Annotated in this window: 240 protein-coding genes, 1 tRNA gene, 2 pseudogenes, 3 riboswitches and 1 other annotated feature (2 of these 247 only partly in view); of the genes and pseudogenes, 160 read left to right on the top strand and 83 right to left on the bottom strand. The window is 40.9% G+C overall.

Going from position 1 to position 229,572, the window contains the following annotated elements:
* Positions 1-1,249 carry the 5' portion of a lamin tail domain-containing protein gene (locus tag JOC78_RS02925; protein ID WP_204552839.1) on the bottom strand. It extends 1,136 nt beyond the left edge of the window, so the window shows 1,249 of its 2,385 coding nt (coding positions 1-1,249); it begins with the start codon at positions 1,247-1,249; its stop codon lies off the left edge, out of view.
* Positions 1,250-1,602: 353 nt separating this feature from the next.
* Here JOC78_RS02925 and JOC78_RS02920 point away from each other — a divergent pair, with 353 nt between their 5' ends.
* The 3 genes from JOC78_RS02920 (at position 1,603) to JOC78_RS02910 (ending at position 3,188) form a co-directional block, all read left to right on the top strand.
* Positions 1,603-2,307, top strand: coding sequence for a pirin family protein (locus JOC78_RS02920; RefSeq protein WP_204552837.1), 705 nt, complete (start codon positions 1,603-1,605; stop codon positions 2,305-2,307).
* A gap of 39 nt (positions 2,308-2,346) precedes the next feature.
* Positions 2,347-2,958 carry an NAD(P)H:quinone oxidoreductase gene (wrbA, locus tag JOC78_RS02915; RefSeq protein WP_204552836.1) on the top strand — a complete coding sequence of 204 codons (612 nt, stop codon included), beginning with the start codon at positions 2,347-2,349 and terminating at the stop codon, positions 2,956-2,958.
* A gap of 107 nt (positions 2,959-3,065) precedes the next feature.
* Complete coding sequence (locus JOC78_RS02910; RefSeq protein ID WP_204552834.1) at positions 3,066-3,188, top strand: 3-methyladenine DNA glycosylase; 123 nt, start codon at positions 3,066-3,068, stop codon at positions 3,186-3,188.
* A gap of 111 nt (positions 3,189-3,299) precedes the next feature.
* Here the strand turns inward: JOC78_RS02910 and JOC78_RS02905 are convergent, their stop codons facing one another.
* The 4 genes from JOC78_RS02905 to JOC78_RS02890 all read right to left on the bottom strand — a co-directional run bounded on the left by JOC78_RS02905 (position 3,300) and on the right by JOC78_RS02890 (position 7,458).
* A complete protein-coding gene (locus tag JOC78_RS02905) occupies positions 3,300-4,601 on the bottom strand; it encodes an NCS2 family permease (protein ID WP_204552832.1) in 1,302 nt (433 codons plus the stop codon).
* Positions 4,602-4,781: 180 nt separating this feature from the next.
* Entirely contained in the window at positions 4,782-5,393 is a 612-nt protein-coding gene (locus JOC78_RS02900; RefSeq protein ID WP_204552830.1) for a nitroreductase family protein, read from the bottom strand.
* Between the two features lie 434 nt (positions 5,394-5,827).
* Positions 5,828-6,826, bottom strand: coding sequence for an inorganic phosphate transporter (locus tag JOC78_RS02895; RefSeq protein WP_204552828.1), 999 nt, complete (start codon positions 6,824-6,826; stop codon positions 5,828-5,830).
* Between the two features lie 14 nt (positions 6,827-6,840).
* Positions 6,841-7,458 (bottom strand): DUF47 domain-containing protein, encoded by a 618-nt coding sequence (locus JOC78_RS02890; protein WP_338023155.1) that lies wholly within the window; start codon positions 7,456-7,458, stop codon positions 6,841-6,843.
* Between the two features lie 194 nt (positions 7,459-7,652).
* Here JOC78_RS02890 and JOC78_RS02885 point away from each other — a divergent pair, with 194 nt between their 5' ends.
* Positions 7,653-8,483 carry an aldo/keto reductase gene (locus JOC78_RS02885; RefSeq protein WP_204552824.1) on the top strand — a complete coding sequence of 277 codons (831 nt, stop codon included), beginning with the start codon at positions 7,653-7,655 and terminating at the stop codon, positions 8,481-8,483.
* 61 nt (positions 8,484-8,544) lie between these two features.
* Here JOC78_RS02885 and JOC78_RS02880 read toward each other — a convergent pair whose 3' ends face one another.
* Positions 8,545-9,447, bottom strand: coding sequence for an RluA family pseudouridine synthase (locus JOC78_RS02880; protein WP_204552822.1), 903 nt, complete (start codon positions 9,445-9,447; stop codon positions 8,545-8,547).
* 194 nt (positions 9,448-9,641) lie between these two features.
* Between JOC78_RS02880 and JOC78_RS02875 the strand changes: the two genes are divergently transcribed.
* A complete protein-coding gene (locus tag JOC78_RS02875) occupies positions 9,642-10,037 on the top strand; it encodes a DUF5365 family protein (RefSeq protein WP_338023162.1) in 396 nt (131 codons plus the stop codon).
* Between the two features lie 119 nt (positions 10,038-10,156).
* Here JOC78_RS02875 and JOC78_RS02870 read toward each other — a convergent pair whose 3' ends face one another.
* Positions 10,157-10,627 (bottom strand): thioredoxin family protein, encoded by a 471-nt coding sequence (locus tag JOC78_RS02870; RefSeq protein ID WP_204552818.1) that lies wholly within the window; start codon positions 10,625-10,627, stop codon positions 10,157-10,159.
* Entirely contained in the window at positions 10,624-11,043 is a 420-nt protein-coding gene (locus tag JOC78_RS02865; RefSeq protein ID WP_204552816.1) for a disulfide formation protein C, read from the bottom strand. Before JOC78_RS02865 ends, JOC78_RS02870 begins: the two co-directional genes overlap by 4 nt.
* 173 nt (positions 11,044-11,216) lie before the next feature.
* Here JOC78_RS02865 and JOC78_RS02860 point away from each other — a divergent pair, with 173 nt between their 5' ends.
* Complete coding sequence (locus JOC78_RS02860) at positions 11,217-12,950, top strand: phospho-sugar mutase (RefSeq protein WP_204552814.1); 1,734 nt, start codon at positions 11,217-11,219, stop codon at positions 12,948-12,950.
* A gap of 51 nt (positions 12,951-13,001) precedes the next feature.
* On the opposite strand, the gene JOC78_RS02855 is transcribed toward JOC78_RS02860, so the two are convergent.
* A complete protein-coding gene (locus tag JOC78_RS02855) occupies positions 13,002-13,232 on the bottom strand; it encodes a YhdB family protein (protein ID WP_204552812.1) in 231 nt (76 codons plus the stop codon).
* 209 nt (positions 13,233-13,441) lie between these two features.
* Positions 13,442-13,549: riboswitch (SAM riboswitch) on the top strand.
* 71 nt (positions 13,550-13,620) lie between these two features.
* Between JOC78_RS02855 and JOC78_RS02850 the strand changes: the two genes are divergently transcribed.
* The 3 genes from JOC78_RS02850 to JOC78_RS02840 all read left to right on the top strand — a co-directional run bounded on the left by JOC78_RS02850 (position 13,621) and on the right by JOC78_RS02840 (position 17,449).
* Positions 13,621-14,916 carry a Na+/H+ antiporter NhaC family protein gene (locus JOC78_RS02850; RefSeq protein WP_204552937.1) on the top strand — a complete coding sequence of 432 codons (1,296 nt, stop codon included), beginning with the start codon at positions 13,621-13,623 and terminating at the stop codon, positions 14,914-14,916.
* 330 nt (positions 14,917-15,246) lie between these two features.
* On the top strand, positions 15,247-16,656 hold the full coding sequence (locus JOC78_RS02845) for a SpoVR family protein (RefSeq protein ID WP_204552810.1): 1,410 nt from the start codon (positions 15,247-15,249) through the stop codon (positions 16,654-16,656).
* 130 nt (positions 16,657-16,786) lie between these two features.
* Positions 16,787-17,449, top strand: a complete 663-nt coding sequence (locus tag JOC78_RS02840) for a TrkA C-terminal domain-containing protein (protein ID WP_239586937.1) — start codon at positions 16,787-16,789, stop codon at positions 17,447-17,449.
* Here JOC78_RS02840 and JOC78_RS02835 read toward each other — a convergent pair.
* A complete protein-coding gene (locus tag JOC78_RS02835) occupies positions 17,441-18,274 on the bottom strand; it encodes an EcsC family protein (protein WP_204552806.1) in 834 nt (277 codons plus the stop codon). The genes JOC78_RS02840 and JOC78_RS02835 overlap by 9 nt on opposite strands.
* A gap of 149 nt (positions 18,275-18,423) precedes the next feature.
* Positions 18,424-18,525, top strand: a riboswitch (purine riboswitch).
* Positions 18,526-18,634: 109 nt separating this feature from the next.
* Between JOC78_RS02835 and JOC78_RS02830 the strand changes: the two genes are divergently transcribed.
* A complete protein-coding gene (locus JOC78_RS02830) occupies positions 18,635-19,927 on the top strand; it encodes an NCS2 family permease (protein WP_204552804.1) in 1,293 nt (430 codons plus the stop codon).
* A gap of 55 nt (positions 19,928-19,982) precedes the next feature.
* Here JOC78_RS02830 and JOC78_RS02825 read toward each other — a convergent pair whose 3' ends face one another.
* Positions 19,983-20,402, bottom strand: a complete 420-nt coding sequence (locus JOC78_RS02825) for a low molecular weight phosphatase family protein (protein WP_204552802.1) — start codon at positions 20,400-20,402, stop codon at positions 19,983-19,985.
* Between the two features lie 153 nt (positions 20,403-20,555).
* Positions 20,556-20,861 (bottom strand): ArsR/SmtB family transcription factor, encoded by a 306-nt coding sequence (locus tag JOC78_RS02820; RefSeq protein ID WP_204552800.1) that lies wholly within the window; start codon positions 20,859-20,861, stop codon positions 20,556-20,558.
* A gap of 276 nt (positions 20,862-21,137) precedes the next feature.
* Between JOC78_RS02820 and JOC78_RS02815 the strand changes: the two genes are divergently transcribed.
* Both JOC78_RS02815 and JOC78_RS02810 read left to right on the top strand, forming a co-directional pair.
* Complete coding sequence (locus tag JOC78_RS02815) at positions 21,138-22,373, top strand: dicarboxylate/amino acid:cation symporter (RefSeq protein WP_204552798.1); 1,236 nt, start codon at positions 21,138-21,140, stop codon at positions 22,371-22,373.
* A 129-nt stretch (positions 22,374-22,502) separates the two neighbouring features.
* Positions 22,503-22,673 (top strand): twin-arginine translocase TatA/TatE family subunit, encoded by a 171-nt coding sequence (locus JOC78_RS02810; RefSeq protein WP_204552796.1) that lies wholly within the window; start codon positions 22,503-22,505, stop codon positions 22,671-22,673.
* Between the two features lie 101 nt (positions 22,674-22,774).
* Here JOC78_RS02810 and JOC78_RS02805 read toward each other — a convergent pair whose 3' ends face one another.
* Positions 22,775-24,196: a cryptochrome/photolyase family protein gene (locus JOC78_RS02805; RefSeq protein WP_204552794.1), complete on the bottom strand. Its 1,422-nt coding sequence runs from the start codon at positions 24,194-24,196 to the stop codon at positions 22,775-22,777.
* Between the two features lie 219 nt (positions 24,197-24,415).
* Between JOC78_RS02805 and JOC78_RS02800 the strand changes: the two genes are divergently transcribed.
* The 11 genes from JOC78_RS02800 to JOC78_RS17590 all read left to right on the top strand — a co-directional run bounded on the left by JOC78_RS02800 (position 24,416) and on the right by JOC78_RS17590 (position 39,931).
* Positions 24,416-26,371, top strand: a complete 1,956-nt coding sequence (locus JOC78_RS02800; RefSeq protein ID WP_204552792.1) for a transglycosylase domain-containing protein — start codon at positions 24,416-24,418, stop codon at positions 26,369-26,371.
* 423 nt (positions 26,372-26,794) lie between these two features.
* The gene (gene ilvD / locus JOC78_RS02795; protein WP_204552790.1) at positions 26,795-28,462 is read left to right on the top strand and encodes a dihydroxy-acid dehydratase; all 1,668 of its coding nucleotides are present in this window, start codon (positions 26,795-26,797) and stop codon (positions 28,460-28,462) included.
* A gap of 2 nt (positions 28,463-28,464) precedes the next feature.
* Positions 28,465-28,716: a binding site (T-box leader), on the top strand.
* Between the two features lie 115 nt (positions 28,717-28,831).
* Positions 28,832-30,547 (top strand): acetolactate synthase large subunit, encoded by a 1,716-nt coding sequence (gene ilvB, locus JOC78_RS02790; RefSeq protein ID WP_204552788.1) that lies wholly within the window; start codon positions 28,832-28,834, stop codon positions 30,545-30,547.
* Positions 30,544-31,065 (top strand): acetolactate synthase small subunit, encoded by a 522-nt coding sequence (gene ilvN, locus JOC78_RS02785; protein ID WP_204552786.1) that lies wholly within the window; start codon positions 30,544-30,546, stop codon positions 31,063-31,065. Before ilvB ends, ilvN begins: the two co-directional genes overlap by 4 nt.
* A gap of 33 nt (positions 31,066-31,098) precedes the next feature.
* A complete protein-coding gene (gene ilvC, locus JOC78_RS02780; protein ID WP_204552784.1) occupies positions 31,099-32,124 on the top strand; it encodes a ketol-acid reductoisomerase in 1,026 nt (341 codons plus the stop codon).
* Complete coding sequence (locus tag JOC78_RS02775) at positions 32,111-33,652, top strand: 2-isopropylmalate synthase (protein WP_204552782.1); 1,542 nt, start codon at positions 32,111-32,113, stop codon at positions 33,650-33,652. Before ilvC ends, JOC78_RS02775 begins: the two co-directional genes overlap by 14 nt.
* A gap of 18 nt (positions 33,653-33,670) precedes the next feature.
* A complete protein-coding gene (gene leuB, locus JOC78_RS02770) occupies positions 33,671-34,780 on the top strand; it encodes a 3-isopropylmalate dehydrogenase (RefSeq protein WP_204552780.1) in 1,110 nt (369 codons plus the stop codon).
* Positions 34,781-34,910: 130 nt separating this feature from the next.
* A complete protein-coding gene (gene leuC, locus JOC78_RS02765; protein ID WP_204552778.1) occupies positions 34,911-36,323 on the top strand; it encodes a 3-isopropylmalate dehydratase large subunit in 1,413 nt (470 codons plus the stop codon).
* A 12-nt stretch (positions 36,324-36,335) separates the two neighbouring features.
* Positions 36,336-36,929 (top strand): 3-isopropylmalate dehydratase small subunit, encoded by a 594-nt coding sequence (gene leuD / locus JOC78_RS02760; protein WP_204552776.1) that lies wholly within the window; start codon positions 36,336-36,338, stop codon positions 36,927-36,929.
* 297 nt (positions 36,930-37,226) lie between these two features.
* On the top strand, positions 37,227-38,345 hold the full coding sequence (locus tag JOC78_RS02755; RefSeq protein ID WP_204552774.1) for an ABC transporter ATP-binding protein: 1,119 nt from the start codon (positions 37,227-37,229) through the stop codon (positions 38,343-38,345).
* Positions 38,346-38,452: 107 nt separating this feature from the next.
* Complete coding sequence (locus tag JOC78_RS17590; protein WP_275581987.1) at positions 38,453-39,931, top strand: glycine betaine ABC transporter substrate-binding protein; 1,479 nt, start codon at positions 38,453-38,455, stop codon at positions 39,929-39,931.
* Between the two features lie 143 nt (positions 39,932-40,074).
* Here JOC78_RS17590 and JOC78_RS02745 read toward each other — a convergent pair whose 3' ends face one another.
* Complete coding sequence (locus JOC78_RS02745; protein WP_204552772.1) at positions 40,075-40,695, bottom strand: NAD(P)-dependent oxidoreductase; 621 nt, start codon at positions 40,693-40,695, stop codon at positions 40,075-40,077.
* A 108-nt stretch (positions 40,696-40,803) separates the two neighbouring features.
* Between JOC78_RS02745 and fumC the strand changes: the two genes are divergently transcribed.
* Positions 40,804-42,183, top strand: a complete 1,380-nt coding sequence (gene fumC / locus JOC78_RS02740; RefSeq protein ID WP_204552770.1) for a class II fumarate hydratase — start codon at positions 40,804-40,806, stop codon at positions 42,181-42,183.
* Positions 42,184-42,254: 71 nt separating this feature from the next.
* Here fumC and JOC78_RS02735 read toward each other — a convergent pair whose 3' ends face one another.
* Positions 42,255-42,470 (bottom strand): alpha/beta-type small acid-soluble spore protein, encoded by a 216-nt coding sequence (locus JOC78_RS02735; RefSeq protein WP_204552768.1) that lies wholly within the window; start codon positions 42,468-42,470, stop codon positions 42,255-42,257.
* Between the two features lie 329 nt (positions 42,471-42,799).
* Between JOC78_RS02735 and JOC78_RS02730 the strand changes: the two genes are divergently transcribed.
* Positions 42,800-43,060 carry a metal-sensitive transcriptional regulator gene (locus JOC78_RS02730; protein WP_204552766.1) on the top strand — a complete coding sequence of 87 codons (261 nt, stop codon included), beginning with the start codon at positions 42,800-42,802 and terminating at the stop codon, positions 43,058-43,060.
* A gap of 48 nt (positions 43,061-43,108) precedes the next feature.
* On the opposite strand, the gene JOC78_RS02725 is transcribed toward JOC78_RS02730, so the two are convergent.
* Positions 43,109-43,306 (bottom strand): hypothetical protein, encoded by a 198-nt coding sequence (locus tag JOC78_RS02725; protein ID WP_204552764.1) that lies wholly within the window; start codon positions 43,304-43,306, stop codon positions 43,109-43,111.
* Positions 43,307-43,359: 53 nt separating this feature from the next.
* Positions 43,360-43,569, bottom strand: a complete 210-nt coding sequence (locus JOC78_RS02720; RefSeq protein WP_204552762.1) for a YheE family protein — start codon at positions 43,567-43,569, stop codon at positions 43,360-43,362.
* A 153-nt stretch (positions 43,570-43,722) separates the two neighbouring features.
* Here JOC78_RS02720 and JOC78_RS02715 point away from each other — a divergent pair, with 153 nt between their 5' ends.
* From JOC78_RS02715 to JOC78_RS02695, 5 genes are all read left to right on the top strand, one after another.
* Positions 43,723-44,859 carry a DUF445 domain-containing protein gene (locus tag JOC78_RS02715; RefSeq protein ID WP_239586936.1) on the top strand — a complete coding sequence of 379 codons (1,137 nt, stop codon included), beginning with the start codon at positions 43,723-43,725 and terminating at the stop codon, positions 44,857-44,859.
* A gap of 66 nt (positions 44,860-44,925) precedes the next feature.
* A complete protein-coding gene (locus JOC78_RS02710) occupies positions 44,926-45,279 on the top strand; it encodes a YlbF/YmcA family competence regulator (RefSeq protein ID WP_204552760.1) in 354 nt (117 codons plus the stop codon).
* A 143-nt stretch (positions 45,280-45,422) separates the two neighbouring features.
* A complete protein-coding gene (locus JOC78_RS02705) occupies positions 45,423-46,265 on the top strand; it encodes a Cof-type HAD-IIB family hydrolase (RefSeq protein WP_204552758.1) in 843 nt (280 codons plus the stop codon).
* A gap of 438 nt (positions 46,266-46,703) precedes the next feature.
* Positions 46,704-48,197, top strand: a complete 1,494-nt coding sequence (locus tag JOC78_RS02700; RefSeq protein ID WP_204552756.1) for a coproporphyrinogen III oxidase — start codon at positions 46,704-46,706, stop codon at positions 48,195-48,197.
* A 129-nt stretch (positions 48,198-48,326) separates the two neighbouring features.
* Positions 48,327-49,121, top strand: a complete 795-nt coding sequence (locus JOC78_RS02695; RefSeq protein WP_204552754.1) for an enoyl-CoA hydratase — start codon at positions 48,327-48,329, stop codon at positions 49,119-49,121.
* A 100-nt stretch (positions 49,122-49,221) separates the two neighbouring features.
* On the opposite strand, the gene JOC78_RS02690 is transcribed toward JOC78_RS02695, so the two are convergent.
* Positions 49,222-49,404, bottom strand: coding sequence for a YhzD family protein (locus JOC78_RS02690; protein WP_204552752.1), 183 nt, complete (start codon positions 49,402-49,404; stop codon positions 49,222-49,224).
* Positions 49,405-49,625: 221 nt separating this feature from the next.
* On the opposite strand from JOC78_RS02690, the gene JOC78_RS02685 reads away from it, so the two are divergent.
* The 5 genes from JOC78_RS02685 (at position 49,626) to JOC78_RS02665 (ending at position 54,421) form a co-directional block, all read left to right on the top strand.
* On the top strand, positions 49,626-50,522 hold the full coding sequence (locus tag JOC78_RS02685) for an ABC transporter ATP-binding protein (RefSeq protein ID WP_239586935.1): 897 nt from the start codon (positions 49,626-49,628) through the stop codon (positions 50,520-50,522).
* The gene (locus JOC78_RS02680) at positions 50,515-51,762 is read left to right on the top strand and encodes an ABC transporter permease (protein WP_204552750.1); all 1,248 of its coding nucleotides are present in this window, start codon (positions 50,515-50,517) and stop codon (positions 51,760-51,762) included. Before JOC78_RS02685 ends, JOC78_RS02680 begins: the two co-directional genes overlap by 8 nt.
* Positions 51,763-51,886: 124 nt before the next feature.
* Positions 51,887-53,104, top strand: a complete 1,218-nt coding sequence (locus tag JOC78_RS02675) for an MFS transporter (RefSeq protein WP_204552748.1) — start codon at positions 51,887-51,889, stop codon at positions 53,102-53,104.
* Between the two features lie 89 nt (positions 53,105-53,193).
* The gene (yhaM, locus tag JOC78_RS02670; RefSeq protein ID WP_204552746.1) at positions 53,194-54,132 is read left to right on the top strand and encodes a 3'-5' exoribonuclease YhaM; all 939 of its coding nucleotides are present in this window, start codon (positions 53,194-53,196) and stop codon (positions 54,130-54,132) included.
* A gap of 91 nt (positions 54,133-54,223) precedes the next feature.
* On the top strand, positions 54,224-54,421 hold the full coding sequence (locus JOC78_RS02665; RefSeq protein ID WP_204552744.1) for a sporulation YhaL family protein: 198 nt from the start codon (positions 54,224-54,226) through the stop codon (positions 54,419-54,421).
* Between the two features lie 420 nt (positions 54,422-54,841).
* On the opposite strand, the gene JOC78_RS02660 is transcribed toward JOC78_RS02665, so the two are convergent.
* From JOC78_RS02660 to JOC78_RS02645, 5 genes are all read right to left on the bottom strand, one after another.
* Positions 54,842-55,792, bottom strand: coding sequence for a peptidylprolyl isomerase (locus JOC78_RS02660; protein WP_204552742.1), 951 nt, complete (start codon positions 55,790-55,792; stop codon positions 54,842-54,844).
* A 147-nt stretch (positions 55,793-55,939) separates the two neighbouring features.
* Positions 55,940-56,119 carry a hypothetical protein gene (locus JOC78_RS17415; RefSeq protein ID WP_338023161.1) on the bottom strand — a complete coding sequence of 60 codons (180 nt, stop codon included), beginning with the start codon at positions 56,117-56,119 and terminating at the stop codon, positions 55,940-55,942.
* A gap of 500 nt (positions 56,120-56,619) precedes the next feature.
* Positions 56,620-57,156 carry a DUF3267 domain-containing protein gene (locus tag JOC78_RS02655; RefSeq protein WP_204552740.1) on the bottom strand — a complete coding sequence of 179 codons (537 nt, stop codon included), beginning with the start codon at positions 57,154-57,156 and terminating at the stop codon, positions 56,620-56,622.
* A 330-nt stretch (positions 57,157-57,486) separates the two neighbouring features.
* A complete protein-coding gene (locus tag JOC78_RS02650; RefSeq protein WP_204552738.1) occupies positions 57,487-58,062 on the bottom strand; it encodes an HTH-type transcriptional regulator Hpr in 576 nt (191 codons plus the stop codon).
* A 134-nt stretch (positions 58,063-58,196) separates the two neighbouring features.
* On the bottom strand, positions 58,197-58,577 hold the full coding sequence (locus JOC78_RS02645; RefSeq protein ID WP_204552736.1) for a YtxH domain-containing protein: 381 nt from the start codon (positions 58,575-58,577) through the stop codon (positions 58,197-58,199).
* Between the two features lie 170 nt (positions 58,578-58,747).
* On the opposite strand from JOC78_RS02645, the gene yhzF reads away from it, so the two are divergent.
* Positions 58,748-58,936, top strand: coding sequence for a membrane protein YhzF (gene yhzF, locus JOC78_RS02640; protein ID WP_204552734.1), 189 nt, complete (start codon positions 58,748-58,750; stop codon positions 58,934-58,936).
* Between the two features lie 32 nt (positions 58,937-58,968).
* Here the strand turns inward: yhzF and JOC78_RS02635 are convergent, their stop codons facing one another.
* The gene (locus JOC78_RS02635; RefSeq protein ID WP_204552732.1) at positions 58,969-59,490 is read right to left on the bottom strand and encodes a tryptophan transporter; all 522 of its coding nucleotides are present in this window, start codon (positions 59,488-59,490) and stop codon (positions 58,969-58,971) included.
* A gap of 162 nt (positions 59,491-59,652) precedes the next feature.
* Entirely contained in the window at positions 59,653-60,072 is a 420-nt protein-coding gene (locus JOC78_RS02630; RefSeq protein WP_204552730.1) for an HIT family protein, read from the bottom strand.
* A gap of 169 nt (positions 60,073-60,241) precedes the next feature.
* Between JOC78_RS02630 and JOC78_RS02625 the strand changes: the two genes are divergently transcribed.
* From JOC78_RS02625 to JOC78_RS02615, 3 genes are read left to right on the top strand one after another with little or no spacing between them, the layout of a single operon-like run.
* Positions 60,242-60,979 carry an ABC transporter ATP-binding protein gene (locus tag JOC78_RS02625; RefSeq protein ID WP_204552728.1) on the top strand — a complete coding sequence of 246 codons (738 nt, stop codon included), beginning with the start codon at positions 60,242-60,244 and terminating at the stop codon, positions 60,977-60,979.
* The gene (locus JOC78_RS02620; protein WP_204552726.1) at positions 60,976-62,202 is read left to right on the top strand and encodes an ABC transporter permease; all 1,227 of its coding nucleotides are present in this window, start codon (positions 60,976-60,978) and stop codon (positions 62,200-62,202) included. The genes JOC78_RS02625 and JOC78_RS02620 overlap by 4 nt, the downstream gene beginning before the upstream one ends.
* A gap of 16 nt (positions 62,203-62,218) precedes the next feature.
* Positions 62,219-62,824, top strand: a complete 606-nt coding sequence (locus tag JOC78_RS02615; protein WP_204552725.1) for a phosphatase PAP2 family protein — start codon at positions 62,219-62,221, stop codon at positions 62,822-62,824.
* Between the two features lie 122 nt (positions 62,825-62,946).
* Here the strand turns inward: JOC78_RS02615 and JOC78_RS02610 are convergent, their stop codons facing one another.
* On the bottom strand, positions 62,947-63,456 hold the full coding sequence (locus JOC78_RS02610) for an antibiotic biosynthesis monooxygenase family protein (protein WP_204552723.1): 510 nt from the start codon (positions 63,454-63,456) through the stop codon (positions 62,947-62,949).
* A gap of 296 nt (positions 63,457-63,752) precedes the next feature.
* On the opposite strand from JOC78_RS02610, the gene hemE reads away from it, so the two are divergent.
* The 10 genes from hemE (at position 63,753) to JOC78_RS02560 (ending at position 74,629) form a co-directional block, all read left to right on the top strand.
* On the top strand, positions 63,753-64,793 hold the full coding sequence (gene hemE / locus JOC78_RS02605) for a uroporphyrinogen decarboxylase (protein WP_204552721.1): 1,041 nt from the start codon (positions 63,753-63,755) through the stop codon (positions 64,791-64,793).
* 77 nt (positions 64,794-64,870) lie between these two features.
* Complete coding sequence (hemH, locus tag JOC78_RS02600; RefSeq protein ID WP_204552720.1) at positions 64,871-65,815, top strand: ferrochelatase; 945 nt, start codon at positions 64,871-64,873, stop codon at positions 65,813-65,815.
* Between the two features lie 18 nt (positions 65,816-65,833).
* Positions 65,834-67,249: a protoporphyrinogen oxidase gene (gene hemY, locus JOC78_RS02595; RefSeq protein ID WP_204552718.1), complete on the top strand. Its 1,416-nt coding sequence runs from the start codon at positions 65,834-65,836 to the stop codon at positions 67,247-67,249.
* 90 nt (positions 67,250-67,339) lie between these two features.
* A complete protein-coding gene (locus tag JOC78_RS02590; RefSeq protein ID WP_204552716.1) occupies positions 67,340-67,885 on the top strand; it encodes a GNAT family N-acetyltransferase in 546 nt (181 codons plus the stop codon).
* 114 nt (positions 67,886-67,999) lie between these two features.
* Complete coding sequence (locus JOC78_RS02585) at positions 68,000-68,572, top strand: TetR/AcrR family transcriptional regulator (protein WP_204552714.1); 573 nt, start codon at positions 68,000-68,002, stop codon at positions 68,570-68,572.
* A gap of 80 nt (positions 68,573-68,652) precedes the next feature.
* Positions 68,653-70,971, top strand: a complete 2,319-nt coding sequence (locus JOC78_RS02580) for a YhgE/Pip domain-containing protein (RefSeq protein ID WP_204552712.1) — start codon at positions 68,653-68,655, stop codon at positions 70,969-70,971.
* Positions 70,972-71,095: 124 nt separating this feature from the next.
* Entirely contained in the window at positions 71,096-72,055 is a 960-nt protein-coding gene (locus JOC78_RS02575; protein WP_204552710.1) for a YncE family protein, read from the top strand.
* Positions 72,056-72,057: 2 nt separating this feature from the next.
* On the top strand, positions 72,058-72,738 hold the full coding sequence (locus JOC78_RS02570; protein ID WP_204552708.1) for a response regulator transcription factor: 681 nt from the start codon (positions 72,058-72,060) through the stop codon (positions 72,736-72,738).
* Entirely contained in the window at positions 72,735-74,132 is a 1,398-nt protein-coding gene (locus JOC78_RS02565) for a sensor histidine kinase (RefSeq protein ID WP_204552706.1), read from the top strand. The genes JOC78_RS02570 and JOC78_RS02565 overlap by 4 nt, the downstream gene beginning before the upstream one ends.
* A 26-nt stretch (positions 74,133-74,158) precedes the next feature.
* A complete protein-coding gene (locus JOC78_RS02560) occupies positions 74,159-74,629 on the top strand; it encodes a FixH family protein (protein ID WP_239586933.1) in 471 nt (156 codons plus the stop codon).
* 75 nt (positions 74,630-74,704) lie between these two features.
* Here the strand turns inward: JOC78_RS02560 and yhfH are convergent, their stop codons facing one another.
* Positions 74,705-74,839 (bottom strand): protein YhfH, encoded by a 135-nt coding sequence (gene yhfH / locus JOC78_RS02555; protein ID WP_204552704.1) that lies wholly within the window; start codon positions 74,837-74,839, stop codon positions 74,705-74,707.
* Positions 74,840-75,065: 226 nt separating this feature from the next.
* On the opposite strand from yhfH, the gene JOC78_RS02550 reads away from it, so the two are divergent.
* The 6 genes from JOC78_RS02550 (at position 75,066) to JOC78_RS02525 (ending at position 80,989) form a co-directional block, all read left to right on the top strand.
* A complete protein-coding gene (locus JOC78_RS02550) occupies positions 75,066-75,797 on the top strand; it encodes an MBL fold metallo-hydrolase (protein WP_204552702.1) in 732 nt (243 codons plus the stop codon).
* Positions 75,798-75,811: 14 nt separating this feature from the next.
* Entirely contained in the window at positions 75,812-76,801 is a 990-nt protein-coding gene (locus JOC78_RS02545; RefSeq protein WP_204552700.1) for a lipoate--protein ligase, read from the top strand.
* A 151-nt stretch (positions 76,802-76,952) separates the two neighbouring features.
* Entirely contained in the window at positions 76,953-78,509 is a 1,557-nt protein-coding gene (locus JOC78_RS02540) for a fatty acid--CoA ligase family protein (protein WP_204552698.1), read from the top strand.
* A gap of 116 nt (positions 78,510-78,625) precedes the next feature.
* Positions 78,626-79,348 carry an AzlC family ABC transporter permease gene (locus tag JOC78_RS02535; RefSeq protein WP_204552696.1) on the top strand — a complete coding sequence of 241 codons (723 nt, stop codon included), beginning with the start codon at positions 78,626-78,628 and terminating at the stop codon, positions 79,346-79,348.
* Positions 79,345-79,647, top strand: coding sequence for an AzlD domain-containing protein (locus tag JOC78_RS02530; RefSeq protein WP_204552694.1), 303 nt, complete (start codon positions 79,345-79,347; stop codon positions 79,645-79,647). The genes JOC78_RS02535 and JOC78_RS02530 overlap by 4 nt, the downstream gene beginning before the upstream one ends.
* Before the next feature lie 70 nt (positions 79,648-79,717).
* Complete coding sequence (locus JOC78_RS02525; protein WP_204552692.1) at positions 79,718-80,989, top strand: M48 family metallopeptidase; 1,272 nt, start codon at positions 79,718-79,720, stop codon at positions 80,987-80,989.
* Between the two features lie 120 nt (positions 80,990-81,109).
* Here JOC78_RS02525 and JOC78_RS02520 read toward each other — a convergent pair whose 3' ends face one another.
* Complete coding sequence (locus JOC78_RS02520) at positions 81,110-81,340, bottom strand: IDEAL domain-containing protein (RefSeq protein WP_204552690.1); 231 nt, start codon at positions 81,338-81,340, stop codon at positions 81,110-81,112.
* A 166-nt stretch (positions 81,341-81,506) separates the two neighbouring features.
* Here JOC78_RS02520 and JOC78_RS02515 point away from each other — a divergent pair, with 166 nt between their 5' ends.
* Entirely contained in the window at positions 81,507-82,046 is a 540-nt protein-coding gene (locus JOC78_RS02515) for a competence protein ComK (RefSeq protein WP_204552688.1), read from the top strand.
* Positions 82,047-82,065: 19 nt separating this feature from the next.
* On the opposite strand, the gene JOC78_RS02510 is transcribed toward JOC78_RS02515, so the two are convergent.
* A complete protein-coding gene (locus JOC78_RS02510; protein ID WP_204552686.1) occupies positions 82,066-82,428 on the bottom strand; it encodes a YhjD family protein in 363 nt (120 codons plus the stop codon).
* Positions 82,429-82,649: 221 nt separating this feature from the next.
* On the opposite strand from JOC78_RS02510, the gene JOC78_RS02505 reads away from it, so the two are divergent.
* From JOC78_RS02505 to addA, 4 genes are all read left to right on the top strand, one after another.
* A complete protein-coding gene (locus JOC78_RS02505) occupies positions 82,650-83,261 on the top strand; it encodes a TVP38/TMEM64 family protein (protein WP_204552684.1) in 612 nt (203 codons plus the stop codon).
* 138 nt (positions 83,262-83,399) lie between these two features.
* On the top strand, positions 83,400-84,575 hold the full coding sequence (locus tag JOC78_RS02500; RefSeq protein ID WP_204552682.1) for an acetyl-CoA C-acetyltransferase: 1,176 nt from the start codon (positions 83,400-83,402) through the stop codon (positions 84,573-84,575).
* Between the two features lie 272 nt (positions 84,576-84,847).
* On the top strand, positions 84,848-88,354 hold the full coding sequence (addB, locus tag JOC78_RS02495; RefSeq protein ID WP_204552680.1) for a helicase-exonuclease AddAB subunit AddB: 3,507 nt from the start codon (positions 84,848-84,850) through the stop codon (positions 88,352-88,354).
* Positions 88,329-92,081 (top strand): helicase-exonuclease AddAB subunit AddA, encoded by a 3,753-nt coding sequence (gene addA / locus JOC78_RS02490; protein ID WP_204552678.1) that lies wholly within the window; start codon positions 88,329-88,331, stop codon positions 92,079-92,081. Before addB ends, addA begins: the two co-directional genes overlap by 26 nt.
* Before the next feature lie 296 nt (positions 92,082-92,377).
* On the opposite strand, the gene JOC78_RS02485 is transcribed toward addA, so the two are convergent.
* Genes JOC78_RS02485 through JOC78_RS02460 form a run of 6 tightly spaced genes read right to left on the bottom strand, consistent with a single transcriptional unit; the run spans position 92,378 to position 94,231 of the window.
* The gene (locus JOC78_RS02485) at positions 92,378-92,605 is read right to left on the bottom strand and encodes a spore germination protein (RefSeq protein WP_420829889.1); all 228 of its coding nucleotides are present in this window, start codon (positions 92,603-92,605) and stop codon (positions 92,378-92,380) included.
* Positions 92,606-92,623: 18 nt separating this feature from the next.
* The gene (locus JOC78_RS02480; RefSeq protein WP_204552674.1) at positions 92,624-92,974 is read right to left on the bottom strand and encodes a spore germination protein GerPE; all 351 of its coding nucleotides are present in this window, start codon (positions 92,972-92,974) and stop codon (positions 92,624-92,626) included.
* A 1-nt stretch (position 92,975) separates the two neighbouring features.
* Positions 92,976-93,155 (bottom strand): spore gernimation protein GerPD, encoded by a 180-nt coding sequence (locus JOC78_RS02475; protein ID WP_204552672.1) that lies wholly within the window; start codon positions 93,153-93,155, stop codon positions 92,976-92,978.
* Positions 93,130-93,732 (bottom strand): spore germination protein GerPC, encoded by a 603-nt coding sequence (gene gerPC / locus JOC78_RS02470; RefSeq protein WP_204552670.1) that lies wholly within the window; start codon positions 93,730-93,732, stop codon positions 93,130-93,132. The genes JOC78_RS02475 and gerPC overlap by 26 nt, the downstream gene beginning before the upstream one ends.
* A 27-nt stretch (positions 93,733-93,759) precedes the next feature.
* Positions 93,760-93,999 carry a spore germination protein GerPB gene (locus tag JOC78_RS02465; RefSeq protein WP_204552668.1) on the bottom strand — a complete coding sequence of 80 codons (240 nt, stop codon included), beginning with the start codon at positions 93,997-93,999 and terminating at the stop codon, positions 93,760-93,762.
* 10 nt (positions 94,000-94,009) lie between these two features.
* Positions 94,010-94,231: a spore germination protein gene (locus tag JOC78_RS02460; RefSeq protein ID WP_204552932.1), complete on the bottom strand. Its 222-nt coding sequence runs from the start codon at positions 94,229-94,231 to the stop codon at positions 94,010-94,012.
* Between the two features lie 87 nt (positions 94,232-94,318).
* Between JOC78_RS02460 and JOC78_RS02455 the strand changes: the two genes are divergently transcribed.
* The 6 genes from JOC78_RS02455 to JOC78_RS02430 all read left to right on the top strand — a co-directional run bounded on the left by JOC78_RS02455 (position 94,319) and on the right by JOC78_RS02430 (position 101,029).
* On the top strand, positions 94,319-95,488 hold the full coding sequence (locus JOC78_RS02455; protein WP_338023151.1) for a DUF418 domain-containing protein: 1,170 nt from the start codon (positions 94,319-94,321) through the stop codon (positions 95,486-95,488).
* Between the two features lie 21 nt (positions 95,489-95,509).
* Positions 95,510-96,400: a fumarylacetoacetate hydrolase family protein gene (locus JOC78_RS02450; RefSeq protein ID WP_204552666.1), complete on the top strand. Its 891-nt coding sequence runs from the start codon at positions 95,510-95,512 to the stop codon at positions 96,398-96,400.
* Positions 96,401-96,481: 81 nt separating this feature from the next.
* On the top strand, positions 96,482-96,841 hold the full coding sequence (locus JOC78_RS02445; protein ID WP_204552663.1) for a YisL family protein: 360 nt from the start codon (positions 96,482-96,484) through the stop codon (positions 96,839-96,841).
* 372 nt (positions 96,842-97,213) lie between these two features.
* Complete coding sequence (locus JOC78_RS02440) at positions 97,214-98,734, top strand: phytoene desaturase family protein (protein WP_420829888.1); 1,521 nt, start codon at positions 97,214-97,216, stop codon at positions 98,732-98,734.
* Entirely contained in the window at positions 98,731-100,227 is a 1,497-nt protein-coding gene (locus JOC78_RS02435) for a phytoene desaturase family protein (RefSeq protein ID WP_204552661.1), read from the top strand. The genes JOC78_RS02440 and JOC78_RS02435 overlap by 4 nt, the downstream gene beginning before the upstream one ends.
* On the top strand, positions 100,193-101,029 hold the full coding sequence (locus JOC78_RS02430) for a squalene/phytoene synthase family protein (protein ID WP_204552929.1): 837 nt from the start codon (positions 100,193-100,195) through the stop codon (positions 101,027-101,029). Before JOC78_RS02435 ends, JOC78_RS02430 begins: the two co-directional genes overlap by 35 nt.
* 57 nt (positions 101,030-101,086) lie before the next feature.
* Here the strand turns inward: JOC78_RS02430 and JOC78_RS02425 are convergent, their stop codons facing one another.
* Both JOC78_RS02425 and JOC78_RS02420 read right to left on the bottom strand, forming a co-directional pair.
* Positions 101,087-102,457, bottom strand: coding sequence for an ammonium transporter (locus tag JOC78_RS02425; protein WP_420829887.1), 1,371 nt, complete (start codon positions 102,455-102,457; stop codon positions 101,087-101,089).
* A gap of 15 nt (positions 102,458-102,472) precedes the next feature.
* A complete protein-coding gene (locus JOC78_RS02420; RefSeq protein WP_204552659.1) occupies positions 102,473-102,811 on the bottom strand; it encodes a P-II family nitrogen regulator in 339 nt (112 codons plus the stop codon).
* 242 nt (positions 102,812-103,053) lie between these two features.
* Between JOC78_RS02420 and JOC78_RS02415 the strand changes: the two genes are divergently transcribed.
* Positions 103,054-104,565, top strand: a complete 1,512-nt coding sequence (locus JOC78_RS02415) for an alpha-amylase family glycosyl hydrolase (RefSeq protein ID WP_204552657.1) — start codon at positions 103,054-103,056, stop codon at positions 104,563-104,565.
* 59 nt (positions 104,566-104,624) lie between these two features.
* On the opposite strand, the gene JOC78_RS02410 is transcribed toward JOC78_RS02415, so the two are convergent.
* Together JOC78_RS02410 and JOC78_RS02405 are read right to left on the bottom strand one after the other, a co-directional pair.
* Positions 104,625-105,497 (bottom strand): SDR family oxidoreductase, encoded by an 873-nt coding sequence (locus tag JOC78_RS02410; protein WP_204552655.1) that lies wholly within the window; start codon positions 105,495-105,497, stop codon positions 104,625-104,627.
* Between the two features lie 146 nt (positions 105,498-105,643).
* Positions 105,644-106,135 carry a YajQ family cyclic di-GMP-binding protein gene (locus JOC78_RS02405; RefSeq protein WP_204552653.1) on the bottom strand — a complete coding sequence of 164 codons (492 nt, stop codon included), beginning with the start codon at positions 106,133-106,135 and terminating at the stop codon, positions 105,644-105,646.
* Positions 106,136-106,500: 365 nt separating this feature from the next.
* Between JOC78_RS02405 and JOC78_RS02400 the strand changes: the two genes are divergently transcribed.
* Entirely contained in the window at positions 106,501-107,355 is an 855-nt protein-coding gene (locus JOC78_RS02400; protein WP_204552651.1) for a YitT family protein, read from the top strand.
* Positions 107,356-107,386: 31 nt separating this feature from the next.
* On the opposite strand, the gene JOC78_RS02395 is transcribed toward JOC78_RS02400, so the two are convergent.
* Positions 107,387-108,199 carry a Cof-type HAD-IIB family hydrolase gene (locus JOC78_RS02395; protein WP_204552649.1) on the bottom strand — a complete coding sequence of 271 codons (813 nt, stop codon included), beginning with the start codon at positions 108,197-108,199 and terminating at the stop codon, positions 107,387-107,389.
* A gap of 173 nt (positions 108,200-108,372) precedes the next feature.
* On the opposite strand from JOC78_RS02395, the gene JOC78_RS02390 reads away from it, so the two are divergent.
* Positions 108,373-108,681 carry a metal-sulfur cluster assembly factor gene (locus JOC78_RS02390; RefSeq protein WP_204552647.1) on the top strand — a complete coding sequence of 103 codons (309 nt, stop codon included), beginning with the start codon at positions 108,373-108,375 and terminating at the stop codon, positions 108,679-108,681.
* A 58-nt stretch (positions 108,682-108,739) separates the two neighbouring features.
* Here the strand turns inward: JOC78_RS02390 and JOC78_RS02385 are convergent, their stop codons facing one another.
* Both JOC78_RS02385 and JOC78_RS02380 read right to left on the bottom strand, forming a co-directional pair.
* Positions 108,740-109,432: a Crp/Fnr family transcriptional regulator gene (locus JOC78_RS02385; RefSeq protein ID WP_204552645.1), complete on the bottom strand. Its 693-nt coding sequence runs from the start codon at positions 109,430-109,432 to the stop codon at positions 108,740-108,742.
* An 88-nt stretch (positions 109,433-109,520) separates the two neighbouring features.
* Positions 109,521-110,333 carry an undecaprenyl-diphosphate phosphatase gene (locus JOC78_RS02380; protein WP_204552643.1) on the bottom strand — a complete coding sequence of 271 codons (813 nt, stop codon included), beginning with the start codon at positions 110,331-110,333 and terminating at the stop codon, positions 109,521-109,523.
* A 228-nt stretch (positions 110,334-110,561) separates the two neighbouring features.
* On the opposite strand from JOC78_RS02380, the gene clpB reads away from it, so the two are divergent.
* Complete coding sequence (clpB, locus tag JOC78_RS02375; RefSeq protein WP_239586931.1) at positions 110,562-113,159, top strand: ATP-dependent chaperone ClpB; 2,598 nt, start codon at positions 110,562-110,564, stop codon at positions 113,157-113,159.
* 57 nt (positions 113,160-113,216) lie between these two features.
* Here clpB and JOC78_RS02370 read toward each other — a convergent pair whose 3' ends face one another.
* Positions 113,217-113,399 (bottom strand): YjzD family protein, encoded by a 183-nt coding sequence (locus JOC78_RS02370; RefSeq protein ID WP_204552641.1) that lies wholly within the window; start codon positions 113,397-113,399, stop codon positions 113,217-113,219.
* A 243-nt stretch (positions 113,400-113,642) separates the two neighbouring features.
* On the opposite strand from JOC78_RS02370, the gene JOC78_RS02365 reads away from it, so the two are divergent.
* The 6 genes from JOC78_RS02365 (at position 113,643) to JOC78_RS02340 (ending at position 118,458) form a co-directional block, all read left to right on the top strand.
* Positions 113,643-114,599, top strand: a complete 957-nt coding sequence (locus JOC78_RS02365; RefSeq protein WP_204552639.1) for a BMP family ABC transporter substrate-binding protein — start codon at positions 113,643-113,645, stop codon at positions 114,597-114,599.
* A gap of 15 nt (positions 114,600-114,614) precedes the next feature.
* The gene (locus tag JOC78_RS02360; RefSeq protein ID WP_204552637.1) at positions 114,615-114,800 is read left to right on the top strand and encodes a ComZ family protein; all 186 of its coding nucleotides are present in this window, start codon (positions 114,615-114,617) and stop codon (positions 114,798-114,800) included.
* A 234-nt stretch (positions 114,801-115,034) separates the two neighbouring features.
* The gene (locus JOC78_RS02355; protein ID WP_204552635.1) at positions 115,035-115,967 is read left to right on the top strand and encodes a beta-ketoacyl-ACP synthase III; all 933 of its coding nucleotides are present in this window, start codon (positions 115,035-115,037) and stop codon (positions 115,965-115,967) included.
* Positions 115,968-116,018: 51 nt separating this feature from the next.
* On the top strand, positions 116,019-117,266 hold the full coding sequence (gene fabF / locus JOC78_RS02350; RefSeq protein WP_204552633.1) for a beta-ketoacyl-ACP synthase II: 1,248 nt from the start codon (positions 116,019-116,021) through the stop codon (positions 117,264-117,266).
* A 133-nt stretch (positions 117,267-117,399) separates the two neighbouring features.
* Entirely contained in the window at positions 117,400-117,606 is a 207-nt protein-coding gene (locus tag JOC78_RS02345; RefSeq protein WP_204552631.1) for a YuzI family membrane protein, read from the top strand.
* A 93-nt stretch (positions 117,607-117,699) separates the two neighbouring features.
* Positions 117,700-118,458, top strand: coding sequence for a YjbA family protein (locus JOC78_RS02340; protein WP_204552629.1), 759 nt, complete (start codon positions 117,700-117,702; stop codon positions 118,456-118,458).
* 37 nt (positions 118,459-118,495) lie between these two features.
* Here the strand turns inward: JOC78_RS02340 and trpS are convergent, their stop codons facing one another.
* Together trpS and JOC78_RS02330 are read right to left on the bottom strand one after the other, a co-directional pair.
* Positions 118,496-119,482: a tryptophan--tRNA ligase gene (gene trpS / locus JOC78_RS02335; RefSeq protein ID WP_204552628.1), complete on the bottom strand. Its 987-nt coding sequence runs from the start codon at positions 119,480-119,482 to the stop codon at positions 118,496-118,498.
* Between the two features lie 57 nt (positions 119,483-119,539).
* Positions 119,540-119,920, bottom strand: a complete 381-nt coding sequence (locus JOC78_RS02330; protein ID WP_204552626.1) for a DUF3899 domain-containing protein — start codon at positions 119,918-119,920, stop codon at positions 119,540-119,542.
* Positions 119,921-120,375: 455 nt separating this feature from the next.
* On the opposite strand from JOC78_RS02330, the gene JOC78_RS02325 reads away from it, so the two are divergent.
* The 12 genes from JOC78_RS02325 to pepF all read left to right on the top strand — a co-directional run bounded on the left by JOC78_RS02325 (position 120,376) and on the right by pepF (position 134,726).
* The gene (locus JOC78_RS02325; protein WP_204552926.1) at positions 120,376-121,980 is read left to right on the top strand and encodes a peptide ABC transporter substrate-binding protein; all 1,605 of its coding nucleotides are present in this window, start codon (positions 120,376-120,378) and stop codon (positions 121,978-121,980) included.
* Positions 121,981-122,123: 143 nt separating this feature from the next.
* Complete coding sequence (gene opp3b / locus JOC78_RS02320; protein WP_204552625.1) at positions 122,124-123,056, top strand: oligopeptide ABC transporter permease; 933 nt, start codon at positions 122,124-122,126, stop codon at positions 123,054-123,056.
* Entirely contained in the window at positions 123,056-124,084 is a 1,029-nt protein-coding gene (opp3C, locus tag JOC78_RS02315; protein ID WP_204552623.1) for an oligopeptide ABC transporter permease, read from the top strand. Before opp3b ends, opp3C begins: the two co-directional genes overlap by 1 nt.
* A 23-nt stretch (positions 124,085-124,107) precedes the next feature.
* The gene (locus JOC78_RS02310; protein ID WP_204552621.1) at positions 124,108-125,175 is read left to right on the top strand and encodes an ABC transporter ATP-binding protein; all 1,068 of its coding nucleotides are present in this window, start codon (positions 124,108-124,110) and stop codon (positions 125,173-125,175) included.
* 1 nt (position 125,176) lies between these two features.
* On the top strand, positions 125,177-126,109 hold the full coding sequence (locus JOC78_RS02305; protein WP_204552619.1) for an ABC transporter ATP-binding protein: 933 nt from the start codon (positions 125,177-125,179) through the stop codon (positions 126,107-126,109).
* Between the two features lie 113 nt (positions 126,110-126,222).
* Positions 126,223-127,422 carry a putative glycoside hydrolase gene (locus JOC78_RS02300; protein ID WP_204552617.1) on the top strand — a complete coding sequence of 400 codons (1,200 nt, stop codon included), beginning with the start codon at positions 126,223-126,225 and terminating at the stop codon, positions 127,420-127,422.
* A gap of 225 nt (positions 127,423-127,647) precedes the next feature.
* Positions 127,648-128,223, top strand: a complete 576-nt coding sequence (locus JOC78_RS02295) for a GNAT family N-acetyltransferase (protein ID WP_204552615.1) — start codon at positions 127,648-127,650, stop codon at positions 128,221-128,223.
* Positions 128,224-128,578: 355 nt separating this feature from the next.
* Positions 128,579-128,974: a transcriptional regulator SpxA gene (spxA, locus tag JOC78_RS02290; protein ID WP_204552614.1), complete on the top strand. Its 396-nt coding sequence runs from the start codon at positions 128,579-128,581 to the stop codon at positions 128,972-128,974.
* Between the two features lie 257 nt (positions 128,975-129,231).
* Entirely contained in the window at positions 129,232-129,894 is a 663-nt protein-coding gene (gene mecA, locus JOC78_RS02285; RefSeq protein WP_204552612.1) for an adaptor protein MecA, read from the top strand.
* Between the two features lie 187 nt (positions 129,895-130,081).
* Entirely contained in the window at positions 130,082-131,596 is a 1,515-nt protein-coding gene (cls, locus tag JOC78_RS02280; protein ID WP_204552610.1) for a cardiolipin synthase, read from the top strand.
* Positions 131,597-131,650: 54 nt separating this feature from the next.
* A complete protein-coding gene (locus JOC78_RS02275) occupies positions 131,651-132,844 on the top strand; it encodes a competence protein CoiA (protein ID WP_204552608.1) in 1,194 nt (397 codons plus the stop codon).
* A gap of 64 nt (positions 132,845-132,908) precedes the next feature.
* Positions 132,909-134,726, top strand: a complete 1,818-nt coding sequence (gene pepF / locus JOC78_RS02270) for an oligoendopeptidase F (protein WP_204552606.1) — start codon at positions 132,909-132,911, stop codon at positions 134,724-134,726.
* A gap of 690 nt (positions 134,727-135,416) precedes the next feature.
* Here the strand turns inward: pepF and JOC78_RS02265 are convergent.
* The 4 genes from JOC78_RS02265 to JOC78_RS02250 all read right to left on the bottom strand — a co-directional run bounded on the left by JOC78_RS02265 (position 135,417) and on the right by JOC78_RS02250 (position 138,161).
* Positions 135,417-136,244, bottom strand: coding sequence for a ClpXP adapter SpxH family protein (locus JOC78_RS02265; RefSeq protein WP_204552925.1), 828 nt, complete (start codon positions 136,242-136,244; stop codon positions 135,417-135,419).
* A 23-nt stretch (positions 136,245-136,267) separates the two neighbouring features.
* Positions 136,268-136,666 carry a globin domain-containing protein gene (locus JOC78_RS02260; protein WP_204552604.1) on the bottom strand — a complete coding sequence of 133 codons (399 nt, stop codon included), beginning with the start codon at positions 136,664-136,666 and terminating at the stop codon, positions 136,268-136,270.
* A gap of 223 nt (positions 136,667-136,889) precedes the next feature.
* Complete coding sequence (locus tag JOC78_RS02255) at positions 136,890-137,558, bottom strand: lytic transglycosylase domain-containing protein (protein ID WP_204552602.1); 669 nt, start codon at positions 137,556-137,558, stop codon at positions 136,890-136,892.
* A gap of 12 nt (positions 137,559-137,570) precedes the next feature.
* Positions 137,571-138,161, bottom strand: a complete 591-nt coding sequence (locus tag JOC78_RS02250; RefSeq protein WP_204552600.1) for a CYTH domain-containing protein — start codon at positions 138,159-138,161, stop codon at positions 137,571-137,573.
* A gap of 174 nt (positions 138,162-138,335) precedes the next feature.
* On the opposite strand from JOC78_RS02250, the gene JOC78_RS02245 reads away from it, so the two are divergent.
* From JOC78_RS02245 to JOC78_RS02230, 4 genes are all read left to right on the top strand, one after another.
* Positions 138,336-138,710, top strand: a complete 375-nt coding sequence (locus JOC78_RS02245; RefSeq protein ID WP_204552598.1) for a UPF0738 family protein — start codon at positions 138,336-138,338, stop codon at positions 138,708-138,710.
* A 144-nt stretch (positions 138,711-138,854) separates the two neighbouring features.
* Complete coding sequence (yjbM, locus tag JOC78_RS02240) at positions 138,855-139,499, top strand: GTP diphosphokinase (RefSeq protein WP_204552596.1); 645 nt, start codon at positions 138,855-138,857, stop codon at positions 139,497-139,499.
* Between the two features lie 21 nt (positions 139,500-139,520).
* Complete coding sequence (locus JOC78_RS02235) at positions 139,521-140,315, top strand: NAD kinase (RefSeq protein ID WP_204552595.1); 795 nt, start codon at positions 139,521-139,523, stop codon at positions 140,313-140,315.
* A 65-nt stretch (positions 140,316-140,380) separates the two neighbouring features.
* Positions 140,381-141,229, top strand: a complete 849-nt coding sequence (locus JOC78_RS02230) for an RluA family pseudouridine synthase (protein ID WP_204552924.1) — start codon at positions 140,381-140,383, stop codon at positions 141,227-141,229.
* A gap of 479 nt (positions 141,230-141,708) precedes the next feature.
* Here the strand turns inward: JOC78_RS02230 and prpE are convergent, their stop codons facing one another.
* On the bottom strand, positions 141,709-142,443 hold the full coding sequence (prpE, locus tag JOC78_RS02225; RefSeq protein ID WP_204552593.1) for a bis(5'-nucleosyl)-tetraphosphatase PrpE: 735 nt from the start codon (positions 142,441-142,443) through the stop codon (positions 141,709-141,711).
* Between the two features lie 268 nt (positions 142,444-142,711).
* On the opposite strand from prpE, the gene fabI reads away from it, so the two are divergent.
* Together fabI and JOC78_RS02215 are read left to right on the top strand one after the other, a co-directional pair.
* Positions 142,712-143,488 carry an enoyl-ACP reductase FabI gene (gene fabI / locus JOC78_RS02220; RefSeq protein ID WP_204552591.1) on the top strand — a complete coding sequence of 259 codons (777 nt, stop codon included), beginning with the start codon at positions 142,712-142,714 and terminating at the stop codon, positions 143,486-143,488.
* 137 nt (positions 143,489-143,625) lie between these two features.
* Positions 143,626-144,195 (top strand): CotO family spore coat protein, encoded by a 570-nt coding sequence (locus tag JOC78_RS02215; RefSeq protein ID WP_204552589.1) that lies wholly within the window; start codon positions 143,626-143,628, stop codon positions 144,193-144,195.
* A gap of 37 nt (positions 144,196-144,232) precedes the next feature.
* On the opposite strand, the gene JOC78_RS02210 is transcribed toward JOC78_RS02215, so the two are convergent.
* Positions 144,233-144,754, bottom strand: a complete 522-nt coding sequence (locus JOC78_RS02210; protein ID WP_204552587.1) for a CotY/CotZ family spore coat protein — start codon at positions 144,752-144,754, stop codon at positions 144,233-144,235.
* Between the two features lie 127 nt (positions 144,755-144,881).
* Between JOC78_RS02210 and JOC78_RS02205 the strand changes: the two genes are divergently transcribed.
* The 7 genes from JOC78_RS02205 (at position 144,882) to JOC78_RS02175 (ending at position 147,851) form a co-directional block, all read left to right on the top strand.
* Positions 144,882-145,241 (top strand): DUF1360 domain-containing protein, encoded by a 360-nt coding sequence (locus tag JOC78_RS02205; RefSeq protein WP_204552585.1) that lies wholly within the window; start codon positions 144,882-144,884, stop codon positions 145,239-145,241.
* 281 nt (positions 145,242-145,522) lie between these two features.
* Positions 145,523-145,975 carry a YhcN/YlaJ family sporulation lipoprotein gene (locus tag JOC78_RS02200; protein WP_204552583.1) on the top strand — a complete coding sequence of 151 codons (453 nt, stop codon included), beginning with the start codon at positions 145,523-145,525 and terminating at the stop codon, positions 145,973-145,975.
* 11 nt (positions 145,976-145,986) lie between these two features.
* Positions 145,987-146,448 (top strand): stage V sporulation protein AC, encoded by a 462-nt coding sequence (gene spoVAC, locus JOC78_RS02195; RefSeq protein WP_204552581.1) that lies wholly within the window; start codon positions 145,987-145,989, stop codon positions 146,446-146,448.
* Positions 146,449-146,463: 15 nt separating this feature from the next.
* Positions 146,464-146,820: a stage V sporulation protein AE gene (gene spoVAE, locus JOC78_RS02190; protein ID WP_204552579.1), complete on the top strand. Its 357-nt coding sequence runs from the start codon at positions 146,464-146,466 to the stop codon at positions 146,818-146,820.
* 105 nt (positions 146,821-146,925) lie between these two features.
* Positions 146,926-147,030, top strand: coding sequence for a YjcZ family sporulation protein (locus tag JOC78_RS02185; protein WP_204552923.1), 105 nt, complete (start codon positions 146,926-146,928; stop codon positions 147,028-147,030).
* Between the two features lie 185 nt (positions 147,031-147,215).
* Complete coding sequence (gene spoVIF / locus JOC78_RS02180) at positions 147,216-147,470, top strand: sporulation-specific transcription regulator SpoVIF (protein WP_204552577.1); 255 nt, start codon at positions 147,216-147,218, stop codon at positions 147,468-147,470.
* Positions 147,471-147,584: 114 nt separating this feature from the next.
* Positions 147,585-147,851, top strand: coding sequence for a hypothetical protein (locus tag JOC78_RS02175; protein ID WP_204552575.1), 267 nt, complete (start codon positions 147,585-147,587; stop codon positions 147,849-147,851).
* 99 nt (positions 147,852-147,950) lie between these two features.
* On the opposite strand, the gene JOC78_RS02170 is transcribed toward JOC78_RS02175, so the two are convergent.
* The 4 genes from JOC78_RS02170 to JOC78_RS02155 form a co-directional block, all read right to left on the bottom strand.
* Complete coding sequence (locus JOC78_RS02170; RefSeq protein WP_204552573.1) at positions 147,951-148,625, bottom strand: B3/B4 domain-containing protein; 675 nt, start codon at positions 148,623-148,625, stop codon at positions 147,951-147,953.
* Positions 148,626-148,727: 102 nt separating this feature from the next.
* Positions 148,728-149,162, bottom strand: coding sequence for a GNAT family N-acetyltransferase (locus tag JOC78_RS02165; protein WP_204552571.1), 435 nt, complete (start codon positions 149,160-149,162; stop codon positions 148,728-148,730).
* Between the two features lie 2 nt (positions 149,163-149,164).
* The gene (locus JOC78_RS02160; protein WP_204552569.1) at positions 149,165-149,680 is read right to left on the bottom strand and encodes a 2'-5' RNA ligase family protein; all 516 of its coding nucleotides are present in this window, start codon (positions 149,678-149,680) and stop codon (positions 149,165-149,167) included.
* Positions 149,681-149,782: 102 nt separating this feature from the next.
* On the bottom strand, positions 149,783-150,508 hold the full coding sequence (locus tag JOC78_RS02155) for an alpha/beta hydrolase (protein WP_204552567.1): 726 nt from the start codon (positions 150,506-150,508) through the stop codon (positions 149,783-149,785).
* Positions 150,509-150,637: 129 nt separating this feature from the next.
* On the opposite strand from JOC78_RS02155, the gene JOC78_RS02150 reads away from it, so the two are divergent.
* The gene (locus JOC78_RS02150) at positions 150,638-151,192 is read left to right on the top strand and encodes a phosphatidylglycerophosphatase A family protein (protein WP_204552565.1); all 555 of its coding nucleotides are present in this window, start codon (positions 150,638-150,640) and stop codon (positions 151,190-151,192) included.
* 63 nt (positions 151,193-151,255) lie between these two features.
* On the opposite strand, the gene JOC78_RS02145 is transcribed toward JOC78_RS02150, so the two are convergent.
* Positions 151,256-151,483, bottom strand: a complete 228-nt coding sequence (locus tag JOC78_RS02145; RefSeq protein WP_204552563.1) for a hypothetical protein — start codon at positions 151,481-151,483, stop codon at positions 151,256-151,258.
* A gap of 87 nt (positions 151,484-151,570) precedes the next feature.
* Between JOC78_RS02145 and JOC78_RS02140 the strand changes: the two genes are divergently transcribed.
* The 4 genes from JOC78_RS02140 (at position 151,571) to JOC78_RS02125 (ending at position 154,908) form a co-directional block, all read left to right on the top strand.
* Positions 151,571-152,353: an ABC transporter ATP-binding protein gene (locus JOC78_RS02140; RefSeq protein WP_204552561.1), complete on the top strand. Its 783-nt coding sequence runs from the start codon at positions 151,571-151,573 to the stop codon at positions 152,351-152,353.
* On the top strand, positions 152,350-153,057 hold the full coding sequence (locus JOC78_RS02135) for a hypothetical protein (protein ID WP_204552559.1): 708 nt from the start codon (positions 152,350-152,352) through the stop codon (positions 153,055-153,057). The genes JOC78_RS02140 and JOC78_RS02135 overlap by 4 nt, the downstream gene beginning before the upstream one ends.
* A gap of 27 nt (positions 153,058-153,084) precedes the next feature.
* A complete protein-coding gene (locus tag JOC78_RS02130; RefSeq protein ID WP_204552557.1) occupies positions 153,085-154,752 on the top strand; it encodes an ABC1 kinase family protein in 1,668 nt (555 codons plus the stop codon).
* A gap of 83 nt (positions 154,753-154,835) precedes the next feature.
* Positions 154,836-154,908, top strand: a tRNA-Val gene (locus JOC78_RS02125).
* Positions 154,909-155,091: 183 nt separating this feature from the next.
* Here the strand turns inward: JOC78_RS02125 and JOC78_RS02120 are convergent.
* Positions 155,092-155,454 carry a hypothetical protein gene (locus JOC78_RS02120; protein WP_204552555.1) on the bottom strand — a complete coding sequence of 121 codons (363 nt, stop codon included), beginning with the start codon at positions 155,452-155,454 and terminating at the stop codon, positions 155,092-155,094.
* 363 nt (positions 155,455-155,817) lie between these two features.
* On the opposite strand from JOC78_RS02120, the gene JOC78_RS02115 reads away from it, so the two are divergent.
* The 8 genes from JOC78_RS02115 to JOC78_RS02085 all read left to right on the top strand — a co-directional run bounded on the left by JOC78_RS02115 (position 155,818) and on the right by JOC78_RS02085 (position 162,795).
* Positions 155,818-157,782, top strand: a complete 1,965-nt coding sequence (locus tag JOC78_RS02115; RefSeq protein ID WP_204552553.1) for a T7SS effector LXG polymorphic toxin — start codon at positions 155,818-155,820, stop codon at positions 157,780-157,782.
* Complete coding sequence (locus tag JOC78_RS02110) at positions 157,779-158,267, top strand: SMI1/KNR4 family protein (protein ID WP_204552551.1); 489 nt, start codon at positions 157,779-157,781, stop codon at positions 158,265-158,267. The genes JOC78_RS02115 and JOC78_RS02110 overlap by 4 nt, the downstream gene beginning before the upstream one ends.
* A gap of 277 nt (positions 158,268-158,544) precedes the next feature.
* Entirely contained in the window at positions 158,545-159,174 is a 630-nt protein-coding gene (locus JOC78_RS02105) for an HNH endonuclease (RefSeq protein ID WP_204552922.1), read from the top strand.
* A gap of 17 nt (positions 159,175-159,191) precedes the next feature.
* On the top strand, positions 159,192-159,659 hold the full coding sequence (locus tag JOC78_RS02100) for a DUF2004 domain-containing protein (RefSeq protein WP_204552549.1): 468 nt from the start codon (positions 159,192-159,194) through the stop codon (positions 159,657-159,659).
* Positions 159,660-160,600: 941 nt separating this feature from the next.
* Positions 160,601-161,110, top strand: coding sequence for an ankyrin repeat domain-containing protein (locus JOC78_RS02095; RefSeq protein ID WP_204552547.1), 510 nt, complete (start codon positions 160,601-160,603; stop codon positions 161,108-161,110).
* Positions 161,111-161,506: 396 nt separating this feature from the next.
* Complete coding sequence (locus tag JOC78_RS17585; RefSeq protein WP_275581986.1) at positions 161,507-161,641, top strand: hypothetical protein; 135 nt, start codon at positions 161,507-161,509, stop codon at positions 161,639-161,641.
* A gap of 27 nt (positions 161,642-161,668) precedes the next feature.
* Positions 161,669-162,052 carry an immunity 22 family protein gene (locus JOC78_RS02090; protein ID WP_204552545.1) on the top strand — a complete coding sequence of 128 codons (384 nt, stop codon included), beginning with the start codon at positions 161,669-161,671 and terminating at the stop codon, positions 162,050-162,052.
* 365 nt (positions 162,053-162,417) lie between these two features.
* Entirely contained in the window at positions 162,418-162,795 is a 378-nt protein-coding gene (locus JOC78_RS02085; protein WP_204552541.1) for a VOC family protein, read from the top strand.
* A 197-nt stretch (positions 162,796-162,992) separates the two neighbouring features.
* Here the strand turns inward: JOC78_RS02085 and JOC78_RS02080 are convergent, their stop codons facing one another.
* On the bottom strand, positions 162,993-163,142 hold the full coding sequence (locus JOC78_RS02080) for a hypothetical protein (protein WP_204552539.1): 150 nt from the start codon (positions 163,140-163,142) through the stop codon (positions 162,993-162,995).
* A gap of 311 nt (positions 163,143-163,453) precedes the next feature.
* Here JOC78_RS02080 and JOC78_RS02075 point away from each other — a divergent pair, with 311 nt between their 5' ends.
* Together JOC78_RS02075 and katG are read left to right on the top strand one after the other, a co-directional pair.
* Entirely contained in the window at positions 163,454-163,726 is a 273-nt protein-coding gene (locus JOC78_RS02075) for a hypothetical protein (protein ID WP_204552537.1), read from the top strand.
* A 531-nt stretch (positions 163,727-164,257) separates the two neighbouring features.
* A complete protein-coding gene (katG, locus tag JOC78_RS02070; RefSeq protein ID WP_204552535.1) occupies positions 164,258-166,471 on the top strand; it encodes a catalase/peroxidase HPI in 2,214 nt (737 codons plus the stop codon).
* A gap of 58 nt (positions 166,472-166,529) precedes the next feature.
* Here the strand turns inward: katG and JOC78_RS02065 are convergent, their stop codons facing one another.
* Complete coding sequence (locus tag JOC78_RS02065) at positions 166,530-167,510, bottom strand: potassium channel family protein (protein WP_204552533.1); 981 nt, start codon at positions 167,508-167,510, stop codon at positions 166,530-166,532.
* Positions 167,511-167,849: 339 nt separating this feature from the next.
* Here JOC78_RS02065 and sstT point away from each other — a divergent pair, with 339 nt between their 5' ends.
* The 5 genes from sstT to JOC78_RS02040 all read left to right on the top strand — a co-directional run bounded on the left by sstT (position 167,850) and on the right by JOC78_RS02040 (position 172,419).
* Positions 167,850-169,073, top strand: coding sequence for a serine/threonine transporter SstT (gene sstT / locus JOC78_RS02060; RefSeq protein ID WP_204552531.1), 1,224 nt, complete (start codon positions 167,850-167,852; stop codon positions 169,071-169,073).
* A 285-nt stretch (positions 169,074-169,358) separates the two neighbouring features.
* Entirely contained in the window at positions 169,359-169,787 is a 429-nt protein-coding gene (locus tag JOC78_RS02055; RefSeq protein ID WP_204552529.1) for a YwqH-like family protein, read from the top strand.
* Positions 169,787-170,047, top strand: coding sequence for a YwqI/YxiC family protein (locus tag JOC78_RS02050; RefSeq protein WP_204552527.1), 261 nt, complete (start codon positions 169,787-169,789; stop codon positions 170,045-170,047). Before JOC78_RS02055 ends, JOC78_RS02050 begins: the two co-directional genes overlap by 1 nt.
* A gap of 19 nt (positions 170,048-170,066) precedes the next feature.
* Positions 170,067-171,821, top strand: a complete 1,755-nt coding sequence (locus JOC78_RS02045; RefSeq protein WP_204552525.1) for a T7SS effector LXG polymorphic toxin — start codon at positions 170,067-170,069, stop codon at positions 171,819-171,821.
* On the top strand, positions 171,808-172,419 hold the full coding sequence (locus JOC78_RS02040; RefSeq protein ID WP_204552523.1) for a hypothetical protein: 612 nt from the start codon (positions 171,808-171,810) through the stop codon (positions 172,417-172,419). The genes JOC78_RS02045 and JOC78_RS02040 overlap by 14 nt, the downstream gene beginning before the upstream one ends.
* 235 nt (positions 172,420-172,654) lie before the next feature.
* On the opposite strand, the gene JOC78_RS02035 is transcribed toward JOC78_RS02040, so the two are convergent.
* Positions 172,655-172,924: a hypothetical protein gene (locus tag JOC78_RS02035; RefSeq protein ID WP_204552521.1), complete on the bottom strand. Its 270-nt coding sequence runs from the start codon at positions 172,922-172,924 to the stop codon at positions 172,655-172,657.
* A gap of 215 nt (positions 172,925-173,139) precedes the next feature.
* A riboswitch (cyclic di-GMP riboswitch) is annotated at positions 173,140-173,228 on the top strand.
* Positions 173,229-173,284: 56 nt separating this feature from the next.
* Between JOC78_RS02035 and JOC78_RS02030 the strand changes: the two genes are divergently transcribed.
* From JOC78_RS02030 to JOC78_RS17790, 6 genes and pseudogenes are all read left to right on the top strand, one after another.
* On the top strand, positions 173,285-173,596 hold the full coding sequence (locus JOC78_RS02030) for a hypothetical protein (RefSeq protein WP_204552519.1): 312 nt from the start codon (positions 173,285-173,287) through the stop codon (positions 173,594-173,596).
* Positions 173,597-173,697: 101 nt separating this feature from the next.
* Entirely contained in the window at positions 173,698-174,744 is a 1,047-nt protein-coding gene (locus JOC78_RS02025) for a tetratricopeptide repeat protein (RefSeq protein WP_204552517.1), read from the top strand.
* A gap of 60 nt (positions 174,745-174,804) precedes the next feature.
* Positions 174,805-176,208: a M20/M25/M40 family metallo-hydrolase gene (locus JOC78_RS02020; RefSeq protein WP_204552515.1), complete on the top strand. Its 1,404-nt coding sequence runs from the start codon at positions 174,805-174,807 to the stop codon at positions 176,206-176,208.
* Positions 176,209-176,454: 246 nt separating this feature from the next.
* Entirely contained in the window at positions 176,455-177,456 is a 1,002-nt protein-coding gene (locus JOC78_RS02015; protein ID WP_204552513.1) for a hypothetical protein, read from the top strand.
* Between the two features lie 50 nt (positions 177,457-177,506).
* Positions 177,507-178,664, top strand: coding sequence for a hypothetical protein (locus JOC78_RS02010; protein WP_204552511.1), 1,158 nt, complete (start codon positions 177,507-177,509; stop codon positions 178,662-178,664).
* 342 nt (positions 178,665-179,006) lie between these two features.
* Positions 179,007-179,102, top strand: a pseudogene (locus JOC78_RS17790) (carboxymuconolactone decarboxylase family protein); the annotation flags it as partial.
* 79 nt (positions 179,103-179,181) lie between these two features.
* Here JOC78_RS17790 and JOC78_RS02005 read toward each other — a convergent pair.
* Positions 179,182-179,373: a hypothetical protein gene (locus JOC78_RS02005; protein WP_204552509.1), complete on the bottom strand. Its 192-nt coding sequence runs from the start codon at positions 179,371-179,373 to the stop codon at positions 179,182-179,184.
* 386 nt (positions 179,374-179,759) lie between these two features.
* Between JOC78_RS02005 and JOC78_RS02000 the strand changes: the two genes are divergently transcribed.
* The 7 genes from JOC78_RS02000 to JOC78_RS01970 are packed head-to-tail and all read left to right on the top strand — an operon-like array spanning position 179,760 to position 186,091.
* Positions 179,760-180,860 (top strand): ABC transporter substrate-binding protein, encoded by a 1,101-nt coding sequence (locus JOC78_RS02000; protein WP_204552508.1) that lies wholly within the window; start codon positions 179,760-179,762, stop codon positions 180,858-180,860.
* A complete protein-coding gene (locus JOC78_RS01995) occupies positions 180,850-181,674 on the top strand; it encodes an alkaline phosphatase family protein (protein ID WP_204552506.1) in 825 nt (274 codons plus the stop codon). The genes JOC78_RS02000 and JOC78_RS01995 overlap by 11 nt, the downstream gene beginning before the upstream one ends.
* Positions 181,675-181,691: 17 nt before the next feature.
* Positions 181,692-182,528 (top strand): ABC transporter permease, encoded by an 837-nt coding sequence (locus JOC78_RS01990; protein WP_204552504.1) that lies wholly within the window; start codon positions 181,692-181,694, stop codon positions 182,526-182,528.
* A complete protein-coding gene (locus JOC78_RS01985; RefSeq protein WP_204552502.1) occupies positions 182,525-183,304 on the top strand; it encodes an ABC transporter permease in 780 nt (259 codons plus the stop codon). Before JOC78_RS01990 ends, JOC78_RS01985 begins: the two co-directional genes overlap by 4 nt.
* Entirely contained in the window at positions 183,301-184,305 is a 1,005-nt protein-coding gene (locus JOC78_RS01980; protein ID WP_204552500.1) for an ABC transporter ATP-binding protein, read from the top strand. Before JOC78_RS01985 ends, JOC78_RS01980 begins: the two co-directional genes overlap by 4 nt.
* Entirely contained in the window at positions 184,302-185,090 is a 789-nt protein-coding gene (locus tag JOC78_RS01975) for a DeoR family transcriptional regulator (RefSeq protein WP_204552498.1), read from the top strand. The genes JOC78_RS01980 and JOC78_RS01975 overlap by 4 nt, the downstream gene beginning before the upstream one ends.
* Positions 185,084-186,091, top strand: a complete 1,008-nt coding sequence (locus tag JOC78_RS01970) for a histidinol phosphate phosphatase domain-containing protein (RefSeq protein ID WP_204552496.1) — start codon at positions 185,084-185,086, stop codon at positions 186,089-186,091. Before JOC78_RS01975 ends, JOC78_RS01970 begins: the two co-directional genes overlap by 7 nt.
* 77 nt (positions 186,092-186,168) lie before the next feature.
* On the opposite strand, the gene JOC78_RS01965 is transcribed toward JOC78_RS01970, so the two are convergent.
* On the bottom strand, positions 186,169-187,839 hold the full coding sequence (locus tag JOC78_RS01965) for a CoA-disulfide reductase (protein ID WP_204552494.1): 1,671 nt from the start codon (positions 187,837-187,839) through the stop codon (positions 186,169-186,171).
* Between the two features lie 229 nt (positions 187,840-188,068).
* Here JOC78_RS01965 and JOC78_RS01960 point away from each other — a divergent pair, with 229 nt between their 5' ends.
* The 7 genes from JOC78_RS01960 (at position 188,069) to JOC78_RS01930 (ending at position 191,377) form a co-directional block, all read left to right on the top strand.
* Positions 188,069-188,329, top strand: coding sequence for a metal-sensitive transcriptional regulator (locus JOC78_RS01960; RefSeq protein ID WP_204552492.1), 261 nt, complete (start codon positions 188,069-188,071; stop codon positions 188,327-188,329).
* Between the two features lie 125 nt (positions 188,330-188,454).
* Positions 188,455-188,934 (top strand): DsrE/DsrF/DrsH-like family protein, encoded by a 480-nt coding sequence (locus JOC78_RS01955; RefSeq protein ID WP_204552490.1) that lies wholly within the window; start codon positions 188,455-188,457, stop codon positions 188,932-188,934.
* A 54-nt stretch (positions 188,935-188,988) separates the two neighbouring features.
* Entirely contained in the window at positions 188,989-189,345 is a 357-nt protein-coding gene (locus tag JOC78_RS01950; protein WP_204552488.1) for a rhodanese-like domain-containing protein, read from the top strand.
* Positions 189,346-189,371: 26 nt separating this feature from the next.
* Entirely contained in the window at positions 189,372-189,668 is a 297-nt protein-coding gene (locus tag JOC78_RS01945; protein ID WP_204552486.1) for a rhodanese-like domain-containing protein, read from the top strand.
* A gap of 78 nt (positions 189,669-189,746) precedes the next feature.
* A complete protein-coding gene (locus tag JOC78_RS01940; RefSeq protein ID WP_204552483.1) occupies positions 189,747-189,977 on the top strand; it encodes a glutaredoxin family protein in 231 nt (76 codons plus the stop codon).
* Between the two features lie 52 nt (positions 189,978-190,029).
* Positions 190,030-190,425: a DsrE/DsrF/DrsH-like family protein gene (locus JOC78_RS01935; protein WP_204552481.1), complete on the top strand. Its 396-nt coding sequence runs from the start codon at positions 190,030-190,032 to the stop codon at positions 190,423-190,425.
* Positions 190,426-190,600: 175 nt separating this feature from the next.
* Entirely contained in the window at positions 190,601-191,377 is a 777-nt protein-coding gene (locus tag JOC78_RS01930) for a sulfite exporter TauE/SafE family protein (RefSeq protein WP_204552479.1), read from the top strand.
* A 41-nt stretch (positions 191,378-191,418) separates the two neighbouring features.
* Here the strand turns inward: JOC78_RS01930 and JOC78_RS01925 are convergent, their stop codons facing one another.
* The 4 genes from JOC78_RS01925 to JOC78_RS01910 all read right to left on the bottom strand — a co-directional run bounded on the left by JOC78_RS01925 (position 191,419) and on the right by JOC78_RS01910 (position 194,548).
* On the bottom strand, positions 191,419-192,000 hold the full coding sequence (locus JOC78_RS01925) for a redoxin domain-containing protein (RefSeq protein ID WP_204552477.1): 582 nt from the start codon (positions 191,998-192,000) through the stop codon (positions 191,419-191,421).
* Positions 192,001-192,085: 85 nt separating this feature from the next.
* Entirely contained in the window at positions 192,086-193,138 is a 1,053-nt protein-coding gene (locus JOC78_RS01920; protein WP_239586930.1) for a HAMP domain-containing sensor histidine kinase, read from the bottom strand.
* Positions 193,125-193,823: a response regulator transcription factor gene (locus tag JOC78_RS01915; RefSeq protein WP_204552475.1), complete on the bottom strand. Its 699-nt coding sequence runs from the start codon at positions 193,821-193,823 to the stop codon at positions 193,125-193,127. Before JOC78_RS01915 ends, JOC78_RS01920 begins: the two co-directional genes overlap by 14 nt.
* Positions 193,824-193,837: 14 nt before the next feature.
* The gene (locus JOC78_RS01910; protein ID WP_204552473.1) at positions 193,838-194,548 is read right to left on the bottom strand and encodes a cytochrome c biogenesis CcdA family protein; all 711 of its coding nucleotides are present in this window, start codon (positions 194,546-194,548) and stop codon (positions 193,838-193,840) included.
* 235 nt (positions 194,549-194,783) lie between these two features.
* On the opposite strand from JOC78_RS01910, the gene JOC78_RS01905 reads away from it, so the two are divergent.
* The 11 genes from JOC78_RS01905 to JOC78_RS01855 all read left to right on the top strand — a co-directional run bounded on the left by JOC78_RS01905 (position 194,784) and on the right by JOC78_RS01855 (position 204,359).
* Positions 194,784-195,149, top strand: a complete 366-nt coding sequence (locus JOC78_RS01905) for a hydrogenase maturation nickel metallochaperone HypA/HybF (protein ID WP_204552471.1) — start codon at positions 194,784-194,786, stop codon at positions 195,147-195,149.
* On the top strand, positions 195,139-195,798 hold the full coding sequence (gene hypB / locus JOC78_RS01900) for a hydrogenase nickel incorporation protein HypB (protein ID WP_204552469.1): 660 nt from the start codon (positions 195,139-195,141) through the stop codon (positions 195,796-195,798). The genes JOC78_RS01905 and hypB overlap by 11 nt, the downstream gene beginning before the upstream one ends.
* Positions 195,783-198,068, top strand: coding sequence for a carbamoyltransferase HypF (gene hypF / locus JOC78_RS01895; protein WP_204552467.1), 2,286 nt, complete (start codon positions 195,783-195,785; stop codon positions 198,066-198,068). Before hypB ends, hypF begins: the two co-directional genes overlap by 16 nt.
* A gap of 27 nt (positions 198,069-198,095) precedes the next feature.
* Positions 198,096-198,329 carry a HypC/HybG/HupF family hydrogenase formation chaperone gene (locus JOC78_RS01890; protein ID WP_204552465.1) on the top strand — a complete coding sequence of 78 codons (234 nt, stop codon included), beginning with the start codon at positions 198,096-198,098 and terminating at the stop codon, positions 198,327-198,329.
* Positions 198,304-199,434: a hydrogenase formation protein HypD gene (gene hypD / locus JOC78_RS01885; protein WP_204552463.1), complete on the top strand. Its 1,131-nt coding sequence runs from the start codon at positions 198,304-198,306 to the stop codon at positions 199,432-199,434. The genes JOC78_RS01890 and hypD overlap by 26 nt, the downstream gene beginning before the upstream one ends.
* Positions 199,413-200,423 (top strand): hydrogenase expression/formation protein HypE, encoded by a 1,011-nt coding sequence (gene hypE / locus JOC78_RS01880; protein ID WP_204552461.1) that lies wholly within the window; start codon positions 199,413-199,415, stop codon positions 200,421-200,423. Before hypD ends, hypE begins: the two co-directional genes overlap by 22 nt.
* 39 nt (positions 200,424-200,462) lie before the next feature.
* Positions 200,463-200,987, top strand: coding sequence for a cytochrome b5 domain-containing protein (locus JOC78_RS01875; protein WP_204552459.1), 525 nt, complete (start codon positions 200,463-200,465; stop codon positions 200,985-200,987).
* Positions 200,987-201,892, top strand: coding sequence for a hydrogenase small subunit (locus tag JOC78_RS01870; protein ID WP_204552457.1), 906 nt, complete (start codon positions 200,987-200,989; stop codon positions 201,890-201,892). The genes JOC78_RS01875 and JOC78_RS01870 overlap by 1 nt, the downstream gene beginning before the upstream one ends.
* On the top strand, positions 201,885-203,291 hold the full coding sequence (locus tag JOC78_RS01865) for a nickel-dependent hydrogenase large subunit (protein WP_204552455.1): 1,407 nt from the start codon (positions 201,885-201,887) through the stop codon (positions 203,289-203,291). Before JOC78_RS01870 ends, JOC78_RS01865 begins: the two co-directional genes overlap by 8 nt.
* Complete coding sequence (locus tag JOC78_RS01860) at positions 203,291-203,746, top strand: hydrogenase maturation protease (protein ID WP_204552453.1); 456 nt, start codon at positions 203,291-203,293, stop codon at positions 203,744-203,746. Before JOC78_RS01865 ends, JOC78_RS01860 begins: the two co-directional genes overlap by 1 nt.
* Before the next feature lie 109 nt (positions 203,747-203,855).
* Positions 203,856-204,359 carry a flavin reductase family protein gene (locus JOC78_RS01855; RefSeq protein ID WP_204552451.1) on the top strand — a complete coding sequence of 168 codons (504 nt, stop codon included), beginning with the start codon at positions 203,856-203,858 and terminating at the stop codon, positions 204,357-204,359.
* A gap of 55 nt (positions 204,360-204,414) precedes the next feature.
* Here JOC78_RS01855 and JOC78_RS01850 read toward each other — a convergent pair whose 3' ends face one another.
* The 3 genes from JOC78_RS01850 to JOC78_RS01840 form a co-directional block, all read right to left on the bottom strand.
* Positions 204,415-205,035, bottom strand: coding sequence for a DUF2238 domain-containing protein (locus JOC78_RS01850; RefSeq protein WP_204552449.1), 621 nt, complete (start codon positions 205,033-205,035; stop codon positions 204,415-204,417).
* 148 nt (positions 205,036-205,183) lie between these two features.
* The gene (locus JOC78_RS01845) at positions 205,184-205,603 is read right to left on the bottom strand and encodes a universal stress protein (RefSeq protein WP_204552447.1); all 420 of its coding nucleotides are present in this window, start codon (positions 205,601-205,603) and stop codon (positions 205,184-205,186) included.
* Positions 205,604-205,623: 20 nt separating this feature from the next.
* The gene (locus tag JOC78_RS01840; RefSeq protein ID WP_204552445.1) at positions 205,624-207,087 is read right to left on the bottom strand and encodes a SulP family inorganic anion transporter; all 1,464 of its coding nucleotides are present in this window, start codon (positions 207,085-207,087) and stop codon (positions 205,624-205,626) included.
* A 683-nt stretch (positions 207,088-207,770) separates the two neighbouring features.
* Here JOC78_RS01840 and JOC78_RS01835 point away from each other — a divergent pair.
* The 5 genes from JOC78_RS01835 to JOC78_RS01815 all read left to right on the top strand — a co-directional run bounded on the left by JOC78_RS01835 (position 207,771) and on the right by JOC78_RS01815 (position 211,959).
* Positions 207,771-208,313 (top strand): recombinase family protein, encoded by a 543-nt coding sequence (locus JOC78_RS01835; RefSeq protein ID WP_204552443.1) that lies wholly within the window; start codon positions 207,771-207,773, stop codon positions 208,311-208,313.
* Between the two features lie 105 nt (positions 208,314-208,418).
* A complete protein-coding gene (locus JOC78_RS01830; protein WP_204552441.1) occupies positions 208,419-208,973 on the top strand; it encodes a biotin transporter BioY in 555 nt (184 codons plus the stop codon).
* Positions 208,974-209,014: 41 nt separating this feature from the next.
* Positions 209,015-210,517: an AMP-binding protein gene (locus JOC78_RS01825; RefSeq protein WP_239586929.1), complete on the top strand. Its 1,503-nt coding sequence runs from the start codon at positions 209,015-209,017 to the stop codon at positions 210,515-210,517.
* Complete coding sequence (locus JOC78_RS01820; RefSeq protein ID WP_204552439.1) at positions 210,510-211,598, top strand: acetyl-CoA C-acyltransferase; 1,089 nt, start codon at positions 210,510-210,512, stop codon at positions 211,596-211,598. Before JOC78_RS01825 ends, JOC78_RS01820 begins: the two co-directional genes overlap by 8 nt.
* Before the next feature lie 136 nt (positions 211,599-211,734).
* Positions 211,735-211,959 (top strand): hypothetical protein, encoded by a 225-nt coding sequence (locus tag JOC78_RS01815; RefSeq protein WP_204552437.1) that lies wholly within the window; start codon positions 211,735-211,737, stop codon positions 211,957-211,959.
* Positions 211,960-212,015: 56 nt separating this feature from the next.
* On the opposite strand, the gene qoxD is transcribed toward JOC78_RS01815, so the two are convergent.
* The 5 genes from qoxD to corA form a co-directional block, all read right to left on the bottom strand.
* Positions 212,016-212,303: a cytochrome aa3 quinol oxidase subunit IV gene (qoxD, locus tag JOC78_RS01810; RefSeq protein WP_204552916.1), complete on the bottom strand. Its 288-nt coding sequence runs from the start codon at positions 212,301-212,303 to the stop codon at positions 212,016-212,018.
* 5 nt (positions 212,304-212,308) lie between these two features.
* On the bottom strand, positions 212,309-212,905 hold the full coding sequence (gene qoxC / locus JOC78_RS01805; RefSeq protein ID WP_204552435.1) for a cytochrome aa3 quinol oxidase subunit III: 597 nt from the start codon (positions 212,903-212,905) through the stop codon (positions 212,309-212,311).
* A complete protein-coding gene (gene qoxB / locus JOC78_RS01800) occupies positions 212,905-214,845 on the bottom strand; it encodes a cytochrome aa3 quinol oxidase subunit I (protein WP_204552433.1) in 1,941 nt (646 codons plus the stop codon). Before qoxB ends, qoxC begins: the two co-directional genes overlap by 1 nt.
* A gap of 48 nt (positions 214,846-214,893) precedes the next feature.
* Entirely contained in the window at positions 214,894-215,835 is a 942-nt protein-coding gene (gene qoxA, locus JOC78_RS01795; protein ID WP_204552431.1) for a cytochrome aa3 quinol oxidase subunit II, read from the bottom strand.
* An 821-nt stretch (positions 215,836-216,656) separates the two neighbouring features.
* Positions 216,657-217,613 (bottom strand): magnesium/cobalt transporter CorA, encoded by a 957-nt coding sequence (gene corA, locus JOC78_RS01790; RefSeq protein WP_204552429.1) that lies wholly within the window; start codon positions 217,611-217,613, stop codon positions 216,657-216,659.
* Between the two features lie 185 nt (positions 217,614-217,798).
* Between corA and JOC78_RS01785 the strand changes: the two genes are divergently transcribed.
* A complete protein-coding gene (locus JOC78_RS01785; protein WP_204552427.1) occupies positions 217,799-218,764 on the top strand; it encodes an SH3 domain-containing protein in 966 nt (321 codons plus the stop codon).
* Positions 218,765-218,910: 146 nt separating this feature from the next.
* On the opposite strand, the gene JOC78_RS01780 is transcribed toward JOC78_RS01785, so the two are convergent.
* From JOC78_RS01780 to JOC78_RS01755, 7 genes and pseudogenes are all read right to left on the bottom strand, one after another.
* Positions 218,911-219,828 carry an NAD-dependent epimerase/dehydratase family protein gene (locus JOC78_RS01780; RefSeq protein ID WP_204552425.1) on the bottom strand — a complete coding sequence of 306 codons (918 nt, stop codon included), beginning with the start codon at positions 219,826-219,828 and terminating at the stop codon, positions 218,911-218,913.
* Positions 219,829-219,849: 21 nt separating this feature from the next.
* Positions 219,850-221,097 carry a glycosyltransferase family 4 protein gene (locus JOC78_RS01775; protein WP_204552914.1) on the bottom strand — a complete coding sequence of 416 codons (1,248 nt, stop codon included), beginning with the start codon at positions 221,095-221,097 and terminating at the stop codon, positions 219,850-219,852.
* A gap of 86 nt (positions 221,098-221,183) precedes the next feature.
* A complete protein-coding gene (locus tag JOC78_RS01770) occupies positions 221,184-222,248 on the bottom strand; it encodes a phosphotransferase (RefSeq protein ID WP_239586928.1) in 1,065 nt (354 codons plus the stop codon).
* A 2-nt stretch (positions 222,249-222,250) separates the two neighbouring features.
* Positions 222,251-223,198, bottom strand: coding sequence for a carboxylate--amine ligase (locus JOC78_RS17405; protein WP_338023160.1), 948 nt, complete (start codon positions 223,196-223,198; stop codon positions 222,251-222,253).
* 234 nt (positions 223,199-223,432) lie between these two features.
* A pseudogene (locus JOC78_RS01765) lies at positions 223,433-224,725 on the bottom strand (glycosyltransferase family 4 protein); the annotation flags it as partial.
* The gene (locus JOC78_RS01760; RefSeq protein WP_204552421.1) at positions 224,722-225,378 is read right to left on the bottom strand and encodes a PIG-L family deacetylase; all 657 of its coding nucleotides are present in this window, start codon (positions 225,376-225,378) and stop codon (positions 224,722-224,724) included. The pseudogene JOC78_RS01765 and the gene JOC78_RS01760, both read right to left, overlap by 4 nt.
* 155 nt (positions 225,379-225,533) lie before the next feature.
* Positions 225,534-226,091, bottom strand: coding sequence for a kinase (locus tag JOC78_RS01755; RefSeq protein WP_204552419.1), 558 nt, complete (start codon positions 226,089-226,091; stop codon positions 225,534-225,536).
* A 156-nt stretch (positions 226,092-226,247) separates the two neighbouring features.
* Between JOC78_RS01755 and JOC78_RS01750 the strand changes: the two genes are divergently transcribed.
* The gene (locus JOC78_RS01750; protein ID WP_204552417.1) at positions 226,248-226,673 is read left to right on the top strand and encodes a PH domain-containing protein; all 426 of its coding nucleotides are present in this window, start codon (positions 226,248-226,250) and stop codon (positions 226,671-226,673) included.
* Between the two features lie 445 nt (positions 226,674-227,118).
* Here the strand turns inward: JOC78_RS01750 and JOC78_RS01745 are convergent, their stop codons facing one another.
* Together JOC78_RS01745 and JOC78_RS01740 are read right to left on the bottom strand one after the other, a co-directional pair.
* Entirely contained in the window at positions 227,119-227,955 is an 837-nt protein-coding gene (locus tag JOC78_RS01745; protein WP_204552415.1) for a YitT family protein, read from the bottom strand.
* A 121-nt stretch (positions 227,956-228,076) separates the two neighbouring features.
* Positions 228,077-228,688 (bottom strand): polysaccharide deacetylase family protein, encoded by a 612-nt coding sequence (locus tag JOC78_RS01740; RefSeq protein WP_204552413.1) that lies wholly within the window; start codon positions 228,686-228,688, stop codon positions 228,077-228,079.
* Between the two features lie 197 nt (positions 228,689-228,885).
* Between JOC78_RS01740 and JOC78_RS01735 the strand changes: the two genes are divergently transcribed.
* Positions 228,886-229,572: the 5' end (the start) of a DUF3880 domain-containing protein gene (locus JOC78_RS01735; RefSeq protein WP_204552411.1), read on the top strand. 1,305 nt of this gene lie beyond the right edge of the window; 687 of the gene's 1,992 nt are visible here — the first part of the coding sequence; it begins with the start codon at positions 228,886-228,888; its stop codon lies off the right edge, out of view.

Genomic DNA, 229,572 nt, shown 5'->3' with positions numbered 1-229,572 from the left:
GTTCAGGGTGAAAATCTTCCGGGTTAATAATAAGCTGGCCAGAATTAGTCATATCAGTTGGCTGATTCAAAGGCGCAACAATGACTTCTCCGTACTTCGTTGTTGGAGAAACTGCTTTTGCCTTTTGAACTTGGACATACATGCCCTCGATGCTTTCAAAGAAATCAATGCCGTCTTCTGACGGGTCAAATGTTTGAAACTCATCATTATCAATCACAGCGGTCGGCAGAACATATTCCCCTTCACCAAGTGCAGTAGGTGCTGGCAGCGGCTGGTTAGAGTCCTCAACTTTTACTTGTTCAGCAGAAAGCTGAGTGGTAGAAAGATCCGTGTTTCTGGCGCTTGACGGTGTGTATTCGGTAACTGTTCCGCTTACCAGAACAATATCACCGCTTTTGACTAGGGCATTTCTCTGATAGACATATATTCCTTCAGATGTTTTAGGGTCGTTATCGGGAGCAAGTTCCTGAAGATAAAAACCTTTTCCTTGTTCAACTGCTGTGACAATTCCTTTGACATCGCTGACTTTTTGACCGTCAAACGGGGATTGATGGGAAGCGCCTTGAATGTCATATATGGCTAAACCGGCTGGCGGTGTTTCTGGATCTTCAGGAGGCTGTCCTTGTGAAGAACCTGGTGCAGGTGTTTTTACTTCAAAATCCAGTTCATTATGGTTACTGTCGATCGAGGGATCTTTTCTTTGAGCGCTAACCAGACTATCCAGTGCAGGAACAGGGGTAGTTTCAGCTTCATTTGCATCACCGTATCCAACGAAGTCAACCGTGTTCTCATCGACAAGACCAGTGATTTTTTCCTTGTTATTGACAAGAGCTACTTTTCCTTTAGATGCACTTAAGCTGATAGACCCCTCGACCTGACTCTCAGGCAATTCTTTCCCGAGTGACCCTCCGCTTTGCTTTATTAAATAATATTCGTTTGGCGCAATGGTGCCGGTTAAAGAAGTCATTTGATTAAAGCTGCCCGCAGATGAAGCATATTGAACGGACCACCCTTCAAGTGAAACGCTTTGATCGGTTGGATTATACAGTTCAATAAAATCATTTTTGTACGCAGGAGCAGAGGAGGTAGCCCCGCCTCCGCCATATACTTCGCTAATGACAACCGAAGAAGAGGTTTCTGTTTCCGCCTGTGTTTCTAATGTGAGAGAAGGGGATAGAAAAGTACTTACAGTTAATAATGAGACGACAGAAAGGTTGAACATTTTATAAGGGAATTTTTTGTTCCGCATTTGATCAGCCAGCTCCTTAGAAGAAGTATTTTCATTTACTATAGCAAGTAAAATTTAGAAGTTTATTAAAAATAAGTAAATATTTCTGCAATTGAAAAAAATGAATATTTGGTCACGGGGAAAAGGAAATAGATTATGAACAATCATGTGAAGTAACCATATACTTTTGAAGGAGCATGAATGATTGACAGAAAAAAATAGATGTGATAAATTTATTTTGAATTCGAGATATATTCTTGTATGTTTCATCAGTAATTTTTTTGAGTATATATCTCAGTTTCGAGATAAATGTTTTAGGATACAGGATATAGATAGATATTTACTAGATTATGGAATGTTGAAAGGAGAAACATATGATTACTATTTATCCGGCTAACTCTAGATTTTCGGCCAACCATGGCTGGCTTCAGTCCAATTTCAGTTTTTCATTTGCGGAATATTATGACCCAGAAAATATGCAGTTTGGCCCGCTTCGAGTATTAAATGATGATGTAGTCGCACCGAAAAAAGGTTTCGGCATGCATCCTCATGCTGAAATGGAAATTGTCACAGTTGTATTGAAAGGGTACTTGCAGCATAAAGACAGTCAAGGGCATACAGCGACAACTACTTTCGGAGGAATTCAGCGAATGTCAGCGGGTACGGGTATTTATCATTCTGAAATGAACCCGTCACTAGATGAAGAAGTCAGCTTGCTGCAAATGTGGTTTTTGCCTGATGAGAAGGGCTTAACGCCTTCTTATGAGCAAACCAGCTTCGATATCAGCCAAATGAAGAATCAGCTGCTGCCGGTCGTTAAAAAGAATCCTGAATCAGAAGGAATCGCTCATATTCACCAAGACCTGACTATTTATTTATCAGAGCTTGAGGCCGGCCAGCAAATTGATTTCAGTCAGTCCATTGATCGCAGAACGTTCTTATTTATTCTTGAAGGGGAAGTCAAAGTGAATGGTGAGCATGTGCTGAAAACAAGAGATTCTGCCCGTATAACTGAACTTGAAGGATTGAAGATAGAGGCAATGGGGAATTCTACATTTATGTTGATAGATTTACCTTAAATAACTAAAAAGCGAACAAGATGAAGGGAGAAATGAAAAATGACACAAACAAAATTAGCGGTGATTTACTATAGTTCAACGGGAACGAATTATCAAATGGCGAAATGGGCTGAAGCAGCGGGGAAGGAAGCAGGCGCAGAGGTGAAATTATTGAAAGTAGCTGAAACGGCTCCGGAAGCAGCGATTGAATCTAATCCTGCTTGGAAGGAACACTTGGAAGCGACAAAAGATGTGCCGGAAGTTAGCTTAAATGATCTGGAGTGGGCAGATGCCATTATCTTTAGTGTACCTACAAGATTCGGTAATGTTCCTTCTCAATTTAAACAGTTTATTGATACGACAGGAGGACTATGGTTCCAAGGAAAGCTTGCGAATAAAGCAGTCAGCGCCATGTCATCGGCATCCAATCCACATGGCGGTCAGGAACAAACCATTCTGCAGCTTTATACAACAATGTACCATTGGGGAGCGATTGTAGCGGCACCAGGATTTACAGATGATTCCGCTTATGCAGCAGGAGGAAACCCATACGGAACAAGCGTAACTGTCGGCCAGGACGGAAAAATGGTCGAAGATGTGGAAGCGTCGGTTAAACATCAAGCGAAGCGGACAGTGAGCGTAGCTGCTGCCTTACAAAGCTTGAATAACTGATTTATTGAAGAAACAGCGGCTATAAGAAAAGCCGCTGTTTCTTTTTGTTTAATATCAAAAATCAAGGAAATAAATAAAGAGACAAAAGATATGAAGGAGGCAATCAAATGAAAGAGAAGCAGCAAGAAGAACGTGAAGAGCTGTCAATGGAGCAAAAGGAGAAGCTCGAACATCATGTCGATATAGAGCCTCAAAGAGACCCTGAAAAGCCGCAGCATAGTGAAGATTAAGGATTAATGAATAAGGCCAGCTACTGATTGTCATCGGGAGCTGGCCTTACTTATTTTTAGCCAAATAAAAAACCTGAGAAGATGGTCTTCTCAGGTTGTGTAAACTCATGGTCAGTGAGGCAAATATGCCAGCTGATAGAAGAATAAAACAGCGAATAAATAGACAAGCGGGTGAACTTCTCGGAATTGGCCTTTTACGATTTTCAATAAAGGGTAAGAAATGAACCCTAAGGCAATTCCGGTAGCAATGCTTGAAGTAAGCGGCATACTTAGAATAATTAAAAATGCCGGGAATGCTTCATCTAAACGATTCCAGTCAATGTGAGCAACAGCACCCATCATTAAAGACCCAACAATAATTAAAGCTGGAGCGGTAATGGAAGATAAGCCAGAGATCGCACCGACTAATGGACCGAAGAAGGCAGCGGCGCCAAATAAGACAGCGACAGTGACAGCAGTCAAACCTGTACGTCCGCCGGCAGCAACACCTGTAGATGATTCAATATAAGCACTTGTAGGGCTTGTACCGAAAATCGCTCCGAAAGAGGTAGCAACTGAATCAGCTAGAAGTGCTTGGCGGGCGCGAGGCATAGACTTGCCTTTCATGAGCCCAGCTTGCTGAGCAACAGCAACCATTGTGCCAGTTGTATCAAAAATAGTGACTAATAAGAAAGAGAATACAACGGCGTATAGTCCATGTTGGACGACATCTCCAATGGCCGTAATTGGATTGCTGATAATGAAACCATCCGGCAATGAAGGAGTGGATACAAAACCTTCTGTAAAGGCAAGCTGGCCAGTAAAGTAAGCGATAATTCCTGTGACAGCCATACCGATAAATAAAGCGCCATTGACGTTTAATACCATTAACACGATCGTGACGGCCAAGCCGACAAGAGCCAAGATCGCTTCAGGACTATGCAGGTCGCCAAGTGTAACAAGGTTGGCTGGATGATCTGCGATTAATCCGGATAATCGTAAACCAATAAAAGCGATGAACAAACCGATCCCCGCTGTAATTCCGTGTTTTAAGTTGTCAGGAATCGCCTCAATTAATTTTTGGCGAAATGGAGTTAAAGAAAGTGCGACAAAGATAATACCTGAAACAAATACAGCTGCAAAAGCCGTCATATACGTAATCTCTTCGTTGCCGCCAACAACGGAATAGGCGAAATAAGCATTTAACCCCATCCCTGGAGCGATGGCAATTGGATAGTTGGCGAATAACCCCATCCAAAGAGTCCCTATAATAGTGGCGATGATGGTAGCGGTAAACACTTGATCAAATGGAACGCCAGCATCTTGTAAAATGATAGGATTCACAATGACAATGTATACCATGGTTAAAAAAGTGGTAATACCAGCAATTACTTCTCTTTTGGCATTCGTGTTATTTTCTTGTAGTTTAAACATAGAGAACCTCCAAAAAACGAACATTTAAAAACCCAAGTTATATAATATTCGTTTTCTAAGCAGGTTGCAACAGTTTTAGTAAAAAAATTATGAGAAAGGTCTGACACTTTTAAGTCCTTTTGAACACAGGTTGATGTTTATAAATGAAAAACCCCCAGCTCATGGCCAGGGGGTTTGAGATTATTCCGCGTAGGTGATTAAGCTTTCAATTGGAAGACGATCGGTTGCTCGCGCTTCTTGGGTTGGCTTACCAATCGTAATCAGCATAATAGGCAGGTAACGTTCAGAAACATTAAATTCCTCGATCAATGCGTTTGCATTAAAGCCGCCGATCGGACAAGTATCATAGCCTTTTGCTTTCGCTGCCAGCATGAATTGCATAGAGGCAAGAGAAGCATTTAAAATAGCTGCATCTCTTGGATAATCAGAGCGCTTGTAGGCACCTCTAATTTGTCCCGCTAAGATCTCTTTTAATTCTGGTGTCATATGACCGGCTGCTACGGAAGGGTCGAATACAGGGTCAATGTTTTTATCGCCTTCGAGATCGCCTAAGATACAAATGACGGCTGATGCATCAACTACTTGCTGCTGATTATAGGCGATTGGCAATAATTTTTCTTGCACTTCTTTCTTATCAAAGACAAGGAAATGCCATTGCTGAAGATTCCATGCAGAAGGAGCTTGTCCTGCTACTTCTAATAATTCTCTTAACTCTGAATGAGGAATTTCCACATTAGGGTCGTATTGTTTAGTTGAACGTCTGCTTGCTGCTAGTTCAAAAAAGTCTTTCATGTATATTGCCTCCTGATTGCGGTGTAATTGTATTTTATCGGAAAACGAGATAATATATTAATGATACTTACTAACCTTTAGTAAGTGATAACAACACTTACTTTAATAAAGATTATCTATACAGTCAAGGATTAACTACTGCTAGTGAGTAGTCGTTCTATTTTATCTAGTTTATGATGAAAACGGAACAGAAAACATGATCTAGTCCTATTATGTGCCGAATAAGAATGATTTACCTGCTCGTTTTCTATTTCTGGTGATGAAGGCAGCATGAATATAACAAAGAAGGTGAAAAGGGATGCTCGGAAATAAACAGGAGAAAATATTAATTATTTTAATGTTTGTCATTGCCTTTATTCTTTTTCTGAATATAGTCAGGAAATATATTTTATAATGAAAAACGAGCGGAGATCGATAGATCCGCTCGTTTTTCATTATAAGAAAAGATTCAATATCCAATAGGTAACGCCTGCAATCGTAGCTGAAATTGGAAGAGTAATCACCCAAGTGATCAGCATGCGCTGAGCAGTTGTCCACCTAACACCTCTAACTCTGTGAGAAGTGCCTACTCCCAATATGGAGGAGGAAATGACATGAGTCGTACTTACTGGCAGGTGTACAAAGGTGGCAGTGAAAATAACGATTGCAGAAGTTAAGTCTGCTGCGACACCATTCACCGGTCTGATTTTCATTATCTTGCCGCCGACTGTCTTGATGATTTTCCAGCCGCCGACTGATGTGCCGATCCCCATGGCCAAGGCACAAGATACCTGAACCCACGTTTGAATATCGGTTGTCGTTTGATAATTATTGGCGATCAGTGCCATCGTAATGATCCCCATCGCTTTTTGTGCATCATTTGTGCCGTGTGTATAGGCTTGAAGAGCAGCCGTACCAATTTGAAAGTATCGGAAATTACGATTGGTCTTTGGCAAGTTGTTGTTTTTAAATACAATTTTGAATAGACCATACATTAAAAATCCGCCTATAAAAGCAATCAACGGCGAGAAAAGCAGGGCTTGAATAATTTTTAAGAAGCCTGTGTAATTTAATGACTCGAAGCCAGAGGCTGCTATGGCAGCACCAGCGATGGACCCAATAATCGCATGAGAGGAGCTGCTCGGTATCCCATAATACCAGGTAAGCAGATTCCAAAAAATAGCGGCAATTAAAGCAGCTAAAATGACGATCGATCCATTTTCAAGCATAAACGGGTCTACAATATCTTTCGTGATCGTTTTTGCTACGCCGGTAAATGTCATAGCTCCTAAGAAATTCATGAATGCGGCTAAAATAATCGCATGACGAGGTTTCAGAGCTTTCGTTGAAACCGAAGTCGCAATCGCATTGGCCGTATCATGAAAGCCATTGATAAAGTCAAAGGCTAGAGCGAAGAAAACAATTAGTATCGTAATGATAAACAAAGAGTCCATATGTCAGCTGCTCCTCACGCGTTCTTCATAATGATGGTTTCTAGCGTATTGGCCACGTCTTGACAATGGTCTGCGATTTTTTCTAAGTTTTCGTAAATATCTTTTGTTTTAATTAATTGAATAGGGTCTTTCTCGGTGTTAAATAAATGTTTAATTGATTGACGCAGTACGTTATCACAAGAAGTTTCATAGTCTTTAATTTTAATCGCATGGGCACGAATGGCGAGCAGCTTTTTAGCTGAAAGCAATTCAATAGCCTGCTCTATCTGAATCGTGCATTCGCGAATCGCTTCTACGAATTTAAGCATGAATTCATCTGCATCGATCATCGAATACATTTCAAACATTGCCGCCGTTTCCTCTAAACCATCCAGCACATCATCCATGCTCATCGCAAGAGCCAGAATGTCTTCTCGTTCAATCGGCGTAATAAACGTATGGTTAAGCTCTTTAATGACTTCGTGAATGAACGTATCTCCTTTAGATTCATAAGATTTCATTTCACTATAAAAAATCTTTAAGTCACTGGCATTATGTAGTTTGTAGTCAGCAAAATAATTCGCACTTTCCTTTAAGTTTTCAGCAATAGAACCCAACAATACAGAGAATTTGTCTTTCTTACTTTTAAACACCTTAGAAGGCCCCCTAAAAATAAAAATGCATAACAGAATAATTTTAATGCAAATTGTATAAATAGGGAAGAAGATTGTCGAAAAAAGTAAAGTTTTTGTAAATGTTGTAAGTTTGTTTATACAAAAAAGAGAGCCTTTCGTTCGCTTCATTCTATGAAAATAGATAAAATAAGGAAGAGAAAGGAAAGGTGAACATGATTAAAAAAATTAATGATACAGTCCAATTACATAACGGCATTCATATACCGAGACTTGGTTTAGGTGTATACAAAATGACAGATGATCAAGAAACGCTGCAGGCAATTAAAGGTGCTCTAAGCGAAGGATATCGTTTAATTGATACGGCGGCTTTTTATGATAATGAAGCAATCGTTGGAGAGGCAGTACGTCAAAGCGGCATCAACAGGAAAGATCTGTTCATTACATCTAAAGTATGGAACAGTGATCAGGGGTATGACGAGACGCTTCGTGCATTTGAACAGTCTTTAACCAAACTAAAGATGGATTATATGGATCTATATTTAATCCATTGGCCGGTGGCTGATAAATACAAGGAGTCTTGGCGGGCTATAGAGAGACTATATGAAGAAGGAATCGTGAAATCTATAGGCGTGAGCAATTTTAAGATTCATCATTTAGAAGATCTAATGACACAGGCAAACACGAAGCCGATGGTGAATCAAGTGGAGCTTCATCCCTATTTAAGCCAGCAAGAATTACGTGACTACTGCAACGAACAGCAAATCGCGGTTGAAGCATGGTCACCGATTGCGAGAAACAGACTGGCAGACGAACCGGTTCTTAATCAGCTTGCTAATCACTATAACAAAACGGTCGCGCAAATTATTCTGCGCTGGCATCTGCAAAATGATGTCATCATTATTCCTAAATCCGTTCACCTGAATAGACTGAAGGAAAATGCGGATTTATTCGACTTTGAACTGACGGCGGATGATATGGCAGCGGTCCATGCGATAAATAAAAATCAGAGGTTTGGGGCTGATCCAGATACGTTTGATTTCTAAATGAAAAAGGGGCTGCATAAAAAACGCAGCCGCCTTTTTCATTTAGTTGAAGAACTCTTTGCTAAAAAAAATCGAAAGTGTCATCTGTAAATGGAGCCTCGCACACTAGTTGTTCCCCCGTAAAAGGGTGAGGAATCTCAATGGTCTTTGCATGCAGGGCTTGCCTCTTAACAATCGGTTTCCCTCCATATAATAGATCACCTGCTAACGGATGGCCGATCGATGATAAATGTACACGAATCTGATGGGTTCTTCCGGTCTCAAGCTGACATTTAATGAATGAAAGGTTTCGGCTAGGGTCTTTCTTTAACAGCTGATAATGGGTCACAGCGCTCTGGCCGTTTGGGGAAATTCGTCTTCTTGTCGGATGATGACGGTCTTTTCCGATCGCTTCCTTGATCACACCTTCTTTGTTCTTTAATTGTCCATGCACTATTGCCCAGTACGCTCTTTTAATGAGCCGTTTTTCAAGCAGACGTGATAATAAGGCATAAGCCGCTTCATGCTTAGCGAACAGCACAGCTCCTGATGTATTTTCATCTAACCTGTGGATATGTCTGATGAAGCATTGTTCTCCGTTCGATTCGACGTGAAGAGCGAGGCCGTTTAATAAAGTATCGTTTTCATCTTGGTCATTAGGATGAGTTTTCACACCAGCAGGTTTGTTAGCTACAAGCAAATGGTCATCTTCATATAATACGTCAATCTCACCAATATAGCTTGCGTGGACAGCTTGCTTCGTGTTCGAGAAGAAAGGAACCTGTAAAATGTCCCCTTTAGACAGCGGCTGATTCCATCTGTACAGCTCTCCATTTACTTTTACTGCCTTGCTCATTCGCCATTCATGAACCATTTTCTTGGGCAGGTGCCAGGTGTCTGTTAAAATCTCTTGAATGGTTTGGCCCTCCCATGTATGAGGGAGAGTTAATTCGTATATAGATCCTTTTCTGTTTGTGTTATACATAATTGTAAGGAAAGTCCTCCATCTTTAAGACTCCCCTCGTTCCTCCTATCTATGATTTCTTCTATGATTTCAACCTTATGTAACAGGCAAAAAATTCATTTTTCATTAAATTACCATAATATAAGGAAACATTCTGTGCTATTCTTACTGTATATGCATAAGAATCGATAAATAAAGGTGGGTTTTCTTTGAAAGTGCTCGTTGCTTCAACTATAGAGCAAGAAGATAAAATAATCGAACTGGTGCGGCAAATTAAGGAGCAAATATTTCCTCATTATTTTTCAGAAGCAGAACTTCGGCAATGGGAAGAGATCGGTGTTCTATCCCTCGGAGCCAGTCAATTTGAGTACTTTGGCACTCTGCGTGACGCGTTCTTAGTGATTACGAGTCTGCAAACGATTATTTCAATCCTAGAAACTAAACAGCTAGAGTCTCTTTCTAGTCATTATAAAGACATGTTTTTGCACAATGCAGAAACCCTTCAGCGCTACGAGATTTGTTTCCCTTTCACTCTTGATCAATTCTCTATCCAAAGCAATAGTTTTCCACTCTATTCTCAGCATCACTCAGCTACTAAATACCTCAATTAAGCATTCTATCACAGGATGCTTATTATTTTTGTGTAAAAGCAAAAACCGCCCATCACGGCTATAGACGATGAGAGAAGAATCACTCATGGCCAAAACAGGTGAGGGGCGGACGCTACATTTTATTTTTTAATATTTTTTTCAAAAAAGCTTTCGAATTCAGATTCAGGCTGTCCGCCAACTAAGCGGTCTTTCTCTGTGCCTTTTTCAAAGTGAATCAGAGTAGGAGTATATTCAATTTGGTATTGGTCCCAGCCTTGTTCGAATTCGAGCAGGTTGTATTGCATAATTTCCACGTTGTTTTCTTTCGCCAGCGGCATTAAGACAGGAGTCGTCTCTTTACAATGCGGACAAGTAGGGCTGTAGAAATAGACTGTCACATCTTCTCCAGCTTCAAGCTTCTTCTCAAGTTCATCCGGCAAAATGATGTTTTGATAATTAGGGTCTTTCAAGTCTTTAGTTGTTTCAGGGTGCAATTTCTCTTTGCCGTAAGGGTTATCCTTAGATGCTTCTTTTTGCTGATATTGCGTGACGAAGATAATGGCGGCGAAAAGTCCGATAATAACTGCAGAAAAAATGATGATTTTTTTCAATTTTGCTCTTCCTTCCTTTTTAAGATGGCCAAACTGGCTGCGAAAATAACGATAAAAGCGGTAAGCGCCAGAAATGGAATGGTAATAAAGTTAAAATAATTGATGTACATGCCTGTACAAGGAACTCTTCCGCAGGCAGGCGCGGTATCCTGTAAGAAAGAGATCTTTTGTATTCCGTAATGGTAAATAGAGATACTGACTCCAACCGCTGAGAGAACGAGCGAATATTTAGCTGCTTTCCAGTCTTTCTTTACATAAGCAAGCCCGAGAATAAGGACAAGCGGATACATAAAGATACGCTGATACCAGCACAATTCACATGGTTCATATTTCATCACTTCTGAAAAATATAAACTTCCAAGTGTGGCAATGAAAGAAGCGGCCCAAGCTGTAAAAAGTAAATTTTCTTTTTTCATGATTTCTCCCCGTCTGCATGTTTTCTACTATAAAAGTATAGTATTAAATGAATGGAAAAGTAAAACAGGAAGCAATAATCGACATAAAAATCGGACAAGCCTATGTTAAAATTGATATTGGAATTATAGGTAATATCATACATTAAAACATTTCAGGTTGGGGGCGTGTATGCATGAACTGGAAAGATGATTATGTTAGGTGGAAAGATTATCAAGAGCTAGATGAAGAAATGAAGGGTTTGCTTGCAGAGCTTAACATGAATGAAAAGCAGCTTGAAGAAGCGTTTTATAAGAATCTGGAGTTTGGAACAGGCGGTATGCGCGGTGAAATTGGTGCTGGAACGAACCGAATGAACATTTATACCGTTCGCAAAGCCTCAGCTGGTCTTGCAGCTTATATTTCTAAGTCCGGTGAAGAAGCGAAGAAACGCGGGGTCGCCATTGCCTACGACTCTAGACATAAGTCACCGGAATTTGCGATGGAGAGCGCAAAAACACTGGCTACCTATGGAATTCAAGCGTATGTATTTGATGCATTGCGTTCAACTCCAGAGCTTTCTTTTGCCGTGCGTTATCTGAATGCATTCGCGGGCATCGTAATCACAGCAAGTCATAACCCCCCGGAATATAATGGCTATAAAGTGTATGGGAAGGACGGAGCACAGCTTCCTCCTCAAGAAGCAGATCAGGTAATTGAAGAAGTAAACCGCATCGAAAGTGAATTGCATATTCATGTAGAAGACGAAGAGAGCTTAAAAGAAAAAGGGCTTATAAAGATGATTGGGGAAGAAGTAGACCATTCTTATTTAGAGCATATGATTAGTATTTCTAATCAGCCGCAGCTGTCTAAAGAAGTAGACGTAAAAGTAGTTTTTTCTCCGCTCCATGGGACAGGCAATTTACCTGTTCGAAGAAGCTTAAAAGCCTTAGGATATGAAAATGTTTTTGTGGTGCCTGAACAAGAACAGCCAGATCCTGAGTTTTCAACCGTTCAATATCCTAATCCGGAAGAAAAAGCAGCCTTTAAGCTGGCCATTCAATATGGACAAGAGCAAAATGCCGATCTTTTAATTGCAACAGATCCTGATGCTGACCGCCTTGGCATTGCAGTAAAAGATTTAGATGGCAGCTATGTTCTATTAACAGGCAATCAAACAGGTGCCATTTTAATGGATTATGTTCTAAAACAAAAACAGGCCAAAGAGACACTTCCTCAAAATGGAATTGTTTTTAAAACGATTGTCACATCGGAACTTGGACGGAAAGTAGCTGAATCCTACGGGGCTGCTTGTGAAGATGTACTGACAGGATTTAAGTTTATCGGAGAGAAAATTGAACAATACAATCAGTCAGGTGACTATACCTTTCTGTTTGGATACGAAGAAAGCTATGGCTATTTAATCAGTGACTTTGCCCGCGATAAAGATGCCGTTCAAGCAGCGGTCATGGCTACGGAGGCGTGTGCCTATTATAAGAAAGAAGGCAAAACTCTGTATGAAGCGCTATTAGAGATTTGCGGCCGCTACGGTTATTATCGAGAAGGCTTAACCTCATTAACATTAAAGGGAATTGAAGGGGCAGGTAAAATACAATCCATTCTCACTTTCTTTAGAGAACATCCTCCAGAAGAGCTAGCTGGAATCCAAGTGTCAGCAGTAGAAGATTATTTAACAAGCGAAAGAACGCTGCTCCAGTCAGGCGCTCGGGAACAGATCCATCTGCCAAAATCAAATGTGCTGAAATACTTTTTAACGGATGACACTTGGATTTGTATGAGACCATCTGGGACAGAACCAAAAATTAAATTTTATTACGGTGTTGTCAGCGACAGTGTTGAAAACAGTGAAGCAAAAGTGGATAGTATCGAACAAAAGTTCATGAGTCAAATTAAACATTTAGTGGAATAAAGTATGTATGCGGCTTTCTTTTTATAGAAAGCCGCTTTTTTGGTGGAATTCTCATGGGTATTCATCGGTAATCATTGAGTTGGCGTGCTCAATATAGTGAAACAGCGCATAAAATGTTTGCTCGACTACAGAATAAGAACAGGGAAAGCAGCGAGCATGCAGGAAATATTCAATCTTCTTCGATAATAAATGGTCATTTGTCCGAACCATTAAGATCAGCAGGTTATCCCAATCGGAGCGATGTGCGTAATGCAGAGCTCGATCATAATCAGTATAATTCATCTTTGTCCCTCCTGTAGAGGAATTAATCATAGTGTGTGTTAAGAGCGGCAAAACTCTCTCTGCAAATAATGGTTGAAGTGTAAGCGCGGGAAAGTGCTGGACAGTTGATTAGGAAATTGGCACGTGTAATAAATTAAAGGTTGCTGAAATCACTTATTTATGTATAATAGGGCAAGTGGTTATTTTTATTTACAATAAAATATGAACAATTCTTATCGTGAGAGACTGAGGGACTGGCCCGAAGACGTCTCGGCAGCGGGCTCTTTATGTGAGCGCTGTGCCAAATCCAGCAGGCTTGTATGCTTGAAAGATGAGAAGAGTGTTTTCTGATACGGACCTCTTCTTGCCTAGAAGGGTCTTTTTATTTTTTGTTAAAGAAAGGAGAAACATCATGAAGAATCAATCAAATGGATGGGCACTCCTCCCATTGCTTTTATTTTTAGTTATTTTCATCGGCAGCGGTGTCGCAACAGGAGATTTTTACAAAATGCCTATTACTGTGGCTTTATTGATCACAGCTGCATTCGCTTTAGTATTAAATCGTAAAGTGCCGTTTATGGAAAAAGTAGATGTTTTTACAAAAGGAGCAGGGCATCCTAATATCATGCTAATGGCCATCATATTTATACTGGCAGGCGCGTTTGCTGGTGCGGCAAAAGGAATGGGAGCTGTAGATTCTACCGTGAACTTGGCGCTATCCATTCTTCCTCAAAACCTGCTGATGGTCGGCCTGTTCATTATTGCCTGCTTTATTTCTTTATCAATGGGAACCTCTGTGGGAACGATCGTCGCATTAGCGCCAATCGGTATGTCTATATCAGAGGGAACAGGAATTTCGATGGCGCTCTCTATGGCAACTGTCATTGGAGGAGCGATGTTTGGTGATAACTTATCCGTGATCTCTGATACCACTATTGCGGCAGTAAGAACACAAGGAACAAGAATGGCGGATAAATTCCGGACTAACTTTTTAATTGTTTTGCCTGCAGCCGTTATTACCATTATTGTGCTCGCTATTTTCACTGCTGGCGAACAAAGTGCTGTGAATGCAGGTAATTATGATCTAGTGAAAATTATTCCTTATATAGCCGTGTTAGGTGCGGCACTTGCTGGTTTAAATGTATTGATCGTATTAGCCGGCGGTGTTGTTCTGTCGGGAATTATTGGACTTTTAGATGGAAGCTATACATTCTTTTCATTAATTAAAACGATAGCTGAAGGTATGAGCGGAATGTTTGAACTGGCTATTATTGCGATCGTTATCGGCGGAATTGTGGAAGTCATCCGCTGGAATGGCGGCATCGACTTCTTATTAAAGATCGTCATGAAAAATATCCACACAGAAAAAGGGGCGCAATTCGGTATTGCTTCACTGGTAAGCCTGACTAATTTATCTACGGCTAATAATACAATTGCCATCATTATTGCTGGACCGCTTGCTAAAAATATCTCGGAAGAATACGGCATAGATCCGCGCAAGTCAGCAAGCATTCTTGATGTCTTTAGCTGCTTCATCCAGGGTATCATCCCTTATGGCGCGCAAATGCTTGCGGCTGCAGGGCTTGCAGGCATTTCCCCAGTGAGCATTATCAGTTACTCTATCTATCCAATATTAATTGGAATTTGCGGTGTGCTCGCGGTTATCTTTAATATTCCGCGATTAAAAGAAACGACATCAAAATAAGTTTGACTAACTGGGAAGCTGCTCGGTATATCAAAGACTCAGGATCATTTCGTACATACGGAATGGTCCTGTTTGCCTTTAAATGGGCGAATCGCCGATAGAATTGCGGAATCCGCCGTTAGGATTTCAAAAGCCGCCGTTAGAATCTCCGAAACCGCCGTTAGAATGAAGAAAGCCGCCGATAGAGCCTGCAGGCGTTGATATTGCGGTAAAAGCTAGAGGTGAAAGATGCTCTTTTTTAGTTGTGAGCTTTGCCGTTTTCCCAACCAACGGTCATGCCTCTCTGAATTTTTTCATACATATCTGTATAGAGCAAAAGGGGGAGTGTATGTGAATCAGTCAGAGGTGAAGGCTCTTGAATATGCCATCGATGAAATCACCGAAATTGCCACAGGGTTTGGCCTTGATTTTTACCCGATGAGATACGAGATTTGTCCAGCTGAAATTATTTATACATTTGGTGCGTATGGCATGCCGACGCGATTTTCACATTGGAGCTTTGGGAAGCAATTTTTTAAAATGAAACTTCAGTATGACTTAGGTTTAAGTAAAATATATGAGTTAGTCATCAACTCGAACCCGTGCTATGCTTTTTTACTCGATACTAACTCGCTGATTCAGAATAAGTTAATTGTCGCGCACGTACTTGCCCATTGTGATTTCTTTAAAAATAATATTCGGTTCCATCGTACGAAGCGGGACATGGTGGAAAGTATGGCAGCGACTGCTGATCGAATCCGGCAATACGAAATTGATCATGGAAAAGAGACAGTGGAGAAGTTTCTAGACGCTGTGCTTGCAATAGAAGAGCATATTGATCCGTCTTTGCTCCGTTCTAAGTTGTCTTGGGAAGAGGAAATTGAGGAAGAGGAAGAAGAGATCAAAGCGGGGCCATATGATGATCTATGGGATCTTGACGGAAATAAACGTAAAAAAATCGTGAAGAAACAGAAGAAAAAAATACCGCCGCAGCCTGAAAAAGATATTATGCTGTTTATTGAACATTACAGCCAGGAACTGGAAGACTGGCAGCGGGATATCATGACCATGATGAGAGAAGAAATGCTTTATTTTTGGCCGCAGCTGGAGACAAAGATTATGAACGAAGGATGGGCTTCCTATTGGCATCAGCGAATTGTGAGAGAACTGGATTTAACGTCAGGCGAATCCATTGAATTTGCTAAACTGAATGCAGGAGTTGTTCAGCCGTCCAGAACGTCCATCAACCCTTATTATTTAGGATTGAAAATCTTTGAAGATATTGAACAGCGGTATGATCATCCAACGGAAGAGATGATTCGACATGGTGTTAAACCTGGGAGCGGCCGGGAAAAAATGTTTGAAGTCAGGGAAATTGAATCAGACATATCGTTCTTGCGTAATTACTTAACGAAAGATCTTGTGACGAGAGAAGATATGTACTTGTTCCAGAAAAAAGGAAAAGACTACAAAATTGTTGATAAGAAATGGACAGAGGTTCGCGATCAGCTGGTAGGGATGAGAGTGAACGGTGGATTTCCTTATATTACCGTAACGGATGGAGATTATTTAAAAAACGGAGAGTTATATTTAAAACACTGGTACGAAGGAATTGAACTAGATGTGAAATATTTGGAAAAAGTGGTCCCATATATTTATCAATTATGGGGCAGGACGGTTCATATGGAAACAAAGCTGGAAGGGAAAAACATTGTGTTTTCTTATGACGGCAAAAATGTTCATCGAAAATATTTACAGTAAACCGCTGGAGCTCTCAGCGGTTTTTTCTATTGCAATAGGAAAAAGGAGAGAGTTTTAATGCGAAGCTGAGGGGAATAATAAGATAAAATCGTGTGAAAGAAAGTAGGAAAAGCTAATGGGTTTTGTTTTCATGTTTCTTTATTTATTAATTGTAGCTTTAGTCATTGAGATCTCCGTGGTGCTATTTAGGATTACCGGATTGAAAACAGAAATTTCCCGTTATCAAGTCATTTCCATGCTCACAGGTACGGGGTTTACTACGGATGAATCTCAGTTAATTATTGACCATCCAGCGAGAAGAAGAATCAGTGCATTTTTAATTTTATTTGGCGCGTTTTCACTGGCGGTTATTATTTCAGCCATTACGAATATTATTTCAAATGACTTAAGGTTAAAGGAACTGACACTCATCAATTTATTTCTGCTGCTACTTCTGCTTGCAGGTAAAACACCTTTTATAAGAAATAAATTAAAAAAGATGTTTAAGCATGAAATGCGAAAAAATCTGGATATTTCCGAACTCCCAATTAACGAAGCATTGTATTTATGCGACGATGATATTGTGACAACCATTGATGTAGGAGAAGAATCTACATTTATAGGAAAGAAAGTGTGTGAGTTATTTGATCATGAAGAAGACATTAACTTGTTGTTTATTAAACGTGGAACAGTGAATATACGAAGCGAATTAAGGCATGAAGAAATTCGAGAAGGAGATTCCCTATATTTGTATGGTGATCAGACACATATTGAAAAGAAGTTTGGAGAAAAAAATGAAAGCTCATCAGATTGAGCTTTCATTTGTCTTGTCCATTTCTGCAAGCCGTTCTAAGATGCGTCGCTTTCGGTAAAGCATGCGGCCTGTTTCTGCAATATCATGGATCATCGACCGGTTGGTGAAGGCTCCGAACACCATCCCTGCAACAGGAACCATTTGCAATAATTTCTTCCACCCAAATTGATCGCGATACGTATAAACTACTTCTCTCCATCCTTGAAGCTGGGACATGATTTCCTGCTGATCGGAACGCCCCTGATAATAAGACGATAATTCTTTAAGAATAGCTTTTTTGCCCACGACATCTGAGGAAGTAAACTGCAGGCATTTAATAATAAAAATGCGCTCCTCTCGACTATCTGGATTATAGCCATAGGAGATAGCTATTTCTTGAAGCGTTTTTAAAGACAAGCCGAGCAGCGCTGGGATATCCGCAGCTAGTGTGAATATGCCTCCAACACCGGTAGTCGCTCCCTGAACTGTAGCTAAGTCCCCCCGATTTTTTTTCAGATCTTCGCTCACTGCATCCATCGTGGCGAGCGGGACGGAAGCAACGTCATATATCGATTCGATCCGTCTGTCCGAATGATGGGCTTGAACCTTTTTTAGAACATAGTTTTTTTGAGTTAAGTACTGTCCGCCAGTTTGAATGTAGCTCCCAATTTCATCAAGCAATTGGCTGATTTTTTCATGAACATATTTTGGAGTCAAGCGATCAAGCAATTTGAATGGCAAGCGGGTAAGGCGTTCCCAAAACCAGTCTTGCTTCTGTGACTTTTCCCACTTTTCGACAAAAGATAATTCATTAATTAAGCCTTCTTTTGTTTCCACGTTATCCATCCTCTCTGGGCTGTTTATTGATATACGTCATTCATTCACATATGGCTTCACTTATCTATTCCTATTATCAATCAATTAAGGGAAGATTGCGAATATAATACAGCTAATTTACTTGTATTTTTTATTCTGATATAATCATTCGAAATTGAATGTAAATAATCACCCACCTTTGTATATGTTCAGGGATAAGGCCTGAACGTTTCTACCAGGCTGCCGTAAATAGCTTGACTATAAAGGATATCGGACAACTATATACATATGTCCTTTATCCCTTATCATTCTAAAAGGCAGCTTCCGTTCTTCTGAGCGGGAGTTTTTTTATTTATTTTTCAATGGAAAACTATTGCGGAGGTATATCCAATGGAACGCTTTTTTCAGTTTCAAGAAAGAGAAACTTCATATAAGCAAGAAACAGTGGCAGGTATCACCACGTTTTTATCAATGGCTTATATATTAATTGTTAACCCTATTATACTTAGTCAATCAGGAATGGACAAAGGGGCAGTATTTACTGCAACTGCTTTATCAGCTATCATTGGTTCTTTATTAATTGGCCTCTTGGCTAACTACCCAATTGGAATTGCTCCGAGTATGGGATTGAATTCTTTCTTTACCTTTTCCGTTTGTATCGGAATGGGTGTTCCTTGGCAAACAGCTCTGACTGGTGTATTTATTGCAGGTGTTTTATTTGTATTGCTCAGTCTGTTAAAGATTCGTGAAATGATTATTAATGTCATTCCACAGGATTTAAAGCATGCGATTGCTGGGGGAATTGGATTTTTTATTGCATTTATCGGGTTAAAGAACGCAGGTATCATTGTAGGAAGTGAAGCCACTTTTGTATCGTTGGGTGATATTCACTCACCGCCTGTGCTGCTGGCGCTATTTGGATTTGTCATTACAGTTATTATGATGATTCGCGGCGTGAAGGGAGCCATATTTTATGGAATGGTTCTTTCAACAATCGCTGGCATGATTGCTGGAATTATTGATCAGCCTAAACAGATTGTTGGAGCGATACCAAGTCTTGAACCGACATTTGGTGTTGTTTTTGATCATATTGGACAAGTGTTTACTCCTGAAATGCTGGCTGTCATTTTTACCTTTTTATTTGTGGCCTTTTTTGATACGGCAGGTGCGCTGATTGCCATTGCCAGCCAGGCGGGGTTAATGAAGAACAATCAAATCCCTAATGCTGGCCGTGCTTTGCTTGCTGATTCTTCTGCTACAGTAGTTGGTTCAGTGCTCGGAACATCGACAGTAGCTGCGATGATTGAATCGAGTGCAGGCATTGCGGCGGGAGGAAGAACAGGGTTTACTTCTATAATTATTTCGGGATTTTTCGCTATTGCTTTGTTTTTTTCACCATTATTGTCTGTCGTGACCGCCGAAGTTACCGCACCGGCACTAATTATTGTGGGCGCACTAATGGCTAGGGAAGTAAAGAATATTCAGTGGGAAAGATTGGAGATTACTATTCCTTCGTTTGCGATTCTTTTAATGATGCCACTTACATTCAGTGTAGCGAACGGAATCGCCTTAGGCTTTATTATGTATCCAGTGACCATGCTTACTTTAGGAAAGAAAGACGAAATTCATCCGTTAATGTACCTGCTATTCGCTGCATTTTTAGCATACTTTATCTTTTTATAGGTTAATAAGGCAAAAAAAATCCACCAACAAACCATTTATGGGATGTGGTGGATTTTTAAATTAATGTTTCTTTTAAGCGTTTTACCTGAATAGCTAATTCATCACAAATCAGCTGATAGGTAGCCCATTTCTCAGAACTGCTTTTGCAGTAGACGGGATTAGGGATGTCCCAGCTGATCATTTTCTTAATAGGCGCATCTTCAATAACAGGCTTACTATCATGCTTAAAATCATAAATGGCTACCACGACATCTGCTTCTTTAAGCAAATGAGGATCGAAGGAATGAGAATGCTTGTCTGCGATATCTATATTCACTTCTTTCATCGCTTCAACAGGCAGAGTGTTAGATTCTGAAGCTGTCAGTGAAGCACTAATGAAGTTCCAGGAAGGTTCCTTTAACTTAGAAGCCCACCCTTCTGCCATTGAACTGAGGTGACTAACGGATGAGAGAAATAGTATTTTTTTGTTGGCCATGTCTGTTTACCCCTTTAAATCATTCTGTTTCTTAATTACCCCATTCTAAAAAGAATATGCATAAAATAATGAAATAGTAAGGAAGTGAAGGGCTAAAGTTCTATGTACATATTACTATAAAATGGTGTTAATAGAAACCTTTATGATAAAAGCTCAATGATGATTGGCATGTTCAATGGCTTGGCGCAAGAGATCAATCACGTGCTCGTCGTCATGAGAATAATATAGGGTAGTTCCTTCTCTCCTGTATTTAACTAATCGTAAATTTTTTAAAAACCGCAGCTGGTGGGAAACAGTGGACTGCAATAAGGACAATTTCTCCGCTATATCGTTTACCTTGTATTCTCCGGTAAAGAGCAAGTTTAAAATTCTTAAGCGAGTGGGATCAGACAAAGCTTTAAACGTTTGAGAGACGATAAATAAAGTTTCTTCATCTAATTCTTGGTAATTAATAGTCATAGCCACGCTCCTTTTAAATAAAAAATCTTGTACATTTTATATTATTTATTGCTGTTATTGTCAATATTATAGATGTTATCAGTGTTCTTTTAAATTGTTTAAATTGTGGTATTTTTCTAATAATATTTCCGTTATATCCTATTAATGTTAGTTTGATTGGACTGAATTTGGGGAAATTTATAAACACTTAAAAATTTTTTTGTATTTTTATTAAATGTCGTTTATGATATATTTTGTGCTCGTTTACAACTAAGAGATATGGAAAGGGGAACTGTTATGAAACTTACTGGTAAAATTATTACTGCTTTAATCTTAGGGGCAGTTGTTGGATTAGCTCTCAACTTATTTGCTCCTGACGTATTTAAAGTGTTAGATCCTTATTTTTTCACTCCGCTAGGCAAGATCTTTCTTAACCTCATCAGCATGCTTGTCGTGCCAATCGTATTTCTATCCATCGTGTTAGGTTCTGCAGGATTAGGCGATCCGAAGAAATTAGGGCGAATTGGTTTGAAAACGATTACTTTCTTTTTAATTACCACAGCTATTGCGATTGTAATCGGATTATCACTATCTGCAATTGTACAACCAGGAGAAGCAGGGAATTTTGATACGCAGAATGCTGAATTTGAAACAGAAGAAGCTCCGCCTGTCGGAGAAACATTATTGAACATCATTCCTAAAAATCCATTAGATGCGATGACTCAAGGAAATATGCTTCAAATTATTGCTTTTGCGATCTTTATTGGCTTAGCGTTAACGGCGTTAGGTGATAAAACAAAAGGGATACTAAATCTAGTCGAACAGGGTAATGAAATTATGATGTACTTGGTTGGACTAGTCATGAAGTTTGCTCCATATGGTACATTTGGCCTTATTGCTTCTGCTATTGGAAATCAAGGATTTAGTGCAATTAAAGCCATGAGTGCTTATATGATCGTTGTACTTGCAGCACTAGTCATTCATGCTGCTATCACTTACGGCGGTGCGATCATGCTTTTAGCAAAGAAAAGTCCGATCTGGTTCTTTAAAAACTTTGCTCCTGCAATGAGTGTGGCGTTTAGTACATCAAGCAGTAATGCGACACTGCCAATCTCTATGGAAGTGGCTCAGAAACGTTTGAAAGTGCCAGAGCCGATCAGCTCATTCGTACAGCCGCTAGGCGCAACGATTAACATGGACGGAACAGCGATCATGCAAGGTGTGGCAACAATGTTCATCGCCCAAGCATATGGAATTGATTTGTCCATTAGTGAACTTGCTACAGTAGTATTAACTGCGGTTCTAGCTAGTATTGGTACAGCCGGGGTTCCTGGAGTAGGCTTGATCATGCTTGCTATGGTATTAAGCAGCGTAGGTCTTCCTGTTGAAGGTGTTGGTTTAATTCTTGGTATTGACCGTATTCTAGACATGGCTCGTACTTCTATCAATATCTCAGGTGACGCTGCATGTGCGGTGATCGTGGCAGAAGGCGAAAAGAAACAAACAATTAAAGAACAGCGCGCAGGCGCATAATTATTCAACAAGAAAAAAACAGCAAGTGTGGCAAAAAAAGCACATTTGCTGTTTTTTGTTTTCAATTAACGAAGGATCGTCTACAATAGGTAGACAAATAACTATTTGAACATAAGGGGATAAAAGCATATGAATCTCGGATTTGGAGAAGTTGCTATTATTTTAATTGTTGCTTTATTGCTTTTTGGACCATCCAAACTTCCGCAGCTAGGCAAGGCAGCTGGCCAAACACTCCATGAATTTAAACGGGGGATGAAAGGCATTATGGAAGATGAAGAAAAACCGAAGGAAAATAAATAAATGGTTTAATTAATATGTGACGCAGAAACGGTGAAATCTCCGCTTTCTGCGTCACTTTTTTTTATATCCAAATTCGCCATGCTTCATAAGCGTATTTGCTGTTATTTAGCTTCATTGGATTCCTTGCTCAGTTCATGATAAGCCGCTAAAGCTCGCTCCCGCGCAGATTTATGGTCTACAATCGGGTGTGGGTAATCAACCCCTAACTTGACCTGAGATTCTTCTAATACAGCAGACGTAGCTTTATGAGGCTCATGAATATAGCGGTTTGGCAGCTGCCTTAATTCAGGGAGCCACTTTTTAAGATACACGCCTTCCTCATCGAATTTCTTACTTTGAAGGGTAGGGTTAAAAATTCGAAAATAAGGTGCGGCATCGGCTCCTGAACCAGCTACCCATTGCCAGCTCATTTGATTATTAGCTAAGTCGGCATCAACAAGAGTGTCCATAAACCACTCTGCACCATTTCGCCAGTGAATTAGCAAATGCTTCGTTAAGAAACTTGCCGTGATCATTCGCACCCGATTGTGCATAAATCCGGTTTCCCAAAGCTCACGCATACCGGCATCCACTATGGGATAGCCAGTTTTTCCTTCTTTCCATTGCTGAAGCAAATCGATATCATTATTCCAAGCGAAGGATTCAAATTTATTGTTCCAAGGCTGTTCAGCCGCTTCAGGATAATGGAATAACAAATGCCAAGAAAAGTCTCTCCATACCAATTGGCGCACAAAAGCTTCAGCGTAAATATCATGTGCCACTAAATAGTGGTAGATCGTCCGTACAGAAAGCAGGCCTGACGCTATATATGGAGAGAGCGAGGAGTGAAATTCTTTCGCTGGAAAATCACTTCTTTCTTTATAATGAATTAACTTTTTATTAGCAAAGGCCTCTAGCTTTTTAATAGCTGCCTCTTCGCTGATATGCCAATACTTATCCAGCTTTTCTGCCCAAGGGTGAACTGGAAGCAAATCTAATTGTTCGGCAGTTAAAGAAGGGGTGTCGATCTTTACTGTCTGGATTTCACTAATCGATGGAAGAGGGGCTGGAACTTCCACCTTTTGATAAGCTCTATAAAAAGCCGAGAAGACTTTGTATGGCGTTCCATCGGGTTTTCTATTAACCCAGGGTGAATGAAGCAGGCGTCCTTCAAACGTTTGGATATGCATGCCATCTGCATCAAGACGCTTCGCCATTTTCAAGTCTTTCTCATAGACGGCAGGTTCATATGTTCTGTTCCAAAAAATTTCGGTGCAGCCGGTTTCTTCCACTATATCGGTAAGGATGGTTTCTGTGTCGCCCATTCTGATATGAAGCTTTGCTTTAAGGGAGGCTAACTTTTCTTGAAAGGAAAGCAAAGCATGATGAAGCCACCAATTTTTAGCGCTGGCTGAAAGTTTCCTGTCTTCGTTGTCAATAATAAAAACAGGCAATATAGCACCGTTTTGACAAGCGGTATATAAGGCAGGATTATCATGCAGCCGCAAATCGCCCATTCTTATTAATACAATCGATTTGTCCATTAAAAGGCATCCTTTCTATATATTTATATTCTAACTGTAGAAATGTTTTTTCTGCTTTGCAACTTCATATGTGTTAATCATCATCATTAACAAATTTTTGATTTTTACTATGAAAACAGACTTGTTTTAATGCTTTTTTATTGCATTCTTGATTATTATCCTTACAATAATTTAAGATGCTTAAGAAATAGTTTTTTTCAGGAGGAACTAAATAATCCAATGAATGCAGTCAGCAGATTTTTTAAAAATATGTGGAGAAAATTCCACTTAACACAAATCATCATATTAATGGTTTCAATTGTCGTTTTATTAGGCCTTGGGTTTATCGTGTACTTTATGAAATCCGCAGACGTCGAATCTTTGCAAAAAGGATTAGCTCAGCCGACCATTCTGTATGCGGATGATGGGGAAGTGGCAAGTAAACTGTCGGCTAATCGGTCAGAGAGTGTCAGCATAGAAAAAATGCCGGAAAACCTGCAGCATGCAGTCGTTTCAATAGAAGATAACCGATTCTATGAGCATAATGGGTTTGATTTGAAGGGAATGACTCGCGCATTTTTTAAAAATACTGTTTCAGGCGGTGTTGTGCAGGGGGGAAGCACGATTACCCAGCAGCTGACGAAAAACGCGATGCTCTCACCAGAGAAAACGTACAAAAGAAAAATTGAAGAACTCTTCTTAGCGATTGAGATTGAAAAGGTTTATAAGAAAGATGAAGTTCTAGAAATGTATTTAAACACCATTTATTTCGGAAGCGGCTCATGGGGCGTGCAAAATGCCTCGAAAAAATATTTTGGCAAAGAGGTAGAAGATCTGACACTTAGTGAATCTGCTATGCTTGCCGGAATTATTAAGGCACCGTCTGCTTTAAGCCCATATAACAATTTGGATAAATCCATTGCCAGACGAAATGTCGTATTGAACCAAATGGTGAAATACGGATACATTACAGAAGCAGAAGCGAGCGAAGCTAAGCAGGAGGAGCCTGAGCTTAAGGACCGAAGCGGAGATCCGCTGAAAGGCAAATACCCTCATTACGCTGATTCAGTCATTAACGAAGCCATTAAGCGTTATGGGCTTACTCAGGATGAATTGCTGACAAAAGGGTACAAGATTTATACGGCCATGGATCAGCAAGTACAATCTGGTTTAGAAGAAGTATATAAAAAAGAACGAATCTTTCCGAAGTCCGTTAACGGAGAAGACTCACAAAGTGCAGCGATTCTCTTGGATCCAAAAACAGGCGGAGTCACGGCTATTGTAGGAAGAAGAGGAGATCATGTGTTTAGAGGGTTTAACTATGCCACTCAAATGACGAGATCCCCGGGGTCGACAATTAAGCCACTAGTTACGTTTATGCCAGCGTTAGAAGAAGGCTATAAACCGACAAGCATGCTAAAAGACGAACCGACAAAATTCGGTGAATATGAACCTCAAAATTACTCAAAAACATATGAAGGCGAAGTACCGATGTATCGAGCTGTCGAAAAGTCGCTGAATGTTCCTACCGTTTGGCTGCTGAATGAAATTGGCATTTCCAAAGGTCTGGATGCTTTAAAACGCCTCGGCATACCAACCGAAGATGAAGATCGGAATTTAAGCTTGGCTCTAGGGGGCATGCATAAAGGTGTTTCTCCGAAGCAAATGGCTGAAGCCTATACGACATTTGCCAATGATGGAGTTAGAAGAGAAAGTTATTTTATTAAAAAAATTATTGGGCCGGATGGAGAAGTAAAGCCTAAATGGGAACCAAAAGAAGTAGAGGTAACGTCAAAAGAAGTGTCGGATGAGATGACTTCCATGCTTCTTCGCGTTGTTGAAAAAGGTTCTGGTAAAAAAGCAAAAACTTCCGGCGTAGATATCGCAGGGAAAACTGGTTCGACGCAAGTAGACGGAACCAGAGGAACGAAAGACCAATGGTTTATCGGCTATACACCTACGCTTGTAGGAGCTGTATGGGTGGGAGTAGAGAAAGCAGATGAATCTCACCATTTGACGACCAACAGTTCTGATGGTGCTGTGCCTGTTTTTAAGGAGGTAATCGAGGAGGTCCTTCCGCACTTGGATGATACTTCATTTGATGTAGACTCTATTAACGAAGAACAGCAGCCTGCAGAAGAATCGAAAAAAGACTGGTTTGATAATCTCGTGGATAAATGGAATGAAATTTTTTAGGAGCGCCTTATTAGGTGCTCTTTTTTTATGTAATACTGCTTGTTAATATCAACGAAAGAAAAGTATTTATTTATGAAAAAGTACAGAGGGAATAAAAGAAATTTATTCGGTTTTGTCAACCCCTTGAAAATTTTTGAAAAGAATGAAAATTAAGCAGCTATCGAATTGGAAGCGATTTCAAAAAAGTTAAATTTTTTAATAGAATTTTAATTATCAAAAAATTTGTAAAAAGGTGTTGACCAACTTAAAAAAGAAGGATATGATTGTCCTCAATATAAACTTAATTTTCAGATTAGAGCGTGAAATTAATAGAGTTTTCAACCCTCTCATTTCATTAAACAAATGAGTGAATGTTCAATGAGAGACCACCATTAAATTAATTAGCATCTTAGTATAAACCGGAGTGCTTTTGGAGGAGATAGTATGCGTAGTGACATGATTAAAAAGGGGATCGATCGAGCTCCCCACCGCAGCTTGCTATATGCTACGGGAGTAAAGACAGAAGATCTGCATAAACCCTTCATTGGGGTATGCAACTCTTATATCGATATTATTCCCGGACACGTTCACCTTAATAAATTTGCTGAAGTGGTGAAGCAAGCGATTCGCGAAGCTGGCGGTGTTCCATTTGAGTTTAATACGATTGGAGTCGATGACGGAATTGCCATGGGGCACATTGGAATGAGATATTCTCTTCCAAGCCGGGAATTGATCGCTGATGCAGCGGAAACAGTTATCAATGCTCATTGGTTTGATGGAGTATTCTATATTCCGAACTGTGACAAGATTACTCCTGGAATGCTGATGGCAGCTGCCAGAACGAATGTCCCTTCTGTATTTGTATCAGGCGGACCAATGGAAGGCGGTCAAACCTCAACAGGAAAGCCATTATCGCTTGTTTCTGTATTTGAGGGAGTAGGAGCGCATAAGTCTGGTAAAATGTCGGCAGAGGAATTGCTTGAGATTGAATCGAGCGCTTGCCCTACATGCGGATCATGTTCTGGTATGTTTACAGCCAATTCCATGAATTCACTAATGGAAATGCTGGGTGTTACTCCTCCTGGCAATGCAACAATCGTGGCCACTTCCAATGAACGCCACAGATTAATTAAAGAAGCCGCACATCACTTAATGGATATGGTTAAGAAAGATATTAAACCGAGAGATATTATTACGAAAGAAGCCATTGATGATGCATTTGCACTCGATATGGCAATGGGCGGATCAACGAATACCGTCCTGCATACATTAGCAATTGCTCATGAAGCAGAGATTGATTATGACTTAAACCGCATTAATGAGATTGCAGAGCGGGTTCCTTACTTATCAAAAATCAGTCCAGCATCAGATTATACAATGCAGGATGTTCATAATGCTGGCGGCATCAGCGCCATTATCAACGAGCTTTGTCAAATTGATGGAGCATTAAATCGCGACAGGATCACGATCACAGGCAAATCTGTCTATGAAAATGTTCAAGATAAGAAGATTACGAATGATCAAGTGATTAGACGCAAAGATAACCCTTATAGTCCTGTGGGCGGACTGTCCATCCTGTACGGAAATTTGGCTCCTGACGGCGGAGTCATTAAAGTAGGCGCGGTTGATCCTTCGATCAAAACGTTTACTGGAGAAGCCATTGTTTTTGAATCTCAAGACGAAGCGCTTGAAGGAATCAACAATGGAACCGTGAAAGAAGGCCATGTCGTAGTCATTCGATACGAAGGACCAAAAGGCGGACCTGGAATGCCGGAAATGCTCGCACCAACAGCTGCCATTGCCGGGCGGGGGCTTGAAAAGAAAGTAGCTCTTATGACAGACGGACGCTTCTCAGGAGCATCAAGAGGAATTTCTATCGGGCATGTTTCTCCGGAAGCAGCAGAAGGCGGTCCGATTGCATTTGTTGAAACAGGCGATCAAATCATTATTGATTTAACACGCCGCACGCTGAACGTCGTGTTATCTGAAGAAGAATTGTCTGAAAGAAAAGCAAATTTTGTACAGCCAGAACCAAAAATCAAAAAAGGCTATTTAGCTAGATATTCAAAACTTGTTACATCTGCTAATACAGGCGGAGTAATGAAAATTTAATAACCAAAACGTCGACGAGGAAAAAGTTGTAAGAAACCAGTATTCACAGAGAGCCGGTTATGCTGAGAGCCGGTAATACCTCTTACAGCGACATCCCCTCTGAGTGCTGATCTGAACGAAATCAATTAGGATCGGTCGAGTATCTATTACTCGTTATCAAAAAGAAGCTGTATAGCTTCAAGAGGTGGCATTTGTGAGAATGCCATAAACCAGGGTGGTACCGTGGAAAGAAATAAAGTCTTTTCATCCCTGTGCTTATAGGATTAGTAGGCGCAGGGATGAGAAGGCTTTTCTTTTTGTATTTAAACTTTAGAAAGTCAATCACTCTTGCCAAACATTAAAATGACAACAATTTGGAGGGAGAAAGTAATGAGCCCAAAAGTAAAAGTGGAACCCAAGCCGCTAGAAGGCACATTAAGTGGAGCAGAACTTTTTATTGAATCATTGAAAAAGGAAAATGTTGAGGTTGTTTTTGGATATCCTGGCGGTGCGGTTCTTCCTCTTTATGATGCATTATATAGAAATCCGATTCGGCACATCTTAGCCAGACATGAACAAGCGGCAATCCATGCAGCAGAAGGCTATGCAAGAGTTTCAGGCAAACCTGGTGTGGTCATCGCCACATCTGGGCCAGGAGCTACGAACTTAGTCACAGGTATTACGGATGCCATGATGGATTCATTGCCTCTTGTCGTATTCACAGGACAAGTAGCAACAGGAGTCATTGGTACAGATGCCTTTCAGGAGGCTGATGTAATTGGGATTACGATGCCAATCACAAAACATAATTACCAAGTTCGGGATCTGAAAGAACTGCCTCGAATTATTAGAGAAGCGTTCCATATCGCCACAACTGGGCGTCCGGGGCCTGTACTTATCGATATTCCGAAAGATATAGCAACGACCATCACGGAGCCAAACTTTGTGACGGAAGTTGATCTTCCTGGATATCAGCCGAATTTCTCGCCAAATGTTCTACAGGTGAAAAAGTTAGCCGATGCATTAGCTAAAGCGAAGAAGCCTGTCATTTTAGCGGGAGCCGGAGTTCTTCATGGCAACGCCTCTGAAGAACTCTTGACGCTTGCAGAAGAATTAAATATTCCTGTCGTTAATACGCTGCTTGGGCTTGGTTCATTTCCGGCAGAGCATCCGCTCTTCTTGGGTATGGGAGGCATGCACGGGACATATACAGCCAATATGGCGCTATATGATGCAGATTTACTCATTAATATCGGGGCAAGGTTTGATGACCGGTTAACTGGAAGCCTTCAGCATTTTGCTACGAAAGCGACAGTGGCTCATATCGATATCGATCCTGCTGAAATTGGTAAAAATGTAGAAACACAAATTCCGATTGTGGCAGATTCTAAGGAAGCTCTGAAAAAATTATTAAAGCTTGAGCTGACTGCACCAGACTCTGAAGAATGGAGAATGGAGCTAAATCAGAATAAAAAAGAGTTTCCATTATGGAATTCAGAGGATGGAGATGAAATTTCTCCTCAGCGCTTAATGGAGAAGATTCATGAAGTGACACATGGTGATGCCATTGTGACAACAGACGTTGGCCAGCATCAAATGTGGACGGCTCAATATTATGGATTCAGCAAACCAAATAAATGGATTACATCTGGCGGTCTTGGAACAATGGGATTTGGTTTCCCAGCTGCAATCGGCGCACAAATTGCCCATCCGGATGAAACGGTAGTGGCTGTCGCAGGAGATGCAGGATTCCAAATGACACTGCAGGAATTGGGGCTAATTGCTGAACTCAATTTACCTGTTAAAATCATTATTTATAACAACCAAGCATTAGGAATGGTAAGGCAGTGGCAAGAATCTTTCTACGAAGAAAGATACTCACAATCTTTACTTCCTTCCCAGCCTGATTTCGTTAAATTAGCCAATGCTTACGGAATCCGCGCTTATTCCGTTTCCACGGAGGAAGAAGCTGAGAGGGTATTGCAGGAAACTTTGCTTGATCGCGAGTCGGTGCTAATCGATTGCCGCATCAAACCTAAAGAAAAAGTATATCCAATGATTGCTCCAGGAAAAGGGCTTCATGAAATGATTGGGGTGAAACCATGAAACGCATTGTAACGACAACTGTTTTAAATCAAAGCGGTGTGCTTAACCGAATTACGGGGCTGTTTACAAGAAGGCAGTTTAACATTGAAAGCATTACTGTCGGACCTACGGAAGCAGAAGGCATTTCCAAAATGACGTTTGTGATCCATGTAGAAGATAATCGTACAATTGAACAAGTGCTCAAGCAGCTAAATAAGCAAATTGATGTACTAAAAGTTTCTGACATTACCGATCAAGCTGTTGTTGCTCGCGAGCTTGCGCTGATTAAAGTCATTACGACACCGCAAACTCGCGCTGAAATAAATGTAATTATCGAACCTTTCCGCGCAACGATCATTGATGTTGCTAAAGACAGCGTAACCATTCAAGTTGTCGGAAATTTTGAGAAAATCGAAGCGATGATTGACCTGCTTCGTCCGTACGGGATTAAAGAATTATCTCGCACTGGCCAAACGGCATTGACTCGAGGCTCTCAGCGGTTAGTTACAGATATGAAGCAATATTCAATTTTAAACTAAAAAAAACAAAAACAATTTGGAGGATGATGAAAAATGGCAAAGGTATATTATAACGGAGATATCAACGAGGCAGTATTATCAAACAAAGTGGTAGCAGTAATCGGATATGGTTCACAAGGTCATGCACACGCACAAAACCTTCGTGAAAGCGGAGTAGAAGTTGTAGTTGGTTTACGTCCAGGGAAATCATGGGAGCAAGCAGAACAAGATGGATTTGATGTAGTATCTGTACGTGAAGCAAGTGCAAAAGCGGATGTAATCATGATCCTGCTTCCAGATGAGTATCAAACAGCTGTTTATAAAGCAGAAATCGAGCCTGAATTATCAGCAGGCAAAGCACTAGCATTTGCACACGGATTTAACGTTCACTTTAACCAAATCGTTCCTCCAAGTGATGTAGATGTATTCTTGGCAGCTCCTAAAGGACCAGGTCACTTAGTTCGCCGCACATACGAAGAAGGAGCAGGCGTTCCTGCATTGATCGCAGTTTACCAAGACGTAACAGGCGAAGCGAAAGATGTTGCCCTAGCGTATGCAAAAGGCGTAGGAGCAGGCCGTGCTGGTATCTTAGAAACAACATTTAAAGAAGAAACAGAAACAGATCTATTCGGAGAGCAAGCAGTACTTTGCGGAGGCGTATCTGCTCTAGTAAAAGCTGGTTTCGAAACACTTACAGAAGCTGGATACCAGCCAGAAGTTGCTTACTTCGAGTGCTTGCACGAACTGAAATTGATTGTTGACTTAATGTATGAAGGCGGATTAGAAGGAATGAGATATTCTATTTCTGACACAGCTCAGTGGGGTGACTTCGTATCAGGTCCACGCGTAGTAACGGCAGAAACAAAAGCGCGCATGCAGGAAGTCCTTGAAGATATTCAAACTGGTAAATTCGCAAAAGGCTGGTTGCTAGAAAATCAATTAAATCGTCCGGAATATACAGCGATCAATGCGGCTGAAAAAGAACATCCAATTGAAGTAGTTGGCCGTGAACTTCGTGAAATGATGCCATTCGTCAAAAAACAAACGAAGAAAGAAGTGACAGCTGGTGCGAAAAATTGAAATCTTTGACACAACGTTAAGAGACGGCGAACAGTCAGCTGGCGTTAACTTAAATACAATTGAAAAATTAGAGATTGCCAAACAGCTAGAACGATTAGGAGTAGACGTCATTGAAGCGGGCTTCCCAGCCGCTTCAAGAGGCGACCTAGAGGCTGTAAAGTTAATCGCTGATACAATAAAAAATAGCTCTGTGACAGGTCTTGCTCGTGCGAATAAAGGAGATATTGACGCGGCGTGGGAAGCTTTAAAGGGATCGGCTGAGCCGAGAATCCATGTGTTTATTGCGACTTCACCTATCCATCGTGAATATAAACTAAAGATGACGCAAGATGAAGTCGTTGAGCGTGCGGTAGAAGCCGTGAAGTATGCAAAAGAAAAGTTTGCTAAAGTTCAGTTCTCTGCAGAAGATGCCTGCCGAACAGAACCGGAATTTCTAGTAAGAGTGGCAGAAGCTGTGATTGATGCAGGAGCAACAGTTGTTAATATTCCTGATACAGTCGGCTATATTACTCCTAAAGAAATTAAAGAGCTATTTTCTTACTTAACAAGTAATATCAAGAACCTTGATAAAGCCATTCTTTCGGCTCATTGCCATGACGATTTAGGAATGGCTACAGCGAATTCACTGGCAGCGATTGAAGGTGGTGCAGGTCAAGTAGAAGGCACAATCAATGGCATTGGCGAGCGTGCAGGAAATGTGGCACTTGAAGAAGTAGCTGTTGCTCTTCACATCCGAAATGATTTCTATCAAGCTACCACTGGGATGAAATTAAATGAGATCAAGCGTACAAGTAATCTGGTCAGCAAATTGACTGGAATGATTGTACCGGCGAATAAAGCAGTTATTGGTGATAATGCATTTGCTCATGAGTCCGGTATTCACCAAGATGGTGTGCTGAAGGAAAAAACAACGTATGAAATCATTACACCGGAATTAATTGGCGTTTCTTCTAATAAGCTCGTTCTTGGCAAGCATTCTGGACGCCATGCGTTTAAGAATAAAGCGATTGAACTTGGGTTTGAACTAGTGGAAGACAAATTAAATGAAGCGTTTAAAACCTTCAAAGATTTGGCTGATAAGAAGAAAGAAATTACCGATGAAGACTTGTTCTCCATTTTGGCAGATAAGCAAACAGAAGCAACGGATGTCAGCCAATATGCGCTTACAAGCATTCAAGTACAATATGGCACAGAAAATATTCCAACTGCTACGATTGCTGCCGTTCTTCCTGATGGAAGCCAAGTAACCGAAGCAGCGACAGGCTCAGGAAGTGTTGAAGCGATTTACAATACGATCGAGCGAATTATCGATGGACCAGTGAAATTATTAGATTACAAAATTAACTCTGTCAGCGGCGGTCGAGACGCCTTAGCTGAAGTGTATGTTCGTATTCGATTCCAAGAGTCGGAAATCAGCGGACGAGGTACAGCGCAGGACGTATTAGAAGCATCTGCACGCGCTTATCTAAATGCAGTAAACCGAATATTATCATTAAAAGCACAGCAAAAAGAAAAAGCTCACATTTGATGTTACGGAGGGGTACACGTGAAAAAGAAAATTGCAGTATTGCCAGGAGATGGGATCGGCCGCGAAATCACTAAAGGAGCTGCTGCTGTACTCAAAGCAGTCGGACAGCGTTTCGGCCATGAATTTGAAGTAGAATATGCCAATATCGGAGGAGCTGCCATTGATACAGCTAACACCCCTCTCCCTGATGAAACGCTCGAACTTTGTAAGCAAAGTGACGCCGTACTATTAGGGGCGGTAGGAGGACCGAAGTGGGATCACTTGCCATCTCATCTGCGTCCGGAAAGAGGACTGCTGGCAATTCGAAAAGAATTAGGTTTATTTGCGAATTTACGTCCAATTCTCGCTTTTCAAAGCTTGCTGCAATCATCACCATTGAAGCCTGAAATTGCAGAAAATGTAAATTTAATGATTGTTCGTGAACTGACAGGCGGCTTATATTTCGGAAAACCGAGTGAGCGGCGCGGTGAAAAAGAGGATGTCGTCATTGATACTCTTCAATACACACGAGAAGAAATCGAAAGAATTGTGGATCAAGCCTTTGAATTAGCGGCTGTCCGCAAAAAGAAATTAACATCAGTCGATAAAGCCAACGTGCTTGAATCAAGCCGGATGTGGCGTGAGATTGTAGAAGAAAAAGCGAAGATTTATCCTCAAGTTGAAGTTGAGCATATGTATGTAGATGCAGCGGCGATGATGCTTGTCAGTCGTCCAAGAGATTTTGATGTCGTTGTTACTGAAAACTTGTTTGGTGATATTTTAAGTGATGAAGCATCCATGATTACAGGATCTTTAGGAATGCTTCCATCTGCTAGCCTTAGAGCTGACGGTTTTGGATTATATGAACCAGTCCATGGTTCGGCTCCTGATATTGCCGGACAAAATAAAGCTAATCCGATGGCGATGATTTTGTCTGCCGCGCTTATGCTGAAATACTCCTTTAATCTGCGTGAAGAAGCAGAGGCAGTTGAACAGGCTGTACAAGAAGTCCTTAACGCCGGCTATCGTACAAGTGATCTGCAAAGTGCAGGAGGCACAGTAGTAAATACTGATCAAATGATTGAGTTGATTATCCAGCGTGTAGAAGAAGGATCTGCGATCTCTTCTATCATGGGCGCATACATGTAATAAAAAAATGCTAATTAAAAATGATGTGGGGATTCCGTTTCTTATGTATGTAGCTTAAAACCAGGAACAAAGGTTTTTGGCAAAGAAGCGGAATCCCGCTTTTTTAAAAAAAGCAAGTGGGGGGCTGTACATGACACCAAAAACAATTATTGAAAAAATATGGGAAAATCATGTGGTGCGAAGAGAAGAAGGGAAACCGGATTTATTATACATTGATCTTCATTTAGTCCACGAGGTGACTTCTCCGCAAGCCTTTGAAGGACTTCGCATGCAAGGGCGTCCAGTTCGCCGCCCGGATTTAACGTATGCAACGATGGATCATAATGTTCCGACGATTAACCGTCATATTGTAAAAGATCCGATTTCTAAGATTCAAATGGAAACACTAGAAAAAAACTGCCGGGAATTTAACATCGAATTATCTGATATTAACCATCCTGACCAAGGGATTGTTCATGTCATTGGACCAGAGCTTGGACTAACACAGCCAGGAAAAACAATTGTCTGCGGTGATAGCCATACATCAACGCACGGCGCATTTGGTGCTTTGTCGTTTGGAATTGGCACAAGTGAAGTGGAACATGTATTGGCTACACAAACTTTGTGGCAAGCGAGACCGAAGACGCTTCAAATTAAAGTGAATGGCAAGCTTGGTTTCGGCGTAACTGCCAAAGATTTAATTCTTGCCATCATTGCGAAATACGGTGTGAATGCTGGAACTGGATATGTTATGGAATATACTGGTGAAGCCATTCGAGATCTGTCCATGGAAGAGCGTATGACCGTTTGTAATATGTCAATTGAAGCCGGAGCGCGTGCAGGTTTAATTAGCCCCGATGAAAAAACAGTAGAATATTTAAAAGGCCGCCGTCACGTTCCTGATGGAGAAGAGTTTGAGAAGCTGGCGGACTATTGGCTTTCACTTGCTACAGATGAAGGCGCCGTTTATGATCAAACTCTTGAAATCAATGGAGAGGACATTGAACCTCAATTAACATGGGGAACCAATCCTTCTATGGGAAGCGGAATCAGCGCGACAGTTCCAGATCCTGAATCCTATGAACGCCAAGCTGACAAAGAATCTATTGCAAGAGCACTTGATTATATGGACCTTCAAGCGGGAACGAAGCTTGAGGATATTTCAGTTGATTATGTGTTCATCGGTTCATGTACGAATTCACGTATTAGTGATTTGCGGGCAGCTGCAGAAGTTGCTAAAGGCCGTCAAGTTAAGCCGGGAGTTACAGCAATTGTTGTACCAGGTTCACAAACGGTCAAACAAGCAGCTGAGCAAGAAGGACTGGATAAAATCTTTACGGAAGCCGGGTTTGAATGGCGTGAATCTGGATGCAGCATGTGTCTAGCGATGAATGATGATATTGTACCTCCTGGAAAACGATGTGCATCGACATCTAACCGGAATTTTGAAGGCCGACAAGGAAATGGAGCGAAAACACACCTTGTGAGTCCGTCAATGGCTGCAGCAGCAGCCGTAACAGGCAAGTTTACAGATGTGAGAAAACTAGCAGGGGTACATCAATAAGGAGGGATAGCAATGGCTGCGATCAATAAATTTAATGGAGTTGTTTGCCCTCTCAACCGTTCGAATGTTGATACGGATCAAATTATTCCTAAACAATTTTTAAAACGAATTGAGCGTCAAGGGTTTGGTGAGTTCTTATTCTATCACTGGCGATTTGATGATGATGGAAATAAAAGAGAAGACTTCATCATGAACCAGCTTCAATATGAACAAGCACAGATTTTGGTGGCAGGAGAGAATTTCGGCTGCGGCTCCTCGCGCGAGCACGCACCATGGTCACTGCTGGATTATGGATTTAAAGTCGTCATAGCCCCAAGCTTTGCAGATATCTTTTATAATAACTGTGTGAAAAATGGTATTCTGGCTATTCGTCTTTCTGAAGAAGAAGTCGAAACGATTATGGAAAAAGCTGAAGAACCGGGCTATCGCTTATTCATTAATCTAAAAGATCAGGATCTGACTGACCGCAAAGGTTTTGTGGCTGGGTTCGATATCGATCCATATTGGAAAGAAATGCTTTTGAACGGGTGGGACGAAATTGCCGTCACATTAAACCATGAAGAAGACATCAGTAAATATGAAGAACGAGTGACCGTTCCAAAATAAGACGAAAAAACGGACGAGGCTATGATGCCCCGTCCGTTTTTTATTGAATTAAATCATGGAGATAATCCAAGAAATAACAACAATTGCTCCTACTACCATTAGAATTGTTCTTAACATTAAACTTCACCTCTTATAGATAAATAATTTCTTCGAATATTTGGTTATGTGTAAAGTATTCCCCGCAATACGGGAAATAAACTTTATATCAAATTTTACTTAAATCGACAAAAATATTAAGATTCTGTGTTTTTAGTTCTGATATTAGGGTAGGAGTAAATACAGGGAGGTGTCAGGTTATTGATTGAATTTAAAAATATATCAAAAAAGTATAAGGATGGATTTCAAGCACTAAAAGACATTAACTTAGTGATTAATCCAGGAGAGTTATTTGTTTTAATTGGACCTAGTGGATGCGGAAAGACGACGACCATGAAAATGATTAATCGTTTAATTGATCCAACGGCAGGCACGATTACCATTGACGGCAAAGATATCTCAAAAGAAAATCCCGTCAGGCTTCGAAGAGAGATTGGGTACGTGATACAGCAAATTGGTCTAATGCCGCATATGACAATTAAGGAAAATGTGGCGCTTGTGCCGCGCTTAAAGAAATGGAATGAAGACAGATATCAGAAGAAGGTTCATGAACTTATGCACATGGTAGGCCTTGAACCTGACGTATTTGGGGAACGGTATCCATCAGAATTATCTGGAGGACAGCAGCAGCGCGTGGGCGTGATCCGTGCGATGGCTTCAGATCCGAATATTATCTTAATGGATGAGCCATTTAGCGCGCTTGACCCAATTAGCCGTGAGCAGCTTCAGGATGAGCTGGTGCGATTGCAAAATGAAATACATAAAACGATTGTTTTTGTTACACATGACATGGATGAAGCGCTAAAGATTGCTGACCGGATCTGTATCATGAAAGATGGAGAGATCGTTCAGCTTGATAAACCAGATCGTATTTTAAGGCATCCGGCTAATGACTTCGTTCGTCAGTTCATTGGCGAAGAGCGAATTCAAGATGCTGATTCTTTGTCATTGCCTTCATTGGAGAAATTAATGACAGCCCCAGTAACAGTGAGCCCCAATCGCGGAATAGCTGAAGCACTTAAATTTATGCGTCAAAAACGCGTAGACAGTTTAATCATTACTGATTCTGATAAACGGTTTGGAGGAGTCGTAAGTATTTGGGATTTGCAAAAGTCGTTCATTGACGAAGAATTGACATTAAAAGAAATGGTTAAAACAGAAGTGCCAGTGATTCAGCAAAGTGAAGATCCAGAATTGGCCTTAGAAATGATTAATAAATCACCGCTTAGTTTCATTGTCGTCGTAGATGATGAAAACCGGGTGAAGGGAATCATCAATCGGGCTAGTATTGTTCGCCACGTAACGAATCAATTTGTATAGAAGGGAGGTTTATTTCTATTATTTACTTAATTTCACAAACGTCAGATGTATTCAGAAATCGCTGGCCTGAAATATGGCAGCTTGTATTAGAACATTTATATTTATCTTTGCTATCCATTGGACTCGCCATCCTTATTTCGGTGCCGCTTGGCATTTATCTTACCCGCCACAAAAAAATTGCCGAACCGGTTATTGGTGTGACGTCCGTTTTTCAAACCATACCAAGTTTGGCTTTGCTTGTGTTTTTAGTTCCATTCATTGGGACAGGAAAGCTTCCAGCCATTATAGCTTTAACCATTTACGGTTTGCTTCCAATCTTACGAAATACATATTTAGGTATTTTAGGAGTTGACCGAGCGACAGTTGAAGCTGGTATGGGAATGGGAATGACGAATAAACAAGTTCTTTTCATGGTCGAATTGCCTTTAGCTTTAAAAGTAATCATGGGGGGAATTCGGACAGCCACTGTATTGATTGTCGGTGTGGCCACCATTGCTGGATTAATTGGAGCTGGGGGATTAGGAGATTTAATTTTCCGTGGCTTACAGACCTATAACTCTGGATTGATCCTTGCTGGTGCAATTCCGGCTGCGCTGATCGCCATCCTTTTAGACTTCTTTCTGAAGCGAATGGAATACAATGCCTCAACAGAAGCTCTTCAGAAAAAAGGAAAAAGCGGAAGGAAACGCACACTGATCGCAGCCGTTTCAGCGGCGGTTTTAGTGGCGGCATTAATCGGATATTCCTATTTCGGAAGCAGAATCTCTGATGACACAATTACAATTACCGGTAAGTCTTTTACTGAACAGGAAATCCTCGTTCATGTGTACGGACAATTAATTGAAGAAAAGACGGATTTAGAGGTGAATTATGAATCGTTTATCAGCGGTTCAGCTCCTGTATTTGATGGGATGAAACAAGGTTCGTATGATCTTTCAGTTGAGTATACAGGAACAATTTTGCTTAATTACTTGAAAGAGAAGACGGATAGCAACGACCCTAATGATGTATATGACTATGTTAAAAAGCGTTTAGATGAAGAGTATAATTTGCAGTTATTAGATCCGATTGGTTTTAACAACACCTATTCTGTGACCATTCGAGAAGCAGATGCAAAAAAATTGGGAGTCGAAAAGATATCGGATTTAACGCCGCATGCTTCTGGACTTAGATTTGGCTCTGAGCCTGAGTTTCTTGAAAGAGCAGATGGATATCCCGGCTTGCAAAAAGTGTATGGTTTAAATTTTAAAAGCACGCAAACACTCGATCCGGGAATCATGTACAGCGCGATTAAGAATAACGAAGTAGACGTCATTGATGCGTACACAACAGATGGGAGAATTCCTGCATTTAAATTAAAGGTCCTTGAAGATGACAAGCAATTCTTCCCGCCATATTACGCCGTTCCAATGGTCAGAGGAGAAGTGCTTGAAGCGCATCCTGAATTAAAAGACGTGTTAAACCTTTTAGAGGGACGAATTGATGATGAAAAAATGCAGCAGCTGAATGCCGAAGTGGATTTAGAGAAAAAACGTTACAAAGATGTAGCAAGAGAATTTCTAAAAGAAGAAGGTTTGATTAAATAAACCAATGGAGGCTGACTCAACCGGTCGTTACTAAGTGACTGGTTGAGTCAGCTTTTTTGTTCTGTTCAAAAGTACGATGAACTGCTCGGGGAATATATTAGCCTTTCAGTGAGTATACGTTTTAAAATCTTTGTTCTGGATGGCTAGTAGCAAATACCGACTCTCGTTTGAATATATTCTTCATCTACAAGCTGCTCGCAAGCAAATGCAGCTGTATCTTCAGTTGTAATTTCTTTTCCGTTTAATGGAAGATGCTCTTTTTCCAGTCGGTAATGACCTCTTTCTTCTCCAAGAGGCAAGTAAGTCGGACAAATGATGGTCCAAACCATTTCAGATTGACGAATCATTAAGTAAGCTTTTAAATGATCTTCTGCGGCCTTTGTACTTTTTCTTTTAGATTCGGATGTTTGAAAGCGATATTTGGCAGGTTCTATCCGAGATTGCAAGATACCTGCGGTGCTAATGGTTATTAAACGTTTGATCTGTTTTTTTCGCATTGATTTTAGGATCAGCGGCATCGATTGCGAGATGGTGTTCGTTCCGTCACTGCCTAAAGCGACCATCACGGCTTCTGCTGAATCCATTGCTTCCATCACATAATAATCACTCGTCGCATCTCCTTGAATCAACGTAAGGTTTGGGTGGCTGTATGCCATTTTTTGGGGAGAACGGACTAGACATGTCACTTGGTGGTCTGCTTTTAACAATCGCTGCAAGATGCTTGATCCGACACGTCCCGTTGCTCCGAATAAACAAATATTCATCTTCTCGACTCCTGCCTTTTTGTTTTTATTATCATAACATGACAGGAATGTTTTGCTAGAAGAAGGGGAACAGTGAAATAGTAAATGATTAAATGGGGAGGAATAAATTTGGATTACCGCATTGAACGAGACACATTAGGTGAAATGAAGGTTCCGAGTGAGAAATATTGGGGAGCTCAAACGCAAAGAAGCAAGGAGAACTTTCAAATAGGAATTGAAAAAATGCCTTTGGAGTTAATCTATGCGTTTGCCCATTTAAAAAAAGCCGCAGCCGTTGTTAATAGTGCAAGCGGCAAACTAGCTAAGGAAAAATCAGAGGGAATTATTGCAGCGTGTGATGAAGTGCTGGAAGGAAAATGGGATAAACACTTTCCATTAAGTGTCTGGCAGACAGGAAGCGGTACGCAATCGAATATGAATGTGAACGAAGTGGTCGCTAGAAGGGGAAATGAACTGGCGAAGCTTGAGGGGGCGATCCATCCAAATGATGATGTAAATATGTCGCAAAGCTCCAATGATACGTTCCCGACAGCTATGCACATTGCTGCTTATACTGAGGTGGAGAAACGATTAAAGCCAGCCTTAAATCAATTTAAACAAACATTGCAGGATAAAGAAAAAGAATATATGGAATTGATTAAAATCGGCAGAACGCATTTACAGGATGCGACCCCTCTGACGCTCGGACAGGAGATTTCTGGGTGGAGAACGATGATCGAGAGAAGCAGTCAAATGATTGAAGAATCTCAGAAGTATTTGTTGAATTTAGCAATAGGAGGTACGGCAGTCGGTACGGGAATTAATGCGGCTCCGGAGTTTGGTGATCAAGTGGCGGAGCAGTTAAAGAAACAAACGGGATATGAATTTGTATCCTCTGACAATAAGTTTCATGCTTTAACGAGCCATGATGAAATCGTCTATTTCCATGGCGCATTAAAAGCTCTGGCTGCTGATGTAATGAAGGTTGCCAATGATGTCCGCTGGCTTTCAAGTGGTCCAAGAAGCGGAATTGGAGAAATTTCTATTCCGGCAAATGAACCGGGCAGCTCAATTATGCCTGGAAAAGTCAATCCGACTCAGAGCGAGGCCTTAACTATGGTAGCCACACAAATTTTTGGCAACGACGCCACGATCGGTTTTGCGGCAAGCCAAGGAAACTTCGAGCTAAATGTATTTAAACCAGTTATTATTTATAACACGCTGCAATCGATTCGTTTACTTAGTGACGGAATTCGATCCTTTGATGAAAAATGTGCTTCAGGCATTGAAGCCAATTTAGAAACCATTCAGCAGCTCATGGAACGATCACTGATGCTTGTCACAGCACTGAACCCCCATATTGGCTACGAGAAATCCGCTGAAATTGCCAAACTAGCTCATAATAAAGGATTGACATTAAAGGAAGCAGCTTTAGAAACAGGGTATTTAACAGCAGAGCAATATGATGAATGGATCAACCCATCACAAATGGTAAATCTAAAGAAATAACGATAACATAAAGTGAGCCCCTGAATAGTCAGGGGCTCAAGCCATCTCATATAAAGTTGTGTGTCAAACGATTATTGTTGTTGGTAACCGCTGATTTGTTGCTGAGCCATAGACACTAGACGCTTAGTGATCTCTCCACCAACAGAACCATTTGAGCGAGCTGTAGCATCTGGACCAAGTTGTACGCCGAATTCTTGAGCGATTTCGTATTTCATTTGGTCAATTGCTTGTTGAGCTCCGTTTACTAGTAATTCGTTTGTGTTGTTGCTGCGATTTGTGTTTGCCATGTTTGTCATCTCCTGTTGTTTTATTTTTTGGTTGGACTTGCTGGAATTGCACCAGCCCGCAAGTTTTATTGCGTCCAGGACTTCTGGTTAAGCCCATCGAGTAAGTTGTGTGGCGCTTTGTGTTGCTGCTTGTACTACTATTATGTTTTGTTTTGTTAAGTTTATTCAAAAGTTTTAATCGGTAGTTATTTCCTTTTATCTAAGGTGCGAGTGGACTTCCGTACAGGTTTTAGTTAAGCGTATGCTATAATAGTCACAAGTGTATTTGCGGAATTCGACTGTTAGCGTTAAAATAGCTAGTTAGAGGAAAAAGATTGAGGTGTGTAATGATGGACAATAATCGGGATATTAAAAACCGTTTGAGACGCATTGAAGGACAAATGAGAGGCGTCATAAAAATGCTTGATGAAGACAAGCATTGCAAGGATGTAGTTACGCAGCTCTCAGCCATTCGATCTGCTGTAGACAGATCCATTGGTCTGATCGTAGCGAAAAACTTAGAAAGCTGTATTCGAGAGGCGAATGAAAGCGGTCAAAGTGCAGAAGAGGCCATTCAAGAAGCAGTGAATATGATTGTGAAAAGCCGTTAATAGCAAAATCCCCTTGAATTCAAATAGAAATCAAGGGGATTTTTTTAGTTATTGTTGAATTGGCGGGCTTTCTTCACTAAACGTTAAAGCTTCTTCAATATTAGAAGTTACTTGGGTATCCCTCATATGAACGGATCCGCCGGAAAGCCCTTCGTTAATCATACGATCAATGTCTAAATATGCTTTGTCTTTGCCTTCAAAATGAGTGTCAGGCAGAAAGGAAAGATTTTGTTGTTCTCTATTCATACAAACAACCTCCTTTACAATTTAATATGCAGCGTAAAGAAGGCGATTATACATTAATCATATACGTGGAATACCATCAGCTCATGTATTTGCTTTTCAAGCAATTGTCTTTCCTGTTCACTCGGCGGGGTCTGACCCCACTCAATGGTTCCGTTTCCGTGATAAGTTCCATGGTAGGCAGTATTTTTGTAAAAAAAGGAAAAAGTCCATCCAGGAATTTTTTTCGACTCGTATAGCGGTTTATATTGAAAATGTAACAGCATAAGTTCATCACCTCTTTCATTTATTTTAACATGATAAAAACAGTGAAATGGACAAAATTTGCTAATTATTACGGGTTGTCATTATAATTAAGAAAGTAGATAAGTGATATAATCAGCTATTGAGTCACAAATTAATGGAAGGTGAGCAATAAATTGAATATTTTTTTACTAATCCTTTTTATGGTCATAATTGGAGCGGCTATCGGGGGAATTACCAACTCCATTGCCATTAAAATGCTATTTCGGCCCTATAGACCACTTTATATCGGAAAGTGGCAATTGCCCTTTACACCAGGACTAATTCCAAAACGGCGCGGTGAATTAGCCGATCAGTTAGGAAAAATGGTTGCAGAATACTTGCTTACTCCCGAAAGTATTGAACGCAAACTGACTGAGCCAGACTTTCAAAAAGAAATGATCACGCTCTTGCAAAAGGAAGCCAAACCATTCCTTGCAGCTGACCAATCACTCTCTAGTTTATTATATAAGGTTGATGTGAAAGAAGCTGAACTGAAAACGGAGCAGTGGGTAGAGCGTTGGATTGATCAAAAGTATGATGGAATTAAGAACTTCTACATCCACCAAACGGTTAAAGAATCATTGCCGGCAGAATGGCTGGATAAAGTTGAAGTGAAAATACCGGAAGTGTCGGACTATATCCTGACTAAAGGTATTGATTATTTTTCAAGCATCGAAGGAAAACAGCGCGTAAAGAAGATGACGGATGACTTCTTAGCAGAATGGGGAAAACTCGGCAACATGCTGCAAATGATTTTAGGCAATACTTCATTAGAGGATAAAATTCAGCCTGAAATCATTAAGTTTCTTAGAAGTCCCGGCACCAAAGAGCTGATAGATACTCTATTAATGAACGAATGGAAAAAATTATCGGAGTGGAAATGGGAGGATGTTCTTACGCATTTCTCTGATAAACGAGCACTTGAAAAGGGAAAAAAATTCGTCATTCGCCAATTGGATTTGGCATCGTTATTCCAGCGCCCAGTTTCTGATTTTCTTTTGCCGTTTGAAGAAAAAATTATTCATCATGTCATTCCTGAAATCGTCAAAAAGGGCGGTCATTATATTGCTTCAAAAATACCTGTGGTCATGGAGAAACTGCATATTGCAGAAATTGTACGCCAGCAAGTCGAAACCTTCTCCCTAGAACGCCTTGAAGAAATGGTGCTTGAAATTTCACGCAGGGAGTTAAAAATGATTACATTGCTTGGAGCAGTATTAGGCGGGGCTATCGGGTTATTACAAGGGATGTTTGTTGTATTGTTTACATGATTATTCTTTCAATTTATCGCATAGTTTGTTAAAGTGAGGGCATTAAAGATTTGAGGAGGAAGTATAATGGCAGTTAATTTATTCGATTTAGCTTATGAACTTGAAAAGGGTTTGCGTCAAAGTGATGACTACATGAACCTGAAGAAATTGTATGATGAGGTAAACAACGATCAAGAAGCAAGCAATATCTTTGCTAACTTCCGTGAAGTGCAAATGAGACTTCAAGAGAAGCAAATGTCCGGACAGGAAATCACAGAAGAAGAAGTGCAGCAAGCTCAAAAAACTGTCGCATTAGTGCAGCAGCATGAGAAAATTTCTAAACTAATGGAAGCTGAACAGCGTATGGGCATGACGATCGCTGATTTAAACAAAATTATCATGAAGCCGTTAGAAGAAATGTACGGAAATGTAGCAGAATAATCATATAGCACAAAGCTGTTCTCATTCGCAATCAGACCCTCCGTAAGCAGGGATGAGGTTGCATGGAGAGCAGCTTTTTTAGTTCTAAAGCCTGTTTCTCTCACATAATTGTATAAAAAGGTTTCAATAGAGGAGGAACAGTAATGGCTTATCGATTAGTAGCGTTAAGTATAGATGGGGCACTTTTGCAAAGCAATGGAAGAATTAACAAGTCAACAAAAGACGCAATTGATTATGCACTAAAAAAGAATGTTTCAGTATGTCTATATTCCAGCCGAGAATATTCAGCGGTCAGAAAAGTAGCAAAGGCTTTAAAAATTGATAGTGCTCTAGTGGCTCACCAAGGTGCATATATTGCTTCAGAGCCGGATAAACCGTTGTATGTGAAAAGAATCCTTGAAGAGAATACGTTTGAATTGGTTCAGTTTTTAGAATCATTTGATTGTCAAATCACATTAGAAAATGAAAAGTTCTCAGTCAGCAATAAAGCGAAAAAATCGACACTAGTCAAAAGGAATGTGTGGCAGCGCACGCAGAAGTTATTGTATTCCCAGTACTTTGTGGAATCACTCACGGAACATTTATTAGAAGAGCAAATTTCTCCATTAAAAATTAATGTAACGTTCTCTCAAAAACAAACAGCTGAAGACGCAGCGAAAGCGATGAGAAACATATATGATGACGTGTCTATTATCATGAAGGACGATTATAAAATGGAGATCACTGCTCTCGGTGTGTCGAAGTGGAATGGAATTTTATATTTAGCGGAACAACTTGGCATTAACCGTTCTGAAATTGCGGTGATTGGTTCTGCTAAAGATGACCTTGAAGCTGTGCAAGATGCAGGAATCGGTATCGCCATGGGGAATGCCGATTCTAAAGTAAAGGAGGCTGCCCAGTGGGTAACAAGGTCGAATGACGAAAATGGAGTAGGGTATGTTATTAAGGAATTATTAAGGCACCAGAGGACTTCAGTGATAAACTAATGAGAACACCCGTATAACAAAAGCTAAAGCTTGCGTTATACGGGCTATTTTTATTGATCGTACTTGGAGTTGCTGATAAAAGCGGTAAAGTTGCTGATATATTGCAAAAGTTGCCGATAAAAGTGGTGAAGTCGCTGATATATTGCAAAAGTTACCGATAAAGCCGCCAAAGTCGCTGATATACCTCGAAAACCACTGATTCTACCTTGCATTTAGTCTCACACCTGGGCGAACGGCTTTTGCTTTTCGTATTGTCTAGCAAAACGGGCTAGGAGCTCGGGTCAAAAGATCAAATAACCTAAAGGCACAAAACGCCTTTTGGTTATTTGCCTATTTGCCAGTCGCTCCTGGGCGAGCCCGTTTTGCTTTTCATGGCTTGACCATTCTCCCTTTGTTTGAGTATGCTTAGGGGAGTTTATTTTAGAAAGGTGATTCGAGTTGTTAATAGATATTAAAGGTTTGCAGGATGAACGTTTTGAGCGGCCGCTTCGACTGATCGCCAATTTGTTTTTTGAGGAATGCCAAATTTCTTTGGAAAAAGAAACGGACAGTCCGATTGTCGTTGCTTTTGCCATAAAAGAAGAAGACAAGATATCTGTTGAAGCCACTTTAACGGAGAAGGATACGAAAAAGGCATATACGTATACTTACACCAAAGAAGTGACAGCAGCAGAGAATGATAAAGAATATTTTAAGCAGGTGAAGAATGCGGTCTCTCATGCTTATTTGCAGGTTCTCCAGAATTATACAGGGATTGTGCAAAAGTGGGGGATATTAACTGGGATCCGCCCTACAAAACTGCTCCACAACCAAAATAAATTAGGTAAGTCTGCAGAAGAAACACGCAAAAATCTGCGCAAAAATTATTTAATTACTGATGAAAAAATTGATCTCATGCAGCGGATTGTCGATCGTCAGCTCACGATGGTTCCTGACTTGTATGACCTGCAAAAAGAAGTAAGCATCTATATCGGCATTCCTTTCTGTCCGACTAAATGTGCGTATTGCACGTTTCCGGCGTTTGCCATTCAAGGAAAGCTGGGAAAGGTGTCATCTTTCTTAAGCGGACTTCATTATGAAATGGAAGAGATCGGGAAATGGCTAAAAGAGAAAAACGTAAAGATTACAACAGTTTATTACGGTGGAGGTACACCAACAGCTATCACTGCAGAAGAAATGGATGAATTATATGAGCGTATGTACGATGTGTTCCCAGATGTGTCGAACATCCGTGAAATTACGGTCGAAGCAGGCCGTCCAGATACCATTACACCTCAAAAATTAGAGGTGCTAAAAAAATGGAATATTGACCGGATCAGCATCAATCCACAATCTTATACGCAGGAAACATTAAAAGCGATTGGTCGTCATCATACAGTTGAAGAAACGATTGAGAAATATCATTTAGCCCGTGCCATGGGTATGAATAATATCAATATGGATTTAATAATTGGTCTTCCGGGGGAAGGAACAAAAGAATTTGAGCATTCTTTAATCGAAACCGAGAAGCTGATGCCTGAATCTTTAACCGTTCATACTCTGTCATTTAAACGTGCATCTGAAATGACATTAAATAAAGAAAAATACAAAGTGGCCGGTCGAACAGAAGTTGAACAAATGATGGAAATGGCTGAAAGATGGACGGCCAAACATGCGTATGTTCCTTATTACTTATACCGCCAGAAGAATATTCTAGGAAACCTCGAGAATGTGGGCTACTCGATGCCTGGTCAAGAAAGCATTTATAATATTATGATCATGGAAGAAGTGCAAACAATCATTGGAATTGGCTGCGGCGCTGCAAGTAAATTTATTGACCCTAAGACGGGCAAGATTGAACACTTCGCTAATCCGAAAGATCCGAAATCGTATAATGATCGCTTTGTAGAATACACGAATAAGAAAATTGATATCCTCAATCAATTATTTTAAAATCAATTTTTTTAACCTGACTTTACATTTTGAGTCAGGCTTTTTTATGGGAAAAGTTATCAAAATTTTTAAAAAAATATCTATGAATGCGCCTTCATCTTTTGTATTCTTAAAGTAGGAGGGGATTGAATGGAAACCAAAATTAATTATGAGACGATCAAATTGGATGTAGAAGGTGCCGTTGCGCAAATACGTTTTAATCGCCCAAAATCAATGAATGCATTAAACGAAACAATGATGAAAGAGTTTTTGAACTGCTTAAAGGACATTTGTGTGAATGACGATGTGAACATTGTCGTCTTAAAAGGAGAGGGCGGGGCTTTTTCTTCTGGCGGCGACATTAAAGAAATGCTCAGCGGCTGGGATGAGAAACAATTCTTTTCTATTATGGATACAATTAACGAATTAGTGATGACATTATATAATATGCCGAAAGTGACGATTGCTTCCATTCATGGAGCAGCTGCCGGTCTTGGTCTGAGTTTGGCGCTTGCAGCCGACTATGTCATAGCGGATGAAGAAGCAAAATTAGCAATGAATTTTATTGGTATTGGATTGATCCCTGACGGCGGAGGGCATTTTATGCTAGAGCGCCGAGTGGGTGAAAGTAAAGCCAAGCAAATTATTTGGGATGGAAAAGTTATGAATGGCCAAGAAGCGGTCGAAGCCGGAATTATTGACACCAGTGCTCCATCTGGCACGCTTGATCAAGAAGTAGACAAGCTTCTGGAGAAATACCGGGCAAAGCCTCTTCAAGCAATGATCAAAACGAAGAAAATTCTGGCGGAAATGAATCGTCAAACGTTAATTAAAACGCTCGAGCTTGAAAAGAATGGACAGCTGCGCATGAGAGGAACAGAAGATCATCAAGAAGGCGTAAAAGCATTTTTAGAAAAAAGAAAGCCAGATTTTAAGGGCCGTTAATAAAAAATGAGGATAATTCATAGAACTGTGCATTCAGATCAGACTATTGGATAAATAGCTAATCAGGCCAGTCTGTGAATTCATCCTCTATTTTACGTAATTAAACATGAAACAATAATAATTTTCCTGCAGGGGAAGTGCAACGGTACGTATAATCTTCAAAAGCATGCTGGTGAAGAAGTTGCGCGCCTCTTTCTTTTGCTTCCTCATCATTTCTAGCTTGGAATGTTTCGTCTAGCAATTTCTCTCCGCTTTTTTCAAAAACAGTCAGTTTATAGTTCATCTACTACTCCTCCTCAATCATTCGTCTCTATCATTATTTTACACAAATTTTAGAATTTTATAAATAATATTCTATTAGAAATTTTTATATAAATGAAACTATTTTAATAGATGAAACGTATGGAAAAAATGGGTATTTATTTATTTTATTAATAAAATAAATGATAAAAGTGTGTTTTCTTGCATAGTTATTGAAAAAATATGGGGAAGGAGTGACGGGAATTGCTCAAGTTAGATCACGTCACAAAGAATTTTAATGAATTTACAGCTGTGAATCAACTATCACTTGCTATACCGGAAAAAGAAATGTTTGGGTTTTTAGGGGCAAATGGAGCTGGGAAAACGACTACATTCCGAATGGTTTTAGGCTTATTGCAGCCAACAGAAGGAACGATTGAGTGGCAAGGCAAGCCAGTTAACTATTCTGCTAGTTCATTAATTGGTTATTTGCCAGAAGAGAGAGGCTTATATCCTAAAATGAAGGTGAAGGAACAAATTGTGTATTTAGCCCGTCTGCGCGGAATGGATAAGTTGGAGGCTGCCAGACAGACAGATCATTGGCTAGAACGCTTCAATGTGCCTGATTACGCGAATAAAAAGGTAGAGGAACTATCTAAAGGAAATCAGCAGAAGATCCAATTCATCACATCAGTTGTCCACAATCCTCAATTATTAATCTTGGATGAACCTTTCAGCGGACTTGATCCTGTAAATGTAGAATTGCTTAAGGAAGCTGTGCTGGACTTAAAAAATAATGGGACGACGATCGTGTTTTCCAGTCATCGTATGGAGCATGTGGAAGAGCTATGTGAACATCTATGCATCATGCATCATGGGAAGCCAGTTGTACATGGAAAGCTTCGGGATATTAAGCGTTCTTTTGGGAAAAAGAATGTTTCCGTGCAAGCCGATTTTGATGTCAGCTATTTAGCGGAAATGCAGGGTGTATTAAAAGCGAAAAAAACGGCTGAAGGAATCACTCTGCAAGTAGCTGAGGAAAAAACAGCTCAATCCATTTTTTCAAGCTTGCAAGGCAAAGGATTCGTGAAGAAGTTCGAACTTGAAGAACCTTCTTTAAATGATATTTTTATTGAAAAGGCGGGTGCTTCCTATGAATAGTTTTTGGATTATGCTGAGCCAGGCATACATAAATAAATTTAAAACAAAGGTCTTCTTGTTAACAACGATCATCGTTTCACTTTCTATTCTATTAATGGCCAATTTTGAACAAGTCATTTCCATGTTTGATAAAGAAGAGGAAAAAACGAAAATTGCCGTCATTGATGAAAGCGGAATATTATATGATCCGCTAAAACAGCAGATGGCAGTAATTGATAAGGGTGTTGAAATAGTAAAAACAGATCAGTCAGAAAATGACTTGAAAGATGCTGTCGAAGAAGGAGAGTTTAATGGGTATTTATTGTTAAATCAGACAGAGGAAGAATTGCCTGCAGGAACTTATAAGGCAGACACGGTAGCTAATAGCAGACTTGTAGCCGATCTGCAGTTAGCGCTGCAAAATATCAAAACAGCTGAAGCAGCCAAACAGTTTAATTTAACCCCCGAGCAAATCGCTCTTTGGAATACTCCAGTTGATTTTCAGAAAATTGCTCTTGCGAAGAATGCTAAATCGGAAGAAGAAATTATGCAAGCCCAGGCACTGGTATACGTCCTTTTATTCTTTATTTATATTTCGGTTATCACGTATTCGAATATGATTGCAGCTGAAGTAGCCATTGAGAAATCATCTAGAGTCATGGAGATCTTGATTTCAAGTGTGTCCCCAGTGAAGCAAATGTTCGCAAAAATCTTAGGGATCGGCCTTTTGGGAATGACTCAAATGACAGTCTGGCTCAGTGTCGCCTATCTAGCTAATTCAGGAAAGTCAGAAGATAGTTTATTGACGGCATTTGGCCTGACAAATGTAGCTCCTTCTATGATTGTGTATGCGGTTATTTTCTTTATTCTCGGCTATTTTTTATATGCCACAATTGCTGCTCTGCTCGGTTCGCTTGTCAGCCGCTTAGAAGATGTTCAGCAAATGATGATGCCGTTAACTTTTCTTGTGATGATCGGATTCTTTATTTCCATGTTTGGTTTAGGGAATCCGGAGTCTTCGGTCATTACATTTACTTCATACGTGCCTTTTTTTACTCCGATGATTATGTTTGTGAGGATAGGGATGCTAGACATCTCAATTATTGAGATCAGTTTAGGGATAGCGATATTAGCCGCTTCTATCATCGGGTTCGCCCTCATTGGAGCAAGAGTGTATAAAGGCGGAGTCTTAATGTATGGGAAGTCCAACTCCTTAAAGGATATAAAGAAAGCCCTGCAATTATCAAAGAACGAAAAATAATGTCATCTAGCCCCCTCTTTTTAAAGTTCCTATACTTTGAAAGGGGGTTATTTATTTCTTTCACAATTGTTCACAATTCGGTAAAATAATAGCATGGCTATTGAAATACGAGAGGATTTTGGAAATGGAAAAACAACAGAAGGGCTTCCAGCAAAATAAAGGCCCTTTATTTTTATTGAGTTTTAACTTATTTATCATCATGATTGGGATTGGTCTTGTTATTCCCATTTTGCCGTTTTACGTAGAAGAATACGGGGCGGGGCCCAAAACTCTTGGCGCTTTGATTGCGGTCTATTCTTTTATGCAGTTTATATTTGCACCTGTTTGGGGAAGGTTGTCTGATAAAATTGGGCGGAAGCCATTAATAACAATCGGTCTGATTGGCTTTGCGATAGCTGAATTTATGTTTGCTTTTGCAGCGGGTGTGTGGATGCTCTTTGCTGCGCGTATACTTGCCGGCACATTTGGTTCTGCTTTAATGCCAACTGCCATGGCTTATGTATCGGATGTAACAGAGGCGGAAAACAGGGGAAAAGGAATGGGGATTTTAGGGGCAGCTATGGGACTTGGGATCGTTATTGGTCCGGGTATTGGCGGCTGGCTCGCAGAATATGATTTATCTTATCCATTTATATTTGCCGGAATTGCTGCCCTGATCGCAGCTGCCGTATCCGTCATAGTTTTACCGGAATCGTACTCGAAAGAACAAAGAGAAATGGATGCCAAAGAGAAAGAAAATGAGCCGCTTATTAATAGAACGGATTTACTGAAACAAACTTTAAGAAGCCCAGTTGGATTTCTGCTGCTGCTCGTTTTCTTGCTTAGCTTTGGATTGGCGAACTTTCAGTCGATTTTCAGTTACTACTCATGGGAACGCTACGGATATGGACCTCGTGACGTAGGACTGATTATGCTTATTATTGGTATCATTGGAATTGTTGTTCAAGGCTATGGAGTAGGGAAGATGACGAAAAAATTTGGCGACAGAAGAACGGTTCTCATCTCGCTTCTAATCAGTGCCGGAGGGTTTGTAGTGATGACATTAGCAGGCAGCTTTATATTTGTGCTGCTGACAACTGGCCTTTTTTTTATCGGCAATTCATTGCTGCGTCCTTCTGTGAACTCACTGATATCAAAACATGCCGGAACTAAACAGGGGTATATTATGGGCTTAAACAACTCCGTTTTAAGTCTTGGCAATGTGGCTGGTCCGATTTTAGCAGGCATATTATTTGAATGGAATATTCATTTGCCGTATTTGTTCGGAGCAGCTGTTATGCTTGTTGGATTTGTACTTACGGCCATTTGGAATGCCCGGCAGCCTGAACAGGCATCTGAGTAAATGGAACTGAACAATAGTGTGGCTTGGTCATTTTAAAAATAAAACATTCATATGATATAATTTGGACATTAGCCTAAGGGGGGAAAACCATGTCTCAAGGGATTACACATATTGAAGCAGGTCAAAGCGTTGAATGTTTTCTCTTAATTAAAACAGCTACGAGAAGCATTGCAGTAAATGGCAACCCTTATTTAACGCTTATGCTTCAAGATCAAAGCGGTGAGATTGAAGCGAAGCTTTGGGATGCAAAAGAAGAAACAGAAAAGCAGTACCAGCCACAAACGATTGTGAAAGTAACTGGCGAGATTCAAAACTACCGCGGACGCATGCAGCTGAAAATCCGTCAAATCCGTCCGGCCACTCCACAGGATGGGATGAAAATAAGCGACTTTATTGAAACCGCTCCAATGGAACAGGAAGACATGACCGAACTGATTACTCAATTTATTTTTGAGATGAAAAATCCGTCCATTCAGCGAATCACTAGGTTTCTGCTTAAAAAATATCATCAAGAATTTCTGGAATATCCTGCCGCAACGAAGAATCATCATGAGTTCGTATCAGGACTCGCTTATCATGTGGTTTCCATGCTGAAATTGGCGAAGTCCATTGCGGATCTTTACCCTTCACTTGATCGGGACTTATTGTACTCAGGTGTGATTCTGCACGATCTAGGTAAAGTAATTGAACTGTCTGGACCAGTATCCACTACATATACGGTGGAGGGAAATTTACTTGGGCATATCACGATCATGGTGAATGAAATCGGTAAAGCGGCAGAAGAGCTCGAAATCGCTGGGGAAGAAATTATGATTCTTCAGCACCTCGTGTTATCACATCATGGAAAGGCAGAGTGGGGAAGTCCAAAACCGCCTATGATTAAAGAGGCGGAGATTCTCCATTACATTGATAACTTAGATGCCAAGATGAATATGCTTGACCGGGCGTTAGACCGCACGAAACCAGGTGAATTCTCTGAGCGTGTATTCGCATTAGATAATCGCTCATTCTACAAACCAACTTTTTAATTTTTACAGCATGTCTTCTTTTTGAAGGCATGTTTTTTTCTGTTCCTGAATAAGTTATAACAAATGCGGCAATCGAAAGGAGAAACAGTAAATGACATTTCCAATTTGGATGTACTTTGTAGTAGCAGGGATATTTTTCAGCGCATTTATGACGGTAAAGACTTCAAGTGCCGAAAGAAGGGCCGAACAGGAGTATATAGAACAAGAAGGAGATATCTATATGCAAAGGCTGGCCAAGGAAAGGGAAGAAAGAAACAACACCTTGGAAGAATACGAAATTAATCATTAATATATTGTAGCTAACTGTTCTGTGTAACGTTCTTTGCATTGCATGGGGCAGTTTTTATTTTAATTGAGGGTGACTGATAAACAAAAAAGTGACTCTGCAAAGAACAGAGTCACGAAACAGTATTACGGAGGCGGCTGACTTGACTGCAGCGTGCTCGCTTTTCGCGGAGTTTCTTAAGTCACAAAATGAATCGCCGATAGAATGCCGCTAACCGCCGTTAGAATGAGAGAAGCCGCCGATAGAATCTTGAAATCCGCCGTTAGAATACCGATAGCCGCCGATAGGACAAAAATAACATCGTCTAATGGCTTATTTAGCTATAAGAAAAGCCCAGGATCACTCCATATACGGAGTAATCCTGGGCTTTTTATTAAGAGTATCACATTTAGTGTTCTTTTTAGAACAGATTAAGACCGCTAATTATTTAGCTTCTTCGGCAGGAGCCGGTTCAGCTTCAGGTTGAGCTTCAGGTGCAGCCTCAGGAGGTGCTTCTGGAGCTTGAGGTTCGTCTTGTTCGAACGCACCTTTCAATGCTTTATCCTCAATTTTCACATCAGCCGCTTTTAATTCTTTGTCTAATTTCTTTTGAACGGCTTGAGGATCAGCTTTAGACTTCTTAAGTTCTTCTTTCAGTTCACCCTTCATTTTATCAAAGGATTCTTTTTTCTTCTGATCCGTGATTTCGATGATGTGGTAACCAAATTCAGATTTAATTGGCTCGCTGATTTTATTTACTTCTAACGTGTTCAACGCTTCTGTAAACTCAGGAACAAACTGTTGTCTGCTTTGGTTGTCGATCCATCCCAAGTCGCCGCCGTTTTGAGCAGAGCCCGGATCTGAAGAGTATTCTTTCGCTAATTCTTCAAATTTACCGCCTTTAGCCAATTTGTCTTGCACTTCTTTGGCTTTCTTTTCATCTTCTACAAGGATGTGACGAACTTTAATTGGCGCCTGCCACTTCTCGTAGTATTCTTTTACTTCTTTGTCAGAGACTTTAATATCAGCTGTAGCTGCTTTTTCGCGCAGAAGCTCAAGTTTTAAGAACTCCTTAAAGCCTTCTTCATCTAAGTTATATTGTGCAAGGAACGTCTTGTATTGATCGCCAAGCTGTTCCTTTGCTTTCTTAAGTTCTTTGTTTAGTTCTTCGTCTGTCACTTCATATTTTTCGGAAAGCACTTTTTTGTACATAATTTCTTGAAGTGCCTGCTCCATTTGCGGTGAATATTTTTCTTTCATCGCATCATAAAGTTCTGTCTTTGTTACATCACCAGCTTTAGATGTAGCAACAACATCGCTTTCTCCGCCATTTCCACAGCCGGCAAGGCCAAGTACGCCTGCTGCTAAAGAAAGAGATAACATACGTTTCTTCATTTCAACAACTCCCTAATTAATAGGCGGCTTGCTTACAAGCGGCACCAGTTTTTTTCCACAAAACATACTATAACACACTTCATTTCATCCGCCAAAAATTACACTTTTATATGTGAAAACGAGCCTGGCTCTGCGCCAAGACTCGATTCACGTGAAAAGTATTTCTACGTACGATGATACAAGTAAGATCGTAATTAGAATATTTATGATGCGGAACACTTTAGGTTGACGTTCTTCGGGGATTTCTTTTTGAATGCAAAGTGTATTCGTCATTCGGTTAATATTATAAAGAATAAGCCCGGAGAATATGATGAATACGATAATCACGGAGATCAATTTGTTCCCCCTCCCCTTTTAATCATATGTAATTAAGATACCAAAAAATCAGCTGAAAAGATAGAAAAACAGTCTGAATCTGCAATAAACATGGCAGTTCAGACTGTTTTTCGTTTATGGATAGAAGGGGAGGCCACAACGTTAGGAGCTCGGGTCAAAAGATCAACCAACCTAAGGGCAAAGAGCGCCTTTTGGTTGGTTGCCTATTTGCCAGTCGCTCCTGGGCGAGCCCGTTTTGCTTTTCGTTATTGTCTAGCAAAAGCCGTTAGGTGCTTGGGTCAAAAGATCTTCTGCCCTAAAGGCAAAAAGCGGCTTGAGGGCAGAAGCCTATTTGCCCTTCACACCTGGACAAACGGCTTTTGCTTTTCGTGGTGTCTAGCCAATCACGCTAGGAGCTCGGGTCAAAAGATCAGCCCCCATAAAGGCAAAGAGCGCCTTTTTGGGGGCTGCCTATTTGCCAGTCGCTCCTGAACAGCGTGATTGGCTTTTCGTTATTGCGGTACAAGGATTTCATATCCTTCGTCGTTTTCTTCGATTACTGCGTATTTAGGGGAGGCGGTTAGTGCTTTCAAATAGAGAAAGTCTATTGCGCAAATCCCTGTGTGATAGGCAGTCAGCATTAGGAAATAGTGCAGGTAATGCGGGTTAAGACTAGCGCCCATAAACAGTAATGGCGTCAGTACGACGAACGGAAAGACTAAGCTGATCATAAAGCGTTTTTTAGGCAGTGGATCTTTTATATTGATCGAAATAACCGGCAAACAGAAGTATTTCATCTGATACTTGCAGGACATTTTTGGTATATATTTAAGAATCGGTAATGTATGCAGGAATTTATGCAATGGGTAAATTAGGATCATCCCAATTAAAAACCATGAAAAATGCTGGGCATACAATGCTTCAGAGTATACCGATTGCATCAATGCAAATGTGAAAGAAAAAGTCATCATCGCGATAAGCAATGAAAAGATGATAATTTTATTAAATCCATATCGTTTTTCAAAATCGAATGAACGCCAGCACTTCATCGGATATACCCTCCCATCAGTTGTAAATTAAAAATATTGCTTTCCTAATTTACGATGTTTGATGGGAAAAATCAACACCATTTTTAATAAAGTTTTGTTAATCTTTTATATGCAGGATTATCGAAATTTACTGAAAATAAAAGGGATGAAAAGGGGAATGGGGAACAGGGGTGTGAATGCTCATTCATCCAACAGGCGCCAGGGTTGAATGAGCGGTGCGAACACATTGTTTTTCTGATTAAAGAGCCAAGCTTGTCTCTTGTGTATAGTCAAGGCTTAAGGAAGGAGAAAGCTTGGCATTTAAGAGTGTGAAAGCTTTAAGGTTAGTTCTTAACTCGTTTGTATTTTTGGCAGGTCGGCTTTTGTTAGCTTTCCATCTTCTTCATAGAAATCCTCATCAATATTGTGAATAGATTTTTCGAAAATATCCATGAAATCATCACCGTAAATGTTTTTGACGATGGCCATGATTTCTACTAAATCTGGAAATCTGCCAAACAGTTCTCTCAAAGGAGCCGTTCCCTGGAACACAGAGTTTTTGTCCGGATCATAGCTTTCCATTAAGTCGAGAAGCAGCGTTTCGCCTTCTGCAGTGATCTCGACATATGTATTTCGCTTATCGGCTTCTTTCTTCGAGAACTTTAAATAGCCTCTTTCCTCCAGTTTTTTCGAGAAATTGAACGCGGTTGAAACGTGCATGACACCAAATTTGGCAACATCAGAAATCGAAGCGCCTTTTAGATGATAAGCAATCCATAAAATGTGGTGTTCATTAATGTTTAAATCATAAGGCTTGATCCATTGCTGCCAATCTTTTTCTACTGCTTTCCACAATGCTTTGCTTAACTGGGCCATACGCTGACTGAAAATAAGTGCTTCTTTCATGGAATAATGATGATTTGTCATAAATTCACCTTCTTTATATAATGTCTTTCACTCCTATTAACAGAAAATTATTAATATAGTTATCATCATTATGCCAATAAAATAAAAAATAATAAAGATATAAATTAACCAAATTTTCAAAAAAACCGAAAAGCCTATTTAGGCTCTCCGGTTTTTGGTGGGGAAGGCAGGGTTTCTTGCATATCGTGAACGGTTGTTTGAAGGGCTGAAATTTCTTTTTGAAGCGCTTGTTTATTCGGCACAATGCTTTCCTTCCATAACGCAGCACTTGTTTTCAACCCTGTAGATACATCACTAAATTGTTCTTTGCTCACTTCAGTCAAATGAGTCACTGACTGTTGGATCTCTTGCAGATCATTCTTAATTTCATTGGCGGATGCTTTCATACTCGCCTGTGCATCCTTTACTTTTTGACGGGCTTCCTTACCCGAGATGGGAGTATTTAATAGAGTCATGGCGGCTCCAGCTGCTGTTCCTACGGCCATGCCAATCATCATCGCTTTCTTATCCATCATTCCATCACCTCTCTATACAATTCTCTGCACAGAGCGAAATTCCTTTTTTCCTTAATGGGACAGGTTCATTGGGGTCGCCCTCATGCATAGTATGTAACATAACCAATTGTCAATATATTTCCCATAAATACAGGTATACAAACTTCACTTAGTAAAAAGGGGGAACAGTCATGGAAGGAGTCATCTTTGGTTTATTTGCGCTCAGCTTTATTCTGCTAATCGGAATGGTCAATCAAGTTCGTGCGATTTTACAGCCAGGCATGTCGATGTCTAAACATATACTGAAAAAACGGGCGAAAGTTCTTGGGATTTCCGGAGGGATTATCTTAGTCTTGGCGGTCTTGCTTTCATATATGTAAAAAAAAGAACCCAATCTCGGGTTCTTTTCGATTTATGTGGTTTGTTCCGCCAGGCGGGATCGTTTGAAAATAGATTGCACAATTGGATAGATGACGAGCATCGCAATTGTATTAATCACAGCAGCAGGAAGCACGACTGTGGCAAATAAAGCAGTAAATGGTCCAGGCAATCCTACAAGCAGCTGGGCAGAAGTAAGGAATACTCCACCTGAGATCAAAGTTCCGACTGCAGTCAGTAAAGCCTTTGAACCTGCATTATGTGTGTATTTAGCTAAAAGCAGGATCATGCCATAAAAAACAAAAGCGGTAATAGGCTTATCAATTAAGTTCGGAATTAATCCTCCAGGAAACGTTGTCGTCAATCCGGAAATAACCCCAGTCACCATTCCTACTAGAAGCACGTTCTTTGCGCTTGGAAATAGTAAAATGCCTAAAAACATCATTAGAAGCATCATGTCTGGCTTCATTCCTAAAAATAATCCAGGCATAACAGTGTGCAATACAGCGCCCATTCCCACTAATAGGGACAGGCTGACAAGTGATTTCGTATTCATTTCTCAACTCTCCTCTTCTCATCTAATCTCGGCTAAGCTTCTCCTGACGTGCACTATTGCCGCCAGCGAAAAGTTAAACGTAGTATATCATAAAAAAGACATGAGAACAAAGTATTATTTATCCGAATAATAAAAAAACTCCCTCGAATCAGGGAGCGGTTACTATAATTGATTTTTAATCGACTCAGCGATTTGTTGAAATTCTTCCTGAGAATAAGGGCTTTCCGTTGTTTCAAAAGCTGGGTGAAAAGCATCTTCTTCACCATAACGCGGAAGCAAATGAACATGATAATGGAAGACCGTTTGCCCAGCCACAGCTCCGTTATTATTTAAAATATTTAAGCCTGCTGGATTGAAAGCCTTTTTGATCGCATTCGCAATCTCAGGAACCGCTTTAAACAGATGACTGGCAAGATCCGACGGCAATTCAAAGATATTCTCTTTATGTACTTTTGGAATGACCAGCGTGTGTCCTTTCGTTACTTGGCTGATGTCTAGAAAGGCATACACATATTCGTCTTCGTACACTTTAGCTGATGGAATGTCGCCATTAATGATCTTGCAAAAAATACAATCTCCCAAATCTTTCATCTCCCTTTATATGTAATTGTCAAAATTTTATCATAAAAAGAGAAGCGTTGAAATAGACAAGCAGTATAGGGAGAAAAATAACCAGTACTTTAAAAACGAGTGTTTCTGTCTAGAATTTGCTAAAATAGCGGTAATGAATGTATCCGAAGGAGCGGTAGTTATGTCTTTATTAAAAGTAGAAGGACTTGTTGGCGGTTATACGCGAAAGCCAGTTTTAAAAGAGATTTCTTTTGGCATTGAGCCGAAGCAGATCGTCGGTTTAATTGGACTGAATGGAGCGGGAAAAAGCACCACGATCAAACATATTATCGGGTTGATGGAACCGAAAGCGGGGCAAGTAGAGATTAATGGCCTGTCTTTAGAGAAAGATCCTGAACAATATCGAAAGCAGTTTTCCTATATACCTGAAACGCCGATTTTATATGAAGAGTTAACTCTCGAAGAGCATATGCGTTTAACCGCAATGGCGTACGGGTTAAGTGAGCAGCAATATAATGAACGGATTCAGCCGCTGTTAAAGGAATTTCGCCTTGATAAAAAAATGAACTGGTTTCCTGCTCACTTCTCTAAAGGGATGAAGCAGAAAGTCATGATTATGAGCGCCTTTTTAACAGAGCCATCCCTGTATATCATCGATGAGCCATTTGTCGGCCTTGATCCGCTCGGGATTCAGTCATTGCTTGACTGGATGAAGCAGATGCGGGACAGTGGAGCGGGAATATTGATGTCTACGCATATTCTAGCCACTGCTGAAAAATATTGCGATTCCTTTATCATACTGCATAATGGAGAAATTCGGGCGAAAGGTACGATATCTGATCTGCAGACACAGTTTTCCATGCCAGGTGCGTCACTCGATGATATTTATATCCAGCTGACAAAGGAAGAGGAACAATGAATACGATTCAGGAGTTATGGAAACAAAGATTAGATACTTATTACAATGAACTTCGCAAATATTTGAAATACATGTTAAATGATCATCTGCTGTTTGTATTAGTGTTCGGCATGGGTGCAGGCTTGTATTATTACAGTGACTGGGTGAAAACACTGGATCCCGCTTTTCCCGCGCCGCTCATTATGGCGGCTGTACTAGGAGCAGTTCTTGCCTGGAGTCCGGTTTATACCTTTTTGAAACGGGCAGACACTGTATTTTTACTGCCGCTTGAGGGAAAAATGAAAGGGTATTTCCAAAACGCTATTCTAACGAGCTTTATCTCCCAAAGCTATGTGCTGATTCTTCTCCTCGCCGTATTCATGCCTATGTATGTTCAAGTGAAAGGCGGAGGGTTTCAATCCTTTTTCTTATGGCTGCTTATACTTGCGGGGTTGAAATTATGGAATTTGTCTGTCCGGTTTCTCCTTTTAAAATTGCAAGAGCGACAAAGTCATTATATAGATATGGGTGTCCGGTTCGCCTTAAATACGCTATTGCTCTATTTTATCGTTTCAGGGGCTTCAGACATATTTGCTTTAATCGTGGCGGCAGTAATGATGCTTTATTTCGTTTACTTTAATAAAGCGGTTCAGCATAAAAGTTACAAGTGGGAAACGCTTGTTGATTTAGAAGAAAAGCGGATGGCAGCCTTTTATCGGCTGGCGAATATGTTTACAGATGTTCCTCATTTGCGCGGGGAAGTGAAACGACGTCAATGGATGGATGCCTTAATTGGAAAGATGACCTTTGATCAGACACACTCTTTCTCCTATTTACTGAAAAGAACATTCGTACGCATGAATGAATACTTCGGATTATTCGTGAGATTGACGGTGATTGCCGGACTGATTATTTATTTCAGTGATCAGCCCATTTTGCAGGTCATCATTGCTTTGCTGTTCATTTATTTAACAGGGTTCCAGCTGATGCCAATGATTCGCCGCCATCAAACGAAAATCTGGCTCAAGCTCTATCCGCTGCCGGCCGAGCAAAAAAGGGCCGCATTGCTGAATCTGATTCTTCAAGTGCTGGTCATACAAGCAGTGATTTTTGGCATCGCTTCGGCCATCAGCCATTCCTTGCTGCAAGGAGTGATTGTATTGGGAGCAGGCTTATTGTTAGCTCTATTATTTGTGAAAATGTATGCTCCTCCACGGTTGAAAAAGCTCGAACAGCGTTTGTGAAAGAGAGGAATCAATTATGTTGTTTAAAGCTTCAGCGATATGTTTTGCTGTGTTTCTTCTCTTGTTTGCAGGAGTTGAGATGAATGTATTTGCATGGATGGATAACCGCGCGTTTAGCGTGTTTGAAGCTTTTACTGGCTTAAAAGAGTTTTCATTTCTCGGTTCTGAAATAGTTCTAGGAACGATCAGTATAATCTTGGTCGTTCTTCTCACTTGGAAACGTCATATCTATGGTGTCATGGCTGTTTTGACTTCGGTGGCTGGCGGCAATGTATTAAATAAATGGCTGAAGGAAGCAGTAGGGCGTGAGCGGCCTCCATTTAATCACGGGGAAGATGGATTAAGCTTCGTGAGCGGACATGCGATGCTTGGCCTCATTGTTTACTTGCTGATTTGCTACTTTCTCCTGTCATTTTCTAATCGCGACATCACCCAAAGAATCGGTTATGCAGCAGCAATTGTCCTTGCAGGACTTGCAGGCTTCAGCCGGGTCGCTGAACGGGCGCACTATCTTTCAGATGTTCTTGCGGGATTTAGTTTAGGGGCGGCGATCTTTTTTCTTACCGTTGCGGTGCTAGAAAAATGGAGCCCGGCACATCAACTGGCACGAATAAGAGCCTAGTTGTTGTATATATGTGCACGTGAAAGAAACGATGTTCGTGAGTTAGTGAAGATAATCATTCTTTTCATCTAACATAGAAAAAGCGGCTGACCACCTCGTCAGGCCGCTTTTTTATTATGTTATTAATCTTCTTCTGGCACGTTATAGGACGAGACATAGGAAGGACTTGAGAAAATTTTCGGCTGATTATCAATGCCATCTTCTGTGCCGCGTTTTTGATGAGCTTTATCGTAAGCTTTGGAATTTTGCCAGCCTTTAAATGCGGCTTCATCTTTCCACTGGGTTAAAATAATATACGTATCTGCATTTAACGGACGCAGCACACGAATGGCTTGAAACCCATCTACATCTTCAATGGCACGCGCACGGTTTTTAAAGCGGTATTCAAAAATCGGCCGTCCTTCCTCGGTAACAGGTATATTGTTAAAGACAACATGGCCATGTTCAGCAAGCTCTCCTGATGAATCAATCACTTCAAATTTTCGAGGCGACTCAAAGACAGTCGAAGCACTTGTTTCATGCAGCAGAACGGCTCCTTCTGCATTCTCCATTAAAATCATTGTTTCATTTGCATGCTTTGCTTTAATTGTTTTTAAAAAATCATATGTACCTGATGTGATGAAAACATTCATCCAATTCACCCCTAGTTTTTTAGAATATATAGTTACTTCTATTAGTATATACTTTACACCTTCATTTACACGTTTAAACACTTTCGCTGTCCTGGGATCTTATAGAGTCACTTAGGCCATTCATTCTGTTCTTGGCGAATTTATGACATTTAAGGATGTCAGCTATACTTTTATTCTTAAAAATACTATAGTTTAAACGTATAAAAAGACCGACTTTCCTCATTTCATTCTAATGAGGGATTAGATATAATGAAAGATAGTGACTTCGAAGAATGAAAGGTGGACAAAGAACGAATATGAGACAGATTAATGAAACATTCTTAAAAGCAGCAAGAGGAGAGAAAACGGACTATACTCCTGTATGGTATATGCGCCAAGCAGGAAGGTCGCAGCCGGAATACCGCAAACTGAAAGAGAAATATTCTCTATTTGAAATTACACATCAGCCGGAAATCTGTGCCTATGTCACTAGACTTCCCGTTGAGCAATACGATGTAGATGCGGCCATTCTTTATAAAGATATTATGTCACCGCTTCCATCGATCGGTGTTCAGGTCGATATTAAATCAGGAATCGGTCCAGTAATTGATAACCCAATTCGCTCGATGGCAGATGTTGAAAAACTTGGGGAAATCGATCCTGAAAGTGACGTGCCTTATGTATTAGAAACGATCCGGATACTAACAGAAGAACAATTGAATGTGCCATTAATCGGTTTCGCAGGAGCACCTTTCACATTAGCGAGCTATATGATCGAAGGTGGACCTTCAAAAAATTATAATAAAACAAAAGCATTTATGTACGCGGAGCCTAAAGCTTGGTTTGCTTTAATGGACAAGCTGGCTGATATGACGATTACCTATGTTCGTTCACAAATTAAAGCAGGCGCTCGTGCGATTCAAATCTTTGATTCTTGGGTAGGTGCATTAAATGTAGCCGATTACCGCGTCTTTATTAAGCCGGTTATGGAGCGCATTTTTAATGAGCTGAAGACGGAAAATGTTCCATTAATCATGTTCGGTGTGGGTGCGAGCCACTTGGCCATGGAGTGGCATGACCTATCTCTTGATGTGGTAGGACTAGACTGGCGCTTGCCAATTGAACAAGCGCGTTCAATGGGTATTACTAAAACAGTTCAAGGCAACCTTGATCCTGCCATTCTGCTTGCTCCATGGGAAGTGATTGAAGAACGCACGAAGGCGATTATTGATCAAGGTGTGAAACAGCCTGGACATATTTTCAACCTGGGTCATGGGGTCTTCCCAGAAGTGAGTCCAGATGTGCTAAAGCGTTTGACGACATTAGTCCATGAATACAGTGCGGAAAAACTTAAATAAGAACCTTCATTTTGGAAAGTTGACAGCATACGTGTCAAAATAGAACAAGATTTCTATTTATTGATGAGGTGAGAGACATGACAAAAAGAAAAATGGGTTTACTGGTAATGGCTTACGGCACGCCATATAAAGAGGAAGATCTAGAACGTTATTACACACATATCCGCCATGGGCGAAAACCATCTGATGAGATGATAGAAGATTTAAGAAGCCGCTATGAAGCGATTGGCGGCATTTCTCCGCTTGCTGCGATTACTCTTGAACAGGCGAAGAAATTAGAAGAGCATTTAAATCGTGTGCAGGATCAAGTGGAGTTTAAGATGTACCTTGGCCTAAAGCATATCGAACCTTTTGTTGAAGATGCGGTTCAGCAAATGAAAGATGATGGCATCGAAGAAGCGGTGTCCATCGTATTAGCTCCTCACTTTTCGACATTCAGCGTGAAGTCTTATAATGGACGAGCGATCGAGGAATCAGAGAAAATCGGCGGACCTTCCATTACATCAATTGAAAGCTGGTATCAAGAGCCGAAGTTCATCGAGTATTGGGCAGACCAGCTGAAACAGACAATCGCGTCTATGTCAGAGGAAGAGCGCGAGGATTATGTGCTGATTGTCTCCGCTCACAGCTTGCCGGAGAAAATCATCGCAATGGGTGATCCATATCCGAAGCAGCTAGAAGAAACAGCGAAGATGATTGCAGAAGCTGCAGGAGTCAAGGAGTACGAAGTCGGCTGGCAGAGTGCAGGAAACACGCCTGAACCTTGGATTGGCCCGGACGTACAAGATTTAACAAGAGATTTATTCGAAACAAAAGGATACAAAGCATTTGTCTATATCCCAGCAGGTTTTGTAGCCGACCACTTAGAAGTGCTATATGATAATGACTATGAGTGTAAAGTCGTCACAGACGAAATAGGCGCAGGATATTATCGTCCTGAAATGCCGAATGCACAGCCAGCTTTTATTGAAGCCATGGGTAATGTAGTCTTAGATCACTTAAAAGCGAAAGACAAACTATAAAAAGAAGGCGATGTTACTGTGTTGGAAAAAACGAAGAAGATTGTTGTCATTGGCGGGGGAATAACAGGACTATCCACTGCTTATTATTTACAAAAAGCAGCGAAGGAACATCAGTTACCTCTTGAAGTCACTTTGATTGAGGCCACTCATCGTCTTGGCGGGAAAATACAAACGGTGAAGAAAGACGGTTTTGTTATCGAAAGAGGACCGGATTCTTTTCTTGAGAGAAAAGCAAGTGCCGTACGCCTGGCTAAAGAGGTTGGACTTTCAGATCAATTGGTGAATAATGCAACAGGAACCTCTTATGTTTTAGTGAATGGTAAGCTTCATCCGATGCCTGGGGGCTCTGTGATGGGCATTCCAACACAGTTAGCTCCTTTCGTTACGACAGGACTCTTTTCCGTTCCTGGTAAATTGAGAGCGGCAGGCGACTTTGTGATGCCTAAATCTGATCCTAAAAATGACCAGTCACTAGGTCAATTTTTCAGAAGAAGACTCGGAGATGAAGTCGTAGAAAACTTAATTGAGCCTTTATTGTCAGGCATTTATGCAGGGGATATCGATCAAATGAGTTTAATGTCCACGTTTCCTCAGTTTTACCAGGTGGAACAGAAATACCGCAGTCTTGTACTCGGGATGAAGAAAAGCACGCCAGCTCCGAAGCAAGTTAAAGGAGCTAAGAAAAAAGGAATCTTTATGACGTTCAAAGATGGCTTAGAGACATTCGTTGATGCTATTGAAGACAAGCTGACACCCGGGTCTGTCATGAAGGGAGTCCGAGTGGAGTCTGTAGAGAAAACGGAAGACAGCCAATATCAACTGTCATTAAACAGCGGACAGCAGCTGCTGGCTGACAGTGTGGTGTCCACGGTTCCGCACTTTGTCCTGCCGTCGATTATGCCGCAATACCGGATGTTTGATATTTTAAAAGAAATTCCGTCCACTTCTGTTGCAACCGTCGCGATGGCTTTTCCGGCAGAGGCTATTAAAAATGTCAAAGACGGAACTGGCTTTGTCGTATCAAGAAACAGTGATTATACGATTACAGCTTGTACATGGACGCATAAAAAATGGCCGCACACAACGCCGGAGGGAAAAGTCTTGCTGCGCTGTTATGTAGGACGAGCCGGCGATGAAGCAGTGGTGGATTTATCAGATGCAGAGATTGAGCGCATTGTATTAGACGACTTAAACAAAACAATGAAGGTTACTTCTGCTCCAGATTTTACAATTGTCAGCCGCTGGAAAGAAGCGATGCCTCAATACACGGTAGGACATAAAGATAGATTAGCAGAAATCAATAAACAGCTGCTTGCACAGGCACCGGGCCTGTTTATTGCAGGAAGCTCGTTTGAAGGTCTTGGCCTGCCAGATTGTATTGATCAGGGAGAAGCTGCTGTCGAAAAGACTCTATCCTATTTAAATCTAAAGTAACGTGTGACGAGAATGCTAATTGCGGCATTCTTTTTTTATCGTATAATGTAAGCAATTTGCCGTTAAACTAGATGATTGGGGGAAGAAGTATTGATCGTCCAACGAAAGACATATAAAGTTAATCAATTGAACTACACTATTAGATCTGCAAGAGAAGAGGATGCGAAAAGCTTATCTGAAGTAAGGCTTCAGATCGATGGCGAAACGGAAAATCTAGATCGGGAACAAGGTGAAGCATACATAGATGAGGCAGGCTTTAAACAGATCATACAAGTGGATTCAGAAAGTAGGAAGAATCTATTTTTAGTTGCTGAAGTGAATGGGAGAGTTATCGGTTTCTCAAGGTGTGAAGGAAGTGACCTGAAAAGGTTTTCACATAAAGTGGAATTTGGCATCTGTGTGTTAAAAGAATATTGGGGATATCGGGTGGGAACCAATCTTTTAATAGAATCGATTCAATGGGCAGACGTGAATAACATTAAGAAAATAACATTGAGTGTATTGGAGACAAATGATCAAGCGATCAAGCTTTATAAAAAATATGGTTTTGAAGTAGAAGGTATCTTAAAGCAAGATAAGCGGTTATCAGATGGAAAATACTATGACACGGTAATGATGGGGAGATGGAATGACTAAAGCTCACAGGGAAAAGATTCTCTAAAAAGAGTTGTCATCTAAGAAAATATATAGTACATTAATAAATGTACAAAATGACCATATTTCTCATTTGGTCATTTAAGGGGTGGATGAATGTCAATTGATCGAAAACAACTTATTATTGAAGCAGCCACTAAGTCATTTTCATTGTTTGGCTACAAAGCGACAACAATGGATCAAGTGGCTAAAATAGCGAATGTCGGCAAGGGAACCATCTATACTTTTTTTAAGAATAAAGAAGAGCTGTTTGATGAAATTGTGCAAATGCTCATTGCGGAAATGAAGCAAGTAGCAGAAGAAGCAATTGATCCGCAAGATTCTTTTCACGAAAATGTGCATAGAGCTCTCTTTCAATTGCTGCAGTTTCGCAAAAAGCACCAGCTGTCCATTAAGCTGATGCAGGAAGGCCGAGAAATGGGAACGCCAGCTGTATTAGAAGTGATGGAGAAGATGGAACAGGCCATTCTCACGTTTATCAAGGAAGAAGTTTCAAAAGCTATTGATGCGAAGGAAATAAAGCCATGTAATCCAGAGGTGACGGCATTTATTATGTTAAAAATATATGTGTCACTTATTTTTGACTGGGAGCAGAAACGTGAACCATTAAGTGAAGAGGAAATTGCTAAATTGTTTGAACTTTATCTATTTCAAGGGTTATCCATCTGAGGAGAGCCTTTTCTTTTGTTAATAAATGACCAAATGAACAAAACAGTCATTTATTAACAATGCGAGTACAGGAGGAAATTATGAAACAATCTTTATTTTTAGCAGAACTTAAAGAAATAGTTAAAAGCAGAAAATTGTTTGTGCCGCTTTTGGCAGTCATGTTTATTCCGGTTTTGTATGCAGGTATGTTTTTATGGGCTTTTTGGGATCCATATGCTCATTTAAAGGATTTGCCTGTGGCCGTTGTGAACAAAGATGCTGGAGCCAACTTTGAAGGGGAAGATTTAAAACTTGGGAAAGAGCTTGAAAAAGAAATAAGGAAGAGTGACGATTTCGACTTTCATATTGTAAGCGATAAAGAAGCTGAACGAGGTCTTGAACAGCAGAACTATTATATGGTGGTGGAAATTCCGGCGGATTTTTCGGAAAATGCGACTACACTTTTAGATGAAAGTCCCGAAAAACTTAAGTTAAAGTACATTCCGAATGAAAGCTATAATTTTTTATCCGCACAGATTGGAGAAACAGCGGTAAAAGAAATTCGTACATCTCTGCAGAAAACAATAACGAAAACATATTCTGAAACAATGTTTGAAAAGATAAAAGAAATGGGTGACGGGTTCGCAAAAGCCAGTGATGGAGCAGGTGAACTTGATGAGGGGGCCATTAAGCTTTCTGATGGAGCAGCGAAAATTAAAGAAAACTTAGCAACTCTGGCTGGAAAATCTATTGAGTTTTCAGAAGGGATTAGTAAGGCCGGAGATGGCTCGAAGCAGTTAGCTGAAGGAGCCGGTAAGTTACATGCTGGCTTAGGTCAGCTGGAAGAAGGACAGAACCGCCTGCTCGCTGGAGGCAAAGAAGTTCAGACAGGTACGGATCAGCTAGCAGGCGGAATCACTAAGCTGCAGCAGGGCTTGCATACTGTCGATTCTAAAATGGGAGAACTAACAAAAGGTACGGCAGAAGCAAAAGCAGGTATAGCTCAGTTCCAAGAAAAAGTGCCACAGCTGGCCAAAGGAACGAGTGAGCTTGCAGCTGGCTCCGAACAATTAAATGCAGGAATCAGCCAGTTTGAAACACAATTAATCGAACAGGTTAACGGCAGTATGGATAAACAAATGGCGCAGTTATTGCCGATTCTTGAGCAATCTATGACGCCTGAACAATTAGCAGGATTTAAGCAGCAAATGGCTGCTCAAAAGCAGCAAATGGTTCAAGGAATAGAAGGCGGTTTTGGAAGTCTTAAAGCTGGAAGCCAGAAAGTGGCTGCGGGTTCAAAAGAAGTAAATAGTGCGGTGAGCGGTCAGTTAGCTCCCAACCTTGAAAAGCTGAATGGCGGCCTTGGAAAAATTCAAACGGGTCAGGAACAGCTGAATCAAGGAGTTTCTGAACTAGCTAAGGGTTCTGATCAATTGGCTCAAGGTGCAGGGCAATTGCAGTCAGGTGAAAAGGAATTAGTTAACGGTATGGCGACGCTTGCCGGTAAATTAGGAGAAGCAAAAGCCGGTTCAGCGGAATTGGCAAACGGGGCTTCAGAGTTAAGTGGCGGCATGAGTCAATTAGACAGCGGATCTAAGAAACTTAGTGACGGAGCTGGGAAACTGGCTGACGGTTCTTCTGAATTGGCAGATGGGACAGTTAAGCTAGAGTCTGGAACGAAAGAACTTCACGAAAAGCTTCAAGAGGCAGCGGAGAAATCTAATTCTGTTAAAGCAACCGATAAAAACTATGACATGATGGCAGAACCAGTGAAGGTGGCCAAAGAAACAAGACAGCATGTGCCGAACTACGGTACAGGATTTGCTCCTTATTTCTTATCTTTAGGATTATTCGTTGGTGCTTTATTGTTATCCATCGTCTTTCCATTACGAGAGCCAGCAGTACGTCCAAAGAATGGATTTAGCTGGTTCATAGGGAAATTCGGCGTACTATTCTTTGCAGGGATTATCCAGTCGCTGCTAGCGGCAGCTGTATTGCTGTATGGATTAAAGATTGAAGTACAGAGCATCCCGTTATTTTTAGCGACGACGATCATTACGAGCTTAACGTTTATTGCCTTAGTCCAAATGCTTGTGACGATCTTAGGAGATCCTGGCCGTTTTGTGGCTATCTTAATCTTGATCTTCCAATTAACAACAAGTGCAGGTACGTTCCCGCTCGAATTAATTCCAGAGGCGTTACAGCCATTTAGTGCTTTATTGCCAATGACGTATTCCGTCAACGCACTGAAGGCAGTGATTTCAAGCGGTGACTTCTCATTCATGTGGACCAATAATGGCATACTTGGTTTATTTGCCGCAGGATGCTTAGTGTTGACTGTGATCTTCTTCCGAGGTCTGTATAAGCGACAGTTCGCTCATCAGCCGAGTGATCATGAGGCAGCCGTTTCAATAAATTAATGAATAAATTGTGAAGTGTCGAAGAGCGATTGCGCTTTTCGGCACTTTTTTCTTTATTTTTCAAACATACTTCACATTTCTTTCTTATAATAGGTGATAAAAGACAGAATAAAGGATGAATGCTGTGAAGAATTACTTTTTAGCAGGCTTAGTCTTCCTCCTCACTTTCCTAACCGGCTGCAATCAGACGGAGTTCACCAAGATAAAAGAGGATAGCTTTTTATTCACGCTGAATTTGCGTGATTCTTCTTTAACGTTTATTAATGAAGACAGAGAAGTATTTGCTGACTGGGCATTTGACGAGCTATATACAGGCGGTGTGCTGTTTCCGGATCATGACAAGCTCCTGCTGTACGGCACGCAGCTTGATCATGCCGATCTTTATTCATTAAAAAAAGGCAAGAAAATCGCTGAGTGGTCTGTTGCTGAAGGGACGACTGGCGGAATATATGTGAATCAAACGAAAGAAATAGCGCTAGCAAACAAACAAGATCGGTCTGTCCATTTCTTTAATGACACGGGAGAAGAAACAGGTGTGGTTAAAACTGGCAAGTATCCAATGACTCTCGCAGAAGAAAAAGGAATGCTATACGTAATTAATTATCAAGATACCATTCTTTCTAAAGTCGATCCAAAGACGAAGAAAGTAAGTAAAGAATATACCATCCCCTCTTCATCGACCGGTCTGTTCGTGGATTCTTCCAAAGATGAATTATGGGTAGGAGGACATGGGCGGGGGAAAGAGCCGCAGAAGAATGTGCTGATTTATTCTTTGAAAACAGGAAAAGAAAAATCGGTGCTAGAGGCGCCTGTGATGCCTGTGGATTTCTTGAGGGATGATCGGAATTACTATGTGGTCAGCCATGGCACAAGCAAAATTTATATGTACAATCATTTAAAAGAAAAAACGAAAGAAACAGAAACAGGATCCAATCCGTTTGCGATAGAAGAGTTTCATTTTTCCCTTGCTGTTGCCAGTTACGATAGCGATGAACTATTTTTTCTTGATCCAAACTCATTGGCTTTAGAAAAGAAAGTCAAAACTGGAAAAGGACCATTTATCATTTTTAAAAAGGAGCAGTAGGTATGCCGCACATATTAATCGTTGATGATGAGGAAGATATGCGCCACCTGATTTCTATGTACTTAGAGAATGCAGGTTTCACTGTTACCCAAGCTGGTGATGAGAGGCAGGCGAAAGAGAGGCTTAAGGAGGAGAACATTGACTTAGTGCTCCTTGATGTTATGCTTCCAGGCAAAAGCGGATTTGAGATCTGTGCTGATATTAGAGCTTCTAATGGGGTGCCTATTATTTTCCTCACAGCAAAGGGTGAAGAATGGGATAAGGTAAAAGGTCTTCAGCTTGGCGGGGATGATTACATCGTGAAGCCATTTTCCCCGGGAGAATTAACTGCTCGAATACAAGCTGTGCTGAGGAGATTTCCTTTTATGAAAAAAGAAGAAAACTCGATCAAGAAAGCAGGGGTACACCTCGACCTGCATTCTCATAGCGTGAAGGTGAATGGCCGCTCGATCACCCTTACATTAAAGGAATTCGACTTATTGCTTATTCTGCTGAAAAATGCCGGACGAGTCTTCTCCCGAGAGCAGCTATTGGTGTCTATATGGGGAGAAGAATACAGCGGTGGGACGAGAACGGTTGATACACATGTGAAGACGCTAAGAATGAAACTCGGTAAAGAAGCAGGTGCGCAGATTGTGACTGTATGGGGGATCGGATATAAGTTTGAGGAATCCTCTCCATGATGCTCGCAAAGAAACTGTGGCTGACCTTATTTATGACTTTGCTGCTCTCGATTGGTTTCGCCTACGGACTGTCGTATACCCTGTATGAAAAACTGTATGTAGAAAGCATTGAGAAGGAATTGCTGCAGACAGGGAAAAGCCTTGCATTAGATTATGATGGCGGGGAAATCACAGACGAATTCGCGAGCCGGATTGACTGGTACAATGAAAAAGCAAAGTTTGAAGCTTTTGCTGTGCGAAATCCTCGTGAACTGGCGGCGTGCGTTCCTTTTGAAGTCGACTATGATACGTTAATCGGTCCAAAAGAAAGAGAGCAGCTTTTAAAAAATGAACCGGTCAAAAATGTGGGGTATGTTTCACGGTTTGACCGCAATATTATCACAGTCATTGTCCCGCTGCTTGAAGAACAGCGGCTTCAAGGCATTATCTATTTATATATTCCTCTAGAAAATATTGAAGAACTGACAGTCGGTTTAACGAAATATTGGGCTGCAGGAGCAGTCTTGTTTCTAGTCATTCTTTTGCTAGTTGGAACGAAGTGGACGAAACATATGACAAGGCCTTTAGAACAAATGAAGAGCGCTGCTGTGAAAGTATCGGAAGGAGATTTCACAGCAAGAGTGACAGCTGAAACGAACGATGAAATCGGCCAGCTGGCCAAAACCTTTAATAAAATGGCAGAGTCCATTTATCAGGAAGACGAGAAGAAAAGAGAGTTTCTAGCGACGGTTTCTCACGAGCTCAGAACACCATTAAGCTATATCAAAGGATACAGTGAAGCGATCGATCAAGGAATGGCAGCGAGTGAAGACGTGCAGAAGCAATACATTCATATTATTACAAAAGAATCTAAGCGAATGGAAAGACTTGTTAATGATCTGCTAGATTTGATTAAATTAGAGGGAGGGAATTTTTTAATTGAAAAATACCCGATTCCCTTTGCCGAAACCATCTATCAGACGGTGCAAAAGCTTGAGCCGGCAGCGAAGAATAAGAAAATTGGCATATCCTGTGACCTCGATCATGACATCATCATCGAGGGGGATGAAGGCCGTTTAGAGCAAGTAGTGGTAAATATACTTGATAATGCGATTCGTTATACAAATGAAGGCGGCAAGATACAGGTATCTCTCTTTAAAGATAACAGTCAAGCTATATTATCCATTGCTGATACAGGAATAGGCATCCCGGGTGAAGATTTGAAAAAGGTCACGGAGCGGTTCTACAGGGTAAACAAAGCCCGTACTCGAGCAGATGGCGGAACGGGGCTCGGGCTATCGATTGTTGACCATATTATTAAATTTCATGATGGAAGACTAGAAATTAATAGTGAATACATGAAGGGAACAGAGGTTAAAGTATTCTTTCCTTTGGTGACGGAGGAAGAAGTCTAATAAAAAGGGTAAGGGAGAGGACAGCGATGCATAAAAAATTTTTAATGATCCTTTTTGCCGCAGGATTGGCTATATTAATGAGCGGCTGCACGGACAAAAAAGAAGAAAGTAAGAACCAAGGCCCCCCACAGCCTATAGAAGCGAATCTAACTGTTCCTGAAACTGCCGCAATTAATGAGAAAGTAACGTTTAAAACGGCAGTTTCGCAAGGGGAAGAAGCGGTAGAAGATGCTGATGAAGTGATGTATGAAGTGTGGGAAGAAGGAGCCAAAGAAACCAGCGAAATGCTAGAAGCAAAGATGGAAAAGGGCGGCATTTACACAGCTGAGAAAACCTTTGAGAAAGATGCTGTCTATCATGTACAAGTGCATGTAACTGCAAGGGGACTCCATACCATGCCTAAGAAACAAATCGTGGCGGGAAATCCCGAATTGGGGGCTGTACCAGCCGCTAATCCAGATGATGACAAAGAGGGAGAAGCAGAAGGTCATCATTAATGCACAAAAAAGAACCAGCCAAGGCGTAGCTGGTTCTTTTTGTGTTTTATGATAATTGGAATTGGATCACGTATTTTATAAGTCTTGAATGTCTGTGCACTCGTCGCAAACACTATGGTAACACTCATGCTGTTCATCTATATGAGAGCCGCATTTTGTACATTGTTTAGCCGGAAGATTTTTAAAGAACTCAACAATATTATTAATCATTCTTATTACCTCCAATTTTTGTTATATAACTGATCTTCTGTATAAATGTATTGTATTATAACAGAATGAAATCGTCAACCGTGTTTTTTAAAATTTTTAAAAAATTTGATAATTAAATATTTTTGGGGATATGCTGTGAAAAATAAGCTGCCTGAATGTTGTCGGAGAAGAAATTGGGGAATACAATAATAGGTGGAATAAATGGACAGAAAGGGGAATGAAACGATTGAATATTACAGTAATCGGCCATTGGGGCGGATATCCAAAAGCAAATGAAGCTAGTTCAGGTTATTTATTTGAGGAAGACGGTTATCGCATGCTCGTTGATTGTGGGAGCGGCGTATTATCTAAACTTCAAAATCATGTTCTTCCCGAAGAATTAAATGCGGTGGTCATTTCTCATTATCACCCTGATCATGTGGCAGACATTGGTGTATTGCAGCATGCTTTGTTAATTGGAAAGTTTATGGACAAGCACATTTCTACCTTGCCTATATACGGCCACAAAGCTGACCCTCAGTTTGATAAGCTTACATATAAAGATATAACAAAAGGCGTGGCTTATGACCCGGGCGATGAATTGCAGGTCGGTCCTTTTACTATTAAATTTCTAAGGACGGATCATCCAGTGGAATGCTATGCGATGAGAATAGAGTCAAAAGGCCATTCAGTCGTCTATACGGCCGATTCGGCCTATCAGGAATCATTCATTCCCTTTGCTGCTGACTGCGATATTTTACTGTGTGAAAGCAACTTTTACAGCGGAATGAACGGAAAATCGGCAGGACATATGACAAGCACGGAAGCCGGGAAACTGGCTTGCCAAACAAACACGAATACACTGATTCTCACTCATCTTCCTCACTTTGGAGATTTAAATAGGTTAAAAGAAGAAGCTGAGAAAGAGTTTAATGGCACAGTGATATTAGCCAAACAAAACTTAGAGTTCGGGATTTAACGGAGGATACCAATATGCTTTTTATTGATAATGAGGGAATAACAGATCCAAGAATTAATTTAGCCATAGAAGAATATGCAGTCAAACATTTAGATATCAATGAGAGCTACCTGCTCTTTTATATTAATGAACCGTCGATTATCATTGGCAAGAATCAAAATACAATCGAAGAAATTAATGTAGACTATGTGGAGGAAAAGGGGATTCATATTGTTCGCCGATTGTCTGGCGGCGGCGCTGTTTATCATGACTTTGGCAATTTGAATTTCAGCTTTATCACAAAGGATGACGGAGAGAGCTTCCATAACTTTAAAAAGTTCACCGAGCCTGTCATTAAGGCGCTTCATAAACTTGGAGTGAATGCTGAGCTAAGCGGAAGAAATGATATTATCGCAGATGGCCGCAAAATATCCGGAAATGCTCAATTTTCCACGAAAGGACGAATGTTCAGCCACGGAACATTGCTGTTTGATTCAGAGATCGACCATGTTGTTGCCGCATTAAAGGTAAGAAAGGATAAAATCGAATCAAAAGGAATTAAGTCCATTAGAAGCCGGGTAGCCAATATTAAAGAGCTGATGGAAGAAGAGCGAACCATTGATGAGTTCCGACAATTATTATTAGCCTATATTTTCGAAGGAGAAACAGACATTCCAAGGTATGAGCTGAAGGAAGCTGATTGGAAAGAAATTCACAAGATTTCTAAAGAACGGTATCAAAACTGGGATTGGAATTATGGAAAGTCTCCTAAGTTCAATATTCAGCGTTCCCATCGTTTTCAGGCGGGGCAGATCGATGTGAGGCTCGATGTGAAAAAAGGCTATATCGAAAGCTGCAAAATTTATGGAGACTTCTTCGGAGCGGGAAATGTAGAAGAATTGGAAAATAAATTAATAGGCTGCAAATATGAAAAGGAAGAAATGAAGCAAGCGTTAACGGAAGTAAATATTTCTCATTATTTCGGAGCAGTAACGGCTGATGAATTAATCAATTTAATCTACTAAGATAAGGGATGTTCAGCGTGTCTGAACATCCCTTGCTTGTTGTTAGCGCCAGAGGGAACTATTGCCTATTGTGGATGAATCATATATAATATAAATTGAAAATTCAAAAATGAATGACTATTCATTCATTACATACAAAGGGGAGAAGGAAATGAATTTATCACAAGCCTTGTCGGAATCGGCCATGAGTTTTGGAGAGAAGGCAGCTTATCACTTTTTAGACCAGACGTCTACTTATGCTGAATTAGATCAAGCTGTCACTCAATTCGCTTCAAGTCTTCATTCATTAGGCATTAAAAAAGGCGATCATATTGCCTTGTTATTAGGTAATTCACCTCATTTTGTTATTTCTCTATATGGAGCCATGCGTGCAGGCGTAACTGTTATCCCGATTAATCCGATTTATTCTCCGGAAGAAATTAGTTATATCTTATCCAATGGGGATGTTAAAGCTGTAGTCATGCTTGACCTTTTACTTCCATTGGCAGAAAAAATCAGTCTTCAATTGCCTAACGTTCATCATTTTATTGTATGTGACTCAAATGACGAAAAAGCAAAAGCCTTCGATGTGACGGAATTTTCGATTCTCCCAAAAATGAAAACGTTTTCTAGACTCCTTTCATCTGACCATTCAAAGTTTGAGTGTCCTCTCTTAGATGATGAAGAAACGGCGGTTATTCTCTACACGTCCGGCACAACAGGAAAACCGAAAGGCGCTATGCTTACCCATAAGAATTTATATTCCAATGCCCGTGATATTGGAGAGTATTTAAAAATAACAAAAGAAGACCGTGTAGTGACGGTACTTCCTATGTTCCATGTGTTTTGCTTGTCGGTAGCTCTGAATGCACCGATGATCCAAGGAGCAACGATGCTGATTCTTCCGCGTTTCAGTCCCAAAGATGTTTTTGCCAGTGTGATGAATCATCAAGCGACAGTATTTGCGGGAGTTCCAACAATGTATAATTTTCTTCTCCAGTATCCAGAAGGCCAGTCAGAAGATCTTGCTTCACTGCGCTTATGTATTTCAGGCGGAGCATCCATGCCAGTAGCTCTTCTGGAAAAGTTTGAAGAGAAGTTTAAAACAGTGATTTCAGAAGGCTATGGATTATCAGAAGCAAGTCCTGTTACATGTTTTAATCCGCTCGATAAAGGCAGAAAGGCAGGGTCCATAGGCTGTTCGATCGTGAATGTCGAAAACAAGGTAGTCAATGAATTAGGCGAAGAGGTCCCTCTTGGACAAGTTGGCGAATTAATTGTAAAAGGTCCAAATGTGATGAAAGGCTATTACAAAATGCCAGAAGAAACAGCCGCGGCAATTAAGGAAGGGTGGTTATATACGGGAGACCTGGCCAAAAAAGATGAGGACGGATATTTCTATATTGTCGACCGAAAGAAAGATTTAGTGATTGTTGGGGGATACAACGTATATCCGAGAGAAGTAGAAGAAGTTCTATATAATCATCCAGACATTATTGAAGCAGCTGTTTTAGGTGTGCCAGATCCTAACTACGGAGAAGCGGTCCTTGCTTTCGTTGTTTCCAAAAACCCTGCACTTACAGAACAAGAAATATTTGACTACTGCAGGAATTCACTTGCAGATTATAAGCTGCCTAAGAGCATTGAGTTTTTAGAGGAGCTTCCTAAAAACACAACTGGAAAAATTTTAAGAAGAGCGCTTAAGACACAAATTTTACAAAATAAGTAAATTGATTAGAACGGCCGCTGACAACAAAGCGGCTTTTTGTATGTGAATAAAAGTTATTGTTCGAAAATTTTGGCAAGTGTATAATAATGAATTAAATGGCAGAGGGAGGGGACAGAATGGAATTAACAGCGAGTCATACGCGGACAAATGAGTTTCGAAGAGGTATTCATGCGGGAATCAGTATAGCCATTGGCTACTTTCCTGCAGCGCTTACATATGGGCTGCTGGCTAAATCAGCCGGACTCGGATTTGAAGAAGCCATATTAATGAGTATATTTGTGTTTGCAGGAGCCGCACAATATATTGCTTTAAACTTAATCACGCTTGGAACGGGCGTATTTGAAATTGTGCTGACAACCTTTATTGTGAATATCCGGCACTTTCTAATGTCCGCTTCCTTAAACGAAAAATCGGAAGACGAACCAGCTTGGAAAAAGGCGATTTATTCTTTTGGTATAACAGATGAAACATTTTCAGTTGCCAGCATGAAAAGCGGCAGCGTATCTAGCGGCTATATGTTTGGTTTAATCGCCGTTTCCTATGGAAGCTGGACAATCAATTCAGGTGTCGGATTTTTGCTTGGCGCCAGCTTGCCACAAGTGATCCAGGACAGTATGGGGATTGCTCTGTACGCTATGTTTATCGGTCTGCTCGTGCCTTCATTAAAAACAGGAGCTAAAGTTGTTTATTTGGCTGTGGTAGCGGCTTCATTAAATAGCGTGTTTTATTTCTCTGAGATGTTCTCTAGCGGCTGGTCAATCGTCATCGCTACGCTGATGTCGGCGATCTTAGTGGAATGGGTGGAGTATATAAAAAAAGGCAAGGTGAATGAGGGATGAATACAACGATTATCACTATGATTATCGGAATGGCTGTAGTGACATATGTGCCGAGAATGCTTCCGTTTGTCCTTTTTAGAGGGCGTCAGCTGCCTGACTTTTTGCAGGGGATTTTAAGGAATGTTCCATACGCTACACTTGGCGCACTCATTTTTCCTGGCGTATTGGTCATTCAAGAAGATATTTGGTTTGGACTAATCGGGGCAGCCGCTGCCTTTTTAATCGCATTTACTGGGGTTAATATTATATTTTGCGTCATTGGTTCTATTGCGGTTCTTTCTCTCTATTCCCTCATTTAAAAATTCTGTTCTATTTTAATAGCTTGGACACTACATATAATAGGGGATAGAGCAGAATGGAGGGTACTGCATGGCAAAAAAATGGACGTTTATTGCTATTGTTTCCTATTTGTTATTTGGAGCTTTTATTTACTATTACTTATTTATATTTTCTTCTGGCAGTTTGCCTGATCTGTACAAAGGGACAAGTGCTGATCCTGAAACGTTTCTTAATGCGAATGAACAGGTGCTAAGCGGAGAATATTCGAGAATACGCAATCTGTTATTCTTTCTCGGCGCACCCTTTGAATGGCTTGTCTATTTTCTAATCTTAATTTTAGGTATTTCAAGAGCGTTTGAAAAATGGTCCGCTCAAGCGGTGAAGTACTCATTTTTTCAGTCGGCCGTTTATTTATTTTACTTATCTCTGCTTACTTTTGTTTTAGCGTTTCCTATGCAGTACATCAGTTACCATTTTTCTAGAAAGTATCAAATTTCCTCCCAAACTTTTTCTCATTGGATGAAGGATGAAATCATTGATTTCTGGATTAGCTATGCCATAATGGCCTTCCTGATTTATGGTCTTTATTGGCTCATGAAGAAATTTCAAAAGAGATGGTGGCTTGCTGCCTGGGCTGTTTTCGTTCCGTTTACTATTTTTATGATGTACATTCAGCCGGTATTTATTGATCCGCTATACAATGACTTTTACCCGTTGAAAAATAAAGAGCTTGAAACGAAAATTCTTGATCTGGCAAATGAAGCGAATATTCCTGCGAACCATGTGTATGAAGTGAATATGTCAGAGTCAACGAATGCTTTAAATGCTTATGTCACAGGGATAGGAGATCATGCGAGAATTGTCTTGTGGGATACGACATTAAACAAACTTAATGACGAGGAAATTCTGTTTGTAATGGCACATGAAATGGCTCATTATGTGGAGAAGCATATCTATTTCGGAATAGGGAGCTATTTAATATCGGCATTTATTGGATTTTGGCTTGTGGCTAAGCTCATGAATAAATTCATTGGAAAGTACGGAGAAACGTTAAAAATGAACAAGGTGTCACAGTTAAGAACCTTACCGTTATTTCTGATGCTGATTTCGATGCTGGCATTTGCATCAAGTCCATTGTCTAATATGATCTCCAGATATGAGGAAATGAGAGCGGATGCCTATGCAATTGAAATGACTGCAGATAAAAAAGCAGCCGTTCAAGCATTTCAAAAGCTTGCCAAAGAAGGGTTGTCAGAAGTACATCCGCCGATTTTAGTTAAGGTGTTCCGTTATGGGCATCCAGCAATGGCCGAGAGGATCCATCGCATGGAAACATACCCAATAACCAAAAAACAAGAATAAGTTTGGAAAGGTAAATACGCTCAAAAAGGTTCCCGTATCTAATGGATACGGGAATAAATCTGTTGTAATAAGAGGGGATATTTAGTAGTAGAGGGCTTTAATTGTTGAAGAAGTTAGAGATTATGAATTGTATTTTTTCTCTAATTCATTAAGATCGGATGATAATTTTAAAAATGCTGTGCGGTCGCCTTTATCCAGAGAATGATCAATTGCGGCCATTAATTTCTTCTTTTCTTGTTTGAAAATCACTTCATTTAGCAAGTTGTCAATAAACTCATCAGTAGCAGTTTTTACTTTTTCACGTGGCATCGGGGACTTCATCATCTCAGCAAAATAATTGTTGTTTTCCATTTTCATCACCTCGGATACCTTTTTTTTATTATATGTGAAAAAGGCTAAACAATCAACAGAAAGTTTTAAATTTTTAGAAAATTATTTTTAGTGAGAAAAAAATCACAGACAAATAACAAAATCAAATGGTATTATATTCCTGATGAAAAGGTGAAGGAGTGAAAATGTGAAGAAAAGTTCCTCGATTTATGTCATAACACCTCAAACGATGCTGGTTGAACCGAGACCTTACGGAACCAAAATTTATAGCTGGGTGATTGAAGAAGATACGAGTTTTCTTTTGCCGGTGAAACCAACTATACTCATCAAGCAAAGCTGTCTTGCATACGGCTCTACCTATGAAGGCCGAAGAGATGCGACGAAACTTGTCAGTTCATTAGCCACGAAAACTCCGATTTTAATTGAAGGTATGTATCTATTTCCTACGTTATCCCCTGCAAACAGAGAATGTATATGGGTTTCACTGAACCATATTGATCACTCAGTCTCGAATGGAATGAAACATACAGATCTTTTATTTAAAAATGGGGTGAGGAGAACTTTAGCTTTATCCAATAGATCGTTCCAGTCCCAAATTAAAAAGACGATGATGTTTCAGCTGAAAATAACAGAAGGATTTAAAACAGGAGATATAGGCACTTCCATCTCAGACCCCCCTATGAAAGCTTCAGAATCCAGCTCTCCTTACGATTTGCAGCATACATGATGCTTCCGCAAACTCATTGTCAGGAATGCAGCCGCTCAAATAAATAATGCTTCAATAACTTTTCCACTTCATTTCGCAGTCTAGGATTAAAATAATTATGGTGCTCTTCATATCCTTTATAGAGAAAAAGGTACATAGTAAAGGCATCATCAGATTTTATTTTCTGCACTTTAATTTTATTGTTCTTTAAGTATCTATTCACTGCAGAGAGTTCTCGCTGAACAATTCGCATAGATTCAGAAATCAGTTGCATATAGGGTTCTTTAATTTTAAAAGGTCCTTTTTCGATGAGCTGAAAGTCAAGATTTAATATAGTAAGCACCATCGGCAAATAGATGGCCTTTTCAATAATATCACGTTCTGGCTCAGGGATTCTTGTCATCGGAAGAAACAGCCTCCTTGCTTTGATCAAACAGCTCAAACCTATAAAAAGTCCATAACAGGAACATTTGTTCTTATTATATTCATTTATAAAAAAATTGCAAGCTTCTCTTTATTAGTTTTAGCCGAAGCCTTGTTTTTAATTAATAAAATAAGGGAAATATTTATGATAAAATGGACAAAGTTAGTTGGCGAATGAGTGACTATTTAAGGGGATATAGAATGAAGCTGAATCAAATAAAGGAATGGTTTTCTGAAGAAAGTATCATGAAACTGATTGACCAGTATCAAGACTTTGGGCTTTTGCCAGGATTTCTTCTCCCTCTGCTGGAGGCATTTCTGCCATTTTTGCCGCTTTTTGTATTTGTTATGGCAAATGTGAATGCTTTTGGTCTATGGGTCGGTTTTATCCTATCATGGTCAGGAACCGTAGTGGGTGCGTTTATTGTGTTTCTTGTTTTTAGAAATTACGGGCAGCGCCGATTGCTAAGGTTTTTGCAAAAATATAAACAAGTACAAAAGCTCATGGATTGGGTAGAGCGTCATGGGTTTGGACCTGTCTTCTTGCTCTTATGTTTTCCTTTTACTCCATCGGCAGTGGTCAATATTGTAGCGGGATTATCGCAGATCAGCATGACACAATATTTGCTGGCTGTCATGACGGGGAAAGCGGTGATGGTTTTCATGATTAGCTTCGTTGGGTATGATGTGACGTCGCTTTTTGAAGATCCGGGCCGGACAGCTATTGTAGCAGGAGTTATATTTGTTCTGTGGTATGCTGGAAAGAAAATGGAATCACGGCTGAATAAAAGCAGTGCAAGGGAAAGAGGTTAATGAGAGCTGGATATTGTATCCGCTCTTTTTTCATTTGTTTAATTAATAGAATCTTTAGATTAGAATGAAAATACTTGAAAAATTGAATAAATTAGTAGAATATAGAAAATAGAATACATAGCTGAAGGGAGATTTTTTATGAGAAATGTAGTTATTACGGCAGCTTTACGAACACCTATTGGAACATTTGGAGGCGCTTTCAAGGATCTCGATCCATTAGATTTAGTCGTACCAGTTATGAAAGAAGCAGCGAAACAAAACAATTTAGCGGATGGGGATATAAACGAAGTGATCCTAGGTCACTGCATCCAGCGCACGGATATGGCGAATACAGCTAGAACAGCGGCATTAACAGCAGGCTTTGCTGACACGGTGACAGGTTTTACTGTGCAGAGACAATGTGCAAGCGGTATGCAGGCAGTTATTTCAGCTGCTATGCAAATTCAAACAGGAATCTCGGACATTGTGATGGCGGGCGGGGTAGAAGCTATGAGTTCAAGCCCTTATGTCATGAAACAGCATCGCTGGGGTCAGCGTATGCAGCATGGCGAAATCCGTGATCAAGTATGGGAAGTGCTTGAGGATCCGATCCATCACATTATGATGGGGAAAACGGCTGAAAACCTAGCAGAAACGCATGAAATTACTAGAGAAGAACAGGATGAATTGGCTGTATTGAGCCATGAGCGCGCTTTGAATGCGATCGAAAACGGGTATTTTGATTCGCAAATTGTGCCTATTACAGTTAAATCCCGCAAAGAAGAGAAAGTGATTGAAAAGGACGAAAACCCTAGACAAGGCTTAACGAAAGAAAAGCTGGCAGGATTAAAACCAGCATTTGCAAAAGACGGCACAGTAACGGCAGGAAATGCTTCAAGTTTGAATGACGGTGCAGCGATTCTTATTTTAATGTCTGAAGAAGAAGCAGAGAAACGCGGTTTGACACCGCTTGCGACAATTAAAGGGTACTCTGTTGCTGGCGTCGATCCGAAAGTAATGGGGCGCGGACCAGTGCCGGCGATTCAAAGAGGTTTAGAGCAAGTAGGCTGGTCAGTAGAAGATGCGGAATTAATTGAAGTGAACGAAGCATTTGCTGCACAGTACTTAGCTGTTGAAAAAGAGCTGGGACTAGATCGCGAAAAAGTAAATGTAAATGGCAGCGGAATCAGCCTGGGACATCCGATTGGCTGTACGGGAGCGAGAATTCTAGTGTCACTTGTTCATGAGCTGAAGAGACAGGAAAAGAAAAAGGGGATTGCCTCTCTATGCATCGGCGGCGGAATGGGAGCCACTGTTTTTGTAGAGGCAAATTAAAAGAGTGACAGGTTGATAATAAGACTGACTCAATAAAGAATCGAATTCTTTTATATGACGATGGGATAGTGGTCTGTAAGGCATCATATCCCCATATAAAAAGTTGATTTCTCTATGGGTCAGTCTTTTTTTATATGTTTTATTTAAGGGCAAGAAGATGACAGAACGTATGATCTTTAATATAGTAATTACATAGATGATATAGAGCAAACGGCGAGACGAAATGAGAGAATAAGCCGTTAACATACATTGTTAATAAAAGGAGGGGCAACATGTCTTTTCAGTTTATGATTGGCCGTTCCGGAACGGGTAAAACGAAGCGGATTCTTGAAGAGATTAAACAAAAGGCTGAAGATCATCCAATGGGGGATCCGGTCATTTATTTAGTACCGGAACAAATGACGTTTTTATCAGAGTATCATTTAGCATCAGACCATGACTTAGGCGGTGTGATAAGGGCGCAGGTCTACAGCTTTACTAGGCTTGCTTGGCGGATTCTTCAGGAAACGGGTGGCATCAGCCGCCAGCATATCACTTCAGCAGGTTTAAATATGCTCATCCAGAAAATCATCGATGATAAAAAAGAGGATCTGAAGATTTTTGCAAAAGCAGCTGATAAAACGGGATTTATCAGTCATGTAGAAACGATGCTGACAGAACTAAAACGTTATTGCCTGACACCAGAAGAGCTGACTGAAAAACAACAGGAGCTAAAGGACAATCGTGCCCCGAAATCATTAACTGATAAACTAGAAGATCTGCAGTTGATCTACAGTGAATTTGAGCAGGGGTTAACAGGGAAATACGTGGATGCAGAAGATTATTTAAAGCTGCTTTCAGAAAGCATTCAAGCCTCCGATTATATAAAGAACGCAGAGATCTACATTGATGGATTCCATAGCTTTACACCGCAGGAATACTTGGTGATGCAGCAATTAATGAAGCACGCCAAGCGAGTAACGATTGCATTGACGGTGGATCAGCTATTTACTGAACGCACCGAAGATACACATCTCTTCCGAATGACGGGGGAAACTTCTTCAACTATTTATGAAATGGCTAAGCAATCAGGTGTGAAAATCGAGGAAACGATCGTGCTGACTAAGGCAGAACGTTATCAGAGCGATGGGCTTAAACACTTGGAACAGCATTTCGACCTTCGTCCTGCTCCGCCTTCTGAAGAAAAAGAATCTATCCATTTGATCCAGTCTGCCAGCCGCCGCGCTGAAATAGAAGGGGTAGCACGAGAAATTAGGAAACTGGCTAGAGAACAGGATGTCAGGTATAAACAAATAGCTGTTCTTATTCGCAATAGCGCAGATTACCAGCAGCTGATCCAAACCGTATTTAAAGATTATGATATTCCATTTTTTATTGATCAAAAGCAGCCGATGTTCAACCACCCCCTAATCGAATTGATTCGTTCTACCTTAGAAATTATCAATAGCCACTGGCGCTATGAATCTGTCTTCCGGGCAGTTAAAACGGATTTGCTTTTTCCAATGAAAGGGAACTGGAATAAGCTTAGGGAACAGATGGATCGATTAGAGAACTTCGTCTTGGCATATGGGATCAAGGGAGAACGCTGGACGAGCAAAGAACGATGGAGCTATCGCCGGTATAGAGGACTTGAACAAGCAGGCCTTGCGCAAACGGACGAGGAACGCAAGATAGAAGACGAATTGAATGAACTAAAGCTTATTATTACAAAACCGATCACCCGGCTGACAAAGAGGCTGAAAAAAGCAGCAACCAGCAGAGATTATTGTGAAGCGCTGTATCTTTATTTAGAAGAATTAGGTGTTCCCGAGAAGATGGAAAAGTTAAGTCTAGAAGCTGAAGAACGCAAAGATTTGGTTACAGCTAGAGAGCATAGTCAGGCATGGAATGCAGTGATTGAGTTATTCGATCAGTACGTAGAGGTGCTTGGAGACGAACAGCTGACCATTAAAAAATTCAGCACTATTATCGATGCAGGACTTGAAGCGATGCGGTTCGCGATCGTTCCTCCTGCAGCTGATCAGGTCATTATCGCGAATCTTGAACTATCAAGGCTTGCGGATGTGGACGCTGCATTTATTATCGGCATGAACGAAGGCGTGCTTCCTGCGAAAATGACAGAGGAAGGAATCCTCGGAGATGAGGATCGGGAAACATTGTCTTATAACGGAATAAAACTGGCAGCGAGCAGCAGAACGAGGCTGCTGGATGAAGAATTTATTGCTTACAAAGCGTTTACCACGCCTTCAAGCAGATTGTATGTTACTTATCCGCTTGCTAATGATGAAGGAAAATCCTTGCAGCCATCACCATATATCAAGAGAATGAAAGAGCTTTTTCCAAATCTTTCAGAGCGGCTGTTAGTCAATGAACCTTCAGAACTCAATGAAGAGGAACAGCTTCAATATATTTGTCATCCTGAGCCGACTCTTTCTTACTTGACATCTCAGCTTCAATTGAAAATGCATCACTATCCGATGTACGATTTTTGGTGGGATGTCTATAACTATTATGTAGAGCATCCTGTGAGGAAACTAAAGGCAGGCCGTGTCTTATCCAGTCTATTCTATACGAATGAAGCACAACAATTGGATGAGCCAATCAGTACGGATTTATATGGGCAAGAGATGCAGGCAAGTGTGTCGAGAATGGAGCTCTTCCATAGCTGTCCATTTTCTCACTTTGCTACTCACGGCCTTAAACTGAGAGATCGGGAAGTCTATCGTTTAGAAGCACCGGCCATTGGGGATCTGTTTCATGGAGCGCTGAAATGGATTGCTGAGGAAGTCACTAGACGAGGGCTAAACTGGGCGTCATTGTCTCAAGATCAGTGTATGTACTTAGCTAAAGAAGCAGTTGTACATCTGTCGCCAAAACTGCAAAATCAAATTTTGCTAAGTTCAAACAGGCACTTATACATTAAACAAAAGCTTGAAAATATCGTCAGCCGGGCATCGTATGTTTTAAGTGAGCAAGCAAGGAAAAGCGGATTTTCCCCTCTTGGCATTGAGCTTGGTTTTGGGATGGGGGCGGAACTCCCGCCGCTTGCTTTTCAATTAAAAAATGGGACTAAAATGACACTTGCAGGCAGAATTGACCGGGTAGATCAAGCGCTTGGACAGGATGAAACCTATTTGCGAGTGATTGATTATAAGTCGAGCGGACGAGATATCGACATGACTGAAGTGTATTATGGCTTTGCGCTGCAAATGCTCACTTATTTAGATATCATTTTAACGTATTCGACGAAACTCGTTGGCGTGAAAGCAAAGCCTGCCGGAGTGCTGTACTTCCATGTCCACAATCCGATCATCAGCAGCAAAAAAATTATGACCCTGGATGAAATAGAGAAAGAGATTCTAAAGAGTTTTAAAATGAAAGGACTTGTACTTGGGGAAGAAGAGGCCGTGCGTTTAATGGATACAAGTCTTACGACGGGTGATTCGCAAATTATTTCAGCTGGATTTAAAAAAGACGGCGGGTTAACTTCCCGGTCGAAGGTAGCGGCAGAGCAGGAATTTGATGAGCTAAGAGGCCATGTCCGAAAGCTATATCAAACATCCGGGGATGAAATTGTTTCGGGGAAAGTAGATATTGTTCCTTATAAATATAAAAAAAGAACGCCATGCCAGTTCTGTTCTTACCGTCCAGTTTGCCAGTTCGACCAAACTCTTGAAGAAAATAATTACCGAGTCATTGCACCGATTAAACAAGACGAGATCATCTGCAAAATAAGAGAGGAGGCGAGTATCCATGACCAAGCAACCGATTCCAATTAAACCGGAGGATGTCACGTGGACAGATGATCAATGGAAGGCAATTGCAGCCAAAGGACAAGACATTCTTGTTGCGGCAGCTGCGGGTTCAGGGAAGACAGCGGTTCTTGTAGAACGTATTATTCGCAAAGTTATTGATGAAACGGATCCGTTAAATGTGGATGAATTGCTTGTTGTTACATTCACGAATGCGGCAGCTGCCGAGATGAGAAGCCGGATTGGTGCTGCACTTGAAAAAGAAATTGCGGCTAATCCTGCGTCGCATCATTTGAGAAAACAGCTCAGCTTGCTGAATAAAGCGTCTATTTCTACCCTTCATTCCTTTTGCCTGGAGGTCATCAGAAAATATTATTATCTGATCGATCTCGATCCTGCCTTTAGAATTGCTGACAGTACGGAAGGTTTACTGTTAAGAGACGAAGTGCTGGATGATTTGTTTGAAGAGGAGTACGGCAAAGATCATAATGAAGAATTCTATCGCTTAGTGGATACTTTTTCGAACGATCGCAGTGATGATGAGCTTCAACAGGTTGTAGGGAAACTTTATGACTTTTCTCAGTCACACCCAAATCCGGATCAGTGGCTGCAACAGCTGGCTGACATGTATGATGTGGATGAAACGTCGACTGTAATTGATGAACTGCCTTTTATAGACGCATTAAAATTTGATATTCAGCTTCAGCTAGAGAGCGCGGCTGAACTGCTTGATGAAGCAATGAAAATGACAGAAATGCCAGGCGGACCCGTGCCTAGAATCGAAAATTTCAAATCTGATTTAGCCATTGTGACACGCATGCAAAATGCCGCTCATTCTTGGCAATCCTTATATGAGGAAATGCAGTTCTTCAAGTTTGGCACGCTGAAAACATGCAAAGGCGCAGACTATGATCCGGAGCTGACAGATCAATCTAAGAAGCTGCGAGATCAGGTGAAAAAAATCGTCAATACGTTGAAAGAAGACTATTTCACCCGAAAGCCTGAAAGTTATTTGCGTGATATGAGAGAAATGAAGGACGTCATTTCTTCGCTGACAGAGCTAGTTCGCACGTTTGCTGCACACTTTAAAGAAATGAAAAAAGAAAAAGGGCTGGTCGATTTCGGTGATTTAGAACACTATACCCTTGCCATTTTATCGGAAACAGGTACAGGCGGAGGCTTAGTGCCGTCAGAAGCCGCACTCGCTTATCAGCGGCAGTTCAAGGAAATCCTTCTTGATGAATATCAAGACGTGAATATGGTTCAGGAATCGATCGTCCGTCTCGTCACTACCGGAGAAGAAGAGAGCGGCAATTTGTTCATGGTCGGTGATGTTAAACAATCCATTTATCGTTTCCGTCTAGCTGAGCCGAATTTATTTTTAAGTAAATACAAACGTTTTTCCCCAAGTGGTGAGACGAGCGGTTTACGGATTGATTTAGCGAAAAACTTCCGGAGCCGCGGCGAAGTTCTCTCTGGCACGAATTTTCTTTTTAAACAGATTATGAGTGTGAAAGTTGGAGAAATTGATTATGATGAAGCGGCTGAACTGGTGAAAGGCGCAAGTTATCCAGAAGAGAAAACCTATCCCGTTGAAGTCGCCATCATCGATCAGCAGCTAAGTTCGTCTGCCGCAGTTTCTGATGAAGAGGATTCATCCGCAGCAGAAATCGAAGACTTAGAACAATCCCAGCTCGAAGCCAGATGGATGGCGAAGAAAATCAAGCAGATGGTGGAAAGCCGGCAGCCGGTGTATGATGCCAAGTCGAATACGGAACGTCCGATTCAATATCGGGACATTGTGATTTTGCTGCGCTCGATGCCTTGGGCGGCTGAAATTATGGAAGAATTTAAACGGGCGGGGATTCCAATTTATGCGAGTCTCTCTAATGGCTATTTTCAATCGATGGAAGTGGCCGTCATGGTTTCATTATTGAAAGTCATCGACAATCCATTTCAAGATATCCCGCTTGCTTCGGTGCTGCGTTCACCAATCGTCCGCTGTTCGGAAAATGATTTAGCCATCATTCGTTTGGCGTCGAAGAAAGGAACGTATTATGAAGCGGTCAAAGCCTTTCTCTCTAAGTCTCCTGAGGAGGATCAGGAAGAACTGCATGAGAAAGTCAGCCGTTTTGTGGAGAAATTAGCTGATTGGCGCGCACTCGGCAGGCAAGGAGCATTGGCAGATCTGGTGTGGCAGCTATATCGGGATACTCATTTCTATGACTTTGTCGGAGGAATGCCTGGCGGAAAACAACGACAAGCGAATCTGCGTGCCTTACATGACAGGGCCAGACAGTACGAGGAAACATCATTCAGAGGGCTATTTCGTTTCTTGAGGTTTGTCGAACGTATGCAGGAGCGGGGCGAAGATTTAGCGGCAGCGAGAGCCCTGAGTGAACAGGAAGATGTCATTCGCTTAATGACAATTCATTCGAGCAAAGGATTGGAATTTCCGTTTGTGTTTGTTGCGGGGTTAGGACGACAGTTTAACATGATGGATCTGCGTAATAGTCTCTTATTAGATAAGGATTATGGCCTGGCATCAAAATATATTAATATTGATAAGCGAATCAGCTACCCGTCCTTGCCGCAAATGGCCTTCAAGCGGAAAAAGAGGCTGGAATTGCTATCTGAAGAAATGCGTGTTCTTTACGTCGCTTTGACACGTGCGAAAGAGAAGTTATTTCTGCTTGGGACAGTAAAGAATGCTGAGAAATCGCTGGTCAAATGGGAGAAAGCCTGGAATTATTCGGAGTGGCTCTTGGGTGATGCCGACCGTGCCTCTGCCATGACGTTTTTAGACTGGATTGGACCTGCACTTGTTCGGCACAATGAATGCGATGTAGTAGCTGGAAGTAATCCGCTTACGCTTTCGGATATTATTGATCATCCTTCCTGCTGGAGCGTTTATGTAACAGCTGCTGATGAATTAGTTGATGAAGAAGCTGAAGCAGATGAGGCAGGTCACGACTGGCTGGAGCACTTAAAACAGAATGAGCCAATGCCGATCGAATCAGGTGTCAAAAAAGAGATTGAGGAGCGGTTAAGCTGGGTCTATCCGAATGGTCAGGCAACAGCTTTGCGTTCGAAACAATCTGTATCTGATTTGAAACGGATGAATGAAATTTATAATGAGGGATCGAGCGGCGATCTCACTCGCAGCTATCAGCGTCCGATCTTCAACCGTCCGAAATTTATGCAGGAAAAGACGTTGTCGCCGGCAGAAATCGGTACTGCTGTTCATACGGTAATGCAGCATGTGTCCCTTATGAAAAAACCTTCTTTAGATGAACTGACACAGTTTTTAGAGAGCCTCGTACAGCGTGAGCTTTTAACAGAAGAACAGGCGCAGGTGATTGATCAGGAAAAATTGACCGACTTTTTCGATACTGAAATTGGTCAATTTATGCTTCAGGCCGACCGCGTATATCGAGAAACCCCTTTTAATATGGGTGTAAGTGCAAGTGAAGTAAGTGCAGATTGGAAGGGGCCAGATGAAGTGGTTCTGGTTCAAGGTGTAATTGACTGTTTGATTGAAAAAGATGAGAAGCTCTATTTGCTTGATTACAAGACGGACACGATTGCGGGGCGTTTTGCCAACGGTTTTGAAGAAGCAGAGCCGATCCTCCGCGAACGCTATCGTTTGCAAATTGATCTCTATGCACGAGCGGTGGAACAGATATGGAAGAGAAAAGTCGATGGTAAGTATCTATTCTTTTTTGATGGCGCGCACTTAGTAAAAGTGGATTGATAAAAGGACAATTGACGGCCAGGAGCTGTCGATTGTCCTTTTTAGGTTAGATATGAGTTGCTGGTTTTGGAGAAACGGCCGACTACTGATAGAAGCGGGGAATTCGTCGGTAAAACTGCGACTCGCCGATAGAAAGCGGAAAGCCGCCGATAGAATCTCGGAAGCCGCCGATAGATCCCAAAATACCCCCAATAGGCTGCTTAAATCGTCCCTAAAGCAGTGCTCTTAATGAAGTGCCGACTCATTGATTGTAATTTCATCAGTAAATGGCCAATATCAGACGGGAATCCCTAATTTTAATTATTTCCTACGATGGGCTGATCGACTCCAGGGCAGTTGAAAACAGGGTTAGCGTTGAGGCCGCTGTAAGTCACTATAAAAGGACCTGTGTTTAAAGAGCCAGCGCCCGCGGCCGTTTTACTGGCGGATTTTGGCGAGATATAAAGGGTATCGCCATAATGAACGGTGCCGCCCCCCATATTACATATAGTGACAGGCCCAATAATGGCAGGCAATTTCTTCACGCTCCTTCAACATAAAGTTTAAGAGAAATCTCTGACGTGTTTGGTGCTCACTCTGTAGGATAAGTGGCAAGCTGATCCTATCAGAACGTTGGAAGCAACAGAGACGCCCGTTACCTTAATTTGATTCACATGGATACATGGGAGAAGATTGATCGTTTCATAGGTTTTGCTTATGCAGCTAGCTGACAAATGAGCGGGAGGAAGTAATATTTCGGGCCGTTCCTCATTACCCTGGAATCGTTCTCTCACTCTTTGAATGGCGAATACATTCGCTTCAGCTCGAATCCTGTGAACGTCACCTATTTCAAAAACGGACGTATTAGAAACGGACGTCACATGTATATTATTCACCGTTGATAAGCGAGTCATATTAGCTCTCCGGACCAAGCGGCACAAATGGGCCAATGATCAATGCTTCAGGCGGAGTGTCGAATGTTGAATGCATTTCAATCAGATGGGTGTCGCCAATTTGTAAGCAGGAAGAACTGGACACACCGGTGATTGTAATTTCACCGACTGCCAGCTCACGGTTGATGATTTGGATCTTCATGGTTAGATTCTCCTCTCATTTCGCCATCCATTTTACTCATAAATAGAAAGAGAGCCTGCTCAATGTCAGCTTTTACTTTAGGGAATACAATATCAAATTGCGCATCCGGATGTGCATTTTTGCTTTGCTGTAAATAAAAACCGATTCGCTGGGGCAGCTGTTTGAAAAGATCTTGTTTCATAAATTGGATCATCTGCGGATCAATGATGCGGTTCATTTGCAGGGCATAATCTGAAGCGATGGTTTCAAGGTGGCTGTCAATAAATTGTGTTGCGGCTTGAAGTACTCTTTCCACTTGCTCTGGATTCGGCTGGTTTTGTTTAGAGAGATCAATGTCAAGATCTTTAATGCCTGATAAATCGGAAGGTGTCAGTCCAATATGCAGTGCACCAGAAAGCGTTTCTACCTTTAGCTGATCGAAGCTATATTCGATTTTTTCCACAGAGACGGGCGGCCTTTTCTTTAATTCTTCAACCTCTTGCTCAAGTGCGGCCAGCTTTTTCTCCATAAGGTGCATTTGCCGCTGCTGCTGCTGCAGCCATTGCCACATCGTTTGTGTATTGGATAAATGATTCATCTTTTCACCCCGCTTGTTCATCGGTTTTTAAGTTGGTGACTGAAGTGGCACAAGAAACTCTTTACCTGCAGGCGTACTTTCTGAGCCTTCCGTAATTATGGTTTGGCCGTTCGCAGAGGGAGCCGGTCCTGTAAATCTGCCTGTATTAAATAAATAGGACGCAGGAGTAACTGACCCTGCTGTGCCGATTTGCAGCATAGACGAATTAGACACACTTCCTATGTTTATATATCGAATGTTAATGCTTTGTGAAATATATATATTCATCATCCATCTCCTAAAAAGACTGGAATAACCCTTGATCGATTTGATCCTGGTCATACGAATTTGTCGCTGATGGTCCTGTTGTGACAGTTAATCCCTGGCCGGTGTTAAAGGAACCTGCACCAGAATACGTTTTTACTTGAGCAATGGGATGGATCTGGTATACATCGCCTATATTGAATACTCCGCTCGAACCAATACTGATGACAGTTACATTTCCTACAAGAGCAGGCAATGCGAAACACATCCTTCCTTCTCCATTTAATGATATGATATGAATGGAATATTAAGATGTGATTTTTGATTGAAAGGAGTGTTATAGGTGGAACTGGCACCTAATGACCAACAGCAGCGAATACTCTCAATAGATAGTTTAAGAGGGCTATCTTTACTCGGCATCTTCCTTGTGAATATGATGGCTTTCCATTCTCCTTATCTTTACTACAATCCCTATGAATGGTGGGATCGGCCGTCAGATGTAATGAACTTTCAATGGATCGATCTCTTTGTCCAGGCTAGCTTTTATCCGCTGTTTGCGATGCTATTCGGTTTCGGAGCAGCCATGCAGCATGAAAAAGCAAATAAAAGAGGTGTATCCTACTGGCCAATAGGCTTAAAGCGGTTTTCCTTCTTACTATTAATCGGTCTTATTCACGCATTTCTGATCTGGTCGGGGGATATTCTGATAAATTATGCCGTTTTTGGGTTTCTATTGCTGATTCTATTAAGATATTCAGGTAAAATATTAATCATTACAGGCAGCGTGCTGTTATTTTTGCCAAATCTCTTTTTGGGGCTGCTGTTGCTGCTCATGGCAAAGACCGATCCGACGAGCGTCATTTTTTGGACAGATATAACGTCTATTTCTCAATCGATCTCTGCCTATGGAAGCGGTAGCTTTATGGAGATCACTGCACAGCGGACTAGAGACTGGCTGACGGTGAATGGACTCGAAACGGTTTTATTGCAATTTATCTCTATTTTTCCGCACTTATTGATCGGTGCGGGTGTGTACAAGCTAGGCGTTATTTCAAAATGGATGGATAAACCGGCATCAGCACTTCGCGTGTTTGGCAGTTTCTTTACAGCGGGTGTCATCTTAAAGGCGCTGCCGATAATCTTTGAGCCGAATTTAGCTTATACATTCATTCAGGATTCTTTAGGGGGACCATTGCTTGCCATAAGTTATGCTGCTCTAGTGATCTTCCTTTCAACTAAAAAGCCAGCAGAGAAGCTATTACATCCTCTTGCCGCCGCCGGACGTATGTCTCTGACCAACTATTTAATGCAGTCGGTGATCGGCACGCTTATTTTCTATCATTATGGTCTTGGGTTATATGGACAAATTAGTTTGAAAACCGGAGTCTGGCTAGTGCTTGCCATATTCTCGATTCAAGTGCTTTTTTCAAAGATTTGGCTGTCTAAGTTCAGCCAGGGGCCGATGGAAAGTTTATGGCGGAAGGTAACATATGGAGGACAAAGAAAAGGGTAAAAAAACAAAGGGGGAATTAGGATGAAATTAATCAGCTATTTACACAATGAAGAAGAAAAGTATGGGGTATACGATGAGCAGGCGAGTACGGTTTATGATGTGCAAAGCATGTCTTTATCAGCGGAGCTTCCTCATATATTGATTGAAGCGATTGCAACGGGCAATGAGTGGGTTCGTCTCATTCAAGAATGGCTAGAATCAGCGGATGCAGAGCAAAGACAAGCTGCGAGTGTGCCAAATGAAGAAGTGAAATGGCTGGCGCCGATTCCAAGACCGTCAAAGAATGTGATGTGTATCGGCAAGAACTACCGTGATCATGCCGTAGAAATGGGTGGGGAAGAAAGTATCCCTACAGATTTGATGGTGTTTACGAAATCGCCGACAGCAGTTATTGCAGACAAAGAAACGATTCCTGCTTATACAGATCTGACTGACTTCATGGATTATGAGGGAGAGTTAGGGGTGATCATCGGCAAGCGTGGGAAAGAAATTAACCAGGGAGATGCGCTTGATTATGTATTCGGCTATACGATTATCAACGATGTGACAGCGAGAGATATTCAAAAGCGCCATAAGCAATTCTTTCTTGGCAAAAGCCTGGACGGCACTTGCCCGATGGGACCTTGGATCGTGACGAAAGATGAGATCGATCATCCAGGGAATTTATCTGTTGAGACGAAGGTAAATGGAGAAGTTCGCCAGCAGTCTAATACAGAGTATTTCATCTTCCCAATTGATGAAATTATCGCGACATTGTCTAAAGGCATGACACTTGAACCTGGTGACGTTATTGCGACTGGAACGCCAGCTGGAGTAGGGTTTGGTATGAATCCGCAATCACCTCTGAAATCAGGGGATACGATTGAAATTACGATTGAAAAAGTTGGTACACTGACAAACAAAGTTCAATAATTTTCGGAGAGATAATTTTTCTCTTGTGGAAACGAACATGGTAATATGGAGAAGATACTTTTAAAGGAAGGAGTGACTGAAATGGATATGTTTTTTGATAGTACTCATTTACATATCACTACCTGGGTTATTGCTGTTATCTTATTTTTTGTTGCATACAGCAAGATGTCAACAGGCGTACATATGGGGCTAAGACTGTTCTATGTGCTAGTGCTGGCGACGGGGCTGATGCTTTTCGGCAAGCATCACACGATCAATGATATGCTTTACGGAATGAAAATGCTGGCAGGAATTTTAACTATTGGCCTGATGGAAATGGTGCTTGTCCGTAAGAAAAAAGGAAAAGATACAAGCAAGGTACTGATTGGCATGGTGCTGCTCTTGATTATCACCATTTATTTAGGATTTAAACTTCCTTTAGGCTTGAATTTCCTTGCCTAATATTTTTCAAAAAAAGACCTGTTCCTAACGGACAAGGTCTTTTTTTGATGATAAACTATCAGAAAAGGAAGACTTGTATAGGGGGATCAGTGATGACCGTTTTCTTTTCACTTGTTTGGATTGGTTTATTAAGTCTATTTATAGCGGCTGTACAAATAGCTTCTAAGCAAATAAATAAAACTGTCCCGCCTGCTGATTCAGAAGAATAGATTCTACTTATGAAATGGACCCGCTTTTTAGCAGGTCTTTTTTTATTGCGAAAAATTAAATTAAAAAAGAGAATATTCATTTTTGCGGCGAAACCGACACCTATGTATAATTATTTGTATAAGTTATGTATAATATTTGTTTATATAAAAGGAGCTGGAAGATGTGGCAATGAAGATTGCGGTCATCGGCGCCGGTCCTGGTGGATTAGCTTCTGCTATGTTGCTGGCAAGCGCGGGGTATCAAGTAGATGTTTATGAGAAGCAGTCGTTTATAGGCGGAAGAAATGGAGCGATTGAGAAAGATGGCTATACGTTTGATATTGGCCCTACATTTTTAAGTATGCCAGAGATTGCAGAAGAGATCTTCGAACAGTGCGGACGCAATTTACATGATTATATCGATTTGAAAGAACTGAAGATGATGTATGAGCTTCGCTTTGATCAGAACAAAATTCAGATGCACCGGGATCAAGAAAAAATGAAGGAGCAAATTGGCAAAGTGTATCCTGGCAATGAAAAGGGATATGAACGGTTTATGAGTGATACCCGTCAAAAAATGGCGAAGCTTAAGCCGATCCTGCAAAGTCCAATGAATAAATACCATCATTACTTACGCTGGAACGTTCTTTCGGCATTGCCGCATTTATCTTTAGGCCAAACGCTTCATGATGTGTTAAGTGAATATTTTTCTGATGAAGAGCTGCGCCTGGCTTTTACTTTTCAATCCAAATACCTTGGCATGTCTCCTTGGGAATGTCCGGGAGCCTTCTCTATCCTTTCGTTTATGGAACATGAATATGGCGTGTATCATCCGATTGGCGGATTAAATCAGCTGCCGAAAGCCATGGCGAAAGTAGTAAAGGAGTATGGCGGGAAGATTCATTTAAATACAGCGGTGAAAAAATTTAAGACGCAAGGTCGGAAAGTTGTTGGTCTTGAATTAGAAAGCGGCACGTCGGTTGAAGCGGATGAAGTCGTTGTTAACGGAGACTTCGCCCACGTGATGACGAACTTGGCGGATGAAGGGCTGCTGAAGAAATACAGCAGGGAAAAGCTGGAGAAGAAAAAATATTCATGTTCTACATTTATGATTTATTTAGGTGTCAATCAAACATTTGATTTGCCTCACCATACCATTCTTTTTGCCTCTGACTACCGAAAAAATGTAGAGGAAGTCACGGGTTCGATGCAGCTTTCAGCTGATCCATCGATCTACATTCAGAATGCGAGCGTGACCGATCCGACCTTGGCTCCTAAAGGGAAATCTGCCATTTATATTTTAGCTCCGGTCCCGAATAATATGAGCGAAATTGAATGGGAGAAGCACGAACAGAACTTTCGTGATCTCGTTCTGGATCTAGTCGAACAAAAAAGTGAGTTTAAAGGTCTTCGCGAGCATATAGAGTTTGAAAAAATAATCAGTCCGAAAGATTGGGAGAAAGACTATTTTGTCTATAAAGGAGCCACGTTTAATTTAAGTCATCGGCTCTCGCAAATGATGGTTTTTCGCCCGCATAATCGCTTTGAAGAATTAGATCATTGCTGGCTTGTCGGCGGTGGAACGCATCCTGGCAGCGGCTTGCCGACCATTCTAGAATCGGCAAGAATCACGAGCAATCTTATCATGAAACAATCCGTACAAAGAGGGTTTATTCCACTTGAGAAGTTAAGAGGTATGTTATGAAGGCGGCGATTGCAGGAGGCGGAATTGGCGGAATGATGACCGCTTTGCTTTTGCGAAAGCAGGGCTTTGATGTAGTGATATATGAAAAGGACGATCGGCTGGGAGGGCGTTTAGCCTTTGTGGAAAAAGATGGTTTCAAGATTGATAAAGGGCCAACGATTGTCTTGCTGCCGGAAATGTTCCGGGAATTTCTTAGAGAAGCGGGCATAGACGATGAAGACTATGAATTAATCCAATGCGATCCGCTGTATGATATCCATTTTAATGATGGAAATAGCTATACAAAGTATGCAGATCTTCAAACACAAATAGAAGAGATTCGCCGCCGATTTCCTGGAGATGAACTGGGGTTTCAGCGATTTATGAAAGATATGGACATCCGCTTCCGTCTAGGAAAAGAGAAATTCCTTGAAAAACCCTTCTTTAAAAAGAAAGATTTTTGGAACACACCTACCTTACAGACCTTATTAAAATTAAAAGCTTATAAAAGTGTGATGGAAAACTTGAAGACTTATTTTTCACATGAAGACTTGCGAACAGCCTATGCCTTGCAAACGTTATACATTGGAGGAAATCCTTTTGTCACACCGTCTATTTACAGCCTCGTTTCCTATAGTGAACATAAGCATGGAATCTACTATTTAAAAGGTGGCTATGCAAGCTTGACGAAGGTGCTTGAAAACGCCTTGTTAAAACAGGGGGTTACGATAAGAAAAGGCGCTCCTGTCAATGAATTGCTGGTAGATGGCAAAACGGCATACGGCGTATCTGTAAATGGACAACAAGAACGAGCGGATTTAGTTGTGCTTAATGGAGACTTTCCTGTCGCGGAAAAGCTTTTAAAGAAATCAGTGCGTAAATATGAGTCTTCATCCAGTTGTTTTCTATTATATATGGGCCTGGATAAAATCTATCAAGATAAAAATATTCATCAGTTTTATTTAGGAGAAGACTTTGAAGAAAATATGAATCAAGTTTTTTCCAAAGAAGTCCTTCCTGAGGATCCGTCGATCTATGTGTTTCATCCATCAGTTGTGGATCCTTCTTTAGCTCCTGAAGGGAAAGGTGTGCTTTATGTACTTGTTCCTGTGCCGGCGGGTGACCATATTGACTGGGAGCGAGAGAAGGACAGCTATAAAGAAAAGATTATGATTCGATTAGAAGAAAAAGGATTTACTGATCTGCAGAAACATATGGAATGGGTTCAAATTCGGACCCCAAAAGAAGCGATGGATGAAGGGTTATATATGGGAGGAAGTTTTGGTATCGCTCCGACGCTCTTTCAGTCAGGCATTTTCAGACCTCAAGTAAAGGCAGGCCCTTACACAAATGTTTATGCGGTAGGTGCGTCTACTCACCCGGGCGGCGGCATTCCAATTGTTATGCAGGGGGCACATGTGCTCTCTGAAACCATAAAAAAAGAATGGAATTTATCATCATTTCCAGAAAAGAGGGAAGATCATGAACATAGCATCCGCTTATCAAATCTGTGAAGATACGATTAAGCATCATTCGAAAACGTTTTATTATGCATTCTCTTTTTTGCCGGAGACAAAACGTCAAGCTGTGTGGGCTGTCTATGGTTTTTGCCGCAAAGCAGATGATATTGTGGACGAAGGCAGCCGTCCTTTAGAGGAGCTTCTTATATTTGAAGCAGAAATGTATCGTTTCTTTCAAGGTGATTTCTCTAAGGAGGATCCGGTCTGGGTAGCGCTCGCTGATGTCTTTCAACGCTTTCCAATGGATAAACAGCCATTTATTGATATGCTTAATGGACAAAAGATGGACCTTGAAAGCAAACCTTTTCACACGCTTGGTGACGTGCTGGATTATTCTTATCATGTAGCCAGTGCCGTTGGATTAATGCTGCTGCCGATATTAGCTCCTAATCAAGATAGACAGCTTTATGATGGAGCGGTTAGCCTTGGCTACGCCATGCAGCTGACGAATATCCTGAGAGATATAGGAGAAGATTTAGAACGAGGAAGAGTGTACCTGCCAGCAAAGCTTCTGCAAAAATATCATTATAGCGTAGAAGATTTAAAAAGAGGTGTAATTAATCCAGCCTTTATTGGAGTATGGGAGGAAATGGCTCGAGAATCGGAAAAATACTATGAAAGAGCAAAAGCTACTTTTCATTTATACCCAAGGGAAGCAAGAGTGCCAGTAAAAGCGGCAGCTTACTTTTATCAAGCCATTTTGAAAGAGGTAAGAAAGCAAGGGTATGATGTGTTTGCCAAAAAGAATTATGTCTCTGCGGAAATAAAAGAAGAAATTCTGTCAAAGATTTCATAAATGAATAAATAAAAAGAGTGAGCGGAAAGGATTCCTGCTCACTCTTTGTGTATGTCTCTAGCTGCTTCTTCTTGCGCGGCGATCATCTAAATTGTTGAGACGGTGAACTAATCCTTCACCAAACGATTGAGGTGGTGCTGATTCGCCAGTCAGCAGTAAATCTTTGAATTCATAAGCGTTTGAACCATGCTCTGCGAAGTCCAGTCCAGCAACCTCTTCTTCTTTAGATACCCGGATCGATGTTAGGCGAGTATATAGGAATAAGAAGGAAGAAGCAGCGAATGCTGTCCATCCGATTACAGCGAGTACACCGAGTGTTTGAATGATCAGAAGGGAGGCATCTCCACCGTAAAATAATCCGCTTTCTATGTGGAAGAACCCAAGTGCCACTGTTCCCCAGATGCCGCAGATTCCGTGAACAGCGATTGCTCCGACAGGGTCATCCATTTTCAAGTTCACATCAATGAACCGAACGGCGATGACCATAATCACACCAGCTGCTAATCCTATAAATAAAGAACCGATGAGAGAAACAAACGCACAACCGGCCGTAATTCCAACAAGCCCTGCCAGTGCTCCGTTCAACGTTAAAGAAGGGTCAATTCTTTTATAAAGCAATTGTGTCATGCCTGCAGTGGCTAATATGGCCGCGGATGCAGCTAGAAAAGTATTTGTAATAACTAAAGGAACAAGTGACGGATCGGCTGCCAGTGTGCTGCCTCCGTTAAACCCGAACCAGCCGAACCATAGAATGAATACGCCGAGAGCGCCAATTGGAATATTGTGGCCAGGGATGACGTTTACTTGCCCTTTATTGTATTTCCCTATTCGAGGGCCGAGGAACAATAAGGTAACGAATGCCCCAGCCGCTCCAGTCAGATGAACGACTGTAGAACCTGCAAAGTCAACGAATCCCATTTCAGAAAGCCAGCCGCCGCCCCAAATCCAATGACCAACTACAGGGTAAATGAAAGAGGTCATAACAATCGTTAAAAGCAAGTAGCTTGATAATTTCATTCGTTCAGCGACCGCACCGGATATAATCGTAGCACAAGTGGCGGCAAAAACAGCTTGGAAAACAAAGAAGCCAACGTCTTCACGGCCTGTCATGAAAAATCCGCTTTTGCCGATTACACCTGACACACTGTCTCCGAACATAAATGCAAATCCGACTGCCAGAAATAAAACGGAAGAAATGGCTACCGTTAAAAAGTTCTTCATTAAGATATTCAATGTGTTTTTTGAGCGGGTAAACCCTGACTCTACCATTGAAAATCCGGCATGCATGAAAAATACGAGAATAGCTCCAATCATCGTCCAAAGCATATCGACCGAGGATTGCACTTCGGATGCAGATGGTTCTTGACCGTAAGCAATTGTAGGCACCAGCAGTAAAAATAAAAACAAAAGACTAGATTTGAATGTCAATGTAGTTCCTCCTTATTAAATAGCTGTATTTCCCTTTTCTCCTGTGCGGATGCGAATGACTTCCTCAATGGATGAAACGAAAATCTTTCCATCACCGATCTCACCTGTCCGGCAATGGGCAATGATCAATTCAATAATCGAATCTGCTTGGTGGTCATCGACGACCATTTCTACTTTTATTTTAGGGAGCAGCTGAATTTCGAAAGCATTTCCCCTGAACATTCCGCTTTTGCCTTTTTGTTTGCCGCACCCAGCCGCTTCAAATACGGTCAAGCCGTTAATGCCAGCTTCAGATAAAGCTTGGCGAAGTGCTTGGAAGCAGTCCGGACGAATAATTGTCTCGATCTTCTTCATACAATCTCCCTCTTTCATGTTAGGTTTTCTTACATAAAATATGATATGTCTTATACTATGCTAAGTTTTAAGAAAAATCAACTGTTTTCTGAAAATTCATGTAAGGAAATCTAACATAAAGTAAAAGTGTTTAGTCGTGTTATGTACTTTTCATGAACTTTTGATAATGGTGTTTGACGTTCATACATGAAAAGGATAATCTTAAAAGCGGTACGATCATTTAATAGTGGGGGGAAGCGGAGATGAAAAGAAGATTATTCTCTCTTTTAGTAATACCGTTTCTTCTTTTATACGCATTTCCTGCTGGAGCTGTAGAAAAAGAAGAACGTGAATGGCAAGATGAAACCATGTATTTTCTAATGGTGGACCGTTTCGGCAATGGCGATAACGCAAATGATAAAGACGTTAATACGGAGGATCCCGCTGCTTATCAAGGCGGCGATTTTAAAGGGATTGAAACAGGGCTAGATGATTTGAAAGATATGGGGTTTACGACCATTATTCTAAGTCCGATATTTAAAAATGCCCCAAATAGTTATCATGGGTATCAAATTACTAATTATAAAAAACTGAATCCTTATTTTGGGTCCATGAAGGATTTTAACCATTTATTAAAAGAAGCCCATAAAAAAGATATGAAAGTCTTGATTGATTTTCCAGTGACCCATGTAAGCGCATCCCATCCGTGGGTGAAAGACGAAAGCAAAGCAGATTGGTTTAAATCGAAATCAGAGACTGATTATGAGTGGATGGGAGATCGATCGGCTCTGGATTTAGAGAAAGAGCCAGTGAAGCAGGAGATCATTCAATCGGCCAAGTGGTGGACTGAACAAACAGAACTTGATGGGTATTATTTAAGTAATGCAACGGGAGCGCCGGCTGACTTTTGGAAAGATTTTTCGAAAGAAGTGAAATCAGTCAAGAAAGATTTCTTCTTAATGGGAGAGAGTGCCGAGAAGGATTTAAACCTGCTAAACGAATACCAGCAAGCGGGCTTGGACAGCGTGACGAATCCTGCAATGACCGAGCCTCTTCGTGAGCAATTTAAAAATATTGATCAAGATTCAGAAACGACACCGAAGCTGTTAAAAGAAACAGAATCAATTAGTAATAATCCGCGATTAACTGCCAATCGGTTCGATTCTCACTTAATGAATCGGTACACGAGAGATATGGTCAATGAACATGTCTTTCCCGGAACTCGCTGGAAGCTTGCCTTAACTTATCTATATACGATTCCTGGACTGCCGATTGTATATTATGGTTCGGAAATTGCGCTTGACGGGGGAGAAGGAACAGACAATCACCGGTTTATGAGTTTTCGTGCTGACAAAGAGCTGATTGACTATGTGACGAAACTCGGAGAACTTCGTCAGCAGCTGCCGGCTTTAACGCGCGGTACGTATGAACCTATTTACTCTAAGGATGGAATGACGGTACTTAAAAGAGAGTACAAAGATGAAGTGATCATTGTTGGTGTAAATAACTCCGGGATCACTCAAAAAGTATCTATTCCTGCTGAAGAACTTGATGCGAATAAAGAGCTTAGAGGACTGCTTGCCGGAGATCTTGTGCGGCCGCAGGACGGAAAGTTTACCATTTATATGGACCGGGAAACTTCTGAAATTTATGCACTAGCCAAAAAGACAGGCATTAATATGTCGTTTGTCATGGCACTTGCAGGAGTATATGTTGTATTTATGATTTTCCTATATCTTGTCTGGAAACGCGGAAGAACTGGCCGGAAAGCATAATAATTAGTGATGGAAAAACCCTTCAAAGCCTCAAAGCTTTGAAGGGTTTTTTCTAGCCATTATCCATTAATCACTTTACCGCCATTGATATGAATCATCTGGCCGGAAATGTAGCTGGAGTCTTCGCTGGCTAAGAACACATAGGCGGGACCTAGTTCGCTTGGCTGGCCTGCCCGTCCAAATGGCGTGTTTGCTCCAAAATGAGATACCTTTTCTGATGAAAAAGTAGAAGGGATCAATGGCGTCCAAATCGGTCCCGGAGCAACGCCATTCACGCGTATTCCATCCTTAGCGAGAGAATTGGACATGGCACGTGTGAAGGATACGATGGCGCCTTTAGTTGAAGAGTAGTCAATCAGCGTTTCGTTTCCTTCATATGCGGTGATCGACGCGGTGTTAATAATGCTTGCTCCTTGTTTTAAATGTGGAAGCGCGGCTTTCGTCATATAGAAATAGCCAAAAAAGTTGGTTCGGAATGTTTGTTCCATTTGTTCTGCTGTAATATCTAAAATGCTGTTTTGCGGGTGCTGCTCAGCCGCGTTGTTCACCAGGACGTCTAGCTTGCCGAATTCATCGATTGTCTTCTGAACAACTTCCTTACAAAAGCTTTCTGTCCCCAAATCACCTGAAATCAACAAGCATTTTCTGCCTTCTTGTTCAACAAGCTTCTTCGTTTCCTGTGCATCTTCATGTTCATTTAAATAAGAAATGACGAGGTCAGCACCCTCACGAGCAAAATGAATCGCTGCAGATCGGCCAATGCCGCTGTCAGCGCCCGTTATTAAAGCGACTTTATCCTTTAGCTTATCGCTGCCTTTATAGTTGCTGCGAATATGGTCTGGCTGCGGGCTCATTGGTTCCGTTTTGCCTGGCTGCTCCTCCTGATGCTGCTTTGGAAATGTTTGTTTAGTTTGATTTTGATCTTGGCTCATTCCATTCACTCCCAGGTTTGTATAGTAGCTTCACATCTAGTCTTTACCCAGGTAAGAAAAAAATAACCAGTTTTTTTAAATAACGACAACGTTCTTAAGGACAAAATAAAAAGCCTGAAACAATTGTTTCAGACCTTTAAGGAGAATCAGCGGAAGTTAACAAATTGAACATCTACCGGCAAATCTTCTTCACGAACAAGTGACATGATTTTTTGCAGATCATCCTTACTTTTGCCGGTGATCCGCATTTGATCATCTTGGATTTGGGATTTTACTTTAATTCCGCTGTTTTTAATTAATGTATTTAACTTTTTTCCTGTCTCTTTATCAATTCCCTGAACCAATTTTGTTTTTTGACGGACAGTGCCGCCAGAAGCGCCTTCTACTTTGCCGTAATCCAGGTTTTTAACTGGCACACTGCGCTTAATTAATTTACTGATTAGTACATCTTTCAGCTGATCCAATTTAAATTCATCGTCTGAAATAAGCACCAATTCTTCGTTATCAAGTTTAATGTCACTTTTGCTGCCTTTAAAGTCATAACGGTTTTTTACTTCTTTTAATGCAAGTGCGATTGCATTCGTCACTTCTGAAAAGTCTACTTTTGAAACAATGTCAAATGAATTTTCCTTCGCCATATGCTACCTCCACTGGTTATATCTTTAGAATAATTATAAAAGACTGCTTAGAAACAAGCAAATGAATTGAAAAATAATCTAGATAAATAGGTTAGCTTTTGTTGGGAATAGGGAAATAAGTGTTGTGGTCTTACTATAGATATAGACAGGTTTTACTTAGGTTTAGAATCCAATTATTTCTGAGAGGAAAATATGCTCTAGCTGTTGACACCCCTAAGTGAGATCATTTACAATGGCATCTTTCAGTGTCAATAAACGGCTTGGAAAGTGTACAGCTGAAAATGGGCTGCAGCTTTGAGAGAATAGCCGTACAATTGGTATCCATTTAGAATGACGAAAGATACTAAATCGAAGGAGGAAAGCGAATGTCAAAGGAACGGATAATTCCTGAAGTACAGAAAATCATCGTTGTGACGATAGGTGCTCTATTCAGTGCGCTAGCGATGAATCTTTTTTTAATACCTGCCAATGTGTATGCCAGCGGATTTACAGGCATCGCGCAATTGCTATCTAATATCTTTGAAACATTTACGCCTTTTCGCGTATCGACCGGTTTCTTGCTCTTATTATTAAATATTCCCGTGACAATCTTAGGATGGAAGAAAGTTGGGAAATCATTTACTGTTTACAGTTTTTTATCCGTTGTCATTACGTCCTTCTTTCTAGAAGTGATTCCAGTAACAGCTCTGTCCGGTGATATCCTGTTAAATGCTGTGTTTGGCGGAGTGATTGCGGCTATAGGTGTCGGGTTAACATTAAAGTGGGGGGCTTCTACGGGAGGTCTGGATATTATTGCGATGATCCTGTCTCGTATGAAGGATCGTCCGATTGGATCGTATTTCTTAATAATGAATGCCGTCATTATCATGACAGCCGGTTTAATATATGGCTGGGAAAAAGCATTATACACACTGGTTGCCTTATACGCTTCCACTCGGGTAGTGGATGCTATTCATACACGCCATGCAAAATTGACAGCGTTGATTGTAACAGGTAAATCGGAAGAAGTGAAGAAAGCCATTCATGCCAAGCTTGTCAGAGGGATTACAGTGCTGCCGGCAAAAGGAGCCTTTTCAGGACAACAGCGAGATTTATTGATGATTGTGATCACTCGTTATGAATTATATGATCTAGAACGAATCATTAAAGAAGTTGATCCGAATGCTTTCACTAATATCGTTGAAACGGCCGGTATCTTTGGCTTCTTCAGAAAGGAATAGAAAAACAGGCTCTTTGTCAGAGCCTGTTTTTCTATTTTAATCCTAAACGATCTTCCAAGAAGACTGCAATGCCGTCTTCTTCATTAGAAGCAGTAATTTCAGCAGCGATGCTTTTTAGCTGGGTAATGCCATTATCCATGGCCACGCCAATTCCGGCATATTCAATCATTTCTAAATCATTGTCCTCGTCTCCAAAGGCAATGATCCGCTGTTTAGGAATATTTAAATCTGCAGCTGCTTTTTGGATGCCTACAGCTTTATTTAAACCGGTTTTAACTAATTCTATGATGTGCCAAGGCGCTCCCCATCTTCTATGGTCAATGAGTTCTGCATGAACATCACTTAAGTGTTTGCGAATGGAAGGGACATCTTCTTCATTCGCGTGAATTAGCATACTTGTTGGGTGGTCAGACAGGAACCGGCGCAAGTCGCCAGTGGTAATAGCAGGGTCACCCATGCTGAAAATATCAAGCAGCTTTTCATCATGGTAGTGAATATACACATCGTCTAGCACTTCTGCGATGATGTTATGGAAGTTAAAGTCATGGCACGCTTCAATGACTTCCTTAGCGGCAGCGATATCCATCGGTTCATGATGAAATCCGAAGCTTTTGCTGTGGGGATTATGCACAAAAGCGCCGTTAAAATTAACAATCGGTGTATTTAATCCGAGCTCCCTATAATAAGGTTCGCTTGAACGGTAGGGACGGCCGGTAGCAATCATGACTTCATGGCCTTTTTCCATTGCTTTTGTGAGGGTGCTTTTTGTGCGAGGCGAGATTGTTTTCGCGTCGGTTAATAAAGTTCCATCTAGGTCTAATACAATCAAATGCTTCTCAAACATCGGGGGCACTCCTTTTTCCATTAGTTATGAATAAGTTTACGCTTATTCATTATGATATGTCCAATAGAGGCTATTATTTTGGGTGTATGGGACAAAATAGAGCATAACATGTGCTATTTTTCTCATTTGTTTGTTATCATGAGTATAGTGAAAACTAATAAGGGGTGACAGGAATGGATCAAGATTTAAAAGATAACATTATGGGCGCATTAGAACAGGTTATTGATCCTGAATTAGGAATCGATATCGTTAATCTGGGATTGGTTTATGACGTAGATATGGATGATGCGGGCAAAACCACTGTAACTATGACATTAACTGCCATGGGATGTCCATTAGCGGGCGTAATTGTGGATCAAGTAAAAGCAGCGCTTGCGGATATTCCTGAAGTGAAGGAAACAGAGGTTGACATTGTCTGGAATCCACCTTGGACGAGAGATAAAATGTCGCGCTATGCAAAAATCGCGCTTGGAATCCGCTAAGCCATCATTAAAAAAAGATCCTCCGCAGCTAGTCTGTGGAGGATCTTTTTAAGTAGAATTAATCAATCTGGCATATTTCAATTGGGCAGTTGTCGCAGTCGATCGCTTCTTTTAAATAATCCAGATTTTGAATAATCAGCTGACTGTCTTTTGTTACTACAACATTTTCTTTTTTGAGTTCACTTAGCATTCGGTTGACCACTTCTCGTGAAGTTCCACACAGGCTGGCCACTTCTTGATTAGTAAGAGAAATATCGAGGGTGATCCCATCAGCTGTCTGTTTTCCAAAGGTATTGCATAATCGTATCAGCGTGGAGTAGACAGCTCCTTTTTTTCCATGCAAGATTAAATCCCGCAGCTTAGATTGTGTCTTCAGGTGTTCAATCTGTGAATGCTGAAACCACTTGACCATTCTAGAAGGGTGGGCAGATAGCTGCTCCTCCATATATTCCTTCGTGATCACCAGTACTTCTGCATCTTCTAACACTTTAGCGTTAGAGAGATAGGAGGTATCTTGGTCAAAAAAAGCAAATTCTGCCAAGATATCATCCTTGCCGCAAATCCTCAATGACAATTCTCGGCCATCGGGAATGAGTTTTCCTATTTGAACTTTTCCGTGCAATAGGAGGAACAGTTCTTTTGCCGGTGATCCTTGCTGAAATACATATTCGCCTTTACGAAAGCTGCGTGTGATTCTTTCTCCCTCAAACAGCTCTTTCATTGAATTTTTTATAGAAGGGGCAGTGGACATCGGATCATCCTTCTTAAATGTATTTTTATGTTAATCCTATTTTAATAGTATGAAATGGATTAAACAACAGCAAATTTTTTGCAAGACATCATAAGAATAGCAGAACTAAAGGACCGACGATGAAACAGTAAATAGCAAAATATTTTAAATTTCCCTGTGCCATAATATTCATAAACCATTTTAATGAAAAATAGGACATGACAAAGGAGCCGATAAAAGCCAGTGTATAAGGAATGGCTAATTCCTGTAAGTGGGGATCTTGAAGAATATCAGAGAAACTTAATATCATTCCGCCTAAACTTACCGGAATGAATAATAAGAAAGAAAAACGCAAGGCAGTTTCTTGTTTCATTCCAAGACCCATGGCAGCTACGATTGTTGCTCCTGAACGGCTGATGCCAGGGATTAATGCGACCGCTTGGGCACATCCGATAATCAATGCATCTTTTATAGACATATCCCCATCATTCTTGCGTCCGCGCAGATTTCTAATGGTCCATAGTGCCACGCCGGTGATGATTAAAGTAATGGCTACCGTTCGTACGGATGATAATTTGTCTTCGATAAAATCTCCGAATACGACACCGATAACGCCTGCTGGGATGGTCGCAATGATTAGGTAAATGATAAACATGAACTCTGATCGATCTTCCGGACGCTTATGTTTAACATAATTTAAGCCATTAAAAGCAATTCTCATAATATCAGCCCGGTAAATAGCTAATACGGCAAGCAATGATGCTGAATTCACCATTAAATCAAAGGTAAGCCCTTTTATCTCAATATCGAAAAAATACTTGGCAAGCTGTAAATGTCCGCTTGAAGAAATAGGGATGGGTTCAGTAAAGCCTTGAAATAAGCCTAAAAACAAATATTTTACTAATAAATATACATCATCCATTTAATAAATCCTCCATCTAATAGTTTCACCTATCTAATTTAACATGAGCATGAATGAAAAAGTAAATAGACTGTTTATCTATTTAAATAAAAATTAATAATTGATATGTGAGAGGGAAAAGGGGAATGAAATAAAAGATATTTCGTTCAATTCAAATAGCTTTACAGAAATTAGGTGAGCGGAATATAATATCTTTAATAGTCAAGAAAGGTCAAAGAGGTGAGGAAGTTGAATATAGAGCGTATGACGTACACGATGCAGGAAGGATTGGCCGAAGCTCAAACCGTTGCAAAGGAAAGGGAACATACTGAAATAGGCATAGAGCATCTGTTATTGGTACTCGCTGCCCGGGAAGACAGTTTTTTCATGAGAATCATGGAAAGGGCAGGGAGCAAGAAGAGCAGCTGGCTGTCATTTGTACAGCAGGAGTTAAAGAAGAAGCCAGTCGTTTCTGGAGATGGAATAAAATATGGAGCCTATTTGTCCTCTGACTTGCAGACATTGCTTGATCAAGCTGATCGGTATAAATCTAAATGGGAAGATGATTATCTTTCTGTTGAACATGTGGCTGTCGCTTTGCCTGAAATAACTAGCAGGACAATGCAGCAATTTTTGCGTAATGAACAGTTAAGTAAGGAGCATTTAGAAAAAACAATACTTGAAATAAGGGGGAACCATAAAGTGACATCACAGCAGCCAGAAACTAGTTATGAAGCATTAACAAAATACGGGCGTGATTTAGTGGAAGAAGTGCGGTCAGGAAAGTTAGATCCGGTCATTGGACGAGACAATGAAATTCGACATGTCATTCGAATTTTATCAAGAAAAACAAAAAACAACCCGGTTCTAATTGGTGAGCCGGGAGTAGGGAAAACGGCGATTGTAGAAGGGCTGGCACAAAGGATTGTCAGAAAGGATGTGCCGGATGGATTAAAGGATAAAACCATTTTTGCTTTAGACATGAGCTCGCTTATTGCAGGGGCAAAGTTTCGGGGAGAGTTTGAAGAGCGTTTAAAAGCGGTTTTAACTGAAGTGAAAAAAAGCGACGGCAGAATTTTGCTGTTCATTGATGAGCTTCATACGATCGTTGGAGCAGGTAAAACGGAGGGAGCGATGGATGCAGGGAATATGCTGAAGCCGATGCTTGCCCGCGGAGAACTCCACTGTATAGGAGCTACGACTCTAGAAGAACATCGCAAATACATTGAGAAAGATCCAGCTCTTGAACGCCGTTTCCAGCAGGTGTTAGTTCAGGAACCCACTGTAGAGGATACTGTATCCATTCTGCGCGGGTTGAAAGAGCGTTTTGAAATCCATCACGGCGTCAATATTCATGACCGGGCAATCGTGGCAGCAGCGGCCCTGTCAAACCGCTACATTACGGATCGTTTTCTTCCTGATAAAGCCATTGATCTAGTAGACGAAGCATGTGCAATGATCCGAACAGAAATTGATTCGATGCCGAGTGAACTTGACGAAGTCACCCGCAGAGTGATGCAGCTTGAAATTGAAGAAGCCGCTCTTCAGAAGGAAACGGACGCCGGAAGCAAGGCGAGGCTTGAGCAGCTTCAGAAAGAGCTGGCTAACTTAAAGGAAAAAGCGAATGAAATGCATGCGAAGTGGCAGGGGGAAAAGGAAGCGATTGGACGCATTCAGGAAAAAAGAGAACTCCTTGAGAAACTTAGACGAGAGCTTGAAGATGCTGAAAGCCGCTATGACTTAAATAAGGCCGCAGAACTTCGCCACGGCAAAATTCCTTCGGCTGAAAAGGAACTGCAAGATCTTGAGAGAGAGACAGCGGAATCAGAAGAAAATGAGAACCGTCTTCTGCGAGAAGAAGTGACAGAAGAAGAGATTGCTGGAATTGTGGCGCGCTGGACAGGCATACCGGTGACTAGACTTGTTGAAGGAGAACGGGAAAAGCTGCTGCGCCTTGAACAGATTTTGCATGAGCGTGTCGTTGGCCAGGAAGAAGCAGTTCAGTTAGTAAGCGATGCCGTACTAAGAGCGCGTGCCGGTATTAAAGATCCTGACCGCCCGATTGGTTCCTTTATCTTCTTAGGTCCGACTGGCGTGGGGAAAACCGAATTAGCTAAAACACTTGCCCACACATTGTTTGACAGTGAGGAGCAAATGATTCGGATCGATATGTCTGAATATATGGAGAAGCATTCTGTTTCCCGTTTAGTTGGCGCACCTCCAGGATATGTCGGATTTGAAGAAGGCGGCCAGCTGACGGAAGCGCTGAGAAGAAAACCTTATTCAGTCGTTCTCTTGGATGAAATAGAAAAAGCTCACCCGGAAGTGTTTAATATTCTTCTGCAAATGCTTGATGATGGCCGGATTACGGATTCACAAGGCCGGACGGTTGACTGTAAAAACACAGTGGTCATCATGACATCGAACATTGGTTCATCTTACTTGTTAGACCGTAAAGAAAATGAAGAAGAGATCCAGGAAGAAACAAAAGACTTAGTGATGCAGCAGCTCCGGCAGCATTTCCGTCCGGAATTTTTAAACCGCGTCGATGATATAGTTCTGTTTAAACCGCTTAGTTTAAACAATATTCAAGGCATTGCGGGCAAAATGCTGAAAGGCTTAGAGAGCAGGCTGAAAGACCAGCAAATGAAAATGAAGGTGACTAAAGAGGCAGAAATGTATATTGCCAAGGAAGGATTCGACCCTGTTTACGGCGCCCGTCCTTTAAAGCGATTTATCCAGCGTGAAATTGAAACGAAGCTTGCACGCGCGATCATTGCGGGTCAGGTTTCTCCTCAAGAAGAGATCATAGTCGATGTTGAAAATGGTAGCCTGGTGATTAAATAAGGACACAAAAAAGGTTAGCGGCGATAGTAGCCGCTAACCTTTTATAATGTGAATAAATTAATGCTCATCCACCGGATCGTTCGGAATAAGAGCTGTTAAAACAAATATTAAAACAGTGACGATCACACCTAATAATAAGCCGATTTCGAAATGGAATGGTGCTCCGTTCATTGAACTTACTACATAAGTCACCATTTCTGCCAATAAGAATGTCCAGAAAAACGTCATAATAAATTGCATTGTTTCCCCTCCTTCAATAAAAAGTAAATATGTAATCTAAACTTAATCTTAGCACAAAAAAGAGGCAAGTAGAAAGAAAAATTTCAGCTCGTTAAAGGATTATTTGAATATGTAAACATTTCGTGAAATCTCTTGTGAATGATTCAAACAATTAATAAATAACTTTTGCTTTTTATCTGAACCTAGTTTCAGTAAAATGGAAGAGTGTGGCACGTATGTATATAAAAGGGGCATTGGAATTGGATGATTAATAAGTGGATCATGATCTTAATTATATTGCTTGTATCAATCGTACCAGGGTGTTCGAATGAGGCTGATAAAGGAGAACTTGAAAGTGTCGGCTTACTGGTAACAGATACAATCAGTGACCAAGTTTGGGGAACCAAAGGCTATAAAGGCATGCTGAAAATTGAAGCTGAATATGGCGTGGATGTTTATTATAAAGAAAGAATTGATTCACAAATACTGACTGAACGAGCAATTGAAGAATTCTCGCATAAAGGGGTTAATTTAGTTTTTGGCCATGGAATGGAATATGCCGAGTTTTTTAATAAAATTGCTCCAGAATACCCGGATATGCACTTCGTCAGTTTTAACGGACAAGCCGCCGAAAAAAATACGACAAGTTTAAAATTTGACAGTCATGCCATGGGATTTTTTGGTGGAATGACCGCCGCTCATGCCTCGAAAACAGAAACGATCGGTATCATCGCCTCTTACAAATGGCAGCCAGAAATCAAAGGTTTTGTTGAAGGGGCTAAGTTTGAAAATAAGGATATACAGATTCTTATAGAATATGTAAATGACTGGGATGATGAAGATAAAGCACTCCTCATTCTTGACGGGATGATGAAGAAAAACGTTGATGTTGTATATCCTGCGGGAGATGGTTATAATGTACCTGTTATCGAAAGGCTGAAAGAAAATCAGCTGTATGCAATTGGTTATGTCTCTGATCAATCGGAGCTTGGGGAAGATACGGTGTTAACAAGTACAATTCAGCATGTAGATAAGTTATACTTGCTCATCGCTCAACGCTTTGCCGAGAATGAGTTAAAATCAGGGAACCTGTCATTTGATTTTTCAGATGGGGTTATTTCCATGTCAGAATTTAATTCCCATATAGACAAAGAGTTTGCTGACCAATTAGTTGAATATGTGGACCGGTATATTGATACTGGGAAGCTGCCAAATAAATAGCTGGAGGAAATCATAATGAACGAAAATAAAAATATGGAATTTATGCAAATTGCTATGAAATATTTGCCAGAGGCACAAGAGAAATTAAAGGATTCAGGTATTGAATTTTCAATGAATTTAATGGAACCATTTATGGGACTATTTTTAAACGTCATGAACGAAGCTTATGAATTAGGCAAGCAAGATGCAAAGAGTGAGTAACAATTAAAGTGAGGCCTTGAACATATATATGTGTTTGAGGCTTTTTTATTTTGGCTCAACGTGCTGATTCTTGGAGATTCATAGGGGCTGTTTTTGCGGAATGATCTCGAAAATCATAGGAATCTCTCATGAAAATATGGTTGCAAATTCAGTATATTTTCAGTAAAATTAGTACCAAGTCATAATAATTGATAGTACATATATAAATAGAAGTCGAAAGAAGGGGAAACCTTTATGAATGCTGGGGTAATTGGAATGGGACGCTATGTTCCTGAAAAGGTTGTCACCAATCATGACTTAGAAAAGGTAATGGATACATCAGATGAATGGATTCGTTCACGCACTGGAATTGAAGAGAGAAGAATAGCTGGAGACGATATTGAAACGTCTGATATGGGAGTGGAAGCTGCTAAGAAAGCAATTGAACAGGCTGGGATATCACCAGAAGATATTGGATTAATTCTAGTAGCCACCGTTACTCCTGATTACCGATTTCCATCAGTTGCCTGCATGATTCAAGATCAAATTGGAGCCAAACATGCAGCAGCCATGGATATTAGTGCAGCATGTGCAGGTTTTATGTATGGTTTAATTACAGCTAAGCAATTTGTGGAAACTGGCACGTATAAATATGTGCTGGTGGTAGGTGTAGAAAAGCTATCTAAAATCCTCGACTGGAATGACCGTAATACCGCTGTTTTGTTTGGAGATGGAGCAGGAGCGGCTGTTGTCGGACAAGTATCAGAAGGAAGAGGGATTCTCTCATTTGAACTTGGTGCAGACGGTTCTGGGTTAAAGCATTTGTATCAAGAAGAGTTCGTCAAAATGAACGGCCGTGAAGTTTATAAATTCGCTGTGCGCCAAATGGGGGAATCATGTGTAAACGTGATTGAAAAAGCAGGATATCAAAAGGAAGATGTAGATTTCCTCCTGCCTCATCAAGCGAATATCCGAATTATGGAGGCGGCAAGGGAAAGATTGAACCTCCCGAAAGAGAAAATGTCAGTCACAATTAATAAATATGGAAATACATCAGCGGCCTCCATACCGTTAACCTTTATGGAGGAAATCGAAGCAGGCAACATTAAAGACGATGATTTATTAGTCATGGTAGGGTTCGGCGGCGGGTTAACCTGGGGCGCCATTGCCATGAGATGGGGACGATAAGTCCATATAGATAGGAAAACCGTTTGGTTATATTATTAAAGGAGTGGAATCATGGAAAAGCGCAGAGTAGTAATTACGGGGCTTGGAATTATCTCGCCTGTAGGAAACACATTAGAAGAAGCTTGGTCAAATGTTATTAAAGGAGTAAGCGGAATTAAACCGCTGACAAGAGTAAATCCGGATGATTACCCGGCGAAAGTAGCCGCTGAAATTACAGATTTTGATCCTGAGCAGTATTTTGATAAAAAAGACGCGCGTAAGATGGATCGCTTTACGCAATATGCGGTGGCAGCAGGGAAGATGGCTGTTGAAGATGCTGATTTAACCATTGATGAATCAAACGCTGAGCGCATTGGTGTATGGGTTGGTTCTGGAATTGGCGGAATGGAAACATTTGAGCAGCAGTATAAAACATTTATGGAGCGCGGCTACAGACGTGTCAGCCCATTCTTCGTGCCAATGATGATTCCTGATATGGCAGCTGGACAAGTTTCGATTTACCTGGGTGCAAAAGGGGTCAATTCATGTACGGTAACAGCTTGTGCGACAGGAACGAACTCGATTGGAGACGCATTTAAAGTCATTCAGCGCGGTGATGCAGACGCAATGATCACTGGCGGTGCTGAAGCTCCAATTACCCAAATGTCCATGGCAGGTTTCTGTGCCAACACAGCATTATCTACTAATCCTGATCCGAAAACAGCCAGCCGTCCATTTGATGCTAACCGCAGTGGATTTATCATGGGTGAAGGCGCAGGCATTATGGTTTTAGAAGAGTTGGAGCATGCAGTGAAACGCGGGGCAAAAATTTATGCCGAGATCGTTGGATACGGCGCAACAGGGGATGCCCACCATATTACAGCACCATCACCAGGCGGAGAAGGCGGCGCTCGTGCGATGAAATTAGCGATTGAAGACGGCGGCTTAGCTCCTGAAGATGTCGACTATATTAACGCTCATGGGACAAGCACGCCATACAACGATAAATTTGAAACGATGGCGATTAAGCGAGTGTTTGGCGACTATGCACACAAATTATCCATCAGTTCAACAAAATCTATGACAGGTCATTTGCTTGGAGCAGCAGGCGGAATCGAAGCGATCTTTACTGCAATGGCGCTTAAGAATGGCATCATGCCTCCAACAATCAATTTAGAAACACCTGATCCAGAATGTGATCTGAATTATCTTCCAAATGAAGCAGTTGAAAAGGATATTAAAGTCGCAATCAGCAATTCACTTGGCTTCGGCGGACATAACGCTACCATTGCCTTGAAGAAATGGAACGAAGGTAACTAATAAATAATAAAAGAAGAGAGTAAATAAATGGCTGCGGCTCTTTATTTACTCTTTTTTTGCATGTTTTTTTAATTAAATCATACATATATAGGACAAGCAGATACCAAAAAAAATAGTTAAAAGGACGAAGTACATGGCAATTAGACTGTTCTTTTTTTTACTAGGGTTTGGACTTTCAGTCATAGGCGGAGTTAGCTGTATCATGTATTTAAATTTACTAGCAGCGGGATTAACGATGGAAGAGTACTTTGCTTACATTGCCGGAAGGACAGAGTGCTATTTCTTAGTAGCAGGGGTTTTTCTCCTGACTTTCTCAACTTTAATTCCTTCAAAGCGATGAAAGGATAAAGAAATATAAGCCGATAAAGGAATATTTTTACTCGATTTTGCCCATACTTTTAGACAAATAGTTGAAGAAGTGAGGAGGTTCATTATGTTATATCTTCATGATGTCTGGGTGAATTGGTTCGAAGGGGAAGAAAACAGTTATAACATTTGCCATTTTCACGAGTGGCGCAAAGATGATGCAATTGAATTATTGGATCAAGTTCCTGTAGTAATTATAGAAGAAAACTTATTTCATTATATTGAGAATGACCTTGCGGAACTGCCGAAGCAACTCCTAGAGGATGTAAAAAAGAAAGCGTTTTTACGAAAGAATCATGAAAGAGTGCAGCTCGAATACTGCTTTGTTGTCTCAGATGGGACAGGTATTCTAGCGGTAGATACAATGGGCTATGGCATTCCTGTTCGAAAAAGCCGACTTGTACCGCGGCAGGAACAGCTTGTCTATGAAATGACTCGAAACTATACGGCAACTCACTACGACTTTGAGACAGGTGTTCAAAATAAGGATTATCATATCCTTTCTTTAAATCCTGACTATGTGAATGGTTTAACCCGAAAAGAAAGACAGTTGAAACAATTGCTGTTTATGGCGCTTGACCAGCTGTTTTCATCCAAAAATACAGCAGAAATCCGCTATTGGTATACGGAATGGGCTCCGGATAAGTATAAACAGATTCAAAAGATGAATTTTGAAGAAGCGAAAGATATGTTCTATGGTGAAGTAAAGGAAGGGTGGACACTTAGCCACCAGAGGCTTTGTGAGAACTTAATTAAAGGCCAGCCATTTTTTGAAAAGCTATGGGAAGTAGAAATGGACACAAAAGTAAATGAATCAACCAAATAAAAAAAGGAAGGGGAGACTCCCTTCCTTTTTGCTTTGATTATCTTTTCCGGCCTAGACCCATCGCTTTTTCCATTTTCTTAAGCATTTTATTCGCTGTATAGTTCGCTTTTTCAGCTCCAGCATCTAAAATGCGGTCCAGTTCATCTGATTCAATTAATTCATAATAGCGTTTTTGTACGGGCTCGAGGTGACGAACCACCACTTCTGCTAAATCAGATTTGAAATCTCCGTAGCCTTTGCCCTCATATTGCTGCTCAAGTTCCGCTGCTGTTTTATTTTCCAAAATGGAATAGATCGAAAGTAAATTCGAAATGCCTGGTTTATTTTCTTTATCGAAAGTCACAATTCCTTCAGAATCCGTTACTGCGCTTTTAATCTTCTTAATGATCTGCTTAGGTTCATCAAGCAGAGTGATAAACGCTTTTGAGTTCGGATCAGACTTGCTCATTTTGCGCAATGGATCTTGGAGAGACATCACGCGTGCGCCCACTTTAGGAATTCTTACTTCAGGAACTGTAAAGATATCATTATATTTTTTGTTAAAACGCTCTGCCAAGTCCCTTGTTAATTCTAAATGCTGCTTCTGGTCTTCTCCTACCGGCACTAGGTTTGTACCATATAACAGAATATCTGCGGCCATCAGCGGCGGATAAGTCAAGAGGCCTGCCGAAACAGCTTCTTTTCCAGTAGACTTATCTTTAAACTGAGTCATTCTTTCAAGCTCGCCAATATAAGCGACACACTGAAGCATCCAGCCGGCTTGCGCATGAGCCGGAACTTCTGATTGTATAAATAGCGTGGCTTTCTCTGGATCAATTCCAACAGCTAAATAAAGAGCAGCCAAGCTCTTAATATTTTTTCTTAACTGCAGCCTGTCTTGGGGCACAGTTATTGCGTGCTGATCGACAATACAGAAATAGCAATTGTAATCATCTTGAAGTTCTGTGAATTGCTTTAGTGCCCCTATGTAATTTCCTAATGTAATCGTGCCACTAGGCTGAATCCCTGAAAATATTGTTTCCATATAGTATGTTCCTCCACTTCTTCATGGTAAAAATTATAAACAAATGGCACGCAACTTTCAAGATACCGAGAAATAAGCAATGAGGATATCCAGTACGGCTATGAAGCCTCCTCCAGCTAACAACGGGTATGTCCACTTGTAGATTCTTTGTTTGGGGTGCTCGATATGAATGTCTTCTGTATCATCGAGTGAATCGAATTGGGAAATATACTTTCCTTCAGACGAAGATCTTCGTAAACGTTTAAAGCTGTAAGTGATTCCATTGAAAAATCCTTTTTCTACCACAAATAAACTAGCCCCCAGCATCGTGACAAAAAGTGAAATAAAAAAAGAGATATTGAGAAAACTTAGTAAGAAGGGGTCAAGAAAGAGTGAACCTGCAAGTGAGGTGACGAGAATTAATCCAATGATCATGAGTCCTAATAGAAGAGGTTTCATTAATGTTCACCGACCTTCATGTGATTGAAACAAACAAAGTATAGCGAAAAAGGGGGATTCGTTCAACTGTATAAAAGCGGCTGGAAAATCTCAGATCATATATATAGTAAGAAATATCCTTAAAATTCAAAATGGACAAATTAATTACTATTCTTTGAAAACAATAATCAAATTTATATTATTACAAACATTGGGTATGAAAGCGCTTTAATGCGGTGAATTGGTATTCAGTAAAAAAGTTTTGCAGTGGAATAGGCGTATTAGCCTAAGTTGGTGAACTGTTTTAATTGTGACAAAATTGTTAATAAAATATAAAATAATTATTGCAAAAAAATTAAGAACTATTATATAATTAGTAATGCAATCTTCTGAAAAATTAGAAGATATATTATTGTAAGGGGGTCATTGAGTTGAAAAAGAAAAGTTTTGCACTTTTTCTCGTACTTTTGCTTGCAATGAGCACTTTCTTAGCTGCTTGCGGCGGCGGTAGTGAAAAGAAAGAAGAAGGCGGAGAAAAAACTTCTGGTAAGAAAGAAAACGTTTTGAAATTAACAGAAACACAAGACATCCCGTCTATGGACTCTGTTTTAGCAACAGATGCGGTATCTTTTAATGTATTAAATAACACAATGGAAGGTCTTTACCGTTTGGACAAAGATGACAAGGCGACTGACGGTATGGCGGAAGGCGAGCCTGAAGTCAGCGAAGACGGTAAGACATGGAAGTTCAAAATCAGAGATGCGAAATGGTCTAACGGTGACCCTGTCACAGCGAATGACTTTGAATATGCATGGAAGAAAGCGCTTAATCCTGATACAGCTGCAGAGTATGCGTACATAATGTACGATCTTAAAAATGCGCAAGCAGTAAATGAAGGCAAAATGAAGCCGGAAGAACTAGGTGTTAAAGCACTTGATGAAAAAACACTTGAAGTTCAGCTGGAAAATGCTGTTCCTTACTTTAAAGAATTATTAACATTTGGTACATTCATGCCTCAAAATGAAAAGTTTGTAACAGAGCAAGGCGATCAATTTGGTCTTGAAGCCAATACAACGGTATACAATGGACCGTTTACATTGGCTGAATGGAAACATGAAGACAAGTTCGTTATGAAGAAAAACCCAGAGTACTGGGACGCAGAAACAGTTAAACTTGAACAAATCAATACAAAAATTGTAAAAGATACACAAACAGACGTAAACCTTTTCGAGAGCGGCGATGTAGATCAAATCAAATTGTCCTCTGAATTCGTTGATAAGTACAAAGAGAACGAAGGATTCTTCAATCACCAAGAAGCAACTCTTTTCTTCTTGCGTATGAACCAAACAAAAAATGAAGCTCTTAAGAATGTCGATGCAAGAAAAGCCATTGCAATGGGCTTTGATAAGAAAGGTATTACCGACGTTATTTTAAATAATGGATCTAAACCAGCTAACTACTTTGTTCCTCAAGACTTTGTTGAAGGTCCAGACGGGAAAGACTTCCGTGAAACTGGCGGCGAGTACTTGAAAACAGATGCGAAAAAAGCAAAAGATCATTGGGAAAAAGCAAAGAAAGCTCTTGGCCAAGACCAAGTGACGATCGAGCTTTTAAACTATGATGATGATGTATCTAAAAAAGTAGGCGAATATTTAAAAGAACAGCTTGAAACAAACCTTGAAGGCTTAACTGTAAACATTAAGCAGCAGCCGTTTAAACAAAAGCTAGATCTTGAAACAAAAATGAACTATGAAGTATCTCTTGGCGGATGGGGTCCAGATTATCTAGATCCGATGACGTTCATGGATATGTTTGTCACAAACGGTGCACACAACCAGCAAGGTTACTCAAATCCAGAATTTGATAAATTAATTCAAGACTCTAAAACAACTTTACTTTTAGAGCCTGAAAAGCGCTGGGATGCTTTAGTAAAAGCTGAAAAGATTCTTTTAGAAGATGATGCAGCAATTGCTCCTATCTATCAAAGATCAAGAGCTTACTTAAGAACGCCGCATGTGGATGGTATCTTAATCCATAAAGTGGGAGCCGATTTCTCTTTCAAATGGACAGAAATCAAATAAGTATTGCTTGCTGAAATAAAAAAGGGAGAGATATGCTAATCGGCATATGCTCTCCTTTTTCCCTGAAAAGGGACAAAAAATCTGAATAAAAAGAAAATTTATCGAAACTTGTCGAAACACCCGAAATCAAAGGGGGGCTATCTATGTTAAAGTACACCATTAAACGAGTAATATATATGTTTATCACACTACTGATTATTGCAACGATTACCTTCTTCCTTATGAAGCTCCTGCCAGGATCGCCACTAACTAATCAAGAGAAATTAAGCCCGGCACAGCAAGAAATCATCTTAGACAAATATGGCTTAAATGACCCTCTCCCTGTTCAATACGTCAATTATATGACGAATTTACTCCAAGGTGATTTAGGTTTATCCTTCCAATATGATAATCGTTCGGTTACTAAAATGATTACTGAACGAATTGGTCCTTCTGCACATTTAGGTTTGCAGGCCATCATATTAGGAACCATTGTTGGAATCATTCTAGGCGTCTTAGCTGCATTAAAACACAATACTATTGTTGATTATGGAGCTACGACTATCGCTGTTTTGGGAATATCCATCCCATCGTTCGTTTTTGCAGGATTCCTTCAATATTATTTAGCTGTTCAATATCAGCTTTTTCCAGTTGCTGCATGGGAAGGCTTTGAGTATACGGTTCTGCCGACCATTGCCTTATCCGTATTTGTTATCGCAACGGTTGCCCGTTACATGAGATCTGAACTGCTAGAAGTCCTGAGCTCTGACTATATTATGCTTGCTAGAGCAAAAGGAATCAGCGGCACGGGGATTATGGTTAAACATGCGGTTCGTAATGCACTCATACCAATCATAACGTTATTGGGTCCATTAGCTGTAAATATTATGACTGGCTCTTTGGTCATTGAACGGATATTCGGAATTCCCGGAATTGGGGAGCAATTTGTCCGCTCCATCATGACCAATGACTTTACTGTGATCATGGGCGTCACACTATTCTACAGTGTGTTATTTATTTTTATCATCTTCGTTGTCGATATTCTGTACGGAGTGATTGATCCGCGGATCCGTATAAGTGGAGGAGGGAAGAAATAATGAAATCAGATAACATCAATACACAGACAGAATATCCGCAAGAGCTTTTTCGAAAAGTTGACCGGCCTGAACATGACGCGGAGAAGATTGGCAGACCCAGTTTAAACTTCTGGCAGGATGCCTGGCTTCGCCTCAAAGGAAATAAAGGGGCGATTGTTGGCTTAATCTTGATCGCGATTATTACATTTATGGCCATCTTTGGCCCTTCAATGAACAAATATACGTATAAAGAACAAAATATCATGCATGCGAAATTGCCGCCTAAGGTAGAAGCATTGGCAGATATCTCTTGGCTTCCATTTGACGGCAAAGATAAAGACGGCTTTGATATGTATGAAGCAAGAAACGTAAAAGAATCCTACTGGTTTGGTACCGATGATCTTGGACGAGATCTATGGACAAGAACATGGTATGGAACGCGTATTTCGATATACATCGGTGTCTTGGCTGCTGTTATTGACTTTATAATTGGAATCGCATATGGAGGAATCTCTGGATTCTACGGCGGCCGTGTCGATAATATCATGCAGCGTATTATTGAAATCTTAATGGGTATTCCGCATTTAATTGTGGTTATTCTTTTTATCTTAATTTTTGAACCAGGTATATTCTCCATCACAATGGCGATGGTTATTACAGGCTGGGTGAGTATGGCTCGGATTGTCCGCGGTCAATTCTTAAAATTAAAAAACCAAGAATTCGTTTTAGCATCTCGTACGTTAGGTGCTTCGAACAGCCGATTGATCTGGAAACATTTAATGCCAAATGTGATGGGTCCAATTATTGTTACTACTATGTTTACCATTCCAAGCGCCATTTTCACAGAAGCATTCTTAAGCTTCATCGGTCTCGGAATTCGTCCGCCGGAAGCATCTCTTGGTTCATTAGTAAATGACGGGTTTAAATCTTTGCAAGTCTATCCGCATATGCTGATCATTCCATCTGTTATCATCAGTCTGCTGATTTTAAGCTTTAACTTGCTCGCAGATGGACTTCGAGATGCACTTGATCCGAAAATGCGTAAATAATGTTGAGGAAGGAGAATACAGCCATGAACAAAATATTAGATGTACAAAATTTGCACGTCTCCTTCGATACGCATGCGGGAGAAGTCAAAGCGGTGCGAGGCGTCGATTTTCACTTAGAAAAAGGAGAAACTCTGGCTATTGTTGGGGAGTCTGGTTCTGGGAAATCCGTTACGACGAAAGCCTTAATGAGACTTATTCCAAATCCTCCCGGCCGAATTAAGGAAGGACAGATCCTTTTTGAAGGTCGGGATTTAGCGAGACTTTCAGAAAAAGACATGGAAAAAGTAAGAGGAAAAGAAATCTCGATGATTTTTCAAGATCCCATGACCTCTTTGAATCCGACGATGACAGTAGGAAAGCAAGTGATGGAGCCGCTGATTAAACATCAGAAGATGAGTAAAGATGCAGCAAGAAAGCGAGCAATCGAGTTATTGACGCTAGTTGGTCTGCCGAATCCGGAGCAGCGCATTAAGCAATATCCGCATCAGTTTTCCGGTGGACAGCGCCAGCGGGTCGTCATTGCAATCGCTCTTGCCTGCAACCCGAAAATCTTGATTGCTGATGAACCGACAACCGCGTTGGATGTGACGATTCAAGCTCAAATTCTAGAACTGATGAAAGATCTGCAGAAAAAAATTGATACAGGCATTATCTTTATTACCCATGATCTTGGGGTGGTGGCTAATGTAGCTGACAGGGTAGCTGTCATGTATGGCGGACAAATTGTGGAAACGGGTACAGTGGATGAAATCTTCTACGACCCTCGTCACCCGTATACGTGGGGGCTGTTATCATCAATGCCAAGTCTAGACATTGATGAGGGAATGGCTCTGCAAGCCATACCGGGAACTCCTCCTGATCTATTGAATCCGCCGAAGGGTGATGCATTTGCCTTAAGAAGTGAATTTGCGCTGCAGATCGACTTTGAACAAGAGCCACCGGTCTATCAAGTATCGGATACACACTTCGTGAAATCTTGGCTTCTGCACCCGCAGGCACCAGCCATTGAACCTCCTGTGAATGTACAGCAGAACCTGCGCCCAATGCCAGGGAACTTTAAAGAACCGGTGCTTGTCAAGGAGGTACGATAAAATGACTGAAAAATTGCTGGAAATTAAACACCTTAAACAATACTTCAATGAAGGCAAACCGAATATGGTCAAAGCGGTGGATGATATTTCGTTCGATATTTACAAGGGAGAAACACTGGGTCTTGTTGGCGAATCCGGCTGCGGAAAGTCGACCACGGGACGATCGATCATTCGCTTGTACGATGCGACCGACGGTGAGGTGCTGTTTAATGGAGAGAATGTACACGGCAAAAAATCCAAGGCAGAGCTTAAACAGTTTAACCGCAAAATGCAAATGATTTTTCAGGATCCTTATGCATCCCTTAATCCCCGGATGAAAGTTGCTGACATTATTGCTGAGGGGATTGATATTCATGGGCTGGCTAAAACGAAAAAAGAAAGAATGGACAAAGTGTACTCCTTGCTTGAGACAGTTGGTTTAAACCGTGAGCATGCCAATCGATATCCTCATGAATTTTCAGGCGGTCAGCGCCAGCGTTTAGGAATTGCGAGAGCATTGGCGGTAGAACCGGATTTTATCATAGCAGATGAACCTATCTCGGCACTAGATGTATCCATTCAAGCACAAGTAGTTAACTTGATGCAGAAGCTCCAAAAGGAAAAAGGATTGACCTATTTGTTTATTGCTCATGACTTGTCTATGGTGAAATATATCAGTGACCGTATTGGAGTCATGTATTTTGGTAAATTAGTCGAGCTTGCACCAAGTGATGTGCTATACAAAAATCCAATGCATCCATACACTCAATCATTGTTATCTGCCATTCCGCTTCCCGACCCGGACTACGAAAGAAATCGGATCAGAAAAACCTATAACCCGGCGGATCATCAATATACAAGTGAAGATCAAGTAGAAATGAGAGAGATCGCTCCGGGCCACTTTGTTTATTGTTCGGAGAAAGAATTTGCAGAATATAAAGCTTCTTATAAATGAGAAAAAAGTGACCGGCAGCTCCGGTCACTTTTTTGTTTGATTAAAAAGGCGGAGATAGTAGAGTAATAGCAGGTTTAGTTGGGTAAAAAAGGATAGAAAGGAGAGGATTAACTATGAAGAAGTGGAAAAAGTGGACGGCTGTTAGCTTGTTAAGTTTCATTCCGTTCTTATCTCCCGGGCAACATGCGTTTGCTGCAGGTATGAAGGAATTTAAAGAGCGTCCGATTCCTGATGTGGGCAAGGAAATTCCAGCAAATATGACGCGTTTTATACATGACAGCGGATTGGAATTTACTTATCCAGATGCTGTCAGAGGCGTGTATGTAACTGGTCATTCGGCAGGAGGCGGCCGCTTTAACCAATTAATGCAGCTTATGGAACAAACAGAACTGAATGCAATGGTCATCGATATAAAAGATGACTGGGGAAACCTTACATACAAACCGGATGCCGATTCACCATATCAGGATATCAGCAAAAATTTCATTAAAGATCCTCGTCAAATGCTGAAGCAAATGGAAAAACAGCAGGTGTATCCGATTGCTAGGGTGGTCGTCTTTAAAGATACGAATCTCGCTAATAAGAAACCTGAATGGTCTTTTACACAAAATGGTTCCGTATGGTCCAATGGCAGCGGCGAATCTTTTGTCAATCCATTTGTAAAAGATGTGTGGGATTATAATATTGGGATTGCGAAAGAAGCGGCAAAAATGGGTTTTAAAGAAATTCAGTTTGACTATGTCCGCTTTCCGGAAGGGTTCGAAACAAGAGACAAAGATTTAACTTATAGTGAGGGTAACTACAAGAATTCCAAGCATGATTCCGTTCAGCGAAGAGTCCAGGCAGTCACTGACTTTGTTGCCTATGCGCGCAAAGAACTGAAGCCGTATGATGTCCAAGTGTCTGTAGATATTTTCGGTTATTCAGCAACATTGCCAGAAGCTCCTGGAATCGGTCAGAACTTCTCCAAAATCTCAGAACATGTGGATGTCATTTCTTCCATGGTTTATCCAAGTCATTGGACTTCTTATTTTGGAATTTCCAAACCTGACTTAGAGCCGTATAGGCTGATGAAAGAATATGCGAAAGTCGAAAATAAAAAATTGTCAGAGCTGAAATCTCCTCCTGTCTCTCGCCCATGGCTGCAGGACTTTACCGCCTCGTGGCTGGGAGCGGGAAATTATATAAAATACGGCCCACAAGAAGTTGAAGCTCAAATTAAAGCGTTAAATGAGGAAGGAATCGATGAGTTTTTGCTTTGGAACGCATCAAATAAATATACGCCAAACGTGGACTATACCCCTTTGAAATAATAGCATTTTTGCTTGTTAGGATCAATTTCATGGATTGATCCTATTTTTTATAGGAAAAAGGGTTTAAAAGCTGAAAAAGAGGGAAAATACATATTGGCAAGCATAATTGGATCTGTAAACACTCCCCATTATTACACCCTATTAATTGTTTTACACCCTTATTATTTCTTTCACTAATTACAAATATCGGAATCGCGTTCTCGCGGTAAAAGGAGAAGAGGCATATTGCATTGGTATGAAAAGTTAAATCAATACTTTCCTATTGAGGAAATGAAAGCGAAAGAACATATGGAACTGCTTTTAAAAGAACGAGGAGATATTTACCACAAGGATGAAGGACCGAATCATGTCTTGATATATGTGGAATTTGACAACTTCGTGTTTGTTGATTATTTATTTGTTTCTAAGGATGCACGCGGGCAAGGATTAGGACGCAAGCTTATTGATAAGCTGAAGCAAAAAGGCAAAGCGGTGATCCTTGAAGTGGAGCCGGTAAACTATGAAGATACAGACTCTGAAAAGCGCCTGCGCTTTTATGCGCGTGAAGGGTTTGAACATGCATCGAGCATCGGTTATCGCCGCCGCTCATTAGCAACGAATGAAGTGAATGAAATGGAGATTTTATACTGGGCTCCGAATGATGAATCAGAAGAGATGATTTATGAAGCAATGTGTAAAACCTATCGTTTAATTCACAAGTATAAAGATGAAGAAATTTATGGCGAGGCGTTTGATCCGGTTCAAAAAGTACTTTCAATTGATGAAACAAAAGAATCGAATATCTTAAAAGAATTAAATTAAACAGCAAGCGTGCCAGGTCAAGCTGGCACGCTTGAATTCGTTCATCGTGATATTTATTAAACCAGCAAATGTTTTAAAAATATATGATGAAAAAGGTTTAAGTTAGAAAGATAAGGGTAACTAATAATAAAGACTAATTATTGGGTATGAGATTTCTAGATAAAGAAAGTTATGTAAATAAATTATGTGATAATTATTACAATGTAATGAAAACTATGTGCAGGAGTCTTAAGTTCATGTATAATACATAACGTAGCCGGATGTAAAAAAGATTACTTTTTTGAATTCTTCATGAACTAAGATTCCTCATAATTAGCAGGTATTATATTTTATTTTTAAGGAGTGTGATTGAGGAATGGTTACTCTATATACTTCACCAAGCTGTACTTCTTGCCGGAAAGCGAAAGCTTGGTTAGAAGAACACGAAATATCATACGTCGAAAGAAACATTTTTTCCGAGCCATTGAGCATCGAAGAAATTAAAGAAATATTAAGAATGACTGAAGATGGCACGGATGAGATTATCTCCACTCGTTCAAAGATTTTTCAAAAGCTAAATGTGGATCTTGAGACATTGCCGCTTCAAAATCTGTTTGAGCTTATCCAAAACAATCCAGGGCTGCTTCGCCGTCCGATTATTATGGATGAGAAACGATTGCAGGTGGGCTACAACGAGGATGAAATTCGTCGATTCCTTCCTCGAAAAGTTCGTACATTCCAGTTGCTTGAAGCACAAAAAATGGTCAACTAATGACTATAAAAACCTTCATACTAGAGTATGGAGGTTTTTTCATACACTTTTTGTTTTTAAGAGGTTGAAAATTTTTAAAAATTCAGATAGAATGACCAAACAAACATTATTTTTCCCTAATCTTTATGTTTTCATTTCTAGACTTTTTATCATACAATAAATATATAGAAAGGAATAACTATTAGTTATTCTGGGAAAAAGCTAAAGAGAGAAGCAGATGCTCTTTAGTACCCTTAGATGGAAGGGAGAGGTAGTTTATGGAAATCGAACGCATTAACGACAACACAGTTAAGTTTTACATCTCGTACATTGATATAGAAGAGAGAGGCTTTGATCGTGAAGAGATTTGGTATAATCGCGATCGCAGTGAAGAGCTTTTTTGGGATATGATGGAGGAAATCCATGATGAAGAAGACTTCACAGTAGATGGCCCTTTATGGATTCAAGTTCAGGCTTTAGACAAAGGACTAGAAATTCTCGTTACACAAGCCAATGTAACAAAAGACGGACAGCGTATTGAACTGCCGCTTCCAGGTGATAAATACCGAGACTTTCCAGTCGATGAACGTTTAGAAGACTTACTTGACGAGCATTTCCAAGAGGACTCGTCAGACAAAAATAAAAAAGAACCGTCACTTGAGTTTTTACTCGCTTTTCATGACTTTGAGGACTTAATTAGTTTGAGCAAGCGCAATGATCTGGAAGAGATGAAAACTCAATTATACGCTTTTGAAAACAAGTATTATCTGTATGTTGAATTCCCAGAGGACCTGTTTGACGAAGAATCTATAGATAATTCACTTAGTGTATTGCTCGAATATGCCTATGAATCAGGCATGTCGGTTCACAGACTGCAGGAATACGGAAAGTGCGTCATGGAAGACAACGTATTTGAAACAGTTCGTAAATATTTTTCCTGATACTTCACGCTGGTCTCATTAAGAGATCAGCTTTTTTTTGATGAAATGACATGGAAGACTTTCCGGAGAGCTGCCCCTTCTAGTATAAAAATGATTTACCTGCTTATTGATATGGCTTCATGATTTATGAAAAGGGGTATAATAAAACCACTATAGAGAGAGTTTTGAGAGAGGCAAGGTGCAGGGGATGAAATACACCATTAAAATCCTATTTTTTATTAGCGCAATTTTTATCATTTATTTATTTGTCATAAGAGAGCATGTCAATGGCATGGCTAGCTACTTAAGTGTGTTTCTCACATTATCTGTTATTATTATTGGGTTTTTAATCTTTTTTGAAAATAGGCATCCGACTCAAACCATTACGTGGCTGGTTGTTCTAGGGGCGTTTCCTTTATTTGGGTTTATTTTTTATTTACTCTTTGGCAGGAATTATCGAAAAGAGCGAATGTTTAAGAAGAAGTATATTCTTGATAAAGAAACGTATCAGCAATATGAATATCGCCATTCAGAATCGGACTTGAAAAAACACTTTGAGAAATATGGTCAGCGAAAGATCTATCCATTGGCAGAGTCACTTGGCAGCAGCGGTATTTCTTTTCATACGGAGACAGAGTTGCTGACAAATGGCGAAGCAACATTTGATTCCATTAAGCAAGAACTGAGAAAAGCTCAGCATCACATTCATTTGGAATACTATATTGTCCGTGATGATGAAATTGGTACTGAAATCAAAAGAATCTTAATCAGTAAAGCCAACGAGGGAGTCAAGGTTCGATTTCTGTATGATGCCGTTGGCTCATGGAAGCTTTCCAATGCCTATATTCGTGAAATGGCAGATGCGGGGATAGAGATGGTCGCTTTTGGGCCGGTGCGTGTGCCTATTCTAAATAATAAGCTTAACTTTAGAAATCATAGAAAAATTATTGTTATTGATGGAAATGTCGGTTTTGTCGGTGGATTGAATATAGGTGATGAATATTTAGGAAAGGTAGAGCAATACGGTTTTTGGCGAGACACTCATTTATATGTCAGGGGTGAAGCGGTTCGTTCGCTGCAATTAATCTTTCTGCAGGATTGGTATTATATGACTAACGACAGCTTTATCACTCCTGGATATTTAACTCCTGAACCTGAAACGAGAGTCAGAAGAACCGGCGGTGTCCAGATGATTGCGGGCGGCCCTGATAATGAGTGGAGCGTCATTAAGAACATCTTTTTCTCGATGATCACCTCTGCTGAAAAGTTTGTTTGGATTGCTACTCCTTACTTCATACCGGATGAAGATATTTTTTCAGCCTTAAAAGTTGCAGCATTAAGTGGAGTAGATGTCCGGCTGCTCGTTCCCAACCGACCTGACAAGCGCATTGTCTTTCATGCATCACGCTCGTATTTCCCTGATTTACTAGAAGCGGGGGCACGAGTATTTGAATATGAAGAAGGTTTTATGCACAGTAAATTTATTATTGTTGACGGTGAGATCGCTTCCGTCGGCACTTCGAATATGGACATGAGAAGCTTTCATCTGAATTTTGAAGTGAATGCATTTTTGTATCATACACAAAGCATTGAAGATTTAGTGGCTGCGTTTATTAATGATCTGCAGTCGGCTAATGAGATTGAACTTGAGGACTTTAATTCGCGGCATTTAGGTTATCGTCTGCTTGAGTCCACCTCAAGGCTGCTATCGCCTTTATTATAAAGATCTGCTCAGAAGAAAAGTCACCTCGGTGGCTTTTTTTTGCAGGAGATCGGATTGCATCGTCGAATGGTAAGAGAGGAAAGGAGTGAATCTATGCTGATTGCCAACGATTCAAATGGGAGAAGCTTTAATCTTGCAGATAATTGGAGCCGTAAAGAGCTGGCTAACCTCAGAAAACACAGCACCTCTTTTCAATGCCCGCAGTGTAAGAAACAAGTTATTTTGAAAGCCGGCCAATTGAAAATTCCTCATTTTGCCCATAAGACAGGTCACTCTTGCCAAGCATTCTCAGAAGGGGAGTCAGGGCGCCATCTAAAAGGAAAAGCGGATCTATATCACTGGCTTAATCAATTTCGTAAAACGTCACTTGAGCCTTTTCTGCCTGACATATCACAACGACCTGATTTACTTTCAGGGGATTTAACAGCTGTTGAATACCAATGTTCAGCGATTACAGCCGAACTGTTTTCCGCTAGAACAGCTGGCTATCTGAACAGAAAATATACACCATTTTGGATTTATGGCGGCAAGTCCATTGAACAGCAATATGGCTATTATAAATTCTCGGCATTTCAACGTTTGTTCTTTCAATTCTCTCCTCAGTTCGGTTTCTGGATGACAGCTTATTGCCCAGATCAAGAAGCTTTCACCTTCTATCACCAATTAACGCCTCTCACTGCATCTCTCTACTCAGCATGTAAACAAGTGATACCCATTGAATATTTAACTTTTCCTCCCATGTTGCAACGCGCAGCCGTCCTGCCTTTTACTATGGATGAATGGATAAAGAGGAAGCATTACTGGATTCAATCTCAGCTCTATCATAGATGCGGCATTCAGCATCCATTGATCCAAACGGTCTATCGGGCGAAATTAAACCTGGCACTGCTTCCTGAATGGATGGGGGTGCCTGTGCGTTTGATGGCACTCCTAAAAAATCATCCGCTGGAATGGCAATTTTATTTATGGAATGACCTATTCGGGCATACTATAAACGTAACGGCCGAAGAAGCGAGTGAAGTGCTAGAGCGCAGAATTCAATCCGGCCATTTACAAAAAAATATCTTTCCTCAGATAAAGACACCATTAGCAGAAATGGCTGAAGAATATTTGCAGGTTCTTAATCATGCAGGAATTCAACTGGGAACGGATTGGGGGATGGAGTCCCGAGTCGAAAAACAAAGAGAAAAAGAAAGTCAATTTGCCAAACAGTATGGAGAATCCATCATTAACCGGCTTATTTTTTGAAAAATGCCTGATGGAATAATATGATAAAGATAGAAAAATAAAATTAGCTAATGGGGGTTATTAAATGACGAAAGATCAAGCGGTAAAACAATTACCACCGAGAGAAGATATTCCGGAAGAATTGACTTGGCGATTAGAAGATATATTTCCGAATGACTCAGCTTGGGAAAGTGAATTTAAAGAAGTGAAAGCATTATCTGAAAAGGCACAAAGCTTCCAAGGCACATTAGGAACAGATGCCGACAGCCTGTATAGATTCTTAACCTATCAGGATGAACTGCTGCAGCGCATGGGCAAGTTATATACATATTCACATATGCGCTATGACCAAGACACGACGAATTCTCTTTATCAAGGGATGGATGATCGGGCAAAAAATCTGTACACGCAGCTTTCAAGTGCCTTATCATTTGCGGTTCCAGAAATACTGGAAATAGATGAAGAAAAATTAAAAAACTTCGTCAACGTACATGAGTCATTAAAGCTGTATAAACAAGCGATTGATGAAATTAATCTTCAGCGCCCACATGTTTTATCAGCGGCAGAAGAAAATCTGCTTGCTCAAGCCTCAGAAGTGACTTCAGCATCCAGTAACACATTCGGCATGCTGAACAATGCTGATCTTGAGTTTCCAGTGATTGAAGATGACAATGGAGAAAAAGTGCAAATCACCCACGGAAACTTCATTCGATTTTTAGAGTCAGATGATCGTCGCTTGCGTGAAGAGGCATTTAAAGCGGTCTACAAAACGTATGGCCAATTCAAAAACACGTTTGCCAGCACATTAAGTAGCCAGGTGAAAAAAGACAACTTTTATGCGCGGGTGCGGAACTATAAAAATGCCAGAGAAAAAGCTCTTTCCAATAATAATATTCCTGAAGCGGTGTACGATAATTTAGTGAAGACGGTCAACGACAACCTGCATCTTCTGCAGCGTTATGTGAAACTGCGGAAGAAAATCCTTGGAGTAGATGAACTTCATATGTATGATCTGTATACTCCGCTTGTAAAAGACGTCAAAATGAAAGTAACTTACGATGAAGCGAAGGAATACATGGTCAACGGTCTTGCCCCACTGGGTAATGATTATATTGCTGTATTAAAAAAAGGTCTTGAAGATCGCTGGGTCGATGTAGTTGAAAATAAAGGGAAGAGAAGCGGAGCCTACTCGTCAGGCACCTACGGAACAAACCCTTATATCTTAATGAATTGGCAGGACAATGTGAATAACTTATTTACACTGGCTCATGAGTTTGGACACAGTATGCACAGTTACTATACACGTGAAGCTCAGCCATATGTTTATGGAAATTATTCAATCTTTGTGGCGGAAGTAGCTTCTACATGCAATGAAGCATTATTGAACGATTACCTGCTAAAAAACTTGGATGATGAGAAGAAGCGCCTTTATATTTTAAATCATTATTTAGAAGGGTTCAGAGGCACTGTGTTCCGTCAAACGATGTTTGCTGAGTTCGAACACCTGATTCATGCAAAAGCGCAAGCAGGGGAATCGCTGACAGCTGACATGCTCACGAAGGAATATTATGAACTAAACAAGAAATACTTTGGTGACGAGATGGTTATTGATGAGGAAATCGGTTTAGAATGGGCGAGGATCCCTCACTTCTACTATAATTATTATGTTTATCAATACGCGACAGGATTTAGCGCAGCTACTGCTCTAAGCGCTCAAATTTTAGAAGAAGGCGGGCCTGCGGTTGATCGCTACATTAACGAATTTCTAAAAGCCGGCAGCTCTGACTTCCCAATTGAAGTATTGAAGAAGGCGGGCGTCGATATGACAACAGCCGCTCCAATCGAAGAAGCATGCAAAGTGTTTGAACAGAAACTCAATGAAATGGAAGAATTGTTGTCATAAGAAAAGAAAAACTGTCCCATCTGCCAGCTATCGAGGCTGGAGGTGGAACAGTTTTTTGTTTTGGATGTGAAATTCAGCAGTGAAATGACTGGATGGTTAGCGTTATCAGCGAGCTTTTGGGGTATATCGGCAACTTTCGAGATATATCGGCGAGTTTTGGGGATATATCAGCAACTCTCAGGATATATCAGCAACTTTTGGAATTTATCATCGACTCCACATTGGGACACTGACAGATCATCCAGTTAAAAATACCTTCGCTGATTCAGCAAAAAAACAGGGATAAATAGAACGAGAAATAGCAAAGGAGCAGTAAAATATAAAGGATATAAATTGATAAGACCTAATAAATTAAAAATAAATGCCGCAACAACTAAGAGGATATAAAGCCAAATTTTCATCTGTTTCATTTATTCTTCCCTCTTTCAAAAAACCATTTTATGTTAGTTTACGCTTACTTATCCAGTGTTATGACAAATGTGTGAAAAGTTCATCTATCAACTTGCCAATACAAGTTGAGTCATGATATATTATCAGTGTGAAGTTGATCACAAGCAAACTTATACCCCTTTGTTTGACCGTGAAAAATTTCTCCCATCCCCTTTGTTCGTGAGAAAAGACCTTGTAGCTTATACAAGGTCTTTTCTTTTTGTCTAAAAAAAGAGATCCGCTTGTTTAAGCAGATCTCATTCAACCGATATATTCCCAAAAGTTCCCGTGCTTAGCAGGGAGCTTTCTTACTTTTCGCTGCAAGAGCAATTTCTTCATTTCTTTATCTACTTCATGGCCCGTCCAGTTGTACATTTCACTGATTTCTTTCGTTGCTACAAGCTGATAATGCTTCAGCATATCCTCTAATGCAGGGAGCGGAAGCGGCTCTGGGATTTCTTCGAGCATTTCCTGTAGAATCTGCACATAGATTTCGTACGAGTATAATCCTGAAATTTTAATACCTTCTTCTTCAATATTTTCATTGAAAAAGACAAGCGTAGGCACTTCAGTGACATCCATTTCACAGGAAATTTTTAAATCACACTGAAAGGCTTTTGCTGCACTGGCCGAATGGATATCATTTAAAAACTCGGCTTTATCTAAGCCAGCATCTTCTGCACACTGGGTCAAAACAGCAATGTCAGAAATGTTTCGTCTTCCTAAAAACAAGACTTCCTGAAGTTTTCGTAAAAACTTGTTTCCTGCCCGCCGGCCCTGCAGTTCAGCAGCCTTAATCGAGATGGAAGCAAGGAAAGGCGATGATACAGGATTATCCACCCACACATTCCCGTCACAAGACATACCGGTGCGAGAAGCAGTAGTGTCCCATTGCTGTGCGATGGACTGGCAATTATTCTTTTTTAAATTCAGTGTCTCAAGCTTTCCGGTCAATACTTTTTTTAGTCGAAAATAATGGCCATATTCGAGTTGTAATTTTCGTATATATGGCTCAAGAGCCCAACACTCAGGACACAGGGGATCCACAAACATGTAAATCTCCAGCGGCTTTTGCTGAGTCGCATACATTCGGTTTAGAAGTAATGTCGGTTTCAATCTTGATCACCTGGTTCTTCCGGCTGATTCACCATGTGCTGCGCCGTTAATTCTAAGCGATGAAAGAGAAATTCTCGAAACTCGCCTTCAATATTCGTCTCATCCATTGCTTCTGTCATGCAAGCAAGCCATGCTTTTGCCCGTTTGGGAGTAATCGGAAACGGCATATGCCGTGCCCTTAGCATCGGATGGCCATGTTCTTCTGTATATAAGGGAGGTCCACCTAAATATTGTGTCAAAAATTGTTTTTGTTTACGTGCGGTTTCAGTTAAGTCGTCTGGGAAAATCGGAACTAAATCTGGATGTTTGCCAACTTTTGAATAAAAGCTCTCAACAAGCTCCGAAAGTTTTTTTTCTCCGATGAAATCGTATGGTGCTTGTGCGTTTTCGGCCATACAAATTACTCCTTTTTTCCTTTGATTGTAGGTTTATTTTAACAAGGAGATTGTCATAATACAAACAAACTGCCTTGAACACAAAAGCGGCAGGCATCACTAAGTTTAAATGGGTAATGAAGCTTAGAATAGTATGCCCATTCCGTATAAGAACCCTTCAGATGAAAGGTATCCATGAAAAAGCACGCGAAAACCTGTCGTAGGATTGCGTGCTTTTATACGGTCAAGCGAAATAGTTGCTGGTGATTTTCTTGACGTAATTTTGAGTTTCTTTAAATGGAGGAATGCCTCCATATTTTTTGACATTCCCGGGACCTGCGTTGTATGCAGCAAGAGCCAAACGAATATTGCCATCGAATTGGTCGAGCATTTGGCGTAAATACTTCGTGCCGCCAAATACATTCTGTTCAGGGTCTAGGGAGTTCTTTACCCCTAAGCCTCTAGCTGTAGCGGGCATCAGCTGCATTAATCCGGTTGCGCCTACATAGCTTCTGGCATTCGGGTTGAAATTCGATTCTTGGCGAATAACTGCCTGAATCAGTTTCTTAGGTACATTATACTTCTCAGCCGCTCTAGTAATAATGTCATCGAAATCGGTTTTAGAAGTGGCTGGCATGGCTTTAATTACATCAGCTCCAGGCTTTGTAGTAAGTGCTGGAGGTGTATAAGATTGAGAAACGGGTGCTGCCGGCTGCGCTAAAGAAGCTAGTGACGCAGTGGGTGCTGTACCGTCTGCAAGCTCTAATCCTTGGATCAATGCTTGTTTAAGAACAGCTCCAAAGATTTGGCTCGGTGCTGTGCCAAAAGAGGACGAGGCAGAGTTAGACGAATACATGGACATTCCCTGAATGGCTTGTGACTCAAACATCGTCTTTAATAGGTCGTTGCTCATGATTCTCTCCTATCATTTACCGCCAGACTGGCGAACTTTTTCATTAAAAAAACGTCTGATCTTATTATCGGTTGTCCGAAGCGGAATTTCATATGTCTTTAATAATTCAATAAATATTTCTTCTCCCGCTTGTCGGTTCTTCACTTCATATTCTAGCTCAAAATCCTCACAATTTAAATATAAACTATTGTCAAAAACAAGAACACCGCCCATATATTCCACTTCCGCCCGTTTCGTTGACAAAGTGCCGAAATGTTCTAATAGGCTAGCGGCTGGCAGAACGGACTGGACAATGGAGCGCACTTCTCCTTCTGGAATCTTGGTATTTGAGAGAACGAGATTCGCTTCTTCTTCCGATAGCTGCTGGTTCGTTTCGAGCAGGCCTTCTTTCACAGGCTGCTTTAGGGTTAATTCATACTTCCCATTTTTTTCACGAATGCGAAGTGCACAGCCGGATTCCTTTAAGTGAAAATCCTTCGTATCAAAGTAATGGTTGTGCTGCAGGGTGAAGTGTTCTCCTGTCAGCTTAAATTCATTGGTCAGATGGTCATACTCTTCTTTTGTTAATAAATTTTTAAATTCTATTTCTAGTTCTTGGCTCACTTCAGTTCCTCTTTTCTGAAAAAAATCTTTGTTACCCATATTCTAAAGGTCTAAGCCTATATTTGAAACGAATTTCTATGTTAAAATGATGTAGGAGAGTTTTATTTATATCAAAGAGCGGAATGGAATAGATAGTACGGTTAGGGTAGCCAATTGCGAAAGGAGCAAGACAAATTGAGAAAAAAATTGCATTTTACAAAAGCAGAATGGAAGGACAACCAGCTAGAGCTTCATACCGATCAGCCAGAAACATTGGCAGATGTGAAAGCAAGCGGACAAGTCATAGTTGATTCTGATGCTACGGCTTTTGTTTACTTAGCCGAAGAAAATGATGAATTCATTTATTTATACATACATGAAAGCACCTGGGCTGAAATCCAAACAGCTCTGCAAAAAGAATCGAAGTTATTCGCTGCAGGTGCAGACACAAGCATAGAATTAATAGGATGGAAAGAAGAACTATCCGATTTAATTGAAAACATTCAAGGCAACAGCAATTACGGAGATCAAATGGTGGAGAGCGTTGAACGCGTTTTTATTAACCAGTAAGACAATAAAGACAGCGCCGCTCTAAAAAAATAAGCAAAGATAAAAACATCACAAGTTCCTAGCTGTCAGAAGAAGGCGGCTAGGAACGCTTGGTAGTGACACTTTACTGAATAAATAATGAGCTGTATTTGAGAGGGAAGAACTATGAGACATTGGGATGAGTTTTTAGCACCTTACAAACAAGCAGTTGAAGAGTTAAAGGTTAAGCTCCGCGGCATGAGATCTCAATTTGAACTTGGGGAAGAACATTCACCGATCGAATTTGTGACGGGCCGGGTGAAACCGATTGCAAGTATTCTCGATAAAGCTAATCAGAAGAATATTCCGCTCGATCAGCTTGAGTCGGAATTGCAGGATATTGCCGGCGTGCGCATGATGTGCCAGTTCGTCGATGATATTAAACGGGTCGTAAGCATTCTGCGCATGCGGAAGGATTTTAGAATAATAGAAGAAAAAGACTATATTTCTTACAAAAAACCAAGCGGCTATCGTTCGTATCATATGGTCATTGAATACCCAGTTCAAACGATTAACGGGGAAAAAAAGATTTTGGCCGAAATTCAAATCAGGACACTGGCGATGAATTTCTGGGCGACAATTGAGCACTCACTGAACTACAAATATAAAGGTCATTTTCCTAAAGAAATTCAAATGCGTCTGAAGCGGGCATCGGAAGCCGCCTTTCGCTTGGATGAAGAAATGTCTTTAATTCGTGAAGAAATTCAAGAAGCTCAAGCATTTTTTACGAAGAAAAAAGAGCAGACTAATGATCATAGAGAGAATGAATAAACTAATAAAGGGTGTGTGATGATGAAATTTGCTATTACGTCAAAAGGTGACGCAAAATCGAATGCACTAATGCATAAAATACGCACCTACTTACTGGATTTTAAATTAACCTATGATGAAAATCAGCCGGATATTGTTATTTCAGTCGGAGGAGACGGAACACTGCTTTATGCGTTTCATCGCTATAGTTCACGCCTTGATAAGACCGCGTTTGTCGGAGTGCATACAGGGCATCTTGGATTTTATGCCGACTGGGTGCCGGATGAAATTGAGAAGCTAGTCATTGCCATTGCGAGAACCCCTTATCAAATTATCGAGTATCCTTTATTAGAAACCATTATTCGATATCAGCATGGCGGCAAGGAAACGAGATATTTAGCTTTAAATGAATCCACTGTAAAAAGTGTGGAAGGAACGCTGGTTATGGATGTGGAAATACGCGGAGATCACTTTGAGCGTTTTCGCGGCGACGGGCTTTGTGTATCTACTCCATCTGGAAGCACCGCCTATAATAAAGCGCTTGGAGGAGCCATTTTGCATCCTTCGATCCGAGCTTTGCAGCTGGCGGAAATGGCTTCAATTAATAACCGTGTGTTCCGTACAGTCGGTTCACCGCTTATCTTGCCAGCTCACCATACATGTATGCTGAAGCCTGTTAATCGGCCAGACTTCCTTGTCACCATTGATCATTTAACTCTTCTTCATAAAGATGTAAAGTCTATTCAATATCGTGTAGCAAGTGAGAAGATCCGCTTTGCCCGTTTCCGCCCATTCCCATTTTGGAAACGCGTCCACGATTCATTCGTAAGCAATTAATAAAGGAGTCGTGTTGAGTGACAAGGTTTCAATTAAGCTGGATCACTGAGGAAGCGGATGCTGGCATGCTGCTCCGTGAGTTTTTAGAGCGTAAACAAATTTCCAAGCGAGCGCTAACTGATATTAAATTTAATGGCGGGCTTATTGCGGTGAATGGGAGCGAAGAAACGGTGCGTTATAAATTGCACGCCGGAGACAGGATTCATGTGACATTCCCGTATGAAAAACCAGCTTGTGGATTGATCGGTGAACAGATTCCGCTTGCTGTCCTATATGAAGATGACTATCTTTTAGTAATCGAAAAGCCAGCAGGCATGAATACGATTCCTTCTAGAGAACATCCTTCGGGCAGTCTTGCGAATGGGTTAATCGGTTATTATGAGCAAAAGGGTATCCGGGCGACGACTCATATTGTGACAAGGCTGGATCGTGATACATCTGGACTTGTGCTTGTAGCTAAACATCGGCATGTCCATCATTTATTATCAGAAATGCAGAAGCAGCATCACATCTCCCGTACATATCAAGCTTTGGCTATGGGAATCTTTACTGAGCAAACTGGATTGATTGAACAGCCGATCGGAAGAAAAGAATCAAGCATCATAGAACGGGAAGTAAGAGAAGATGGGCAGTACGCGTCGACTCGATTTCAAGTGATCGACCAGTACCCTGAATTTGCTCAGGTGAAGTTAAATCTTCAAACGGGTCGCACCCATCAGATCAGAGTCCATTTATCCTATTTGGGTCATCCGCTCTTAGGAGACGATTTATATGGAGGATCGAAAAACCTGCTCTCACGCCAAGCCCTTCACTGCGGAGAACTGGCTTTTTCTCATCCAATGACGGGAGAGAATCTAAGGTTTACACAGCCGCTTCCACAAGACATGCAAGACATAATAGATCAACAGAAATAGGAGCTTGCCAACCGCAGGCTCCTATTTCTTTTATTCTACTGTTAAATAAAAACCAGATGGCGTGATAGTGAATCGCCAACGGTTTTCTGTAATGCTAGGCTGATGATGAATCGCCGATAGAATTGCAGAAGCCGCCGTTAGAATGAAGAAAGCCGCTGTTAGAACCTTAGAAACCGCCGATAGACAGCTCTATAGGTGAGAATCGCACAATAAAACATAAAGCAAATTTGGCGAAATGAGACTGTTTTTTCCTATCTGTTCTAATGTGATCAATTATCGGCTCATTTTTTAAGAGGAAGACTTGATTTTCTTTAGCATTATGCTTCAATTAGCGCAAAACAGCTCTATACGTGTAAAACACATAACTAAAAAACCCAGAATGACTCCATTTCATTGGAGTCATTCTGGGCTTTCTTTAAAAATTCAATTTTTTCAGCCGCCACCTAATATAGAGCCAGGTGCTTTAGCTTGCCCACAAGCTAGATGGCTCTAAATTTCTCCGCTACATAAGGCATCGAAGAATCAACAGATACAATTTCGTGTTCCGGATAGCGGTATGCAGTCAGTTGCCCTCCGAATACTGCTCCTGTATCTATATTCGCTGTGTGGTGGATGATGCGGACGTCTTTAACTGGCGTATGTCCATATATAATCCACGGTTCGCCTTTATAATGCTTGGCCCAATCTCTGCGGACCGGACTGCCGTCGGGATGCTTTTCCCCTGTAATGTCTCCATATAATACAAATGTTTTAACCTTCGAAGTGTATGTGCCAATATCCTTCTCCCTAATGCCTGCATGGGAAATGATTAAATGTCCTTCATCTAAAACGTGGTAAAGGGGGGACTGCTCATAAAGTGTCATAAACTTCTTTTTCACCCGATTGAAATCCCGGTTAGACAGCTCTTCAAGTTCAGCTACAGTCGTCTCCAAGCCGTGACTTACCTGAACTTTATTGCCTAAAAACCAGCGATATAGCTTGTTGCAATGATTGCCGGGAGCATAATAGGCAAGCTGCCTTTCCCAAAGGTCATGCACAACTTCTATCACTTTTACAGAAGCGGGTCCCCTGTCAGTTAAGTCACCGACAAACCCGAGCAGACGGTCGCCAGAATGAAGAGGGAGGCCGCTGTCCCAGTTATAGCCGAGTTTTTTAGTAAGCTGTTTAAATTCTTCTAAGCAGCCATGGATATCTCCGATTACATCTATGTTCATGTGATGCACTCCCTTTGTATGTCGGAATTTGTTTCATTCATTTTAAAGGAACTAAAAGTCCGTTTATCGAAATGGTATATAATCGATACGAAGTTATTGTTTATTATACTATCCCAATTTGCTGAAACTACAAGTAAAAAGGGACGGTCTTGCGCGTTTTGGCAGCTGTCATTTTTATTAATCAAACAATAACATCTTTTCAAAACAGGAGTTTCCTGTTACTATTAATACTAGGTACTAATAACTTGTAATAACGGGAGGAACGGGAATGAATTTTTCGTTAGCTGGTAAAACATTTGTAGTCATGGGTGTGGCTAATAAAAGAAGTATTGCATGGGGAATTGCGCGTTCATTGCATGAAGCGGGCGCCCGTTTAGTATTTACATATGCAGGAGAGCGTTTAGAAAAAAATGTTCGCGATCTCGCAGAAACATTAGAAGGCAATGAGTCACTGGTTTTCCCTTGTGATGTGACAGTGGATGAAGACATTGAAAAATGTTTCGCACAAATTAAAGAAGCGGCAGGAACGATTCATGGTCTGGCTCATTGTATCGCATTCGCCAACAAAGAGGATTTAGACGGTGATTTCGTTGATACCTCTCGTGAAGGTTTTATGCTTGCTCACAATATTAGCTCTTATTCTTTAACAGCTGTCGCGAAATATGCGAAACCGCTTATGACAGAAGGTGGAAGCATTGTCACGCTGACTTATCTTGGCGGAGAGCGCGTTGTGCAGAACTATAATGTGATGGGAGTGGCAAAAGCTTCTCTAGATGCAAGTGTTCGCTACTTAGCAGCTGACCTTGGCAAAGACGGTATTCGCGTGAACTCTATTTCTGCTGGTCCAATCCGTACACTTGCAGCAAAAGGAATCAGTGATTTCAACTCGATCTTAACAGAAATCGAAGAAAGATCTCCGCTTCGCCGTACGACATCTCAAGAAGAAGTGGGAGACACAGCTGTGTTCTTATTCAGTGATATGGCTCGCGGAATCACTGGGGAAAATCTTCATGTAGATTCAGGCTTCCATATTATCGCTCGCTAATGAATGTAAGGTATAAAAAATCGCTCATCGACGAGCGATTTTTTTTGTTGAAAGAATTGTTAATTGATTTTTGATTGATAAATCTTTCACTGGGGTCATACATATGTATAGAAGAGCCTGGCAAAGGAGTGCTTATGATGAAGAAAAAAGAAAAACGTGAACCGCTAATGTATATTCATCAGCCTGTCTTTAAACAAGAAGAAGCTAATATGCAGACGACATACCATGTGAAACAAGCGGCAGTTAAGCAGGAGGAAAAGCCTGCAGAAAAGCAGGAAGAAAAGAGAAAGCCAGAAACACTAAAAAACGAGGAAGCCGAGAAGAAGAAAAAAAAGATTGAGAACAGATGGGTAGAGAAGTGGAATGTAGATGAAGAAAAGACAGCTGTCAAGCAGCCGTTAAAGGAGTTAGAGCCGATTTTGACTCAAGCCGATGAGAAGCCGGCTGAACCAGTCAGCAAGCGTCCATCCTGGATGGAGGTTAAACCCGTAAAGTCCTTTCAAGAGATGGATCTAGAGGAAAAACTTCAGCATATAAACAGGCAATTCATTCCGTTTCCTTGTGAGTTTGTTTGTGAGGGGACTTCACACAAGGGGATTCTCCGGAAGTTGACTGAGCAAGAAATCCACATAAAAACATTTAAAGATGAACAGATGACCATCAAACGTCAGGAGTTAAAGAATATCAGGCTTATTGGTCCAATTTAAAAACAGGGAGCGGTCATCCACTCCCTGTTTTTTGGAATTAGTCACAAATATCTAAGTCTACATCTTTGATGCATTGAACAGCACAGAAGCAATTCAAGTCAACTGTAATACAGCTGTGAGTGCGGCCGAAATTTCTTACACGGCAGACTTTGCCTAAATCAATGCAGCAGTCGTCTGTGATGTTTACTGGGTTATCATTTTCATCAAGCGGCACAAGTACGCGAAGGCGGGCGCAGCAGTTGTCATATACTTCTTCTACTCGGAAGAAGATGGATACGCAAACGTCTTCGCAGTATTTTGAGTTCGTACCCTCAATTGGACCAAAGAAAGCGAAGTACGGCTTTCCATCTTTTGTAGATAAAGTGAATACGCGAGTATCTGCATTGCGGCGGCGTGTGCCAGCTAAATCACCTAGCGGCTCGGTCAGGCAGTCCTTGCACTCAAAGCAGTCGTCAGTTGTGGCATCCTGAAGGTCTTTAATTGCCCGCAGCACCTCACATACACAGTTTGAATGATAATGCTTATCGTGGTGATCATCATGGTGACTTCTACAGCTCATTTAAAAGCTCCTCTCTAATATTTATTTCCCTTACTGTACTAACATATGGACTAATGCGTAGAGATGTCTGGACATTTGTCTGATATTTCGCCCATTTTTAAAAAAAATTTAAAGAAACAGGTGTCTTATGAATGTAACAATGATTGACTTATTCATTCTATTCCTCGCTGCCTTTCGTTTGACACGGCTCTTAGTCTTTGATCGAATTACTGAACCATTTAGGCGTCCTTTCTTTACAGAGTTGAAAGAAGTGTCCGAAACTGGAGAAGTGGAGATATGGGTTGTTCCTAAAGAAAATGGAATCAAAGGTTTTATCGGTCAGCTGCTCAGCTGTTATTGGTGTACAGGTGTTTGGGCATCGGCCATCTGCTGTATATTGTATGTGGCGTTTCAATGGGTTGGCGGTATCATATTATTGATCCTGGCCGTCGCAGGGGCAGCCTCATTCATTGAATTGATCGTGCAGCGTTTGTTAAATGATGAATAAATAACAAAGAAACAACTTGCTGCATAAAATGAAGTAGCCCTAAAAAGGATGTGAACAGCGAATGTATAAACCATCGGGCAAATCAGACAATCCTCAGACTGGCAAAACACAGCCTGAGAAGAAAAAGAAAAAAGGGTGCGGCTGCTCTTCAAAAAAGAAGAAAAAATCCTCATATTAACAAAAACTGCCTAAGAAAAAGGCAGTTTTTTGTTTTGTGTAAATAAAATTAGAATTTCGGAAAAAACTACATAGTAAATGCATGGAAGAATGGAGTGGAATAGATGAAGGCTCTCATTTGCTTAATTATGGCGGTGGCACTTGCTGGATGTATGCCTCAAGAGGAGCATGGGACAAGCAGGTACGCCCTGATGAAAAAAACAGATCCTGAGCCGCTGAAGCTCTCCTACAAAGGAGCAGATGCGGAGGAAGTTAAAAAAGAAGTGGCAAAGATTGATGATATATACGATGTGGCTGTCATTAAAGCGAACGGTGATGTTTTGGTCGCTTATAAAGTGAAACACTTGCACCGTTTTCGGATGAAGCAGATCGAAAAAAATTTGACTGAGCGTTTGGATAAACAATATCATGGCCAGCACTTTGTCGTTTCGAGTGATTATAAAATTTTTTTAGAAGCGATCCGGCTTCAAGAAGATCTTGATGCGAAGCATATTACCAAAAAGGAAGCAAAAAAACGCTTTGAAGACATCTTGAAGCTGAAAAAAGAGAGAACATAGGAGGTATAAGCATGGGTAATGAAAAGAAAACACCGGCCCAGCAGCAATATGACAAGCTGAATCAAAAGCATGAGATTAAACGGCCGCTTCTGAAAAATTGTACGCGCGCGTTTTTCGTCGGAGGAATTATTTGCACGGTAGGTCAAGCGATCTCTTATTTCTATATCTATTTCTTTAACTTCACCGAACAAACGGCGGGGAACCCCACAGTAGCCACCATGGTTTTTATAGCTATGCTGCTGACGGGATTCGGCGTGTATGATCATATAGGGCAATACGCGGGAGCGGGCAGCGCCGTTCCGGTAACAGGGTTCGGGAATGCAGTGATCTCTGCGGCCATTGAACACCGGTCGGAAGGGTTTGTTTTAGGCGTCGGGGGCAATATGTTTAAGCTGGCAGGCTCCGTTATTTTATTCGGTGTGTTTGCGGCATTTATAGTAGCCACAATTAAAACGATCATTATCCTCTATTAAAGGAGTTGCTTACTCATGCTGGGAATGTTTTTTTGGGCGTTTTTCATTGGCGGAATCATTTGTGTGATTGGCCAGCTGATGATGGACGTTGGCAAGCTGACTCCAGGTCATACCCTTAGTTATATGGTAGTAGCCGGAGCGATATTAGCTGGTTTTGATTTATATGAGCCATTAATAGATTTTGCTGGGGCTGGGGCCACCATTCCGATTACCAGCTTCGGAAACGCTCTGGTAGCCGGAGCGATGAATGAATCATATCAACATGGTTTAGTCGGCGTTTTGACCGGCATGTTTGAAGTGACTAGCTCAGGTATTTCCGCAGCGATCATCTTTGGATTTGTCGGGGCGCTGTTTTTTAAACCTAAAGGATGAGACAGAAGAGGAGGCGGATTGCTCTCCTTTTTTTCTTTGCGCCCAAACCAATTGTTGAAACGCTCATATATTAACAGTGAGTTAAGAAAAAGCGAGGTGATATCAATGGGTTACGGATACTGTGGCGGTTACGGCGGAGGTTCTACTTTCGTGCTAATCGTGGTACTTTTCATTTTGCTTATCATCGTAGGTGCCAGCTTCTACTACTAAGAAAAAAGATTCCAGCAGAGATGATTCTGCTGGGGTTTTTTAATTCAAAGTGGTAAAGGCTATAACGGGATTTTTAGTTGGCGACCCCTGCATTTCCAAATGGGATTGAGAAAACGCTCATTTTTAAGCGAACCCTTTTCTATTCTCTGCATAGGATACAGTGAGAGCAAAGGAGGCTGATTCATGTGGATAATGGATTCTTTAAAAACATTGAAAAGAAAACGGGCGTAAATATGAAAGATGTGCTCGAACTAGCGAACTCCCTGCAGCATGCGAATTTCCAGGATGAACAAACGGTACGAGGCGTAATTAAGAAAGTGTCACGTCTTGCTAATAAGTCCGTGCCTAAACAAATGGAAGATCAAATCGTCCAGTCAATTGTGAAAGACGGGAAGAAGCTTGATGTGCAAACCATTACGAATATGTTAAACAAGAAATAAGCATGAAGAAAAAACTTGCTAAAATGGCAAGTTTTTTTCTGGTAAATGGTTTTAGTTTAAGGAAAAACGGATATATATAAGTAACCAATCTTATGAGCAGAAAGGGCGGTGGAAATGATGGGCTACATATTGCCGATTCCTCACTTTCAATACAGACAGTACCGCGAACGGGTAGATAATGAAAGTTCTGAAAGCTATTCATCTGTTGATGCGGTGGAAAGAGTCTCATTCAAAAAAGTGTTAGATGATAATTTCGACTCCTCCGTGCAAGGAGAAAATCCTTCCCGGTCAGAAAATTCCCGCCAAAGAGAACATGATGCATTTCAAGTACATTTAGCCAAAATTAGCGGCAAAGGCATTCAATTCAATGAAATTGTTTAAGTAGGAGGCTTTTCATTTGAAAGCAGTAAAGGATGAATAAATAGGCGTATTCTCGATGTGAAGGAGAATGCGCCTATTTATTTTTTTTTTTTGAAAAGTTTAGTATTGATTGGTTAAGATCTCAAAAGTTCCAGTGCCTCCGTGAATTTGCAGAAACATATTCATAAGAGATTCAGTTAGCTTTGACTGTTCATCTTTTGGCAGGCCAGGACGCAGATAAATCATCTGAAAGGCATGGGTAGTATTCGTTGTAACGGCTGTTCGAACCGAGTCAACAAATGGACTTCCGAAAGGTCCTAGTTCGTCTGCTGTCACAAGCAAGTGGTGCAGTCCGTTCATTCTGCCGTTCAAGCCCTCGTAGGTCTCAGCATCAGCTCCTAAACGAATCGAGACATTTCCTTGAATAGATTTCTGATCGTAAAGACCGATAGGAGACTGGTACTGCAGCGAGAAGAAGTTGTTAAGGTCTACCGCAGAATGCTGGCTTTCCATATAATGCTGCTTTTTAATTCGGCGAAAAAGCGACTCAACGCTTGGGCGATACCGGTTAGGATCTTTGCCAAGTGATTTAAAAAGTGATCGCCATTCTTTAATTCCTTCGAATTCAGTAACCGGCTTTTCTTGCAAGTCAAAGAAAAGCGACTCTTGAAACAATCGAAGCCGGCCTTTGAGCATTTGCGGAGAATCTGCGACAACTATATTCTCATAGTAAATGACCCCAAAGGATAAAGGAATAGGGTGATTGAGTATATCAGAATGAAGGGATATGTTCATGAAATCAGCTCCGTTTATCATATATAAATTAAGTTTATCACAAGAAAAAGATGTTCCAAAAGATCTCATTCTTTTATAACGAGATCTTTGGAACATCTTTGTTTAATTTGACCATTGTTTTTTCATTGTTTTATGGGGGATCCCCGCATCTAAAAATTCGTCTGATATGATTTCATAGCCGATTCGTTCATAAAAAGGAATCGCTTGTGTCTGAGCGTTCAATTTAACTGCTGGCAGCGAATGAGATTTAGCGTAGGATTCGATCGCTTCCATCATCTGACGGCCAGCGCCGGTGCCCCTATACTCGGGAAGAATACAGATGCGCTCCGCCTTTCCGACACCTTCCACTTCTCGAAAGCGTCCAGCTCCGCATGGCATTTCGCCATCATAAAGAGTGAAATGGGCTGAGGAATCTTCATGCTCATCAATTTCAAGCTCTAGTGGAACTTGCTGCTCTTCAACAAATACCTTTTTTCGTACGGTAAATGCATCGTTTAATTCCTGTTGGTTCTGTACAATCTTCACTTCTAGCGGCATATCTATTCTCTTCCTAATAAGATGGTTTCATAAACCGTCCAAGCGCCATTCTCCAATTGATAAAGCAGGTGGAAACGATCTACTTTTTCCTCTTCTTCAATCGAAAGCATATTTAATGAGTTATAGACATCATGATGCTCCGCATTGGAAAGGCTTTGAGCAACAGTTAAATGAGGAACAAATGCAAACTCCTCATCGTTTTTTGGGAACTCATCTGATTGCATTTCTTCATTCAGAGCAGACAAAGTCTCATGCGGATCTACCTTTAAATACACCACATTTGAGACAGGCTGAAATGATTTCACTTTACTGACTTGATACGTAAATGGCTGATATTTCTTAGCAATCACTTTTAATTTATCAGCTAAAGCATCCATATCATTCTCATCTGCTTCGAAAGGACCTTTCAAAGTCAAGTGCGGCGGAATCAATGAATAATGAGGATCATAACGTTTTCGATAAGAATTTACTAAGTCTTGAAGCTTTTTAGATGGGAAAATTACAACTCCGAATTTCATGTATTCCACACTCCTCATAAGTCTAGTGTTACTAAAGCGTGTTACCATTATAACAAATTTTCAAAAAAATCGATAGAATCAGGAACTATTAGGATAATTAACCTATTCAAACATCATTTGAAGTGCTCGTTTCATATCAGGCTGCCAGTACTTCCATGTATGATTGCCATCGAATTCTTCATAAAAAGAATCGAAGCCTTTTTCATCTAATAATTCATGCAGCTCACGATTAGGCGTCAAGAAATCAGCTATGCTGCCATCTGTGGTTTTCACTTCTGTTTCGCCTTTCCCAATCACATGATATAAGCTTAAATGACGATAATCTGTTGCTGCTTTTACCGCATTCATTACTTTTTCATCTACATATGGAGAGTGCATAATCACTTTGCCAAACGTATGCGGATATTCTAGAGCGGCCATTAGTGAGACGGTAGCGGCTAATGAATCTCCAGCCAATGCCCGTCCGTATCCAACATGATAGACAGGATAGGTTTCATCCAAATAAGGCACCAGCTCATGCGCTAAAAAGCGGATATAAGCCCCTTGCTGTTCACCATCCGGATGATATTTTCTGCGTCGATCATGAACATCTGCATAAGGAACGCCTACAATAATTAAGTTTTCAATCTCCTCGTTAGCCAGCAATTCATCCGCTACGCGGGGAAGACGCCCCATTTGAAAATAATCTTTTCCATCCTGGCAAATTAATAAAGAGTATTTATATAAAGGAGAGAAATTGGCCGGAAGATATACAAGAAATGTGATTTCTTCCCCCAATTCCTTTGAATAAAGACTGACATCTTCGATCGTGCCGCGTTCTATTGCCATATATGTTCCTCCCATAAGTTAGTTTAGAAATAATTTTATCACAAAAGAGTGAAAATTATAGATTAAAGACTTCCCTGGAAAAACCTGTGTTATAATGATGGCATTGCAGCTAGGCAGGAGGAAAGTATTATGAAAAATAGAGTTCGTTCTCAAGATGTGACGACGGCGGCGAAAAGCCGTTTAGAAGAGCGGGGAGTGACGATCGAAGATATCGCTGAGATTGTATTTGATATGCAGCGCCCTTATAATCTAGAATTGACCATGCTGGAGTGTATAGACAGCGTGGAAAAAGTTTTGTTGAAAAGAGAAATGCAGCATGCCATATTAGTCGGTGTGGAATTAGATGTGCTGGCTGAGCAAAAAAAGCTGTCTGAGCCGCTGCAATCCATTATTGAAACAGATGAAAGCTTGTTTGGCGTAGATGAAACAATCGCCCTTGGAGCAGCGCTTGGCTATGGAAGCATTGCTGTTACCACTTACGGCTATTTAGATAAGAAGAAAGTCGGTATTATCGAGAAGCTAGATACGAAAAATGGACATCAAGTTCATACCTTTTTAGATGATATCATCGGAGCGATTGCTGCTAATGCTGCCTCAAGGCTTGCTCACCGCATTCGAGACTTTGAAGATGAGGTGTCCATCGAAACGGTACTAGATAAACAGGAAGAAGAACTGATCGGATAATTACGTCTGAATCTTATAGCCTTTCCGGTTCCGGGAAGGTTTTTTTCTGTCATGATCGAATGATTAAGCAATGCCTCTTTTTCTTTTTAGGCTATCGGCAGGATAGGCAGCAAGTATATTAGAAAGCAAGAAGCTTCTCGTGCTTCTGCGCTGAAAGCAATAGGCATATATGGCGGAAGAAGAAAGGGATTTGACGATAATTTTTCGCTGCGTAATAGCCCCGTCTTTGGCGAGATAAATAATGACCAGCGGCTTTTGTTCTTTCATACTGCGATTTAAAAGAGATTTCATTCTGTTCGCCTCCTTGATTTTATTATATGCGAACATACGTTCTTTATGCAAGTGAATATTCTTAAAATGTCATTAAGGAGATCACATATGAAATGCGTAATACAAACCGAAAACGCAAGATTGGATAGAAATGGGCAAGCCATATTGTCAAATCTAAATATTTCAATTATGGAAGGTCAGACCGTTGCGGTGACAGGCCATAACGGTTCAGGTAAAAGTACACTGGTTAAGCTTCTTTCTGGCATACATGAACCTAGTGATGGCAAAGTAATAAGAAATTTTCAATTTTATGGTTATGTGCCAGAACATTTTCCTGAAGGTATACGGTTAACTGTTGCGCGTTACTTAGAGTTTCTCGTTCAAATGTCTAACACTGACCAAGAAAAAGTAAGCCAATATATCGAGCAATTTAACCTGACTCCTTATTTACATACGTCTTTAAAAAATTGCTCTAAAGGTACGAAACAAAAGGTTGGTTTCATTCAGGCAATCATGAAAGAAGCGGATGTGCTGTTTTTTGATGAGCCATTTACAGGGATGGACGAAGCGGCTCAGCAGCATGCCATCAACCTGCTTCTCTCGTTAAGGGGAGAAAAAACAATGGTGTTCGTTTTGCATGAAGAAGCGTTAGTGCAGCAGCTTGCCACTCACAGAATCACGCTGCCAAGTGGAAAGATGGAGAAGCTAACTAAGAAAGAGAATCAAAAGATGCGTTCAATTACCGTCAGGAGTGAACAGCCGGTAGAAGGTGCTCTGCAATTAGAAGAAAATATATATCGGCTTTTTGTCCCGGAAGACGACTCAGATGAAAGGCTAATGCAGTTACTCACAGCGGGGTGCCGTGTTCTGGAAGTTGGTGAGAAACGATGAAAATAAAGGCATGGTTCAACTATCAGCTGCTCTCCTTTTTTTATTCTCTCCGCTGGATGCCACCCGCTGTTGTCTACCTGGTCTGGATCTATTTGCAGTATAATTATAAAAGCGTCCCTATATTAGACAGTTATTCTGTATCTGCGGCTTCGCTTTATATCGTAATGGTTTGGATGTCGATGCAGCTGTTTTCGCTGGATCAAAAAGAAGAGAAGTTCATTATCTTTTCCTATTTGCGTGTGAAAACTCACTATCTCTATGGAAAAATGGCGGTTCTTTTATTTGTAGGGACGGTGTTAATGAGTCTATCGTTTTTATTGCCGGTCCTTTTAGATATTTTCGCGGAACCGATCACTATAATACAGGTTGGTTTATTCTTGTACAGTCATTGGATGTTTTGTTTGCTGGGAATAGGAACTGGCGGTTTATTCAGTGTAACCAATCTTTCAGGAAAGAAATATACATGGCTTTTGGCTGCTTTATTTACGGTAGCTTCCTTAGTGGCTCCGTCTATTGGTGAGGTGCTGCCAGGCATATTGAAATGGACAATTTATATCCTTCCGCCTGTGTCCGCTATCACGGGATTAATGGCAGAAGGGGATCGTATGTATAAGGCAGAAACGATCTGGGTATGTATGTATACAGGGATCCTATTTACGATTCTAACTCGTTTATTTGTGAAAAATGAACGGTTGATAAGATAAATTAAGTATGCTGAAGGAGGAGAGGATATGGGTAAAATGAACGTGATGAAACGGGTGCCAGAAATTATCGCTATCTTAATGAAGCATGGCTTTACCGGCTATTTAAAAGAGTTAGGTCTTGCGGAGAAAATCCCTTTTCATAAACGGACTCTTCCTTCAGAAGATGAACACTTGAGTGTAAAAGGGGAAGAGCTGAGACGGGCATTTGAAGAACTCGGACCGACGTTTATGAAGTTCGGCCAGTTTTTGAGCACGCGCACGGACCTCTTGTCACCGGGATGGACGGAACCGCTGGCTAAGCTGCAAAGCGAGGCGCCACTGATAGATTTCGAGCAGATTAAAGAGATTATCGAATCCGAAATGCAGCAGCCGCTGTCGGAGCTGTTCGTCTATATGGATGAAACACCGCTTGGGGCAGCCTCCATTGGCCAGGTCCACCGGGCTGTACTTGTGACGGGTGAAAGCGTCGCGGTAAAGGTGAGGCGGCCGCATGTGGAGCGGGTGATTCATCAAGATATCCGCATTTTACGCCAGCTGGCAGCGGTGGCGGAGAAGAATTCTGAAACAGCACGGATCTTCAGCGTAAAGGAAACGATTCAGGAATTTTCTGCCTCGCTGTTAAATGAAATGAATTACCGTTTAGAGGCAGCTGAAGCGCTCAGCGTCAAAGAGCAGATGGAGAATGAACAGATCCATATTCCAGATGTTTATCTTGATTACACAACCGAGCGGATCTTAACGATGGAGTATGTGGAAGGAAAGAAGCTGACTGCGGAACATATTGAGGAATTAGACCAAGGGACGAGACAAACACTGGCGGTGGCCTTGGCAGAGTCAGTGCTTGAACAGGTTTATATAAAAGGAGTATTTCATGCCGACCCCCATCCCGGGAATGTCGTACTGCTGCAGGATGACCGGCTGGCCCTGATTGATTTTGGTAACACCGGACGTTTAACCAAGCCGATGAAACAGCTGTTAGCGGACTGTCTGTTTTCATTAAATGACCGCGATTCAGCTTCTTTATCGATTGCTGTTCAAAGTCTTGGTCACAACAGAGAAGTGAATAGTCAAGCACTCGAGCGGGATCTCGACAAGTGGATGAATCAATACCTGGATCGGAAACTTGAAGATGTCAAAATGGGCACGATGTTTCAGCAATTATTCGGTCTGGCCGCTGTTCACGGCATCCGTGTGCCAAAGGAATTTATCCAAGTTGGGCAAGCATTTTTAAAAGTGGAACAAACCATATCCGCCCTTGATCCAGCCGTTAGCTTCAGCCGAATTATCAAAGATACCGCCAACCGTCTTATGCTTGATCAGCTTGATCCGAAGCGTCTCTTTAAAGAAGCGAGATCCTTTACAAGACAAATTAAAATGGCCGCCTCCCGTCTGCCTGGTGTCATGAACGAAACCCTGCAGCAATGGGAAGGCGGCCAGCCGAAGATGCAGATCCGGATCGACCCCGATGAAAATATGATGAAACGAGTCGAGCGGATCGCCTATATGCTCGTCTTAAGTATTATGATGTTAGCCTTCAGCATCATCATGGCCGGCATCTTTATCGGCATGAAAGTCAGCGGCGACAACTCACTGCTTTCAAACACCAACTCTTATCAAATTGCGATCTACACCGCTATCCTCATGACCATCCTGTTTTCAGTGACGATCTATTTAATGTGGAGGAAGAAACGATAACCGACAAGAAAAGTTTGCTAAAAAAGTAAAACAGCATTGACAACTGACCTGAAATTTCATAAAATTAGACTTGTCAGTTGAACGATTCCTTAGCTCAGCTGGGAGAGCGCTACCTTGACAGGGTAGAGGTCGCTGGTTCGAACCCAGTAGGAATCATACTTATAAAGAAGTCACAATCCTTGATGTGTAAGGGTTGTGGCTTTTTTGTTTCTTTGCCCTGTTAAATTTGGATGTTAATAAATACACAAAAATAACGGGAAGCCATAGTAAGTAGGGCTTCCTTCAATCTTGTTATACAATGCATCCGATTCTAGAACGATTAAAAAGTTCAGACCCGACTTATATAGCACGGTTATCTAATGATTCTATTGCTAGTTTTAGTGCAGTTAAGCGACGCTCATTTAATGTTTTTTGAGAACTGCCTTCTTTTGCTTTCGCTATTTGTTTTTCTATAGACGGAATGATCCCTTGTAGAACTTCTTTAGAAGTCAATATGATTTCGTCGCTATAAACAAAATCTTCCCCATTCCAAATACCTTTTAGGCTTTCTAATCCAATTTTAACTGCGTTTAGTCTTTTTTTGACAAGAGTTGTGTTTGAACCTTTCTCAATTGTGCTTTTATAAGCATTTGTAAGTTTATTATAAGTTGACTCCAAGGATTTAATGGACAAATCTTTGATTTCTTGGCTAACAGTATTCATATATAAACCTCACTTTTCATTCTGCTTGTAAATTCCCCTGTAAAATAACAACATAACAAATTCACTAAAACCATTTCACCACCAGTTAAATACTACCATATATTTTGCTGATGTTGTGATAAAGGGTAACTTCTAAGGATATTCACATACCACATTTAGCCGCCTTTCTCCCTATTAAAGCTAAAGTTTCTCAAGTGTATAATAGAAAATATAGGAAAAAACGAACTTATCAAATGATTAGTGTATGGGAGACGGCATGAGTCGTTCGAATACATTAAGTCACATCCAAGCAGCAACTATCTTAGAAAATTGAACGCTAAAAGCAAGCGATGGTGAGAAACTAATAGAAAGGTATTCAATCCGATGAGCAAAATCTATGAAGCCAGTACCTTATTAGCTGCGATGGAACAGCGTCTGACCGAATATACTGCGCTTGAGAAGCAGCTGTTAGCGGTCAAAACAGAATTTGAAGTAATCGTGCAAATGGAGGATGAATTGCAGGGAGAAGGGGCGAAAGCGATCAAGAACTTTTTCCAGGCACAAGCCAAAGTTGTGGATGCTTGGGTCGACTTTATCAGTATGCAAACCTCCTTTCTTAGCGCTATTTCGGGAGACATGGAGGAAGCGGACCTTTCCGGAAACACGTTTATTCAAGAGTCTTTTTTGGAGCAGGAATGTTTAAATGGTCTGACGAATTCAATTATGATGACGATGGCCCAGAGAGAAGCGCTGCAAGAAATCTTTAATGGGATTGACGATATTCTCCCCCTTGAGATGTATGATGCGGAACCATATTATGAAAAGATGGGCGATGCGGGAAAAGAGCGGACTGCTACGGAGGCTGCTTTAAACAAGCTGGATGAACAATGGAAGCAAGAATATCAGCATTCCGAAGCGAGCCAGTCGAATGTATTTGGGCTGCTCGGTGAATTAATGAAAGCTTCCAGCCAAGGTGGCACCGTTTCACCGATGAGCTTTGACAAGCAAGCCTTTCACGACAGTGAGATCTATCAGCTGCAAGGCGAAATGAAGAAATACTCTTCCGACTATGTTCAGTATAAAGAAGATCAGGAAACTGCAAGAGAGCAAGTCAAGAAAGCAAAGGAAATGGAAGCGAGACCGTGGTACGAAAAAATGTGGGATACTGCTTCCACCTTTACGGGAGAGATCACTGGGTATTATGATTATAAGAGAGCCAGCGAAGGCATCGATCCGGTAACAGGGCAGAAGCTTTCAGACGCACAACGAATTGCCGCAGGAGCGATGGCAGCGGCGGGATTTATTCCGGTGGTCGGCTGGGCAGGACGAGCGGCAAAAGGCGGATCAGCTATTTATAAAACCACTAAAGGCGTGAATGCGGCAGCCCATACACTGGATGCCTATAAATCGGCCAAATCCTTTGATGTGCTGCAAAAAACCGAAATGGGGATTTACGGATTGGTGGCCGCCAATGGACTGTCGGAGTACATAAATGGCCAGGATATGTTCGGCAACGAGCTGACGGAAGAACAGCGGCAGAACAGTTTATACACTGCCCTTGGCATTGCCGGCGTAGCCGGAGCCGCTAAGTACGTTGATCATCTACAAGTGAAAAATGCGCCGTTTAAAATCAGCCAAGCGAATACTCGTACGATCACCCGGAATAAGGCTGACTTTGAGAAGCTTGTCAGTTATGTGAATAATGAGAATGGCTATGTGAAGTTGCCGGGGAAGATTGGTAAGGGTACGGGTGATGTTCACCGCTCAGAAATTGATGAAGTAATAAAGAAAGATTATGATATAAATGGAAATGTAGTAAATAGATCTGTGGTTCCTAAAGGTTATGATAGCATAGACGATTTTTTAAAGGCTGTAGATGATACAACTATTAAGGAATTTGGTTATGATAGTGTTGAAGAGTTCAAAATGGTAGTAGGTCATGTAGACGATTATTTAAATGAGTCGCCTAAGAACAACATTCTAAACAAAAGATTAGCAGGAGGAAAACATGTGAAAGGTGTAGAATATGATGTAATAGGATTTCCAATATTTAAAGGTGATGATGTAAAGTTCTCGTTAAAATTAGAGAAAGAATACTATATCATGAAAGATACTGATCAATTTTTGAAATGCACCGAAAAGATAAGAGAATCAATTAATAAAGGAGAAGTAACAAAGGAGCTTTTTACAAAAAAACAATTGGCTCAAATAGAAGATGGATTGCCAAGAATCGATGGATTGGTATGGCATCATCATCAAGTACCTGGAAAAATGCAACTGGTGCTAAAAAAAGTTCATAGCGTAAATCACTTAGGTGGAAATAGTTTATGGGGAGGTGGTATTAGATGACGAATCTAGTGTGGAAGTATGCAGATGATCCAGTTACAGGAGAATTAATTGAAAAAGTAGGAGAATCATTAGGAGTTAAGTTTCCGCATGATTATATCGAGTGTGCAAAGGTTAATCATGGAGCCAACGTAATACCTTATAGATTTGATGTTGAAGGAATAGAGAGAGCCTTCGGTACACTACTTTCTTATGATGAAGAGAGTAGTGATAACCTAGTGGAGGAATATGGGAACTATCGAAATACCTTGCCAAATGATATTATACCTTTTGGTGTTGATCCAGCAGGTAATTTAATCTGTTTCGATTATAAGGGAAATACGGAAGAACCTACTATTGTTTTTTGGTATCATGAAGGTGCATGGGAAAAAGAAATGTTAATGGAAGAAGAAGGGCTAACTGAAGAACAGGCTGAAGAACGTGCCAGAGAAAATGTATTCTACGTTGCAGATACGTTTACGGAATTTCTTGATAAGTTACATGATTAAAAAAATTAAAACATAAACGAAAAAATCAAACATGCACTTGATTGTCTTTTTAGGCGACAGGTGCTTTTTTGTATTTTCCAGAAGCACATTTTGAGCTAGACTGACGTAAGAACAGCGACAGAACAGTTTATATAGTGCCCTTGGCATTGCCGGTGTGGCAGGAGCTGCTAAGTATATCGATCATCTGCAAGTGAAAAATGCGCCATATAAAATCAGTAAAGAGAATACTCGTACGATCACCTGGAATAAGGCCGACTTTGAGAAGCTTGTCAGGTATGTGAATAATGAGAATGGCTATGTGAAGTTGCCGGGGAAGATTGGTAGTACGGGTAATAGAGTTGCTGATATTCCGCCAGCCTTCAAGCAAGAGGAATTTGCTAGTTCGTATGAAGCAAGGATTAATCAGACGCCTGCACAGATTAATCCAAAGGTTGAATTTGAAGGAATTAGAGGAGAATCTTTATGTACGCTTAAACCACCACCAGATCCTAAATTAAAAAGTATATTGGATGAGGCTGGTATTGAAGGTATTCAATATAAAAATGGAGTTCCTGATTTTTCGCCAGTATCAAAAGCACAGTTGGAAATCGATCATATGTTAGGTGGGAATGGAAAACGAGGAACAGATGCTAGAAGGGCTAATTTTGCTCAAGCAGATCAAAAGCTAGCAGAAGAGCTTAATAATTCTCCTGAGATGGCTCACGAATTTGGAATGCAACCTGGTGAAATTAAAGCCAGGGATATAGAAAGATATCGAGAAAAATACAAATTAACATGGCACGAATTGAATGATGTTAAAACAATACAGCTTGTACCATCAGTGATAAACAGTAAATTCGGACACATTGGTGGTGTAGGAGAGATAAACGCAGGCGCCTTTGGGTCCAAGGGATTTGCCAATAAATAAAAAAGGAGAATTTGATAATGAAAATAAATGATGTGGTTTTTGGTGAGCTTGAATATAATTATGGATGGGTTAAGTACACTACCATTGAATTTTGTGGAAAAGAAGCTGAAATAGCATTAATGGTTAAAGGTGAAGAAGACGGTAAGTTTGATGAAGAACAATATATTGCTTATAACTCATTAGTGCAAAATTGGGAACAATTACAGCAAGGTTTTTTACAAGCAATATTAGACTATTACAAACTAGAGCGTCAAGAACTAGGGTATGACATTGAAGTTAATGAAAATTATCCGCAAATCGAAACAACTAATCAATTACTTGAGATGATAACTTTAGTTGGAATTGTTGTTCCGTATGGAGATATTAATGAAGGTCGAGATATTGGGATAACCTTTGATTGTACATGGGACACAGAAAATGGACTAGGGCTTCGTCTATTAAATGAAAAAGTAACTGAAGTGGGTTACCAAGATGTTGCAATATAAAATTGGCTGTTAAAAAGTAAATACTCATGCTGGTTGTACAATCATATAAATTATGGCAATGATAGAATAGAAAAAGAAGTACGAGCTTAGGTGAGATGACATTTTACTGGGTGATGAATATAAACACATGACCGATATACAAAAGGGCCATACTGTTTTTATAACGTTACGAAATTAATAAATTTAAAGCTAACATAGAAATTTAGAAAACATATGTACTTAAAGCACTTGATTGTCTACGATAGGCAACAAGTCCTTTTTATTATTGTATTACAACATAGGATATGGGTAAGGTTGCTAATTTTTAAGGAAAATAGAAGAAAATGATAAGTATTACCTTGATATATTAGTAGATTGAAAATTTAACGAATATATTATTTATTCCTTGATTGGCTATATGCCTTTTAAGGTTTTTTTTGCTTATTAAATAAATGGTTAATATTATATTAAATTTAGGCACACTACTCATGTATAAAAAGGGATGGAGAACAACAATAATTTGTTTGAGAATCGAAAGTTCATGATGGTAGTACCATCATGGAGTTTTATTTTTATACTGGGCTATTAAGCAAAGTGTGAGAATTTGGCGAGATGAAAATATCTTAGAGGACTAATAGGTGATCCACCTATAGCTATGATAGATCCACATGCACATCACATTTTATTTAAAAAGGGTTTAGGTGAGACTCGACAAAACTCGTTCAAGAAGGTCAAGAATTATTAAGAAAACATGGTGTTGACCCTATAATTGGTAAAGAAAATTTAGTTTGGGCGCCAAATAGAGTTGCCGGACAACATAGTATTTTAGCCTTAGAGAATGTTGTAAATCAGTTGAAAGCAGTTGATGCGGCAGGTGCAGATTTAGATGATATTATTGAAATACTAGAAGACCTTAGAAAACAAGCTGCTTCTAGGAAATAGAGGTTAAAGGAGGAATTAATGTGGAGAAGGCTCAATTTGCAAAAGATATTAGAAGTGCCATTAAAAGTGGTCAATTGGATACTTTAAAAAATTTACTCGAGAAAGAACCAGAAATGTTAACATGGATGACACCTTTTGGAACATGGTTACATATAGCAGCAGCTCATGGACATTTAGAGATAGTAAAATACCTTATTAATGCCGGAATAGATATTAATGCACAAGGTGGAACTTTTTCTACAAATGCTCTTGAAAGAGCGACTACAAAAGGACATTTAGAAATTGCTGAATATCTACTTAGTCGGAGTGTGGAGATTGATACTAGTGAACCAGATAGAAATCCTATGTTTGGTGCAATATACGGTGGATATTTGGAGATTGTTAAATTGTTAGTTAAGAACAATATAGATATATCTATAAAATACTCTGGTGAAAACATGAAAGATATGGATGCCTATGCATTTGCTCTTGAAAGAGGGCAAATAGAAATTGCTGATTATTTAAAGAAGAAGATGGATGAAAAAAAGTAAAAAAACGTAACAGGGAATAAGTCTAAAATCACGAAATCAACAGGCTCGTTGTTATAAAGAATCATGCTATATAAATGTGAAAAAAGCGTAACGCTGTACTCCATACACGGGTGCCAAGAAGATTACCGATATTTCTCAAAACAGCTTAAAGTTTGAAGTATATATAGGTGAAGCAACAGAAGAAGGAACAAAATTCTTCACAATTATAAATGAATATAATTATTTTGGAGAGTGACACGATGGAAGATAGAAATAAGGTGCTAGCCAATTACTTCTTTCGAGTGATGGGAGATAGGTTTTTAATAGTGTTGGAAAATATATAAATGGGGAAGGATTTGGGATTGAACATCTGTGGTGTATTTTTGCAAAAGTGGAATGTATTCAAGGATGATATAAATGAAGAGAACTCTAACTAAAGATGTTGATTTTATAAATCCTTTCGGACGTTATGAAAGCCTGCGTTTTACAAAAGCATATAATGAGATTTTAAAAATTATTGACTATACCCCTGGTTATGAGTTAAACGAGTAGACTAGAAGATCTAAGGAGGTAAGGACATTGAAAAACAATGTTTCTTTGTGGTTGGGAAACTTCAGCAATTATGATGAGGTCGAAAAATACACTGAGATAAAATATGATGAAGATGGGGAAAGTATACCTTCCGTATTTGAGAGAGAATTTAAATTAGGGTATTATGATGATGACTTAATGGAAAAAGATTGGGTACCTGATGCTGAAGATGATATAAAAGAGATTCTAGTTAATTGTTCCTATGATGATCAATTAATAGAGCAGTTTATGGATGTTAAGTTAAACTCTAAATATAATACCATTATTTTAATTTATAACTATAATTATGATAAAGATGGCCCAGCTGTAAATTCAGTAAACAAAAATACTTACCAACTAGATTTTATAGGTGTAGCAGAGTATATAGATTAAACTTGTTGCTATTTAATATAGAGCAAAGCACTTGAATGTCAAGTTGCCATCAGATGCTTTTTTTGAACTTACTGCTTAGGAAAACGTAAAAAAATGACTGTATGAAGTTCCCGACTTATGAAAGTTGACCTTCAGGGCATTCTGTTTTATACCTTGTTTTTATAACCACATAATTCTCACCTAGCTTTACCCTCAATTTTTACGAACAAAATAGGAGAACCCCCGTGTTAATCACATAATTCCTTAGTGATTGTTAGAAATATCTTTGTCACAGGGTTACTGGAAAAGGATTTTTACCCTCCGTATCGAAATAAATTAATGAAGTTATTTGTTAGTATCAAAAACTTGAAAAGGAGTGAAGGTGGATGTTTAGCAAAGTTGGCCAAATCATGCTTTATGTCAATGATCAGGATGAGGCTAAAAATTTTTGGGTAGAAAAATTAGGGTTTACTCTTATTGCTGAAGAGAATAACGGCTCCGGAATGAGATGGATTGAAATTGCTCCAAAGGGGGCTGACACTAGCATCGTTCTTCATGATAAGGAATTCGTTGCTAAAATGTCTCCTGATTTAAATCTTGGCACTCCTTCTCTAATGTTTTTCACAGAGGATTTGGATCAATTATACAGTGACTTAACCAGCAAAAAAATGACTGTCGGAGAGATTGTTAATATGCCGACTGGCAGAGTCTTTAACTTTGCGGATAATGAAGAAAATTATTTTGCGGTGATGGAAAAAGAATAGTAGAACAATAGTATATTCAGAGAAAAAGTCAGCAGCTCATGTTGGCTTTTTTTGCTGTGCATTTTTTTCTTTAACTGAGAAGCAGATGCGCATTAAAAATCTTAGAATCGATAGGGTGTTATCAGAGTCCAATCAAAATTAAATGAACTGTCAGTCTCGCCATTGTCATAGGGACAGCGCTCGCTCATCGAATATATCTATTGATATATAAATTCAACTACCCAAACAATCACATACAAGGGAATCGCCACAATGATCATCCCTGAAAGCAAATAGCTAATGGATTTGATAAGAAACTTAATGACATCATATACAGCACCAGCTAAGTCATCGATAAATTTAAGCACTTAAAAACCCTCCAATTTATATCTTGTTATCTTCATTTTAACATTATTTTCCTTGATATATATATCACGGTGCCATAAACAATTAATTATTGACCAATACTTGAAAACAGATTCAGCAACTGGCGAATTCAGTAGTACTTACAAAGTATCTTCATAAGATTAACAGCTAGAAATACTTTTTACCGTTTGAAAATTTTTACGCTCGACTTACACAATTTGGTATATTAATAACATAATAAGTAAAATAGCCTATTTAGTTAGATGGATAATAAGCGTATGAGTTGTCTGGATAGGTATAAAAGCTAGAGGTATTGGAAAAGCTATTATTCTTTGGTCCAACAGAAAAAGCACGTTTTCTTCAAACGGTCAGAAGCCAGCTTGAAACAAAAAATAGACTGCTGGGTTTAATTATCAGAAATCCTGACCATAAAACTTCATTAAAAGAGAGGCAGAGGAAGATCAACAGATATGAACAGCAAATTTACCTTCTTCAGCAAATGCTGCTGACAAGTGAAGAGGTGAAAGATCGAAGCGGGCTGAAGAAATTAAATCATTTTATTTCTGCGTATCGGGCAATTGAATGAGTGAAGATTAGGGGGAAGAGTTGTGTTTGGCTGGTTTAAAAAAGAATGTTCTATGTGCAAAAGAAAAATGACAACGGTATATAAATATATTGATCGAAAAGGGAAAACAGTTAAAGTCTGTGCGGGTTGTGCTTCGTATGCGGAAAGAAGAGCCTTTAGAAAGAAATCGAAATAGATTCTCTGATAAAGCAAGGGTGCTCAATTGCTAGCCAAAAAAGCAGCTAAGCTTTTGCCAGAGTACACGAATCCGAATGACAAAGTGAAATTACAGTGTCCTAACGGCGATGAATTGTACATATGATTTGATTATACCGGCGCTAAGATTTGGAATATGCCTTTTAAAGATAGTGTTGAATAAAACAAAGGTGATCGGCATAAAAGTGTTCCTATTTTACTCGTAATCTAAGCATTCATTTTAATAAAAGTTTTTTATTGATAAAGTTTTTCTTTTAATAATTATTCTAATCTGTTATATTTTATTTATAATGATTCTAATTTAACTAATGACTAGATTGGAAGGGGAAATGAAAGATGAGCCAAAATCAAAACCACGATCAAAAAGACCATACAGCGGCAGGACAGTGTCCATTCACGCATCATCAAGACAGTGCGATTACGACATCGCGCGCGCCACAAGGGACAACGAATAAAGACTGGTGGCCGAATCAGTTAAATTTAGGAATTCTACGCCAGCATGATAAGAAATCAAATCCGATGGGAGAAGATTTTGATTATAAAGAGGCGTTCTCCAAGCTTGATTATGAAGCGCTGAAGCAAGACCTGCATCAATTGATGACGGACAGCAAGGACTGGTGGCCGGCCGATTATGGTCACTATGGGCCGTTCTTCATTCGGATGTCATGGCACGCAGCGGGTACATACCGCACATCTGACGGACGAGGTGGCGGTTCGACTGGCTCACAGCGCTTCGCTCCTTTAAACAGCTGGCCGGACAATGTCAATCTGGATAAAGCGCGCCGTCTATTATGGCCGATTAAACAAAAGTATGGAAACAAGATTTCCTGGGCGGATTTACTTGTGCTTACTGGGAACGTGGCACTGGAGTCAATGGGCTTAAAAACATTTGGCTTCGGGGCAGGTCGTGAAGATATTTGGCATCCGGAAGAAGATGTGTACTGGGGGACTGAAAAAGAATGGTTAGCGGACAACCGCTATTCAGGCGATCGTGAACTTGAAAATCCGCTGGCAGCTGTGCAAATGGGGCTGATTTATGTCAACCCTGAAGGTCCGAATGGAAAACCAGATCCGCTTGCGAGTGCCCGTGATATTCGCGACACATTCGCCCGCATGGGAATGAATGATGAAGAAACGGTGGCGCTTGTAGCTGGCGGTCACACATTCGGTAAGGCGCACGGTGCTGGTGATCCCACTCATGTTGGGGACGATCCGGAAGCGGCGACATTAGAAACACAAGGATTAGGATGGCTGAGCTCACATGGAAGCGGAAAAGGCCACGATACGATTTCAAGCGGTATTGAAGGAGCTTGGACGTCTAATCCGACGAAGTGGGATAATGGCTTCTTCGATTTATTATTCGGCTATGAATGGGAATTAACGAAGAGCCCTGCCGGAGCCTTCCAGTGGACGCCAGTTAATATGCAAGAAGAGCATATGGCGCCAGATGCTGAAGATTCATCGATTCGTGTGAAGACGATGATGACGACAGCTGATATGGCTTTGCGAATCGATCCAGACTACGAAAAAATTTCACGCCGGTTCCACGAGAATCCAGAAGAGTTTGCGGACACATTTGCCAGAGCATGGTTTAAGCTTCTTCACCGTGATATGGGACCAAAAGCAAGATACTTAGGTCCAGAGGTTCCTGAAGAAGAGCTGGTGTGGCAAGATCCAGTTCCGGCAGTTAATTACGAATTAACGGATGCTGAAATTGCTAATCTGAAAGAAAAAATCTTAAACACAGGATTAACAGTGAGCGAGCTTGTGAAAACAGCTTGGGCTTCAGCAAGCACCTATCGCGGGTCTGATATGCGCGGAGGGGCAAATGGGGCGCGAATCCGTCTAGCTCCACAAAAGGACTGGGAAGCCAACGAACCAGAGCAGCTGGCTAAAGTTCTTGGGATTTACAAAAACATTCAAAGTCAACTTGATAAGAAAGTCAGTCTAGCTGATTTAATCGTACTTGGCGGCAGCGCAGCCATCGAAAAAGCGGCAAAGGATGCCGGTTTCGATGTAACGGTTCCATTTACTCCTGGCCGCGGTGACGCAACAGCAGAACAGACAGATGAGGAAAGCTTTGATGTATTAGAGCCGGTATCTGACGGATTCCGCAACTACCAGAAGCAGGAATATTCCATTAGCCCGGAAGAAATGCTTGTTGATAAAGCACAGCTTTTGGGATTGACTGCCCCTGAAATGACCGTTCTTCTAGGCGGCATGCGTGTTCTCGGCACCAACTATGGCGGCACGAAGCACGGTGTATTCACTGACCGTGTCGGTACTTTAACGAACGACTTTTTTGTGAACCTGCTAGATATGAATATTGAGTGGAAATCAGCAGGCTTCAATCAATATGAAGGCCGCGACCGTAAAACAGGTGAAATGGTGCATACAGCTTCACGCTTTGACCTGGCGTTCGGTTCCAACTCTGTTCTTCGCGCACTCGTTGAAGTGTATGCGCAGGATGACAATAAAGAGAAGTTTGTCCGTGACTTTATTGCCGCTTGGGTAAAAGTGATGGATGCAGACCGCTTTGATATCAAATAAGAAATGAAAAACACGCCTGATCCTATTTGGATGAGGCGTGTTTTCATTTGCTACCCGGTTACCCGGGCCATTGACGGGCACTGGCTTGAATAATTCCCAGCAGCTGTTTGCGGCGGTCTTCAATTGTATGAAATGCTTTCTGAATCTGCTCTTCAGACTTGATCGGAAGGTTATTCAGCTGATTTTTATATTCAGGAATTGGGGGTGCCGCTTTAGCTGGGTTAATATGTGCCGTGGAGAGCGTGTGTAAATAGCTTGCGATACTCGACCTTGTTTCTTTCATCAATAATTGGTTCGGCTGCTGTTCAATTGGCACACACCCTAGCAAGGTTAAGGCATCGTCTAATATACAAACCGCTGTAACAGAAGATTTTTGAGTAGATTCACTGCGGTAATAATGAAGGATCGGGTAGGCCTGGTGCTGAGAAACCAGCTTGCTTAAATCTGCTGAAAATGACTGGAGCAATAAATCCAAGTCGTGAAAATCTTTTTGATTCCATGCTGATTCCACGATCTCGATACTTGTCTCGCCAATTCCGGTGACACTATTTGCAAAAGCTCGTTTTTGATTGACAGCCGTTAAGATGTTCAGCAAGTAGGTGACCGATAAAGTGACGGAAAACATGCCAGTAGCTGTTGCAAAAATCGTGATCCATTGCCAAATTGGACCGTTGGGAACAATTTCTCCATTTCCTAATGTGAATAATATGTAACCTGTAAAATAGAAGCGGTCTGCTAAAGAAACGGGTGTCGCAGTGTTAGAAAGTACGAGCGAGGTGCTGCTGCTTGAAAAAACGAGCGTCCAGCCGCACCAAAATAATCCGATCCACATCGTAAAGGTAGCTAATAAAATCAGCGGACCCGCTAAGCTTAGCAGCCGCTCATTAGTGGTGAGGTGCACAAATGCTCGCCACAGTCCAGTTGATAACCGTCTAGTTAACGGACCTGCCCCGCCTTCCACCCATAATGTGGTCCATACAAAATCGACAGCCGCTGCTGCTAATATAAGAATTCCAAATACGATATACCATTCATTCATCACTGTATCCCCTTTACCGAATGACTTCCTTATTCTGATTACCTTAATCACTTTTTTTAAACCAGTTTAAAAAGAGAAGTTAAGGAGTTGGTCTGCTGCGTCTTATGTGCAGTCTTTATTAACAAATGTTTTCCATAAATAATAATTTCCATAGATATTATTTAAAAATTCTAATGATTACAACATTTATAAAAAATAAAAATAATATTGTAATATATCGTAAATCCCTTATAATTTACTTATGGAAAAGACAATTGTCCTTGGTAGGCGGAATTTAAATTGTGCTTATAGAAGGTACATGGCTTATCAAGTCTGGTCGATAAAATGGAGGAAAATGAAATGAATATATTGAGGAAATGGAATCAGATCAGCCTGGTTAAACAGATCATCATTGGTTTGTTAATTGGCGTCACTCTGGCTGTGACAGTTCCGGAATCAGCAGCATCACTAGCTATTTTTGGGTCATTGTTTGTCGGCGCGCTAAAAGGTGTGGCGCCTATTTTAGTCTTCATACTTGTTATGTCTGCGATCGTTCAGCATAGAAAAGGACACCAAACGAATATGAAAACGATCGTTGTCTTATATCTTAGCGGCACGTTTTTTGCCAGCCTTGCAGCGGTTATTGCAAGCTTTTTGTTCCCGGTACAATTATCGCTTGCAGAAAGTGCGGAAGGTGTAACGCCTCCTACTGGAGTAACAGAAGTTCTTAAGACGCTATTAATGAACGTGGTAGACAATCCAGTTAACGCGCTTGTTAATGCCAACTATATCGGCATTTTAGCTTGGGCGCTTGTGCTTGGGTTTGCATTAAGAGGGGCAGCTGATTCAACGAAAGCGATGATTGCTAATTTCTCTGATGCTGTATCGAAAGCAGTCGGATGGATCATTAAGCTTGCTCCGCTCGGCATCATGGGACTAGTGGCAGAATCCATCACAACGAATGGATTGGAATCCCTGCTTGGCTATGGAAAACTATTAGCGGTTCTTATTGGCTGTATGGCCTTTGTGGCACTAGTGATCAATCCGATCATGGTCTATGCTCTTATTCGCCAAAACCCATATCCACTGGTATTTAAGTGTATGCGTGAAAGCGGAATTACAGCCTTTTTCACTCGCAGCTCGGCATCGAACATTCCTATTAATATGAAGCTGTGTGAAAACCTAGGATTGGATAAAGATAATTATTCCGTTTCGATTCCGCTAGGCGCCACGATCAACATGGCTGGTGCGGCTGTCACGATTTCAGTGTTAACACTTGCGGCTGTTCATACGCTTGATATTCAAGTGGACATAGCTACAGCTATCATTTTAAGTGTTCTTGCTGCGGTCAGTGCATGCGGAGCTTCTGGTGTTGCCGGAGGATCTTTATTGCTGATTCCTCTAGCAAGCAATTTATTCGGCATCCCGGCTGACATTGCTATGCAAGTCGTTGGTGTAGGATTTATCATCGGTGTGCTGCAGGATTCATTTGAAACAGCGCTGAATTCATCAACAGACGTTTTATTTACAGCGGCTGCTGAATTTAAGGAATGGCGCAAAGAAGGAAAGAAAATCAGTATATAAATCAGAATAATGAATAGATGGACGGCCTCTCTAATTGTGAGTTAAATAATTGGAGAGGTCGTTTTTTTGTAATTCTAAAGTATAACCGCTAGTTCATCTATTTTGCTACCAGGTAAATACTACCTATATAGTTAAAAACCTGTGACAAATGTCCATACGTTAAGCCATTCTTATACAATATTTAGCCGTCTTTCTCCCTATTAAAGCTGAAGTTTTCCACGTGTATAATAGTAAATATAGGAAAAATTGAACTAATATAATGAAAAATGGAGTGATGATGACTCTATGAGCCATTCAAGTACGTTAAGTCATATCCAAGCAGCGATCTCTAGCAGAGCCTCTGACCTATCTGAGAAGATCGAGCGGTTAAATCAAGCCAAAAAAGACATTCAAAGCGAGCAGGATGAATGTTTAGGAGAAATAAAGAAGATTCTTAATCCGGATTTAGGAAATCAATGGGTTGGGAAACGAGCGGCTGAATTTCAAGAATTCCGGCAAGCTGCTTATACAGAAATGGAATCTATTATTAAAGACAAATACGACGACTATATGAGCAGTATTAGCTTAAAAATACTTCAGCTTCAGGCAGAATTAGCAGCGGCACAAGCGGCTAGTTTTGCGGCTCAGGAAATCGGTTCGTTAATTAATAAAGGAGAAGATTTCATCGATCAAGTGAGCGACGGAATAGCTTCTTTAAAGGGGTGGATTAGCTAATGGCAGAGATTAAACTAAAACACGCAGCCGTTATTGACCAATTGAACAAAGTGAGAAGCAAGCTAGAGGCGGTAGTAATTCCTGCTCCTCCTTCTGTTGGCGCGAATCAGATGGACTATACGTCTGCTTGGACGGAAAGGGAAGAAGCCATTCATCAGATGGTGAACCAGTATAAAGAAATAGTCAGCAAAAACCTTGAAGATACAAAAGCGAATGTTGATTTACTGAAAGATCAGGATGAAGCGATGGTGAGAAACTAAATAGAAAGGTAAAAAAACTATGAGCAAAATCTATGAAGCCAGCACCCTATTATCTGCCATGGAACAGCGTCTGACTGAATATAAGGCACTGGAAGAGCAGCTGTTAGCTGTTAAAACAGAATTTGAAGTCATCGTTCATATGGAGGATGAGCTGCAAGGTGAAGGGGCTAAAGCGATCAAGAACTTTTTCCAGGCGCAGGCCAAAGTCGTGGACGCTTGGGTCGACTTTATCAGTATGCAAACTTCCTTTCTCAGCGCTATTTCAGGAGACATGGAAGAAGCCAGCCTCTCAGGGAACACGTTTATCCAAGAGTCTTTTCTGGAGCAGGAATGTTTAAATGGTCTGACGAACGCGATTACGATGACTATGGCTCAAAGAGAGGAGCTGCAATCAATCTTTCACCGCATAGATGATATTCTCCCTCTTGAGATGTACGATGCGGAACCCTTTTATGAAAAGATGGGTGATGCGGGAAAAGAGCGGACTGCCACGGAAACTGCTCTAAACAAGCTGGATGAGCAGTGGAAACAAGAGTATCAGCATTCCGAAGCGAGCCAGTCGAATGTATTTGGGCTCCTGGGTGAACTAATGAAAGCTTCCAGCCAAGGCGGAACCGTATCACCGATGAGCTTTGATGAACAAGCCTTCCACGACAGTGAGATCTATCAGCTCCAAGGCGAAATGAAAAAATACACCGACGAGTATGTTCAATTTAAAGATGAGCAAGCTGATACACGGGAACAAGTCAAAAAAGCAAAGGAAATGGAAGCGAGACCTTGGTACGAAAAAACTTGGGATACCGTTTCCGCCTTTACGGGAGAGATCACGGGGTATTATGATTATAAGAGAGCGAGCGAAGGCATTGATCCGGTAACTGGGGAGAAACTTTCAGACGCGCAACGAATTGCGGCCGGAGCCATGGCAGCAGCAGGGTTTATTCCGGTGGTCGGCTGGGCAGGACGAGCGGCAAAAGGCGGTTCAGCCATATATAAAACGACTAAAGGCATGAATGCGGCTGCCCATACACTGGATGCCTATAAATCCGCTAAATCGTTTGATGTGCTGCAAAAAACCGAAATGGGCATTTACGGATTAGTGGCCGCCAATGGATTGTCCGAGTATATGAACGGTACAGATATGTTCGGCAACGAGCTGACGGAAGAGCAGCGCCAGAACAGTTTATATAGTGCGCTTGGCATTGCCGGAGTAGCTGGAGCCGCTAAGTATATCGACCATCTGCAAGTGAAGAATGCGCCATTTGAAACAAGCAGAGCCAATACAAATTCGGTCATCCGGGAAATGAGTGAAGCAGACCGGAAGAAGTTAGATAACTGGGCATATCCTCCGAATAATGAGAAGTATATCAAATATAAAGAGGTGTATGACAACCCAAAATACTACGATCAAGAAACGGGAAATATTAATTGGCCTCCGAACAATGGATTTAAAGGCGAACCAGTTCCGATGGAGCTAAAGAAGGATATGCTGCTTGACAGATATGGCGGACCGCAGGGGAATTTCTTCTCACAAGAAGGAGTGCCGTATGAGCAGCGGGCTCTTGCTTTGCATAGTGATGAAGCCGATTACTATGTATATAAAGTGCTGGAAGACTTTGAAGCCGTGGGCGGAGAAGCGGCTCCCTGGTTTGACAGACCAGGCGGCGGTGTTCAGTTTATTAAATATCACGACAATGGCAAGATGTATACGATGGAAGAACTCGTACGCGATGATCTCATAGAGTTAGTGAGGATAGATAAATATGAATCTAAATGAAGCATGTAAGCTGTTAGAAGAAAAATTTAATATTAAAGAAGACACACAGAATATATATGTTTATCCTAAAAATAGCGATGGCAGTACGAATCTTGATGCCGGCATGAAATTATCAAGTGTCCATGACCAATCGTGGACTCTCTATGAAGTACAAAGAGACCAAGAGTTTGAGTTAGGTCAATTTGACACGAAAGAATTAGGTATACTCGCTTTGTATGTCGCAGTTAAAGGGCGGTTTGAAACGTTAACTGTCGATCAGCAAGTAAAAGAAGAATTAAGAGAAGCTGGAGATGTAAAAAGTGGATTGGCTATACTGCAACATCATGTAAGCAAGGCTTATTTTTCATTGGGTACAGAGAAAAAAGAGGCGATAAACGTCGGAGAAGAAGGTAATAAATACAGCGTTTATTATGTGGCAGCAGATGCCCAAAGAATCATGATATCTAAATCTAGACCGTTGCCTGGTGCGTTAGTCGTAACCTATAACTACGGCCGTATGCTTGAAGAGTTTGACCGTCTAATCAAACCTTGGAAAGCGAAGCAGACGATTTCTGTTTATGAGGAAGAGCAGTTAAAAAGAATCTATATGGGAAAGTAATTATAAATAATTTACTAATAAACCTCGTGAAGCCGCTTGAATATTTTCAAGCGGCTTCACGTCTTTTTATGGATAAGTATAACCATGGAGGCAAGAGTTTGTGGCAAGCAGTATAATGAAGTGGCAGTAAACTGGGATAGAAGACTATGGATACTCTAAATATAGGCTTGCGATAAGTTTAGTATTGGGTTACCATTGTGCAGCTTTTTAAAACAAGAAAGTAAGAAAACCCCTCTTAAGAGTTCGACGATTTTATTTTTAATAATTCATCAGTCAATTGGTCAATTTGCTCCTGCAGTTTTTCAAGCTTAGCATCCAGTTCCATTTGATCCTGTTTGTCTTGCTGCTGACTAATGATTTCTTCATCAATTGCTTGTAAAGCTGCTATAGTAGCAATACCATCCGCAATCGTAGTTAATATCCCAGCAATTAAGGCAAGCCTTAGGCTAGAAGATATTGTTGATTGTTCATTTTGATTTTCTGATGCCGCACCTGGTTTGTTCATATTATCGCTCCTTGATTGGCCATTTCCTCACTATAAATTTATGCTGTATGTGTTTCTTGCATGCATTTTTTATGAAGATCTGCTAGTTCTAGTGATATATACTAAAGCACTGAAAATAAATAATTAGATATTAATAAAAATATATATTTTTATAGTGCAATTGACCTTTAAGGTGATAATATATATATTATTAAAGCAGTATATATTACTAATTCTATTGAAAAAGGCAAACTTATTGAAAAATAAGGACGCAAAGCCACGGGTCTAATGATCTATTTAGATTGATGACAGCCGGGCTGCCAAATGGGAATGGATTTCCGCATTTGGTTATTTTCATATATGAAAGCGGGGACCATGAATATGGAAGAATGCCAGGAGTTAAAGAAAAGTATTCAGCAATTTCAACAATTATTAAAGAAATACCCAGACCAGGCAGAATCGGCTTATGATTTTGTCATTTATCTGCGGTCTTTCTTAAAGATTCAATCTAAAGCACCTCTGCCAACAACAGAAATTATGACGATTCTAAAAAAGCATAAACCCAATATTTTTTATGCATTAAGAAAGATGTCTGAGAAAAATCTCATGCTAAATATATTAACTCAGCTGTCTATGGAAGAAGAAGCAGCGGAAGAACGATTGAGAAGCTATGGAAGCGGAGTAGTAGTTTAAGACATGTATTATGTGCTTAGCCCATAAGTTATTTATTAACAAGCTAATTCAAGGATCACTTATTGAAAAGTGGTCTTTTTTATATAGAAAGGAGACCCGCCATGAGATTGCGTGATAAAACAATTGAAGAGCTGCTTGATCTGGAGCAGGATCTGCATGCAGCGAAAGAGGAAGAAAAGACTGGCTCTTTGTATCAAATAATTACAGTGTACGAGGAAATATATAAACGGATAGATAGGGATAGAAATAGCGAATATAAAGACAGTCTGAAGATTATTAAACATCAGCTCGTTTCCTATCTCATTCGATACGGCTCGTATTTAAAAATGGATTATCAAAAAGATGATCATTTAGCAGAAAGCACGTTGAAAAAGGCGCTTACATATGATCGGCAAAACCCGCTTGCTCATTACCGGCTTGGTTTTCTATCTTATAAGAAACGTAAATATGTCCAAGCGCTTTTGCATTTTCAGAATGCGGCAAATTCAGCAGACAGAACCTGTCATCGGGACTATATATTAAACGAGCAGCAGCTGTATAATCTGCATTTATATTTAACGAACAGCGCGCTTTATATTGCACAGAAGTCAACCGAGTCGTTGGATCGAATACAGGGACCTCTCAATAGAGGAGGCGTTCCTCACCTTGAAATGTCTCCTATGTATAAAATCATTCAGCAAAATGAACAGATCTTAGAAAGTCAGGCGTTTACGAAGATGACAAAAAGCGAAGAAATCCAATGTTCGAAGGAAGATTGTGAGGAAGAACTGGATTTGGCGGACCCTAATACGCTGATTCTTTATTTTGCTGACCTGCAGAACTCGGTATTTTATCATCAGCGGGAAATGTCCCTTACCAAGGATCAAGCAGAAATTCTGCGTTATTTTTTCTTCAGCACAGAAGAGCGGCCTGTCGTGAAGCAGGATTTATACGCCTTGTTCGAACAGGTAAATTTGAATGGTGAAATTGAAGATAATACATTCATTCAGCGAATGCGCAGGTTAAAAAGAAAACTCGTTAATTTTGGCTTGCCGGAAACGGTGATTCAAAATAAGCGGCCAAGTTCCGAACCTGCTTATTACTTTGATGAAAACATCCCTTTTCTTGTGATGCACCGCAGCGACCGATCATTTATGCTAAACCGATGACAGGGGTGTCATCGTCTTCTTGAGATAATGTACTTACAAATCAAGAGGAGATGATGAACAATGAAAACATGGAATCAATTATTTATTCGTCACGGGTGGCTAGTAGAAGAGAAAGCAAGCAATGAATTTATTTGCATACATGAAAGAGCGGAGAATGTAGCGTTTTTACTGGAATGCTTGAACCGTGCAAAGGTTACCTATCAATATACAAACGATCTGCTGATTCTTGAAAATCAACCTGTCAAAGAATCATTGTGGCTTGAAGCGGTTCACTATAATTACCGCGGCAGAACGGGGGCCTATTGGTGCCGTTCGGAAAAAGAAGACGTCATCATTCGTCACTTAGACGTATATATCAGCGGGGTGGTGCGGCAGTTAAACCGTCTCGGATTCTATACAGATATGTCCTGTGACGGTCATGGTGAGAGTCCCGCTTTTATATACATTCAAAAAGGAGTCAATATAGATCAGCTGGAAGAGCTTTTAAGAGGATTAGGTGTAAGCAAAATGAGAATCCGCGAACATGATCGTTTTCACGATTTAAAGTTATCACTGCCAAGAATAGAACTTCTAACTATCGCAGAGAACTTAAGCTTCATTAAGAAAGAATGGTTAGATAAAGGGGCAGATTTTATTCAGAAGCAGATGTTTAACCGCTTGCTTGAAGAACTACTTTCCATTCCTGGTGCCAGCGGGGATGAAGGGGAAGTCCGCGAATTTGTGATGAAGCAGCTGACGCCTTATGTGGATCATATGACAATTGATCCTAACGGGAATATTTTAGCAGAAAAAATCTATCGCTCAGGTCAAGGACCAGTCATTTTATTAAATGCCCATTTAGATACGGTGGAGGAAATTGTGCCAGGTCGTCTGATTAAGAAAGACGGTTCTGTTTGGTCGAGCAGCGAAGGGATTTTAGGTGCAGATGACCGGGCAGGGGTGGCCGTTTTGCTTCATACCGCTAGACAATTAGCTGAATCTTCATTTAGCGGCAAGGTAAAATATATTTTCACAGTGAAGGAAGAAGTTGGGCTAGTCGGAGCACGCGGAGTCAGTGATTTCTTCTTATGGGGAACCGATGCGGCCATTGTTGTTGACCGTCGGGGCACAGGTGATATTGTCACGTCATGCGGGGGATACATTCCGTTTTGTGATGAGCGGTACGGCCAATTTATTGAATCAGTAGCAAATGTAGAGGGACTGAGCGATTGGAAATGCACAGCTGGAGGAAGCAGCGACACGAGAATCTGGGCGGAGCATTCGATTCAAAGCGTCAATTTATCTGCCGGGTATAGAAATGAACATACGGATGAAGAGTTTCTCGACGTGGCGGCTTGCTATCGGGTAACGAAATTGATTGCCGGTATTTTTAATCGATCAAGAGAACTGAGAAAAGTCTTGAGAGATATTCGTCAGCCTGCAAGAGAGAGAGTACGGGTGCGTGCTGTAAGAAAAGATGCATAAGGGAAAGGTCACTTCTTCGGAGGTGATCTTTTTTTATTTTTTTAGCTGATGAAAAAAACTTAAATTGGGACTTTTTAATCTTGTTTTACCAGAAATTACTTTATATTTATGACGATTAGCAACATAGTTCGACAGTAAGATAGAATGGTTTTTATTAACTCTAGAGGAAAAGTGAACACAAATAATTCAAGATGTGCTATTAATAAAAATAGATTGATAATTTCAACATTGAGAGGAGGTGAATGGATGCGCCTTCAGCAATTCGTTTTAAATAGTTTTATGTTGGGTGCGATTTTATTTTTACCGACCAATGCGCTAGCTGAAAAACCTGACGTTGAACAAAAGACGGAAGCACTCAAGGAGCTGCCAGCTCAAGCCGCGAATCCTGTCCAAAAGCAGGTCAATGAAAAGCAGGAAGATGCAAAGGGTATTGTTCAAGAGAATAAACCCTTGAAAAAAGAGCCTGCTGTACTTCCGGTTCAAGCTAAGCCTGAACGTACGGTGAAAACATTGCCAGAGCAGGCAAGCCAGACAGCAAAGAAAGCCGTTCAAGCTGTTGAAAAACCAGTCCAGTCGGCTGTCAAACCTGCCAAACAAATTAGCAAAAAACCGTTGCCGGAAAAAGTAATGGACAACCCTGGCGAGAAAAAGGGATTGCAAGATCATCCGCCTGCAGAAAACAAGCAGCCGGTACAATCGGAGCCCGTAAAGCCTGATCAAGTGATACAAGCGGAAACGCCTGAAAAAACAGCTGTTCAGTCTGAACCAATCAAACAGGCAGAACCGGTTCAGCCTGCTGCAGCCGAAAAGAGCTTGTCTGCTGTTCAGCCAGATGTCGTTACTTCGGAATCAATGGTTTCGACGAAAGTTCCGTCAGTTCAGCAAAGTCAAAAGCTGCATATAAAAGTAAACAAAAATCAACCTAAAGAAACGAAAAAAAGTAATACTCAACCGCCGCCTGTTTTCGGTGAACCGAAACAAGATGAACAACCATCTGGCAAAAAGAGCGTTCCTAACGAAAAACAGGCTATCACTCAGACAACATCTAACCAGATTCAAGGAGGATCTTCAAAAGATCGCTTGAAAACTGGGAATGGGTTTGTCAAATATACGGAGAAATGGCTGGATTGGGAGAATTATTGGACACTGGATCACAGCCAGACGTATTTGTCCCGAATGGAAGAATTCAGCACCCAGTGGATGAATGCACCGCCATCGCAGCCACCAGAACAAATCCTTTTTCTTTAAAAACCAACTATCAAAAAAATTGGATAAAAGAAAAAGGAGAGAATTAAAAAATGAAAAATTATCTATCAGCAAACAAAGTGGTTAAATCGATCGCATTAGCAGGAGTACTTTCAGTAGGAGTATTAGCTGGAGGACAACTTAGTGAAGCAGCTCAAAATGACAAGAACATGAATCAGCCGAAAGTGGTTTCTGTGAAGTCACAAGCGAGTGTTCATGCTTCAGAAACAGCGAAAACTCACGCGGCTGCTCAATCTGCTGTCCATGGAAAAGCAGAAGTGAAGGTCAAAACGGAAAAAGAGCAAACAGCTGCACCAGCACCAGCGCCAGCGGAAGATACGGTACAAGAAACGACTCAACCAGTTGTTGATGAGGTAAAACAAAATAAGTCAGCCATCAATAAGGCGGCTTCTCAAGCGAGTGCGAATGCGAGTGAAAATGCAAAGAAACATGCTTCTGCAAACTCAGCGGTTCTAGCTGTTAAAGAAACAACTGAACCAGTAGTTGAAGAAACAAAGGAAGCTACAGAAGAAGCAACACCAGTAGTTGAAGAGACAAAAGAAACTGCAGAAGAAACAACAGATGCAGTGACTGAAGAAACAGAAGAGGCTACTGAAGAGACAAAAGAAGCTGCAGAAGAAACAACGGAAGCAGTAACTGAAGGAACAGAAGAAGCTGCGGAAGAAACAACAGAAGCAGTGACTGAAGAAACAGAAGAAGCTGCAGAGGAAACAACAGAAGATGTGACTGAAGAAACAACAGAAACAGTTAATGAAGTGAAAAAATCCGTTGAAGAAAAGGTTTCCGAATTAAACAAAGTAAATTCTCAAGCTTTTGAACATGCAAGTGAGAAAGCAAAAGAGAAAGCTTCTGTAAACTCAGCAGTTTTAGCTGTAAAAGAAACTGCAGAAGAAACGACTGAACCAGTAGTTGAAGAAACAACAGAAGCAGTAACTGAAGAAACAGAAGAGGCTACTGAAGAGACAGAAGAAGCTGCAGAGGAAACAACAGAAGATGTGACTGAAGAAGCAACAGAAGAAACAACAGAAACAGTAACTGAAGATAAAGAAGCAATCGAAGAAAAAGTTTCTGAATTGAACAAAGTGAACTCTCAAGCTTTTGAACATGCAAGTGAAAAAGCGAAAGAAAAAGCTTCTGTAAACTCAGCTGTTCTTGCTGTAGAGGTAAAAGCAGCAACAGAAGATAAGTAATTTAATAGCAAGAGACCCCCATGCAGCTAGCTAGTATGGGGGTTTTGTCTATTCTGAATGTTCTCGTCAAAGTTAGAGGAAACTAATTTCTAAGTAATTCTTACAAGCGATACACAATTAATAAGTGTGTAAATTCAGAAAAGCTAAATCGCCGATAGAATGGTAAAAGCCGCCGATAGAAACCATGTAACCGCCGATAGAAGTTCAAAGCTTACAAAAATCGGCCATATTTCTCAATTCATATTCGAGAAAAGAAGCATTTAACTTGTTTTATATAAAAAATATGACTAGTAATGTACCTTAGCTGGGTGAGAATGATGCATATTCTTACAAAAGAGTGCAACGAAAGAAGAAGTCGTTGAGGCTATCATGGTTACCACTGCTTTAAAAGCAGGATCGGCGCTTGCCCACGGTGTTAACACGTTAAATTCATATGATGAATGAGGGTCAAAAACGCCTACACTAAATAAACTTAATAACACAGAAACCCCCTGCTAAAAAAAAGGGGGTTTCTGTGTTATTGCTTTGTTTTCTGCTCATTTATCCACCAATCAATGTGATCTAAATTAAACATCATGTGATTGCCGATGAGTTTGCTATGAGGAATATGCTTCTCGGTGATTAGATCATTAATTTGCTCTTCAGTCATCGGGTAATGGACTGATTCAAGGTAGTCGATCAAATTTTTAATCCCGTTGACTTTTCTCATTTAATCACCTCCGCTAAGATTTCTTGATTAAAACGTACATGAAAAAATCTTAGAGAAGCGACTAAAAAGAATTTCCTCATTCATATACCCCACCACCTAATTTTTATTCCTGTTTTTTAAAAAGAAGTCTAGAGACTTCATACGAAAAGTTTGATGACCGATGGTTGATGCAGAATATAATGCCCTTCTAGTATAAAGATAATTTATGAAGTCAAAACCTATACAGACGGAACCGTACTTACATGAAGAATGATGGTTGTAAAGCGTTTGTAAATTGGAATTTACACATCTTAACACGAAGAAGGTTTTTGCTTAATATTTGTTTTGTATGTTTAGGGTGTAAACAAAACAAAAACAAAAATAAACATCTCCAGGAGGGGTAATCAATGTCAAAGAATCATAATTGGAAAAAAGGAATTGTTGGGCTTATGGCGGTTTCCATGCTAGGCGCTTGTTCGTCAGACGATGCGGCTAAAGGATCAGAGGAAGCAGCAGATTATAATAAATTGACATTGGAAGAAATAGAGTCTAAAGCGAAAGAAGAAGGCAAGATCAATTCAGTAGGGATGCCAGACTCTTGGGCCAACTGGGTAGAGACTTGGGATGAAATTGAAGGGAAATATAAGTTGAAGCATTCCGATACAGATATGTCCAGTGCGGAAGAGTTAGCCAAATTTAAAGCAGAAAAAGAAGATGCTACGGCTGACATGGGTGATGTGGGTATAGCCTTTGGACCGATTGCCGAAGAGCAGGAATTAACGCTTCCTTATAAAACATCCTATTGGGATGATGTTCCAAAATGGGCGAAAGATGATGATGGGGACTGGGTCGTTGGGTATACCGGCACAATGGCCATCCTGACTGATAAAAATAAAGTAAAAAATGCTCCAAAGTCTTGGAAGGAAATTAAAGACGGCAACTTTAAAGTTAGTATTGGTGATGCTTTAACAGCAAACCAAGCTCAATTTGCCATTTTAGCCGCTGCCTACGCTTTTGGCGGTGACGAAAAAAATATTGAACCGGGCATTAAATTCTTTGCAGATTTAGCGAAGCAAGGAAGATTAACAGGAGATCCAACCGTCGCTAACCTGGAAAAAGGAGAAATAGAAGTGGCTTTATTATGGGATTTCAATGCATTAGGCTACCGCAGTCAAATTAACGAAGAACGCTTTGATGTGACCATTCCGAAAGAAGCTTCAGTTACATCTGGTTATGCCACAGTCATCAACAAATATGCGAAAAATCCACATGCAGCGATGCTTACTCGTGAATATATTTTATCTGATGAAGGACAAGAAAATTTAGCTAAAGGGTATGCCCGTCCAATCCGTGAAAATGTGGAGCTGCCAAAAGAAGTTGAATCACAGTTGCTGCCTGAAGAAGAATATGCAAAAGCAAAACCAGTGAAAGATGAGAAAGCTTGGGCAGAAACAACGAAAAAGATTCCTCAAATGTGGCAAGACGAGGTTTTAATTCATGTCAAATAATCGTCTCATAATGATTGTAGTAGATGCTTTGCGATTCGATACCGCTTGTACACATATGGGATTCATGCAGCATCTCGTTGAACAAAAAGCAGCAGCACGTTATGAAGTGAAATCAGAGGTTCCTTCATTGTCTCGGCCTCTTTATGAAACAATCTTGACGGGAACCCCGCCGTTAGTTCATGGAATTGTCGGCAACAGTGTGGTTAGATTATCGACACAAGAAAGCGTATTTCACCTGGCAAGACGCAGCGGTAAGACTACTGCTGCGGCTGCCTATTATTGGGTGAGCGAGCTCTATAATCATGCTCCATTTCGGCACGGGATGGATCGAATCCAATTAGATAAAGAGGCACCGATTGAAAACGGGGTCTTTTATTTTGAAGATCATTATCCGGACAGCCATCTGTTCGCAGAAGCGGAATGGCTTGTGACAGAAAAGCAGCCAGACTTTCTTTATATTCACCCAATGAATGTGGATGATGACGGCCATAAGTTCACGGCTGATTCTGTTTCTTACCGCAATCGTGTGTTAAAGACTGATGGTTTATTGGCTCTTTCCTTACCCAAATGGATAGAGAAAGGGTATGACATTATCGTCACGGGCGATCATGGAATGACGAGTGACGGAAATCATGGAGGCAATACAAGAGAAGACCGCCATGTTCCACTATTTGTTATCTCTAATAAAGTGCAGCCAATGATCCATGACCAGTTTGTATCTCAGCTGCAAATGGCGCCGCTTGCCTGTCATTTGCTTGGGGTCGAGCCTTCAAGCGTAATGGATGCTCTCAACATACCTGGTTTAATCAACTAAGAAAGGGAGACTTCATGATGACTGGAAAAAAAAGCGTACTTTTTATATTAGTACCATTCGCATTGTTAATGACCTTCTTTTTTCTTGTGCCGCTTATTTATATGCTTATAAGCAGTTTTACAGCAGGCGGGGCTTTTACTCTAGAACACTACCAAGAAGCGTTGACAAGCTCCTATATTTTACAGGGGTTTAAAAACAGCTTTGCTTTATCAGTTGTTTCTGCTCTTGTCGCATTAGTCGTTTCATTATTTGCTGTGTATGGAATGAATCGTTTTTCAGAGCCAGTGCGTGAACGGATATTAATTTTATCGAATTTAACATCAAACTTTGCGGGTGTTCCGCTTGCGTTTGCGTTTATTGTGTTACTTGGAAACAGCGGTCTAATCACGTTAGCTCTGAAGTCATTTGGGTGGGATCTGTCTTTTTCTTTATATAGCTGGACAGGCTTGCTGCTGATCTATATTTATTTTCAGCTTCCATTATCTATTATGCTCTTATATCCGATTTTTCACGGAATCCAGCAGCAATGGAAAGATGCAGCTTCCTTATTAGGAGCTTCTGCTTTTATGTTCTGGAAGAAGATCGGCTTGCCGATTATTTTACCTGGAATCGCTGGGACATTCACTGTTTTATTCGCCAATGCGATGGGAGCGTATGCGTCTGCTTATGCGTTAACAGGAAGTGATTATAACCTGGCCTCTATTCGCATCGGTGCAGTTATTACTGGTGACATCTTTGCCCAGCCGGAACTAGCGAGTGCCATTGCGGTGCTGCTCGGTGCGGTCATGATTACTGGAATGCTTCTCAGTGAAGGGTTCATTAAGAAAACGAGAAAGGATTTGTCGAAACGATGAAAAAATTCACAGTCGTCACACTCATCCTGATAGGAATTTATTTAGCAGTTCCTATTCTCGCGACAGCTATGTATGCTTTTTCAACAGAATGGAATCAGACGATTTTGCCAGAAGGATTTACTTTTAAGTGGATTGGCACATTATTTCAAGATGATCAATTTCTGAAGGCGTTCGGACGGTCTGTTCTTCTATCTGGCGGGGCAGTATTGATTTCTATTTTGTTTATCGTCCCCGCTATTTTAGTGATCAGCTTATATTTTCCAGCACTAGAAAAATGGTTTCAAGCGGGAGTCGTCATGGTATATGCCTTCCCGGGAGTCATTCTATCAGTCGGCTTAATTAAATTTTATTCAGGGACAAGCCTTCCGATGGTACTTGCTGTATTGGGTGTGTATGTAATAACTGTGCTGCCTTATATGTATCAAGGCACCCGCAATAGCTTGAGAAACGTGAATGGCCGCCAGTTAATGGATGCCGCAGAATTATTAGGCGCTTCAAAAATTGAGGCTTTTCGTAAAGTGCTCTTTCCTTCTATTTATCCAGGATTATTTGTCGCCGCCCTGTTATCGTTCTCCATTTTATTCGGAGAATTTGTCCTGATTAATCTTGTGGTAGGTTCCCGGTTTGAAACCGTACAAATTTATTTAATGAAGAAATTAAATACAAGCGGTCATATAGCAAGTGCGGTTGTGTTCGTATACCTTGTTTTGATGGGGATGTTGACGCTAGTTGTGGCAACGTTAACGAAAAAGGCGAAAGGAATGAAAGGCGCATGAGTTATATCGTTTTGAATGATGTATATAAACAATATCAAGATACAAAAGTTCTCTCAGGCATTACTATGAATATTCAAGAGGGAGAGCTTGTCACATTGCTAGGCCCGAGCGGTTGCGGAAAAAGCACGATTTTACGGATTCTCTCTGGTTTGACAGATGCCACAGACGGATCCATATTTATTGATGGCAAAGATATGAAGAATATCGCACCGAAAGAGCGAAAAGTCGGGATGGTGTTCCAATCCTACGCTTTATTTCCTAATATGAATGTATATGAAAATGTGGCCTTTGGCTTAATGATGGACAAAAAACATGCAAATGAAGTGAAGGAACAAGTGGAGAGAATGCTGCAGCTTGTTGGTTTGAAGGAAAAAAAAGAGGCCTATCCACATGAACTTTCAGGAGGCCAGCAGCAGCGGGTGGCACTTGCCCGGTCTCTTGTTAAACGCCCAAAAGTATTGCTGCTTGATGAGCCGCTCAGTGCATTAGATGCGCAAATCAGGAAACACCTCCAGCTCGAACTTCGTAAAATTCAGCGTGAACTAAATATGACGATGATTCTTGTGACACATGATCAAGAAGAAGCCATGTCCGTTTCTGATCGTATATTTGTCATGAATAAAGGTGAGATTGCCCAAGAAGGTACACCGACTGAGATTTACACCCACCCGAAAACAGAATTTGTAGCGAATTTTATTGGACACTATAATGTGTTTTCTAAAGAACAGCTTGAGAAGTTAATAGGCGGAAATATAGCGGTATCGGCAAGAAAGTACGCCATTAGACCAGAAGCTATTCATTTACAATCAAGCCCCTCTTCATTCCCGATCCAGGCGCAAGCAGGCGATACGATAATGAATGGAAACGTCATTCGTACGACTTTCCATACGGATGGCCATCAATTTACGATAGAACAGCTGAATCACAGAACCTCCGCCTTTAATAAAGGTGAGAATTATCAGCTGTTCGTTGAACGAGAGGATCTAATCGCTTTATCGTGAGCCAATTAAAGGAAGAGCGCCAGCAAATCATCGTTCAGTGGGTGAATGAAGCAAAGCGAGTAAATGTCACGGACATGGCCAAAAGATTTGATGTGACACCAGAAACGATTCGGCGTGATTTATCAGAGCTTGAAGAGCAGGAGCTATTGACACGAGTCCATGGCGGGGCTGTGATCTATACAAAACTTGAAAAAGAACAAGCATTCTTTAAAAAGCTTGATATAAATAGAACGGAAAAAGAGCAAATCGCCTTGCAGGCATCATTGCTGATAGAAGATGGGGATACAATTGCTATCGATGTTGGAACAACCACCGTTCATATTGCCAGCTTCATTCAGAATGTGGAGAACTTAACAGTGGTGACTAATTCCATCGCAGCTGCCCATTTAATGAATAAAGCAATTGAAGAAAAGCGGGTAACTGGAAAGGTGATCATGCTAGGAGGAACAACAAATCCTGCACAATCATCCGTCTCCGGTGCAATGACTTTGGAATGGTTAAGCCATATGACTGTAGACAAAGCATTCATTTCTTGTGGAGGGATCGTGGCTGATACCGTATATGACTACGATTTAGACGAATCCCTCGTCTCAGCGAAAATGATGGCGAACAGCAAGAGAAATATTTTACTTGCCGATTCATCTAAATTAGGGGTACCGTCTTTTTTTTCTTTCAGTAAGGCGTATCAATTTGATGAAGTCATCAGCGATCAGGCGTGTCCGAAAGATTGGCAAGAGTGGTATCAGCGTTGGACTATTGCAAAGAGGAGTCGACAAGAATGTTAATTGATTATCATGTACATCTAGAAGAAGGACCTTATTCATTTAATTGGCTTGAACGAACCTCGAAGGCTCTTATGCATTTTCACCGAGATGGAAAGCCTGAAAAGGGAACGAGAGCAAGGATTGAGCATCAATTAAACGAACTGAACAATCGTTTAAATAAAGGGTGTTTCAGTGAAGAGTGGCTAGATCTATATTTAAAGCAAGCGAAGCATATAGGATTGAAAGAAGTAGGCATTGTTGATCATTTATACCGTTTTAAAGAAACGAAAAGTTATTTTGAGCAAGCGATGATTCTAAAGCCATCTGATCCTTTAGGAGAGTTGCAATCCTATTGGCTAAACAGTGTGATGACAGAAGAGATGGGTGATTTTGTTCAAGCTATTTCAGACGGAAAAAAACGCTGGGAAAAACAAGGTGTTTCATTAAAACTGGGGATAGAGGCAGATTATTTTGCTGGGCAAGAGAAAGAGTTAGAAGAGTTATTAGATGGTCAGCCATGGGACTATGTCATCGGCTCGATTCATTTTGTAAAAGGGTGGGGGGTTGATAACCCGCAGACGGCCGATCGTTTTGAACAAAATGATTTAAAGGACTTGTATACCCAATTCTATGAGTCAGTCGAAAAAATGATCCGTTCGAAACTGTTTGATTTTGTCGCTCATTTGGATAATTTGAAAGTATTTAATTATAAAGTGGACGACCTTTCATTTAATCAAATGTGGTATGAACGGATTGCAGGCGCATTAAAAGAAACCAATACCGCCACAGAAATTAATGCCGGTTTATTCTATCGCTACCCAGTCAAAGAGATGTGTCCTTCCGAGGATTTTTTACAAGCGATTGTCAATAAAGGGGTGCCAGTGACTCTTTCTTCTGACGCTCATTTTCCTGATGATCTCGGTAAGTATGCAGCTGAGAATAAAGAGGCTCTTAAACAATTAGGTGTCAAAAAGCTCGCCACTTTCGATCAAAGAAAAAGAATTTTAGTAGACATTGAGTGATGCTGTAAGCTGATCGCAAGTTAATAGTGAGAAATAGAAGAGACCCTTCCAAAATGAAAGGGTCTTTTCACATGTAACTATTGATGAATTTTTTCAGCTTGATCTTGGAATACCACGGAATATGTTTTCCATCCGCCATCTAAGCTTATCGCTACAAAGCCATGTCCTTTCAAAATACGTGTGGCTAAATATCCTCTGAGTCCCACTTGGCAATGGACATAAATTGGTTGATCTTTCGGCAATTCTTCCAAGCGGTCGCGAAGTTCATCTAGAGGAATATTAACAGACCCCTTAATGACACCTTGATCTCTTTCTTTCGGGTTTCGGACGTCGATCAGAAAGCCGCCTTTTTCAACAATCTCATCAATTTCATGCCATTGAACGGTTTGAATGTCTTCTTCAACCATGTTTGCCGCCACATATCCAGCCATGTTGACAGGATCTTTCGCAGAAGAGAAAGGTGGAGCATAGGCTAATTCAAGTTCTGTTAGGTCGAAAATAGTTAATCCGCCTTTGATCGCTGTTGCAATGACATCAATTCGTTTATCGACACCGTCAGTTCCCACTCCTTGCGCACCAAGGATTTTCCCTGTTTTTTCATCAAAAATGAGTTTTAACGCAATCGGCGCAGCACCAGGATAGTAGCCGGCGTGAGAGCCAGGATGAATGTGAACCACTTTGTACTCCATGCCAACACGTTTAAGCATCTTTTCGTTATTGCCTGTAGTCGCAACAGTTAAGTCGAATACCTTCGCAATACCAGTGCCCAGTGTTCCTTTGTAGGCTTCTTTCTTGCCATAAATATTGTTAGCCACAATGCGTCCTTGGCGGTTAGCAGGTCCGGCTAGCGGAATCATGGCGCCGTGGCCATTCGTGTAGTCAGTGACTTCAATTGCGTCCCCAAGTGCATAGATGTCCGGATCGTTCGTCTGCATGAATTGGTTAACTAAAATGCCGCCGCGCTCTCCAACTTCTAAACCAGCATCAACGGCTAATGTATTTTCAGGCTTAACACCGATAGACATGATGACTAAATCCGTTTTTATTTCTTTTCCGCTAGAGAGACATACTTTGCGTCCATTGTCTTCAAATGATTTCACGCCATCTTCTAAGATCAAGTTTACGCCTTTTTTTCTTAAATGAGCATGAACGATCGCAGCCATTTCAATATCTAGCGGCGCCATAACTTGGTTGGCCATCTCCACTAAGGTAACACGAACGCCGCGATCCGCCAGGTTTTCCGCCATTTCAAGACCGATAAATCCGCCCCCAATTACCACTGCTTCTTTTGGAGAATGATGGTCGACATGCTGTTTAATCTTATCTGTATCTGGAATATTTCGAAGCGTGTATACATTATCTGCTTCTGAAAGGCCTGGAATTGGAGGAACAATTGGTTTTGCTCCGGGTGATAACACTAATACATCATAGCTTTCTTCATACACTTCATCTGTTTGAAGATTCGTTACAGTGACTGTTTTCTTCTCGCGGTTGATCTTTGTCACTTCACTTAAATTGCGAATATCTAAGTTAAATCGCTTGCTCATTCCTTCTACCGTTTGCACTAAAAGCTTGCTGCGGTCTTGAATGGTTTCTCCTATATAATAGGGAAGTCCGCAGTTAGCGAAGGAGATATATTCGCCTCTTTCAAACATCACGATCGTTGACTGTTCATCTAATCTTCTCAACCGGGCTGCTGTTGTGGCACCTCCAGCAACTCCACCAATAATTACTATTTTTTTACTCATCATCAGTCACTCCTCAAAAAGTAATTTGTATACCCATACACGTATATTAACAGGTTCTTTCATTTTTTTTAGTGATAAATATCACAAACTCGTGAAAAAAATGAAATGGCTAACTTGCTGTTGACAATATACCTATAAGGGTATAATGTATTCCTTGTAAGCAATGGCTATATGATAATAATGAACGATTAAATAGGTAAGAACAATTTAGAGAAAGGAAGCATCTAATATGGAATATACTGACCAAATTAAAAACAGAGTGAAGCGGATGGAAGGTCAGCTTCGAGGCATTTTGAAGATGATGGAGGAAGGCAAGGATTGCAAGCAGGTCATCACGCAAATGTCAGCTGTTCGCTCAGCAATGGACAGAACAGTCGGTGTAGTCGTAAGTTCTAATTTAGTGGACTGTGTGCTAGAGGCGGATCAATCTCCTGAACAAACAGACGAATTGATTAAAGAAGCTGTAAGTTTATTAGTGAAGAGCCGGTAAATTTGCGGTTGACATTATTTTTTTTATTCGCTAATATACCCTTATAGGTATATATGGTGTCAAATTAAACAGTAAACAGACATTTTACTTACTAAAAATATATTGAATTTCTCAAGGAGGATATTATGAATAACAAGAAAAAAACAACGATCGTACTATTTAGCGGGGACTATGATAAAGCAATGGCAGCATACATCATTGCCAATGGAGCAGCAGCTTACGACCATGAAGTAACGATCTTCCATACATTCTGGGGATTAAACGCTTTGCGTAAGGATGAGCATGTGGAAGTGAAAAAAGGCTTTATGGAAAAAATGTTCGGGAAGATGATGCCAAGAGGCGCAGACAAAATGGGTCTTTCTAACATGAACTTTGCAGGAATGGGTCCAAAGCTAATTAAAGACATTATGAAGAAACACAATGCAATGCCGCTTCCAGATCTAATTTCAATGGCACAGGAACAAGAAGTTAAGTTAGTGGCTTGTACAATGACAATGGACTTATTAGGTCTTCATAAAGAAGAATTATTAGAAGGCATTGAATATGCAGGTGTTGCTGCTTACTTAGCAGATGCTGAAGACGGACATGTGAATCTATTTATTTAATTTTAACATTTGCAGGGGAGCTTTTCCCCTGTTCATAATAGAAGGGAGATATAAATGGATTACTTAAACTATATACTTCTGGCATTGATTGCCTTCCTGTTCATCCAGCGTATGATGCCGACAAAAGGGGTTAGACAAATTACCCCATCAGGTTTAAAAAATGAATTACGGGATAGTAATAAACAGTACGTGGACGTTCGCACACCAGGTGAGTTTAAAGCGAACCACATTCAAGGGTTTAAAAACATCCCTTTAAATCAGCTGCCGCAAAAATCAAGCCAGCTTTCGAAAGACAAAGAAGTGGTAGTGATTTGCCAAAGCGGAATGAGAAGTAATAAAGCAACGAAGATCTTAACGAAACAGGGCTTTAAAAAGGTCACAAATGTCAAAGGCGGCATGAGCGCCTACTAAAATTTAAATCTCGAGGAGGAATTATTTTGAAGCATCTGTCAGCACAAGAAGTAGAAGCATTAGTGATAGACCAAAAAGATGTAAACATTATTGATGTACGTGAAGCAGCTGAAGTTGCACAAGGAAAGATTCCTGGAGCGGTGAATATTCCTCTAGGTTTGTTAGAATTTCGCATGCATGAATTAGATAAATCAAAAGAATATGTTATGGTATGCCGTTCTGGCGGCCGAAGCGGTCAGGCTTCTCAGTTTTTAGAGGGTCATGGCTTTAAAGTTATTAATATGGATGGCGGCATGATGAGCTATACAGGAGATGTTGAATAAAAAATTTGTTTAAAATAATACCTGTGTAGGTATATAAGAATAATGAAAACGAATATGGAGAGTATAGGAGTGTTGAATATGAATTCAATTACTGTTTACACTACAACAAGATGTCCTTATTGTGTGATGCTAAAAAACTATTTATCAGAACAAGGACTTCCATATAAAGAAGTGAATGTGGAAAGAGATCCTGGGCTGATGCAGAAGCTTGTTAATACGACGGGACAAATGGGGGTTCCGCAAACCGAGGTTAACGGGAAGTGGGTCATCGGGTACGATCCGGCAAGCATTATGAGCGCGATGAAGTAAGTAAGACAGCAGCGAATTAGTAATTACACGTAAACATGAGGAGGAAATAATCATGACAAAAAAAGTAGCCATTATCGCAAGTAACGGTGGAATGTTTGATGCCTATAAAGTATTTAATATCGCAACAGCAGCAGCGGCGACTGAACAAGAAGTAGCGATTTTCTTTACATTCGAGGGATTAAACTTAATTCATAAAGAAGCTCATAAACAGCTTCCAATGCCAGCAGGAAAAGAGCATTTTGCAGAAGGATTTGCGAATGCAAATGTACCTGGTATTCCTGAATTAGTGGAAATGGCACAAGAAATGGGCGTTCGTTTCATTGGCTGTCAAATGACGATGGATGTCATGGGACTTGGTAAAGAGGCTTTCGTTGAGGGAATTGAAGTAGGCGGAGCGGTTACATTCCTAGACTTTGCCAACGATGCGGATGTTACGCTGACATTCTAATTTACATGCATTGAACCATAAGCGGGAAGTTCTGCTTATGGTTCAATTTATGAAAAAGAATATATTTAAATTTTTTTGGAATAAACTATACCATATAGGGTACTATTACAATGCCTCTGTGTGATTTGAATTGGCATAAAGAGAAAAGAGTTTTTTACAAAAGGGAGGCAATACCATGGAATTAGGCTTTATTATTACAATATTTTTAATTGGTTTTGTTGGATCTTATATTTCAGGCATGCTTGGGATTGGCGGTTCAATCATTAAATACCCGATGCTCTTATATATCCCGCCATTGTTTGGGTTAACGGCTTTTACCGCTCATGAAGTGGCCGGAATCAGTGCCATTCAAGTATTCTTTGCGACGATCGGCGGTGTCTGGGCGTATCGTAAAGGTGGATATTTAAATAAAACATTAATTATTTACATGGGTGTAAGTATTTTAATCGGAAGTTTCATTGGCGGATTTGGATCTAAATCAATGAGTGAAGACACCATCAATATCATTTATGGCATCTTAGCCCTGATTGCAGCTGTTATGATGTTTATTCCGAAAAAAGGTATTGATGACATTCCACTCGATCAAGTGACATTTAATAAATGGCTTGCAGCCGGTTTCGCCCTAGTTGTCGGTATTGGTGCTGGAATTGTTGGTGCGGCAGGGGCGTTCCTATTAGTGCCGATCATGCTCGTTATCTTGAAGATTCCTACGCGCATGACGATCGCTTCTTCACTGGCTATTACCTTTATTTCATCAATTGGTGCGACCATCGGTAAGATCGCCACGGGGCAAGTGGATTATTTCCCGGCATTTATTATGGTTGTGGCAAGCTTAATCGCAGCTCCGCTTGGCGCGATGGCCGGAAAGAAAATCAATACAAAAATCCTTCAAGTGGTGCTGGCTGTCTTAATTTTGGCGACAGCAATTAAGATTTGGATGGATATTCTGTAAGAAAAGAAAGAGATGTGCACTCGTGGCACATCTCTTTTTCGTTAATTTATACTGTTCACTAAATCCTCCATCATGCCTTCATCCATCGGACCGACAATTTTATTTGCGATGACACCTTTTGTATCAATGATGTAGCTTGTTGGGATGGTGTAGGTCTGGTAATGAGCGCCGATAGAGCCTTGTTCATCTAAAGGAATGGGGAAAGAAAGTCCGTAATCACTGACAAATTCTTGGATGTTTTGACGCCCTTTATCTGCATTCGTTAAATTGACAGCCAGTACTTCGATTCCTTGATCTTTATTTTTTTCATAAAAGCTTTGCATATGCGGCATTTCAGCTTTACAAGGCGGACACCAGGTTGCCCAGAAGTTTAAAATTACTTTTTTTCCTTGATAATCAGATAACTTCACTTTGTCTCCGCTTAACGTCGTTAACTCAAAGTCAGGAGCTGGTTTGCCTTCTTGAACTCCTGCGGGCTCTGCATTGGATACTTCCTCAGTCGCAGAGGAATCTTGGACGGCTGATTCCGTTTGCTCCTCCTTCTCGCTCGTTTTCCAAAAGTTAACGGCCACAATAGCAATGGCCAAAACGATGACAGCGATTCCTACATATGATTTCTTCATAGCTTTGATTCTCCTTTATCTTGTTATAGCTGTGTGTAACAAGAGTATGAAGCCGCTTTGTTAAGGAATGATTAAATTCGTGCAGTTACGCCTGATGCAGAGGGAATTCAATCTGAAAGTGATGCTCTGTGCCGTCGGTCGTTAAACCGATTGTACCTTTATGAGCGGAAATGATGCTTTTAGCGATAGCCAAGCCTAGGCCAGCCCCGTCCGACTTCGTACTTCTTGCTTCATCCACACGATAAAACCGTTCAAAAATCAGGTCTTTTTTTTCGGGATCGATGTATTGTCCGTGATGGGTAAATGAAATCACGTAATGTGTCTCGGTTTTTTTTCCAGTCACCGTCAAGTCTCCCTGGGTCCGGTAATCTAAAAAGTTTTGAATTAAATTTGTGAACACCTGTCTGAGACCGTCCGCATTTCCCAATATCTCAGCTGGTTCTAAGTTCATTTGAATAGCTGACAGATTTTCAAGCTTCCATTTAAAAGCAGTAAAAGTCTCTGTCATCACTTTATCGACTTCTACTGAGTCAAATTGTTTCTCGAAAAAGTAGGTTCCGTGGCTCCAAGAGTTCAGTTCTGTAAGAAGCTCTACAATTCTTGTAATTCGTCTCGATTCTTCAAGCAATGACCCAAACAGCTCAGGGTCTCCGTCGATCACTTCGTTTTGCAGTCCTTCCAAGTAGCCATTAATATTGGTCAAAGGTGTCCGAAGCTCATGAGCGATGTCTTTCAGCATTTCTTCTCGCTGCTCCTGGACCGAATAAATGGTTTCTGCCATCGAGTTAAAGTTGTCGATCAGCTCTTGCAATTCTCCGGATGCGGATGAATCAACCTTTTCGGGGGGGTGGCCTTCTTTCATTTTTTTGGCGGCCTCCGATAATTGTTTAATCGGACGCAGGATTTTTTTGACGGTGAAGTAGTGAAACAGTCCGACTATAAGAAAAGCCACAATGCTGATTTTAAAAAGGAATCCATTTAAAGAGGAGACAAGAAGCTGGCCTGTTACTTGCTCTGAATTCACTAAAAAGCAGGCATAGTCTTTGACCGACAAGCCTGCTAGAAGGATAACAAAAAGAATGACTAGACTATTTAAGATGACTAATTTAGCTAATAGCTTAGAATTATGCCCCCACAAATTTATACCCCATTCCTCTTACAGTTTGAATATAGTCTTTTGTCGTTTTCTCTCTGATTTTTTCTCTTAAATGCTTAATGTGAACATCGATCGTTCTATCAGAAACAGCCCGCTCATTATTCTCATACACAAAGTTTAAGATTTGTTCTCTGGATAAGACTTGGTCAGGGTGCTGCATGAATGTATGTAAAAGTTTGAATTCAAACAGGGTTAATTGCAGCTGTTCGCCATTGATCCAAGCTTCTCCCTTTGCTGGTTTAATCGTAAAGCCGGTGAAGCTAAGTTTTCCGCAGCGACTGGCCGTTCTTCTTAATACCGCTTCAATTCGCACCATCAATTCCGCAGGGCTAAAAGGCTTCACCACATAGTCATCAGCTCCCAATTTAAACCCTTCAATTCGTTGCTTCTCCGATACTTTCGCTGTCAGCATAATAATGGGCATCATGCTTTTCTGATCTTCCCGAACCCAGCGGCATATTTCTTCACCGCTGATTTTCGGGAGCATAAGGTCGAGGATTAAAATACATGGATCATGCGCTTCGATTTTTTCTTTTGCATCCAATCCATCCACCGCCTCGATGACTTCATAGCCGTCTTTCGTTAAATAAATAGTTAATAGCTGGCGGATTTTCGGATCATCTTCTACCACTAAAACTGATTTGCCAATCAGACTTTTTTGATTCATGAAATCACCCTTTGTTATTGAAATAAACTGTAGGCCGAGAGCCAGGCGCTGATCTTTTGCATTTGTCCGCTTAAGACGAGAAATCCAAGAAAGACCATGATCATTCCATTAATAAAGGCCAGCTTCGATAAGTGTCTATTAATCTTTTTCATCGTTTTTAATGAATAGGAAATGACAACGGTTATCACAAAAAATGGAATGGCCATCCCAAGGGAGTAGGCGCCTAAAAGCATCACTCCATAAGATAGTGTATCAGAAGAGCTTGCTAATAATAAGATGGAAGATAACGCTAAGCCGACACACGGCGACCAGCCGCTGGCAAACGCCATGCCAAGTAACACAGAACTGAACATGTTTTTCGATTGACGTTCTGAGTGAATTCTCTTCTCTTTCATTAGAAATTTAAAGTTTATCAGTCCAGCCATCTGTAAGCCGAATATAATAATCAACAGTCCAGCCACTTGCATAATCAGCATTCGATAATTCATTAATAACTTCCCTATGAAGCTTGCAGAAGCACCAAGCGCCATGAATATAATGCTAAAGCCAATGATAAATCCGATCGAGCGCATATACAGCTTCCTGCGATCCACTTCAAGCTTGGAATCTTCTATTTTCCCCCCGGTCAAATGGGTGACGTAAGCTGGAAGCAATGGGAACACACAAGGGGAGAAGAAGGATAATAATCCTCCTGCGATGGCAAAAAACACGCCGATTTCATTCATATCTTTCACTCCTTTTCTGTTTAAGTATGGAGCCTGATTGTTAATCTTTTATTAAGAACCTTAAAGGAGATATTTATAGCTAGAGCCAATTATCGGGTTCGAGATGTGGTTTGCGAAATTACATTCAGATTTGACGTGCTATTCGTAATAAGTGCTTGCCGGCTTAAAATATTTAGACATGTTCTATTTAGCCCCTCATAAAATGTAGAAAGATCCTAAAGCGGAGGAGCCCTGTATGCACGAAATGTCGCTCATGTCAGAAATCATTGATCTGGTTTCTTTGGATGCTGAATCAAAAGGTTTCGTCAAAGTGAACAAGATCCATGTGGTGGTTGGAGATTTATCGAATGTCCTGCCGGATGCCTTAGAGTTAGCGTTTTTTTTCTTTCAACAGCAAGGTGTGCCTTTGATTGATGAAGAGACGGAGTTATGTATTATTCGTGAAGCGGCGAAAGCGATCTGTTCAGCCTGTCAGATCGAATTTGAACCTGATTACCGAATCGCGCTTTGTCCTGAGTGTAAGCAGCCACATAGCCTGCTCATATCAGGTGAAACGTTTAGAGTGGAATCCTATGAAGGAAGTGATGGAAATGAAGGTTAATCTTCAAGAAGACGTGTTAAAGGATCATAACTTAGCAGCCAAGTATAATAGAGAAATCTTTCGAGGCAATCAAACGCTGGTGATTAATTTAATGAGCTCACCGGGCGCGGGAAAAACAACGCTGCTAGAGGAGACGGTCAAAGCATTAGCCAAAGATTTTTCAATTGCGGTGATTGAAGGAGACCTTGCAACAGACAGAGACGCTGAAAGATTAAGAGCTTTGGGCATAAAAACGGTACAAATCAACACAGTGGGAGGCTGTCATTTAGATGCAAGAATGGTTGCCAAAACGCTTCCGGAGTTTGACCTGGATGATATCAATATCCTTTTTATTGAAAATATCGGAAATTTAGTTTGCCCGTCTGGTTATGATTTAGGACAGCATCATAAGGTCGTCATATTAAGTGTTCCAGAAGGAAATGATAAAATTCCTAAATATCCGGTCATGTTTAGACGGACGAATATGACCATTATTAATAAAATTGACCTTCTTCCATATGTCTCTTTTGATGTAGAAGAAGCGAAAAAAGATTTAGAGGCAATCAATCCAGAAGCCCAGTTTAAAACCCTTTCTGCACGAACAGGAGAAGGGATGGAAGAATGGATCAATTGGATAAAGGACGCTTACAGTGAATGTGCAAAGCAGTAAAAATAAGTGTGAGGGGAAGAGTGCAGGGAGTTGGCTTTCGTCCATTTATCTATTCACTTTCAAAGAAATATCGGCTAAAGGGGACCGTCCAAAACAACCTTGATCATGTGCTCATTCTTTTGGAAGGGGCTGAAGACAAGCTGGAAGAAATGGTGAATGAAATAAAAATGTCTTCTCCGCCACTTTCGAAAATAAGTGAGATCAGTGTTGAGGAAGTTCCAGTCATAGGGTTTAAAGAATTTACAATTGCTATGAGTCAAGCAAGTGGAGAGGCTGTTCCGTGGATAGCTGGGGACGCTGCTGTCTGTGAAGAGTGTTTAAACGAATTAAAGGATCCCAGTAATCGACGCTACCAATACCCATTTATTAATTGTACACAATGCGGACCACGCTATACGATCATTCGTCGTCTCCCGTATGACCGGCCCAATACAACGATGAAAACATTTCAAATGTGCCATGCCTGCCAGCTGGAATATAACGATCCTAAAAGCCGGCGACACCATGCGCAGCCTATTTGCTGTCCTGAATGCGGACCAGGGTTAACTCTTTATAACCAGAGAAAAGAACAGTTGGCTGAAAACCTGTCAGCGGTTGCTCAGGCAGTTCGTTTCATTAAACAAGGCAGCATTCTAGCGATCAAAGGTATAGGCGGCTATCATTTTGCTTGTGATGCCCAACAGGAACAAGCGGTTGATCAACTAAGGATTAGAAAAAAACGCCCGCAGCGGCCTTTTGCCGTCATGGTAAAATCCTTAGAAGCCGCAAGAGAACTATGCCATATTTCTCATCAAGAAGCAGATAGGCTGACAAGCTCGGACATGCCTATTGTCATTTTACGAAGAAAAAAGCACAGTTTGTTACCTGACAAACTCTCTCCGGGTTTATCAACACTTGGAGTGATGCTGCCATACGCCCCTTTACATCATTTATTGTTTGAAGAGACGGGATTAAGCTGTTTAGTTATGACAAGTGCTAATTCAACAGGCCTGCCTATGCCATACAAGGAATCTGTCAACTCACTTTATGACATAGGTGATTATTGCCTCACTCACAATCGGGACATTTATCTTCCAGTTGATGATTCAGTTGTTCAATGTGAAGGTGAAAGCTTGATGTATATAAGGCGTGCAAGAGGCTTCGTGCCAGACCCTCTTCTCACAGAGCAGAACGTGGACCGAATTCTTGCATTAGGAGGAAATCAAAAGAACACGTTTGCGATAGGAAAACAAAATCATGTGATCATGAGTCCTCATATTGGAGATCTGGAAAATGAAGAAATGATTCAATCGTTCGAATCTCAGCTGCAGCATTTTAAGAAATGGCTGAAGGTTGATGAAAAGTATATAGCAGTTGATAAACATCCTTTCTATGCCTCGCAATCGATCGTTGAAAAACTAAATGGAGAGGTCATTCCCGTTCAGCATCACCATGCTCATCATGTATCCTGCATGGAGGATAATGGACTTAAAGAATCCTGCTTCGGCTTGATCTTAGATGGGACAGGATACGGAGAGGATGGCCATATTTGGGGATTTGAATGTTTATACGGGAATGCAAATTCTGTTGAGCGGTTAGGTCATTTGCAATACACTCCGCTGCCGGGAGGTGAACAGGCAGTGAAAGAACCATGGAGAAATGCCGTTGGGATGCTATTGCATTACTGGCCTCTAGAAGGAAAAGCGTTAGCTGAAGAACTGTTTCCTGACAAATGGAGTGAAATTAACACGATAGACCGTATGATCAAATACAAGTTAAATACACCGTTGGCAGGCACGTGCGGCCGGTTATTCGATGCGGTGAGTGCGATGCTTGGGATCTGTTGCACGTCCACATATGAAGGAGAAGCGGCAATCAAACTATCTGATTATATGTATCAAACATCAAATGAATCCGACGAAGCCTATTCCTTTCATCTAAATACTGACAGTCATCATTTCCTGGAGCTTGACCTGTCTCCCATGATAAGAGAAATTCTTCAAGACCAATTCAATCAACGCCCCCTTGCACAAATTGTTCAAACCTTTCATCAAACGATCGTTTCATCCTGTGTAGAGATGGTTCTAAAAGCAGCGGAAAAGAGACCGGAATTAAATCGAGCGGTCGTGCTGTCGGGAGGATCGTTTCAGAATATATTTCTAGCCAGAGAAATGAAAAGGCAGTTTCAAAAGAAAGACTTTAACGTCTACACTCATAAAAATGTGCCGTGTCATGACGGAGGTCTATCTCTAGGTCAAATCATTATTGCTTCTCGTTCAAGCCATCTGTAACCAATATAAAAGAGTGGGGGAAGCCATGTGTGTATAGGAGTACCTGCGAAAGTGATCACTTTGGAAGAACAAAGGGCTCTCGTAGATGTAATGGGCTCAAAGATGTACGTAGGCATACTGTTTGTTCCAGACGTGAAGGCTGATGATTATGTGCTGCTCCACGCAGGACAGGCTATGACCATAATCGATGAGGCATATGCTAATGAGAGCCTTGAAGAATGGAGGAACGTGCTAAATGTTAAACATGGACCTGTTTTCTGATCTTACAATAACCCGGCATTCCCTGAAAGCAGTAAAAGAGCTCGCGGAAACGTTTAAAAAAGAAACAGGAAGACGTCCTGTATTAATGGAAGTGTGCGGTTCGCATACAATGGCTTTTGCTAAAACAGGAATAAAAGCTAGTTTAAAAGATCATATAGAATTAATTGCGGGGCCGGGATGCCCTGTTTGTGTAACAGATCAAAAGTCGATCGATGCGATGATTCAATTATCCGATGGAGCGAACCGAATCCTTTGTACGTTTGGTGATATGATGCGAGTTCCTGGATCCAAACGTTCTTTAATGAAAGCTAAGACAGAAGGCAAGGACATCAGAGTCGTCTATTCTCCATTGGATAGTGTGAGAATAGCGAAAGAAAATCCAGATAAAGAGGTCATATTTTTAGGGATAGGATTTGAAACGACTATTCCCATTCTTGTTTTGGCTATTCAAGAGGCAGAGCGAATGCAGTTGAATAATTACACGGTATGGATGACTACTAAATTAGTAGAGCCAGTATTAAGAACACTTCTTGATTCAGGAGACATTCAGCTTGATGGTTTTTTATTGCCTGGCCATGTGTCTGTTGTTATAGGAAGTCAACGCTATCAATTTCTGGCCGAGGAATATGGCATGCCTGGAGTTATAACAGGGTTTGAGCCTGTACAATTGCTTAGCGGGGTGTATAAGGTGTTGCGGCTGCTTTTAGAAAAAAAGGTGGATATCCTCAACGACTATACATATGTTGTTAAGGAAGAAGGCAATCTGATTGCTCAAGGTTTATTGGAAAAGTATTTAGAGCCTCATGATGAAAGCTGGAGGGGAATCGGCATCATCCCAAACAGCGGATTAGTGCTTAAAGAAGAATTCGAACAGTTTGACGCGAAAAAGAAGTTTCAGGTGTCTGCTGGAGAACCGCGAAAAACAAAATGCCGCTGCGGGGAAATCATTCGGGGCTTAATAAAACCTGAGGCGTGTGTGTTGTTTAATAAAGGCTGTACACCCTCTCAGCCAATCGGACCTTGTATGGTATCAGCAGAAGGAACGTGTGCCGCTCATTATCAGTACATGAGGGAGGGGCAGGGATGGAACAGCGAATTAGCTTAGCTCATGGAGAAGGAGGAGAATTAACGCACCAGCTCATCCAAAAAGTATTTGTTCAGTCTTTTGGCCATTCAAAGCAAACGCAGCTTGATTCTGCTATTTTTACCTTGCCAGGGCAAACGATCGCCGTCACCACAGACAGTTTTGTAATCAAGCCTCTTTTCTTTCCAGGAGGTGACATAGGAAAGCTTTCAATAGCAGGAACAGTTAATGATCTGGCTGTATCCGGAGCTATGCCTTGGGCAATAACTGCGGGATTTATCATAGAAGAAGGGTTTCCGCTCCAGGACTTAAAAAAGATTGCTCAAAGCATGGCGGCTGAAGCAGAAAAAGCGGGAGTAAATATTATAGCCGGTGATACAAAGGTAGTCGAAAAGGGCAGTGCTGATGGCTTATTTATTAATACAACAGGAATTGGCCTGCTGCAAGAGAGGCGGAAACTAAAGCCTGAAAAAAATAAGGAAGGGGATGCCGTTATTATAAGCGGCACAGTAGGAGATCACGGGATTTCGATATTAAGCGCGCGACAAGAACTTGGGTTAATGACGGAAGTTGAAAGTGATTGTGCTTCATTAACTCCAATGATTCAAGAGTTAATGAACTTTGTTGATGGAATCCGAATCATGCGCGATCCTACGCGGGGCGGACTAGCGACAGCGCTGGTGGAATTATGTGAGGACTTTAACTTTACCATTGAAGTAGAGGAAGCCTCTGTACCGATCCGAAATGACGTAAAAGGAGCGTGCGATATTCTAGGATTCGATCCGTTATATCTCGCAAACGAAGGGAAAGTAGTGGTGATTGTTGATTCTAGTCATGAGCAAATCGTGCTAGACATCATGAAAGAACATTCCTATGGAAAGAATGCCCGCGTGATTGGCCATGTGACTTCGAGTGATGATTTGATAGGAAAACTTCTGCTGAAAACACCGATTGGCACAACACGACGCCTGCAGCGGCTATCAGGTATGCTCCTGCCGCGGATTTGTTAGCTGCTTCCAATTGGGAAATGCTCTTAAGGAGATGACAGAATGCAAAACACCGAGTTAATTAGACTGCAGCTCAATCATCTTGTTACACAGGCTCGTTATGATATTTACACACTTTCCACCATGCAAGATTATTCTATGAAGCAGCCCATTCTTCAACGGCTGTGGGATACCATCTCATCTATCCATTTTCTATCTGAGTTATTGGCAAATCAAGCAAGAATAAATAATCATTCAACGGTTTCCCAGTACTCTGCAGCTGTTCCAGTCAATACAAATCAACAGCAAATTCCGCCAATCACACCTTCACCTAACCAATTTCTGCAGCAAACAAACCAGCGTGTATTCACAATTGAAGAATTAGCTACCTATAACGGGAAAAATGGCAAACCAGCTTATGTGGCAGTTAACGGTACGGTTTATGATGTCACAAATAACAGAGCATGGGCAGCCGCCACCCATTTTGGTCTGACCGCAGGAAAAGACTATACAGCAGAGTTTGCTTCCTGCCATGCAGGGCAGCAATCCATATTAGCGACTCTGCCGGTTGTGGGGAGGTTAGCTTAATGGAACGATTCGTTTTGCCCCCGGAGCCTTTAACCAATGAAGCCATTGCCAACAGATTAACCAATACAGCTATAAATAATATCGACAAAGGGCTCATCAAGAAGCAAAACCTTGTATATTTAGAGCTGAATGGGTGTTCGGGAAATATTATTTCATTGTTAAATGGGAATAACCCTGACTTTGCCTATATGCTAAATTCAATGGTTAATCTTCGCTACAGCAACAGCTTAATGGCTGCTGAAGGCGAGCAAGCCATGGAGAAGCTAATGAATGCTCTTGAAGAAGACTATATTTTAGCTGTTGAAGGGGCAGTCGCGTTAAAAAATAATGGGCTGTACAATGTGATCGGAAGCTGGAAAGGCGAGCCGCTGACCGGTCTTCAGGCAGCAACGATGCTTGGAGAAAAAGCTTCGCATATTTTGGCCGTTGGAGCCTGTGCGACTCATGGCGGAGTATCTGCGGCTAGGCCAAACCCATCTGAATCTGTGGGGTTGCAGACCGTCCTCCCAGGTAAGAAATTAATTAAATTACCAGGGTGTCCTGTTCACCCTGATTGGTTTTTGGGAACTCTAGCTCATCTTTTACTATATGGAGAACCAGATACAGATAACTTGGATCGCCCGTTAATGTTTTACAGTACGCTCATTCATGACCGCTGCCCGAGAAGACCGTTTTTCGACCGGGGTATTTTTGCTGAAAAATTAGGCGATAAAACATGCTTATTTAAGCTTGGCTGCCGAGGTCCTGTAACGAGAGTGGATTGTCCGACGAGGCAATGGAATGGACATGTGAACTGGCCAATTGGTGATAATACGCCTTGTATCGGATGTGCTCAGTTTGGTTTTCCGGACGCCATGGCTCCGTTTATTAGCTATGACACGACTAGGGTGGTGAAGGATGAATAAACGAATCGTGATTAATCCGCTGACTCGAATTAGCGGATTTATGGAAATTGAGGTAATGGTGGACAATCATCAGGTAGTGGAAGCGAAGACGACAGGGAATTTATTTCGGGGGTTTGAGCAAATGTTAGTGGGGAGAAGTCCCTTTGACGCGGTCTATTTTACGCAGAGAATATGCGGGATTTGCTCAAGCGCTCACTCGATGGCCTCCTCCTTAGCTTTAGAGGATGCTCTCAAGATTAAGCCGCAAGAACAAGGAAGGTATTTGAGAGATATTATTCATTGCTGTGAGTTTCTGCAGAACCATATTCGCCATTTCTATCAATATACTGTACCCGATTTCGTAAAGATTGATCAAAATCCTCTGTTCCAATCAGACCACGATGACTTTAGAGTGCCGCAAGCGATCAATGACCGCATTTCACAGCATTACTTTGATTCCCTTGCCATCAGCCGTTTAGCTCATCAAATGCTGGCGATATTAGGCGGGAAAGCCCCTCATAACCATGGTGTATTTATTGGTGGCATCACTGCGCAAGCCACAGCGGAAAAAGTGGTGCAGCTGGATTCGATTTTACAGCAGATCACTTTATTTATTAATGAAAAAATGATTCCCGATGTCTATGATATTGCCCGTTATTATCCTGAATATTTTCGCTTGGGAGGAGGGTATGGCAATCTTTTAACATATGGCTCCTTTAACAATTATCAAGAGCTGGGAACGTTATATGTAGATCCTCTCGTATCAAAAAATAGTGCTGTTGAACCCTTTGGTGAACGAAAAATTAAAGAAAAAATTGATTACTCCTGGTACACAGCAAAAGAAACTGCCTACAAGCCCGACGAATTGGTGCCGCAGCCAGATAGAGAGAAGGGAAAAGCCTATTCATGGGTGAAAGCGCCAAGGTATGATGATCTTCCATTTGAGGTAGGCCCGCTCGCCAGGCTAATACTAAGCGGCGCGTACACTAATGGCATATCAGCCATGGACCGAACCATTGCAAGAGCACTTGAAGCGAAGAAAATTGCAGAAATCATGAACATATTATTACAGCAAATTATCCCTGGTGTGGATGTACAGAAGAAATATGAATTGCCCGAAACAGCCGCTGGGAGAGGGCTGGTCGATACGACGAGAGGCGCTTTAGGACATTGGCTGAAAATCAAAGAGAAAAAGCTGTCGTTTTACCAAATTATTACCCCTTCTACTTGGGACTTTTCCACTCGGGATGATTTAGGATATCGAGGGACAGCTGAAGAAGCATTAATTGGCACACCTATTCAAAATCATGACAAACCGGCTGAGGTCGGAAGAATTCTGCGTTCTTTTGATCCGTGTATGTCGTGTGCCACCCATGTATACAGCCCCGGAAAACAAGTCAAAACGATTAAGGTGTTCTAATGGAAAATATCATTGCGCTAGGCATTGGCAATCAATTAATGATGGACGATGGAATTGGCATTTATCTTGTACAAGAATTGGAAAAGCTGGATCAGTCATCTGGCATTCGATATATAATCGGGGAATCAGATATTGATTATTGCATAGAGCAGATCGAGTCAGCTGCATTTGTTATTATCATTGATGCAGTGTGTTCAGGCAAACAAGCGGGAGAACTGTCTCTCTATCGGCTTGCGGACTTACATGAACACCATTCACTCGATATTTCCATCCATAATCTGCATCTATTTCAAATGCTGTATCAGCAAAGAGAAACAATCAAGGGGTATCTCATAGGGGTGGAACCTCATGAAATAAGCTTTCATATGGGGCTTAGTCAAACATTGGAGGAACAATGGAAGAGTATCCTTGAGGAAGCTGAAAAAATGATAACGGACTTAATTGGAAAAAAGTGAAACAGCAAAGGAAAAGAAAATGACCTGTCTTAAAAACGAAGCATGCTTCACGTCTTTTTTAGCATAGTTTGGTAAAGTAGAAGTAGTCGAACGTAAAGGGGCGATGAAGATGGAGAAAGCACAAAAACAACAGATGTTTAAGGAAGTCATGGGGAACTATCCGACCGGTGTAACGGTGGTTACAGGGGTAACGGACGATGGCGTGCCAGTTGGTTTGACGGTCAATTCTTTTGCTTCAGTTTCACTGGATCCTTTGATGGTGCTGTGGTCGATTGATCATAAAGTGTCTACTCTTCAGGCGTTTACAAAGGGCGGAAAGTTCGCTGTTCATGTGTTAGCTGGAAATCAGCAGGAGCTTTGCACAACGTTCGCAACGAAAGGCGCGGATCGTTTCAACTCATGCCAATGGAACCTGTCTAAAAACGGCCTTCCGATCATTGAAGGAGCATTCGGCGTGCTGGAGTGCAAAACATTTAAAGCAGTGGAAGCGGGAGACCACACCGTGTTAATCGGGGAAGTGACGGATATCAGCATTGATCAAAGCAAGGATCCGATGCTTTATCATCGTCGCTTTTTCGGTCCGATTCCTGCGGAGTTTTATACAGATAAATAAAAGATATAGCAAGAACCAGATTTTCTTCAGCATGGGAGGGAAATCTGGTTCTTTTTTAATCCAGCTTTTTTAATTGCTTATTATGATATTTGGATAGTAGCAGGAGGGCTAAGATGGAACCAATCAATAATAAGGTCATGTCCCATTGGGTATCCCATATGTCGCCTTGTGTGCCTAAAAACTGTTTCGATGTTTTACCGTCTTTTGAAACAGCGGATGCTGCCCATTCAATGATTTCATACAAAGCACTGATGGCGAGCGCAATACTTAAAGTAATGAATGTAGTCCAAGCCCCTTTTTTTAAAGGACTCAGCCGAAGAAGAAGTTCTCTAATGACAATTGCAAATAAACCTTTGAGAAAATGACCGAAGCGATCATAGTGGTTCCGGTTTAAATTGAAGTAGTCTTTAATCCAATCGAATAGCGGAACTTGTGAATAGGTATAATGCGCGCCAATAAACATCATAATGGAAAGAGCGGCCATCACTATATAGGATAACGTAGTGAAGCGAAACCTTTTATAGACAGCAAGGACGATGATCCATAAAACGACTGCAGGCAGTACTTCCAGTATCCAGATCAGATAGCCTTCAGGTTTAATGAGAGACCATATGAATACCGAGGCTACAGATAACAATATGAATACAAGGATGGGTGTACGTTGGTCTTTTTTCAATTGACTCACTCCTGTAACTGACTGAGGGGTTAAGAAAATGTTTTAATTAGTCCATTCCTTATAGTGTTCTCCAATTGGCTATTATTTATAAGTCTAATCGAACAAAAAAAGAGTCTTGAAATGTGGCATTTCAAGACTCTTAGAGCAGTTATTTAACAATAAGCACCGGGCAATTTACCCGTTTGACTACTTTATGGCTGACGCTTCCGAGTACCATTTCCTGCAACGCATTTAAGCCGCGGCTGCCGATTACGACTAGCTCAAAGCCATTTTTATTCGCATATTCAATAATGGACGGTCCTGGCTCCCCGTGTAAAATGGTCACCTTATAATCTAGCTTGTGAGACTGTAATTCTTCTTCGATCGGCAAGATTTTCTTTCGTCTCGCAATCTCTAATTCTTCTTTGCTTTGAGAGTGAAGAATGTCCGACTTAGATTTTGCGTAGTCAGCGACGAAGACGATTTCGATACTGGATTGATCGGTTAAAGAGGCGATCTTAACTGCTTCTTTAGCAGCGCGTATCGAGTTTTTTGAACCGTCTGCAGCGAGCAGAATGTTTTTATACATAAATGATTTCCTCCTAAGGGTTAATGAGCAGCGATATTCGCATTCGGATCATTGGATACAGTCAATTTTTCAACAAGTTTTTTGCTTGCGTGATCCAAGCCTTTAATCTTTACATCGTTATTGTTCTCACGGTATTTAATCACTGCCTTATCAATTGCCCCCACCGCTGAGTCATCCCAGACATGAGCTTTTGTAAAATCAATGACGACCTTTTGATCTTGAACCGAGTAATCGAAATTCTCTAAGAAACCTTCCACAGAAGCGAAAAATAATTGGCCTTCGACGTTAAATGTAATTTGATTGTCTTCTTGAAGTTTCGTCACTTTAATCTTAGAGATCTTGGCTACAAAGAAGATGGCGCTTAAAATGACCCCGGCAATGACACCTTTAGATAAATCATGAGTCGCTACTACGATGATTACGGTTGTAAGCATCACAACCGAATCAGCGATTGGCGCTTTCCTAATATAGGAGAATGACGACCAATCAAATGTGCCGACAGATACCATTATCATAATGCCGACTAACACTGGCATTGGAATTTGGACAACTAAGTCGCCAAGAACAATGATTAAAAACATTAATAAAAGCCCCGCCACCAGCGTCGACAAGCGTCCGCGTCCACCGGATTTAACGTTAATCACCGATTGGCCGATCATCGCACACCCAGCCATTCCTCCGAAGAAGCCTGTTGCGACATTGGCGATACCCTGTCCGCGGGATTCTCTGTTTTTATCACTGTCCGTATCTGTCATATCATCAACGATCGACGCGGTAAGCAGCGATTCCAATAAGCCGACGATGGCGAGTGCAATCGAATACGGAAGAATAATTTTCAGCGTTTCAACCGTAAATGGCACGTCCGGGATAAAGAAAGCCGGGAGCGATTGTGTGATCGTTCCTAAGTCGCCGACTGTCCGCATATCTAAGTTCGCGTAAATGGCAATAGCTGTTAGTGAAATAATTGCTATTAAAGGTGCTGGAATCGACTTGATAAATCTAGGCAGCACATAAACAATGACTAATGTGATGGCAACAAACAGATAAGTAAGATTAGAAATCCCTAAAAAGTGAGGGACTTGAGCCATGAAAATTAAGATGGCCAGTGAATTCACAAAGCCGATCATGACTGCTCTCGGGATAAATTTCATCAATTTAGCTATTTTAAATACCCCAAATAGAATCTGGATAATTCCGGTTAAAATTGTCGCAGCGAGTAAATAATTCAATCCATAATCCTTTACTAAAGGAACCATCACGAGCGCCATGGCACCAGTGGCTGCTGAAATCATTCCAGGTCTTCCGCCTACAAAAGCAATAATAACAGCGATACAAAAGGAAGCATATAACCCTACCATCGGATCCACACCGGCAATGATGGAGAAGGCAATAGCTTCGGGAATTAAAGCGAGCGCCACAACGGTTCCAGCCAGTATGTCAGCTCGAACGTTGGAGAACCATTCATTTCTTATTTTTTCAATCACTTGTTCACACACCTTATCTTGTTTTTATTTGATGACTTTTCACTCTCATAAAAGTCAGGAAGTCGGATCAATAAAAAATAGTGTAACACCATTTGTCCCTAAAAGGAACCCTTTTGAAACTATTAATTAGATGATAATAATGATAGTTGTGGTTAAAGATGTGGGAATCCTGCGAGTTCTTATTTTTGGGCTTCGCACAGGCTCCAATCTTTCTAATTCGGATGAAATTCTTTCTAATATGGGTAAAAATCTTTCCGATTTGCCCAATAATCATTCCAAAACGGGCGACATTCTTTCCAAAAGAGCTTATAATCCTGTCAGTCTCTAAATTAGAGCACTTTTGAGACTTCAATCTTTCTATTTTGGGTAAAAATCTTTCCAATTTGCCCAATAATCTTTCCAAAACGGTCGGGAATCTTTCCAAAAGAGCTAATAATCCTGCCAGTCTCTAAATTAGAGCACGTTTGAGACTTCAATCTTTCTAATATGGGTAAAAATCTTTCCGATTTGCCCAATAATCTTTCCAAAACCGGCGGGATTCTTTCCAAATGAGCTTATAATCCTGCCAGTTGCTAATTCTAGTCACCCGGGGCGCGGCGTTCATTCTGTAAATTAACGAACGAAAGCTATGGTATGATAAGTGGAGAATCAAGAAAATGTGTGAACAGTTAGGGGAGTAAGCCATGTTGATTGGATACATGAGACCTTATGAAGAAGACGCAACATGCGAATTTCAGCGGATGCAGCTTACAAAGCTGAATTGCGAGGCGTTCATAGAAGAGGAGCATGCCTCTGCCAAAAAAAGAACGGAACTCAAACGAATGATTCAACAATTAAAACAAGGTGACAAAATCGTAGTTACCAAACTTTTTATATTAGCTGATTCTACTCGGCATTTAGTCGAACTATTAGAATTAATCGCTGAACGGGGAGCTTACATGCAGTCACTTAGTGAAGGAATCGATACAAGTAATCCCGATGGGTATGCTTTCGGTGATGTGGTCAAACACTTGGTTGAATTTCAAAGTGATTTAATCAGTGAAAGAACGAAAAAGGGGATAAATGAAGCGAAGCAAAAGGGTGTTGTCACTGGCCGGCCGAGGAAGCCGGATGAAAATGTGCAGCGGGCGATTGAAATGTATCAAAGTAAACAATTCAGTTTAAATGAAATTAAACAAGCGACTGGAATCAGTAAATCGACGTTATATCGGTATTTAGAAAGTTAACCTAGTCCATCCTCGTAATGTAAACTATAATTAAAATCTAGTTGACAATATAACTCCTCCATTATAAAATGACAGAAAATAATCTGATCATTTTAGGAGGATATGATGAAAACGAGAGATATGACATATGTTGCTTTATTTGCTGCTGCGATGGGAGCTTTAGGGTTAATTCCGCCCATTCCTTTATCATTTACTCCTGTTCCGATTACACTTCAAACACTGGGTGTTCTCTTAGCAGGCGGATTATTGGGAGCTAGATTAGGATTTATAAGTATGGCCACGTTCTTATTAATCGTAGCTGCAGGGATGCCTTTATTATCCGGCGGCCGTGGAGGAATGAGCGTGTTTGTCGGACCGAGTGCCGGCTATTTATTCGGTTATCCGCTGACAGCGATGATTGTTGGTTATTTAATTACTCGCATCGATCAATTAAGTTTAAAAAAGGTGCTATTTGTTAATTTAACTGCTGGAGTTTTTCTATTATACTTATTCGGCATTCCAGTCCAGTCTTTCATTATGGACTTGCCTTTAGTCGAAACAATTAAAATCAGCCTTGTTTATATCCCGGGTGATTTAATCAAAGCGACTCTTGCTTCTTACTTGGTTTACAAATTAAGAAAAGCACCTGCTATTGCCAGACAATTGCAGCAAGCTAGCTAATGATGCAACAAAATATATAGGTAGAAAGGAGACTGGCAGATATGACGCCGTCTCCTTTTTATCCATTCAGAAAGGGGTATGGGATGGACGCGATTACATCAACGTATGAAAAATATGCGAAATGGCATCCGCATAAAACAGCGATTCGAACGAAGAATGATTCCATCACGTATCAAGAATGGCACCGCTTAGTAGGACAAACCGCGGCTTGGCTTTGCTCATTATCGGCACGAAATAAAGTGATCGGTATTTATATGGATGGGGGCCTGCCATTCTTACAGGTTTTTGCAGGTGCGGCAGCTGCCGGGTGGGTTGCTGTGCCAATCGACGGCAGATGGAGCCAGTCTGAATTAGAGAAACGTCTTCAGCTATGTGAGCCAGGCATGATTGTAGCGAGTGCGGAATATGTAGAGTTGGCTAGATCCTCTTTTGCGCATACAGTCATTTGGGAAGAGGTGAGTGAAGCCATTAGTCGATTCGCGCCCATTTACCAGGAGGTGGAAGGGAGTATCCCTTTTTATATGGGATTCACCTCTGGTTCCACTGGCGAGCCGAAGGGGTTTATTCGATCACACCATTCTTGGGTCGCAAGTTTTAGGTGCACACAACATGATTTTGGGGTAAGTGAAACGGATGAGGTACTGATCCCAGGTGCGCTCATTCATTCTCATTTTTTGTATGGTGCCGTCAGTACATTGTATCTTGGAGGGACCGTTTACTTATTAGATAAATTTTCTGAAGTTAAAACACTCGATGTGATCGATTCCGCACCGATCACATTGGTTTATCTCGTTCCCACGATGATCCAGGCTTTGCTGAGAGAAGGAAGAACGGTTGAAAAAGAGTTGACCATTATTTCGTCAGGAGCGAAATGGGAAGAGGATTCGAAGCGAAGGATAAGAGAGCAGTTTACCAGCCTAACGATGTATGAGTATTACGGAGCCAGCGAGCTGAGCTATGTCAGTTACTTAACGAATCGTGACAATCAATTAAAGCCGGGGTCTGTCGGAAAACCATGTACAGGTGTACAGATTGAAATTCGGACGCCAGATCGAAAACAGGCAGCACCGAACCAAATAGGAAAAATTTATGTTAAAAGCGATTTAATATTTTTAGGATATGTCACAAAATCAGGCGTTCAAACGATCAAAGATCAAGAAGGCTGGTGTACGGTCGATGATATGGGCTATGTCGATGATGATGGTTACTTATACATAACTGGCCGGGAAAAAAATATGATTTTGTACGGTGGGATCAATGTGTTCGCGGAGGAAATTGAAGCGGTATTATCCCAGCATCCAGAGGTAGAAACAGCTGTGGTTATTGGTATGAAGGATGAATATTGGGGGCAGATCATTACAGCGGTTATTAAAGGAACGGCAGCTAAAAAGGAATTGCGGACGCTCTGTAAAAATCAATTAGCCGCTTTTAAAATACCAAGACGCTGGATCTATATGGATCACATTCCGCTGACTGCTGGAGGAAAAGTGGATCGGCCAAAGGTGATTCAAATGGCAGAAAAGGAGGGGGCAGCTGTTGAGTAAGGCAGTGATCGTAAAAGCAAAGCGGACACCGATTGGAAAAAAGAATGGGCAGTTTCAAAAGCTGATGCCTGAAAAACTGGCTGCGCCTATACTGCAAACACTGGGTGAAGGTATGGAGGAAATAAATGATGTCATACTTGGAAATGTTGTGGGACCGGGCGGCAATATGGCAAGGCTGTCCGTATTAGAAGCAGGGCTGCCTCTTTCTGTGCCCGGTTTAACAATTGATCGGCAATGCAGTGCAGGTTTAGAGGCCATCCGATTAGCCTGTAATTTAATTCAAGGGGGAGCAGGGACGTGTTTCTTAGCTGGCGGAGTGGAGAGCACAAGTACATCTCTTCAGCAGACGAGACCTCGATTTTCACCAGACACTCTAGGAGACCCTGATATGGGAGTCGCAGCTGAGAATGTGGCAGAGAAATACGGCGTGACACGAGAGAAACAGGATGCGTATGCAATTAAAAGCTATCTGCTAACTCAAGAAGCACACGAGCAGGGGTTATTTTCAGAAGAGATCCTGCCGATCCAATCTATTGATATAGATGAAGAACTAGTGAAGAAACGACCGATTGAAAGATTAGCCAAACGGGCAAAACCAGTGTTTAAAGAAAATGGAACGGTTACAGCAGTTAATAGCTGCGGCATTCATGATGGAGCGGCTGCTGTGCTAGTCATGGAAGAGAAACAAGCGATAGCGGAGGGACTTCAGCCTGTGCTTCGTTTTGTCGATAGTGAAGTGGCAGGCATTCACCCTCATTTTCCAGGAGCTGCTCCGATTCCAGCGATCCGTCAGCTGCTTGAACGCAATGGGTTAACAGTGAATGACATTGATTTATTTGAAATTAATGAAGCGTTCGCATCCAAGATTGTGGCTTGTGCGGAAGAATTATCGATTCCCTATGAAAAGTTAAATGTACGGGGCGGGGCGTTAACGATCGGTCATCCATATAGTGCATCGGGTGCGGTCTTAGTCACACGTCTGTTTTATGAAGTGCAAAGACGCAAAGGTGCAAAATATGCTGTCGCAGCAATCGGCAGCGGTGGCGGAATTGGTGTAGCGGTGCTGTTTGAAATCGTATGACTCCAAATTTTCGAAATAGATCTCTATGTGAGGTCTTTTTTTCTTACTCATTTTTCCTTATTTTTGACGAAAATTTGAATAAAGTTTGACAAAATTGTGTCTAAGGGTAAAATAAAGATAGAAGGGGATGGTAAATATGAGTAAAGAACAACAAAATATTCTTACATTTATTAAGTTCTTTTCGGGCATCGGCTGTACACTTGGTATCTTACTTTTTCTTATGAGCGTATTATTAATAGACAGTTATTTGTTAGCGGTTACAGGAGCAACGATTCTTGTGATTTCGATGTGGATTTTTGGCATTGGCTTGTTTTTCGTGTTAATTGAAGGATTAAGTATCAAGAGGCATCGAATAGAATAACAATTGAAAAACCCCAAAGCGACATGACTCGCTTTGGGGTTTCTTTGGTATAACGTTTAATAATTGTATCCCCATACCATTGCGAACAGTGTCCCCACAATGGTTACGACACCAACAAACAAGGCATACAGAATGTTTAAATACAATGTTTTGCGGTCAGATGATTCTCCCATGTGCATAAACAGCAATAGCTGAACGCAGGCCTGTGCAATGGCAGTCACTAATAAGAGTGCCATGCCTGCTTTGTAAGAGAGGTCGAAAAACACAACAGCTAGTGCGACAAGTGAAAGGACCAGTGAGAAGATGAATCCCATCACATGACCAACAGGGAATAGTTGTTTCATCATTCTTACATCATTCCTTTCAAATAAACGAAGCTGAAAATAAAGATCCAAACGACATCAAGGAAATGCCAATAAAGAGAAAAGATAAAGGATTTATTAGCTGTTTCAGGAACAAATCCCTGTTTCTTAATCTGCAATAAAATGGCCGTTCCCCAGAATAGTCCAAATGTGACGTGAGCCCCGTGCGTTCCAAGCAATGTAAATAGGGCTGATAAGAACGCGCTTGTCTGCATCGTTGCACCTTCATGCACATATGTGACAAATTCAAAGATCTCGACGCCTAAAAATCCAAGTCCTAAAAGCAATGTAATGGAAAAGAAGGTCATCATGGCTTTCTTATAGCCAAGGCGCATGGCATGAATCGCTAGTCCAATGGTAAAGCTGCTGCTTAACAGCAAAATCGTTTCAAGCATAACCGGCGGTAGCTGGAAGATTTCCTGTCCGTTTGGTCCGCTGGCAAAGCGATTTTCCAATGTAAAATAGACAGCGAAAAGGGTGGAGAATAGGGCGATTTCCGCCCCTAAAAAGATCCAGAACCCTAGTATTTTCAGTTTATTTTCTTCTGTGCTGTATTCCAAAGGCACTGAGTGGTCAATTTTCATTATTTGTCACCTCGCAATGCTTTTTCCGTCTGTTCAATTTCTTCCACAGGAATGTAGTACCCGTGATCACGTTCAAATGTTCGATAAGCCATTGTCGCAAATATTGCTACACTAGCAATGATGGCCGGAATCCACCAGCTGAAGACCATAAAGAATCCCCAGAAGAAGAAGGCGACACCCATAATGAACGGCTGGCCATTATTGCTAGGCATATGAATCGGTTCATATGGACCTTCTGAAAGCGGCTTATTGTTTTTCTTCGCGAACCAGTGTGCATCTAATGAATCAACAGTCGGCACTTTCGCGAAATTATAAACAGGAACCGGGCTATGCGTGCTCCATTCAAGTGAGCGTGCATCCCATGGATCGCCGTCTGTATCACGCGGACTGTAACGGATGCTCCAGTAAATGTTGTACACAAGAACGATAAAGCCGATCGTTAAACCAATCGCTCCGACCATTGAAAGCATATTTAACGCACCGTAGCCAGTGCTTTCAGAGTACGTGTACATTCTTCGTGTCATTCCATTTAATCCAAGTATGAATAGAGGGAAGAACGTAACGTTAAAGCTGACTGTAATAAACCAAAAAGCAATTTTTCCAAGACGTTCATTTAAACGGAAACCGAATACTTTCGGGAACCAGAAATGGAATCCGGCAATGACGGCGAATACCGTACCCGGAATCAATACATAGTGGAAATGCGCCACTAAGAACATCGTGTTGTGATATTGATAATCGGCACTTGCCATCGCCAGCATAACCCCGGTTACGCCGCCGATTGTAAAGATCGGAATAAAGGCAAGTGAATAAAGCATCGGAGTGGTAAAACTGATTTTTCCTTTATGCAGCGTGAACAGCCAGTTAAAGATTTTGACTCCGGTTGGAATCGCGATTGCCATCGTCGTAATGGAGAAGACGCTGTTAACCATGACTCCGTGACCCATTGTATAGAAGTGATGCACCCAGACAACGAAAGAAAGCAGGGAGATCGCAACCATACTGACAACCATCGATTTATAGCCATATAGATTTTTGCGCGCAAACGCAGAAATGATTTCACTGTAGATACCAAATGCTGGCAAAATAACAATATATACTTCAGGATGTCCCCAAACCCAGAACAAGTTCGCCCAAAGCATGTCCATTCCGCCGTTTTGCATCGTAAAGAACTGTGTGCCGAATTGGCGGTCAAGCATCATTAAAGCAAGGGCTACTGTTAAAACTGGAAAAGCGAATACAATAATGACGTTCGTAATTAATACCGACCAAGTAAACATTGGCATTTTCATTAACGTCATGCCTGGTGCACGCATTTTAAGAATCGTCACCAAGAAGTTAATCCCGGTCATAAGTGTACCTAACCCGGCAATCTGTAAAGAAAGAGAATAATAGTTATTCCCGACAGTTGGACTGAACTCTATACTTGCAAGCGGGAAGTACGCAGACCACCCAGCGTCCGGAGATCCTCCAATAACAAATGAGATGTTAAATAGCATGGCCCCTGCGAAGAACAGCCAAAAGCTGACTGCATTCAAGCGAGGGAAGGCTACATCCCGTGCTCCGATTTGAAGCGGAATCACGACGTTCATCAATCCAATAATAAATGGCATCGCCATAAACAGAATCATAATGACTCCGTGAGTTGTAAAGATTTCATTATAGTGCTGGCCGTCTAGTATTCCATTCTCAGGAACAGCTGTCTGTGCCCGCATTAGTAAAGCATCCACGCCTCCGCGGAACAGCATAACGAGGGCAGCTAAAATATACATAACACCTATGCGCTTATGGTCAACAGTTGTCAGCCATTCGCGCCAAAGGTAACCCCACTTTTTTAAATAGGTGAGCCCGGCGACAATCGCAATTGATACAACGACGATACTAACCATAGCCGCATAAATCATCGGTTCACCGGTAACGAAAAATTCGTCCCATTTCATAGGTTGTGACTCCTTTCGTTTTGTAAAGTCTGATACATTCGTAAGTTATTATTCAGCATCGTGGTGATGGATATGGTCATGATCGGAAGATGGAGCTGTTTCTTTATCATCTTCATGTTTCTCATGTTCTTTAGAACCTCCGCCATGGTGATGGCCGCCATTTTCACCCTCAGGTGCAGGGCTGAATTCTAAATGAGTGGACGTGTACGTTTTGCGTCCGACATGATGAGTCTCTAATAATTTATTAAAATCTTTTTCTGTTAATTTAGGAGCAGTTTGTTTTACATCTTTCACCCATTCATCATACTCAGCTTGCGGCATAGCTTGCGCCTCAAATTCCATGTGAGCATAGCCTTCACCGCTGAAGTTAGAGTTTCTGCCCATGTAAGATCCCGGCGTTTCTGCCGCCAAATTGATTTTTGTGACCATGTCACTCATCGCATATTTTTGTCCGGCTAGCTGAGGAATCCAGAAGCTTGTAATTGGTCCGTATGAGTAAAGACGGAACTCTACTGGGCGGTCAGTTGGAAGGTTGACGTAATTGACCGTCTCAATTCCTTCCTCAGGATAGCTGAAATGCCATTTCCAGTTGGAAGAAGAAGCATAAATGACAAGAGGCTCTTGATTGGCATATCCTTTTGGCGTATTCTCCACTTCACTTGTCGTACGAACGGTAACGACAGATAAGAAGATGACGATAATGACAGGAATAATGGTCCAAGTGATTTCGAGCCATTTGCTGCCTTCATCATGAGGAGGCTCATAATCGTCTCCCATTTTTGATGCCCGGTATTTAACGAGCATATAAGCATATAACACATAAACGACGAACAAAATGCCAGCCATCACGAGAATGGATAGGATAATCGTGTCTGACAGCGTTTTTGCTTGAGGACCTTTAGGATCCAAAATCATCAGGGAATTTTCACAACCTGTAAGTACTGTGGTAATAGTGAAAATTATTGATAAAAACACCCATTTGATCTTCATAATGTACCCCTTTCTTTTCAATGGGAATGTTGTGAAATCAACGCATTTCCTACATTGTTAAATATTTCACAATAATGGTTAGCAGAGGAAAGAGACTATACACCTTCTCGCTAACTAATATTTGTTTATATATTAGTCTCGTTAAAATTAAAATTCAAATAAAAACACCGAATGTCACAAAAGGTTCATTTTGTAAGTTAATCATTGGGAAATTTATAGATAATTGTAAAAAATGTAAGTGTGTATTAGATTAGCGTATCTTCTAAACTTACGAGGATAGTTACATTTTTTGGGAGAATTGATAGAGATAAATAAGAGGGGATTTAATTATTTAAAAATAATAATACACTCGTTAATAGGATGATTAGAGATATAAAGAAGGCATGGGAAGCAATTCGAAATAATGAGGAGAAATTAACAGGTTCGCAGCCGAATAAAAAACGCTTTGGTTAAATACCAAGCGTTTTTTATAATGTTTATTTATAAGCTATTTGTTACTTTTTACATAATTTTCTTATCAAAGTATCACCTAAAATCAATACGATTGCACAAATGACTAAAAACCACCACCCGAATTCTTTCCAGTAGGTTGTGGCTAAAAATGACATGGTAAAATACCAAGTTAACATTATGAGCCAATATAAATATTTCATTGTATCTTCCTTTATAAGAAGTTTTTTATCATGTGTTCTTGCGCATTCATATTTATTTCCCATCAAAATATAAAAGGCTCATCAAATTTGAATTATTTTTATTACTAGACTATTTTGGCTGCTTCTCTATAAAAGTCGATCTGTATACATAGATAATGAACCAGCTTTCTATCCATTATTCTTAAACCAGCCTTTGGATTTAAACCACACAAACATGCCAATACCAATACATCCCATTAGGCCAAGCACAACAAAATAGCTGTACTTCCATGATAGTTCAGGCATGTGTTCAAAGTTCATGCCATAAATGCCTGCAATGAATGTCAGAGGCATGAAAATAGTGGTGATTACTGTCAGAATCATCATGACATTGTTCATCCGGTTGGAATTTAAAGAAATAAAACTGTCCCTAATATCTGAGGTGAGTTCACGATTCGACTCAATACTTTCTGCCAGTTTTAATAAATGATCGTAAATATCTTTGAAATAGGCTTTCGTCTTTTTAGGAATATGAATCCGTTCTGAATTGAGCATCCGATAAAGCAGATCACGCATCGGAAAAACGATTCTTCTGAGCTTAAGCAAGTCTTTCCTGATTTGAAACAATTCACTTGTATCATGATTCATCATATCTTCAGCTTCAGCTTCGGTTTTTGTCAGATCATCTTCAATTTGATAAATGCTCGGGAAATATTGATCGACGACTTTGTCGAGAAGCAAATGAAGAACTTGTACAGGCATTTGGCTTACTGGAGAAGGAGAGCTGGTCAATCTTTTCCATACCACGTCCGTTTCTTGAGAGTGTTCATGATGAAAGGTGACAAGAAACCGGTCTCCCCAAAAAATATCAAGTTCCTTCGGCGACAGGGTTTTCGGGTTTAAACTATTCAATACGAGAAAGTTGTAATCATCATAGTAATCCATCTTAGGCCGCTGTAAAAAGTCGAGACAATCCTCAATCGCTAATGGATGAAAGTTGAAAAAGGTATGCAATAAATCAGATTCCTCTGGTGTAGGGGAGTGAAAGTCCACCCAGTACCATTTAATATCTGGCTCCTTTAGTCTCTCAAGCGGTACGGATTCGATTCGTTCCATTGAAGCAGTGACAGCTAGTGTTCTAATCATGTCAATCACCTTCCGTTATATGTGTATGTAGATTAGCACGTTAGATGAGGTGAATACAAATCATTCAACTGTACAGCTATAAAAAGTAATCCTAACAGGTTGATAGTCTGATAATTTCCATTGACGGGTGAAAATTTATTCATTACTATTTATAGTAGATTTTGTAAAATAAAGGAGGTTCATACATGTTTAAGAGAAAAGCTTTGGTTACTGTTTTATTATTATTTGCTTTATGGCATCCTGCTTCTTCCATTACTTCTGCCGCTTCTTCACTTCCTAAAGCCACAGTGAATGCTTCTTCATTGATTGTCCGGGAGTACCCTAGTCCAAAAGCGAAAGCCTTAGGCCAAGTGATGCGCAACCAGCTTGTTTATATTCATTCTACACAGCCAGGGGGCTGGGCAGAAATTCGGCTAGATGGGAAGAGAGGATATGTGCCGGCGGGATTTTTAAAACTGATGGCTCCTGCATCTGATTCCAAAACGATTCAGAAAGCAACCGTTCAATCTTCTACTCTATTAATACGCAAATATCCGAGTCCGAAATCTGTTTCAGTCGGATCATTCAAGAGAGGGGCAGTCACTTACATTCATGCCGTAAAACCAGGCGGCTGGGCTGAGATTCGTCACAACGGTCAGCCAGCTTATGTGCCAGCTGCTTATTTAAAGGTTGTGCCAGCGGTAATGCCTAGCTATAAGCCGGGACAGTATATTGTCGGCAAGCAGATCCAGCCAGGTCTCTATTATTCTTCTGGCGGCGTTGATTATTGGGAGCGCCAAAGCAGCTTGAGCGGATCATTGGAGGACATTCTTGCCAATGATATTCCAAGCGGTCCCGCATATGTAGAAGTTAAATCGACAGACAAGGCATTTATGTTCGAAGGCGGATCGTTCCAAAAATTTGATCAGAGAAACCATAACCATACTCTGAAGTCCACTTTTAAAGATGGTACGTATTTAATCGGTGTTGATATTCGCCCTGGATTTTATCGAGGCGTTGGAGATGGATATTGGGAACGCTCAACAGCCGTTACGGGAGAGATTGAGGATATCATTGTCAATGATGTGCCATCAGGAACTTTCTATGTAGAAATAAAAGCAGATGACTTTGCTTTTAAAACTCATGGCATTACATGGACGAAAATTAAGTAAATACGAAGAGGGCGCCTAAAGTTACGGAGGGCGCCCTTATTTTTGTTTTCACTTATCTAGATTTCTTTTCAATCAAGTCATGTTTCTTGCCATCCGCAGAGCGTTTGTCTTCGCACACGTCGAATTCTTTTCATTCAGCGAACTTTTTACTCTCGCTCTTTTAGGAAAGACTCAATCGTTTTAGTTAAACCTGCAGGCAAATCGACTGCTGGTTCCCAGTGAAGAAGCTGTTTTGCTTTAAGATTTGTTAGCTGGCTATGCAGAATATCTCCGTCTCTTTTTGGCAAGTAGAGTGGGGGCTTAGAAGAATCGAGAAGGACAGACAGGTGAGTGAGGAGTTCATTAATAGAAGTTTGTGTATTTGTTCCGATATTGATCGTCTGATTGTCTCCATATACCATGGCAGCTACATTTGCCTGCGCCACGTCCTCTACATAGACAAAATCTCTTGTCTGTGTTCCATCTCCATAAATGCAGGGCTGTTCTCCATTCAGTAATTTCTCTATGAAAATGTTAATCACGCCGCCTTCACCGTCAGACCTTTGTCTAGGCCCATAAACATTTGCATATCTTAAGATCGTATAGGGAAGACCGAACAGTTCATGGTAAAGACGAATATATGATTCTGACACAGATTTTGATGTGCCATAAAATGATAGTGGACTTGCCGGGAAATCCTCTGAAGCTTCACCTTCTGCATGCCCATAAACAGCACTTGAAGAAGAGAAAATAAACTTTTTAACATTATATTTCAGGCAATAGCCTAGCAATTTAATCGTTCCCAGCACATTGATCGCTGCATCTTCTGCCGGGTCCTCCAGTGACTTGGCTACACTGACTTGCGCTGCTAAATGAATGACCATGTCCGGCTGCTCTTTTTTTATTATCTTTTCAGTCTTTTTTGATAATAAATCAGCAGGGTAAATTCTTACCTCTTTAGGAATATTAGAGGTGCGTCCGCCAGAGAAGTCATCAAGTACAATCGGAGTATGCCCCTGTAAAACCAGCGCATTCACCACATGTGAACCGATAAAACCGGCTCCGCCTGTGACTAATACTTTCATTGGTGAACAAGAATGCTTTTCTTACTCATTGAGAGTCTCCTTTCTGTATTGTTTATAAACTTCTTCAACTTTAGCGGCCATTACTTGGCTGGATAAATGCTTATGTGCATAGGCTGCCGCTGCTTTAGCCAATGTTTCACGGTCATCTTTATGAAGAACGAGCCGCTTGATGGATTGAGCCAGCTGTTCAATGTTGCCCGGTTCACATAGAATTCCTGTTTGTTCATGCTGAATCATTTCTGGAATACCGCCGCAAGTCGTTGTAATCACAGCTTGATGTGAAAACATGGCTTCCATGACGGAGAGAGGGAAATTGTCGTTGACTGTGGCGAGAACATAAATATCTGAGTGAGAGAGAATGTTAGCGATATCATCGCGTTTGCCGAAAAACACCACATTATCCAGCTTGAGATCCCGAGCCTGCTGAATAAGTGTTTCTTTCATCACCCCGTCACCGACAATCCATACTTCCACATTCGCAAGCACCTCAGGAATACGGGCTAATGCTTGAAATAGAATATCGTGTCCCTTGCGAGGGGAGAGGCGGGAAATGCAGCTAAGAATGATTTTGTCTTGGTTTATTTGTTTAGGAAACGGCTGATAATCGATGCCGGTATGAACCGTTGTCATTTTTTCTTGTCTTGCGCCTAGTTCCATGAGTGAAGGGCGGAAAGAGTCTGCGATTAAGATCAATTCGTCACAAGCTTCAATGCCGCGTTTCTCAATTTCAGTGAAATAGGCCTCCTCGAGCGAGTTTTTTTGAATTTTATTAAATGTTAAACGGCTTTTCGTAAAAAAACCGTGCGGCGTAAACAGCAATGGCTTTTGATAGGTTTGATTCAGACGGGCGAGCACGAATAAGGCAAATAAGTCCTGGGCATGAATGAGATCATAATCTTCTAGGTGCTTTTCTTTCAAAAACAATTCGAATACATACAGGTAACTTAGGTTTTTGATGATTTTTTCATTTACAAGGCCGTAGCGGTCGTTCATAAACTTGCGGATTTCTGCTGCTGCAGGAACGAGCTGTTCTTTAAATGCTTGAGACATCTGGTTTGGTGCAAGTACGTCTGCTTGATGGCCAAGCCGCTGGCATCCATTTTTAAGAGAAGTAATGTAATTGGATAGCCCTCCGGTATGAGGGTACTCGAAAAATGTGACATATAAGATTTTCATAGGCTTTGCATGATGATTTTTTACCTTTTTGCCGAAGGATTGTAAATGGTTAGAGATCTGATTGGACTCGTTTATGTTGAAGTAACGATCCATTACAGCTAAAAGGGAGGGAGGGATGATATGCGGAGGCACATGATCTGTCTGTTCTTTGCTCAAACCATCTCATCCTTTCAATTTATTTACTTATAGATTCCTAGTTCACTTCCCCAAGTGGAGACCTTTTCTAAATGATAGGAAAGCAGTTCTCCGCCGCGGTTGTCAAAAATACGTCTCAGCTGAGTGTGCAATCCTTTTTCGAGGGTTCGCTGCAAATAGGCCATTTTATAAAGCTGCATCGGTTTTGTTTGAAAGTGAATGCCATATTTCTTAATTTCGTTTGTGTACAACTGGACGGTCCGAGTGCGAATCTCTTCCGCATGACGCTGCCAATCCAAGCGAAACCCAATTAAAAGCTCCACTAATACGACCATATCAAACCATGGCGGTGAGAACTTGGCTGATTCCCAGTCAATCAGCTGAATATCCCACGGTCCAGCCTTTGCGGTGTTGTGCGAACAAATATTTTGCAAATGAAGATCTCCATGAGTGATGCATGATCCGCATTCTAAAAGTTCAGGAAAGAAATCCGGTCCTTCATTTTCATATATATGCTTTAATGACTGAAAGTGTGGTTGAATGACTTTACTCAATGACTCTTTCCCTTGAGACTGATCTAAAAATTGAATAGTATTCGCGATAAACTTTTCGCGGCTTGCTTTCATGTCTTGAGACTGATAGAGGGGCAGCCACGGGGAAAAGGTTTTCTGATGCTGGTGAAAGTTCTCTTCAAATGTATGCGCATGAAGTTTAGCAATCGTTGGGATGATGGAATCGAAATGTTTCGGTGTAAAGGTGAGCTGACCGCGGATTTGCCGGACGAACTCCATGAAAACCCATGTTTCCTTTCCGTGCTTTTCGATAAGGTAGATCTCGGGAAGGAACTCCTGTAAGAAAAGAGAGGCCTCGCTGTAGATGTTTACTTCTATCTCATTCTTATATTTTTTCGAGTGATAAATTTTAAAGATTACTGGCAATTCATCTGAATCGAGCTGAAGCAGAATCTGATAGATACTGCTTCGCTGAGTAGACTTCAATTCTCGGATTGATTGATAATCGATGACTGCCTTCTTGTGTAGTGCGGCCGAAAGCTTTTGTTCAATTTGCTGCTCCTGAAGCTTAGAAACTAATTCGCGCTGTGAATACAAAGCTACGACTCCTTTCGTTTTTTCTTCCAGGCGTTCCATAGGTGAGAAGCTGTACTTCTGATAAAAGGCATAGGATCGTCTAGGGCGAATAACGCAAAGACTTTCTTGCCTTTAAAACCAGTTAGGAAATCCTTAAATGTCATCTCGCCGCGTTTTCTTTTTTCGAGGAAAGTAAGGAAATAGCGGACAAGATAAATCCATTGAATATTGTCTTTTTGCTCAAGCAGCGGGGCAGGGTGCTGATTCGTGACTGTTAAATAATACTGATAAGCAAAGTCGACTCCTGCGTGACCTGTTAAACTGTGAGTGAGCCAAAATCGCGGGTTAATTTCAATCACTTTATAGAGACCGTCCCGTGGATCTTTCTTATATTCAATCATTCCGACACCTTTAAGCTTAAGTTCTTTCAATAGCGTTTTTCCGTATTCAGCAAGTTCAGGTACCGGGCGGCTGACGATGTGGGCTCCTGTTCCAAATTGGGCAGGAAACTGGTGGTTTTTTTGCAGGGTGAATAAAGCCAAGAGTTTCATTTGATCATCAAACAAAGTAGCGACTTTATAGAAGCATTGATTATCTCCAGGGATGATTTCTTGAATAATCAGTTCGCCATATTGACGATAAAGCGGAAATTCTCTTTTCAGCTGGATGACGTCATGAATATAGATGGCTTTCGTGTTGATATGTTTTCGATACTCATGACCGGCCACAGGTTTTAAGATGCAAGGAAATTCAAGCTGAGTAATGGCGTGGTTCAACTGTGTGACGGTTTCAACAAAGAAGGTTTTCGGTGTCGGGATCCGATATTTCGTTAAGAGTTCATACGTTTTCTTTTTATCTAATACATTTTCAATTAGTGAGTGGTCAGGGCATAGGAATAAATAATGTTTAGCCAGTTCTTCCCGGAACTTAGAGATGAATACGACATAATCATCCGCCCCTGCATACAGCACAGGCTTTTCCTGGAATTGTTCGGCTGTTTCAATTAAAAAGTCAAGCAGCTGCTTTTCTTGTGTGAGCGGACTTGGGCAAATGCCACATGAAGCGAGGCGTGATCTTCCGATGGCGTATGCTTTTTCTGTATCAAAGGCATGCACTTCAATTCCGCGTCTGGCTAACGTATGAATCAGCCCAACACCATTGGCGCTTAAGTCTAGGACAATAGCAGGATGCTTATGGTGCCTGCGCTCGTATTGAAAAAAATGGTGATAAATTTCTTCGATTTTTGCCGTCATTGCTTCCCGTGTCAGGTGCTGTTTGGCATATTGCAAGGCTTGAGTGCCTAATGTGTCTCGAAGCTGTTTGTTTACGATTAATTTCCTTAACTCTTTAGCGAGCTGACGATGATCTCCAGGCTCTATGATGAGACCTGTTTCTTGATGATGAACGATTTCGGTAATTCCTCCACAGTTCGTCGTGACGATGGCTGTACCCGCGTGCATGGCTTCAAGAATGGAGATCGGAAGGCTGTCATTAATGGTGGCTAAGACAAAAATATCTGTCCGGCTAAGAATGCTGGCAATATCTTTTCTCTTACCTAAAAAGCGCACATTTGTTAATTGCAGAGCGGCTGCTTCCGCTTCCAGCTGTTCTCGCATTTCACCATCTCCAACAATCTGAACTTCCACGTCTTCTGTCCATTGGCTAATTTGAGACAAGGCTTTAAGTAAATCTGAATGCCCTTTTCGAGGCCCCAGTCTGGCAATGCATGAAATAACGATTTTTTTTCGATAACTAGTCCGATTTGGAGTCACATGAAAATCAATTCCTGTGTGAATGGTCGTCATATCTTTAGACTTTGCTCCAAAAGAGTTCAGCGGCTCTCGAAATGAATCACTTAAAATGATGGTATGAGAGGCGTATTGAATCGCTTTTCTTTCAATGGCTGTGTAATAGAATTCTTCTGGCGAACCCTTATCAATACGGTTAAATTTCAGACGGTTATAGGTAAACATCCCATGCGGCGTAAACAGGAGCGGCTTGCCGAATTTTTCATTTGCTCTTCCTAAAATGTTTGCTGTGAAAATATCCTGTGCATGAAAGATATCGTACTTTTCTAAATCGAGGGTGTTAAGCATTTGTTCATAAACATAAAGCAGGCGAGAGCTTAACAAAATCATATTAGTAAATGAACCGTAGCGTTCTTTAAACAGTGTTTTTAATTGAGGGACAATTTTTCTCCGTAATCGCTCTCTTTGTAGTTTTGAAAACTGATTGGGTGATATGATATCTACTTCATGGCCCAATGCCTGTAGCCCCTCTTTTAGTGTCGTGATGTAATTGGACAGCCCGCCTATATGAGGATAATCCCAAAAGGTCGCTATTAAAATCGATAGTTTTTTAGTTGGGAATTTGTCTTGTTTTTTGACTGTGAATAAATGGTCCTTTTTTCTAGCTGCTTGCTGATTTGAAGAGTTAACTCCGTAATACCGATCTAAAGCATCGATGACATAAGGGTAGGGGAATGTTTGGTCCTTCATTTCCATACACTCCTAATGAGTTCAAATGCTTCCGCATAATGAACGCCGACTGTCATGCCTCTTACATGGGCTAAATGACGAATGCCATCATAAGAACGTGGGTGCGGGAAGTCTCTCATTTCCACATCGTAATGTTTGAGAGATTCAATTTTTTGATCAATAACAGATGTGATATCTACAAAGAAATTGGGTTTAAATGATTTGTCATTTGTTTGAATATTCCATTCGCTAGAAGATAAAGTTTCAAATGTAAGAAGTTCGATAGGCTGTTTATTTGGCAACGGTCGTGCAGCTGTTAATACAGCTTGAAAAGTGATTTGATGATCTCGGTTCACATCACCATAATGGTGGGTAAAGATCTTAGAAGGTTTGTACACATTAATTAAATTCTCAATCTCCTTCGTCAAGACGTGAAGAGGAATCATCTCTAATTCAAGATTAGGGTGTTCCAAAAAAATGACTTCTTTAATGCCAATGACTTGATTGGCTTTTCTTGCTAATTTCTGGATATGGTGACTTTCTTCCTTTCGGCCATTAGCGGTGATGATCGATACGACTCGGCTCCCTTGGTCAACAAGTCTTTTTAACGTACCTGCAGAACCTAGAAGCTCGTCGTCAGGATGAGCAGCTATGACCAAAACAGTTTCCTTCACTCTATTCACTCCATTCCGCTGGCTATTAATTCATCATATGAAAGGACTGAGCATAAGAAACAGACAATAGCACAAAGCTATTGTCTGTTTGTGAAAAATTTCCTTGAAAATAGTAGATTCAAGATTTTTGCTTGTCCCAGCAGCGGAACTAAGGACTAATCAATCCAGTCCTTCCATTCCTCGTATAATTCGGGTCTTAGACGGCGTACATTTTCTAAGAATGCTGCTAGCATGCCAAACTTATCCATTCCTTTAAACAGCTTCGTTGGGACTGTGGCATCTGAAGTGAAGGCCCGTTTATGATCAATGACCTTCAGGTGACCCTGTTCGCTGATTAAGATATGCCGGACTTCTGTATCCCATCTAGTAAATCCTAAACGAATAAATTCGTCTCTTACAAACAGGATCTTTTTTGTCAGCTCAGTATCAATCGAACCAGTATGCTTCATGTGCTGTGCCAGAGATTGTCCCATGATAAATTCCATGACAATATAATTATCTCCATGTTCATATAAACGGGGAATGATTGAAGATGCTTGGCCTACTTGCAGGGCTGCTAATTCTTTTTGCTTGGTTTCTTCTTTAAAGAAATATTTGACGCACTTATCATTTGAAATACGGTAGATCTCTCCGTCTTTTCCCGAGCCAATCATGGGATAGCGGGCTAATGCTCTTTTGGTTACTCTTTTCATGCCTTTAAATGAATGTTCCATTTTCCCCTCCTTTTTGCGTCAGAATCACTTTCCCTGTATTGTATGAAGGCTGTCCGATATTTGACACTGCGTTAGTCTTAGATAGAGTGGAAAGCGAGAGATTGTGTTAAAATATGTAAGAAAGAAGAGAGCGGAAAATGATTGGAGGGGAGAGGGATGAAATTTAAGTCAAAGCAAGACTGGTGGCTCACATTGATCGTGTGGGGAGCGATGTTTTTTTCGATTGGGAACGGTATGTATACTTTGATTGAAGAACCTTTCAGTGCTGATATGTTCTTTGTCTTACTGGTGTCGATCATACTCCCGTTGTTTATCATATGGATGTGGCTGACGACATGTTATATTCTAGATGAACATCATTTGGTTGTTAAGTTTGGCCCATTCAAGAAAAAGATACCGTTAGAATCGATCAAGTCAGTAAAGAAAACGATGAATCCATTATCAAGTCCCGCACTGTCGTTAAAGAGGCTGGAGATTGTGTATGGAGATTTTCAAACGGTTCTTATTTCACCTGAGGACAGAGAGGAGTTTATGAAGATTCTTTCGGCTAAGTGTCCTCATGTGAAGGTGGAGAAACTTTAGAAGTTTGGAAGGCTGGTTACTGAAGAAATACTTCGCTTTTCGTGAGGGTTTTTCTGTAAAATAGTGGAACCGCCGATAGGACGTCAGATGCCGCCGTTAGAATCACAAAAGCCGCCGATAGAATGTCCATTACCGCCGATAGAACTCCAGTAAGCGCCGATAGCATGAAAAAACACAAATTAGCTCATTCTTAAAAGTGGTTGTTTTCGCTTGTTTTATCTTAAATTCCTTACTATTGAATCGTTTTCATAAGAATAGTTGATGATCAGCAGCTTTTTTCCAACGTTTCACAGCAGCTTCACACAATCTGCTCTTATGATCCCAGCATCTAACTTTAATTTAGCTAATAAAACGGCCAAACCCCTTACATTTCCAAGGGGTTTGGCCGTTTTTAATTGATATTGGGTTCACCTTGCCAGTGCAGCGGCCATTAAATTTCCCCATCTTACGTTTTCGGAAAAGTAAACCCTTCACCAAACACATCCCTGACATCATGCACCACAACAAATGCTTTATCATCGATGGACTGGATCATTTTCTTTAGTTGAAACAGCTCCTGCTTGTTAATAACAATATAAAGAATTTCCTTGGACTCTTTTGAGTAATGACCGTGTGCTTTAATCACTGTAACGCCGCGGTCCATCTCTGCGGCTACTTTCTCGGCAATGTCATTGGCTTCTTGAGAGATAATCGTAACGGCTTTTCGGGTATCAAAGCCTTCAATAATGTAATCCAAAATCTTTGTGCTGATATAAATAGAGATTGCTGTATACATGGTATTTTCGGCACCGATGACAAAATACGATGCGAGAACCACTAGCATATCAAATGAGATCATCGCCACGCTGATGCTCCAGCCTAAGTACTGATTAGCCATTCTTGCTAGAATCGTAGAGCCGCCTGTCGTTCCTCCTGAGCGCAATACGAGGCCAAGGCCGATTCCAATAAAAACACCGGCAAAGATCGTGCCGAGCAACGGATCATGAAGGGGAGTACCCATGCCTTCAGTGAATTTGATAAAGACAGATGTAAAAAAGATAGCAAAAAATGTATACCATGTAACGCGCTTGCTTAATAGTTTATATCCGACAGCTAACAGGATGCCGTTCATCACAAAGTTGGTCAGGCCTGGTGACCAGTCGAGTACATAATAAAGAATCATTGAAATCCCAGTGACGCCGCCTTCTCCCAGTTCATTAGGAATGGCGAATAAGTTAATGCCAAGAGCAAAGAAAAGGGATCCTATAATGATCAGTGTCATTTCCTTTAGCGTACTATTCATATAAGTTCACTCCAATCGTCATAAAAAAATAAAAGCAGGCGCCAGTCGGCAGCCTGATTCTAATTCTAACTGATGAGACAGGTAGGGCGCTATCTCAAATTGTAAAAATTTCATGTGGCTTTTACAGGTGACTTAATAAATCGCTGATTGTCGTCACGGTTAACCCTTTGCCAGAAGCATCATTTAAAATCGCAGGGAGAGCAGAGAGTGATGGCTGAGTGGGGTGCATGAGTATGATTGAACCGTTTGTCACTCTTGAGGTAATCGATTGAATAATAACGTCGGGCTGTTTAATCTTCCAGTCGATCGTATCTAGTGACCATAAAATGGTTTGCATATTCTCGCTCACTGCCACTTTCATCATCCGCTGATCATAATGTCCATAGGGTGGGGAAAACAAGCGGGGAGTAACGCCGAGAATATCAGATATTGCTTCATTTGTTTTCAAAATTTCTTCTCTTATCAAATCTTCTGAGATCAAAGTCATGTCGTAATGAGAGTAGGCATGATTGGCAATTTCATGTCCGGCTGTATGAATCGATCGTGCCAGCTCAGGGAAGGAATGAACCCATCTTCCTTCAAGAAAAAAAGTAAGATGCACATTGTATGTTTTTAATAGAGATAAAAGCTCTGGAATAAATTCATTCCCCCAAGATACATTCACCATAAAAGCGATCTTAGAAACAGTTTGATTTCCATGATAATCAGGAATCAGCAGGTGTTTGTTTTCCATCTTATCTTCCTTTCGGGTCTTTACTGATAACGTATGAAACTACCCGCTCAATGGTTTGTACAACTTATTCACCTGACTCTCGGTGTCTACCCATTTTTATGAGCAGGTCCCTAATTATGGAACGTAAAGATTTTTATTTTCATAAGTTATAGAGTACATTCATGCTTACTATCAAAGTGTTTTAGGAGTGGAATTTGATGAGAGTGCTGTTTTTAGAAAGCCATCCGATGTGGATCCATGGCTTGCCTAATGGATTTCGGGATGCTGGATACAGTGTCGAGATTTCAGGACCAATTGAGAAAGAAAAGCTGGATCGCCTAATCTCTTCCTTTCAGCCGCATTTATTGATCACGCTGGGGTGGGGACCGGAAAATTCATCAATAGATAAACAAACATTAATATATGAAACAAGCAAGAAATGGAATATCCCCCATGTGTTTTGGGCAACGGAAGACCCCACTTCCACAGAAATTTTTTCAATGCCCTACATTGAAAGGACGAGGCCGGACTTTGTCTTTACGATTTGCCGTGAGCGCGTGCAGTACTACGAAGAACATGGCATTCCTGCCGCTCATTTAGACTTTGGTTATCATTCTAGTGTCCATGCGCCAGCGGAGCCATCCTTGCCTAACGCTGCTCCGGTTGCTATCGTCGCGAATGGTTATCCGAATAAACTGGGCTTTTTTCCGGAGCACTTCAGGTACCAGTCATTACGTACATTAATCACACCATTAATTGAACAAAACATCCCTATTGATTTCTACGGGAGAAGCTGGGAGGAAATGGGGTCAATTTTAGGAGTGGATGTTCCGAAAGAATGGATTCGCGGATACATTGACTATACAGAAGCGAAAAGAGTTTACCATTCTTCACCCATTATTATC

Source organism: Bacillus ectoiniformans, from assembly GCF_016908875.1.
Taxonomy (GTDB): domain Bacteria; phylum Bacillota; class Bacilli; order Bacillales; family Domibacillaceae; genus Bacillus_BX; species Bacillus_BX ectoiniformans.
Note: the sequence above shows the minus strand (reverse complement) of the source record. Positions and strands in the feature narration are given on the sequence as shown.

What these genes read in the sequence shown, in the direction of transcription:
- JOC78_RS02920 (WP_204552837.1), top strand. Translation starts at nt 1,603, where the DNA reads ATGATTACTATTTATCCGGCTAACTCTAGATTTTCGGCCAACCATGGC.
- wrbA (WP_204552836.1), top strand. Translation starts at nt 2,347, where the DNA reads ATGACACAAACAAAATTAGCGGTGATTTACTATAGTTCAACGGGAACG.
- JOC78_RS02910 (WP_204552834.1), top strand. Translation starts at nt 3,066, where the DNA reads ATGAAAGAGAAGCAGCAAGAAGAACGTGAAGAGCTGTCAATGGAGCAA.
- JOC78_RS02905 (WP_204552832.1), bottom strand. Translation starts at nt 4,601, where the DNA reads ATGTTTAAACTACAAGAAAATAACACGAATGCCAAAAGAGAAGTAATT.
- JOC78_RS02900 (WP_204552830.1), bottom strand. Translation starts at nt 5,393, where the DNA reads ATGAAAGACTTTTTTGAACTAGCAGCAAGCAGACGTTCAACTAAACAA.
- JOC78_RS02895 (WP_204552828.1), bottom strand. Translation starts at nt 6,826, where the DNA reads ATGGACTCTTTGTTTATCATTACGATACTAATTGTTTTCTTCGCTCTA.
- JOC78_RS02885 (WP_204552824.1), top strand. Translation starts at nt 7,653, where the DNA reads ATGATTAAAAAAATTAATGATACAGTCCAATTACATAACGGCATTCAT.
- JOC78_RS02880 (WP_204552822.1), bottom strand. Translation starts at nt 9,447, where the DNA reads ATGTATAACACAAACAGAAAAGGATCTATATACGAATTAACTCTCCCT.
- JOC78_RS02865 (WP_204552816.1), bottom strand. Translation starts at nt 11,043, where the DNA reads ATGAAAAAAGAAAATTTACTTTTTACAGCTTGGGCCGCTTCTTTCATT.
- JOC78_RS02860 (WP_204552814.1), top strand. Translation starts at nt 11,217, where the DNA reads ATGAACTGGAAAGATGATTATGTTAGGTGGAAAGATTATCAAGAGCTA.
- JOC78_RS02855 (WP_204552812.1), bottom strand. Translation starts at nt 13,232, where the DNA reads ATGAATTATACTGATTATGATCGAGCTCTGCATTACGCACATCGCTCC.
- JOC78_RS02840 (WP_239586937.1), top strand. Translation starts at nt 16,787, where the DNA reads ATGTTTCTTTATTTATTAATTGTAGCTTTAGTCATTGAGATCTCCGTG.
- JOC78_RS02835 (WP_204552806.1), bottom strand. Translation starts at nt 18,274, where the DNA reads ATGGATAACGTGGAAACAAAAGAAGGCTTAATTAATGAATTATCTTTT.
- JOC78_RS02830 (WP_204552804.1), top strand. Translation starts at nt 18,635, where the DNA reads ATGGAACGCTTTTTTCAGTTTCAAGAAAGAGAAACTTCATATAAGCAA.
- JOC78_RS02825 (WP_204552802.1), bottom strand. Translation starts at nt 20,402, where the DNA reads ATGGCCAACAAAAAAATACTATTTCTCTCATCCGTTAGTCACCTCAGT.
- JOC78_RS02820 (WP_204552800.1), bottom strand. Translation starts at nt 20,861, where the DNA reads ATGACTATTAATTACCAAGAATTAGATGAAGAAACTTTATTTATCGTC.
- JOC78_RS02815 (WP_204552798.1), top strand. Translation starts at nt 21,138, where the DNA reads ATGAAACTTACTGGTAAAATTATTACTGCTTTAATCTTAGGGGCAGTT.
- JOC78_RS02810 (WP_204552796.1), top strand. Translation starts at nt 22,503, where the DNA reads ATGAATCTCGGATTTGGAGAAGTTGCTATTATTTTAATTGTTGCTTTA.
- JOC78_RS02805 (WP_204552794.1), bottom strand. Translation starts at nt 24,196, where the DNA reads ATGGACAAATCGATTGTATTAATAAGAATGGGCGATTTGCGGCTGCAT.
- JOC78_RS02800 (WP_204552792.1), top strand. Translation starts at nt 24,416, where the DNA reads ATGAATGCAGTCAGCAGATTTTTTAAAAATATGTGGAGAAAATTCCAC.
- ilvD (WP_204552790.1), top strand. Translation starts at nt 26,795, where the DNA reads ATGCGTAGTGACATGATTAAAAAGGGGATCGATCGAGCTCCCCACCGC.
- ilvB (WP_204552788.1), top strand. Translation starts at nt 28,832, where the DNA reads ATGAGCCCAAAAGTAAAAGTGGAACCCAAGCCGCTAGAAGGCACATTA.
- ilvN (WP_204552786.1), top strand. Translation starts at nt 30,544, where the DNA reads ATGAAACGCATTGTAACGACAACTGTTTTAAATCAAAGCGGTGTGCTT.
- ilvC (WP_204552784.1), top strand. Translation starts at nt 31,099, where the DNA reads ATGGCAAAGGTATATTATAACGGAGATATCAACGAGGCAGTATTATCA.
- leuC (WP_204552778.1), top strand. Translation starts at nt 34,911, where the DNA reads ATGACACCAAAAACAATTATTGAAAAAATATGGGAAAATCATGTGGTG.
- leuD (WP_204552776.1), top strand. Translation starts at nt 36,336, where the DNA reads ATGGCTGCGATCAATAAATTTAATGGAGTTGTTTGCCCTCTCAACCGT.
- JOC78_RS02745 (WP_204552772.1), bottom strand. Translation starts at nt 40,695, where the DNA reads ATGAATATTTGTTTATTCGGAGCAACGGGACGTGTCGGATCAAGCATC.
- JOC78_RS02735 (WP_204552768.1), bottom strand. Translation starts at nt 42,470, where the DNA reads ATGGCAAACACAAATCGCAGCAACAACACAAACGAATTACTAGTAAAC.
- JOC78_RS02730 (WP_204552766.1), top strand. Translation starts at nt 42,800, where the DNA reads ATGGACAATAATCGGGATATTAAAAACCGTTTGAGACGCATTGAAGGA.
- JOC78_RS02725 (WP_204552764.1), bottom strand. Translation starts at nt 43,306, where the DNA reads ATGAATAGAGAACAACAAAATCTTTCCTTTCTGCCTGACACTCATTTT.
- JOC78_RS02720 (WP_204552762.1), bottom strand. Translation starts at nt 43,569, where the DNA reads ATGCTGTTACATTTTCAATATAAACCGCTATACGAGTCGAAAAAAATT.
- JOC78_RS02710 (WP_204552760.1), top strand. Translation starts at nt 44,926, where the DNA reads ATGGCAGTTAATTTATTCGATTTAGCTTATGAACTTGAAAAGGGTTTG.
- JOC78_RS02705 (WP_204552758.1), top strand. Translation starts at nt 45,423, where the DNA reads ATGGCTTATCGATTAGTAGCGTTAAGTATAGATGGGGCACTTTTGCAA.
- JOC78_RS02695 (WP_204552754.1), top strand. Translation starts at nt 48,327, where the DNA reads ATGGAAACCAAAATTAATTATGAGACGATCAAATTGGATGTAGAAGGT.
- JOC78_RS02690 (WP_204552752.1), bottom strand. Translation starts at nt 49,404, where the DNA reads ATGAACTATAAACTGACTGTTTTTGAAAAAAGCGGAGAGAAATTGCTA.
- JOC78_RS02680 (WP_204552750.1), top strand. Translation starts at nt 50,515, where the DNA reads ATGAATAGTTTTTGGATTATGCTGAGCCAGGCATACATAAATAAATTT.
- JOC78_RS02675 (WP_204552748.1), top strand. Translation starts at nt 51,887, where the DNA reads ATGGAAAAACAACAGAAGGGCTTCCAGCAAAATAAAGGCCCTTTATTT.
- yhaM (WP_204552746.1), top strand. Translation starts at nt 53,194, where the DNA reads ATGTCTCAAGGGATTACACATATTGAAGCAGGTCAAAGCGTTGAATGT.
- JOC78_RS02665 (WP_204552744.1), top strand. Translation starts at nt 54,224, where the DNA reads ATGACATTTCCAATTTGGATGTACTTTGTAGTAGCAGGGATATTTTTC.
- JOC78_RS02660 (WP_204552742.1), bottom strand. Translation starts at nt 55,792, where the DNA reads ATGAAGAAACGTATGTTATCTCTTTCTTTAGCAGCAGGCGTACTTGGC.
- JOC78_RS02655 (WP_204552740.1), bottom strand. Translation starts at nt 57,156, where the DNA reads ATGAAGTGCTGGCGTTCATTCGATTTTGAAAAACGATATGGATTTAAT.
- JOC78_RS02650 (WP_204552738.1), bottom strand. Translation starts at nt 58,062, where the DNA reads ATGACAAATCATCATTATTCCATGAAAGAAGCACTTATTTTCAGTCAG.
- JOC78_RS02645 (WP_204552736.1), bottom strand. Translation starts at nt 58,577, where the DNA reads ATGATGGATAAGAAAGCGATGATGATTGGCATGGCCGTAGGAACAGCA.
- yhzF (WP_204552734.1), top strand. Translation starts at nt 58,748, where the DNA reads ATGGAAGGAGTCATCTTTGGTTTATTTGCGCTCAGCTTTATTCTGCTA.
- JOC78_RS02635 (WP_204552732.1), bottom strand. Translation starts at nt 59,490, where the DNA reads ATGAATACGAAATCACTTGTCAGCCTGTCCCTATTAGTGGGAATGGGC.
- JOC78_RS02625 (WP_204552728.1), top strand. Translation starts at nt 60,242, where the DNA reads ATGTCTTTATTAAAAGTAGAAGGACTTGTTGGCGGTTATACGCGAAAG.
- JOC78_RS02620 (WP_204552726.1), top strand. Translation starts at nt 60,976, where the DNA reads ATGAATACGATTCAGGAGTTATGGAAACAAAGATTAGATACTTATTAC.
- JOC78_RS02615 (WP_204552725.1), top strand. Translation starts at nt 62,219, where the DNA reads ATGTTGTTTAAAGCTTCAGCGATATGTTTTGCTGTGTTTCTTCTCTTG.
- JOC78_RS02610 (WP_204552723.1), bottom strand. Translation starts at nt 63,456, where the DNA reads ATGAATGTTTTCATCACATCAGGTACATATGATTTTTTAAAAACAATT.
- hemE (WP_204552721.1), top strand. Translation starts at nt 63,753, where the DNA reads ATGAGACAGATTAATGAAACATTCTTAAAAGCAGCAAGAGGAGAGAAA.
- hemH (WP_204552720.1), top strand. Translation starts at nt 64,871, where the DNA reads ATGACAAAAAGAAAAATGGGTTTACTGGTAATGGCTTACGGCACGCCA.
- JOC78_RS02585 (WP_204552714.1), top strand. Translation starts at nt 68,000, where the DNA reads ATGTCAATTGATCGAAAACAACTTATTATTGAAGCAGCCACTAAGTCA.
- JOC78_RS02580 (WP_204552712.1), top strand. Translation starts at nt 68,653, where the DNA reads ATGAAACAATCTTTATTTTTAGCAGAACTTAAAGAAATAGTTAAAAGC.
- JOC78_RS02570 (WP_204552708.1), top strand. Translation starts at nt 72,058, where the DNA reads ATGCCGCACATATTAATCGTTGATGATGAGGAAGATATGCGCCACCTG.
- JOC78_RS02565 (WP_204552706.1), top strand. Translation starts at nt 72,735, where the DNA reads ATGATGCTCGCAAAGAAACTGTGGCTGACCTTATTTATGACTTTGCTG.
- JOC78_RS02560 (WP_239586933.1), top strand. Translation starts at nt 74,159, where the DNA reads ATGCATAAAAAATTTTTAATGATCCTTTTTGCCGCAGGATTGGCTATA.
- yhfH (WP_204552704.1), bottom strand. Translation starts at nt 74,839, where the DNA reads ATGATTAATAATATTGTTGAGTTCTTTAAAAATCTTCCGGCTAAACAA.
- JOC78_RS02545 (WP_204552700.1), top strand. Translation starts at nt 75,812, where the DNA reads ATGCTTTTTATTGATAATGAGGGAATAACAGATCCAAGAATTAATTTA.
- JOC78_RS02540 (WP_204552698.1), top strand. Translation starts at nt 76,953, where the DNA reads ATGAATTTATCACAAGCCTTGTCGGAATCGGCCATGAGTTTTGGAGAG.
- JOC78_RS02535 (WP_204552696.1), top strand. Translation starts at nt 78,626, where the DNA reads ATGGAATTAACAGCGAGTCATACGCGGACAAATGAGTTTCGAAGAGGT.
- JOC78_RS02530 (WP_204552694.1), top strand. Translation starts at nt 79,345, where the DNA reads ATGAATACAACGATTATCACTATGATTATCGGAATGGCTGTAGTGACA.
- JOC78_RS02525 (WP_204552692.1), top strand. Translation starts at nt 79,718, where the DNA reads ATGGCAAAAAAATGGACGTTTATTGCTATTGTTTCCTATTTGTTATTT.
- JOC78_RS02520 (WP_204552690.1), bottom strand. Translation starts at nt 81,340, where the DNA reads ATGGAAAACAACAATTATTTTGCTGAGATGATGAAGTCCCCGATGCCA.
- JOC78_RS02510 (WP_204552686.1), bottom strand. Translation starts at nt 82,428, where the DNA reads ATGACAAGAATCCCTGAGCCAGAACGTGATATTATTGAAAAGGCCATC.
- JOC78_RS02505 (WP_204552684.1), top strand. Translation starts at nt 82,650, where the DNA reads ATGAAGCTGAATCAAATAAAGGAATGGTTTTCTGAAGAAAGTATCATG.
- JOC78_RS02500 (WP_204552682.1), top strand. Translation starts at nt 83,400, where the DNA reads ATGAGAAATGTAGTTATTACGGCAGCTTTACGAACACCTATTGGAACA.
- addB (WP_204552680.1), top strand. Translation starts at nt 84,848, where the DNA reads ATGTCTTTTCAGTTTATGATTGGCCGTTCCGGAACGGGTAAAACGAAG.
- addA (WP_204552678.1), top strand. Translation starts at nt 88,329, where the DNA reads ATGACCAAGCAACCGATTCCAATTAAACCGGAGGATGTCACGTGGACA.
- JOC78_RS02480 (WP_204552674.1), bottom strand. Translation starts at nt 92,974, where the DNA reads ATGACTCGCTTATCAACGGTGAATAATATACATGTGACGTCCGTTTCT.
- JOC78_RS02475 (WP_204552672.1), bottom strand. Translation starts at nt 93,155, where the DNA reads ATGAAGATCCAAATCATCAACCGTGAGCTGGCAGTCGGTGAAATTACA.
- gerPC (WP_204552670.1), bottom strand. Translation starts at nt 93,732, where the DNA reads ATGAATCATTTATCCAATACACAAACGATGTGGCAATGGCTGCAGCAG.
- JOC78_RS02465 (WP_204552668.1), bottom strand. Translation starts at nt 93,999, where the DNA reads ATGAATATATATATTTCACAAAGCATTAACATTCGATATATAAACATA.
- JOC78_RS02450 (WP_204552666.1), top strand. Translation starts at nt 95,510, where the DNA reads ATGAAATTAATCAGCTATTTACACAATGAAGAAGAAAAGTATGGGGTA.
- JOC78_RS02445 (WP_204552663.1), top strand. Translation starts at nt 96,482, where the DNA reads ATGGATATGTTTTTTGATAGTACTCATTTACATATCACTACCTGGGTT.
- JOC78_RS02435 (WP_204552661.1), top strand. Translation starts at nt 98,731, where the DNA reads ATGAAGGCGGCGATTGCAGGAGGCGGAATTGGCGGAATGATGACCGCT.
- JOC78_RS02420 (WP_204552659.1), bottom strand. Translation starts at nt 102,811, where the DNA reads ATGAAGAAGATCGAGACAATTATTCGTCCGGACTGCTTCCAAGCACTT.
- JOC78_RS02415 (WP_204552657.1), top strand. Translation starts at nt 103,054, where the DNA reads ATGAAAAGAAGATTATTCTCTCTTTTAGTAATACCGTTTCTTCTTTTA.
- JOC78_RS02410 (WP_204552655.1), bottom strand. Translation starts at nt 105,497, where the DNA reads ATGAGCCAAGATCAAAATCAAACTAAACAAACATTTCCAAAGCAGCAT.
- JOC78_RS02405 (WP_204552653.1), bottom strand. Translation starts at nt 106,135, where the DNA reads ATGGCGAAGGAAAATTCATTTGACATTGTTTCAAAAGTAGACTTTTCA.
- JOC78_RS02400 (WP_204552651.1), top strand. Translation starts at nt 106,501, where the DNA reads ATGTCAAAGGAACGGATAATTCCTGAAGTACAGAAAATCATCGTTGTG.
- JOC78_RS02395 (WP_204552649.1), bottom strand. Translation starts at nt 108,199, where the DNA reads ATGTTTGAGAAGCATTTGATTGTATTAGACCTAGATGGAACTTTATTA.
- JOC78_RS02390 (WP_204552647.1), top strand. Translation starts at nt 108,373, where the DNA reads ATGGATCAAGATTTAAAAGATAACATTATGGGCGCATTAGAACAGGTT.
- JOC78_RS02385 (WP_204552645.1), bottom strand. Translation starts at nt 109,432, where the DNA reads ATGTCCACTGCCCCTTCTATAAAAAATTCAATGAAAGAGCTGTTTGAG.
- JOC78_RS02380 (WP_204552643.1), bottom strand. Translation starts at nt 110,333, where the DNA reads ATGGATGATGTATATTTATTAGTAAAATATTTGTTTTTAGGCTTATTT.
- JOC78_RS02370 (WP_204552641.1), bottom strand. Translation starts at nt 113,399, where the DNA reads ATGCAATTTATTATGACGTTTTTCTGGACATTCTTATTGGCAGAAATG.
- JOC78_RS02365 (WP_204552639.1), top strand. Translation starts at nt 113,643, where the DNA reads ATGATTAATAAGTGGATCATGATCTTAATTATATTGCTTGTATCAATC.
- JOC78_RS02360 (WP_204552637.1), top strand. Translation starts at nt 114,615, where the DNA reads ATGAACGAAAATAAAAATATGGAATTTATGCAAATTGCTATGAAATAT.
- JOC78_RS02355 (WP_204552635.1), top strand. Translation starts at nt 115,035, where the DNA reads ATGAATGCTGGGGTAATTGGAATGGGACGCTATGTTCCTGAAAAGGTT.
- fabF (WP_204552633.1), top strand. Translation starts at nt 116,019, where the DNA reads ATGGAAAAGCGCAGAGTAGTAATTACGGGGCTTGGAATTATCTCGCCT.
- JOC78_RS02345 (WP_204552631.1), top strand. Translation starts at nt 117,400, where the DNA reads ATGGCAATTAGACTGTTCTTTTTTTTACTAGGGTTTGGACTTTCAGTC.
- JOC78_RS02340 (WP_204552629.1), top strand. Translation starts at nt 117,700, where the DNA reads ATGTTATATCTTCATGATGTCTGGGTGAATTGGTTCGAAGGGGAAGAA.
- trpS (WP_204552628.1), bottom strand. Translation starts at nt 119,482, where the DNA reads ATGGAAACAATATTTTCAGGGATTCAGCCTAGTGGCACGATTACATTA.
- JOC78_RS02330 (WP_204552626.1), bottom strand. Translation starts at nt 119,920, where the DNA reads ATGAAACCTCTTCTATTAGGACTCATGATCATTGGATTAATTCTCGTC.
- JOC78_RS02325 (WP_204552926.1), top strand. Translation starts at nt 120,376, where the DNA reads ATGAGCACTTTCTTAGCTGCTTGCGGCGGCGGTAGTGAAAAGAAAGAA.
- opp3b (WP_204552625.1), top strand. Translation starts at nt 122,124, where the DNA reads ATGTTAAAGTACACCATTAAACGAGTAATATATATGTTTATCACACTA.
- opp3C (WP_204552623.1), top strand. Translation starts at nt 123,056, where the DNA reads ATGAAATCAGATAACATCAATACACAGACAGAATATCCGCAAGAGCTT.
- JOC78_RS02310 (WP_204552621.1), top strand. Translation starts at nt 124,108, where the DNA reads ATGAACAAAATATTAGATGTACAAAATTTGCACGTCTCCTTCGATACG.
- JOC78_RS02305 (WP_204552619.1), top strand. Translation starts at nt 125,177, where the DNA reads ATGACTGAAAAATTGCTGGAAATTAAACACCTTAAACAATACTTCAAT.
- JOC78_RS02300 (WP_204552617.1), top strand. Translation starts at nt 126,223, where the DNA reads ATGAAGAAGTGGAAAAAGTGGACGGCTGTTAGCTTGTTAAGTTTCATT.
- spxA (WP_204552614.1), top strand. Translation starts at nt 128,579, where the DNA reads ATGGTTACTCTATATACTTCACCAAGCTGTACTTCTTGCCGGAAAGCG.
- mecA (WP_204552612.1), top strand. Translation starts at nt 129,232, where the DNA reads ATGGAAATCGAACGCATTAACGACAACACAGTTAAGTTTTACATCTCG.
- cls (WP_204552610.1), top strand. Translation starts at nt 130,082, where the DNA reads ATGAAATACACCATTAAAATCCTATTTTTTATTAGCGCAATTTTTATC.
- pepF (WP_204552606.1), top strand. Translation starts at nt 132,909, where the DNA reads ATGACGAAAGATCAAGCGGTAAAACAATTACCACCGAGAGAAGATATT.
- JOC78_RS02265 (WP_204552925.1), bottom strand. Translation starts at nt 136,244, where the DNA reads ATGTATGCGACTCAGCAAAAGCCGCTGGAGATTTACATGTTTGTGGAT.
- JOC78_RS02260 (WP_204552604.1), bottom strand. Translation starts at nt 136,666, where the DNA reads ATGGCCGAAAACGCACAAGCACCATACGATTTCATCGGAGAAAAAAAA.
- JOC78_RS02255 (WP_204552602.1), bottom strand. Translation starts at nt 137,558, where the DNA reads ATGAGCAACGACCTATTAAAGACGATGTTTGAGTCACAAGCCATTCAG.
- yjbM (WP_204552596.1), top strand. Translation starts at nt 138,855, where the DNA reads ATGAGACATTGGGATGAGTTTTTAGCACCTTACAAACAAGCAGTTGAA.
- JOC78_RS02235 (WP_204552595.1), top strand. Translation starts at nt 139,521, where the DNA reads ATGAAATTTGCTATTACGTCAAAAGGTGACGCAAAATCGAATGCACTA.
- JOC78_RS02230 (WP_204552924.1), top strand. Translation starts at nt 140,381, where the DNA reads ATGCTGCTCCGTGAGTTTTTAGAGCGTAAACAAATTTCCAAGCGAGCG.
- prpE (WP_204552593.1), bottom strand. Translation starts at nt 142,443, where the DNA reads ATGAACATAGATGTAATCGGAGATATCCATGGCTGCTTAGAAGAATTT.
- fabI (WP_204552591.1), top strand. Translation starts at nt 142,712, where the DNA reads ATGAATTTTTCGTTAGCTGGTAAAACATTTGTAGTCATGGGTGTGGCT.
- JOC78_RS02215 (WP_204552589.1), top strand. Translation starts at nt 143,626, where the DNA reads ATGAAGAAAAAAGAAAAACGTGAACCGCTAATGTATATTCATCAGCCT.
- JOC78_RS02210 (WP_204552587.1), bottom strand. Translation starts at nt 144,754, where the DNA reads ATGAGCTGTAGAAGTCACCATGATGATCACCACGATAAGCATTATCAT.
- JOC78_RS02205 (WP_204552585.1), top strand. Translation starts at nt 144,882, where the DNA reads ATGAATGTAACAATGATTGACTTATTCATTCTATTCCTCGCTGCCTTT.
- JOC78_RS02200 (WP_204552583.1), top strand. Translation starts at nt 145,523, where the DNA reads ATGAAGGCTCTCATTTGCTTAATTATGGCGGTGGCACTTGCTGGATGT.
- spoVAC (WP_204552581.1), top strand. Translation starts at nt 145,987, where the DNA reads ATGGGTAATGAAAAGAAAACACCGGCCCAGCAGCAATATGACAAGCTG.
- spoVAE (WP_204552579.1), top strand. Translation starts at nt 146,464, where the DNA reads ATGCTGGGAATGTTTTTTTGGGCGTTTTTCATTGGCGGAATCATTTGT.
- JOC78_RS02185 (WP_204552923.1), top strand. Translation starts at nt 146,926, where the DNA reads ATGGGTTACGGATACTGTGGCGGTTACGGCGGAGGTTCTACTTTCGTG.
- JOC78_RS02175 (WP_204552575.1), top strand. Translation starts at nt 147,585, where the DNA reads ATGATGGGCTACATATTGCCGATTCCTCACTTTCAATACAGACAGTAC.
- JOC78_RS02170 (WP_204552573.1), bottom strand. Translation starts at nt 148,625, where the DNA reads ATGAACATATCCCTTCATTCTGATATACTCAATCACCCTATTCCTTTA.
- JOC78_RS02165 (WP_204552571.1), bottom strand. Translation starts at nt 149,162, where the DNA reads ATGCCGCTAGAAGTGAAGATTGTACAGAACCAACAGGAATTAAACGAT.
- JOC78_RS02160 (WP_204552569.1), bottom strand. Translation starts at nt 149,680, where the DNA reads ATGAAATTCGGAGTTGTAATTTTCCCATCTAAAAAGCTTCAAGACTTA.
- JOC78_RS02155 (WP_204552567.1), bottom strand. Translation starts at nt 150,508, where the DNA reads ATGGCAATAGAACGCGGCACGATCGAAGATGTCAGTCTTTATTCAAAG.
- JOC78_RS02150 (WP_204552565.1), top strand. Translation starts at nt 150,638, where the DNA reads ATGAAAAATAGAGTTCGTTCTCAAGATGTGACGACGGCGGCGAAAAGC.
- JOC78_RS02145 (WP_204552563.1), bottom strand. Translation starts at nt 151,483, where the DNA reads ATGAAATCTCTTTTAAATCGCAGTATGAAAGAACAAAAGCCGCTGGTC.
- JOC78_RS02140 (WP_204552561.1), top strand. Translation starts at nt 151,571, where the DNA reads ATGAAATGCGTAATACAAACCGAAAACGCAAGATTGGATAGAAATGGG.
- JOC78_RS02135 (WP_204552559.1), top strand. Translation starts at nt 152,350, where the DNA reads ATGAAAATAAAGGCATGGTTCAACTATCAGCTGCTCTCCTTTTTTTAT.
- JOC78_RS02130 (WP_204552557.1), top strand. Translation starts at nt 153,085, where the DNA reads ATGGGTAAAATGAACGTGATGAAACGGGTGCCAGAAATTATCGCTATC.
- JOC78_RS02120 (WP_204552555.1), bottom strand. Translation starts at nt 155,454, where the DNA reads ATGAATACTGTTAGCCAAGAAATCAAAGATTTGTCCATTAAATCCTTG.
- JOC78_RS02115 (WP_204552553.1), top strand. Translation starts at nt 155,818, where the DNA reads ATGAGCAAAATCTATGAAGCCAGTACCTTATTAGCTGCGATGGAACAG.
- JOC78_RS02110 (WP_204552551.1), top strand. Translation starts at nt 157,779, where the DNA reads ATGACGAATCTAGTGTGGAAGTATGCAGATGATCCAGTTACAGGAGAA.
- JOC78_RS02100 (WP_204552549.1), top strand. Translation starts at nt 159,192, where the DNA reads ATGAAAATAAATGATGTGGTTTTTGGTGAGCTTGAATATAATTATGGA.
- JOC78_RS17585 (WP_275581986.1), top strand. Translation starts at nt 161,507, where the DNA reads ATGAAGAGAACTCTAACTAAAGATGTTGATTTTATAAATCCTTTCGGA.
- JOC78_RS02085 (WP_204552541.1), top strand. Translation starts at nt 162,418, where the DNA reads ATGTTTAGCAAAGTTGGCCAAATCATGCTTTATGTCAATGATCAGGAT.
- katG (WP_204552535.1), top strand. Translation starts at nt 164,258, where the DNA reads ATGAGCCAAAATCAAAACCACGATCAAAAAGACCATACAGCGGCAGGA.
- JOC78_RS02065 (WP_204552533.1), bottom strand. Translation starts at nt 167,510, where the DNA reads ATGAATGAATGGTATATCGTATTTGGAATTCTTATATTAGCAGCAGCG.
- sstT (WP_204552531.1), top strand. Translation starts at nt 167,850, where the DNA reads ATGAATATATTGAGGAAATGGAATCAGATCAGCCTGGTTAAACAGATC.
- JOC78_RS02055 (WP_204552529.1), top strand. Translation starts at nt 169,359, where the DNA reads ATGAGCCATTCAAGTACGTTAAGTCATATCCAAGCAGCGATCTCTAGC.
- JOC78_RS02050 (WP_204552527.1), top strand. Translation starts at nt 169,787, where the DNA reads ATGGCAGAGATTAAACTAAAACACGCAGCCGTTATTGACCAATTGAAC.
- JOC78_RS02045 (WP_204552525.1), top strand. Translation starts at nt 170,067, where the DNA reads ATGAGCAAAATCTATGAAGCCAGCACCCTATTATCTGCCATGGAACAG.
- JOC78_RS02040 (WP_204552523.1), top strand. Translation starts at nt 171,808, where the DNA reads ATGAATCTAAATGAAGCATGTAAGCTGTTAGAAGAAAAATTTAATATT.
- JOC78_RS02035 (WP_204552521.1), bottom strand. Translation starts at nt 172,924, where the DNA reads ATGAACAAACCAGGTGCGGCATCAGAAAATCAAAATGAACAATCAACA.
- JOC78_RS02030 (WP_204552519.1), top strand. Translation starts at nt 173,285, where the DNA reads ATGGAAGAATGCCAGGAGTTAAAGAAAAGTATTCAGCAATTTCAACAA.
- JOC78_RS02025 (WP_204552517.1), top strand. Translation starts at nt 173,698, where the DNA reads ATGAGATTGCGTGATAAAACAATTGAAGAGCTGCTTGATCTGGAGCAG.
- JOC78_RS02020 (WP_204552515.1), top strand. Translation starts at nt 174,805, where the DNA reads ATGAAAACATGGAATCAATTATTTATTCGTCACGGGTGGCTAGTAGAA.
- JOC78_RS02015 (WP_204552513.1), top strand. Translation starts at nt 176,455, where the DNA reads ATGCGCCTTCAGCAATTCGTTTTAAATAGTTTTATGTTGGGTGCGATT.
- JOC78_RS02010 (WP_204552511.1), top strand. Translation starts at nt 177,507, where the DNA reads ATGAAAAATTATCTATCAGCAAACAAAGTGGTTAAATCGATCGCATTA.
- JOC78_RS02005 (WP_204552509.1), bottom strand. Translation starts at nt 179,373, where the DNA reads ATGAGAAAAGTCAACGGGATTAAAAATTTGATCGACTACCTTGAATCA.
- JOC78_RS02000 (WP_204552508.1), top strand. Translation starts at nt 179,760, where the DNA reads ATGTCAAAGAATCATAATTGGAAAAAAGGAATTGTTGGGCTTATGGCG.
- JOC78_RS01995 (WP_204552506.1), top strand. Translation starts at nt 180,850, where the DNA reads ATGTCAAATAATCGTCTCATAATGATTGTAGTAGATGCTTTGCGATTC.
- JOC78_RS01990 (WP_204552504.1), top strand. Translation starts at nt 181,692, where the DNA reads ATGACTGGAAAAAAAAGCGTACTTTTTATATTAGTACCATTCGCATTG.
- JOC78_RS01985 (WP_204552502.1), top strand. Translation starts at nt 182,525, where the DNA reads ATGAAAAAATTCACAGTCGTCACACTCATCCTGATAGGAATTTATTTA.
- JOC78_RS01980 (WP_204552500.1), top strand. Translation starts at nt 183,301, where the DNA reads ATGAGTTATATCGTTTTGAATGATGTATATAAACAATATCAAGATACA.
- JOC78_RS01970 (WP_204552496.1), top strand. Translation starts at nt 185,084, where the DNA reads ATGTTAATTGATTATCATGTACATCTAGAAGAAGGACCTTATTCATTT.
- JOC78_RS01965 (WP_204552494.1), bottom strand. Translation starts at nt 187,839, where the DNA reads ATGAGTAAAAAAATAGTAATTATTGGTGGAGTTGCTGGAGGTGCCACA.
- JOC78_RS01960 (WP_204552492.1), top strand. Translation starts at nt 188,069, where the DNA reads ATGGAATATACTGACCAAATTAAAAACAGAGTGAAGCGGATGGAAGGT.
- JOC78_RS01955 (WP_204552490.1), top strand. Translation starts at nt 188,455, where the DNA reads ATGAATAACAAGAAAAAAACAACGATCGTACTATTTAGCGGGGACTAT.
- JOC78_RS01950 (WP_204552488.1), top strand. Translation starts at nt 188,989, where the DNA reads ATGGATTACTTAAACTATATACTTCTGGCATTGATTGCCTTCCTGTTC.
- JOC78_RS01940 (WP_204552483.1), top strand. Translation starts at nt 189,747, where the DNA reads ATGAATTCAATTACTGTTTACACTACAACAAGATGTCCTTATTGTGTG.
- JOC78_RS01935 (WP_204552481.1), top strand. Translation starts at nt 190,030, where the DNA reads ATGACAAAAAAAGTAGCCATTATCGCAAGTAACGGTGGAATGTTTGAT.
- JOC78_RS01930 (WP_204552479.1), top strand. Translation starts at nt 190,601, where the DNA reads ATGGAATTAGGCTTTATTATTACAATATTTTTAATTGGTTTTGTTGGA.
- JOC78_RS01925 (WP_204552477.1), bottom strand. Translation starts at nt 192,000, where the DNA reads ATGAAGAAATCATATGTAGGAATCGCTGTCATCGTTTTGGCCATTGCT.
- JOC78_RS01915 (WP_204552475.1), bottom strand. Translation starts at nt 193,823, where the DNA reads ATGAATCAAAAAAGTCTGATTGGCAAATCAGTTTTAGTGGTAGAAGAT.
- JOC78_RS01910 (WP_204552473.1), bottom strand. Translation starts at nt 194,548, where the DNA reads ATGAATGAAATCGGCGTGTTTTTTGCCATCGCAGGAGGATTATTATCC.
- JOC78_RS01905 (WP_204552471.1), top strand. Translation starts at nt 194,784, where the DNA reads ATGCACGAAATGTCGCTCATGTCAGAAATCATTGATCTGGTTTCTTTG.
- hypB (WP_204552469.1), top strand. Translation starts at nt 195,139, where the DNA reads ATGAAGGTTAATCTTCAAGAAGACGTGTTAAAGGATCATAACTTAGCA.
- hypF (WP_204552467.1), top strand. Translation starts at nt 195,783, where the DNA reads ATGTGCAAAGCAGTAAAAATAAGTGTGAGGGGAAGAGTGCAGGGAGTT.
- hypD (WP_204552463.1), top strand. Translation starts at nt 198,304, where the DNA reads ATGTTAAACATGGACCTGTTTTCTGATCTTACAATAACCCGGCATTCC.
- hypE (WP_204552461.1), top strand. Translation starts at nt 199,413, where the DNA reads ATGGAACAGCGAATTAGCTTAGCTCATGGAGAAGGAGGAGAATTAACG.
- JOC78_RS01875 (WP_204552459.1), top strand. Translation starts at nt 200,463, where the DNA reads ATGCAAAACACCGAGTTAATTAGACTGCAGCTCAATCATCTTGTTACA.
- JOC78_RS01870 (WP_204552457.1), top strand. Translation starts at nt 200,987, where the DNA reads ATGGAACGATTCGTTTTGCCCCCGGAGCCTTTAACCAATGAAGCCATT.
- JOC78_RS01865 (WP_204552455.1), top strand. Translation starts at nt 201,885, where the DNA reads ATGAATAAACGAATCGTGATTAATCCGCTGACTCGAATTAGCGGATTT.
- JOC78_RS01860 (WP_204552453.1), top strand. Translation starts at nt 203,291, where the DNA reads ATGGAAAATATCATTGCGCTAGGCATTGGCAATCAATTAATGATGGAC.
- JOC78_RS01855 (WP_204552451.1), top strand. Translation starts at nt 203,856, where the DNA reads ATGGAGAAAGCACAAAAACAACAGATGTTTAAGGAAGTCATGGGGAAC.
- JOC78_RS01845 (WP_204552447.1), bottom strand. Translation starts at nt 205,603, where the DNA reads ATGTATAAAAACATTCTGCTCGCTGCAGACGGTTCAAAAAACTCGATA.
- JOC78_RS01835 (WP_204552443.1), top strand. Translation starts at nt 207,771, where the DNA reads ATGTTGATTGGATACATGAGACCTTATGAAGAAGACGCAACATGCGAA.
- JOC78_RS01830 (WP_204552441.1), top strand. Translation starts at nt 208,419, where the DNA reads ATGAAAACGAGAGATATGACATATGTTGCTTTATTTGCTGCTGCGATG.
- JOC78_RS01825 (WP_239586929.1), top strand. Translation starts at nt 209,015, where the DNA reads ATGACGCCGTCTCCTTTTTATCCATTCAGAAAGGGGTATGGGATGGAC.
- JOC78_RS01815 (WP_204552437.1), top strand. Translation starts at nt 211,735, where the DNA reads ATGAGTAAAGAACAACAAAATATTCTTACATTTATTAAGTTCTTTTCG.
- qoxD (WP_204552916.1), bottom strand. Translation starts at nt 212,303, where the DNA reads ATGAAACAACTATTCCCTGTTGGTCATGTGATGGGATTCATCTTCTCA.
- qoxC (WP_204552435.1), bottom strand. Translation starts at nt 212,905, where the DNA reads ATGAAAATTGACCACTCAGTGCCTTTGGAATACAGCACAGAAGAAAAT.
- qoxB (WP_204552433.1), bottom strand. Translation starts at nt 214,845, where the DNA reads ATGAAATGGGACGAATTTTTCGTTACCGGTGAACCGATGATTTATGCG.
- qoxA (WP_204552431.1), bottom strand. Translation starts at nt 215,835, where the DNA reads ATGAAGATCAAATGGGTGTTTTTATCAATAATTTTCACTATTACCACA.
- corA (WP_204552429.1), bottom strand. Translation starts at nt 217,613, where the DNA reads ATGATTAGAACACTAGCTGTCACTGCTTCAATGGAACGAATCGAATCC.
- JOC78_RS01785 (WP_204552427.1), top strand. Translation starts at nt 217,799, where the DNA reads ATGTTTAAGAGAAAAGCTTTGGTTACTGTTTTATTATTATTTGCTTTA.
- JOC78_RS01780 (WP_204552425.1), bottom strand. Translation starts at nt 219,828, where the DNA reads ATGAAAGTATTAGTCACAGGCGGAGCCGGTTTTATCGGTTCACATGTG.
- JOC78_RS01775 (WP_204552914.1), bottom strand. Translation starts at nt 221,097, where the DNA reads ATGGATCGTTACTTCAACATAAACGAGTCCAATCAGATCTCTAACCAT.
- JOC78_RS01755 (WP_204552419.1), bottom strand. Translation starts at nt 226,091, where the DNA reads ATGGAACATTCATTTAAAGGCATGAAAAGAGTAACCAAAAGAGCATTA.
- JOC78_RS01750 (WP_204552417.1), top strand. Translation starts at nt 226,248, where the DNA reads ATGAAATTTAAGTCAAAGCAAGACTGGTGGCTCACATTGATCGTGTGG.
- JOC78_RS01745 (WP_204552415.1), bottom strand. Translation starts at nt 227,955, where the DNA reads ATGAATAGTACGCTAAAGGAAATGACACTGATCATTATAGGATCCCTT.
- JOC78_RS01740 (WP_204552413.1), bottom strand. Translation starts at nt 228,688, where the DNA reads ATGGAAAACAAACACCTGCTGATTCCTGATTATCATGGAAATCAAACT.